This is a genomic window from Nocardia sp. CA-145437, assembly GCF_050956485.1.
Classification (GTDB): Bacteria; Actinomycetota; Actinomycetes; order Mycobacteriales; family Mycobacteriaceae; genus Nocardia.
Window position 1 is genome coordinate 5,625,354 of sequence record NZ_CP191204.1, and the last position, 228,097, is coordinate 5,853,450.

Sequence of the window (228,097 nt, forward strand, 5' to 3'; positions counted from 1 at the left end):
GGAGGCCAAGGGAACCGCCTCCCGCGACGACTTCGACGTGTCCGGGATCGTCAGCGCCACCCACAACATCATGCAGACATGGGATTTCCGCGCGGTCGCCCGAGACCGCTTCTGGGGCATCGCCGCCACCTTCATCCGAGCCTGACGAGCGGGCTCTCTCACAGTTCCGCGAATTCCGGGTTTCCAGCCCGGAATTGCCCTCACCATTGGCACGTGCACACCTCCGACTCCGTGCTGCTGCCCCGCTTCGTGCTGTCCCGCGCCGCCTCGGCGGGCCTGGATCCGGCCCGCCTGGCGCGGGAGGCCGGGATACCGGGCTGGCTGCTGGCCGACGGGGACGCCCGGGTGTCGAGTGACTACTTCCCGCGCCTGTGGGAGCTCTTCGAGCACGAACTCGGCGACCCGGAGGCCACGCTGCGCGCCACGGGCAGCTACCGGCTCGGCGAATTCGGGCTGATCGACTACCTGATCTCGACCGCGGACACCGTCGGCGCGGGGCTGGGGGTGCTGGGACCCTACGTCGGCTCGATCTCCACCAACTTCCGCATCGAGGCCGGCGCGCAGACCGAGACCGAATCCACCTTCGACGTCTACACCGTCAATATGGCGGGCCGTGGACGTGATCTGTCGGTGCAGATGGCGCTGACCTCGCTGGTCTCGCGCATGCGCCAGATCACCGGGCAGCCCATGGATCCGGTGTGCGTCGAACTGCGCGAGCGCGCGCCGCGGCGGCTGGACGCGTTCACCGAGCAATTCGGCACGGCCAGCCTGGAATTCGGCGCCCCGATGGACCGCATCACCTATCGCAACACCGACTTCGAGCGGCCGCAGATCACCGCGGACCCCATGCTGGCGGCGGTGCTGCGCCGCCACGCCGCCACCATGCCGCCGCCGCCCCCGCGCGCCACCGAATGGCCCGACCGGGTGGCCACGGTGCTGGCCGAGGTGCTCGACGGCACCGACGCGCTGCTCGAACAAGTCGCGCGGCGCCTGTACACCAGCCCCCGCACCCTCCAGCGCCGCCTCGCCGAATCCGGCACCACCTGGCGGCTGGAGGTCGATCGGGCCCGCAAGCGGCATTTCGAAGACCCCGAGCCTGGGACGCCGCCCCCGGACGACGCGCTATGACGCCCGGGATCGACCGCGGTACCGGATCTCCAGGCTCGAAGGTGGATGGGTGACCGGATCGGACAGCGTGCTGCTGGCGCGCTTCGTACTCACCCGGGCTCGGGCCGCGGGTGTGGATCCGGTGGCGTTGGCGCGGGCGGCGGGGATCGGGCCGGGCGCGCTGGAAGCCTCGGCGGGAAGTGTTCCGGGGCAGTGTTATCCCCGTTTGTGGGAGTTGTTCGAGCGCAGGGTGGATGTGCCGCACGTGGGACTGCGGGCGGCCGAACGATATGGAATGGGGGAACTGGGGATGATGGATTATCTGCTCGCGACCGCGCCGACGGTCGGCGAAGGCTTCCGGGCCGTCGGGGAATTCGGGTCGCGGCTGTCGGGCAACCGGCGGGTGGCCGTGGTCGCCGAGACCGATCGGCAGGTCACGTTCGCGTCGGAGACGGCGGCGCGGGGCCGGGGCGCGGAGGTCGCCGCGCAGGCGAGTTTCGCCTACCTCACCGGCCGGGCCCGGCTGGCCGCGCGGGCGCGGATCGCGCCGGTGGCGGTCACCCTGCGGGAACGCGCGCCCCGACGACACGGCCCCTACCGGGAGTTCTTCGGCACGGCGGCAGTGGATTTCGGGGCCGAGGTCGACAGCCTGACGTTGCGCCGCGCGGACCTCGACCGGCCGCAGCATTCGGCCGATCCGGGCCTGGCCGCCGTGCTGCGACGCGGCGCGGCCGTCGCCACCCTGTCCACGCCGCCCGCCCGGGCCTGGGTCGATCTACTTGCGGCCGAACTCGATTCACTGAGCGATCCGGCCCCACCCGGACCGGATCGCGACACCGCGGGCTTCCGGGCGACGGTGTCCCTCGACACCGTCTCACTATCCGATATCGCGCGCCGGCTGGGTGCCAGCCCGCGCACCGTGCAGCGGCGGCTGGCCGCGGCCGGAACCAGCTGGAGTCGGGAGCTGGCGAATGCTCGCCGCCGGGCCGCGTGGTGACGGTCGGCCGTGAACACTCGATCCGATTGTCACGACAGCATTCTCATGGCCCGGTTCGCGTTGGAGCGGGCGGTGCGGGCCGGACTCGACGCCGACCGGATCGCCCGGACGGCGGGCGTGCCCGCCTGGCGCGACGGCGGTGAGGGCACCCGGGTGTCGTCCCGGTATTGCCTGCGGGTGTGGGAGCTGATCGAGCGCGAGACCGGGGATCCCGATATCGCGCTGCGCGTGTCCGACGAGAGCACCACCGGTGAGTTCGGGCTGCTCGAATATCTGTTCCTGTCCGCGGCCACGCTCGGCGACGCGCTCGAGGCGTGCGTGCGCCATACCGGCAGTCTCACCACGAGTCACGGCTTCCGCGTCGCGCGCCGCGACGAGCAGGAGGTCTGCTACGAGGTGCGGTCGGCGGTGGACGACTGCCGGGGCCGGGAACTGTTGATACAGGCGGCTTTCGCGCTGCTCGTGGGGCGGGCGCGGGCCGCCACCCGCTGCCCCGTGGTGCCGGCGCGGGTGAGTTTCCGGCAGGCCGCGCCCGCCGATCTCGCCACCGTCACCGAGCTGTTCGGCACCCGCGCAATCGATTTCGACGCCCCGGCGGACGCGCTGACGCTGCGGGCCGCAGATCTGGCGCTGCCGATGAAGTCGGCCGATCCGGAGCTGACGGCGGTGCTGCTGACCTACGCGGCCACCCTGCCCGCCACCCCGGAGGTCGGGGTGACCTGGCTCGAGCAGCTCGGCGACGCCATCGATCTGGCTCTCGCCGATGGCGCGGCGACGCTGGAAGTGGTTGCGCGGCGGCTGCTGACGTCACCGAGATCACTCCAGCGCCGGCTGTCCGAGGCCGGAACCACTTGGCGGCGTGAGGTGGATCACGCACGCCGCCGCAGATTGCAACGCGCCGAACACCTTCCACGCGCCCAGCAGGCGGAATTCCTGGGTTACGCGGATCCGGCGAGCCTGCGCCGGGCGGTGCAGCGGTGGCGGGACCGGGCTGATCCGGAACCCGAAGACCCCCGCTGAGGAGCCGAAATCGCACCTACCGTACGGTATTCCGGCAACCTCACAGCAAGGTTGGCGTGTCCCGGACCGGTTTGGCGCTTTCGGAACTCCCGCGCGGGGCGGACGGAAATCAGACTGGACGGAAACGCCAGGACACTGTCACGCGTTCCCCCGGACCGGTACTCGATTGGAGCTTCCTCGTGCCCCACACCGCAGAAACCGCCACCGCCTACGTCGTCACCGCCGTGGAGGCCAAGGGCACCGCCACCCGGCACGACTTCGATATCAAGTCTATCGTGAGCACCACTCACAACCTCACCGAGAGCTGGGATTTCCACACCGTGGACCCGAACATGTTCTGGAACATCGTCGCCACGTTCCTCGAGCACTGAGATCGGTTCCCGCGCGCGTCAGATGCCGTCGACCGAGAGCGTCGCGTTCATCAGATTCATGGCCGCTGCGCACGGATCGAGCTGCGCGGTGTGATCGCGGTTCCGCACCCACCAGGTGACGGTGCCGGTATCGGCCACCGTCACCGCGCAACCACCCGGATCCGCCGGATCCCGCCAGTACATGCCGCCGAAGTTCCGCACCACGAGCCGCTCCACGCGGTATCCGAAGCGGTCGGCGATCCGCACCTCCCGCGCGAGCGTGTCGTCCCGCAGCCAGGCATAGGTGATGTCGACCACGCCGCCACCGTGATTCGTGGCGGTCCAGTCGCACACCGTGGGCTCGCTCTGCCGCCGCATACCGGTGACGCCGATGGCGGCGGCCAGCTTCTGATCCTCCAGGGGGCCACAGCCCGCCAGCAGGTTCGGATCGGCCGCGGGACGGGAGTCGGCCTGCCGGTCGGCGTGCGAACACCCGGACAGGGCGGCGATCACCAAGGCCGCCACCGTGATTCGCACTCCGCGGCGCGCCATCAACTCTGCCCCGCCTGTGTCAGGGTGGCCGCGGCCAGCTGCTCCACGCCCTGGCAGGCGCGCTCGCTCGACCGTTCGGACCAGTCGATGAAGTCGGTGTCGCCGAATGCCACCGCGACCTCACAGGATTGCGCGCCCCGCCATTCGATGCCCGGCTGTCCGGCGATCCGGACGGTGGCGGGACTGCCGGTGGTGACCTGGTCGCGGCGGTCCTGCAGCGAGCTGCCCCGGAACCAGTGGAAGGTGACGGCGTAGTCGCCGCCCGCGGCGGGCTGCCAGGCGCAGCCGATCGGATTGGCCGAAACCCGTTGCGCACCGGTCGATCCCGTGGCCTCGACCACCTCGGCGTCGGATGCGCCGCCACACAGGCCGATGGTGTCGGGAGACGGCGCGGCCGCCTTCGGCGCGGCGCTCGCGGTCGCCGCGGCCCGCTGATCCGAGGAGTACCTGCACCCCGCGACCGCCAGCCCGATCAAGGCGATCCCCACCGCCACGCGCGTCGCTCTCGTCACGCGGACCAGACTAGGCGAATCGGACCGGTCGTGCGCGTACACACTTTGACAACTCATCGGGGCTTTACTACCGTCGATAACGCACCTCGATAGGCGAGGCTCCTGCACGAACACAGGCCACTGATCTGACGACGTCGAGAGACGCCCAAGGTTAGGACAGATTTCCCCGGATTAAGGGGTAATCCAAAGTGGCTTTCCGATTCGGAACACGTCGTGCAGTGCCGAAGCTCTGACGAGAGGGGTGTGCGTCCTCCCCGGATTCCCCGGGTCGACCTCCCCCGTGTGCGCTGATGAGTCCGCGTATGAGCTGTGTGAGGAGGTGCCGGTCGGATGACAACCGATGACGACCCCGGACCTCCTGTCGCGCACTCGTAATTTCCCGGTATTCGGCGCCGCCCCCATCACCCTTTCGCGTGATTCGGTGTGCGCCTATTTCCGCGCGCCCTTTGTCGATTAGATGCGGATTCATCCAATGACGCTCCAGATCACCATTCCCAACCGTCCCGAAACACGGCAGCCGACGCCGCGTCCGCGAAACCGGCTGCGCGCCGTCGACTTTCTGGTGCTCGGCGCGGCCGTGTTCCTGATCGCCGTGGCGCTGCGGCTGTTCCGCGACATGTCGGTGCCGTGGACGCCGGGCTCCGGACCGGAATCGGTGTCGACCGATCCCCGGGAACTGCCGTACTACGCGGCGCGCACCACGCTGCGGATGTTCCTGGGGCTGGCGGCCTCGATCCTGTTCACGCTGGTCGTCGGCCAGTGGGCGGCGCATTCGCGGCGGGCCGAGAAGGTGCTGGTCCCGATGGTGGACGTGCTGCAATCGGTGCCGGTGCTGGCGCTGGTCTCCATCACGGTGTCCGCATTCGTGGCGCTGTTCCGCGGCTCCTTCCTGGGCGCGGAGGCGGTGTGCGTGTTCGCCATCTTCACCGCGATGGCCTGGAACATGACCTTCGCCTACTACCAGGCGGTGCGCACCCTCCCGCGGGAGCTCGACGACGCCGCCCGCATGCTGCGGCTCACCCGCTGGCAGCGGTTGTGGCAGCTGGAGGTGCCGGCCGCCATGGTGCCGTTGATCTGGAACGGGATGATGAGCTTCGGCGGCGCCTGGTTCATGCTCGCCGCGTCCGAGGTGATCACGGTGTCCGGGCGGGAAGAGGCGCTGCCGGGCATGGGCAGCTTCATCGCGGCGGCGACCTCGCAGGGGCAGGTCTCGCGACTGCTGCTGGGCGCGCTGGTCATGGTGGCCACCATCGTCGTCGTGAACGTGCTGTTCTGGCGGCCGCTCACCGCGTGGTCGGAGCGGTTCCGGGTGGAGCACACCGAAAGCGCCGAAGTCCCACGCAGTCTCGTGCTGGACCTGCTGCGGCGCAGCACGGTGCCGGGGCGGCTGGCGCGGGTGACACGACCGGTCGGTGAGGGGATCGATCGCGTCATGCGAGTGTTCGGGCGCAGCACCCGGTCCGCCTACGACGACCGTCCCGGCGGCCGGGCCGGGGACGTGGTCTTCTTCGGGCTGCTGCTGGCGGCGCTGGCCTGGGGCACCTGGACGCTGGCCGCCTACTTCGAAAGGACCGTCGGGCTGGCCGAATTCGGGCCCGCCACGCTCATGGGCCTGGCGAGTCTGAGCCGGGTGATCGTGCTGCTGGTGATGTCCACCGTGGTGTGGGTGCCGGTCGGGGTGTGGATCGGGTTGAACCCGCGGGTGTGCCGGTTCGCGCAGCCGGTGGTGCAGGTGCTGGCCAGTTTCCCGGCGCAGTTCCTGTTCATCTTCGTGATCGCGGCGCTCACCTGGACCGGCGTCTCGCTGAACATCGGCGGCATCGTGCTGATGGCTCTGGGCGCGCAGTGGTACGTGCTGTTCAACGTGATCGCCGCGGCCGGGCAGATCCCGACCGATCTGCGCGAGGCCATGGACGATCTCGGCGTGCACGGGTGGCTGCGGTGGAAGTCGTTGATCCTGCCCGCGATCGCCCCCGGCTATGTGGTCGGCGCGATCACCGCGTTCGGCGGGGCCTGGAACGCCACGCTGGTCGGCGAGGTGGTCGAGGCGGGCGGCACCCATCTGCAGGCATACGGGCTGGGCGCGTACATCACCAATGCCACCGCGGCGGACATGTTTCCGAAGGTGCTGCTGGGCACCGTGGTGATGAGCGTCGTCACCGTGACCATCAACCGGCTGGTGTGGCGTCGGCTGCAGCGCCGGGCCGAACAGCGTTTCTCGTTGAACTGAAACCGTTTTCGAAAGGAGGACAACCATGTCCACCCCCATCATCACCGTCGACCGCGTCAGCAAGCACTACACCGGGCCCACCGGTGCGCCGCTGCCGGTGCTCTCGGAGGTCTCGCTGGAGCTGCGCGAGAGCGAGATCGTCGCGCTGATCGGGCGGTCCGGGTCCGGCAAGTCCACGCTGCTGCGGATCATGGCCGGACTGGTCGCCCCGACGTCGGGATCCGCACGGCTGCACGGCGAGCGGATCACCGCGCCGCATCCGAGCGCCGCCATGGTGTTCCAGAACTTCGCGCTGCTGCCGTGGCTGACCGTGCGGCAGAACATCGAGCTCGGGCTGCGCGCCCAGGGCATGCCGAGCCGGGAACGCGCCGAACGGGTCACCGACGCCATCGACATGATCGGCCTCGGCGGCTTCGAGAACGCCTGTCCCAAGGAGCTTTCCGGCGGAATGCGCCAGCGCGTCGGCTTCGCGCGGGCCCTGGTGCTGCGACCCGAGGTCCTGCTCATGGACGAGCCGTTCTCCGCGCTGGACGTGCAGACCGCCGAGAACCTGCGGGGCGAGCTCATGCGGCTGTGGACCGAGACCGCCTTCCCCACCCGGACCATGCTGATGATCACCCACAATATCGAGGAGGCCGTCCTGCTCGCGGACCGAATCCTGGTGCTGGACAATGATCCCGGGCGAATCAAGGGCGAGATCCGGGTGCCGCTGGATCCGCCGCGCGACCCGCGCGCCGCCGGGTTCCAGGCGCTGACGGACCGGGCCTACCGGCTGCTGGTCGAGGGCAGCAAACGGAGGCTCGACCGCGACGCGGCCTGAGCAGGAGGAGGTCAGTCCGCGCGGCGGGCTCGGGCACGGCGTTTGCCTTCGTGCATGGCCTGCACCCGCGCCACCGGGATGGTGTGGCCCTCCGCGATGAGATCCGCCGGGAGCGTTTGCGGTTCGGGCATCGCCTCGGCCCACGGATCCCGGTCGCCGAGGATGGCGGCGGCGGTGCGCACGGTGAAATCGCGCGGATCGATCTCCGGCAGGTCGGCCCAGCCGACCGGGAACGACACCGTCGCGCCCGGCCGCACCCGCGGGCTGTACACCGACACCACCGTCGCCCCGCCGGCCCGGGTGGAATCCAGGAAAACCTTGCCGCCCCGGTCTTCTCGAATGAAGGCCGTGGTGGCCAGGTCCGGGTCGAGCCGTTCGGCCCGCGCAGCGATGGCCCGGGTGGCGGCCGCCGCGTCCTCGATATCGACCCCCGCCCGCACGGGCACGAAGATGTGCACCCCCTTGGACCCGCTGGTCTTCACCGCCCCCGCCAGCCCGTCGTCCGTCAGCGCCCGCCGAATCAGCTCGGCCGCGGCCACCGCCCGCGAAAACGGCTGTCCCGGTTCGGGATCGATATCCAGCACCAGATGCGTGGGCCCACCGGAGTAGTCGACCAGATCCTCCGCCAGCAGCAGCGTGACGTGGTACTCCACCGCCCGCTGATTCCCGAACCACAACAGTGTCCGCACCTCATCGCACAAGGCGTACGACACTTCCCGTTTGGAGCTCCCCGCCCACAAGGTCTTCCGCCGCACCCACTCCGGCGTGTACTTCGGCAGATTCTTCTGCATGAACGGCTCCTGTCCCGGCCGCACCCGCACCACCGACAACGGCCGGTCCCGCAGCGCCCCCACCATCCGCTCCCCCACCGCTTCGAGATAGTCGATCAGCTCCCCCTTGGTGGCCCCCGTCCCGTCGAACAGGGGACTGTCCAGACTGGAGAACTTCAGACCGGCCCGCGCGTCTTCGCCCATCGGCCCACCATGCGCCCCCACCGCACCCCCGTCAACCACCCCGGCCGGGTCCGCGATCACCGGTGAGGGGAGACCGAACCTAACATCGTGCGGATTCACCGGCGAGAGCAACAATCTGTCACCCTCGCGGCGGTCCGCGGGAGGAGCCTCGTTCACTAGGGTCGGAAGCATCAGGCAGCGTCGCCGACTGAATCACCGGTCTGGCCGCACGTCGTCCACCCGAGCTCCCGACCCAGGAACGGTGGAGAATGCCCGAAACCCGTCGCAGTCCCGTCCTGGTCGGACGGGCATCGCAGCTGGCCGACCTTCGTGAGCTCGTCCTCGATCAGAACATCCGGTTGCTCACCGTGACCGGGGGCGCCGGTGTCGGCAAGAGCCGGTTGGCCGCCACCGCCGTGCGGAATGCCGAGAGTCGGTTCATATCAGTCGATTTGGCCGAGACCAGCGAGGGCGAGCAAGCCTGGGGGACGATCCTGGACGCACTGGGTCGCCCGGCCGAGCCGCACACCACCCCGCCCGGACCGGATGCCGTGGCGGCGCGAATCGGCGTGGAACCGATGATTCTGCTGGCCGACAATTGCGATCTCGTCGCCCGCGATCTCGCGGCCGGACTGTCCGCGGTACTGGCCCGGTGTCCGGGGCTGACCGTGGTCGCGACCAGCCGCCACGCTCTCGACCTGTATCAGGAGGTGCTCTACCTGGTTCCGCCGCTGTCCATCGCCTCCGACGGGTCCGAGGCCAGTCCCGCCGCTCAGCTCTTGTGGAACTGCGTCGAAACCCGGTTCCGCGACGCGGCCATCGCCGCGGACCGATCGCAGCTCGAGCAGATCGCGGCCGAATTGGACGGCGTACCGGTGGGATTGGAGCTCGCCGCGACCGCGGTTGGGAGACTCGGAGCCGAACGAACGCTGGATCGGATCCGCTCCGGGCAACAGCTGCCGCCCTCGCCGTTCGTCGATGTCCCGTCGCGGCACCGCAGCATTCGCGCATGCGTGGAGTGGGCGCTGAGCGATCTCGACGAGATGGGCCTCTTCGTGCTGCTGCACGTCGCCGCTTCCAGCGTCCTCACCGATCTCGAGGAGGTGCTGCTGCTCAGCGGCGAGCGGGGTGATCCGATCGCCGGCAAGCTCGCCGAGCTCGTGGACCGCAGCCTGCTCGACCACTCGGTCGCCGAGAACGGTCACTACACCTATGCGATCTCGGGCTTCACCCGGTCGTTCTGCCGCCAGTTGCTGTTCGAGGATCGGGTCCTCGCGAAACGAGTGCGCTTCCGGCGCGCCGAGGGACTCCGTCTGCTGGCCCGCGAGATCACTCGGCTGCTCGCCGAGCCGGACGGCCGCGCCGAGGCGCTACGCCTGATCGACCGCTGGCTGCCGGACATCGTCGCCACCGTCCGGTACCTGATCGACCACGACGCGTATAGGGACGCCATCGAGCTGCTGTCCGAGCTGGAGGACGTCTGGATCGAACGGGGACTGCTCGCCGATGCCGAGGCCATCGTGGCCACCCTGCTGGCGGCGGTCGACTCCGGAGCCCACCCGCCCACGCTGATGGCCGCGGGTCGTGAGCTCCTGGGCCGCTGGGCACTGCGATCCGGGCGTTTCGAGGACGCGAAACGACTGCTCGCACCGGTCGTCTCCGCCCGGAATACCGACACCCGCCGTACCGACCCCGGCCTTGTCCATCGGGCGGGCCGCGCTCTGGCCCAGGTCCATCACGAGACCGGAAAGCCCCAGCGGGCCCGCACGCTGCTCGCTCGATTCCCCTCGGCCGCAGCCTCACCCGCGGAGCAGCCGGTCGCCGCACTCATGGAGGCGGTGATCGGACTCGGAGACGTGCCGCTAGAGGACGACGAAACCTGGTCGGCCCTGCGTGATCACGCGGCCGCCCTGCCCCGCCGCCGTGATCGGCTGACAGTCCTGAACACGCTCGGCCGGACCCTGCTGCGCGCCCGGTTGCCGCATCGCGCGCTGGAAGTCTTCCATCTCGTGCTGCGGACACCAGAACCGGTGATGAGCCTGCTGGAAATGGTGACGGCGCTGGAAGGCTGCGCCCGGGCCTACGATGCCGCCGGCGTCGAGTATTCCGAACAGACACACCGGCTTTCGGCGGCGGCCCACTGGATCCGGGCCAGCTGTTCGCTGTCCCGGATCGCGGGGAATTCGGCCGATCCGGCGGTGAGCACCATCGGCGCGGTACTCGACATCGACGAGGCCATCGCCTACGCGCTGTCCATACCGCTGCTGTCGCGCGCCGATCTGGGATCTCCGCTGCTGTCCCGGCTGACCAAGCGGCAGCTCGAGACGGCGCTGCTGGTCGCCGAGGGCATGACCAACCGCATGATCGCCAATCGCCTGGGGATCGCCGAATGGACGGTCGTGAACCACCTGCGGCAGGTCATGACGAGGCTGGACTGCCCCAGCCGATTACACGTCGCGCTGGTCATCGAACGCGAGACCCAGCAGCCCGCGTGACGAGTCCACCGCGTGGCGGCCGGGGCGACGCCGACCCGGCCACCACGGGCGGTATCACCGAACCGTCCCGGCCGGCCGACGCAGGAGGTCGAGTTCCTCCTCGAGATCGACCGGCGCGGTGTTGGTGAAGATCACGTGGTCGATACCCCGGCCCGCGAGCACGGCCGGATCCTCGCCGATCTGCCGGTCGTGGGCGGGGCTACTCCGAGATCCATGGTGTTCTCCTCGATCACCGGAGCGTGCGGAAGGTCGCTCGAATGTCCTCGATGACGGCGTCGGGGTTCTCCCACGGGGTGAAGTGGCCGCCGTGTTCGTGCGCGCCGATATGGACCGGGTTGTACCAACCGCGGTGGCGCGCATCGTCGAGGAAGACCCGGGCACGGTTGGCCGTGGTCACGTCGGGCGGGTTCTCGAAGCCGAGGAAGGTGAAACCCGTTGGCGCCTCGATGATCGGCGTGCGGTCGTGGGCGGGCGTCCACGGGTAGCGGTTGGCATTGATATAGGCGCGGATCGACGTGGTGATGGTGTTGCCGACCCACCACATGGTGGCGTTGGCGAGCAGATGGTCACGGGGGAAGACGCTTTCGACATCCCCGCCCGATTCACTCCATTCGGTCCAGCGCCGCAGAATCCACGACAGCATGCCGACCGGCGAGTCCGCCAAGCCGAACGACAGGTTCTGGGAATCGAGGATGTGGACCGCGCTGTGGGAGGCGTAGCGGTATTGGAACGCGAGGATGCCGTCCCGGATCTCGTCGGGGACCCCCGGCGGGACCATGAACCCGCCGGTGCCGTCCCAGGGCCGTTCACCCTGGAACACGTCCAGGTGTACGGGGTGCCCGAGCCAGATGCCGTGCAGGTCGGCGGCTCGCGCGTGGCCGAGTTGCGCGGTCACCAGCGCCCCGTAGTCGGCGCCGCCGGCCGCGTACTTCCCGAAGCCGAGATGGTCGGTCATCAGGCTGTGCCAGAGTTCGGACATCTTCCAGAAGTTCAGGTCCGTCCGCCCGGTGGGCGCGGAGAACCCGAAGCCGGGCAGCGAGGGCACGATCACCTCGAAGGCGTCGGCCGGATCGCCGCCGTAGCTGCCGGGATCGGCCAGCTGCTTGACGACCCGGGACCATTCCCGGAAGCTCCAGGGCCAGCCGTGGGTCAGGATCAACGGAATCGGCGCGGGGCCCCGGCCCGGTTCCCGGAGATAGTGGATCGGGACGCCGTCGACGATCGCACGGTAGTTGTCGTAGCTGTTGATCTCGGCTTCGGCGGCGCGCCAATCGAATTCGTCGATCCAGTACGCGACGAGCTCCTTCATGTACGCGACGCTGGTGCCGTAATAGGTCTCTTCTTCCCGGATATCGGCGGGCCAGCGGGTCGCGAGCAGGCGCGCCTTCAAGTCGTCGAGCGTCTCCTGCGGAACCGCGACCACGAACTTCTCCGGCGCAGCCGCGGTCACGGAAGCGGCTGTCCTGTCGTCGGTTACGGTCACTTGACTCGCCGCCTGATGGTCATCGGCATGCCGCCCTCCGGCCCGAGCACCCCGCGCATCCGCCATTTCGGGGTGTAGCCGGGGATCCGCTCGGGAGCGAACAGCCGAGCCAGGGTGACCAGCAGGATCTGCGCCTCCAGATAGGCGAAGCTCTTGCCGATGCATACCCTGGGTCCGGCCGAGAAGGGATGGAAGGCGAAGGGGTGCATGCTCTTCTCGGCATTGTCGGCCCATCGGTCCGGATCGAATCGCTCCGGATCGGTCCAGAAATCGGGATGCCGATGGGTGAGGTAGGGTGCGACCACCACGATCGAACCGGGTTGCGCCACATACGATCCTATGCGCACCGGCTCCACGACATCACGCAGGTACAGCGGCGCGGGCGGATGCAGACGCAGCGCCTCCTTGATCACGCACAGTGAGTACGGCGCGTGCTCCAGGTCGTCGACGGTGAAATCGCCGGGCAGGGCATCCACTTCAGCGCGCAGCCGGACCGCGGACTCGGGGTTGTTGGCCAGCAGATACCACACGAATGCCAAAGTGCGAGCGGTGGTTTCGTATCCGGCGATGAACATCGTCACGCACTGATCACGCAGGACCATGTCGGCCCGATCGGCTGGGCCCAACTTCGCCTCATTGGCGATCATCTTGGTGAGCAGGTCGTCGGGACGGTCCTGCGCGGGCATCCGCCGGCGTTCCGCGATCACGCCCAGAATGAACTCGTCGACCCGCTGTCGCGCCTGGTCGTAGCCGCGGCGACCAGATGTCGGAACCCACTCGGGCGCTTTGAACTTGTCGGTATTGCGCCCGGAGGTGTACGTGATCATGGTTTCCACCGCGCCCTTCAACTGGGCGATGACATCCCGGCCCGCCGTGCTGAACAACGTCTTGAGCAGGATGGAGGCGGTGAGCGTCGCCATCTCGGGCACCATGTCCACCGGTTCGCCGCCCGCGGACTCCGGGGTCCAGCGGGTACTGAACCACTGCACGTCCTCGAAGAACAACGGCACGTACTCGCGCACCGACTTCGGGGTGAAGAAGGGCGCCAGCACCTGACGCTGCGACTTCCATTGCGCGCCGACGCTGGTCGCGACGCCCTCGCCCATCCAGTACTTGCGCACCGGGTCGTAGCTCGCACCCTTGGTGTACTTGTCCATCTGCTCGAGCGTCACCATCCGGACGTGGTCGGGATGGGCCAGCACGACCAGCCGGCGCGGACCGACCTGCAGCTCGGAGACATCGCCGTGCTCGCGCCAGAGCTGCTCGACCACCCCCAGCAGGCCGTTCTTCTTGGTGTTCACCGCCGTGGCGAAGCCGTACTTGTCGCGGGTACCCGGCATGGGGAGTGTTTCACCGTCGCCGCCCAGGACATTCGATTGCGAATGGTCCACCGGGCAGCCTTTGACCTCGGTCATGTGTGTTTCACCTCGATACGAATAGAAGATCGAATGATCGCGCACTCAGGCGACTGCCCGAGTTTCCTTCTCCGGCTGGTCCGCCGACAGTTCGCGAATGAATTCCACGGCGATCTCGGCGACCGCCTGTGGCGATTTCAACCAGGACATGTGCCCCAACCCCGAGTCGATGACCTCCCGCCGCAGTGGCGCCCGGCCGAATTTGCCGACGAGCAGATCCGTTTCACGAATCGAGACCCGGCGGTCGGCCGCGAAATTGATCGCGAGTACCGGTGTCTCGCTACGGCCCATCGCCGCTTCGTAATCGAATTCCGCCCCGCGCGGCTCGAACCGCCCGGACAACACCATATTCGCGATGTCCGTGGTCAGACCCCGGGTCGGCCGACCCAGCATCTTGGTGGCGGGCAGCCAGCCGATCCGGGCGATGACGCCGAACAGCGCCCGGGCGCCCAGCCAGCGCCGCGTCGACACCGCCCGCAGCTCCGACACCGGCGCCAACCCCGAGGCCACCAGGATCAGCCCGGCAATGCGCTGATCACGGGCGACATGGCAGACGGCGAGCTGGCCGCCGAAGCTGTGGGCCAAGACGTAGACCGGGCGCCCGGCCGAGAGACCACGCGCGTACTCGGTGGTCAGGTGGTAGTCGTAAATCACCTGGTCGTGCATGCCGTAGCGACTCGAACGCGGCGGCCGGGGAGACGAATTCCCCTGACCGTGCAATTCACCCACCACGACGGTGCAGCCCTGGCGACTCAGTTCGGCCGCCAATCCGGAATACAGCGCGCCGGATGCCGCGATACCCGGCCAGACCACGACAACCGGTGCGTCATCGGTGTTTTCGGCACGGAATGTATTGACCACGGCGACAGTGCCGTCCGGCAACTCTATGGATCGTGTTGATTGCGTTTCGGACATAGTCGGCAACCCTTTCCGTTCTGACATCCACTCGAATCCGAGGCTCGCGGATCGATGGCCAGAGATTAGAGGGATCTGCTTTTCCTGGGCAATGCTGTGTTCAACCGCGTTCAACTGCGATTCGGTCGTCGGTTGAACGGGGGCTCGCCGCCAGTTCATCGGCGAATCTCCGCCAGCCCGCGGCACATTCGAGCGCGACCTGTGCGACCAGATCGGCACAGTGTGGCGGTACGGTCATGACCAGTTGTTCACGGGCGTGGTCGTCGAGCAGCTGCGAGCTGAGCAGCCGCAGCAGGGAGCGACCGGAACCGGACATCCGCAGGGAGGGATCACGATACATCGCACGGAGCAGATCGCCGGCGGTCTGCCCGCGCACCTGGACCGGCTTCGGGGTGCGCCGGGCCCGCGACGGCACCGGGTCCTCACCGCGATCCAGCCTCGCCCGGACGTCCCGGACCGTGGCCGGGGATATTCCGGCGGCACTGGCGATCTCGCGCAGTGAGGCGTCCGGTCGGGCGGCGAGCAATCGACTCGCCCGCGCCCGTCCGGCGGCGCTGTCCACCGGCCTGACCTTGCCGTCCCGCCCGAGCCTGGACTCCACCGCCGGGACCGCGCCCCCGGAATCGGTTCGCATCGCCGCGATCGTCTTCGCGGCCAGGCCGGTGACCGAGGCGAGCACGCGATCCGACCACTGCGGATGAGTCCGCAACAGGCGCAGCGTCGCCGCCGCGCGGTCGGCCGACGACAGTGGCAGACCGTGATGGACGTTCGCCCGCACCGCCAGTACGAAGGCGTCCGCCTCGGTGCCGTCGAAGTACACGATGTCGATCTGCGCGTCGCCGCGCAGCTCGGCCGCCCGCAGCCGATGCACCCCGTCGATCACCCGCATGGTCGGGCGGTGCACCAGGATCGGCGGCAGCCGGGTCTGCGATTCCGCCAGCCGCTCGACATGGTCGACATCGACACCGCCGATGCGCGGGTGATCCCCGATCAGCAGCGACACTGTCGCGGCCCGGACCACCTCGCTCTGCCCGGTCCCCCCGATCGCCTGAACTTCCGTACTCGACATGGAACCGGCCGACAGCCGCACCAGAGGTCGATCGCTCGAGTTCATGGTTCCCCTTGTCTCTTAACGGATTCGATGGATATCGAACGCTGCCATCGAAGCCGAGATTAGAACTCGTTCACCCCAGGCGGCCACCACGCGCGCCCGTCACGACCGAACCCAATCGGGCCCGGAGTCGCTTCATTGATCACGTGTAACACCTTGTGCAACAACATATTTCAGAGTGATGCGACAATTTCATTTCCGTCCTGTTCCCGGGCACACGTAGCAAGACATTGCTGCAATAGAACTCGTTACAGTCCTGTTTCAGGGCCTCCCATCCGCGCCCTCGGGGACGTTGCGCCAGCGGCTCGAAACACCTGTCTCGCCGGGATGGTTACTGCGTGTTTGGTTTTCCTCGAGGACCGCTCGAGCCGGGATTCACATACTCGGGACGCGAACAGCGACGTTCGGGATCTGACCCCGAGTAGCCATCGGCTACCTGCACGATTCGGAAGACATCATGAACGCCAATCTGATCGCGGCGGCCCAGGAGTTGGCCGCGCCGGGGGCACCGGACGGGCAACGGCGGGTGCTGGCCATGTTTCCCGGGCAGGGATCGCAGCGCGAGGGGATGGCCGCGCATTTGATTCGGGAGCACCCGGAGACCGCGGGGGCCGTGTTCGAGCGGGCCGACGAGTGCCTGGGGCTGCCGATGCGGGCGCTGTGCACGGAGGGGGACGCGGAGCAGTTGCGGGCCACCGAGGTGGCGCAGCCGGCGATTCTGGCCACGGCGCTGGCCACCTTCGAGGTCCTGCGGGCCGAGGGGTTCGCGCCCGACCTGGTGGCGGGGCACAGTCTCGGGGAGTTCGCGGCGCTGGCCGCGGCCGGAGTGCTGGATCTCGCCGACGCGTTGACGCTGGTGCGGCTGCGGGGTGAGCTGATGGCCGAGATCGCGGCGGCGGTGCCGGGCGCGATGACGGCCGTGTCCGGGGTGGACGCGGGGCGGATCGAGGAGATCTGCGCGGGCGTGGACGGGGTCGTCGAGCTCGCCAACTACAACGCGCCGGATCAGTCGGTCATCTCGGGGACGGCGGAGGCGGTCGCGGCCGCCACCGAGCTGCTGCGCGCCGCGGGGGCGGGCTCGCTGGTCGCGCTGCGGGTCGGCGCACCGTTCCACTGCTCGCTCATGGCGTCCCTCGAGGAGCGGTTCGCCGCCGGGCTGCACCTGGCCGACTTCCGCGATCCCACCACCACCGTCATCAGTTCCGTGACCGCACAACCGATTTCGAGCGGCAAAGAGGCGCGGGAACTGCTGCACCGCCAGCTCACCGCCCCGGTCCGCTGGATCGAGGTGATCGGCACCGCCGCCGAACTCGGCTGCACCGACTACCTCGAGATCGGCCCCGGACGCGTGCTGTCGGGGCTCGCCAACCGCATGGTCGGCGACGCCACCGTGCGCAGCACCCAGGACGCTCGCCGCATCGCCGCGGCCGTCGCCCAATACGCCTGAACCCGGCCGAATACGCCTGAGCCAGGCCGGATCCCACCGGACTCCCACCGATCACACCCCTGCGGCAGGCGCCGCGGGGGTCCCCACCAACCCCTCACCGAGAAAGAAGGAATCACCATGCCCGAAACCACCACCGACTTCGCGCCCGCCGTCACCGACGCGATCGCCGACGCCCTCGGCATCGACCAGTCCGAGGTGACCCTCGACGCCACCCTGATCGACGAGCTCGGCGCGGAATCCATCGACCTGCTCGACATCCTGTTCCGCATCCACCGCGACACCGGCGTCAAGATCGCCGTCGCCGACGTGCAGGAACTGCTGCAGGGCGGCATCCCCGACGACGAGTTCGGCGACGAGAACGAGATCGTCTCCGAGATCGGCCTCGCCCACCTGGAGAAGGTGCTGCCGCAGTTCGACCGCAGCAAGCTCAACGGCCCGCTGCGCGGCGAGCAGGTGCTCGGCCTGGTCACCGTGCGCAACCTGGTCGACCTGGTCGCCCAGCGCGCCGCCGCACCGGCCGATGCCGAAGAGGTCGCCTGATGCCGGAACAGGATTTCGCCGGCAAGGTCGCGCTGGTCACCGGCGCGTCCCGCGGCATCGGCCGGGCCGTCGCACTGACCCTGGCCCGGCGCGGGGCGGCGGTCGCGGTGAACTACCGCTCCCACAAGGACGAAGCCCTCGAGGTGGTCGCCGAGATCGCGGAGTTCGGCGGCCGCGCGGTCGCCATCGGCGCGGACGTGTCCGAGCTGGCGGCGGCCAAGGATCTGGTGGAGCAGACCCGGGATCAGTTGGGCGGCTTGCACATTCTGGTCAACAACGCGGGCATCACCCGCGACGGCCTGCTGCACGACATGGATCCCGCCGAGTGGTGGAAGGTCATCCAGGTCAACCTGGGCGGCGCCTTCAACTGCACGCACGCCGCGGCCGGGCACCTGATGTCCCAGGGCGAGGGCGCGATCGTGAACGTCTCGTCGATCATGGGCGAGAAGGGCCTCACCGGGCAGTCGAACTACTCCACCTCCAAGGGCGCGATGAACGCGCTCACCCTGGCCTGCGCGGTGGAGATGGCCCGGTTCGGGGTGCGGGTGAACGCCGTACTGGGCGGCGTCATCCCCACCGATCTCATCGGCGACCTGCTGCAACGCGACAACGGCAAGGGCCGCACCCATGTCCCGATGCGCCGCTACGGCGACGTGGGACAGGTCGCGGAGGCGGTGGCCTGGCTCGCCGGTCCCGCCGCCGACTACGTCACCGGAGAGCTGCTGCGCGTCGACGGCGGCCTCGCGGTGCAGCTCAGCAACGGCCGCCTGGTCTCCCGCTGAACACCCCGGCATCCCGCTGAATCGGAAAGGACGTGACTGCCATGCGATTTCATCTCATCGACCGAATCGAGTCCTGGGAACCGTTGCAGCACATCACGGCTCGCAAACTCACCTCGGTCTACGAGAACGTCTGGCAGCCGTCCGCCACCGGCCCCGTGCTGCCCTTCGGCCTGGCCCTGGAGGCGCTGTGCCAGGCCGGGGCCTGGCTCGTGCTGCTCAGCTCGGCGCACACCAAACGCGCCGCGCTGCTCACCGTCGGCGACGTCACCATGCACCGCGACGCGGTACCCGGTGACGTGCTGCGGATGACCGCCCGGGTGGTGCACGCGACGCCGGAGGCGGCGGTGGTGGACGGTTGGATCGAGGTCGACGGCGAGCGAATCATGGACGCCCGCAACATCATGTGCGCCCTCATCGACGCCGACCGGCTCGACGACCCGGCCGACACCGAACGGATGGCGCGCCACCTGCTCGGCGAGGAGCTGGTCGGATGAGCACCCCGGCCGGACGCCGGCGGGTGGTGGTGACCGGCGTCGGCGCGGTCACCCCGCTCGGCGTGGACGCGCCGTCCACCTGGGACGGACTGGTGGCCGGGCGCAATGCCATCGGCCCGCTGACCACCTTCGACTGCACCACCTTCCCGGTCCGGATCGCCGGGCTGGTCCCGGACTCCTTCGATCCGGCCACCGCGATCCCGGCCGCCGCCGACCGGCGCTGGGTATCCCGGCCCGGCCTGTTCGGGCTGGCGGCGGTCGGCGAGGCCCTGCGCTCCGCGGGCCTGGACGCCGAGCAGCCCTATCCGCCCTCGGATCGCGGGGTAGCCATGGGCGCGAGCGTGGGCCGACCCGACCTGGAGATGGTGCTGCGGGTCTCCGAATTGCGTTCCCGCACCGGGAAACCCGACGCGTTCGTGCGGCCCGCACCGTCGGCCACCCTGACCGGCAATCAGAACCTGGCCCTCAATGCCATGGTCCGGCTGATCGGCGCGACCGGTCCGATGGTGGGCATCCACACCGCCTGCGCCGGATCCGGACACGCCCTCGGCGAGGCCTTCCGGCTGATCCAGGAGGGCGACGCCCGCATGATGGTGGCCGGCGGCTACGACTCGCTCACCACCTGGGCCGACATCCTCGGCTTCGGGCTGCTGGGCGCGATGACCGACCGCTACAACGACGATCCCGCCGCCGCCTCGCGCCCCTTCGACGCCGACCGCAGCGGGTTCGTGATCGGCGAGGGCGCGGTGTCCTTCGTCCTCGAGGACCACGACTCCGCGCTCGAGCGCGGGGCGCCGATCCTGGGCGAGCTGCTCGGCTACGGGTCCACCATGAACGCCTGGCGGATCACCGACTCGCCACCGGACGGTGCGGGCGCGATCGAGGCGATGGAATCCGCCCTGACCGAATCCGGTTTGGGCACAGCCGATATCGACTACATCGCGGCGCACGGCACCAGCACGCCCGGCAATGACGTCTCCGAGACCCGGGCGATCAAGAAGGTGTTCGGCGACGACGCCTACCGACTGGTGGTGTCCTCGCCCAAATCCATGGCCGGGCACCTCACCGCCGGGGCCGCGGCCCTGAACCTGCTGGCGGCGCTGGGCGCGATCCGGGACGCGGTGGTGCCGCCCACCCGCAATCTCGACACCCCGGATCGGGCGCTGGATCTCGACTACGTCCCCCATCGCGCGCGCCGAATGCCGGTGCGCGCGGCCATGATCAACGCCCTCGCGTTCGGCGGTTCCAATACCTGCCTCGTGGTGGGCGCACCCCCGAACACCCCCGAACTCAGGGAGCAGCCATGACCGCGTCCCACCCCGCGCCCGCCGACCTCCCGGCGGCGGGCATCGGCACCCCGGGATTCGATCGAATTCTGGTGGTGAGCCCCGGCCTTCGGGCCGAGGCCCTGCTGAACGTCACCGGCACCCTGCCGTTCTTCGACAGCCACTTCCCGCGCCGCCCCATCCTGCCCGGCGTGCTGCTGACCGAAAGCCTGATCGCGCTGGCGGTCATGGCCGCCGGTGATCCCCTGCTGCGGCTGCGCGCCGCCGACGGGCTGCGCTTCCGGCGCTTCATCACGCCGGGCGATCAGGTGCACCTGACCGTCGAGAGCGTCAGCACCGGAACCGATCCGGACGAGTCGGTGTGGCGGGCGACCGCCACGGTGGACGGCCGGACCGCCGCCGCCATCAAGAACCTGCGCCTGGCGCGTAGGCCGATCGCCGCGATGAACGGCGATTCCGCCGCGGCGATCGGTGGCCCCGCCGCATCGATGCCGGTCGCGAACGGCTGTGCCGCCGAGGTGAAGTCGTGACCGCGCGGCGCGTGGTGATCACCGGCGTCGGCCTGGTCACGGCGCTCGGCGAGGGCGCCCGCGAGACCTGGGACGCACTGGTGGCGGGCCATACCGGCATCGCCCCGCTGCGCGCCTACGACCCGTCACCGCTGCGCACCCGGCTCGGCGCGGAGATCCCCGACTTCGATCCGGGCAAGTTCCTGTCGCTGCGGTCCATGCGCACCTCCACCCGCGGCGACCAGTACGGCGTCGCGGCCGCCACCCTGGCGCTGCGCGACGCCGGGCTCGAGCGCAGCGACCTCGGCCACCGCACCGGGCTGTATCTCGGTGGCAACAAGGACATCTGCCAGCGCGACGACTCCATCGCCGACATGGAGGCCATTCGGGGCGTGGACGGCGAGCCGGACATGCGCAAACTGGGTGAACTGGCCCGGTCGATCGTGCCGCCGCTGGCGTATGTGGAGGGTTTGCAGAACGGCGGGACGTACCACATCTCCTCGCTGTTCGGGCTGCGCGGACCCAACGCCTTCTACGCGGGCGCAGCCGATTCCGGCGCGACCGCGATCGGGCGGGCCATGCGCGCCATCCGGCGCGGGGAGGCCGATCTGGCCGTGGCGGGCGGTTACGACGACGCCACCAATTGGTGGGCCATGGCCAAGCTGGACGGACTCGGCGTGCTGTCACCGCGAAACGACCTGGACACCAAGGCGTTCCGGCCGTTCGACCGCGAACACACCGGCTCCGTGATCGGCGACGGTGCGGCGATCCTGGTGCTCGAGGATCGCGATCGGGCCCTGGGGCGCGGCGCGCACATCTACGCCGAGCTCGCGGGCTACGGCATGGGCAACGACTGCGTGCGCCCGCCCGCCTCCGATCCGGACGGGCGCGGCCTGGTCCGCGCGATCACGGCGGCGCTGTCGGATGCCGATGCGGCGGGCCCGGATTGCGTGTTCTCGCACGGCTGCGCCACCGCGCTCGGCGACACCAGCGAAGTGCGGGCGCTGCGCACCGCCCTCGGCGGAGCCGCCGACCGGGCCGCCGTGACCAGCGTCAAACCCCAGACCGGGCATCTGGTCGGCGGCGCGGGCGCACTCAATGCCGCCCTGGCCGCGCTGGCCCTGGACTCCGGCGTGGTGCCCGCCACCGCCAATCACGAGAACCCGGCCCCCGGATGCGATCTCGACATCGTCAGCGGTGCGGCCCGGCACGCCCGGCCGAGGGTCGCGCTGGCCCTGGCCCGCGGCCTGGAGGGCCAGGCCGTGGCGCTCACCCTCACCCAATCGAACTGATCGACAGGACTTTCGGCCATGCACGAAACCCATCGTCCGGCGCCCCGGCGCATCGTGATCACCTCGCTCGGCGCGATCACCGCACACGGCGCCGGCGCGGAGGAACTGTGGCAGCGGGTGCGCGGCGGCGAGGTCGCCATCCGGCCGCTGCGCGAATTCGCCGTCGCCGGACTGCCCGCGGCCATCGGCGGCGAGATCCTCGACCCGCCGCGCCCCAAATACGACTACCTGGCCCCACTCGGCCTCACCGACCCCGAACCGGCCATCGACTACGCACTCATCGCCGCCGAGGAAGCCATGGCGGGCGCGGGATTGGGCGTGCTGGAGGCGGGCGCGGCGCCCCGCCCGGACGCGCTCCCCGCCCACCGCTGGGGTGTGGCCTTCGGCAGCTGCAACAGCGGGATCCGCAGCGCCGAGAAGGCGGTCCGCCGCGCGGTCGACGCCGGGCGCACGGTCGGCGCGGACGAACTGGGACTCGGTGACGACCGGCACCTGCTGCTGGTGTCACCGCAGTTCTGCGCGGAGGCCCTCAGCGCGGCCTTCGGGCTGAAAGGTCCCGTGCTGTCGGTCAATACGGCCTGCGCGTCCAGCGCCCACGCTCTGGCCCACGCCGTCGAACAGATCCGCGCCGGACGCGCGGACGCCATGCTGGTCGGCGGCAGCGACGCGCTCAGCGAGATGGCGTACTACGGCTTCAACAGCGTCGAATCGCTGTCCTCGCGACCGGCGCGCCCGTATTCCCGTGACCGCGACGGTCTCTCGCTCGGCGCGGGCGCGGGCATGATGGTGCTGACCTCCGCCGAGGTGGCCCTCGCGGCCGGCGCCCCGATCGTCGCCGAGGTGCTCGGCTACGGCATGTCCGCCGACGGCTACCACGCCACCGCCCCGCATCCCCAGGGCGCGGGCGCGGCGCGCGCCATCCGCGCCGCCATCGACACCGCCGGGCTCACCCCCGCCGACGTGCCCTACATCAACGGGCACGGCACCGGGACCCCGAAGAACGACTCGGCCGAGAGCAACGCGGTCCGCGCCGCCCTCGGCGACGCCGCGCAGGACGTGGTGCTGAGCAGCACCAAATCCATGATCGGCCACCTGCTCGGCGCGGCGGGAGCCGTCGAAGCCATCGTCACCATCCTCGGCCTGCGCGACGAGATGATCCCGCCGACAGCCGGTTTCGCCGAGACCGACCCGGCGTGCGGGCTGGATCCCGCGCCGAACCAGGCCCGGGCCCTGCCCATGCGGGTCGCCGCCTCGAACAATTTCGCCTTCGCCGGGGCCAACGCCTGTGTCGTGTACGGGCGGCCGACGGGAACCGGCGATGAGCACGTGCCCGGTGCGGCCGACGAGTTCGATGAGGTCGTCGTGACCGGGATCGGCGTGCTCATGGGTGCGGCGGCCGACGCCGAACAGCTCTGGGCCGCATGGCGGGCCGGGGCCGGAATTGCCGAGTCGCACCACGGGTTGCGGGTGGTGCGAGTGGGCACCGACCCGGGAGCGGCCATTCCGGCGAAGGCGCGGCGGCGGATGGATCGCCTCGGCCAGTTGGCCGTGGCGACCAGCGAGCAGGCGCTCACGGCGGCCGGGCTCACCGCCGACGAGAGCGTGGGCGTGGTGCTCGGCACCGGTGTCGGGCCGATGAGCAGCATCTCCCGCTTCTTCGAGCCGACGGTGCTGGGCGGTCCGCTGCAAGGCAATCCGGCGATCTTCCCCAATACCGTCTTCAATGCCGCCGCCGGGCAGGTGGCGATGGCACTGGGCGCGAAGGGGCCGACGTCGACTCTCACCTCGGGTCACGCCGCCGGCGCTGCCGCTCTCGGTACCGCCTTCGACCTGTTGCGGGCCGGACGAGCCGACGCCGTCCTCTGCACCGGCGCGGACGAGCTCTCGCCCTACGCGCTCGACGCCTACCGGGGCGCGGGAGTGTTCACCGGTCGTCACGGCCGCGAATTCCAGCTCGCCGAGGGCAGCGTCACCCTGCTGCTGGAACGGGCCTCGACCGCGCGGGCCCGCGGGGTCACACCGCTGGCCGTGCTCGCGGGCTACGCCACCACCTGCGATGCGCTCGGCATCGCGCGCTGGGATCCGCGCGGGCACGGGGTGGAACGGGCCATGCGCGATGCCCTCGGCGCGTCCGGGGTGAAACCGGAAGACCTGACCGCGGTCTGGACCGCCGCGGCGGGCCTGCCCGCGGTGGACGGTCCCGAGCGCCGGGCCGTCGATCGGCTCGGCCTGAACCCGGCCTGTGCCCGGCAGGAGCCCAAGCGGGTGCTCGGCGATCCCATCGGCGCGGGCGCGCAGCTGGCCGCCGCGCTGGCCATCACCTCGTGGGCGCACGGCGCGGACCACGGCCCGGTGCTGGTCAACGGCTCGTCGCTGGGCGGCACCCACACCAGCTTCGTGCTGACCCACCCCGCGGCCGCACCGCGGTAACCCGACGCACCCACCCCATCGTGAACGCACACATCGAATCGTGAACGGAGACACCATGCCGAACCTCGACACACGCCACGTGTCGATCCTGTCCACCGGCTCCTACCTGCCCGGGGACCCGATCGACAACGCCACCCTCGAGCGCCTGTGCGGGCCCATGCCCGCCGAGGTCCTCGACAACATCCAAGTACGGCAACGGCATTGGATCATCGACCCCGCCACCGGCCGCCACACCACCGGCACCTCCGCCATGGCCACCACGGCGGCGCGGCGGGCGCTGGCCCGCGCCGGCATCGACCCGGCCGAGGTGGATCTGCTGGTCATGTCCTCGGCCAGCCCCGAATACCAGCTGCCCGCCGTGGTCACCTATGTGCAGGAGCGGCTCGGGCTCGCGCACTGCGCGTCCATCGAATTCCGGGCCGCCTGCACCGGTTTCGTGCAGGGCCTCGACTACGCGCGCCGCCTGCTCGCCGACGGCACCTACACGACGGCCGTGGTGATCGGCGCGGAATCCATTTCGCCGCTGCTGGTTCCGATGTACCTCGGCATGGACCCCGAACTGGTGCGCATGCGCGACCGGCTGGTCATCAACTCCTTCGGCGACGGCGCCGGGGCGGTCGTGCTGCGCGCCGGCGAACCCGGCAGCGCCGACCCGAACGGCGAATACCGTTTCGCCACAGCCTGTCTCGGCGGCGACCGCAAGCCGGGCATGCAGATCGTCGGCGGCGGCACCCACGAGCCGGTGTTCGATCAGGCCAAGCGCAAGCGCCTGGTGGAGATGAAGCTCGACGTGAACGGGACCGCCACCTTCGGGCCGCAGGTGTTCGTGGCGGGCATGAAGGACATGCTGGCGCGCACCGGGCTCACCGTCGCCGAGATCGACGCCTGCGTGCTGCCCGAAGGCAATGCCGACTATTTCACCGCCGAATTCGACGCCGCCGGAGTCTCTCCCGAGGACCAGGCGGTGCTGGCCAAGAACATCGTCGAGAACCTGGCCACCGTCGGCGCGACCGGCTCCGCGGCGGTGCCGCTGGCCCTCGACGACGGCTGGGTCCAGGGCCGGGTCCGGCCCGGCGACCAGGTGCTGCTGCTCGCCGTGGAGGCCAGCCGTTACCTCTACGCCGGTCTGTCGCTGCGCTGGGAAGCCCCGTTCGCCGAATCCGCCGAGGTGATCGACCATGTCGCCTGATCACGTGTTCACGGCGGAGGAGAACGCGCGCATCATCCGCCGCGTCTTCGACGAATTCGTCAACCAGGGCGACTTCTCGGTGGTCGACGAGATCTACTCCCCCGACATGGTCGACCACCAGCCGCTGCCCGGCGCGCCCGACGGCACCGCGGGCGTCAAGTACACCATCGCCGGTCTGCGCGAAGGCTTCCCGGACCTGCACGTCACCATCGAGGCGCTCAGCGCGCACGCCGACTACGTGGTCATCCACAACACCTGGCGCGGCACCTTCACCGGCGAATTCCTGGGCATGGACCCCACCGGGGAGGCCATCGAGTTCAAGGGCGTCGTGGTGTGGCGGCTGGCCGACGGCCTGATCTGCGAACGCTGGGGCATCGGCGTCGAATCCGCCATGCTCGAGGCGCTCGGCCTGGGCTGGCTGATGTCGGGCGCGCTGGGCCGCAAGGGCCGGCGCCGCAAGGGCGGCGGCATGGACCTCGCGGAACTGGCGGCCACCGTGTCGTCCCTGACCGAAGCGGTGACCCCGACCGAAGCGGGCCGGCCGTGACGCAGCGGCCACTGACCGTTCTCATCTCCGGCGGCGGCATCGGCGGCCTGGCCGCGGCCCTCGCGCTGCGACAGCGCGGCCTGCGCGTGCGGGTCTTCGAACGCGCCACCGAACTGCGCGACGGCGGTGCGGGACTGCACATCTGGACCAACGGCACCATCGCGCTGCAACGCCTCGGCGTGCTGCGCGAGGTGCTCGAGACCGCCCCCGTGCAGCAGATCACCCATTTCGGGACCTGGCGCGGGGACCTGTTCGGCGCGTGGCCGGTCGGCGGGTTCATCGAGAAGTACGGGTGCCCGACCATCGCGGTCGAGCGGTCGGTGCTGCACCGGATCCTCAGCGCGGCGGTCACCGCCACCGGCGACGACGCCGAGATCCGCACGGGCGCAGCCGTCGTCGGCTTCGAACAGGACGACACCGGCGTCACCGTGGAACTGTCCGACGGCGACCGGGTCCGCGGCGACGTCCTCATCGGCGCGGACGGCATCAACGGCATGGTCCGCAACGGACTGCTCGGCATGGCCCGGCCGCGCTACACCGGCTACATCGCCTGGCGCGGCAAAGCCGAACTGCGGCACGAGAAGATCCCGCCCGGTACCTTCTACGCGCTGTTCGGGCCCGGCACCCGATTCACCTTCTACGACGTCGCCCCCGGCGTCGTGCACTGGATGAGCGTGGCCAACGGCGAACCCGGCGGCCACGACGACGGCGACCCCAGAGAATTACTGGCGCAACGGCATCGGGGCTGGATGGCCCCGGTCGAGGAGATCCTGGCCGCCACCCCGCCCGAGGCCATCATCCGCGGCGACGTGCTGGACCGGGCTCCCGACAAACGCTGGGGCGCCGGCCGGGTCACGCTGCTCGGCGACGCCGCCCACCCCATCACCTTCAATATCGGCCAGGGCGCGTGCCAGGCCCTCGAGGACGCCCTCGTTCTGGCCGAGCAACTCGACACCACCGACCCGGCGACGGCGTTGCGCCGCTACGAGAAACAGCGCCGCGCCCGCACCGCCGGACTCCAGAAGGTGGCGTGGCGGATCGGCCGCCTCGGCGCGGTGGAGAACCCGCTGCTCATCCGGCTGCGCGAACTCGGCATGCGGCTGGTGTGGCCGTGGCTCGTCTTCCGCATCGCCGAACGCGACCAGATCGCCTACGCCACCCGCTGGCGCACCCCCGAACCGACCGCATCACTGCAGAAAGACGGTGTCTGACATGAAGCAATCCCAGACCGAGGCCGACTTCTTCGGCGACTTCGCCGAATCCTGGTGGGACGACGACTCCGCCATGAAGGGGCTCACCTCCTTCCAGCGCCCGCGCTTCGAGTACTTCGACACATTCGTCCAGGACTGGGCGGGCAAGAAGGTGCTCGACGTCGGCTGCGGCGGCGGATTCACCACCGAATACCTGGCCGGGCGCGGCGCCGAGGTGAGCGGGATGGACCCCTCCGCCCGGCTGGTCGCCGCCGCCCGCGCGCACGCCGAATCGACCGGCAAGAACATCGAGTACGCCGTCGGGCGGGCCGAGGCGCTGCCCTACGCGGACCACACCTTCGACGTCGTCACCTGCGTGGACGTGCTCGAGCACGTGGACGACCCGGCCATGGCGGTGCGTGAGATCGCGCGGGTGCTCAAGCCCGGCGGAATCTTCTGCTACGACACCATCAATCGCACCCTGCTGGCCCGCATCGTGATGATCTGGATCCCGGAATACCTCACCGGCATGGTGGCCCGCGGCACCCACCATCACCATCAGTTCATCAAACCCGCCGAGCTGGCCCGCCACCTCGACGCCGCCGGGCTGAAGCCGCTGGCCAAGCAGCGCGGGCTGACCATTCTCGGCAAGAAGCGCGACGGCAACCTGATCATGTTCACCACCGCGGACCTGTCCTCCACCTATATCGGTGCGGCGGTGCGCTCGTGAAGGCGGTCTTCTACCGGCGCTACGGCGACGCGTCGGTCCTCGAATACGGTGAGCTGCCCATCCCGAAGATGGCGCTCGACGGGGTGCTGCTCGACGTGAAGGCCGCCGCGGTCAACCCGATCGACTGGAAGGCCCGCGAGGGCTATCTGGATCCGTTCGCCGACACCGTCTTCCCCATCGTCCCGGGCGCGGACGTGTCGGGCGTGGTGCGCGAGATCGGCATCGGCGTCAACGAGTTCGCGGTCGGCGACGAGGTCGTGGGCTGCGTGCGCGAGGACTACCTGAGCCGCGGCAGCTTCGCCGAGGTGATGCCCGCGCCGGTGCGGGCGCTGGCGATCAAACCGCCGAACATGGGCTGGGCCGAGGCCGCCGCCATGCCGCTGGCCGCGCTCACCTCCTACCAGGCCCTGGTGCGGGTACTCGACGTGCAGCGCGGGGAGACCGTGCTCGTGCACGGCGCGGCCGGTGGCGTCGGCAGCGTGGCGGTGCAGATCGCGGTGCACCTGGGTGCGCGGGTGATCGGCACCGCCAGCGAGCGCAATCACGAATTCCTGCGTGAGCTGGGCGCGGAGCCGGTGAATTACACGGTGGGACTGGCCGATTCGGTCCGCGCCCTCGCCCCCGACGGGATCGACGTGCTGCTCGACGCGGTCGGCAAACGCATCCAGCGCACCGTGCTGCCGCTGCTGGCCCCGCACGGCCGGTTCGCCTCCGTGGTCGACCCGAAGGCCCGCGAACTCGGCGGCTCCTACGTGTTCACCCGGCCCGACACCGGCGACCTGCCCGTGGTCGCCGCGCTCGCCGCCAAGGGCGTGTTCCGGGTGCCGGTCGGCGCGGTCTTCCCGCTGCCCGAGGCCGCCGGGGCGCATCTGCTCAGCCAGGGCGGGCACGCCCGCGGAAAGGTCGTGGTCGCCATCGACGAGGCCGCCTGCCAGGAGGAAAACCCTTACGATGAACGGTAATTCAATGCTAGCCCACCGCCGTGTGCAGGGCATGGTCCGGCAGATGGCATGGTCGCAGGCGCTGGCCCGGATCGCCATCGGCACCGGCATGCTCACCCAGCCCGCCACGGTCTCCAAATCGTGGTCGGGCGAATACGACGACAACGCCTCCTCCCTGCCCACCCGCGCGTTCGGCACCCGGGACATGGTGATCGGGCTCGGCACCGTGTGGTCGCTGCGGCGCGGGCACCCGGTGCGGCACTGGTTCGTGCTCGGCGTCGCACTCGAACTGGTGGATGCCACGGTGACGCTGAACAAGCGCGGGCGCCTCGGCGTGACCGGGCCGCCGGACACCTGGGAGTTGCTCACAGCAGCGGGATTGGCCGGCGGAATTCTGGTAGCCGCGGCGTTGCGGGAGTAACGAACCCCCTACCGCCCCATAACCGATCACAAAGCGCACCGGGCGAGAACTGGCCATCGCCACAATCACATTTCGGTGAAATGTCTTGCACCACACGGTGCAACATAATGTTCACGACAATTTGCGACGATCACCACTACCGACGCCGAGGTGGAGAATCGGCGGTAGCCGTTCTCGCCCTTGGCCATTCGCCGAGGATTTGCTAATGGAAATTCTGTTCCAGTCAGCCATAGGTATTTCAATTCTGACGACCGCGGTCGTCTACGGCACCGATTTTTTCTGCGCCCTGGTGCTGCGGACGGCCTTCGCCCGCATCGACGACCGCGCCCTGGCAGCGGTCACCGGCCGGATCCACGAGGTCGCCGACAAACGCATGCCGATCCCGGGCGCGGTCGGCGTGGTCGCCGCGGTCGTGGCCACCGGCCTGGCGTTTCTCGACGGCAAGACCGCCGCGGGGGGCTTCGCGGCGCTGGCCGTCGCCACCCTGGCCGTCTGGCTGGGCATCTACGCCCGGATCAGCGCGCCGGTCAACAAGCAGCTCACCGCCGCGGTCATCGCCGACCGCGTCCCCGCCGACGTCCGCGAGATGCAGCGCACCTGGGACAGCGTCATCGTCGTCCGCGTCGTCCTGCAGGGAATCGCCCTGGTCGCACTCTTTCTCGCGGCGCTGTCCATGTAATGGGCTGCGCCGCAACCAAACCAGGGGGGAAGTTAGGCGTGACAATGATCCAGTTCAAGCTCCTGGGCCCGGTACAGCTCCACGTCCACGGCAAACCCGTCGACCTCGGGCCGCCCCGGCAGACCAGCCTGCTGGCCGCACTGCTGGTGGATTCGGGCCGGCCGCTCTCCATCGACACGCTCATCGACCGGGTGTGGGGTGATTCCCCGCCGGTCGCCGCCCGCGACGCCGTCTACACCTACGTCGCCCGGCTGCGGGGGGTGCTCACCGAGGCCACCGCCGGGCACGGCGGCCCACCCGTCCAGGTCAACCGCGGCTCCGGCGGCTACACCCTGTCCACCCCACCGGATTCCGTCGACCTGCGGCACTTCATGGACCTGGTGGACCGGGCCCGCGCCACCGACATCGACGACCCCGGCCGCGTCGAACAACTCGCCGCGGGGCTGAACCTGTGGAACGGCAGCGCCATGACCGGACTGGACAGCGAATGGGCCCGGCGACTCAGCGACTCGCTGCACCGGCTCAAGCACGAGGTCACCGCCGACTGGGCCGACGCCGAGATCCGGCGCGGCAACCACTCACTGGTGATCAACCGGCTGCACACCGCCCTGCTCGAGGAACCACTCGCGGAAGGGTTGCAGGAGCGGCTGATCCGCGCCTACTTCCTCAACGGCGAGACCGCCCAGGCGCTGCGGCAGTACGAACTGGCGCGGCGGCTCATCGCCGACGAACTCGGCGCCGACCCCAGCCCCGGCATGCGGGACCTGCACTGCCAGATCCTGCGCGGCGACCCGCCCACCGTCACCCTCGGCATCGCACCCGACATGGTGCCGCTGGCCCCGCTCGGATTCAGCGGGCGCGACGCCGAACTGGCCACCCTCACCGGCATGCTCACCGACGAGCCGTCCCCGCGGCCGGTGCTGGTCACCGGCGGCGCGGGCGTCGGCAAGACCGCGCTCGTGCTGCAGGCCGCCGACTGCCTGCGCGACCGCTTCCCCGACGGGATGCTGTTCGCCGACCTGGCCGAAGGACCGAACGCCACCCCGGAGACGGTGCTCGGCCGATTGCTCACCGCGCTCGGCATCCCCGCCGACGCCATGCCCGCCACCCTCGCCGAACGCGCCAACCTCTACCGGGCGCGGCTGGCGCGGCGACGGGTCCTGGTGATCCTCGACAATGCCGTCACCGAATCGCAGATCATCCCGCTGCTGCCCGCGGGCGGATCCAGCACCGCGCTGATCACCAGCCGATTCGCCCTGGGACTCACCACCGTCCGCACCTACGTCCTGCACGAGCTGTCCCGCACCCAGGGCCTGCAAGTGCTGGTCGCCACCGTCGGCCGGGCGCGGGTGCTGCCCGAATGGGAGGACGCGGGCAGCGTCGCCGACCACTGCTCGGGCATCCCGCTGGCCCTGCGCGCCGTCGCCTGCCGCATGTCGGCGCGACCGCACTGGACCTTCGCCCGCATGCTGGCCCGGATCAGCGACGAACAACGCCGCCTCGAAGTCGTGTCCTACCAATCCCTCGACATCCGCGCCAGCCTCGACCTCACCTTCGACCGGCTCGACAGCACCGCCGCCGGCGTCTTCCGCGACCTCGGCCACCACACCTCCGCCGGAACCGAATTCATCGCCCCCGACCACCCCGAACTCAGCGCCGACGAGGTCGAGGACGCCATGGACCGGCTCGTCGACGCCTACCTGCTCTCCGAGGTCGGCCGCGACGACGCCGACCGCGCCCTCTACCGAATGCTCGACATCCACCGCATCTACGCCAAGCACCTGGGAGACTGACCATGCCGCGTTCCGTGCAGCACACCACCCCGTACCCGTACAGCGACGTCCAGTTCCATCGCGCCCTCGGCTCCCGCGACTACTGGGAACAGCGCATTCGCGAAATCGACGGCGCCGACGCCGAATTGGCCACCTTCGAGATCACCCCGAACCGCACCCTGGTCACCGTCAACACCGTCATCCCGGCCTCGTCCCTGCCCGGCCCGGCCGCCACCTTCCGGCCCAACGGCGTGCGCTACACCTACAGCGAGACCTGGTCCGAACCCGCCGACGGCATCGCCCGCGGGCGGATGGACGGGCAGGTCGAGGGCATGACCATCAAACTCGGCGCCGACCTGGTGCTGCGACGCACCGACAGCGGGTGCGAATTCACCATGTCCGGGCAGATCGAAGCCCGGGTTCCCCTGATCGGCAGGCTGATCGAGGCCGATATGGGCAAGACGTTCACCAGCACCGCGGCCGCCATCGACGAGTTCACGATGAAGTGGCTGGAGAACGCGGCATGAGCCTTCCCGTTCTCATCACCGGCGCGACCTCGGGGCTCGGCCTCGAAACCGCGAAAATTCTGGCCGCCAAGGGTGTTCCACTGATTCTCGGATGCCGTGACACCGAGCGGGCGGAGGCCGCTCGGCAGCGGATCCTGGAACACGCGCCCACGGCCCAGGTGGAACTGCTGGAACTGGAACTGGCGTCACTGGAGTCGGTCGGGGCGGCGGTGGAAGCCCTGCACCGCCGGGAACAGCCGCGGCTCGGCGCGATCGTGTGCAATGCCGGTCTCCAGATCGTGGACCGGGTGCGCAGCTCCGAGGACGGCTACGAATTGACCTTCGCCGTCAATCATCTCGGGCATTTCGCGCTCGTCACCGGGTGCGCGGACCTGCTCGACGTGGGGTCACGGGTCCTCGTGGTGTCCAGCGACGTGCATCAGGGGCCGCGCAAATCGATGGGGTTCCCCGCGCCGCAATGGCGCGCACCCCGCGAACTCGCCACTCCCGGTGAGGGTTCCGGCCGCGACGGACGGGTCGCCTACGCCACCAGCAAGCTCGCCAATGTGTACTTCGCCTACGAGCTGGCCACCCGGTGGGGCGATCGCGGGATCACCGTCAACGCCTTCGACCCGGGCCTGATGCCGGAAACCGCTCTCTCCCGCGGCTACTCGGCGCCCGCCCGCATCGGATTCCGCCTGCTCGCGCCGGTGCTCATCCGGGTCATGCCCATCGCCCGCACCGTCGCCCGCTCGGCCGCCGACCTGGCCTGGCTGATCACCGGACCCGACCTCGCCGGCACCACCGGCAAGTACTTCACCGGCGCGGCCGAAGTGCCCAGCGCACCCGAGTCCTACGACCCCGAGCGGGCCGCGGAACTGTGGCAGGTCTCCGAGGACCTGGTCCGGACCGCGCGGCGGGTGCCGCCCGCCGAACGGCGGTGAGCGCGCGTGCTGCTCGCCATCGCCCACTTCGCCCAGCGTCGCGCGCGTGCCGTCCTGGTGCTCGCGGGGCTCGCCGCCATCCTGTGCTACGCCATCGGGTGGTCGGCGCCGATGCATCTCAAATCCGGCGGCTTCCAGGCGCCGGACTCCGAATCCACCTGGGTCGACCGGTATCTCGAAGACCACTTCCCCGGGGCGGCGCCGAATGTGGTGCTGGTGCTCACCGCGCCCGACGGGATCGACACGCCCGCCGCCACCACGGTGGGACAGCGCATCACCGATGAACTGACAGCGAACTCGGATCTCCAAGGGGTGCAGTCATATTGGAGCGTCCCCACCGAGATGCGCACCGCGCTGCGCAGCACCGACCGCCACAGCGCGGTCCTGGTGGCCTACGTGCGCGGCGACGACACCGCCGCACCGAAACTCGCGGGCACCCTGGCCGACAAGTACAACGGCAGCCAGGACGGAGTCCGGGTCCGGGCCGGAGGTGAAGCCGTCGCACTCGCGCAGATGAGCAAGCAGATCACCCTCGACCTGGTGCTCATCGAATCCATCGCGATCCCGCTGGCCGGCATCGCGCTGGTGCTGGTGTTCGGCAGCCTCGTCGCGTCCATGCTGCCGTTGCTGGTCGGCGTGATCACCATCGGTGCGGCGCTGGCCGTGCTGCGGGTGCTGGCGGCGGTCGGCGACGTCTCCATCTTCGCGCTCAACATGACCACGGCGCTGGGATTCGCGGTCGCGCTGGACTCCAGCCTGTTCATGGTGAGCCGATTCCGGGAGGAGATCGCGGCGGGCTCCGACACCGTCGACGCGGTCGCCCGCACCGTCCGCACCGCCGGGCGCACCGTGCTGTATTCCGGTCTGACCGTGGCGCTTTCACTCGCGGCGCTGCTGGTGTTCCCGCTGTACTTCCTGCGGTCGTTCGCCTACGCGGGACTGGCGGTGCTCGCCGCGGCGGTGTTCACCACACTGCTGGTGCTGCCCGCGGCGCTGGCGCTCATGGGCACCGGGGTCGAGGCGCTCGACGTGCGGCAGTGGCTGCGCCGACGGCTCGGCCGGCCCGATCCCGTCCCCCAGCCGGTGGAGCGGGACCGGTGGTATCGCTTCGCCATGGGCGTCATGCAGCGGCCGGTCCTCGCCATCGCGGCCGTCGTCGCGGCCTTGCTGCTGCTCGGGGCGCCGTTCCTCGGCGTGCGCTTCGGGTGGGCCGACGATCGGGTACTGGCCTCCGGATCCAGCAGGGAGGTCGGCGACGCCTCCCGCACCGGCTTCTCCGAGAACCTCACCGCGGGCATCCTCGCCGTCCTGCCCGACACCCACGGGGACACCGCGCGCGTGGCCGACTACGCGCGCACCCTGTCCCAGGTCCCGGGCGTGAGCTCGGTGCTGTCCAGCGGCGGCGTCTACGCCGGGGGACTCCCGGTCGCCGGGCCGCAACCCGTCATGGCCGGGGACGCCGGAACCTACCTGCGCATCGGAACCCGCCTCGACCCCTACTCGGCCGCCTCGACCGAACAACTTGACCGCCTCCGCGCGGTTCCCGCCCCCGGACCGGTGCGGTTCGGCGGCCCCGCCGCCCGCAACGCCGACTCCGTCCACGCCCTCGGCGCACGAGTCCCGTTGGCACTGGCCCTGATCGCGGTATCGATGTTCGTCGTCCTGCTGATCTTCACCCGCAGCGTCGTGCTCCCGATCAAGGCCCTGGTCCTCACCGTGCTCTCCCTGGCAGCCACCTTCGGAGCCATGGTCTGGATCTTCCAGGACGGCCACCTCTCCGGCGCCCTGGGCTTCATCCCCACCGGATACCTCGTCCCCACCATGCCGATCCTCATGTTCTGCCTGGCCTTCGGCGTATCCATGGACTACGAGGTCTTCCTCCTGTCCCGAATACGAGAGGAATACCTCGAATCCGGCGAGACCGGGCGTTCGGTCGCCGTGGGCATCGCCCGCACCGCACGAATCTTCACCGCGGCGGCGGCGCTGCTGGCCATCGCCTTCGTGGGGATGGTCTTCGCCCACGTCTCCTTCGTCCAGCTCTTCGGCCTCGGCCTCACCCTGGCCGTCCTGGTCGACGCCACCGTCATCCGCACCATCCTGGTCCCGGCCCTGATGCAGACCATGGGCCGCCTCAACTGGTGGGTGCCCGGACGCACGAAAACCGCTGCGCCCGAACCGGTATCCACCGACGCCGGCTGAGCCGGGCTGCCGGTCACGCTCGGCGTGACCGGCAGCCCCACGGGACGCGACCGCGGCCGCCCGGCCGTGAAATAGGGTTGATGGCCGTGGGTAAGCCGAATCGCAAGCACCGGGCCGCCAAGTTGCGTGCGCAACTGGGTGACGTTCGCTTCCTGACCGGCGAGGGAGAGCGGCCGACCGCGCAGGAAGTCGGGAACGCGGTGCTGGCGGCCGCGATGGCCGCGGCGCGGGTGGGAGCGGGGAGCAAGACGGCTCGGGGAGATTCCGGGATCGCGGGGCGGTTCGCCGCGGAGGTCGCGGACAGCGGGCTGTCGGATCACGTGGTGGGATCCGGGGTGCACCTGGCCGGGCGGCACGTCATTCGGCGGGTGTTTCAGCACGGGTGGCTGCCGGGGGATGTGCACGAGGCGGCGGCGCGGCGGGCCGACGAGTTCGCGGTCGGGTTCCTCGTCGACGTGATGGCCGACCATGTGCGGCCCTTCGCGGCCGACACCATGGACGAGACGTGGGTCGAGCAGCTCGAGGCCATCGAGGCCCGGGTCTGGTGGTCGGATTCGGAACCGTTCTTCGGGCAGTGGGCGGCCAAGCACCTGCTGACCTCGCGCGAGGCCATCACGACCGTCGTCGAGGCGCTCGCCTTGCTGCTTCTGCTGCCGGAACTGGAGCTCATCAGGCCATTGCCGGGCAGTGCGCGGCCGCGGGCCGGGGTGCATCATCACGTCGACGAGAAGGTGCTCGGGCGGGTGCGGGGGTTGCTCGCGAAAGCCGAATCGACCTCGTTTCCCGAGGAGGCCGAGACCTTGTCGGCCAAGGCGCAGGAGTTGATGACCAAATACGCGCTCGATCGGGTGCTGGTCGATGCCGACACCTCGGTGCCCGATCTGCCTGGGGCGCGGCGGATCTGGCTCGACACCCCGTACGTCGACGCGAAGGCGCTGCTGGTGGACGTGGTCGCCAAGGCCAATCGCAGTCGCGCCATCGTGGCCTCGGAATGGGGGTTCGTCACCATCGTCGGGGACGACGCGGATCTGGAGGCCATCGAACTGCTCACCACCTCGCTGCTGGTGCAGGCCACCCGGGCGATGATCGCGAGCGGACAGGACACCCCCGACGACGGGGCGCGCAGCCGGACCTTCCGGAAATCGTTCCTGGTCGCCTACGCCACCCGCATCGGGGAACGGCTCGCGGCGGCCACCGCGGCCACCATCGCCGAATCACCCGACCCCGAACGGCTGCTACCGGTGCTGGCCTCGCATCAGCTCGCCGTCGACGCGGCCTTCGACACGCTGTTTCCGCAGGCCCGCAATCGCGGCATCACCATCCGCAGCGCCGAGGGCTGGGACGCGGGCCGGGCCGCCGCGGACCGCGCGCAACTCGACGCCCGGCGGCCGATCGGCCGGTGATCCGCCGCACGATCCTGCCGGTCGGTCTCGAATCCGTGACGGCGCGAGCAAACATCGCAAGAACACGTTACAGTCCGGCCGTGAAATATCTTGTGGGATGCGCAATGGCCCTGTCGTTCGCGGCGACGGGTTCACCGGTCGCGCAGGCGGATTCCGCACCAACCTGTACCGACACCCCGAACTCGTACACCGCCGGCTGGCAGACCGGATGGGCGTCGTACCAGGCCGCGGAGAAGAGCGGATCCTCCGGCTCCGCCTCGCGCACGGTCGACCTGCCGATCACCATCAACGCCCCGATCGACAAGGTGTGGACGGTCTACTCGAACCTGCGCAACGACATCGGCCGCCACCCGTTCCTCAAGGACATCATCACCCACCGCACCTGCAGCGACGGCGTGAGCACGACCATCGATTTCACCGCGCTGGAGAACGTCCCCATGGGCTCGGTGGATTACCCCGCGAAAACCCAGGCCGAGCAGCGCCTCTTCCCGGCCGACCGGTACTACCTCACCGACAGCTACGACACCCCCGGTGTCATCACGCATCAGAAGGTGACCTTCACCGACAACGGCAACGGCACCACCGCGGTGAACGAACACATCACCTTCAGCTGCAACCCCCTGCTGCTCAACTTCACCGTCAGCAACGGCGTCTCCTCCCACCAGGCGTACCAGGCTGCACTGAAGCGGGACATCGAGAACGGCACGCTCTGACCGCCACCAGACGTAGCCACCGAAAAGGCCCGGTCCTGCTGGACCGGGCCTTTCCCATGCGACGCCGCGGGACGCCTTTCTCCGAGCCTCTTCCTCAGAGGCACCACACCAAGTCTGCGGATCCCGGCAACGGGAAGGTGAAACAGATGCCGACAGATCCATCCACGGGCGTAGCCTGCGGTTCGCTGGCCGACGCCGCCGATGCTCCGGCGAGGCCGAGCGACAGCATGATCGCGGTCGCGGCTACGGTCCCGGCGATTCTTGCTTTCATTTGATCAACTCCTTGCACCATTTTCCGAGGAAGGACTTCCTCCTCAACGGTAGCCAGGAGTTTCCTCAGCCGTAACTGGTGACACCGACCCTGAATGGTGGTGGACACTCGTCAGTACCTCCACCGAGGGTCCATGGTCCACCATGACGGTCGCGCACCACGTCCGGCTCACACACCGCGGGCAACGCGAAGGGTTCACCGGTGCGGTAGTCCTGGAGCAGGCTCACATCCGAGCGGCAGGCGCACCGCGCCGCCGTGGCTGCAGCTGGTGCAGCCGATACCAGGCCAGCGCGAGGAAGATCGCGGCGAGACCGGTGAGGACTCCCATATCGAGCAGCCATGTGCCGATGGTGTGTTTCCACAGCGGGTCGGGCCCGCCATCGTGCGGCGAGAGGGTATCGAGGTCGATGCTGGCCGCTGCGGCGCCATAGCCCCACCGGGACGGCGACACCAAGGACAGCTGTTCCAGAACGGGCGTGCCGGGCAGCCGCACCAGCCCGCCGGTGAGCACCAATTGCGCCATCGACAGCACTATCAGCAGGGGCAGTGTCTTTTCCGAGGTGCTCACCGAAGCCGACACCAGCAAGCCCAGCGTCAGTGACGCGATGCCCAGCATCGCCATCGCCAAGACCAACTCCAGCTGGGCCGAAGTGAATAACCCGCTCGGCGGAAAACTCGTGCCGATGGAGCCGATCAAGAACAACACCGCCGCCTGAAGGACGGTGATCACACCCAAGACCAGCACTTTCGACATCAAATAGACCCCGGCCGACAGTCCAGCCGCGCGTTCTCTGCGGTAGATCGTCTGTTCCTTGACGATCTCGCGAATCGCGTTGCCGGTGCCGACGAAGCAGGCGCCGAAAACCAGGATCATCAGCTTGGTGGAGGCATCTGTGTTGGTGCCCGGCGCCCCGGTGAAACCCGCGCCCGCCGGGACCGCGGCGATCAAACCGCCCAGCAGCAGCGGCATCACGCCGAGCAAGGCCAGATAACTGCGGTCCGAGGCGATAACCGCCAGATACCGCCGGCACAGTGTGCTGAGCTGGCTGAGCTTGGACTGCCGCGCGGGCGGCGGCGAAGCCGGTGCGTGTACTTCCGCCGGTCCGATGTCGTCGATCGGCCCGACAGCGACGTAGCTCTCGAAGCGCGGGGAGTTCCGGAACTCACCGGCCCAGTCGCGGTCCTCGTCCCGGTCGAATGCCTGGAACACCTCGGCCCAGGTCCGCTGCCCGAACTCCTGCAACCCCTCCGCGGGCGGTCCGTAGTAGGCCAGCTTGCCGCCGGGCACCAGCACCAGGAGGCGGTCACAGGAATCGAGATTCGCCACGCTGTGGGTGACGACGATGACGGTCCGCCCGTCGTGGGCGAGTTCGGACAGCATTTCCATGACCGTCTTGTCCAGGCCGGGATCCAGGCCGGAGGTCGGTTCGTCGAGGAACAACAGCGACGGTTTGGTCAGCAGTTCCAATGCGACGCTCACCCGTTTGCGCTGCCCGCCGGAGAGCCGATCGATGCGGGTGTCGGCATGCCGCGACAAGCCGAGTTCGTCGAGGACTTCGTCGACTCGCTGCTCGCGCTCCTCCCTGCGTGTGTCACCGGGGAAGCGCAGCTCGGCCGCGTAGAGCAGGGCGCGTCGCGTCGGGAGCTGGTTGTGCAGGATGTCCTCCTGCGGAACCAACCCGATCCGGTGTCTCAGCTCGTCGTAATCGGTGTACAGATCGCGTCCGTCGTAGCGGACCGTCCCCTCGGTCGCGGGCCGCATCCCGGTGACCGCGCCCAACAGCGTCGACTTGCCCGCTCCGCTGGGTCCGATGACCCCGACGAGTGAGCGCTGCGCGATGGGGAAGGTCACGTCGTCGAGCAGCACTTTGCCTTCCGATGTCCGCACGATCAGGTTCTGGACACAGACCGAGATGTCACCCGTATCGACGGACTCGCGCAGTTCGTTGCCGACGAGCCGGTAGGTGGTGTGTCCCATGCCGATCAAGTCGGATTCGGACAGGTCCGCGGTCTCGATCCGGTGGCCGTTGACATAGGTGCCGTTGTGGCTGTCGAGGTCGACGACTCGATATTTGCCTTCGGCGATCACCTGTAGTTCGGCGTGATGGCGAGACACCATGAGGTCGGGCACAACGATGTCGTTGTCGGCGGCGCGTCCGAGCCGGAGTGTGCCCGAGACGATCCGTACCACCGCGGTGGGCTGGGTAGCCGGAGGCGACGACCGCGACACTCGCCGCGGCAGGCCCGGCTCGAACAGGGTGACCGTGGCTTCATCGTCCAAGTCATAGCCAGGATTCGGGACGACCATCGTGTCCCCGCCGAAATCGTCATCGGGTTCGGGCGCGGGGGCGGGTTTGGGTGATTCCAGCGAGCAGGACAGCCGCGCACCATCTTTGGCATGCCCCAGCTTGAAGGTCTCGTCGTGGTCGATCAGCATCCGCTCGACGCGCTGACCGTCGAAAAAGGTGCCGTTCAGACTGTGCGCGTCCTCGATTTCCCAACCGTCCGATCCTCGCTCCAGCACGGCGTGCACGGACGAGACACGCGGATCGGTGACAACAACGTCGGAGGTCGGATCGCGGCCGATGTTGTACACGCCCCCGGCGCGCAGCCGATAAACGTGTTCTCGCGTCTGCACCACGAGAACGGGCGACTCGGGGAATTCTGTGGAGGACCGCTCATCCGCCATAACGGGAGTATACGACCGTGCCTAACTGCCGCGGCGAATGCTGACGGAATTCGAAATACTGAAACGAGAGAATCTGACGCAAGATCGAAGCCGAATATTTCTCGATTTGTTTCACGCACCGAATTCCCACAGCTCCCCTATGCGGGCTCACCGGGGTTTTCGGCGCCCACGTCCAGATTGCCGAAGGCCACTCTTATTACGACCCGGCGTCCGAATGATGAATCGTGTTGCCGTACCCGAATCGGCTCACCGATGTGTGGATGCGGCCTTCAGCGCCCGGCCACCCTGCCCTGATCGGGACCTGGCGGCGGCATCCGAACGTCGCATGGAGATATTCTGGCTGGTGCCCGCTGGTAGATCACGAGTATCCGATGGTCGAGAACGATCCCTACCCAACCCAGCGTGATGTCGGCGTCGATGTCATCACGGAACTGGGTTCTGCCGGTTTCGAGGACGCGGTGGAGATCGGGCGGGGCGGGTTCGGAGCGGTGTACCGGTGTCGCCAGGTCGGTGTGGACCGCACGGTGGCGGTGAAGGTGCTGACCGAGCAATTCGACGAGGATCGGGAACGATTCCTGCGCGAGCAGCGCGCGATGGGACGGCTGACGGGGCACCCGAACATCGTCGACATGCTGGAGGTCGGCGCCACCCGCAGCGGAAACCCCTATCTGGTGATGCCGTATCACTCGGGCGGCTCGCTCCAAGCGCGCATCCAGCGTAACGGTCCGCTGTCGCTGCCGGAGGTGCTGCACCTCGGGGTGAAGATCGCCGGTGCGCTCGAAACCGCGCATCGCACCGGCGTGCTGCACCGCGACATCAAGCCGGGGAACATCCTGCTGACCGACTACGGTGAGCCGGCGTTGACGGATTTCGGGATCGCCCACATCACCGGCGGATTCGAGACCAGGACCGGCACGATCACCGGTTCACCAGCCTTCACCGCGCCCGAGGTGCTCGGTGGGGAGGCCCCGAGCCCGGCCTCGGATGTCTACGGGCTGGCGTCGACGTTGTTCTGCGCACTGACCGGTCACGCGGCCTTCGAACGCCGCAGCGGGGAACAGATGGTCGCCCAGTTCCTGCGGATCACCCGGCAGCCGATTCCGGATCTGCGCGACAACGACATTCCCGAGGACGTGTGCACGGTGATCGAAGGTGCGATGGCGCGGAATCCGCTCGACCGTCCCACGGCGGCGGACTTGGGCGGCCAACTCCGGCAGGTCCAGCAACGGCTTGGTCTGCCCGCCGACCGCGTGCCCCTGCCGGCCGAGCCCGCGACCGGCTCCGCCGACGCGGGATCGGCGGAGCGGGTGGTGCACGGCGCCGGGAATCTGCCGCTCGAATTGACCAGTTTCGTGGGTCGCCGCAATCAGGTGACCGAGGTCGAGAACCTGCTCGCCGGATCCCGTCTGGTGACCTTGACCGGGATCGGCGGGGTCGGAAAGTCGCGGCTCGCACTGCGGGTCGCGCACAAGGTGAAGAAGGGTTTCGCCGACGGCGGGTGGATGGTCGAACTGGGCGAGGTCCGGGATCCGGCACTGTTGGTGGACATCGTCGCCAAGGCTCTCGGTCTGCGCAGCCGAGGAGCCGGGCCGGTGCTCGACATGCTGATCGGGTACGTGTCCACGCGCGAGCTGCTGATCGTGCTGGACAACTGCGAGCAGGTGATCGACGAGGTCACGAAACTGAGTGAATCGCTGCTCCGGGCCAGCCCGCGCCTGCGGATTCTGGCGACCAGCCGCGAGGCCCTCGATGTCAGCGGCGAAACGGTACTCGCAGTGCCCCCGTTGGCGATTCCCGATCCGGCGGTCAGGCCGGCGCCGAGAGCCGCTCGCGACGACGCCGTGGCCTTGTTCGCCGAACGGGCCGCCGCGGTGGTGCCCGGTTTCGAGGTGACCGCCGACAACCGAGCCTGCGTGACCCGGATCTGCGCACGGCTGGACGGGCTGCCGCTGGCGATCGAACTGGCCGCGGCCCGGCTGCGCACGATATCGCTCGAACAGATTCTGACCCGGCTCGACGACCGCTACGGTCTGCTGACGCGGGGGCGGCGTGGCGCCCCACTGCGGCAGCAGACCCTGGCCTGGTGTATCGGCTGGAGCTATGACCTGTGCACGCCGGACGAACAACGGCTGTGGACCCGGTTATCGGTCTTCGCAGGCGGTTTCGAGCTCGACGCCGCCGAGCAGGTGTGCGGCGGCGACCTGCCGGAATCGGACTTGCTCGACACGGTGTCCGCACTGGTCGACAAATCGATTCTGATCCGCGAGGAGGTCGGTCACACGGTTCGCTTCCGGATGTTCGAGACCGTCCAGGAATACGGCCGGCAGCAGGCCGAGGAACGCGGAGAGTACGTGGATTCCGTTCGGCGACACTACGATTGGTGTCTGCAACTGACGCTGCGGGCGGAGGCGGAATGGATCGGACCGCACCAGCTGCACTGGGCTGCCCGACTGGATCGGGAACTGCCGAATCTCCGGAGAGCACTGGAGATCTCGGTGTCCGAGGGGCAGGAATCCGCCGTGCGGATGACCACCGCCCTCTATCCCTTCTGGATCATGCGCGGACAGCTGAGCGAAGGTCGCCGGTGGTCCGCCCGGGCACTCGACCGCACCACCGGGGCACAGATCATCGATCGAGCCAAGTCGCTCCACGTGGCCCAGGCGATGGCCGCGCTGCAGGGCGATTTCGACGACGCCACGGACAAGATGACACAACTCAGGCTGGTGGCCGAACACACCACCGATCCGGTGGTCGCGGCTCTGCTCTCCCACGCCGAGGGCAACACCCTTCTGATGACGGGCGACGCCGACGTGGACCACGCCCACCGCCTCGTGGCCGACGCCGTCGAGATCTACGCGGCATTCGGTGAGCTCGCCTTGCAGTTGGATGCGTTGATCTCGCTCGGATGGTCCTGCGCGATCCTGGGTGACGCGGCGCGGGCGACCGGGTATTTCGAGCAGGTGCTGGCGATCACCGAATCCGCTCACGAAACCATGCTCCGGTCCTGGGCACTGTGGGCGGCGGGGTACACGGTGTGGCGCGGAGGCGAGCCGGACCGCGCTGTGCGGTTGCTCGAGGAGGGCATCCGGTTGGCCCGGCTGGTGGCGGATCCGCTGGTCGCCGCGGCCTGTACCGAGGCGCTGGCCTGGGTCACGGCCGAGCGGCACCCCGATCGACGCGCGGCTGTGCTGATGGGCGCCGCCGATGCCTTGGTCAGCGTGTCCGGCAGTTCGGCGTTCGTGTTTCCGGTTCTGCTCGTACACCGCGAAGACTGCGAGCGCCGCGCTCGGGAGGCGCTCGGCGCGAAAGTGTTCGAGGCGGGTCGCCGGGAAGGCGCCGCGATGACCTTCGACTCCGCGGTGGCGTACGCGCTTCGCGAGCGATCCGGCATACCCACCCCCACTCGGGGTCCCGGCGCGACGCTGACCAAACGTGAGCGCCAGGTCGCCGAGCTCGTCGCCCGAGGCTTGTCCAACCGGGCGATCGCCACTCAACTCGTGATCTCGCAGCGCACCGCGGAAGGGCATGTCGAACATATTCTCACCAAGCTGGATTTCACCTCGCGCCTGCAAATCGCGACCTGGGTGGCCGATCAGACTCGATCCTGAACGGCTCGCGCCGTTATCGTCCGACGGGCCGAACAGGTTCCGGATCGAAGAACAGTCGCTCATTCGGCAGCCGCGTGTCCGGCAGCGACCCCTCGAGCTCGTGCATCTTCAATTCGATTGCGCACCAGCATCTCCGGCGACAATCGTGGATGAAGTTCAGTGCGGCGGCCAGGGTCGCCCGGTAGTCGAAGGCCGTTCCGCCCAACCAGATTCGTACGTGCGCCCGCGCCTACCCGCATCGGCGCGAGGACTCAGAATACGGGGCAAATACAGAAAGACCCGGTCCTGATGGACCGGGTCTTTCGAAGTGGAGCTAAGGGGACTCGAACCCCTGACCCCCACACTGCCAGTGTGGTGCGCTACCAGCTGCGCCATAGCCCCGTATTCACTTCTCTGCCAGCCGGGCGTTGCCCCGCTTGCTTGAACGAAGTTACACGACCGATGCGGAACAAACCAAATCGCCTGCACAGAGGCTGGCGGTGACGATCATCGGGAGGTAGTCTCGAACGCATGTTCGATAGCCGAGAGGTGGAGGCGATGGGCGAGGACGAGCTGGTCGACGCGCTGCGGCGAGCACACGGGGCGGCGGCGTTCGCACAGGCGGCGGAAATCACAGCGGTGCGGGAGGTGTATCGCCGCCATCGGGCCGCGAACGCCGCACCGGGCGCCGGCGGGGTGCGGGCCGGGGAGTTCGCGGCGGCGGAGATCGCGGTAGCGGTGCAGGTGCCGGAGGGGGTGGCGGCGGCGCTCATCGACATCGGGCTCGCGCTGGACTCGCTACCCCAGACCAAACTGGCGTTCGCGGCGGGACGGATCGATCTGTCCCGGGTGCAGGTGATCACGGACTGCCTGCGGGGGATGCCGCGGGAAATACGAGAAGTCCTGGAGCCCAAGCTGATCGACGCGGCGCTACGGTCCGACCCGGTCCGGTTGCGGCAGACCGCGCAGCGCTGGGTGACGCGGCTCGATCCCGACGGCGAGACGCGGCGGCGTGAGGCCCGGGAACAGGATCGCGACGTCCGGATTCGCGCGGTGCAGGACGGGATGGCCGTATTCGACGGGCTGCTGCCCGCCGCGGGAGCGCAGGCGCTCGCCATGCGGCTGCGGGAGATGAGCCTGCAAGTGTGCGAGGACGATCCGCGCACCATGTCCCAGCGCCGGGCCGATGCCCTCATCGCCCTCGCCGACGGCTCGGGCCGCCTGTTCTGCGAATGCGGCAAGGAACTCGACTGCCCCAAGGCCGGCACCCCCACCACGCCTCGCCGTCCACTCATCCAGGTCGGCGTGTCCGCCGAAACCCTCCTCGGCCTGCGCGACGATCCCGCCTTCCTCTCCGGCTACGGACCCATCGACGCCGCCCTGGCCCGCTCGCTCGCCGAACACGCCCGGTTCCAGGTCATCCCCGAGTACTTCCCGGAGGACGCCACTCCGGGCCCGAGCGAGGACGACGCCCCTTCGCACCCTGAGAAGAGCGCTTCGGAGACAAAGGAATCCGTGATCGCCGGCGGCATTCCGAGCCCGCGCCGGACCCGGCGGACGCGAATCGCCGCCGAAGCCCCCTGGGAGCGAGCCGCCGCCGCCCACCTCCGCGAGCGTCGCGTGCAGGACGACACCCCGACCGCACCCCGGGTGGATCGCGGCCGCCTCACCACCGATGGTCCCGCCACCACCGACAGCCCTGCCGCCCAGGAACGGCCCGCCCGGCCCACCGAACCGGCTCCCCCGGCCGCACCACGGCGCACACGCGCCAAAGTCGCCGCGGTGCGCCCCTTCTCGAACGCCCCGGCCCGCGAGGTGCGCGCCCTCGACGGATTCTGCCGTTTCCCCGGCTGCACCATGCCCGCGGCCGAAACCTCACTCATCCAGTTCGGCCCGCTCCCCCACCTCCCCGCGCAACCGAACTCCGGCTACCGCGCCGTGCTCTGCACCCATCACAACCGCCTGAAGTCCCTGGCGGACAAGGGAAAACACCCGTGGCGCGTCTTCCTGGCCGACACCGACCGCATGCGCTGGATCGACCCGAGCGGTGAAACCCACGAAACCATCCGTGAGGGCGCCCGCTACCTCTTCCCCCACACCGACATAGACGCCCCCGCCAGGCCGCCTCATCTCCGCCCGGTCCCCACCGAACCCGCCACGGCCGGAAGTTATTTCACCACCGACCTGGCCTACCCGCTCGAATCCCATGTCCTGATCCACCCCCAGTTGTCCCGCACCACCGCCGACAACGACATCCCCGAATCCCCCTCCCACCCGGTCCCCCACTGACCGTCCACCCCCGAACCAAGGGACCGAGCCCCCGGCTCGGCCCCCTGCCCGGGGTGCGGCTCACAGTCCCCGTTCCCTCGATGGGCCGCACCCCACCCAATCGCAGTGGATGCCACCGCATGAGACAGGCCGGGCAGCCGACTCGCAGGAGTCGCTGCCCGGCCTGAACCGGTTATTCGAAGACCGCTGTTCCGCAGCCTATTTCGTGGCGCTGAGGACCCAGTCCGCGTTGCCGCGGTCGACCTTCTTGCCGTCGAGGAAGACCGACGGGGTGGCCGCCGGGCCGTTCAGAGCGTCACCGAGCGCCTTCAGGGCAGCGGTGGCGTGGGCCCGGGCGGTGTCGGCGCGGTCGCCGGAGGTGATGCACTTGGCGACGGAGTCGCTCGCGCCCGCTTCCTTGGCGATGGCGGCGAGTTCCTTGTTGTCGTGGTCGGAGCCGCCTTCGGAGGGCTGCTTCGTGGTGAAGAGCAGTTCGTGGAACTTGGCGTACACCGGGCCGTTCCCGTCCTGCGCCACGCATTCGTTGGCGGCGACGGCGCGGGTGGAGTAGTCCTTGCTGCCCGAGCGGGAGTCGAGGAAGTTCACCAGCCGGTACCGCACCGCGATCTTGCCCTCGTCGACCTGCTGGGCGATCTCCTGGCCGTTGACCTTCTCCATCTGGCCGCACGCCGGGCACAGCGGATCCTCATAGATGTCAAGGGTTTTCGCCACCTTGGGCTTCCCCAGCACGATGGCCCCGTCGGAGTCCAGCGCCACCTCCACGGCCGGATCGTGCGCCGACCCGTACCCGTCGTTGCGCACCGCGTCCCCGCCACCGCGGTTCCACTGGAACACCGCGAACACGATCAGCACGATCACCACCACCGCCACCCCGGCCAGCGCATAGGTGGTCTTGCTCGACACCGGCCGCGGCGTGTGCTTCGAAGTCGGATTGCTCACCCGCACCACTCTGCCCGACACCCCCACCCCACCGATACCCGCCCCTAACGGTCGACGGCGAGCGCGGCTTCCTTGCGGCGCAGGGTCTCGGGCACGACCAGCCAGACCGCGGAGGCGGAGGCGAGGAGGACGCCGGTGACGCCGAGCGCCACACCGTAGGAGACGCGGTCGGCGAGCAGGCCGATGGCGTACGGGCCGAGGAAGGTGCCGAGGTCGGCGGACATCTGATAGCCGGCGAGGACCGGGCCGCCGCGGCGGCCGGGGCCGATGATGTCGGCGACCGCCGCCTGCAAAGCGGGGGTGAACATGCCCGAGCCGATGCCGGCGAGGGCGGAGGCGGCGAGGAGCCAGGGCAGGGTCGAGGCGAGGCCGATGCCTGCGGTGCCGACGGCGCAGACCAGGGTGCCCGCGGTGAGGAAGGGTTTGCGGCCCAGGGTGTCCGACCAGCGGCCGGAGAGGAACAGGACCGAGGCGTTGCCGAGGGCGAACGCGGTGAGGGCGACGCCTGCCAGGGCGGCATCCTGTTTCAGGACCTCTACGACGATCAGGGGGACCAGGGCCATGCGGACGCCGAATACCGCTGCGCCATTGCCGAAGTTGGCCCAGAGGGCGGCTCGGTAGGCGGGGCGGGCGGCGGCTTCGCGGAAGGACATGGTGGGGGCCCCGTCGGTCTTCTCCGGGAGGGCCAAGGGGGAATCGCGGAGGGCCACATAGACGATGAGGCTGGCGATCAGGAGGGCTACGCAGTAGATCAGGAAGGGGGCGCGCAGGCCCAGGAAGGACAGGGCGCCGCCGACCAGCGGGCCGCTGATGGAGCCGATGAGGAAGCTGGTGGAGTAGACGCCGGAGACGCGGCCGCGTTCGGCGGGCGGGGACATGCGGATGACCAGGCCCAGGGAGGACACCGTGAACATGGTGGATCCGATGCCGCCCAGGGAACGCAGAACCAGGAGCTGCCAATAGCTTTGGGCGAGGGCGCACGCGCCGGTGGAGACCGCGACGATGAGCAGGCCGGTCAGGTAGACCGGGCGCTCGCCCAGTTTCTGCAACAGCCGCCCGGCCATGGGGGCGAAGATCAAGCGCATCAACGCGAACGCGCTCACGATGAACGAGGCCGCCGCCACGCCGACATCGAAGCTCCGCGCGAACTGCGGCAGGGCGGGTGCGACCAAACCGAACCCGATGGCGATGGTGAAGGCCGAGCCCACCAGCACCCAGATCTCCACGGGCAGCCGCCGCCGCGTCTCCAGCACGTCACTCACCGGTCGACACCTCGCGCTGACCTAGTCGCGCTATCGCCCCGGCACACCGCGACAACTCCACCACACACACCGATCCACTCATTCCGAACATCCGGCCGAACGCCGCACTACCCACCGGACAACGCGTGTCCGACGATCTCCTCCGCGGCCGCCTGCACCTGTACGAGGTGCTCGGGGCCCTCGAAGGATTCGGCGTAGATCTTGTACTTGTCCTCGGTCCCGGAGGGCCGGGCCGCGAACCACGCGTTCTCGGTGGTGATCTTGAGCCCGCCCAGGGCCGCGCCATTGCCGCGGGCACGGGTCTGGATACCGGTGATGGGTTCGCCGGCGATTTCGGTCGCGGTGATCATGTCCGGCGTCAACGCCGCGAGGCGGGTCTTCTGTTCCGCGGTGGCGGTGGCGTCGACGCGGGCGTAGGCGGGTGAGCCGTAGCGCTTCTCGAGTTCGGTGTAGCGGGTGGACGGGCTCTGCCCGGTGACGGCGGTGATCTCCGCGGCCAGCAGGGCCAGCAGGATGCCGTCCTTGTCGGTGGTCCAGACGGTGCCGTCCATGCGCAGGAACGAGGCGCCCGCGGACTCCTCGCCGCCGAAAGCGAGGCTGCCGCTGAACAATCCGGGCACGAACCATTTGAACCCGACCGGCACCTCGTACACGTCGCGCCCCAGCACGCCGACCACCCGGTCGATCATGGAGGACGTCACCACGGTCTTGCCGATCTTGGTCAGTGCGTCCCACCCCATCCGGTTGGCGATCATGTATTCGATCGCCACCGCCAGGTAGTGGTTCGGATTCATCAGTCCCGCATCGGGAGTCACGATCCCGTGCCGGTCCGCGTCCGCGTCATTGCCGGTCGAAATGTCGTAATCGTCGCGAATCGCCACGAGTGAGGCCATGGCGTAGCGCGAGGACGGATCCATCCGGATCCGCCCGTCGGCGTCCAGCGTCATGAACCGCCACGTCGGGTCGACGAACGGGTTGACCACCTCGAGCTCGAGGTCGTAGCGCTGCCCGATCTCCTCCCAGTAGTCCACGGAGGCCCCGCCCATGGGATCCGCGCCCAGCCGAATCCCGGCGCCGCGAATGGCGTCCAGGTTCAGCACGTTGGGTAGGTCCGAGATGTAGCGGTCCAGATAGTCGTAGCGCTCCACGTTGGTGGCCAGCGCGTGCGCCAGCGAGGTGCGCCTGACCTCGGAGAGCCCGGTGCGCAGCAGCTCGTTGGCGCGGGCGGCGATGGCGTCGGTGGCGATGGTGTCGGCCGGGCCGCCGTGCGGCGGGTTGTATTTGAAGCCGCCGTCGCGGGGCGGATTGTGCGAGGGCGTCACCACGATGCCGTCGGCCTGATGCCGGGTGCCGCCCCGATTGTGGCGCAGCACGGCGTGGCTCAAAGCCGGTGTGGGCGTGTACCTGTCGCGGGCGTCGATGACCGCGGTGACATCGTTGGCGGCGAGCACCTCCAGGGCGGTGGTCCAGGCGGGCTCGGACAGCGCGTGCGTGTCCCGCGCCAGATACACCGGCCCGGTGATGCCGCGCGAGGCCCGGTATTCCACGATGGCCTGCGTGATGGCCAGGATGTGCGCCTCGTTGAACGCGCAGTCCAGGCTGGATCCGCGATGCCCGGAGGTGCCGAAGGAGACCAGCTGCGCGGGATCGGCCGGATCCGGGATGCGGCTGTAGTAGGCGGTCACCAGGTGCGCGATGTCCTCGAGGTCCGTGGCCCGCGCCGGTCGTCCGGCTCGATCGTGGGCCATGCCCGCACCTCCCTTCCGTATCGCCTGCGCCCGGCTGGTCATCAGGATCACGGCCGTACCCACTGCCCGAGTTGGACACCGAGGTAGGCCGCGGCCAGGCTCGCGCCGACGCCGATCACGACGTTCGCCACCGCATAGCTGTAAGCGCCCTCCTCGGCCAATCGAACCGTTTCGTATCCGAACGTACTGAACGTGGTCAGTGCGCCGCAGAAGCCCGTTCCCGCGGCCGCGAAGAGCCAATGGTTTGCCCCCGCACCGATCAACGCGCCCAGCAAGGCCGAACCGCCCATGTTCACCGTCAGTGTGCCCAGGGGGAGAACACTATCGAATCGAAGGGCCAACGCGCGATCCACCAGATATCGGACGGGCGCACCGAGCAGCGCGCCGAGGATAACCGCCAGCGCGGTCACCGCCGCACCCCGTCGAAGAGGTCGACGGGCGAGAGCGCGACGGTCAGCGAATCCAGCAGGTCCGCATTGGTTTCCACGAAAGAACGCAACCGGTCGGTGTCATCGATGATCATCACCATCACCGGCAGCCGTTCGGCCAGATCGAGCAGCCGGGTGGTGTGGATCTGGGAGGAAACCCCGTACCCCTCGACGCCGCGCCACACGCTCGCCCCGGCCAATCCGGCATCCCGGGCACGCCGCACGATCTCGTGATAGCGGGGGCGATGCCGATAGGTGTCGTCCTCGCCGAGCAGCACCGTCAGCCGCGACGCCGGTATCCACCGCCCGACCGCGTCGGTGTCGGACTCCGTGCTCATCGTCCTGCCCCCAATCGTCGCGCCGTTCCCGATATCCATCGTGTCGCACCCACGCCCAGCACGACCGCGATCAGCCCGGTCACCACCGTCCCCCCGAGGTAGCCGAGCCCGTAGCCGATTCGGCCCGATTCGAGCAGTGTACGAACTTCCCCGGCGTATGTGGACATGGTGGTGAATCCGCCCAGTACACCGACCCCGAGGAACGGCCGCAGCAGCCGGTGCGCCGCCCAGATCTCGGTGATGCAGACCATGAGTACCCCGATGAGCAAGCAACCGATCACGTTGACCGCCAAGGTGTGCCAGGGGATCGCACCGCGCTGCGGCAGCAGCACGCTCACCCCGTAGCGCGCCTCCGCCCCGATCGCGCCTCCCAGGGCGATGACGCCGAGCAGGGCGACGTCGACGCCCGCGGTGTTCGCCGCCATCACCCTCCCTTCGATCTGCCTGGCCCAATCGCCGCTGTCTGGCGTGTTGCTGAGCCTGAACAACAGCCCGGAACTGCGAGGATAGTGCGGCTTGCCCGGTGTTGTCCCATCGGCCTCGAGGAGAGCCAAGTTGGCGGTGCGCCAGCCGATCAGAAATATGCTGGTCCAGAGCTTCGGAATCGCGACGGTCCCGGTGGCCGTCATGGCGGCCGCGCCCGCGGCGCACGCCGGGGCGATCTTCCCCCTCCGCGATCCGGACGGGTTCTACTACGCCGCAGGGAATCTCGACGCCGCTCGGAACGGCCCGTGCTGAACTCCCGCCAGGTGCCCGCTCACCCGTTCCCCGGGGCGTCATCCCGGGCGCGGACCACGGCACCGCCATCTTCCCCGGCACGCTCAACGCCATGAACTATCTGTCCGACCGGTTCGCGGGCCTGGCCCCGCCCTCCAACTGCCGCTGATCGCGGTGAGAAGGAAAACGAAGCGGCCCCGCTCGGATCGGCGAGCGGGGCCGCTTTCATGGTCGGACCACGGTGTCCAGGGGTTCGGATCTCAGTGCGCGAGAACGGGTTCGCCCTCGGCCGGGACCGGTACCTTGTTCGGCATGATCAGCCCGGTGACCACCGCGCCGACCACGAAGATCGCGGCGGCCCACCAGAAGGTGGTGGTGTAGCTCTGCACCGCGGCCTCGGCCAGCACCCGCGGCGACGGCGGAACGTGCCCGGCCACATAGTCGTCGAACGAGGTCGCGGCCAGCGTGCTCAGCAGCGCGGTGCCGATCGAGCCGCCCACCTGCTGGCTGGTGTTCACCATGGCCGAGGCGACGCCGGCGTCGGCGTGCTCCACGCCCGCGGTCGCACCGCTGAACGCGGTGGACATCGCCATACCCAGACCCAGGCCCATCAGCAGCAGGCTCGGCAGGATGTGGCTCGCGTATCCAGTGTCCACGCCGATGCGGGTCAGCAGCGCCATTCCCAGTGTGGCGAGCAGGAATCCGGTCACCACGGTCACCTTCGGACCCACCCGCGGGATGAGCAGTGCGGGCACGGTGGTGGAGGCGGCGACCATGCCGGCGACCATCGGCAGGAACGCGACGCCGGTGCGGATCGGCGAGTACCCCAGCTGCTGCTGCATGTAGTAGGTGAGGAACAGGAACATGGCGAACATGCCGATGCCGATGGTGAACACGGCGACGTAGGACGCGCCGCGGGTGCGGTCCAGCACCACGCGCAGCGGCAGCAGCGGGTGCGCGACGCGCTGTTCCAGCCACACGAACAGGCCCAGCAGCGCGACGCCGCCGATCAGGAAGGCCAGGGTGACGCCGTTGGTCCAGCCGTCGGATTCGGCGTGCGAGAAGCCGTAGACGATGCCGAACAGCGCGGCGGTCACGGTGACGGTGCCGGGCAGGTCCAGCTTGGGGCGGGTGGTGGCGGTGTGCTTGGCCAGCAGCAGGATCGCGCCGACCAGCGCGACGGCCGCGAAGACCAGGTTCACGTACATCACCCAGCGCCACGAGGCCCATTCGGTGAGCGCGCCGCCCAGCAGCAGGCCGAGCGCGCCGCCCGCGCCCGCGATGGCGCCGAAGATGCCGAAGGCCTTCGCTCGCTCGGCGGGTTCGGTGAAGGTGACGGTCAGCAGCGAGAGCGCGGCGGGTGCGAGCAGCGCGGCGAACACGCCCTGCGCGACGCGGGAGCCGACCAGCACCTCGAAGTTGCCGGCCGCGCCGCCGACCGCGGAGGCGACCGCGAAGCCGATCAGGCCGGTGATGAAGGTGGTGCGGCGGCCGAACAGGTCGGAGAGCCGTCCGCCGAGCAGCAGCAGCGAGCCGAAGGCCAGCGCGTAGCCGGTGATGACCCACTGCCGGTCGCCGTTGGAGAAGCCGAGATCGGCCTGCGCGTGCGGGAGCGCGATGTTCACGACGGTCGCGTCGAGCACGACCATCAGCTGGGCGACGCCGAGTACGGCGAGCACCCACCAGCGCAGGGCGTGCGATCCGCGCCGCCCTGCCTTGTCCTCGGTCGCAGCCGGGGCTGTGACGTCTTTCTCGAGCGCTGTAGTCATGGTTGGTGTCCTCGTCCCCTAGACTTAGTGGAGAAACCATCTCCGCTTACCGATCAAGCTATCAGCTAAACGGAGATAACTCCTCCGGATAATCCCGATTGCTGATAGGATTAGCCTGTGAATCACGTCACCACCGCGCCCCCACCTCGGCGTCTGCGCGCGGACGCCGCCCGCAATCAGCAGCGCATCATCGCGGCCGCCCGCGAGCTGTTCGCCGATCGCGGGCTGGACGTCACCCTCGACGATGTGGCCGAGCGGGCGGGCGTCGGCGTCGGCACGGTCTACCGCCGCTTCGCCAACAAGCAGGAGCTCATCTCCGAGGTCTTCGACCAGATGGTCACCGAACTGGCCGAGGCCGTGAACGTGGCGCTGCACCACCCGGATCCCTGGGAGGGCCTGACCGACCTGTTCGAGTACTCCTGCCGCCACGTCGCCGCCAACCGGGGCTTCAGCGAGGTGATCCTGGAATTGCACGACAGCATGGAACGCTTCGTGTGCATGAAGGATCAGATCCGGCCCGGCATGCAGGCGGTCATCGCGCGCGCCAAGGACGCGGGCGTACTGCAGCCCGATATCGAACCGGCCGACTTCTTCGCCATGGTGAACATGGTCGACGGCATCGCGGGCTTCGCGCGGCCGGTCAATCCCGAAGTGTGGGAGCGCTACATGGCGGTGATCCTCAATGGCGTGCGCGGCGACAGCGTGCCTCGCCTGCCGCTCACGCAGCGTCCACTGTCCGAGGACGAGGTCGAGCGCGCGAAGGCCGCCGCCTTCAACCCGCGCAAACGGTAGCGCGCATCACACTCGCGGTTTAAAGTTGGTCGCATGACCAACTCTTGGGTGAACTGGGCCGGGGATCAGAGCTGTACCCCGGCGTCCATCGCCGAACCGAGCTCGCCCGAGGACGTCGCGGCAGTACTCGCTCAGGCCGAAGCGAACGGCCACACCGTCCGGGTCGCCGGATCCGGGCACTCCTTCACCGAGACCGTGCTCACCGACGGCACGCTCATGCGGCTGAACCAGCTCGACAAGATCCTGCACGTGGACCGCGCCACCGGCCTGGTCCGCGCCGAGGCCGGCATCACCCTCAACGCCGCCAGCAACGCGTTGCACCCGCTGGGCCTGGCCTTCCCCAACCTCGGTGACATCGACGTGCAGTCGATCGCCGGCGCCACCGCGACCGGTACCCACGGGACCGGATCCAAGCTGCAGAACCTCTCCGCCGCACTGCATTCGGTGGAGCTCATGCTGGCCGACGGCAGCCGGGTCGAGCTCAACGAGCAGACCGATCCCGACGGCTGGCGCGCCGCACGCGTGAACGTCGGTGCGCTGGGCGTCGTCACGGCCGTGACGCTGCAGATGGTGCCGTCGTTCGTGCTCGAGGGCATCGAGCGGCCGATCCCGGTCGAGGACGTGCTGGCCGATCTGGACAGCTACGTCGAGGACAACGAGCACTTCGAGTTCTACATGTTCGCCCACAGCCCGCTGGCCATGACCAAGCGCAACAACCGGGTCCAGCTCCCGGAGCAACCGCGCGGCAAGGCCATGGACTGGTTCTCCGACATCCTCATGACCAACTACACCTTCGACGCGCTGTGCAAACTCACCCGGTGGCGCCCGAGCCTGATCCCGATGGTCCAGCGCAGCGCGGCCTACGCGGGCAGCTACCGCCGCCAGGTCGAACGCTCCTACCGGGTCTTCGCCAGCCCCCGGCTGTTCCGCTTCACCGAGATGGAATACGCCATCCCGCGCGAGCATTCGGTCGATGCCATCCGCGAGATCAAGGAGGTGGCCAAGCATTTCGACACCCCGATGCCGATCGAGGTGCGCTGGGTCGCCCCCGATGACGCCTTCCTGTCCCCCGCGGGCGGCCGCGAGACCTGCTACATCGCGGTCCACCAGTACGAGGGCATGAACTACGAGCCGTATTTCCGCGCCTGCGAACGCGTTTTCGACCGCTACAACGGCCGCCCGCACTGGGGCAAGCGGCACTTCCAGACCGCCGAGACGCTGCGTGAGCGCTACCCGGAGTGGGACCGCTTCGCCGAGGTGCGCGGCCGCTTCGACCCCAAGGGCCGGTTCACCAACGCCTACATCGAACGCGTCCTGGGCCCCGTGAACTGAGTCCGCGCGAGGGTAGGACAAACCGACTAGTATCGGTTGCTGAAAGATCGCTGCTCTTCCGGGCGTGACCACCCACGTAGGAGGTTCGATGACTTCTTTCAGCGACGGCAACGAGGCGGGCCAGCAGGCCGAGGGCACGGCCCAGAATCTGGGCGGCAAAGCGCAGGAGGCCTTCAAGGGCGGAGCCGAGGACGCCAGGGAATGGGTCGAGAAGGCGGGCTACGAGGTCAAGGAGTGGGCCGAGAAGGCCGGTGACGAAGTCAAGGAATGGGCGGGCGGCCTGACCGACAAGGTCAAGGGGATGTTCGACCGCGGATCGAAGTAGGGGTTCGACCATGCCGACCAATGACGACGATCTCGGCGACGGCGCTTCGAAGTTCGAGGACGCGACCGAACGCCTGGCAGACGACCTGCGCACCACCGCCGACGACCTGACCACCGATCTCGGGGTCACCGCCGCCGACCTGCGCGAGCGGGCCGGGGCGGTGACCGGGCAGCTGGCCGAACGGGCCAGCGGCGCCGCCGCCGAACTGGCCGATCGAGCTCAGACCGCGGCCGCCGACCTCGCCGATATGGCGAAGTCCTTCGCCGACAAGATCACTCCCGAGGACCTCCAGGTCACCCTCGAACAGGTGCGGGCCAACCTCGACCACGCCGCACAGGACGTGCTGGCGGCAGTCAACGAAATCGTCACCGCGCTGAAGAACAGGGCCGGAAAGTAGTTCAGCCAACCCCGGTTCCGGACCACACGGCCCGGAACCGGGGTTGTTCGCATGTGTTCGGCAGGTAGATCGCAGCAGACGACGACCGCAGGGGGCACGCCACGTGAGCACGACCCGCCATACCTCGACCGAGACGGTTCCGGCCCATCATCGAGTGGCGGTGGCTCCCCGGGTGTTCTGGCCCTCCGCCATCGTGGTGACCGCCTTCACCGTGTACGCCATCGTCTTCCGCGACACCGCGGCCCGGCAGGCGAAAGCGCTGCAGGACAATGTGATCGGCGGCTTCGGCTGGTACTACATCCTGATCGTCAGCCTGTTCGTGGTGTTCGCGATCTGGCTGGGACTGGGCCGGTTCGGCGACATCACCCTGGGCGAGGACGGCGAGAAGGCCGAATACTCCATCGGCGCTTGGCTTTCCATGCTGTTCGCGGCGGGCATGGGGATCGGCCTGGTGTTCTGGGGCGTGGCCGAGCCGCTGTTCCACTACGAGGACCCGCGCCCCGGGGTCGGGTCCACCCCGGCGCAGCGCGCGGATTCGGCCATGGTGCAGACGTTCCTGCACTGGGGCATCCACCCGTGGGCCATCTACGTGGTGGTGGGGCTGGCCATCGCGTACTCGATCCACCGCAAGGGCAGGCCGGTGTCGATCCGCTGGTCGCTGGAATCGATCGCGGGCGACAAGGTCCGGGGCTGGCGCGGGGATCTCATCGACGTGGTGGCGGTGATCGGCACCGTGTTCGGCGTCGCGACCTCCCTCGGGCTGGGCGTGCTGCAGATCTCGGCCGGGCTGAATCATCAGGGCTGGCTGCACGAACCGGGCAAGGGCTTGCAGGTGACGCTGGTCGTGGCGGTCACCGCGCTGGCCACGGTGTCGGTGGTGACGGGCGTGGACAAGGGCATCAAGCTGCTGTCCCAGCTCAATATGGGTGTGGCGGGCGCGCTGATGCTGTTCGTGCTGATCGTCGGGCCGACGCTGTTCATCGTCAACGATCTGGTGCAGAACCTGGGCCAGTACCTGCAGTCGCTGCCCCGGATCAGCATGTACACCGGCGCGACCGAAGGCCCCACCGGGACGGCCTGGACCCAGCAGTGGACTGTTTTCTATTGGGGCTGGTGGATCTCCTGGGCCCCGTTCGTGGGCGTGTTCATCGCGCGCATCTCGCGCGGGCGCACGGTGCGGGAGTTCGTGGCCGGGGTGCTGCTGGTGCCGACGCTGCTGACCTTCGTGTGGTTCGCGGTGTTCGGCGGGGCGGGCCTGCACCGCGAGATGTTCGGCGGCGGCGGGCTGGTCGGTCCGGACGGACCCGATCGCGACAGCGCGCTGTTCGAGCTGCTGCAGACGCTGCCGGGCGGATCGATCACGGCGGGGCTGGCGATCCTGGTGATCGTGCTGTTCTTCGTCACCTCCGCGGATTCGGGGGCGCTGGTGGTGAACATGCTGTCCTCGGGCGGCAATCCGGAGCCGCCGACCTGGAGTCGCGCGTTCTGGACCACCGCACAGGGTGCGGTGGCGGCCGCGCTGCTGGTGGCGAGCGGCACCGGCACGGCCGCGCTGACCACCTTGCAGACGGTGGCGATCCTGATCGCGTTGCCGTTCAGCGTGGTGTTGCTGGCCATGTGCGTGGCGTTGGTGAAGACCTTCCGGGCCGATGCCGCGAGCTCGAAGCCGGGTCGCGGGCGCTGATTCGGACCCTCCGGTTTGCCAAATGTGTGCCAGCACCCTTCCGGCGATCGGGGTGACGCGCGTCAAGGGGGTGTGCCGTGTCCACACGAGGCTCCGACCAGCATCTAAACTCCCATCCAGAACATAACGAAAACGTCTCGGATTGGAACTGCGCGCATCATGCTCAAGGGCTTCAAAGACTTCCTGATGAGGGGCAATGTCATCGATCTCGCGGTGGCGGTGGTCATGGGCACCGCCTTCACCGCCATCGTCACCTCGGTGACCAAGGGCGTGATCGAGCCGCTGCTCGCCACCCTCGGCGGCAACAAGGAGTTCGGTCTGGGCTTCCAGCTACTGGCCGACAAGCCGTCGACCTTCGTCGCCCTCGGGCCGATCATCAGCGCGGGCATCAACTTCCTGTGCGTCGCGGCGGTGCTCTACTTCGTGCTCATCCTGCCGATGAACACCATCAAGAGCCGTTTCGCGAAGGCCGAGGAGGAGAAGGTCGCGACCGAGCTGGAACTGCTCACCGAGATCCGCGACCTGCTCGCCAAGCAGAACGCGAGCCGGTAGTTCCCCACCGTCGGGCCACGGTTCCGCCGAGCGCCTCGACTAGGCTTAGCCAGGTTGTTGCCAACAGCCGGACAGAGGTTTAGTCGAGGAGGCGGGAACCGTGGGCCGCATTCCACCCCGGGAACAGGCGAGAGATCTGGCGGACCCGGTGCGGCCCGCACCGGCGAGCCGGTGGGCCATGCTCGCCGTGCTCTGCGCGAGCCTGCTGCTGGTGGCGATGGACGCGACCATCCTCAATGTCGCACTGCCCTCGCTCATCGATCACATGGCGCCCACCCCCATGGAGCAGCTGTGGATCGTCGACCTCTACGGCCTGGTGCTGGGCGGTCTGCTGATCACCTGCGGCGCGATCGGCGACCGGTACGGCCGGAAACTGCTGTTCCTGCTCGGCTTCCTGCTCTTCGGCGTCGCCTCGGTGATCGCGGCGACCGCGCACTCCCCCGCCCAGCTCATCGCGGGCCGGGCGCTGCTCGGCGTCGGCGGAGCCATGGTGATGCCGTCCACGCTCTCGCTGATCCGCAATATCTTCACCGATGACCACGAACGCACCCTCGCCATCGGCATCTGGGCCTCGGTGGCCGGCGGTGGCGCGGCCATCGGCCCGCTGGTCGGCGGTCATCTGGTCGAGGCGTTCGGCTGGTCGGCGGCCTTCTGGCTCAATGTGCCCGTGGTGATCCTCACCGTGGCCGCGGGACTGTGGCTGCTGCCGGAGTACCGGGCCCCGCAGCAGGGCCGCTTGGACTGGGCCGGCGCGGCGCTGTCGGTGCTGGGCATCGTGGCGCTGGCGTGGGGCATCAAGCATGTGGCCAAGGGCAATCCGGCCCCGGTCGATCTGATCATCATGGTGTCGTCGGCGCTCCTGCTGGGGTTGTTCGCCTACCGGCAGTCGAAGTCGCCCGACCCGCTGCTGGATGTGCGGCTGTTCCGCAATCGCGCCTTCACCGCCGCCGCGCTCGCCACCCTGCTCGCCATGCTGGCCATCGGCGCGGCCCTGTTCCTGATCTCCTTGTGGCTGCAATACATTCACGGCTACTCGCCGTCGGAGGCCGGTATGCGCACCCTGCCCGCCGCGCTGGCCACCCTGTTCGGTTCGCTGGCCACCCCCTGGCTCATGCGGCGGGTGGGCGTGCGCGCGCTGATGGGTTTCGGATTGGGCGCGCTGGCAACGGGTTTCGCGGTGCTGGCCGCGATTCCCGACACCACCTACCCGATCGTCGCCCTGGTGCTGCTGTGCCTGGGCATCGGTGACGGCATCGCGATCACCACGGCCGCCGCAGTCCTGGTCGCCTCGGTGCCCGCCGAGCGCGCCGGGCAGGCGGGGGCGGTCGAGGAGACCAACTACGAACTGGGCATCGGTCTGGGTGTGGCGCTGCTGGGCAGCATCCACGGCCGCTTGTTCACCGGCCACATGACCGGATTGCCGCTGCACGGGGACGATCTGGCCGAGGCGCAGGGCTCGGTGGGCGGCGCGGCCCACGTCGCCGAGCGGATCGGCGGACCCGCCGGCGACGAGGTGCTGCGCATCGCCCAGCACGCCTACGACGCGGCGCTCACCACCACCTCCTGGATCTCCACGGGACTGGTGGGCGCGGTCGCGGTGCTCACCGTGATCCTGGTTCCGCGCGGCTTCAAGGCGACCGCCGCGCACTGAGACCCCCTTCCCCGGGGATGTATCCGGTTATGCCAGTGCGACTTTCAGCTGCGCCAGGCCGGAGCGGATGCGAGCCTTCACGGCGGGCAGGCCGATCCCCAGCCGGTCCGCGACCTGCGGGTAGGTGAGCCCACCGTAGAAGGCCAGCACCAGCGACTCGCGCTGATTGGGGGTGAGGGTGGACAGACCGTGGCGGATGGCGCGCTCCTCCTGGCGGCGCAGGATCTCCTCGGCCACCACATCGGTGGCGGGGCGGTAATCGCCGACGCCCCAGCGGTGTTCGTGCCCGGCCGCGCTGCACTCGCGCCGGACCCGGTCCACCGCCTGATGGTGGGCCAGGGTGGTGAGCCAGGTCAGCGCGTTGCCGCGGGCCGGGTCGAACTTCGGGGCGCTGCGCCAGACCTGGAGGTAGACCTCGTGACAGGTTTCCTCGGCATATCCGGTGTCGCACACGATGTTCAGGACGCGGGAGTAGATGAGGCCGCGGGTGCGGCGGTAGAGCTCCTCGTAGGCGGCGCGGTCCCGCTCGGCGATGCGGCGGACGAGGCTGTCGAACTCGCTGCCGCGCCGGGTGCGGCGGGCAGGGACGGTCGAGGGTCGGACGGGGTGGGCCGATTGCGGACGGACTGCCGGGTGGGCAGCGGAACGGTGTGGTGCACGTGAGGAATTCACGATTGCCCCCAGGTCGACGAAGCGAGCGGATCGACGGTGTCCGGATACGGATATGTCGAAACGAGCCGTCGAGGACTGGGACGGCCAATGCGGAAACCGGCCGGGGACAGGGGCTTTCGGTTCCGCCAAGAATCCAGGCTACGCCCCGGTTCCCGATGCCCGCACCGATCCGATTAACCGGACATCATCCCGGCAAACCCGGCCGCACCGGGCGTGGATCAGATCCGCAGCCCCAGTGCGACGATGCCGTGCGCGACCGCGTGCACCGTCACCCGGTTGCGGCGGGCGTGCGCGCGGATCAACTCGAACGCCGCGTCGGGGGTGGTGTGGTGGGCGTGGGCGAGCACGCCCTTGGCCTGTTCCACCACGATGCGGGTGGTGAGCGCGTGCTGGAGCTGTTCGGTCACCCGCTGGTGGCGGTGCACCAGATTGGCGGTGACGATGTGCCCGGCGGCCATGCCCGCCAGCAGCGTCGCCACCGACAGGTCCTGGCCGGTCCAGTGCCGGGCCTCGCGCGAATACAGGCTCAGCACACCGGCTTCGGTGGCGTCCAGGCGCATGGGGACGGCGGCGACCGAGGCGATCCGGTGCTGCCCGGCCAGGGTGGTGTACTCCGGCCACAGGTCGCCGTAGCTGCCGATGTCGGTGACGGTCACCGGCGCTCCGCAGGCGTGCGCGACCACGCCGGGTCCGCGGTCGTGGTCGCGCTGGCAGACCTCGAGATCCAGGAGGTCCTCGGGCCTACCGGTGAAGAGTTCGGACCGGTCGCCTCGTAGTTGGGCGGACAGCGCCACCGTCACCCCGCCCGGTTCCAGCACATCGATGGCGCTGCGCATCAACTCGTCCAGAATCTGGGGCAGTTCGCTCGCCGCCGGTAGCAGCCGCGCGAATCTGGCCAGCACCGTCACCAGCAACTCACTGTCGGACACCGCATTCACCCCGCATCGGCGAACGCCGGGCGCCCGCCACGAAAGTATTCCTGTGCCGCTCTTGCCGTCAGCCCATGGTATTTGCCGGGCGGGGTGTCGCGGAACAGTTGCGCTCATTCGGCCTCGATCCGGATGCTGCGCTCCACCACCCGCCGTGCCACCTCCACCAGCGAAAGTCCATGGGTGAAGGCGTATCCGCGCAGGCGGGCGTAGGCGTCGGGGATCTCGATGCCGAGGTGTGCGCTGGTCATGCCGGCCGCCTGGTGAATCCATCGGCTGGACAACGGCTGTGCCCACTGGCGGGCGTCGTCGCCGGTGGCCAGCACCAGGCTGGCGGTCACCAGATCGGCGATGTGCAGCGACGCCGACAACAGCCGCGGCCCGGGCCGCCCGACGGATTCGCGATACAGGTCCACCGCGCCGAGCCGAATCGCGCCCAGCCGCAAGGGCACCGCGAACAGCGAGCCCCATACCGGGGTACCGGAGAGGGCTTCGGCGAAGCCGGGCCAGTGCTCGCAGTCGGCGCTCAGATCGGTGACCACCACCGGCATCCCGTCGGCCACGGCGGTGACCGCGGGGCCCTCCCCCGCCGTCGCCTGCGCTCGCTCCACCTGTTCGGCGAATTCGTCACTGGCGCACCAGGGTTGCATGCCCGCGTCGCGTTCCTCGAGCACGATGGCGGCGCGGCGCACCGGTAACACCCGTACGCACGCGGTGCACACCGCGTTCAATCCGCCGCCCGCGTCGCGCACGGCGCGCAGGAACTGTCCAGTCAGCTGATCGAACTGCGACGAAGCCATCACCATCGAACCGCCCCACAATCATCGCCCGGCGATGAGTTATTCGGTGCCCGAGGCCAGTATCTCCGTCACAGCTCGACAACGAACAGGGCCGAAAGTCACTGTGGGTCAGCGCTAACGGCGACCGCGACCGGCCGGTGCGGCACGCCGAGCCGGTACAGGCCGCGCAGGTCGTACAGATGCGTGGCGACCGCGCCGAGCACCGCTCCGAAGGCCAGCCCGAACAGCGTCATCCAGATGCCCGTACCGAGTCCGGCCTCGAGGTGGCCGTCGAAGAACAGGATGGCGCGTACCGACAGATAGATCTGGTGCATCGGTTCGAAGCTCGACAGCGAGGCGATCCAGCGCGGAATCGCTTCCACCGGAATCGAGCCCGAGGACGAGGGCAGACCCAGCACCACGAACACGATCATATTGATCAGCAGGCCCGCGGTGCCGAAAGCCGCCAGCACCGACAACCCGGTGACCGACACCGCGATGATGGCCAGCGTGCCGTAGAGGAACAGCGGCAGCGGTTCGTCGATGGGCATACCGAAGATCCGCGCAATGCCCATGAACATGCCGGAGAGGAAAGGCGCGGTGATCGCGGCGATGGCCCACTTCACCAGCAGCGTGCGCCAGCGGCTGATCGACGCGGGCTCGGGGGCCCGGAACCACGGGCCGTATTCGGCCGGGACGTAACCGAGCACGTTGTCGATCATGGAGTGGATGATCATCGCGCCGCTGAAGCCCGCGAACAGCAGGACCAGGGTGTAGAAGAACGCGGACAGGCCCTGCCCGGTGCCCGCCGGGAGCGGACGGTACGGGCTGGTGACCACGTCGATGGGCTGGGCCAGCTGCAGCCGTGCCGCGCCGGACAATTCGGTGGCGGGCGCGCCCGCCTGCGGCGCGAGTTTGGCCTTCACCTGGTCGGTGAGCTGTGCGCCGACCGTCGAATTGACCTGCGCCATGGCCCGATCGGCGATGCGCTGGGTGATCGAGGAGGCGTAGGTGCCGGCGCGCGGATTGGTCTGCACGGTGATGACCGGCCGTTCCACGTCGCCGGGCACCACCGAGGCCGCGGCGAGGATCGAGAGTCGCTTGGTGAAGTCGCCGGGAATGATGATGGCGCCGTAGACCTGGCCGTCGCTCAACTGCCGGCGGGCCTCGCCGATGCCGACCACGCGCAGGTCGATCTTGTCGGCGGGGATGCGCGCGGTGAGCGCGTCGGCGATCTGGTCGCCGATATTGACGGTGCGGCCGTCCATCACGTCGCCCACGTCCTGATTGACCAGGGCGACCGGGAAGTCGTGCAGGTTCTTCTCCGGGTCGGAGGTGTAGCCGAGGTACATGGTGCCGATCAGGGCCGCGAGCAGGCCGAGCACCACCATCGGGCCGATCCAGCCGCGCAGCGGCACGGCGCGCTGGACCGGGTTCTCATTCGCCATGGGCACGAATGTAGGCAGCGACAACAAAGTAGTCAACGCCAACATCCCGGAGTGTGTCCGATATCCTGCTCTCACCATGAGCATCACCAAGCGCAAGGCCCGGGAGGTGGTCGAGCGCGCCCGTTCCTACCACCACGGGGACCTGCGCGCCGAACTCCTCCGCCGCGCCGAGGAGACCCTGCGCGGCGGCGGGATCGAACGCCTCTCGCTGCGGCAGCTGGCCCGCGACACCGGCGTCAGCCACGCCGCGCCCGCCCGGCACTTCCGCGACAAGCAGGCGCTGCTCGACGCGCTGACCGTCGCCGGATTCGACCGGCTCGGCGCGGGATTCGAGAAGGCGGCGGCCGCGGGCACCTTCCTGGAACGGCTGCGCGCCATGGCCCACACCTATCTGCGGTTCGCCATCGACAATCCGGAACTGCTGGCGCTCATGTTCGCCCGCAAGAACAGTCCCACCCCGGCCATCGAGGAGGCGGCCGCCCGCGCGTTCACCGTGCCGATCGAGATGGTCACCGACGCGCAGGCGCGCGGGGAGGTGGTGCCGGGCGAGCCGCGGCGGATCTGCCTGTCCGCGGTGGCGGCGCTGCAGGGGCTGGCCGCGATCCTCGGGTCGGGGCTGGTCGACGCCGCGGAGGCGGACGGACTGTTCGACGAGATGGTCACCCACATGCTGAACGGTTTGCGTCCTCGACGCTGAAACATTTGCGTCCTCGACGCTGACGCGCGGTTCACAAAACGCGGTACCGCGCCGCCGCCCCCGAAATCGGTGGCCTCCGCACCCGTAACCTTTCAGGCGTGACGATCGAGAAACGACAGTGACGATCGAAGGCAGGCAGTACGGCGGACGCGCCGTGACCGAACGAAAAGCCGAGCGCCGGCAGCGTTTCCTCGACGCGGCCATCCGAATCTTCGGCGAGCGCGGCTACGCCAACTGTTCGCTGGCCGATGTGTGCGCCGCGGCCGGACTGTCCAAACGCCAGTTCTACGAGGAGTTCCAGACCCGCGAGGACGTGCTGGTCGCGGCCTACGACCAGATCCAGGACCAGTCGGCCGCCGCCCTCGCCACCGCGTTGAGTTCCATGGGTCCCGACCCGGACCCGACCGAGACCGTGACCCTGGCCCTCTCGGCCTTCCTCGACTCCATCGGCGCCGACCCGTTCCGCGCCAAGGTGGCCTTCGTCGAGGTCGTCGGTGTCAGCGAACGCATGGAACAGCATCGCCGCGCCCGCCGCCACCTGTGGGGCGACACCCTGCGCCTGGCCGTGCAGCCCCTGGCCGGTGACTCCGCGTCCCTCCGTGGCGCCCCCGAACTCGCCACCAGCGCCCTCATCGGCGCGATCAACGGCCTCGCCCACGAGTGGCTGCTGTCGGACCCGCGACCGCCCGTGCGCTCCCTGGTGGAAGTCCTCGTCCCCATGACGGTCGCCCTGATCTCCCGCGACACGGACTAGCCGCCGCGCGACCCCATGGAAGGTCGCCGACGCCCGGTGGCGCGGGATCTTTCGGTGCCGGGCGCCGAGATCTGTCGGTACCGGGCGGCAAGATCGCGGGTATGACCGACGAGCAGCGGTGGGCCGATCCGCAGGCGACCGAGGCTGTGCGCAAGCTGTTGCGGCGGCATCGGGGGGCGGTGGAGACGGTGCTGACGGCCGCGCGGGTGGATGGGCTGGATCAACTCGCCGATGCCGCAGCCGGATACGTGGCGGCGCCGGAGCGGGCGGGGGCAGCGGTGGGGGCGGCGGTGGCGTTCGCCATCGCGCAGTACGCGGCGGTGGCCTATCGCACGGGGGCACGGCGGAGGCGGGAATTCATCGATCGGTTCATCGACAGCTGGATGGTCGAATTCGGGCATGCGTTCGCGAGCGAGGTCGCGGCGGCCCGAGTGGGGGTGCGGGTGGAGGAACCCGATCCGCGGGCGGGGCGAATGACGGCGTGGCTGCGGGTGATCGAGCCCGGGCAGGATGTCGAGCCCGCTGCCGAGGCGCTGCGGGTCCGGGTGCGGGAACGTCTGGGGAACACGCCCGAGGGGGCGGGACGGGTCGCGCCGGAGCCGAAGTCGGTGACGACCGATCAGATTCGGCGGCTCGAGGCGGCCATGGTGGACGGCAGGCGGTGGCGGGCCGCCGCGCATCGGCGATTGGTGCTCGAGGATCCCGCGCTCGGGCCGGCCGCACGGCTGCTGGTGTGGGCGGTCTTCGATGCCCGCGGCGCGGTGACGGGGGCGTTCCGGCTGGACGAGGAACGCGTGCTGCGCAATCTCGAGGGCGCGCCGGTCGAACTGACGGACCAAGCGTTGGTGGGCGTGGCTCACCCGATTCAGCTCGGTGAGACGCTCGCGGCTTGGCGGGACCTGTTCGACGACAATCGGTTACGACAGCCGTTCGAGCAGCTGGAACGACCGATCAACCTGCTCACGAGCGACGATGCGGAGTCGAATCGCCTGTCCCGCTTCAGCGATCAGCAGATTCGCACGGATCGGGTGTTCGGTCTGCAACAGCTGGGCTGGCAGGTGTCGCGGGAGGTCCTCACGCGCCGGTTCGGACCGGTCCGGGAGGTGGTCGTCACGCTGGATCCCGGGCTCGAAGGCGGTTTCCGCGACGAGCCCGAGCTCCAGCGGGTGCTCTCGGTGGAGCTCCGGGGCGGCACGTTCGACTCACTCGACGCCGTGTCCGCCTCGGAGCTGATCCGTCAGCTGGAGCGACTGGCGGCGTGACGTCCGGCGCGGCGGCCGAAGAACGAGCCCGCGCCGAGCTGGGTACCGCTGGAGTAGCCCTTGCCGTCCTGGGCCAGGGTGGAGGCGGTCGCGCCCGCCGCGTACAGGCCGGGGATGGGTGATCCGTTGTCCCGCAGCACCTCCGAGTCGACCGAGGTGCGCAGCCCACCGAGGGTGAAGCCGGCGTACAGCGCCTTGCCGAGGGTCAGGTCGAAGGCCGCCCACGGGCCCTGGTCCTGCGGTTGCAGCCATTCGGCGGCCTTGTGGAAGTCCGGGTCCTCACCGCGGGCCGCGTTCTCGTTGTACCGGTCGAGTGTGGATCGCAGTGTGTCGGCGGGGATTCCGAGCGCCATCGCCATCTCGTCCACGGTCTCCCAGCCGTCGATGAACGGCGCGAGCGGGAACATGGGCCGTTCCATGTGCTCGGAGTCCACGATCAGATAGGCGACCGCACCGGGCTGATCGAGCACGTACGCGGAGGTGCGCGCGTGGTAGGAGTCCTCGGCGACGAACCGTTCGCCCTTGTGGTTCACCACGATTCCGGTCAGCAGCTTCGACGGCGGATACACCGGCGCGGTGACGAACGCCTGATCCATCATGCGGGTCACGCCGCCCGCCGACACTCCGAGCCGGATGCCCAGCCCGTCGTCGAACGGCGTCCCGAGCACGAACGGCTTCTCGGTCAGCCATGGCACGTGCTCGGCCACCATATCGGTGTTCATGACGAAGCCGCCGGCGGCCAGCACCACCGACTTCGCTTTCACCGCACCGGTTTTCCCGAGGTTCTTCCACTCCACTCCGACCACCGCGCCGGCCGCGTCGGTGATCAGGTTGGTCACGCCGGTCTCGTAGCGCACCTCGACGCCGAGCGTGGCGGCCCGCTTCACCAGCAGGTCGATGATCATGGCCGCGCCCTGGGTGTCGCCGGGCACCGGAACCTTGTGCCCGCGGGGCGCGGGCACGGCCTGTTCCCGATAGGGCCACACCTTCTCGTTGCCCGTGTACATCAGCCCCTGTGTACCGGGCTGGATGACCGCCTTCTCCGGGTAGTAGCTGCGCTCGAACTCGAACCCGAGGCTCTCCAGCCAGCCGAAGTGCTCGACACTGCCCTCGCAGTAGGCGCGGATCTTCTCCGGTTCCGGATCCCGCGCCACCGACAGCAGGTACTTGTACATCTCCTCGACCGAGTCGTCGTGCCCGGTCGCCTGTTGCACGGCGGTGCCGCCGCCCAGGTAGAAGTGCCCGCCCGCCAGGGCCGTGGTCCCGCCCGCGACCCCGGCGCGTTCCAGCACCAGCACGCGGGCCCCGCGCGCGGCCGCCTCGACCGCCGCGCACCCACCCGCGATGCCGAATCCGGCGACCACCACGTCGACCTCGTCGGACCATTCGGTAACGGACTCCGCCGCAACGGTTTCCGGAATCTGCGTGCTCACTGCGCACCCTTCTTGATGTGCTCGAAGAACGCCCGCATATTCGGCCCGATCTCCGCGAGTTCGATGAACGGCACGCCCGAGTCCGCGCCGTCGAGGTAGGCGAACCGCATCTGCCCGCTCATATCGCCTTGTTGTACCACCGGGATCCCCCGGGTCTCGGCGTCTTTCAGCGCGGCGTCGAAGTCCTGGGGCTCCAGGCAGATGTGGTGCAGGCCCGATCCTCCGCGTTCGAGGAATTCGGTGTAGATGGAGCGCCCGGTCACCGGCTGGATGAGTTCGAGCTGCATGTCCCCGCTGTACCCCAGCGAGATGTGCGCGGTGAAGTCGGCGGCCTCGCCGCGATATACGCACGTCTCGGGCCCGAAGTGCACGTCGGGCATGCGCATCCAGCCCTTCACGCCCATGGTCGTCGTCAGGAACCGTTCCCCGGCCTCGATGTCCTCGACCACCCACGCGATCTGGGTGACGGGCCCATCGGCCACGCTCGTGCTGTCCATTTCGGCAGTTAATCACAATCGCTTAATTTGGCAAGGGCTACTCGTCGTCCGGATCGGCTTCCGAGGGAGCGGTCCACCCCTTGTTGCTCAGCCCGTAGAAGGTCGCCACCAGCAGATACAGCACCAGCGCCGCGATCGGCGACAGGAATCCGACCCCGATGCACGCCGCGTAGACCAGAATCCCCGGCCAGGCCCGCCAGCTCTCCCGCCGCGCGTAATCCGCCCCCAACCCGGACTTCAGCATCTCCGGCCGCTTCGCCAGCCGCCACCACATGGGAGCCCACGGCACGGTCATCAGCACCCCCACGATCCCGTACAGGGCGACCGCCACCACCGCGTCCCGATGCGTCCCGTGCACGACGTTCTCGGCCACCACCATGGTCGGGAACGGCACCAGCGAAATCCCCAGCAGCAACAGGAGATTCCACCACCGCAACACATGGTCGATCCGCCGCAACCGCCCGAAGAAGGTGTGGTGGTTCATCCACACCACCCCGATCGTCATGAACGACGCCAGATACGCCATATACGACGGCCAGATGTGCCCGAGCGCCTGCAGCAAGCGCCCGGGCTCGTGCTCGGGCACCCGGATCTCCAAAATCAACAGGGTGATGGCAATCGCCATCACCCCGTCGCTGAAAGCTTCCACGCGAGCGGTTCCCGCGAGCGTGCGTTCCGGAACCGATCCCTCACTCATGCATCGCAGCGTAACCCGGTTCGGTGATCGATTCGGATGCCTTGAGCCGCTTGATGGTTCGCACCGTGATCAGCATCAGGATCGCGGTGGTGCCGATCATGAGGGCGCTCGACAGCCAGGCCATGGTGTGGACGGGCAGCCGGTAGGCGAGCACCACGCGCAGGACGGACTCGCCGAGCAGGCCCGCGCCCCACATCACGGCGATCCGGTTGTGCAGCCGCCGCACCACCGGGTTGGTGCGGAACTTGTGCTCCATGTCGGCCAGTTTCGCCGGGGATCCCGCGAACGCCTTGCGCGCCGCGACGTAGGTCAGCGGCTTCCCCACCAAGGCGCTGATGCCGAAGGCCACGCCGATCCCCGCGGTGGTGATCGAGTCCCGCACGATGATCATCCGGGCATCCCCGCTGATCAGCGAGCTCGCGATGCCGAAGACGAACCCCGCCAGGATCAGGGCGGCCAGGGCGTCGACCCGCCGCGCCCGGATCGCCTCCACCAGGACCACCGCCCCCGAGCACAACGCCCCCGCCAGCAGGGCCACGAAATCGGAGTACCCGGCGGCGTGCAGGGCGAAGTAGACGGCCAGCGGCACCAGGATGTCGCGCATGGTCGGTGCGAGCATGCGCAGCGCATTCGGCCGTTCGTGGGCCTGCGACGCGGGCGCGGCGAGCGTGTTGTCAGCCATGATGCGAACTCCTGTAATCGGTTTCTGCGCTACAGGAATGACGCTACGGAGACCGTCGCCGCGCCGAATCTGCCAACCATCACCTCCCGGCCATGACAGTTGTCATGCCGCGACGGTGGCCGTGTCATGCCGCGACCGTGGCCGCCGATTCCAGGTTGCGCCCCTTGGTCTCGGGCGCGCCCCACAGGCAGATGAGGAAACCGATCGCGGTGACCACCGCGGCGAACAGGAACGTCGGCCCCATCCCGAGATGGTCCAGGGACCACGGCAGCAGATAGGTGCCCAGGGCCGCGCCGATCCGGCTGATGGAGGTGGCGAATCCGACGGCGGTGGCGCGAATGTGGGTGGGGAACAACTCGTTCGGATACGTCCAGTCCAGCACGTTGGGCCCGCCGCAGAAGAACGCGTAGAGCAGCAGCATGGTGAAGGCGAGCAGGGTCGGCATGGTCGGCCAGAGGCCGATGAACAGCACCGGCGGGATCATCAGCCCGAAGCACCACACGATGGTGGGCCTTCGCCCGATGGTGTCGATGAGGCGCATGGCGGGCAGGCAGCCGATCAGGAACACCAGGCTGATCAGGGCGGTGCCCAGGGTATCCATCCAGGTGCCGGCCGGTTCGCGCAGCGACCCGTGCCGCGCCGGATGCCCCTCCTCGCCCGCCTCGACCAGGGTGGCCGGATCGACCCGCACGTGCAGGTACTGCTCGATCATGGCGGCGGCCTTGTCCTGTTTGCCGTGCTGGGCCAGCCACCGTGGCGATTCGGGCGCGGTGCTCTGGCGGATGATCAGGAATTACGCGCACAGCACCGCCCCGCTGGCGAGCTGCCAGCGCCAGATGCCGTTGCCGCCGAAGGTCAGCAATGAGATAGGCGAGCACCGAGCCCAGATACCAGGCCACGATCTGGAATCCGAGCAGCGTCCCGCGCTGTTTGAGCGGCAGCCATTCCCCCAGCAACGAGGTGGCGATCGGGTAGCCGGCGGCCTTCTTCCCGGGTCGTCGACCGAAGCAAATGAGCGGCAAACACATCGAACGTACCCGCGCGCCACGACGGCCGTCCCTGCTGACACGCCGGTCCCGCCATCCCGGCCTCGTGCGGGAGCGGCGGCGATGATTTCCGGTGCCGAACGTCGTCTCCATTCGCAGCGGCCGAAATACCGAGCGAACACCGATTCGAGGAGTTGACCATGTCGTACCCCACGCAGCCCGGCGATCCGATCTGGACCGATATCTTCACCACCGACCCCGAGGGCGCGATCGCCTTCTACGGCGAATTGCTCGGCTGGAGCGCCGAGATCGCGCCGGAGCACGGCGACTACATCACCTTCCGCAAGGATGGCAAGGCCGTGGCGGGCGGGATGGGAAGTGATGGCTCGGGCGGCCCCAGCCAGTGGATGGTGTACCTGGCCAGCACCGATGCCGAGGAGACGGCCGAGAAGGTGACCGCGGCGGGCGGCATGACCGTGGTGCCGGTGATGCCGGTGTCCGAGCTCGGCAAGTTCGGGGTGTTCGGCGACAATGGCGGCGTCGGCATCGGCGTGTGGGAGCCGGGCACCATGACCGGTTTCGAGCAGCGCGGCATCGTCGGCGACGGGCACTGGGAGGGGCACGTGGGTGCGCCGTCGTGGTTCGAACTGCACACCCGCAGCTATGACGACGCGCTGAAGTTCTACCGCGAGGCGTTCGGCTGGCAGGACCCGTTCACGATCGCCGACACCCCCGAATTCCGGTACACCACCATCCATTCCGTGAGCCCGATGCTGGGTGGCGTGATGGATTCCTCGGGCTTCCTGCCGCCGAGCATGCCCGGCTATTGGGCGGTCTACTTCGGTGTCGAGGATGTGGACGCGTCGGTGCGGAAGGTGCAGGAGCTGGGCGGCAGCGTGGTGCGCCCGCCGGAGGACACCCCGTACGGCCGGCTGGCGGCGGTGGCCGATCCGGCCGGTGTGCGATTCAGCCTGGGCGGCAACAAGTCCTGACCCGGAAAGGGGACGAACGGCCCGGTCTCCACAGCGACCGGGCCGTTCGAATCATCCCGTGGCGACGTGGTCTGCGCCCCAGCAGCGCGTCCGGCGTCGTCGCGGGAAGTCTGTCACCGCATCGGGTTCAGCCGCGCACCCCGGTGGCGAGGGTCTGCTGCCTGCCCAGTCCGGCCACCTCCACGACGACGACATCGCCGTCGCGCAGATAGGGTTTCGGCTCCGGGCGGCCGACCGCGACGCCCGCGGGCGTGCCGGTGAGCACCAGATCGCCGGGTTCCAGGGTCATCAGCGTGCTCAGGTAGCGCAGCACCTCGCCGACCCCGGCCACCATGTCACCGGTCGAACCCGCCTGCCGCTGTTCCCCGTTCACCCACAGCTGCAGGCTCAGCGCCTGCGGTTCGGCGATCTCGTCGGGCGTGACCAGCCAGGGCCCGATGGGCGTGAAGGTGTCGAAGGACTTGCCCTTCACCCAGGTCGGTTCACCCGCGATGCCGGCGCGTTCGGTGACGTCGTTGGCGGTGACGTAGCCGCCCACCGCCCCCAGCGCGGTGGCGGCGTCGGGGCAGTCGCGCAGGCGGCGGCCGATCACCACGCCCAGCTCCACCTCGTGGTCGGTGGTGGCGCTGTCGCGCGGCAGTTCGATGGCGTCGTAGGGACCGCTCACCGTGGTGCCGGGCTTGAGGAAGACGACGGGCCGTTCCGGGATGGCCGCGCCGATGGCGGCGGCGTGGTCGGTGTAGTTGAGTCCGACGCCGATCACCTTGCCGGGCCGGGCGATCGGCGCCCCGATCCGGGCGGCGGGGTCCACCTCGGGTAGGGCGCCGGAAGCCAGCGCCCCGAGGATCGCGCCGAGCGCGACCGGATCGCCCAGCAGCGCCCCGTCGACGTCGGCGGTCACCGCGGACACGTCGCGCAGCACGCCGTGATCGTCGATGGCCGCGGGCCGTTCGGACCCCTTGGCCCCTACTCGCAAGAGTTTCACGCGTCGCCTCCGGACTGCTCGGATACCGTGGCGGCCACGCGGCGACCGCCCGGCAGGTACTCGTCCGCGATGCGAACGCCCAACTGCTGCAACAACATCAACCCGGCGCTCAGGCAGCGCTGCTCATCGGGCTCGATCTCGAGCAGGGAATACACCGCCGCGAAACCGGCCGCGTGAAAACGCGCCGGCGGCAGGGTGTTCCGGCCGCACACCGCGACCACGGGCACGCCCGCCGCCCGCGCGGCCGCGGCGACACCGGCGGGCGCCTTGCCGTGCAGGGTCTGCTCGTCGAGCTTGCCCTCCCCGGTGACGACCAGGTCCACCCCGGCCAGCCGTTCGTCGAAACCGACCAGTTCCAGCATCAATTCGATGCCGGGCCGCAGGGTCGCGCCGAGCACCGCGAGCGCGGCGAATCCGACGCCCCCCGCGGCGCCGGCCCCCGCCACGTCGCGCCGATCCGACCCGAGTTCGCCGGCCAGCCGCCGCGCCCACTGCCCGAGCGCGGCGTCCAACTCGGCGACCTGGGCCGGATCGGCGCCCTTCTGCGGTCCATAGACCGCGGCGGCCCCGGAGGGCCCGGTGAGCGGATTGTCGACGTCGCAGGCCACGACGACCTCGACGCCGTCCATCCGCTCGCGCAGGGCGGTCAGGTCGATGGAGTGCACCCGGGTGAGCGCCGCCCCGCCGTCGCCGATGGGTCGCCCCTCGTCGTCCAGCAGCAGGGCGCCGAGCGCCTCCAACAGTCCTGCGCCGCCATCGGTTCCGGCGCTGCCGCCGATCCCGAGCACGATGCGGCGGCAGCCGGCCGCCACCGCCGCCGCCATCACCTCGCCGGTGCCCCGGCTGGTGGCGGTCATGGGGTGCGGGCGGCCTTCGGGCAGCCGCACCAGTCCGGACACGTCGGCCATTTCCACGACGGCGAGGTCGCCGCGGCGGGCGTAGGCCGTCAGCACCGGTTCCCCGGTCGGGCCCGACGCGGTCAGCGGGACCGCGTCGAACCCGGCGGCGAGGGCGGCGGCGACGGTGCCGTCACCGCCGTCGGCGACGGGCACCACCGACACCGAGGCGTCGGGTCGCCCGCGCCGGATTCCGGCTCGCACGGCGGCCCCGACCTGCGCCGCGGTCAGCGAGCCCTTGAACTTGTCGGAGGCGATCAGCACACGAGCCATGGGAATCCTCTAGTCCAGCGGAACGGTGGCGGTCGGGGCGTCCGCGAAGGCGGAGGCCAGTTCCTCGAACTCGGTGATCGCGTCGATCCCGGCCGCGCCCATGGACACATTGGTGACCCGCTCGAGAATGCACTCGACCACGACGGGCACCTTGTACTCGGCCATCAGCGATTTGGCCTTCTCGAACGCGGGACCGATGTCCTGCGGCTCGAAGACGCGAATCGCCTTGCAGCCCAGGCCTTCCGCGACCTTGACGTGGTCCACGCCGTAGCCGTTGACCTCGGGTGAGTTGATGTTCTCGAAGTCCAGCTGGACGTAGTAGTCCATGTCGAACGCCCGCTGCGCTTGACGGATCAGGCCCAGGTACGAGTTGTTCACCAGCACATGGATGTACGGGATGTTGAACTGGGCGCCGACGGCCAATTCCTCGATCAGGAACTGGAAGTCGTAGTCACCCGAGAGCGCCACGACCGGCTCGTCCTGCACCGCGGTGGCCACACCCAGCGCGGCGGGCAGGGTCCAGCCCAGCGGCCCGGCCTGCCCGGCGTTGATCCAGTGCCGCGGCTTGTACACGTGCAGCATCTGCGACGCCTGGATCTGCGACAGACCGATCGTGGTCACGTAGCGGGTTTCCCGGCCGAACGCCTTGTTCATCTCTTCGTACACGCGCGCCGGCTTCAGCGGCACGTTCTCGAAGTGCGTCTTGCGCTGACCGGTCGCGCGCTTGGCGCGCACCTGCTCGACCCACGCGCGGTGGTCGGTCAGACCGCCCACCTTGTCGAGGGATTCGGCCACCGCGATGAACTGCTCCAGGGCGGCGCCGGCATCGGAGACGACGCCGTAGTCGGGTGCGAAGACCCGGCCGATCTGGGTCGGCTCGATGTCGACGTGCACGAAGGTGCGGTCCTTGGTGTAGACGTCGAGCGCCCCGGTGTGGCGGTTGGCCCACCGGTTGCCGATGCCCAGCACGAAATCGGCGGCCAGCAGCGACTCGTTGCCGTAGATGTGGGAGGTCTGCAGACCCACCATGCCGGCGTTCAGCTCGTGGTCGTCGGCGATGGCGCCCCAGCCCATCAGGGTCGGGACGACCGGAACACCGGTCAGCTCCGCGAACTTCACCAGCAGCTCGGAGGCGTCGGCGTTGATGATGCCGCCGCCCGCGATGATCAGCGGACGCTGCGCGGCGTTGAGCATCGCCAGCACCTTGGCGGCCTGCGCCGGGGTGGCGGCGGGCCGCACGACCGGCAGCGGCTCGTAGGTCTCGATGTCGAACTCGATCTCGGCCAGCTGCACGTCGATCGGCAGGTCCAGCAGCACCGGGCCCGGACGGCCTTCGCGCATGAGCCAGAACGCCTTCTGGAACGCACCCGGCACCTGCGCGGGCTCGAGCACCGTGTGCGCCCACTTGGCCAGCGGCTTGGCGATGGAGGCGATGTCGACGGCCTGGAAGTCCTCCTTGTGCAGCTTGGCCACGGGCGCCTGGCCCGTGATGCACAGGATCGGAATGGAATCCGCGGAGGCGGCGTACAGGCCGGTCACCATGTCGGTGCCCGCGGGCCCCGACGTGCCGATGCAGACACCGATATTGCCGGGCCGGGCCCGGGTGTAGCCCTCGGCCATGTGCGAGGCGGCCTCGACATGGCGGGCCAGCACGTGCTTGATGCCGCCGTGCGCCTTCATGGCGCTGTAGAAGGGGTTGATCGCGGCGCCGGGCAGGCCGAAAGCCTGTGTGGCCCCTTCCTTCTCCAGGATCAGGACCGCCGCGTCGACGGTGCGCATGCGCGCCATGCTCAGTTCTCCTTGTCCAGCGTGCCGCTCAGGCGCTCGACGCCGCGCAGCAGGGCAGAGTGGTCCAGGTGGCCGTCGCCATTGGCGCGGGCCGAGGCGACCAGCTGCGCGATCAGCGAGCCGGCCGGGGTCACCAGACCGGCCTCGCGGGCCGCGGTGGTGAAGATGCCCATGTCCTTGTGGTGCAGGTCGATGCGGAAGCCGGGCGCGAACTCGCGGTTGATCATCTTGTCGCGCTTCTGGTTCAGCACGGCCGAACCGGCCAGGCCGCCGCCGAGCACGTCGAGCGCCGGGCCCAGCTCGACGCCGTAGGCCTCGAGGAAGACCACGGCCTCGGCCACGGCCTGGATATTGGTGGCCACGATGAGCTGGTTGGCGGCCTTCACGGTCTGGCCCGCGCCATTGGTGCCCACGTGCACGACGGTCTTGCCGACCTTGTCGAACAGCGGCTGGGCGGAAGCGAAGTCCTCGGCCGAACCGCCGACCATGATGGACAGGGTGGCGTTGACCGCGCCCGGCTCACCGCCGGAGACGGGGGCGTCGAGCAGCCGGAAGCCGCGCTCGGCGGCCTGCTTGGCCAGCTCCTGGGTGACGTCCGGGCGGATGGACGAGAAGTCGATGATCAGCGCGCCGGGCTCGGCGGTCTCGAAAACGCCCTTCTCCCCGGCCAGTACCTCCTGCACGTGCGGGGAGTCCGGCACCATCACGGCGATGACGTCCGCGCCGCGCACGGCGTCGGCGATGGAGGTGACGGCCCGGCCGCCCGCGTCGACCAGCGGCTGCGCCTGGGCAGGGTTGCGGTCGAAGCCCTTGACCGAGTGGCCCGCGTTCTGCAGGTGGACGGCCATCGGGCTGCCCATGATGCCGAGGCCGATGAAAGCGATGTTGGTCATGATCTGTTCCCTAAGTCGTTGAATGTCAAAAGTTTTCGGCTACTTGGCGGCGCGGCGCTCGCGCGGCAGCCACTCGAACGCGTCCTCGGAACGGCCGGAAGGCTTGTACTCGAGGCCGACCCAGCCGCGGTAGCCGCGCGACGCGAGGTCGGTGAGCTGGAGCTCGAGCTGGAGTTCGCCGGTGCCCGGCTCGTTGCGGCCGGGGTTGTCGGCGATCTGCACGTGGGCGATGCGGTCGGTGTGCTCGGCGATCACCTTGTCCACGTCGTCACCGTTCACGGCGAGGTGGTAGAGGTCGGCGAGCAGGCCGATGTTCGATACCCCGGAATGCGCCTGCACCTCGTCGATGACGGCCAGGCCGTCGGCGGCGGTCAGCAGCGGGTAACGGGGTGCGCCGGAGGCGGGTTCGACCAGCACGGTGGCCCCGATCCGGGCAGCGGCCAGCGCCGCGGCGGAGAGGTTCTCGACGGCCACCGCGTCCTGCTGCTCGGCGGTGGCGTCGTCGACACGGTTGCCGTAGAGGGCATTGAAGGCCTTGGTGCCCAGGCGTTCTCCGATGCCCACGGTGACATCGATGTTGTCCTCGAACTCGGCGGCGCGAGCCGGCCAGGAGACCAGGCCGCGGTCGCCGCCGGGCATGTCACCGGCGAAGAAGTTCAGGCCGATCAGCCGCACGCCCGCGTTCTGGACAGCGGCCACGAAGGCGTCCACGTCCTTGTCCGACGGGACCGCCTCGGCGAACGGCCACCAGAACTCGATGGCGTCGAATCCGGCCTGGCGCACGGCTTCCGGGCGCTCCAGGATGGGCAGTTCGGTGAACAGCAGCGAGCAGTTCACGGCGTAGTTCAGCGTGTGGGTCATCAGGAATCCCTCCAGTCGTTCCCGCAGGTTCTCCGCTGTTTTCCATAATGCGGAAATGTTTTTTCGGGATATGAAAATGCTAGAGCTCCCGGAACAGGCCCGTCAAGAGAGTTCCGGGAGCTACCGGCCGGTAGAGCGGGAAATATACGAAGTTGCGGAATCCGGTGCGGATCTCGCGCGACTCAGTCGCGGATATCGTCGTCCAGGCGCTCGCCCAGATCGTCCTTCCGATCCTCGACCGCGGCGAATACCGAAGCGCCTGCCTTGTTTCCGCGCGTGATTTCGTTGAACACCAGGTTCAACACGATCGCCACCACGGCGGTGGCACTGATCCCGGAGTGCATGATCACCCCGAGCCAGGTCGGGAACTTGTCCCAGAACGTCGGCGCCGCAATGGGAATCAGGCCGACCCCGAGCGCCACCGCGACGATGACCATGTTCAGGTTGTCGGTGAAATCCACCCGCACCAGCGTGCGGATGCCACTCGCCGCCACCGATCCGAACAGCACGATGCCCGCACCGCCCAGCACCGGATACGGAATCCCGGCCACCACCGCGCCCACCACCGGGAACAGGCCCAGCAGCACCAGCACCAAACCGCCCGCGGCGACCACGAATCGGCTCTTGATGCCGGTCAGCGCCACCAGCCCCACGTTCTGCGCGAAGGCGCTGCACGGGAAGCTGCCGAACACCGGCGCGACCGTGGTGGACAGCATGTCGGCTCGCAGCCCGGCCGCCACCCGCGCCGAATCCACCTCGGTGCCGACGATCTCGCCGATGGCGAGGATGTCGGCGGTGGTCTCGGTCATGATCACCAGCACCACGATGGTCATGGACACGATCGCCCCGACCTCGAAGGTCGGGCCGCCGAAGTGCAGGATCGGCGGCAGCGCAACAATTTTCGCCTTGCTCACCGCACCGAAGTCGGCATGGTGGGTGAGCAGGGCGATGACCGTGCCGACCGCCAGGCCCAGCAGGATCGACAGCCGTGAGATCGCGCCCTGGAACACCCTGCTGATCACCAGGATGATGAGCAGCGTGAGCCCGGCGAAACCGATATTGCCCACCGATCCGTAGTCGGCGGACTTCGGATTGTTGCCCATCGCCCATCGGAACGCGGTGGGCAGCAACGAGAGTCCGATCACCGTGATGATCGTCCCGGTCACCACCGCCGGGAACAGCCGCACCAGCTTGGCGAAGAAGCTGGACAACGCCAGGCCGATCAATCCGGCGACGATGATCGCCCCGAATACCGGCCGGAGTCCGCCGTCGCTCGCGATGGTCACCATCGTCGAGACGCTCGCGAACGAAATACCCTGCACGATGGGCAATCTGGAGCCGATCGGCCCGATGCCCAGGGTCTGGAGCAGAGTCGCCAGGCCGGAGACGAACAGGCCCGCTGTCACCAGCAGCGCCATGTCCGACACCGAGAGCCCGGCCGCACCGCCGACGATCAGCGGCGGCGCGATCACTCCGCCGTACATCGTCAGGATGTGCTGAGTTCCGTAGATCGCCAACTGGCCCACCGAATGTCGCGCATCCTCGGGTCGGGTGACGGTCACTGACACGCGGCTCTGGTCATCACCCATCGCCGCACCTCCTAGATCAGGAAGAGGGGGATCAGGCTTTGCCTGGTCAGCAAAAGCCGGGGGTGGCGAGCCAGGCGTTGCCCGACTCACGAGCATCGTCGCGCTCGACGGTGGCCTCGATGAGGCCGTAGGGGCGATCCGCGGCGATGAAGACCTCGCCCGGGTTCTCGACGTTGAACGGGCTCAGGTCCACCAGGAAGTGGTGCTTGTTCGGTGCGGAGAAACGGATCTCGGCGACCTCGGTGAACTGCTCGAGCACGGCGCGGCCCATGGAGTACAGAGTCTGCTGCAGCGCCAGGGAGTGCACCACGGCGAACTGCCGCAGGATGGTCTTGAGGATGGCGTCGTAGGTCTTGTCCCAGTCGACGTCTGTGTGGTTGTAGCGCCATTTGGCCACCAGCGAGGTCGCCATGATGCGGTCGTTGGTCGGCTGCAGGGTGGTGTACTTGTCCTTGAAGAAGCCGTGGAACTCCGAGCCCGTGGTCTTGAGCAGGGTGAGGTCGCGGACGCCGGATACCACGTGCGCCACCCGATCCGGGCCGACGCCGTCGACGTTCACCACGGTGGTGCGGATGCCCCGGCCGGACTTCACGAAGGAGTGGTCGTGGCCGGAGCCGTCGACCTCGATGCGGTCCCAGGCGTATTCCTCGATCTCGACGCGCGCGCCGGTGGCGGTGGGGGCGCGGGAGATGAAGTGGTCGGCGAGGGTGAGACCGAATTCCTCGATGGAGTGCACGCCCTTCTCCTTGGCGAAGGAGAAGGCGGTGTTCTTCTGGGTGTCGGTCGGCAGCACGTCGCCCTGGTCGCCGGTGATATGGGCGTCGGCGAAGTCGCCGCGCAGCGCCGAGGAGACGTTCAGGTCGCGGATCTGGTGGCGCGGGGTGTCGCGGTAGACCCGCACGACCCGGTTCTCGGCCTTGCCGTACTGGTTCTGTCCCAGCTTGATTGCCATGTGCGTTCAGCTTCCTCGGTAGGTGGAATAGGCGAAGGGGCTCATCAGCAGGGGCACGTGGTAGTGCTCGCCCGGCTCGCCCGCCACGGTGAACGTGATCGACACCGTGGGATAGAAGTAGGTCTGTCGCGTTGCGGCGGAATAGGACTCGATGTCGAAGGTGAGCCGGTAGTGCCCCGCCTCCAGCCCCTCGGGGCCGAGGTCGCGGATGCGGCCGTCGTCATCGGTCTTGCCCTCGGCCAGCACCCGGGTCTCGGGGCCGAGGTGTTCCAGCCGGACCGGGACGCCCGCGGCGGGCTTGCCGAGCGCGGAATCCAGGATGTGCGTCGTAATGGTGCTCATTGTTCGAAGACCTTTCGCAGGCGCAGGACGGCGATCTTGCGCAATTCTCCGGCCACCACGGCCGCCTCGGCGGCATCGTCGTTGGCGAGGCGCTCGTGCAGGTTCGTGAGGATCTGCTCGGCCGACAGGCCGGTGGCGCAGATCAGGAAGACCCGGCCGAATCGCTTCTCGTAGGCGCGGTTTCCGTCCAGCAGCTGGGCGGCGATGGCCACGTCCTGCCCGACCCCGGCCTGTTCCTGGCGCGACCACGCCGATCCGGTGCCGGTGCCGGTGACCCGTTCGCCGATCCGGGGGTGCGCGGCCAGGGCGCGGTCCACGTCGGCGCCGGACAGTCCGGCGGCCAGTTCGTCGGCTCGGGCGAGCACGCCGTCGATATCGGCGTAGGGCCGGTCCGCCAGCACGGCGTCGGCCCATTCGGGCACGTCGCAGCAGGTCAGCAGATCCGGCCGGAGTCGTTCACCGGCTGTCGAATTGAATTCGCTCAACGTCACCATCGGCGCTACCTCTCTCGGATGACGGAAGGGTGATTCCGCCACCCGAGAAGAGTGTCACGGGCCACAACAACTCGTCAACAGTTTGTTGAATATATACACGGGCCGCAGGTCAGAGCGCTGGTTCGGCTCAGACCGAGGGGGCCAGGGCGGGGGTCGTGCGCGAGCGGAACAGTTGGTGCAGAACCAGCGCCGTCAGACAGCCCGCACTGATTCCGGACGCCATGATGATCGACACCGGGCCCGGCAGACCGGCATAGAACGACGGAGCCACCGTTGGAGTCATGCCGACGAACAACGAGACGCCCACGATCAGCGAATTGACCGGGTCGCCGAGATCGGCCTTGGCGAGGGTGCGGATGCCACTGGCGGCGACGGTCCCGAACAACACCAGACCCGTCCCGCCCAGAGCCGGTTTGGGCACCAGCTCGACCACCGCGCTCGCCACCGGGAACAACCCGAGCAGCACCAGCAAGGCACCACCGGCGGCCACCACGAAACGGCTGTACATCCTGGTCAGCGCGACCAGGCCGACGTTCTGCGCGAAGGCGCCACAAGCGAATCCGCCCATGACGGAGGCCAGCATGGTGCCGAGACCAGCGGCTCGCAGACCGCCCGCGATGTGGTGTTCCTCGGCGGGCCGGTCCACGATCTCGCCGAGCGCGAGCATCGTGGCCGTACTTTCCGTCATCACCACCAGCATCACGATGCACAGCGAGATGATCGCGCCGATCTGGAACTGGGGCACACCGAAGTGCAGCGGTGGAATGAAGCCGACCAGTGCGCTGGTGCGCACCGGGCCGGTATCCAGCAGTCCCAGTGGCCATCCCGCCAAGGACCCGGCGACCAGGCCGATCAACAGGGCGAGCTGCCGCCCGAATCCCTTCAGGAAGCGATGACACAGCAGCACGACGACCAGGGCGATCGCGGCGTCGAGGAGGTTCTTCAACGGCACGTGCGCCTCCCCCCTCGCACCCTCCCCCGCGCCGCTGATCCAACCGAGCGCGACCGGCAGTAGCGACAACCCGATCAGCGAGATGACGGTGCCGCCCACGATCGGCGGGAAGAACCGGTGCAGCCGTGAGAAATACGGTGCGGCGAACACCGCCAGCATGCCCGCCACCAGGGTCGCGCCGAAGATCACCGGCAGCGCCTCCCCCGGCGCGGCATCCTTGGCGATGGCCAGGATCGGGCCGACCGCGGCGAAGGAGCCGCCATTGATCAGCGGCAGTCGCGCACCGAACTTCCACCAGCCCAGCGACTGCAGCAGGGTGGCCAGGCCCGCGGTGAACAGGCTCGCGGTGATGAGCAGGACCGTGTCGCTCGTGCCCAGCCCGACGGCCGCGCCGACGATCAGCGGGGGCGCCACGACTCCGGCGACCATGGCGGCGATGTGCTGCAGGCCGCCCGCGACCAGCTGCCAGGGCGGTGGGATGACGTCGACCGGATGTCGTTCCGGCGCTTCTGTTTCCATGGGAACGCAGCCTCTCTCGGATCGCGGAAGGGTCATTCCGCTAGCCGAGAAGAGTGGCATGGGCCACACTGGTCGTCAACAGTTCGTTGAAGATATACAGAGTTCCCCGGTCAGCGCCATGCCCGAGCCGCGGGACCGATCAGGCGCGCTCGCGGTTGAGGTAGTTGTAGACGGTGAAGCGGGTGACGCCCAGCGCCGCCGCCACGGTCTCCGCGGACTTACGGAAGGTGAACGCGCCGCGCTCCTCCAGCAATCGCACGGCACGCTGCTTCTCGGCACGCGGCAGGTCGGCGAGCGGGCCGCCCAATTCGCCGGCCACCTCGTCGAGCAGCCGTTCCAGGCCACCCAGGGTGTCGGCCTCCGGCTGACCGAAACGCACGCAGGCCAGCGTCTCACCCTCCCAGACCAGCGGGACGTCGTCGGCGGCGGCCTCACCGGCGGGCACCAGGCGGCCACCGGTCTTTTCCAGCAGGGGCGCGAGGGTCACCAGGACCGGATGCGACGCGTCCACGGGCGAATGTTCAGTCATCCTGCTCGACCTGCATGGTCACCCGGGTGGCGCCGTGCGCGAAGGCGGTCACCATGATCTCGCCCAGCACCGGCAGCAGCCGCTCGTCCGACCCGGCCACCGAGGTGCCGAGCGGACCGAAATCGCATTCCAGACCGGCCGATTCGGCGAGCTCGAGCGCCGCCAGGGCATGCGGCGGGGCCTCCCCTTCGCCGTGGAACGGTTCGGTCGTGAACTCCGCGCGTAGCCGCATGCGCCCCAGGCTACTATTCCGGCATTCGGAAAAACTAAGGAGGACCGGGGTGCCCGCAGCGAAGGAGCCGAAGGGCAGTTCCGGGGGTGTGCAATCCATCGAGCGCGCGTTCGGGCTGCTGGAACTCATGGCCGACGAGGGCGGCATGATGGGCCTGTCCCAGCTGGCCACCGAGTCCGGGCTACCGTTGCCCACCATCCACCGCCTGGTCCGCACCCTGGTCGACCTGGGCTATCTGCACCAGGAGCCGTCCCGCAAGTACGTGCTCGGCCCCAAGCTGATCAAACTCGGCGAGAGCTCCTCCCAGATGCTGTCCGTCCTCGCACGCCCGCACCTGGCGCGACTGGTCGACGAACTCGGCGAATCCGCGAACATGGCCATGCTCGACGGCGACCAGATCGTCTATGTGGCGCAGGTACAGTCACGCCACTCCATGCGCATGTTCACCGAGGTGGGACGGCGCGTCCTCCCCCACTGCACGGCGGTCGGCAAGGCGATCCTCGCCGGATCCCCGCCGGATCTGACCCGGGAGCTGTTGCGGCGCACCGGAATGCCCCGCTACACCGACACCACCATCACCGACCCGGAGGAGTTCGCCCGCCAGCTCGACCAGGCCGCCCGAACCGGCTACGCCATGGACGAAGGCGAGCAGGAACTGGGAGTGCGGTGCGTGGCGGTCGCCGTCCCGAAAGCCCCCGCCCGACTCGCCATTTCGGTGTCCGGCCCGGTCGGCCGAATGACCGAAGAACTCGTCGAGCGCGCCGCGCCGCTGCTGGCGGAGGTCGCCGCCGCCCTGTCGGACGATCTCCACTAGGCGCGACGCCGCCGGCCAACCACCCCGGACACCTCAACAGATCCTCATTCGCTCGTCACGCAGGTGATTCAGACCAACGAATTCAGGACCGTACTAGCCGGTTCGGTGCGGTCGCGCTATTGCACGGTGAATGTCGCGAATCCGGGGGTGTAGGTGCCGCCGGGCGCGAGCATCAGGGCCACCCGGCCGGGGCCGGTGTCGATCGTTGCGGCCGAGGGGATTCCGTTCAGGCCGTCGGACAGCATCGCCACCCCGGTCGCCCCCGTCGACAGGTTGATCCAGTTGACCGGCGTGGACACGAAGCAGCCCCAGCCACCGGACTTGGCGCCGGTGACCACCACGGCCCCGGGCTGTCCGCCGAGCACCGCCGCGCAGCGGGCGGGGAAGGCGTCGAAACTGCCGTTCGGGTTTCCGTATGGCGCGGCGTCGATCTGGAAGGGAATGGTGACGGTGTCGGCCGCGGCCGTCCCGGTGGCCGCCAGTCCACAGGCGGCGAGCGCCGTTCCGGCAGCGGCCAACCGACGAGCGAATTTCATATCCGAATCTCCTATGCAGTAATCGATGACGTTCTGACCAGGCAAATTCGAATTCGATTCTGCCATGCCCATTCCCGATTTGCCGGGTCCACCCCGAAGCGCACCGGCATATCTCCAGCAAATTGGGACCGAGACATATCCGAACCGGCTCCGGCTTCGAATCCTGATGCGACAGACATCGATGCATCGGAATGAGGTTTCCCATGGGCCTTCATCAGGCCAAAAGTCCGGCTCGTCCGGCATTTCGGCGCGCGGCGGCCTACGCCGTCGCCGGAGCACTTCCCCTGTCCCTGTCCCTGCTGAGTGCCGCACCCGCTCTCGCCGAGGAGCCGGCCCCGGCCGTCCAGCCCGCCACCCCCATCCCGGATTCGTCGATCCGGATCGGCACCATGAAGCTCGACCAGCCCTTCTTCCTCACGCCCGAGCAGACACAGCAGATCAACGACACCTCGGCGAGCGCGGAATCGGTGGTGGCGCAAGCCCTGGAAGCGGCCGGGGTCGACCATGCCCGGGCCACGTACACGGCGAAGACCGTGATCACCGACGCCCTCATCGGCGCGAGCGTCGGCGCCACCGCCGTGAGCCCGATCGCCGCGACCGGCGCGATCATCGGGGTGGTAGCGGGTCTGATCGCCGGCTTGCCGTTCGCACCGATCGGTCTGGTGGTCGTTCCGGTGTTCGGCGCGGCGGTCGGCTACGCCATGGTCGCCGCACCGTTCGCGGCGCTCGGCGCCGGGGTCGGCGCCGCGGTCGGAGCGGCGGAGGGCTTGCTCAGTACACCTCCGGCGGCACCGGCGAGCTGAATGCGGCCGCGGTGCCGTCGATTCCGGCGGCACCGCCCGGCTGACGCTCGGAACAGCCGAATCCTGGTGAGACGCTACAAGTTCCAGAAGCGCGCACAGCTCACGCCGCTGCCGGACGTCCAGCACGGCGAGCGCGGGGACCGAGCCGACGACCTCCTCGTCGAGCTGTGCGCGCCGCGTCTCCCCCGCGGGGGTCGGCGTGTGCTGCCGCCGGTCCGGGTGCCCGCGGCCGACGGACTGGGCGCGCGACCGGGAACACCTCTCGGTTTCCTCGAAACGGTGTGATCAGCGGATAGGCTGGCGGGGATCACCCCGGGGCTCGACGCAGGTCGGCCGAGAGGAGTTCACGATGAGCGCCGAGGAAGCCGCCACCGTACCGGCCTGGGCCGGTGACCTGACGGGCATCGTCGGGCAGCACCTGATCTACACGTACGAGAACGGCTGGAAATACGAGCTGTACGTCCGTAATCCCCAGACCGTCGCGTTCCGCTGCCTGATGGGTCCCATGTTCGGCCGCTGGTCCACCGCGCAACCGGCGAAGATCGTCCAGCTCGGCGACGGCCTGTTCAAACTCGCCTGGGTCGAACCGACCGGCACGGTCACCGTGGTCATCGCCTGGCTCGCCGAACGCCGCGTCCACACCACCATCTGCTATCCGCAGTGGATGCTCGACTACCCCGAATTCACCCTGGGCCGCTACGAGGACAACATCCGGGAGATCACCGCCGCCCGTAATCGCGGCCCCGCCTACCCCCAGACCCTGGTCGCCGCCACCGGCCACATCACCTTCCTGGAAGCCCGCACCCCCGACGACGACACCGTCATCGACCGTCCCCCGGGCAAACTCCCCCGTGATTACGCCGACCGCTCCAACTGACTTCGGCCGCCACCGATGAATTGCGCGCACTGATCCCGTCCTCACTGTCAGCACGCGAACCGTGAGCCGGTCAGGAGGACCTCCGTGAGCACCCAGCCCTTGCCACCGATCGTCGACGCCGCCACCTGGCGCAAAGAACTCGAAGCCCTGCGTATCCGCGAGAAGGCCGCCACCCGTGAGCTGGACGCCATCGCCGCTCAGCGCCGCCACCTCCCCATGGTCGAACTCCCGGCCTACACCCTCGAAGGCGAGAACGGCCCGATCACCCTCGCCGAGATCTTCGACGGCAGGTCCCAGCTGATCGTCTACAACCACATGTGGTTCGAGGGCAAGGAATGGCAGTGCCCCGGCTGCACCGGATTCACCGCCCAATTCACCCGATTCAACTTCCTCGACGCCTACGATGCCCGCTTCGTCATCATCACCCAGGGCCCGATCGACGAGGCACTCGCCTACAAGCGCCGGGTCGGCAACCAAATGCCTTGGTACTCCACGGCGAACAGCGCGTTCGGCACCGACGTCGACGCCCCTCCCGGCGGCGGCTTCGGCGTGAACGTCTTTCTGCGCGACGGCGATACCGTCTACCGGACCTGGCACACCAACGGCCGCGGCGTGGAACAGATCGCCCACACCTTCCCGCTCATCGATCTGCTCCCCTACGGCCGCCAGGAAGAGTGGCAGGACTCCCCGGCCGGTTGGCCCCAGTCCCCGGCCTACTCCCGCTGGGCCACCTCCGAGGACATCGCCGCCGCCTACGGCGACCCGAATCCCTAGGACCCCACCGCGGCCGTGATCGAATGTGGTCATGTTGTTCCGGCAGCTCGAGTACTTCGTCGCCCTCGCCCGGGAGCGTCACTTCGCGCGAGCTGCCGCCGCCTGCTACGTGTCACAACCGGCGTTGTCGGAGGCGATCCGCAAGCTCGAGCACGAGCTGAAGGTGCCGCTGGTCAAGCGGGGCCGCACCTTCGAGGGCCTCACTCCCGAAGGGGAGCGGCTGGTGCTGTGGGCCCGCCGGATCCTGGCCGATCGCGACGCCCTCCAGCAGGAGGTCGTGGCGCTACAGACCGGTCTGACGGGTGAGCTGCGGCTGGGGGTGATTCCCGCGGCCGCGGCCACGGTCGCCCTGCTCACCGATCCGTTCTGCGCGGAGAATCCGCTGGTGAAGGTGCGCGTCGACACCGGGTTGGAGTCGGCCGGCATCATCGACCGGCTGCGCCGGTTCGAACTCGACGCCGGTCTGGTGTATCCGGACGAGCAGGACGCCTCGGATCTCACGGTGACGCCGTTGTACTCCGAGGAACATGTCGTGCTGGCCGCGGAGGGACTGGTGACCGGTGCGGCCGGATCGGTCGACTGGGCCGAGGTGGTGGAAATGCCGCTGTGTCTGCTGCGGCCGGGGATGCGCGGGCGCACACTGATCGACGACGCGCTGGCCGGTCGCGGCCTGACGGCCGGGCCGCAGCTCGAGACCGACTCGGTGGCGACCCTGTTCGGGCAGGTGGCCACGGGCCGCTGGGCGACGATCGTGCCCGCGTCCTGGCTGCGCACCACACGACCGCCCGCCGGTGCGCGGGTCCTGCGCCCCAGCGATCCGGTGACCGCGACGATCGCGCTGGTCACCTTGGCGACCGAGCCGGTGCCGTTGATCGTCCGGGCTTTCACCGAGACCGCGCGGTCGGTCCGCGTCGAGGCCGGCTCCCTCGGCGCGCAGGGGTAGCCCTGGGTCGAGCGCGGCGATAGGCCTGGGCCGAGCACAGTGGTGGACCGGGTCTGATCGGCCGCGCCTATCAGGCGGTAGGAGCCACGTCTTGGACACCGGAGGCCGCTACACCGAACACTTGATCTCACCATCCGTCGGACTCGATCGCCGCGGGTATCGAGGCAGAGGCGGGTGTGAACGTGCGTGCGGTGCAGACGGCTCGCGAGGCGGCCACGGGCCTGTTCACCGTCGGGCCCGCCGCCGGTCACACCCGGCACGCGCTGCGCGTGGCGGCGGGCCTGGCGATCCCCGGGTCGGTGCTGCTGGCGCTGGGCCGGACCGACCTGTTGCTCTTCGCCGTGTTCGGCTCCTTCGTCGGCATGTACGGGCGCGACGGTTCGCGCCGCGAGCGCGGGCGGCATCAGCGGTCGGCGGCGCTGCTCATCGGCGGCGGGGTCGGCGTGGGCGTGTGGCTGGCGGCGACCGGGGTCGCACCCCTCGTGCTGGTCGTGGTCGAGAGCGGATTCGCGGCGGCGGCCTCCTTGCTGGCCGACCACCGCGGGATCCGGCCCGCGGGCCCGTTCTATGCGATCTTCGCGCTCGGGGCGATCGCGTTGACACCGGCCGACGCGGCGAAACCGCTTCCGGCGCTGGCGGTGTTCACAGTGACCGCCGCACTGTGCATGGCGCTCGCGGCCCTTGACCTCGAGAGCACCGACGCGGCTGCCGCACCCGCGCCACCGGGCCTGCACGTCGGCGCACGGCACGCGACGCGCTACGCCGTCGCGGTGGCCGGCGCGGGCCTCGCCGGCGTCGGATTGGGTGTGGGTCACGCGAATTGGGCCATGGTCTCCGCGGCGGTCCCGCTGGCCGCGCTCGATGCCGGAGCGCACTTCTCGCGGGGACTGCACCGGGTGGCGGGGACCTTCCTGGGGCTGGGCCTGACGGCGATCCTGCTGATCCCCGGACCGCGCCCGGTCCTGACCGGCGCCTTGGTGCTGGCACTGCTGTTCCCGACCGAGTGGTACATGGCCCGCAACTACGCGCTGGCGCTCGGATTCTTCACGCCGTTGATCATGCTGATGACCAGCTTGTCTGTTCCGACCAGTCCTGAGCGGCTGTTGTTCGACCGTGGCATCGACACGGTGCTGGGCGTGGCCATCGGTGTGCTGGTGGCGATAGCCCATCAGCATCTACGCTGGCAAACACCGGGCATCGCACCACACCGACCGCAGACACGTTGTCGAAGGGATCCGTGATGGCCATCGATTTCACCAAACGGACCGAGTCCGACGGTGGGCCGAGTTTCCACCCGTACGACCATCCCGCTGCCGGGTGGGGTGCGGCCAAGTCCGTCACCGAGTTCATGATCGCCCAGGAACGCGAGCCGATCATCGGCACGCGCGCGATCCTGAAGATGAATCACGAGAACGGCGGGTTCGACTGTCCCGGTTGCGCCTGGCCCGATTCCCTCAAGGGCATCCACCTCGACATCTGCGAGAACGGGATCAAGCACGTTACCTGGGAGATGACCCACAAGCGGGTCGACAGGGAGTTCTTCGCCGCCCACACGGTGACCGAGTTGTCCGGCTGGAGTGACCACGATCTGGAGAACCAGGGCCGGCTGACCGAGCCCATGAGCTACGACCCGGACACCGACCGCTACGTCCCGATCTCGTGGGACGAGGCGTTCGAGCTGGTCGGCCGGGCCCTACGCGAGCTCGACGACCCCAACCGGGCCGCGTTCTACACCTCCGGCCGCCTCGGCAACGAAGCCACCTTCCTGTACCAGCTGATGGCCCGCGAACTGGGCACCAACAATCTGCCGGACTGCTCGAACATGTGTCACGAGGCCAGCGGCCGCGCCCTTCAGGCTTCCCTCGGCACCGGCAAGGGCACCTGCGATCTGGCGGACTGGGAGACCACCGACGCGCTGTTCATCATGGGTGTCAACGCGGCTTCCAACGCGCCGCGCATGCTCACCGCGCTGGCCGAGGCCGATCGCCGGGGCGCGCAGATCGTGCACATCAACCCGTTGATCGAGGCCGGTTCGCGGCGCACCATCATCCCGCACGAGTTCCTGCAGATGGCGACCTTCCACGCCACCCCGACCGGCACCCTGAACCTGCAGACCCGCATCGGCGGCGACTTCGCGGTGATCCGCGGTATCGCCAAAGCTGTTCTGGAGCAGTCGAAGACCGATCCGAAGGCCCTCGACCACCGGTTCATCGAGCTCCACACCACCGGTTTCGAGGCGTACCGCGCCAAGGTGGAGGCCACCTCGTGGGCCGAGATCGAGGAGCAGTCGGCGCTCACCGAGGCCGAATTGCGCCGCGCCGCAAAGATATACCGGGAGGCGGACCGCTCGATCATCAGCTGGTGTCTGGGCGTGACGCAGCACGAGCACGGCGTCGACACCATCCGCGAGATCGTGAATCTGCTCCTGCTGCGCGGCAATCTGGGCCGTGAGGGCGCGGGCCCGTCGCCGGTCCGCGGGCACAGCAATGTCCAGGGCAACCGCACCTGCGGCATCGACCATCGTCCGCAACCGCAGTTCCTGGATCGGCTGGCGGAGGTCTGCGGCATCGATCCGCCCCGCGCGCACGGCCTCGACACCGTCGCCACCATCGAGGCGATGCACGCGGGCAAGGTCACCGTATTCGTCGGCATGGGAGGCAATTTCGCCCTGGCCGCCCCCGACACCGCCTACACCTCCGAGGCGCTCCGCCGCTGCGCCCTGACCGTCCAGGTCAGCACCAAACTCAACCGCAGCCACCTGGTCCACGGCGCCCGCGCCGTCATCCTTCCTTGCCTGGGCCGCACCGAACGCGACGAACAACGCGCCGGCCTGCAGCAGACCTCCGTCGAGGACGCCATGGCCATGGTCCACCTGTCCAAGGGCATGAAGAAGCCCGCCTCCCCGCATCTGCTCTCCGAGCCGGCCATCATCGCCGGAGTAGCGAAAGCCGCTCTCCCCCGGACGAATACCCCCTGGGACCACTACGTCGACGACTACGACCGCATCCGCGACACCATGGCCGAGGTGATCGACGGCTTCGAGGACTTCAACCGCCGAGTCCGTCTCCCCCTCGGCTTCCGCATCAAACAACCCGCCCGCGAACTGGTCTTCCTCACCCCCTCCGGCCGCGCCGAATTCTCCACCGCCGACCTCCCCGACCTCACCCCCGCCCCCGGCACCCTCACCCTGGCCACCATGCGCTCCCACGACCAGTGGAACACCACCATCTACTCCCACGACGACCGCTACCGAGGCATCAAGAACCTCCGCACCTTGGTCCTCATGAACCCCGACGACATGCGCGACCGCAACCTGAAATTGTTCGACGAAGTCGACATCACCAGCATCGCCCGCAACGGCACCACCCGAACAGTCCACCGCTACAAGGCAATCCCCTACGACATCCCCCAAGGCTGCGCCGCCGGCTACATGCCCGAACTCAACGTCCTCTGCGCCATCGGCGACTACAGCACCCAAAGCGACCAGCCGATCATGAAGAACGTGAACGTCACCATCGAACGCTCGGGCTAACAGCGCGCCGGCGGGTGCGGGAGGTCGTGCGCCAGCAGGAAATTGCCTGACTCAGGCCGTCACTGCCGCTTTCACCCGCCCAGCAAGCTCAGCGAAATCAACTGCGCGCGCGGTATCAACCGCGATGACGGGCGCCAGCCCGAGCGGCACCGCACCTGCCGCCCAAACAGGAAAACGGCCCCCGCCCCGCGTCGGGATGGGGGCCTTTCCACTGGCCGGGCCTGTGCCCAGTTGCTCACGACTATGAGGCCCGTCCCGGAGTTCCCCAGCGTGAGGGGAACCCGATCAGTGCACGACGTCGTAGATCAGTTTGGTGACGCCGTTGGAGTAGGACTCCGATTCGCGTAGGCGCAGGGTTTGCTTGTCGCGGTCGGCGGCGCTGAACGGGGTTTTGCCCGCGCCCAGGAGGACTGGGAAGACGAGCAGGTTGTAGCGGTCGATCAGGTTGGCGTCGGCGAGGTTTCGGGCCAGTTCGGCGCTGCCGTGGATGAAGATGGCGCCGCCGTCGGTTTCCTTCAGCTTGGCGATGTCCTCGATCGACCGGAGGATCATGGTCGGTCCCCACCCGTCGATCAGGTCGGCGTCCGAGAGGGTGGTGGAGAGGACGTACTTGGGGAAGTCCTGGTATGCCGCGTGGTCCTCGGATTCACGCCAGAACGGGCCGAAGGCCTCGTAGCTGCGGCGGCCGAACAGCAGGGCCGTGTGGTCGGCGAGTTCCTCGTCCTTGAGGGAGTAGGCCTCGGGGACGAATTCGGTGTCCATCACCCAGCCGCCGCTGCGGTGCCCCTCGGCCGTGCCGCCGGGCGAGTCGACCACGCCGTCGAGCGACATGAAGCCTGTGTAGACCAATTCGCGTGTCATGGTTCTCCTGATCTTCAACCGTCCCCGGCCCGCATGGCCGGGGAAATCCAATGTCCGAGAGACACTTCCGACCTCACGAGATCGGAAGTGTCTGTCGGTGTCACGAAGCGTCGAGGGCCGCGGTGATCTTGCGGGCCATGGCGGTCACCGCCGGGCTGGGATCGCCCTTGGCCCCGGCGGTGGCGTCGACCGCGACCAGCACGGTGTCGCGGAAGTTGGCGGCCTCGGCCGGATCCTGCTCGCCGAGCAGGGTGATGGCCGCGGTCAGCGCGGGCAGCACCTGATCGGCCAGCTCGGCGACGTTCTTGCCGTCCAGCTGGATGTCCCGGGCGCGGGTGGAGAGCACGTGTCCGACCACGCCGGTCGCCGAGGTGAGGGCGATGGAGCCCTGGCTGCTTCCCTTGTGGGGCGCCCCGGCGGCGGACAGCAGGGCGACCGCGCCGTAGGCGGCGGTGCGGATGGTGCTCTTGTCCTGGTCGGTCAGGGTGATGGACATGTCGTGTCTCCTTCGAATCTCTGGTGATCCCAACCGGTTCGGTCCCGGTCGTTGTGTTCGATGGACACACTTTCGCCGCGCGGACTGACAGCGACCTGACAACAACCTGACACGTCTACTGACATGCGCCCGCCCGCTGCACGCCGTCGTCGTCCCGATGATCAGGACGTAGCCGGGCGGATGTGGTGGGTGGGGCTAGCGTCCGGCGAATGAGTGATGAGACAGAGGTCATCGGACTACTGCACCGGTATGCGGACGCCCTGGACCGGCGCAAGTGGGAAGTGCTGGAAACCGTATTCAGCCATGATGTTTCGGCCGATTACGCGGGCAGCGAGATCGTTTCGGGCCGCGGCAATCTGGTCGGGATGATTCGCGGCTACCTCGACGCGTGCGGGCCGACCCAACACCTCATGGGCAACGAGTCGGCCGCCATCGATGGCGAAACGGGCACGGTGACAGCCAAGATGCGGGTTCACCACATCGGAGAGGGTCGGCCGGATCTGCACTACGAGGTGTTCGGCTAGTATCACGCCACGGTGCGGCGCGGCCCGGAAGGATGGCGCATCGTGTCCTGGCGCCAGGAGGTCACCCACGAGCTGGGCACCTATCAGGTGTTCGGCCGCGGATAGGAATGCATGAAAAAGGCTCCCGACCTGAGATCAGGTCGGGAGCCTCGAGGTGGAGCTGCCGGGAATCGAACCCGGGTCCTCCGCCGCATCTTCAGGGCTTCTCCGTGTGCAGTTCGCTATGCCTCTGCTCGGATCTCCCGGTCACGCGAACAAGCCGAGATGACGATCCCAGTCGCTGTTGGATGTCCCATCCGACGCCGCGACCGCGCCGGATAGTAAAGCCCTCTAGCTGATGCCAGGGACCGGGTCGAGGGCGAACCCGGGCTGACAGACACGCTTCGTTGCTTAGGCAGCGAGAGCGTAGTCGCGCTGATGAGAATCGGCGCTTATAGGGTTACAGCGACGCTTATACGGTGGTCTCCTGCCTGCACCGACACGCTTCCCCTGAATCAACGTACGCAGTCGAAACCGTTCAGCCCCGTCTGTGTTCACCGATTCAGATGAACTTCCCGGCTCTCACCGGGCTACCTATCCTAACACCGCACAAACCTTGGTTCATTCCATTAACGCGCGGGCGGACCGATCAGCCGCGCATGCCCTTGATGCGGCGGCCGAGTTCGCGGGTGACCTCGCGTTCGGCGTCGCGTCGGGCCAGGTCCTGGCGCTTGTCGTAGTCCTGCTTACCCTTGGCGAGAGCCAGTTCGACCTTGACCTTGCCGTCGGAGAAGTACATGGACAGCGGGACCAGGGTGAGGCTGGACTCCTTGGTCTTGCCGAGCAGCTTGTCGATCTCGCGACGGTGCAGCAGCAGCTTGCGGGTGCGACGCGGGGCGTGGTTGGTCCAGGTGCCGTGACCGTACTCGGGCACGTGCAGGCCGCGCAGCCACACCTCGCCGTCGTCGATGGAGGCGTAGGCGTCGACCAGCGAGGCCTTGCCCTCGCGCAGGCTCTTCACCTCGGTGCCGACCAGCGCCACGCCGGCCTCGAACGTCTCGAGGATCGCGTAGTTGTGCCTCGCCTTCTTGTTGCTGGCGATGACCTTGCGCCCCTTTTCCTTCATGTCTCCTCTATCGTCCCGTCGCCGGTCGGAATTCCCAACCAGCTTACGGATGGTCCGGCCGGGTTCCGCTGGCCGGGACGCGCCCAGTCCGGACCGGGCGGCCCGGTGTTAATCATGAAACCGGTGCTGGCGTGAGCCAGTTCACAGCGACTCCCCTCGAAAGGACCTCCGTGCATACGGCTTTCATCCGAATCAAGGTCGATCCCGCCGCCGCCGACCAGGTCGCGAAGGCCATGCTGACGCTCACCGCACCCACCCTGGCCGAGCCCGGCTGCCACACCTACGAGTTCTACCGCGACAACGACGACCCGTCGCTGTTCCTGTGCTTCGAGCACTGGGATTCCCGCCAAGCCCTCGACGATCACGGCTCGACCCCGCACGTGCAGGCCTTCCTCAGCGAGTTCGGGCCGCACATCCAGGTCTGGGAACAGAACCACACCTCCGCGCTGGCCTGAGGCGGATCCCGGACAGAACACACCGTTCCGGCCGGGAACCTCAGACGTTCTCGCGCGAGTCGAGCACGACCTTCGCGCCCGGCGACGCCGCGACCTGCAGGGTGCGCAGGCGCAGCAGCACCGGGTTGTCGGTGAGCAGCTTGGCCGTGTTGGCCAGCGACCGCAGTGCGGCCGCCTCGGCGCGGGCCCGCTCCAACTCGGCGCGACCGCGCTCACGGGCCAGGACCGTCTCGAGGGCGGCCTTGCGGAGCTCACCCGGGAGCATGAGATCCTTGGCGCGTACGGCGTCGACCCGGATGCCGAGCCGCTCGACCGCGGCCGCGACCGTCGCCGTCCCGGAACCGAGCAGCGCGCGCTCGGCGACCAGCTCGTCGAGGGTGTGCGCGGCCACCAGGTCGCGCGCGACCTCCTGGACCGCGCCGTACAGGACCACCTCGGCGTTCTGCGCCGCGACCGTGAACGCCACCGGATCGGTGACCGCCCAGTCCGCGGCGAAGCTGACGCGCAGCGACAGGCCGTCCGAGGTCAGCAGCTCCTGGCCGCCGACCTGGAGTGTCCGCGGGCGCATATCGACGGTGACGAGCTTGCAGCGCTTCTCGTCGTAGCGGTGGCGGCCCGGCTCCAGCGTCCGCTCCAGGACACCGTCGCGGTACAGCAGGGTGCGCTGCCAATCCATGACAGTCGCATACGTCTTCGTGAACATCGTCTTCGTGAACATCCCAATCTCCTTCCCTCGCTTGGCATCGGGCACGACCGGACACGCCCTGACCGATCACGGCACGCGGCGGGAGCCTCCCCCGTCCGGGGACGGAGAGCTCGCAGAGCCGCGATACCGCCCACGACCGGTCAGGGCGCATCACGTCAAGGAGTCGAACCTCGGCAGATGGAATCTGCGTCACCAGGAAATAGCCACCCCGATGCGGAGAACGCGGTCCGGAGATTCCGGTGCGCCCCTTGGTAGCGGCCGAGATCAACGGTAGCCAGCGCATCGCGCTGCGCGCCAACGATTTTCCGGGCGCGAGAACGGCGGCCGTGAAATGCGAAAAGGCCCTTCAGTTTTCACTGAAGGGCCTTTCACAGTAGTCCCGACGGGATTTGAACCCGCGCTACCGCCTTGAGAGGGCGGCGTCCTAGGCCGCTAGACGACGGGACCAGGTCGCTCGCTGCGATCCGTGGACCGCGGCAGCTCCGAAAGCTTATCCTGCCGCCGCCCAGCAACCAAATCGCCTGTTGACGGGCTTGCGGAGGGCCCCAGGACCCGCCTGAGTGGACGCCGCGATCAGCTTTCCGGGACCTCGTCGCGCCAGCCGCGATCGAAGATCACCGCGAGCTTGTCCGTGATCGCGGCGTCAAGATCGATACCCAACTCCGCGGCGGTCAGCCACGCACAGATGACCACGTCCGCGAGCTCGGCCCGCATCTCCTCGAATGTGCCTGTGCGGCGGGCCTGTCCGGACCAGCGGCGGTACGCCCCGACGAACTCGCCCGTCTCCTCGGCCAGGGCGAGCACCTGCCGGTTCCGCGACCCCTCGGCCGGGAACCCGGCATCCCGCAGGCGGGCCAGGATTTCGGCCGCGACCTGCGGCATGTCGGTTGTCATGGCAGCCACCGTTCGATCGATAGTTCGCAGCTCTACTGGTAGTCCGGCGGCAGATCGTCGAATTCCGGTGGAGCCTCGTCGGGCCAGGGAATGTCGTCGGCCGCGGCAAAGCCGCTCGCCTGCGCGGCGAATCCAGGTGCGGGTCTGGCGGAGCGAGCTCCGGGGTCAGCGGAGCGAGACGCCGATGCGGCGGAGCCAGGTGCCGACGCGGCGGAGCTCGACCCGCGGCCCGCAGTGGACGGCGTGGCGGAGCGCGTGACGCGCCGCGCTCCGGGGGCAGCCGCCGAAGGCCCCTCGGTCGCCCCGAACCTGGACCCCGAAGTCGGGGCCGAGACCGCCGAGCCGGCGGACGCGGACCCGGAAGTCGGTGCGGGACTCGCTGATTCGCGCCGTGGGCTCGCGGTGGCCACTGAACCGCCCGCATCCGAGGAGCCGTGGCCGACCGCGGAATCACCGGCGGTCACAGAGCCACCGGCGACCGCCGCACCGCCTGCGATCACGGAGCCACCGACCGCCGGAGAGCCGCCTCCATCGACGGAGCCGCTCGCCGCGGCGATCACCTCGAGCACGCCTTCGCCGTACTTCGCGCGCTTGTTCTCGCCGATGCCGGAGATACCCGCGAGGTCGGACTGCGAGGCGGGCTTGCGGGTGGCGATATCGCGCAGCGTCGCGTCGTGGAAGACGACATAGGCGGGCACGCCCTGTTCCTTGGCGGTGGCGGCACGCCAGGCGCGCAGCTTCTCGAACAGGTCGGTGTCGGACTTGCTGAGGTCGCCCGCGGCGAGGCGGGAACCCTTGGCGGGCTTGGAGGTTCGGGCGGCCTTGCCGCGTTCGGGCTCGCGGCGGAGCATGACCTCGCGCTTCTCGAACAGCACCTGGTTGCTGGATTCGGTGAGCGTCAGGACCCCGTAGTCCCCGTGCACGGCGAGCAGCCCCTGCGCCAGCAGCTGGCGGATCACCCCGCGCCATTCGATATCGCGCAGCTCGGTGCCGATGCCGAAGACCTTCAGCTCGTGATGGGCGTGCTGCTCCACCTTGGGATTGCGCTTGCCGATCAGGATGTCCACGATGTGCCCCGCGCCGAAGCTCTGCCCGCGTTCCCGCTTGAGCCGCAGCACGGTGGAGAGCACCTTCTGCGCGGGCACGGTGCCGTCCCAGGCCTCGGGCGCATTGAGGCAGGTGTCGCAGTTGCCGCAGCGCTCCCCCCGCTGGCCGAAGTAGGCGAGCAGCTGGACCCGGCGGCACTGGACGGTCTCGCACAACGCGAGCATGGCCTCCAGGTGCAGCTGCAGCTGACGGCGGTGCATGGCGTCGCCGTCGGAGGAGTCGATCATCTTGCGTTGCTGCACAACGTCGCTGAGGCCGTACACCATCCACGCGGTGGACGGCTGCCCGTCACGTCCGGCGCGGCCGGTCTCCTGGTAGTAGCCCTCCACCGATTTGGGCAGGTCCAGGTGGGCGACGAACCGCACGTCCGGCTTGTCGATACCCATGCCGAAGGCGATGGTCGCGACCACGACCAGGCCGTCCTCGCGCAGGAACCGCGACTGGTTGGTCGCGCGGGTCCGGTTGTCCAGACCGGCGTGATACGGCACCGCTTCCACGCCGTTGGCGGTCAGGAACGCCGCGGTCTTCTCCACCGAATTGCGGGACAGGCAGTAGACGATGCCCGCGTCGCCGGCGTGCTCGTTCTGGATGAACGACAGCAGCTGATGCTCGGCCCGGTTCTTGCCCTCGATCCGGTACTGGATATTGGGCCGGTCGAAGCTGGCCACGAAGTGCTTGGCCCCGCGCCCCTCGAGCAGGTCCAGCCGTTCGGCGATCTCCTTGCGGGTGGCCTCGGTGGCGGTGGCGGTGAGCGCGATGCGCGGCACGTCCGGCCAGCGCTCGTGCAGCATGGACAGGCCCAGATAGTCGGGGCGGAAGTCGTGGCCCCACTGCGACACACAGTGCGCCTCGTCGATGGCGAAGACCGAGATCTTGCCCCGGTCCAGCAGCTGGGCGGTGGACTCCAGCCGCAGCCGCTCGGGTGCGAGGTAGAGCACGTCCAGCTCCCCCGCCACGAATTGCGCCTCGACCGTGCGCCGTTCGTCGGGGAACTGTGTGGAGTTCAGGAACCCGGCCCGCACGCCGACCGCGGTGAGCGCGTCGACCTGGTCCTGCATGAGGGCGATGAGCGGCGAGATGACCACGCCGACGCCCGGCCGCACCAGCGCCGGGATCTGATAGCACAGCGACTTGCCGCCACCGGTGGGCATGAGCACCAGGGCGTCGCCGCCGGAGATCACCTGTTCGACGATCTCCCGCTGCGGCCCGCGAAAATTGTCGTACCCGAACGTCTTCCGCAAAACCTGGTGTGCCGGATCACTTCCGGCATCACCCAGGTTCCCGTCAATGGTCTCGACCTCCGGCGCACTCACGACGGCAATCCTACGGACACCATCCGACGACCGGTGCCCGCTCGAGAACTTCGCACCCCGTCACTCGCGCACGTAGTACCGCAAGGCGACATACGCGGTGAGAGCGGCGAATCCGATACCGATCGGTGTGACGACCATCGCCACGGCCGCGATGTCGTCGCCGGTGATCCGCGGCAGCACCTGATCGTTGAACAGCGACCCCAGGGCCCGGTTGATCACCAGCGGCTGCGCCACGAACAGACCACCCACGGCCAGCACCGATCCCACCAACGCCGCCAGCACGGCTTCCAGCAGGAACGGCAGCTGCGTGTACCAGCGGGTGGCGCCGACCAGCCGCATGATGCCGACCTCGGTCCGCCGGGCCAGCGCCGCGACCTGCACCATATTGGCGATCAGCATCAAGGCGGCGAGAGCCTGGAGCGCCGCCAATCCGAAGGCGGCATTGCGCAATCCGACGAAGAAGCTGACCAGCCGGTCCACGATGTCCATGTCATTCAGCACGGTCATGACGCCGGGCCGCTTGGAGAAGTCGTCGTAGATGGACCGGTACTTGGTGACGTCGTCGAGCTTCACCCGGAACGAGGCGGGCAGTCCGTCCTTGCTCACCTCGTCGGCGAGTCCCGGCTGATCCTTGAAGGTGGTCTCCTTGACCTCCTTCACCGCGTCCACGCTATTGATGAACTGCACGTTCGCCACATAGTCGTGCTTCTTCAGGTCCGCCATGAGCGAGGCGCACGGCTGTCCGGTGCAGTCCGGGTCCGTCTTCGACACCTGGTCGTCGAGGTACAGCCGGATCTCCACGCGCTGGACGTAGTAGTCCTGGATCTTGTCCGCCATCCGGACCGCGAGCAGACCGCCGCCGAGCATGGTCAGCGACACCGCGGTGGTGAGGATCATGGCGATGGTCATGGTGACGTTGCGGCGCAGGCCGGTGAAGACCTCGCTGAACAGGAATCCCGCGCGCATTATCGGCCCACCCCGTAGACGCCCATCTCGTCGTCGCGCACGATGCGTCCGCGATCGAGTTCGACCACGCGCCGGCGCATGGCGTCGACGATGGTGTTGTCGTGGGTCGCCATGACCACCGTGGTTCCGGTGCGGTTGATGCGTTCGAGCAGCATCATGATGTCCTGACTGGTCTCCGGGTCGAGGTTGCCGGTCGGTTCGTCCGCCAGCAGCACCAGCGGCCGGTTCACGAAGGCGCGGGCGAGCGCGACGCGCTGCTGCTCGCCGCCGGACAGTTCACCGGGCAGCCGGTCGGCCTTGCCCGCGAGTCCCACCATGTCGAGCGCCTCGGGCACCGACCGATTGATGAATGCTCGCGATTTGCCGATCACCTCCAGCGCGAACGCGACATTCTGTTCCACCGTCTTCTGCTGCAGCAGCCGGAAGTCCTGGAAGACGCACCCGATGCGCTGGCGCAGCTTGGGAACCTTGCGCCCCGGCAGCCGGTCGACCCGGAAGTCGGCGACCCACACCTCACCGGTGGTCGGTTTCTCGTCCTTCAACAGCAGCCGCATGAACGTGGACTTTCCGGAGCCCGAGGGCCCGATAACGAAGACGAACTCGCCTTTTCCGATATCGACGGAGACATTGTCCAGCGCCGGCCGCGTCGAGGTCTGATACGACTTGGTGACGTTGCGCAGGGTTATCACGGGGAGCCAGTGTAGCCAGCACGACCGCGCGGCCGACTACACCGCGCGGGTGCGGGGTCAGCGCTGCGTGTGCTCCGATGTGTTTGGCAGATAGTTGCTGAGCACGGTGTTCACGATCGGCGGGGTGCTCTTGGGCTCGTGTCCGGCGGGCTTGACGACCACGTAGAGCGCGAAGGTGGCGACCCACACGGCCATCAGGATCGCGGTGGACTTACGGATTCGCTTGATCGACACCGACACTCATACCCTCCCGGCGCAGCGCCGCGGCCACCCGCACACGGAGCTCGCGCCCGACTTCGAACTGTTTGCCCGGGAGCGTCCGGGCCACCATCTTGATGTTCATCTGATTGACGGTGAGATCTTCGACACCCATCACGCTGGGTTCGTCCAGCAGCAGGGCCTTCAACTTGCGATCGGAGAACGCCCTGGCCCCGACATCGCGCAGGACTTCGTTGACCTTGTTGATGTCGGAGGTGGCGGGCACCGGCACATCGATGGCGGCGCGCGCCCAATCCTTGGACAGGTTGGTCACTTTCACGATCTGACCGTTGGGAACGATGACCACTTCGCCGTCCGCGCTGCGCAAGGTGGTGATGCGCAGCGTGACGTCCTCCACCGTACCCTCGGCCTCCGAGGAGTTCCCGCTGACCGCGATCCGCACGACATCGCCGAAGCCGTACTGCCTTTCGGTGATGAGGAAGAACCCCGCGAGCAGATCCTGCACGATGCGCTGCGCGCCGAAACCCAGTGCCGCGCCCAGCACCGCCGCCGGGGCGACCAGTCCGCCCAGCTCGAAGCCCAAGCGCCGCAGCACTTCCAGCGAGACCAGGAAGTAGACGATGGACAGCACCACCCAGGTGATCACCTGGGCCAGCGCGTGCCGGTGCTTGGACGCCTCCGACCGCACCAGCGAGTCACTGCTGCGGAATCCGGCGTCGATGCGCCGGGTGATCCGGTCCCGCACGTAGTTCGCGGCCCGGCTGAACAGCATGGTGCCCACGATGAGCAGCACGATCTCCAAGCCGCTGGACCGCAGCCAATTTCCGAACTCTGTGTCCAATTTGCCTCCGCTCCGCTCCGGCGGTTCGCGGCCCTCGTAACCCCGGTCTTCCCTCCTCCGCTCCTCCGCTTCGCTCCCCCGCTCCGTCAGTCCAGACCGGGGCGGGCCGCGAACACCCGAGGAAACGGCGGCTCGGCCTAATTCGCCGACTGCTCCCGCATGCGCCAACGAATTCCGGCTTCGATGAAAGCATCGATGTCGCCGTCGAGCACGGCAGAGGGGTTGTTGACCTCGTAGTTGGTGCGCAGATCCTTGACCATCTGGTAGGGGTGCAGCACGTAGGAGCGCATCTGGTTGCCCCAGGACGCGCCCTCGTTGGTCTTGAGCGCGTCCATCTGGGCGCGTTCTTCCTGCCGCTTGCGCTCGAGCAGCTTGGCCTGCAGCACGCGCATGGCCGAGATCTTGTTCTGCAGCTGCGACTTCTCGTTCTGGCAGGTGACCACGATGCCGGTCGGGATGTGGGTCAGGCGGACCGCGGAGTCGGTGGTGTTGACCGACTGGCCGCCCGGGCCCGAGGAGCGGTACACGTCGACGCGGACCTCACCCTCGGGGATCTCGATGTGGTCGGTGGTCTCGACGACGGGCAGCACCTCGACCTCGGCGAAGGAGGTCTGGCGGCGGCCCTGGTTGTCGAACGGGCTGATACGGACCAGTCGGTGCGTACCCATTTCGACCGACAGCGTGCCGTACGCGTAGGGCACCTTCACCGCGAAGGTCGCCGACTTGATGCCCGCCTCTTCCGCGTAGGAGGTGTCGTAGATCTCGACCGGGTACTTGTGTCCCTCGGCCCAGCGCACGTACATCCGCATCAGCATCTGCGCCCAGTCCGCGGCGTCCACGCCACCCGCGCCGGAACGAATGTTGACCAGCGCCTCACGCTTGTCGTATTCGCCCGAGAGCAGCGTCCGGACTTCCATCGCCTCGACGTCGACGTGCAGGCCGGCCCGCTCGGCGTCGGCGTCGGCCAGCGCCGCGACCTGGTCCGCGCCCTCCTCGGCCTCGGCGAGTTCGTAGAGCACCGGCAGGTCCTCGAGCCGTTGCCGCAGGTCGCGCACCCGCCGCAGTTCGGCCTGGGCGTGCGACAACTCACTGGTCACGCTCTGCGCGTGCTCCTGGTTGTTCCACAGCTCCGGATCGGCCGCCTGGTGTTCCAGCTCGTCGATGCGGCGAGCCAGCTCGTCGATATCGAGCACCGACTCGATGGTCTTCAGAGTGGTGTCGAGTTCGGCCAGATCAGCGGAGACGTCAGGATGCACAAGATCCCAAACTACACCGCCTCCCCGCGCCTTCAGCGGACAGCTGAGTGCCGTAGCCACCCGTGCACCCGGGCCGGTGGTCGAGAGCCGACCCGATTCCGGGCATACCCGGTGAGTTACCCCGACCACTACGAAATCAGTTGTCACCTCTCGATCGAGCGGGAACCCGTCATCCCGCGACGGCGCGCAGACCGCCGGGGCGACGGCCGACGAGGCGGTCCACGGCGGTCGCGGTGGCGTCATCGGCGGGGAGATAGACGATGAGGGTCTGGTCGTCGTCCGCGGAGAAGTGCAGGGTCTCGTAGGCCAGGCGCAGCGACCCGGCCTCGGGGTGTTCGAGGCGGCCGACGCCATTGGTGTCGGGCAGGCCGGGGATGGTGTCGAGCCGATCGGTGAATTCGGGGCCGAGCGTTTCGGCGAGCTCCTCGAACAGTGCGTTCACGTGCGGGTCGGCGCGGCCCGGACCCTGTTTGAGGGTGGCGACCACCTTGTCCGCCTTGTGCTCCCAGTCGGGATAGAACTCCCGGGCGCGCGGGTCGGACAGCACATAGCGGGCGTAGTTGCCGGGCAGTCCGTCGTCGAGCATGCCGATCGGTCCGAACAGGGCGCGGTAGCCGTCGGTCACGGCGAGGATCTCGGTGAGGCGGTTCATCACGGCGGCGGGCGCGGGTTCGAGCTGGTCCAGCATGGCCTGCACGGCCGGGCGGATGCGGCGGTTGGGCCCGGAAGCGCCGCGGCAGTTGAAGTTCGGATCCCCCGCCTTCGCGAAACCGAGCAGGTGCACGCGCTGCGCCGGGGTCAGCCGCAGCGCGTCGGCCAGCGCGATCAGCACCGGCGAGCTGGGATGCCGGTCGCGGCCCTGTTCGAGCCGGGTCAGGTACTCCACGGAAACGCCTGCGAGCGTGGCCAATTCGGACCGCCGCAGTCCGGGCGTGCGACGCCGCGGCCCGGTCGGCAGTCCCACCTCGGCGGGCGTGACGGCCTCGCGCCGCAGGCGCAGGAACAGTCCCAGCTCGTTCTCACTCACGATTTCGACGGTAGCAACGGCACCACCGCCGAGGACAGCGAACCGTTGGGTGGTTTGTGTTGTTTCGTATCGTTGCGTGTTGGGTGTTGCGACGGGAGGGTCGGGTATCGGTGCGGAGGCCGCAATTCGATTGGCGTGTCTTCGGTTTCGGTGTTGTCGTGTCCGGTCGGGATTCTCTACTGTCGAACAGATGAGCGAGCCGTCGTTGTCGAACGATCGCCCCGGGGAGGGGGTGAGGCAGATGCAGGCGTACCGGTTCGTGTTGGAGCCGACCCACGACGAGGTGCGAGCGTTGCGTTCGCATTGCGGGGCGACACGGTTCGCATATAACTGGGGTCGTCGTAAGGTCCTCGCCAACTGGGCGCAGCGGCAGGCCGAAGCCACCTACGGCATCCCCGAGGACGAACGCACTCCATGGATCGATCAATCCGCCTACGGTCTCCGCAAAGCCTGGAATGCGGAGAAAGGCATTGTCGCGCCGTGGTGGGCGGAGAACAGCAAAGAGGCGTACTCGTGCGGGCTTGTGCGTGTTGCTGATGCGTTCGCCAACTACTTGAAGTCCAAGCGCGGCACCCGCGCCGGCCCGAGGATGGGCGTCCCGGCGCGGAAGAAGAAGCACTCGCACCAGTCGTTCACCGTCACCACCGGCAGCTACGGTCTCGGCGACGGGTCACGGCAGGTCAAGATTCCCCGTATCGGGATCGTCCGGACCGGGGAGTCGACACGCAAGCTCGCGCGGCGGCTGCGCAACGGAACCGCGAAACTCGGCAGCATGACCCTGTCGCGGCAGGGTGGCCGCTGGTGGGTGTCGTTCACCGTCCAGGTCCAGCGCAACGATCCCAAACCCGCGCGGCCCGACGCCGCGGTCGGGGTAGACGCCGGGGTGAAGGCCCTGGCCGTGCTGTCCACGGGCGAAATTGTTGCCAACCCCAAGCATTACCAGAAGGCCCAGCAGCAGCGTCGCCGCTTGGCGCGGGCGCGGTCCCGCCGCCGAGGCCCCGACCACAAGCACGGCGTGGGGCCGTCGCGGCGGTGGGAGAAGGCCAACGCCAAGGCCAACCGCCTCGAGCATCGGGTGACCGCGATGCGCCGAGATGGACTCCACAAGCTCACCACCCGCCTCACCCGTGAGTACGGGACAATCGTGGTGGAAGACTTGAACGTCGCAGGGATGCTGCGCAATCGGTCCCTGGCCAAGGCGATCTGGTCGGCCGGGTTCTCCACACTGCGCCACCAACTCGAATACAAGACACGCTGGCGCGGCGGGATGCTGATGACCGCCGACCGCTGGTACCCCAGCTCCAAGACGTGCTCGTCCTGCAAGGCAGTGAAAGCCAAGCTGGCTTTGGGGGAGCGCGTATTCCGTTGTGATCATTGTGGTCTCGTGTTGGATCGCGATGTGAACGCCGCCCGCAATTTGGCGGCGTTGGCGTCCTCGGCGAGTTGCGTCGGGACGGTAAACATGCCCGCTGGAAACCGTGTAAGACCAGGCTCGCCTGGCGGTGGTATCGCCACGGGAAGACCCGAAACCACGGTTGCGGGCCAACCCTGCCGGAGCAATCGGGCAGGCCACGGAACAAACAACACACTCCGTGAACGGTGTCCCTGCCACTACCACTCTCAGCGTGGTCTCCCTACCGGTCTCGCCAACTCGCAGAGTTGATCCCGAGCGGCCGAGCGGCCGCACCGGATCCCCGAAGGAGACCATCATGACCAGCACGCCCCTGCGCCTCGCGGTGATCATCGGCAGCGTCCGGGAAGGACGCTTCGGACCGGTGGTGGCCGACTGGTTCGCCGCGCGGGCCCGCGTCCACGCCGCGTTCGAGGTGGACGTCATCGATCTGGCCGACTACAACCTGCCGCACGAACTGCCCGCGGTCCCGCTGGCGATGGAGCCGAATCCGGCGCGGCCCGGCAACGGCGACGAGCTGGCCGAGCGACTGGCGGCCGCGGACGCGTTCGTGGTCGTCACGCCCGACATCAACCGCAGCTTCCCGGCGTCGCTCAAGACGGCTATCGACTGGCACGTGGCCGAATGGGACCGCAAGACGATCGGATTCGTCGGCTACAGCGGCTCCTCGGGCGGGCTGCTGGCGATCGAGGGCCTGCGCGCGGTGTTCAACGAGCTGAACGCCCACACGGTGAAGAACTACCTCTCCTTCTCCCGCTACTACCTGCTGTTCGACCAGTCGGGTGCGCTGATCGAGCCCACCGAGTACGAGGAGGCAGCGGACCGGCTGCTGACCCAGCTGCACTGGTGGGCAACCGCGCTCGCCACCGCGCGCCAGGCCGCCCTCAGCGCCTGACCGACCGCGTGGCGCACCGACCGGGGAATTCGCAGCTACTCCCCGCACCGGTGTGCCATCCGTCGTTCGGGACGCGGGACACCCGGTGTTAACGGGGGAGGACTAACGTGCTCGGGGTGACCGGATACTCCGCTGACCTGGAACTCGCGCTGAGGCTGGCCGACGCGGCCGATGTGATCACCCGTGAGCGGTTCGGGGCGCTCGACTTGAAGATCGATTCGAAACCGGATCTGACGCCGGTGTCGGACGCGGATCTGGCGGTCGAGCGGATGGTGCGGGAGGTGCTCGCGGCCGAGCGGCCCGACGATCTGGTGCTCGGCGAGGAATTCGGCGGGGATGCCGAGTTCACCGGGCGGCAGTGGGTGATCGATCCGATCGACGGGACCAAGAACTTCGTGCGCGGCGTGCCGGTGTGGGCCTCGCTCATCTCGCTGCTCGAGGACGGCGTGCCGGTGGTGGGCGTGGTGAGCGCGCCCGGCCTGTCGCGGCGCTGGTGGGCGGCATCGGGGCACGGCGCGTGGAGCACCTTCGAAAAGGGTGAGCCCAAGGCGCTCTCGGTGTCCGCGGTGGCGGAGCTGGGGGCGTCCAGCCTGGCGATCTCGAGCCTGTCCGGCTGGCGGGCGATCGGCCGCCGCGCCAAGCTCATCGCGCTCACCGACGAGGTGTGGCGGGTGCGCGGATATGGCGACTTCTACGGCTACGCGCTGCTGGCGGAGGGTGCGGTGGACATCGTCACCGAGCCGGAACTGTCGCTGTGGGACATGGCCGCGCTCGACATTCTGATTCGCGAGGCGGGCGGCACCTTCACCTCGCTCGACGGCAATCCGGGGCCGCACGGCGGCAGCGCGGTGGCGACCAATTCGCATCTGCAGGACCAGGTTCTGGCGGCACTGCAGGCCTGATTCGAATTCTCCGGGGGTTGCCCGGCGCGGGCTGCGGTCCCGCCACCGGGCGCGTGGCTGCACCTGAATTTCCGGTGCGGCTACGCCTTATCGTGCTGCGTTGCTACGGGTTTCAGCCCAGCGGGATGCAGACCGAGCCAGCGTCGATGTAGGGGCCGCCGAGGGCGGAGGAGCCCACACCGACCGAGCCCAGGCCGATCTCGGTGTTCAGCACGCCGCTGCCACAGCCGGGGCCGTTGCTCGAGCCGAGGCTGGAGCCGGTGATGCCGATGTCGATGTTCTGCAGCGGCACTTCGGCATTCGCGGCGGGGGCGGTGAGGAAGAGACCGGCGGCGACGAAGCCGACCGTTCCGAGCGCGATCTTCATTATGTACGAGCCTCCATCAGGATCGGGTTATGCGCCGACACCTTAGCCCAGCTCGCCTTCGTTTGAAGTGTGTTTGTTTCACTAGATCCGGGTTATGTCATAGGCACGTTCGAGCCACGGCTCTGACCTCGCGATTCGACAACACTCGACGACAGTTCTTACTCTGAAGTAAGATAGTCTTACTCAGGAGTAAGATTGCTGGGCAGGATGTGCCACCTCCTCGATAGAAACTTGGTGATTATGAGCACTCGAGACACCGCAACGAAGCGGGATACGTCCGCCGTTGGCCTCAACCCGGTCAAACGTGACTGGATGGGCGCGGCGATGCGGGTCATGACGACCATCACGGGGTCCGACCTGGCCGAGAAGTACAACCTGCGCAAGCCGATCGAGCGTCTCACCTACGAGGGCACCAAGACCGGATTCCGCACCCTCGGTGCCGCGACCCGCGCGTTCGAGAAGGTCGCCGGCGGTGGCGCTCCGAAGCGTCTGCCCGCCAACGAGTCTCGCAAGAAGGACTACTTCGACCTCACCCCGACCGACGAGCAGCAGATGATCGTCGAGACGGTGCGCGACTTCGCCGGCGAGATCCTGCGCCCGGCCGCGTACGAGGCCGACAACTCGGCCAAGGCGCCGCGCGACCTGCTGGAGCGGGCCGCCGAACTGGGCGTCACGCTGATCAACGTGCCCGAGGAGCTCGAGGGCGCGGCCTCCGAGCGGGGCGCGGTCACCAACTCGCTGGTCGCCGAGGCGCTGGCGTACGGCGACATGGGCCTGGCGCTGCCGATCCTGGCGCCGAGCGGTGTCGCGGTCGCGCTGTCGCAGTGGGGCACCGACGCGCAGCAGAAGAGCTACCTGGGCGCGTACGCGGGCGAGAACGTGCCGCAGTCCTCGGTGGTCATCGCCGAGCCGCAGGCGCTGTTCGACCCGTTCGCGCTGAAGACCAAGGCCACCCGCTCCCCCAGCGGTTTCCGCCTCAACGGTGTGAAGACCCTGGTCCCGGCCGCCGGGGACGCCGAGCTGTTCATCGTCGCCGCCGAGCTGGACGGCCGTCCGACCTTCTTCATCGTCGAGTCCGACACCGAGGGCCTGGTGATCGAGGCGGACCCGAGCATGGGTATGCGGGCCGCGGGCCTGGGTCGCCTGATCCTGAACAATGTCGCGGTTCCCGCGACCGCCCTGCTGGGTGACTCCGAGGGCGCGGTGCGCGCCGAGGAGTACGCCGACGCGGTGCGGCTGGCTCGCCTGGGCTGGGCCTCGCTGGCCATCGGTACCGGTCAGGCCGTCCTGGACTACGTGATTCCGTACGTGAAGGAGCGGGAGGCGTTCGGTGAGCCGATCGCGCACCGGCAGGCGGTCGCGTTCATGGTCGCGAACATGGCGATCGAGCTGGACGGTCTTCGTCTCGTGACGCTGCGGGGTGCGTCTCGCGCCGAGCAGGGCCTGTCCTTCGCCCGCGAGGCCGCGCTGGCCAAGAAGCTGGCCACCGACAAGGGCATGCAGATCGGCCTCGACGGCGTGCAGCTGCTCGGCGGCCACGGCTTCACCAAGGAACACCCGGTCGAGCGCTGGTACCGCGATCTGCGCGGTGTGGGCGTCGCCGAGGGCGTCGTTCTCCTCTGACCCGACTTCTCAACGGAGAGACCACTCATGATCAATCTCGAACTCCCCAAGAAGCTGCGGGCCAGCGCCAATCAGGCCCACCAGGTCGCGCAGGAGATCTTCCGTCCCGCGTCGCGCAAGTACGACCTGGCCGAGCACGAATACCCGGTCGAGCTGGACACCATGGCCGCCATGGTCGAGGGCCTGTCCGACTCGGGTTCCGCCGACGTCTCCGGCGCGACCGGCGGCCGTAAGGCGGGCGAGTCCACCGAGGGCGCTGGGTCTTCCAAAGACGCGCACGCCACGGAGCTGCTCGGAAACACCAACGGCGGCAATATGTCCGCGCTGATGAACGCCCTCGAGACCTCCTGGGGCGACGTCGGCCTGATGCTGTCGATCCCCTACCAGGGTCTCGGCAACGCCGCCATCGCCGCGGTCGCCACCGACGAGCAGCTGTCGCGTTTCGGCAAGGTGTGGGCCGCCATGGCCATCACCGAGCCGTCCTTCGGCTCCGACTCCGCGGCGGTCACCGCCACCGCCACTCTCGACGGTGACGAGTGGGTCCTCAACGGCACCAAGATCTTCGTGACCGCGGGTTCGCGCGCCACCCACATCGTGGTGTGGGCGTCGGTGGACCGGTCCCTGGGCCGCGCCGCCATCAAGTCCTTCGTGGTTCCCCGCGACGCCAAGGGCCTCACCGTGTCCCGCCTCGAGCACAAGCTCGGCATCAAGGCGTCCGACACCGCCGAGATCCGCTTCGAGGACTGCCGCATCCCGAAGGACAACATCCTCGGTTCCCCGGAAGTCAACGTGGAGAAGGGTTTCGCGGGCGTCATGCAGACGTTCGACAACACCCGCCCCCTCGTTGCCGCCATGGCGGTCGGCGTCGGCCGCGCCGCCCTCGAGGAACTCCGCACGGTGCTGACCGACGCGGGCGTCGAGATCTCCTACGACACCCCCGCCAACAACCAGCACGCCGCCGCCGCGGAATTCCTCCGTCTGGAAGCGGATTGGGAAGCGGCCTACCTCCTCTCCCTCCGCGCCGCGTGGATGGCCGACAACAAGAAGCCCAACTCCCTCGAGGCCTCCATGTCCAAGGCCAAGGCCGGCCGCATGGGCACGGATGTCACCCTGAAGGCCGTCGAGCTGGCCGGCGCCACGGGCTACTCCCAGCGCACCCTCCTGGAGAAGTGGGGCCGCGACTCGAAGATTCTCGACATCTTCGAAGGCACCCAGCAGATCCAGCAGCTCATCGTGGCCCGCCGCGTCCTCGGACTGGGCAGCGACAAGCTGAAGTAAGCTCTGGCACAAAGGAAAACCGGTGCGCGCCACGCAAGTGGCCCGCACCGGTTTTCTCGTTTCAGCGCGAGGCGCTCGCCACGTCTACCCGGTTTGAGTACGAGGGCCTTCGGCAGGGTGCCGACAATCGGGAGGGACAATGGGTCCATGGTTGAACTCGTGCTGGTTCGGGGGGATATCACCGCGCAGGAGGTTGATGCGGTGGTGAATGCGGCGAATTCTTCGCTGCTCGGGGGCGGGGGTGTTGATGGGGCCATTCATCGGAAGGGGGGTCCGGCGATTCTGGCTGCTTGCCGTGAACTGCGGGCGTCGCACTATGGGAAGGGGCTGGCGACCGGGAAGGCTGTTGCTACGACCGGTGGGAATCTGCCCGCGCGGTGGGTGATTCACACGGTCGGGCCGGTGTGGTCGGCGCAGGACGACCGATCGGAGCTGCTGGCGTCCTGTTATCGCGAATCACTGCGGGTGGCGGATGAATTGGGTGCGCGGACGGTCGCGTTTCCGGCCATCTCCACCGGCATCTTCGGGTGGCCGATCGAGGACGGCGCCCGGATCGCGATCGAGACGGTGCGAGCGGCCGACACCGCGGTGCGGGAAGTGCGATTCGTACTGTTCAGCCAGGACGCGCACGACGCCTTCGTGAGCGCACAACAACGATCGGCTGGTTAGCAGTGGCGATCGTCTGACAGGCCCGGCCCGAAAGACCGTGACCTCAGAACCTCGGGCCTTTGGCCCACGCCTGACGCAGCGCTCGCAACCACTCAGTCGAGGCAGAACTCATTGCCTTCGATGTCCTGCATGACCAGGCACGATTCGTTGACATCGTCGGCGAGCAGCAGCCGCTGCCGTACCGCGCCGAGGGCGACCAGTCTTGCGCATTCGGCCTCCAGGGCGGCCACGCGCTCCGCGCCCACGAGACCGGTGCCGACGCGCACGTCCAGATGCAGCCGATTCTTGACGACCTTGTCTTCCGGCACACGTTGGAAGTACAGGCGCGGGCCTACGCCTGCGGGGTCGACGCAGGCTGATCCTTGCTGCTCGTATCCCAGTACCTCGCACCAGAAACTGGCCAGGCGCGCGGGGTCCGCGCAGTCGAAGGTGACTTGGATCGTTCTTACCGACGGCATTGACTCTCCTCATGCGGTACCCGGCGCATGCACCAGGTGCGCAGGCCGTTGTCGGCCAGCGCGATATCGGCGGTGACTTCGAAGCCCAGGTGTTGATAGAAGCGGACGTTGGCCTCGCTCGAGGTTTCCAGGAAGGCCGGATAGCCTGTGCGGGCGGCTTCTTCGATGCCTGGCCGGAGGACGGCATTGCCCAGGCCCCGGCCCTGATGTTCGGGGGCGACGGCGACGGTGTGGAGCATCCATCCCGGCTCCTGGGGCCGGTAGGGCTCGATGGCCGCTTCGGAGGCGGTGGCCGCCTCGGATCGGTCCCCGATGAGTTCGTCCAGTTCGACGGCCGGGGTCGCCACCTACGCGGCTGAGCTCTATCACGCCGGGGTGTTTCCGTTGATCGTGATCAGGTTCCCGAGGCGGTTATCTGGAGCTTGGAGTTGACGTATTCGACTCGGAGCCACCGTTTTTCGGTCTGGGTTTTGCCGGTGGTGTAGGTGTAGGTGAGGGTGGCGGTGCTGGTTCGGTAGTCGGTGTTGGTGATGGAGCCGACCTGGACCGTGGTGACGGTGGACCAGAATTTGGTGTAGCCGGAGTAGCCGCCGCTCTGGGATTGGTACGACGAGGAGAGCTGGGTCCAGGCCGATTCCGTGCCTGACGGGAGTTGGGCGTAGTAGCTGCGGATGAAGGAGGCCATTTGATCGGCGGTTGGACCCTTTGAATCCTGTTTGCCCGAATCGGTTCCGTTGCCGTTGACATTTCCGTTCCCATTGCCATTGGCGGTCACCACGACTGTGGCGGGTTGATCGGAGCTGTCGGAACCGACATGGATGTTGCCGAAGGCGCCGACGGCTATCAAGGCCGCACCGATGGTGGCCGCCGCGCCGATGACGGCTACTGCGATCGCTACGCCTGCCCGGTCGGACATGCGCGCCTCCCCTGGTCGATCACGCACAGTTGCCGCTCGGGCGGAGCGGCAGGATCAGGATACTGCCGGTAATCCGGGAATCACAGGGAATTCTCGAGGTCCGGTAGCGGTCGGGTGACCAGTTGATATGGCGGAAACCGGCGGCGCGGGCGCGGCGCGGCGGTTGCCGAAATGTGATCTGCGCGGATAGGTTTCGGCGGTGCGTGGATTCAGTAGGCGAATGCTATTGGGGGCAGGGGCGCTGACGGCGGGTGCGTTGATACCGGCGGCGGTCGGCCGGGCCGGGGTACCGGTCGCGGGGCCCGCGTTCGACGCGCAATACCGGGCGATCACCAGAGTCGCCGGCGGCCGCTGGCATTGCCTGGTGACCGATCTGGGCTCGGGAACGCCGGTGCCGGTCGTCGAGGAGGACGCCGACTTCGTGATCGAGGGCGCCAGCGTGCAGAAGCTGGCGGTGATGGCGGCGCTCATGACGGAAGTGGACGCGGGGCGGGTGAAGCTGTCGGACACCACGACGCTGGACGCCGATATCATCGCCGAGGGCAGCGGGCTGTATTTGAATCAGGCCGCGTTCGGGGATCAGCTGACCGTCGCAAATCTGCTGACCACCATGCTGCAGGTCTCGGACAACACCGCGGTGCGACTGCTGTCGCGGTTCGTGTCGGGGGATCAGGTCAACGAGACCCTGGATCGACTGGGGTTCAAGCAGACTCGCGTGGAGCCACTGCCCGGGGAGAGCCGGTTCTATCTGGGCGTCACCACGGCGCGCGAGAACAATGACCTGTTGTATCGGCTGGCTTCGGGGACATTGCTGTCGCCGGAGTCGACGCAGGCGGTGCTGCGGATCATGACGTGGACGTCGGTCGGCTACACCGACGGCGTCCGGCGCAACATGTCGTCGGAGGAGCGGGCCCGTTTCGCCACCAAACACGGTGCGTCCGAGGACAAACGGCACGACACGGGCGTGATGTTCGACGCGGCCGGAGCCCCGTCGGTGGTGTTCTCGTTCTTCGCCGATCAGGCTCCCGACGCCGACAATTACGGGGCGACGAATCCGGTGGTGGAAGCGCACGCCGCGCTGGGACGGTCGTTGCTCGACACGTACACGCATCTGTCGCCGTTGCAGTCGTTCATCGATCCGAAGAAGATCGCGGCGGGCGGGCACTGAGCGGGAAGTTCAGCCCGCCAACATGTTTCGCATGGCGGTGAACACCTCGGACGCGCCGCCCAGGGACCAGCCGCCGTCGACGGGGATGATCGCGCCGTTGACGTAGGCGGCGTAGGGCGAGGCCAACCACAGGCAGCAGTCGGCGATCTCCTGGGCGGTGCCGTACCGGCCCATGGGCACCGATCCGGTCACCAGATCGGCCATCGCGGGCGTGGGCGCCAGCCGCGCCATGCCCTCGGTGTCCTCGATCGGCCCCGGCACCACCGCGTTGACCCGGATGCCGTGATGCCCCCATTCGAGCGCCGCGCATCGGGTGAGCATGTCCACGCCCGCCTTGGCCGCGCACGCGTGCGCCTGCATCGCCATCGGAATACTCGACTGCGGCGCGGAGATGGTGATGACCGACGCCCCGGGCGCGCGCAGATGTTCGCGGCCGGCGCGCAGCACATTGAAGGTGCCTTTCAGATCGATGTCCACGACCGCCGCGAACGCGCCCGCCGACATGGTGTCCGCCGCGGCGGGGAAGTTCCCGGCCGCCCCGGACACCAGCACGTCCAGCTCCCCCAGTTCCCCGCAGATGGCGGCGATCCCCTGCGCCACCCCCTCGTAGTCGCGGACGTCCGCGGCGAAGCCGAGCACGGTGCCGCCGCTCTCCCCGATCGAGTCGACGGCGGCGCGCACCTTGTCCGGTGAGCGTGACAGCACCCCCACCGAGGCCCCCGCCCGCGCGAACGCCTGGGCCACACCGAGATTGATACCGCTGGTGCCACCGGCCACGAATACCGTCCGGCCGGAGTAGTCGAAGAGGTCGCTCATCTCCTGATTCTGCGGCGATTCCCCCGCCCCGGGGTCGGGTTCACGCGGTTCGATGCAGGCTCGCGACCGGTTCGGGCCGAGACGCCGAGACGCCGGGCGCCGACACCCGGGCGCTGGGCACCGACCGCAGCGCCGGAGAACCGGTCGAACCGCGCGGTCTGGTCAAGCGGCGGCGAAGCGGACCGCCAGTTGGGTGCGGCTGGTGCAGGCGGTCTCGGCCAGTACCCGGCTGAGGTGCTTCTTCACGGTATCCACACCGATGAACAGCCGTTCGGCGATCTGCCGGTTGGTCAGCCCGCGCGCGGCCAGATCGGCGACCTCCCATTCGCGCGGGGTGAGCTGCCAGGTCGCGGTGGCGGCCCGCCGTTCGCGGTCGCGGGCGAGTTGTTCGCCGGCCAGCGGCGCGAGGTGGCGGCGCAGCGCGTGCAGCAGCGCCACATCGCGTTCGGGGACGCTCGGCGACTCCGCGACCGCCATGCCCACGCACAGCACCCCGGCGGTTCCGCCGTCGACCAGCATGGCCGCCTTGTCGGTGATTCCGTTGGGGCGCAGGAACTCCGCGCGGAACGCGTCGGACCCGGGCACCTCGCTGAGCCGGATGACGCCGCGGGCACGCAGCAGGTCGGGAACCAGCGCGTTGCGCAGCGGGTCGACCTCCGCCCAGCGTTCGGTGTAGTCGGCCATGAATTCCGGGGTGTATCCGCCCTGGACGCCGCATCCCTCGCGGATCGCCTCGGCGAGCGTATCCCCGTGCAGCACAGCGACTCCGACGAAACCGAACCAGCTCTGCAGGGCCAGCACCAGCCGCTCGCGGAACTCGCTCAGGTCCACGGCCCGATCGACGGCCTCCAGCACGCCGATCAGCCGCCGGTGGTCCTCGGCGGTCAGCGGTTCGCCGTCGGGCAGCGGCCGGGGGCGGCGGTGCGGATCGAGCAGGGCTCCAGTCACTCCAGCCATTTTCCACCTTTGGGCCATACCGGGCGATGCCGCGCGCCACGAGACTGGACGCGACCGCCCCGGGTGAATTCGCCGGGGGCACAGCGACGAAGGAATGGAATGAGTGCACAGAACCCCCGCCGCTGGCTGATCACCGGCGCGAACAGTGGTTTCGGCGCGGCCATCACCGCGGCCGTGCTGGCCGCCGGGGACGAGGTGGTGGCCGCGGTGCGCCGCCCCGAGACGATGGCGGAAGTCATTGCGGCACACCCGGATCAGGTGCAGGTGGTGACTTTGGATGTGCGCGACGGCGAGGCCGCCGAGCGCGCGATCAAGGAGGCCGGCCGAATCGACGTGCTGGTCAACAATGCCGGGTACGGCATCGTCGGCGCGATCGAGGAGACCAGCGAGGCCGATCTGCGCGATGCCATGGAGGTCATGTTCTTCGGCCCGCTGCGCCTGACCCAGCTGGTGCTGCCGCAGTTGCGGGAGCGTCGCTCCGGCGCGATCGTGCAGCTGACCAGCATGGGCGGGTTCATGTCCTTCGCGGGCGTCGGCGCGTACAGCGCCGCGAAGGGCGCGCTGGAGCTGGCCAGCGAAGCCCTGGCCGCCGAGGTGAATCCGCTCGGCATCCAGGTCCTGATCGTCGAACCGGGTGAGTTCCGTACCGGGTTCGCCCGGCCCGCCGCCCTCACTTTCGGTTCGTCCATTCCCGACTACGCCGGGACCGTCGGCGCGATCCGCGATGGCCTGCCCGCCTCCGATCAGCAGCAGACCGGCGATCCGGCCAAGGCCGCGGCCGCCGTGCTGGCCTCGGTCGGTCAGCCGGACGCCCCGCTGCGCCTGGCCCTGGGCCCGGACGCCGTGGGCGCGATCCGCGCCAAGCTGGCCACCGTCGCCGCTGAGCTCGACGCCACCGCGGCGCTCGGTCTGAACACCGCCTTCGACGAGGCCTGAGCACCCCGGAAACGCGAACAGCCCGCCGGTCCCCTCGGCGGGCTGTTTCATGCGTTCTGCCTACAGCGCCGTCAGCGCGGCACTTCCGGTGCCCATGGCGGTGACGATGTTGGCAAGCACGGCGAGAAGTTCCATGTGAGTTCCTCATCAGTTCGAGAGCGGGAAACACGCAGCCTGGGCGATGAGAGTGACCTCCGCGCGACGGCAGGGTTAACAATTCGGAGAATTTCGCGAATCATACCGATGCCCGATATGACCGAAAATGTGTAACCGGCGTCACATACCCCTGTTACGGTGGCGCTACCGTCGTCGGGTGGGCGGCGGGCGTCTCGTCAACGGAGGTGGTCCGCATGGCCTCGGTTCTGCATTCGACTCGGCAACGCATGGCGCACACCGGCGAGGCGCTCAAGGGACTGCGGCGGTTGCGAGAATTGGGGTTGAGCGACCCGTCCGATCCGGTGGAGACGGTGCGATTACTCAGGGACGCACGGGTTTTCGGACCGCCCGCGACGGCGGTGCGCCGGGCGGCCCGCATGTTCCCGGATCTGCCCGCCCTGGCCGACGAGCGGGGTGAGCTCACCTACCGCGAGCTGGATCAGCAGTCCAACGCGCTGGCCCGCGGCCTGCAGCGCAACGGCGTCCGCCCCGGCACCGTGGTGGGCGTGCTGGCCCGCGACCACCGGGGACTGATCCTCACCATGGCCGCCCTGGGCAAACTCGGGGCACGGCTGGCACTGATGAACACCGGTTTCGCCAAACCCCAGTTCGCGCAGGTGTGTGAGCGCGAGAACGTGCGAGTCGTCTTGCACGACAGCGAATTCCTCGGCCTGCTCGACGCCCTGCCCGAGGAGCTGCCCCGCGTCCTGACCTGGATCGACGAGGGCACCGAAATACCGTCCGGCGCGAAGACTCTGGACGAGCTGATCGAATCCAACGCGAAGACGCCGCTGCCCGCGCCGAAGAAGCCGGGCGGCTTCATCATCCTCACCTCCGGCACTACCGGCCTGCCCAAGGGCGCGCCGCGCGACCGCACCGGGCCGCTGTCGACCGTGCAGATGGTGGACCGCATCGACTTCCCGCATCGGGGCACGATGGTGATCGTCTCCCCCATCTTCCATTCCACCGGCTTCGCGACCTGGCTGACCGGGTGCGCGTTCGGCAACAAGGTGGTGACCGCCCGCCGCTTCGACGCCGAGCGCACACTGCGCCTGATCGCCGAGCACAAGGCGGACATGCTGGTGGCGGTGCCGACCATGCTGCATCGAATGGTGGAGCTGGACAAGGAGATTCGCCAGAAGTACGACACATCCTCACTGAAGGGGATCGTGCTGGCCGGGTCCGCGTTGTCGCCGGAGCTGTCGACGCGCACGGCCGAGGTGTTCGGCCCGGTGCTCTACAACCTCTACGGCTCCACCGAGTGCGCGATCGCGTCGGTGGCGCGGCCGGAGGATCTGACCGTGGCCCCGGGCACCGCGGGGAAGGCCCCGCTCACCTGCGAGGTGGCGCTGTTCGACGACGACGGCCGCCGCGTGCTGGCCAAGAACGTCACCGGCCGCGTCTTCATCCGCTCCGGTTCGCCGTTCAAGGGCTACACCGACGGCCGCAAGAAGGAGGTCATCGACGGCTACATGTCCAGCGGCGACGTCGGGCATTTCGACGACCGCGGACTGCTGTTCATCGACGGCCGCGACGACGACATGATCGTCTCCGGCGGGGAGAACGTCTTCCCGCAGGAGGTCGAGAACCTGCTGCTGGAGCGGGCCGACATCTTCGACGCCGCCGTGGTCGGCGTGGACGATGTCGAGTTCGGCAAGCGGCTGCGGGCGTTCGTGGTTGCCGAGCCGGGCGCGCAGCTCGACGCCGAGGAGATCAAGGCGCATGTGAAGGCGAACCTGGCCCGCTACAAGGTGCCGCGCGAGGTCTTCTTCCTCGACGATCTCCCCCGCAACGCGACCGGCAAGCTGCTGCGCCGCGTCCTGGTCGAATACGAGCCGCCCGCGGCCTGAATCACGGGCGGCGCTTACCCGCACCTTCCCGGTCCCGATCACCGCGACACGGTGGCAATCCTGGGATTCACACCACGAGCTGCGAGGTTTATTCGTAACCGCGAGTAACGGAGACCTCGGCCACATCCTCGCTGCCTGCGCTTGCTAGGGTTAGCACCGCACTGGATCTCGATGTTGTGGTCCGTCGGCGGACTCGTCCGGCAGGGGGACCGCGGAAGGTTGTACCCATGTCACTTCCATCGGCGGGCACGGTTCTACGCAAGGCCGGCGATACCGCACTGAGCGTCAACGCGATGGTCCGAGGGGGACTGTTCAATCCGCTGCGCCCCGATCACGCGGTGCGCTCGGCGATCAACGTGTTGAAGTTCGGCCCCTTCGCGGGCGCGGTGGTGCACGCCGCCAACACCAATCCGAAGTCCGCGGCCATCGTCGACGAGCGCGGCGAGCTCACCTTCGAGCAACTCGACAAGCAGTCGACCGCGCTGGCCCGCGGCCTCGTCGCGCAGGGCCTGGGCCCCGGCGACGTGATCGGCGTGCTGGCCCGCGACCACCGCGGCATGGTGCTGAGCCTGGTCGCCGCCGGCAAGCTCGGCGTGCGCGCGGTGCTGATGAACACCGGCTTCGCCAAGCCGCAGTTCACCGATGTGGCCGTCCGCGAGAAGGTCAAGGCGGTGCTGCACGACAGCGAGTTCTTCGACCTCATGTCGGCCATCCCGGCCGAGATTCCGCGTATCCTGACCTGGGTCGACGAGAAGGACAATGCCGACCCGTCGATCCCGACCATCGAGTCGGTCGCGGCCGGTCAGTCCACCGCGCCGCTGGCGCCGCCGGAGAAGCCGGGCGGCATGGTCATCCTGACCTCGGGCACCACCGGCACCCCCAAGGGCGCGCCGCGCGACAAGGTGTCGCCGTTCATCACGGCCCAGTTCCTGGATCGAATCCCGTTGCCGCGCAACAGCACCGTGGTGATGGCCGCCCCGATCTTCCACGCCACCGGCCTGTCGCAGTTCACGCTGTCGATCGCGCTGGGCAACCGGGTGGTGTTCCAGCAGCGCCGCTTCGACCCCGAGACCACCCTCGCCAACCTGGTGAAGTACCGGGCGCAGGGCCTGACCGTGGTGCCGACCATGCTGCAGCGCATCCTCGACCTGCCGGAGGAGACCCTCGCCAAGTACGACCCGAAGGCGACCCTGCGCGTCATCTTCGCGGCCGGCTCGGCGATCCCGCCGGACGTCGTCACCCGCACCCTCGACTACTTCGGCGAGACCCTCTACAACGTGTACGGCTCCACCGAGTGCGCGGTCATGACCGTGGCCACCCCGAGCGAGCTGCGCAAGGCCCCGACCACCGCGGGCAAGGCCCCGGTCGGTATTCGCGTCGCGCTGTACGACGAGAACCGCAAGCGCGTCACCGCCCCGAACGTGACCGGCACGATCTTCATCGAGAACGGGCACTCGTTCAAGCAGTACACCGACGGCCGCACCAAGGAGTACGTGGACGGGCTGATGTCCTCCGGCGACGTCGGCCACTTCGACACCGACGGGCTGCTGTTCATCGACGGCCGCGACGACGACATGATCGTCTCCGGCGGCGAGAACGTCTTCCCGCAGGAGGTCGAGAACCTGCTGTCGAACCGGCACGACATCCTCGAGGCCGCCGTGGTCGGCGTCGACGACCGCGACTTCGGCAAGCGGCTGCGCGCCATCGTGGTCCCCGGCCCCGACTCCAAGCGCGACGTGCAGGAGATCAAGGACTACGTGAAGGAGAACCTGGCCCGGTACAAGGTGCCGCGCGAGGTCATCTTCCTCGACGAGCTGCCGCGCAACGCCACCGGCAAACTGCTGCGCAAGCCGCTCATCGAGATGGAGATCACCGAGAACTAGGATCTTCGCCGCAGGTTCGCGACCAGCGGTTTCCGCGCCCCGACCGGGTGCGGAAGACTCTCATAGCCAGTTCTTTTCGTGCCCCGCTGCCCGGCAGCGGGGCACGAGCGTCTGAGCAAAACCGCGATCGCTATTATCAGCGCGTGAGTTTCGAATCCGGCCGCAGTACGGCGCAATTCCGCAGTGATGCTGCGGTGTTGCGCGGTGGGGCGGCCGGTTCGGTGTCCGGGGCGCTCGCGATGGCCGCGCACGGCTGGATCTCGGGGGCCGCGCCCCTGGAATCGGGGCCGTTGACGCTGCTGGTCGCCGCCTCGGCCGCGGTCGGCGCGGCGGTGGCGAGCGTGCACGCGCTGCGCTCCACCGTTCCGGGTCTGGTGCTCGCACTGATCGGCGGGCAGCTGCTCGGGCACTTCGCCATGATGTGGGGTTCGCCGGGGAGCATGCACCACATGCATCACACCGCCTCGATGTGGAGTCCGGCCATGCTGGCCGCGCACATCACGGCCGCGTGTGTCGCGGCGGTGGTCATTCTGGGCGCGGAGGCGGCCTATCGGATCGGCACCACGGTGCTGGCCCGGGTGCTGCCGCTGCCCATTGCACTGCCGGTGCTGTCGGGGCCGCCGCGGCTGCCCATCGCGCACCGGGATCTGGTCGTACTGCGCATCTTCGCGGCCGACGTCTTCCGTACCCGCGGGCCGCCCGCGCTCGTTCGAGGCTGATTCCTTACTTTCACCCGGGCACACGGACTTTCGCGTTCGTGTGACTTCGTTGTACGCCCGCGACCGGTCGCGGTGGTGTCTGCGTGTCCCGGCACTCCCATGACCGCTGTGCGCCGCGTGCGCGCCGTGAGGGGGTCATGGGTGCCGGCCCAGCGCCGCATCGACGTGTCCCCGTACGTCGCGTTCCGGGTGTTCCCTCGAACCTGAAAGACCACTGGTGACAATCACTGAGAGCGGTGTCGAGACGACACCGCCGCCCTCCCCTGCCCCGACGCCGGAACCGGCGTCCGGGAAGTCCCCGAAGCGCGGTGCGGGCAATGCCTTCCAGGCGCTCATGCTGCGCCTGCACTTCTACGCCGGCGTCTTCGTGGCGCCGTTCATCCTGATCGCGGCCGTGACCGGCGCGCTGTACGCGATCTCGCCGACGCTGGAGAACATCACCTCCAGCGGTCTGCTGCACACCGATTCGACGGGCCCGGCCAAGCCGTTGAAGGAGCAGATCGCGGCCGCGCAGGCGGTCGAGCCTGCGCTGGCGCTGGTGGCCGTTGCTCCCGGCCAGAACGCCGGTGACACCACGCGGGTCATCTTCAGCGATCCGTCGCTGGGTGAGTCCGAGCGCCGGGCCGTGTTCGTCGATCCGGTCACCGCGCAGACGGTGGGCGATGACGTCGTCTACGGCAGCTCGGGCGCGCTGCCCCTGCGCACCTGGATCGACAAGCTGCACAAGGATCTGGACCTGGGCAAGGTCGGGCGCTTCTACAGCGAGATCGCGGCGTCCTGGATGTGGCTGGTCGCACTGGCCGGGCTGGTGCTCTGGTACCGGCGGGTGCGGGCGCGGCGCGAGAAGCGCTCGGCCGGTTGGCTGCTGCGTCCGGATCGGTCGCGGCCCCGCGCGCGCACGCTGAATTGGCATGCGGTGGTGGGCGTCTGGATCCTGCCGTTGATCCTGCTGCTGTCGGCCACCGGTATGACCTGGTCGAAGTACGCGGGTGAGAACGTGACCGAGCTGCGCAAGGCCATGAGCTGGCAGACCCCCGCGGTGAACGCCAAGCTGCCGGGATCGAGCGGTCCGGCCAAGCCCGCGGGCGGCGAGCACGACGGGCACGGCAACGCACCCGCGGCGACGCCCCCGGCGGGCAAGGCGGCACTGGCCGACACCGTCTATGGCGTCGCCCGCGCCAACGGCCTGGAGGGGCCGCTGGAGATCAGCATTCCGGCGAAGGACAGCATGGCTTTCGTCGCGCAGGAATTGCGGCGTCCGGGGCAGTACACCCGCGATGCCATCGCGGTGGACGGCGCGACCGGCAATGTCACCGCCAAGCTGCCCTACGCCGACTGGCCGCTGATGGCCAAGCTCACCAACTGGGGCATCCAGTTCCATATGGGCCTGCTGTTCGGCCTGGTCAATCAGCTGTTGCTGCTGGCGGCGATGATCGGGCTGGGCACGGTGATCGTGCGCGGCTACCTCATGTGGTGGCGTCGTCGCCCGACCAAGGAGTCGAAGCTGGCCGTGGGTAAGGCTCCGCGGCGCGCGATCGCGCAGACTCCGTTGATCGTGCTGCTGCCGCTGGCGGCCGGCGCCGCCGTGGTCGGCTGGTTCGTGCCGATGATCGGCCTCCCGCTGCTGGCCTTCCTGGTGATCGACGTGCTCGTGGGAGTGGGAGCCCGCGTGCGCGCCAAGACGGCCTAGGCACCGAAATCCACTGAGCGACACGGCCTCCGGGCCGTGCCGCCGACCCCCTGCACCCTTTCGCAGCTCGCGCGACCGCGACCTGCGCCTCTCGTGCGGCCTCTGACCCGCACCGACGAAAGATCGAAAACTGATGAAGCTCAACAAGTTCGCCGTGTCCGCCGCCCTCGTGACCACCGCCCTGGGCGTCACCGCCGGAACCGTGAACGCCGCCCCCGCCCCCGCGGACGCCGGTGCCATCAACTACACGGCCACCAGCAGCGACAAGGACCTGGTCATCCGCACCGACGCCGGTTCCATGGGCGTCGAGAACGGCGTGTTCACCATCAAGGCCGCGGACGGCACCACGGTCGCCGGAACCGAGCTGTCCCTCCGCGTGGACGATTTCGTCTTCCCCATCGCCACCGAGATCCACGACCGCGTCGCCACCCTGACGCCGCAGATCGACCTCGCGCACGCCACCTACAAGCCGGTCGCCCTCCCCTTCGAGAACAGCGCCCCGTGGAAGACCGACTACGAGCGTGAGCAGGCCGCCTGGAGCCGCATGACCAGCACCCTGTCCATGGGCGCCACCATCGGCACCCTGACCGGCGGTCTCGGCGGCGCGGCCCTGGGCTGCCTGATCGGCGGCATCGCCGGCACCGCCCTCACCGGCGCCCTGCTGACCATGTTCGGCGCGGGCCCCCTCGCCGGCTGCATCGCAGGCGCCGCCGCGGTCGGCTTCCTCGGCACCATTGCCGGCCAGGTCTTCGTCACCGCCCCGTTCGCCATCGCCGCCGCCGTCCAGTACTTCACGACGATCAACCAGCCGTCGATCAAGCCCGCCAAGTAGCCCGAAAACCGCTGCCCGCCATCCGATCACCGCATCCGCGATCGGTTGGCGGGCACACCGACTCCGGCTCTATACCGCAGGAATCCGGGATGCCTCGACGGCCGTCTTGATCTTCGCCGGCGTCCCGTTCACGCCGTCGACCATCTCGTCGTCGAAGTCGTCCACGCCGCCGAGCAGGTGCTCGCACGCCCGACGGGCGAAGGAGTCACGACCTCGGGGACAGGAGACAGTTGTGGGCCCACCGATATCGGCGACTGCGGCCCTGGTCAGCCAAGACGATGGGCACCGGCGGAGGGGGTGGCGGTGAAGATGTGGGGGGCGGTGAATCCCTTGGCGGTCAAGGCTTCTCGAATTCTTCGGGAGGCCGCGGTGGCGCGGCTCTGATCGATGAGGGCGAGGATGCTGCCACCGAAGCCGGCGCCGGTGAGACGGGCGCCGTGGGCGCCGGCGGTGAGGGCTGCGGCAACGGCCGTTTCGAGGGGTGGGGCGGAGACTTCGAAGTCGTCTCGGAGGGAGGTGTGGCCGGCGGTGAGGAAAGGGGCGATGGTGCGGGGGTCCGCACCGGAGCGCAATTGTTCGGCTATTCGCAGGACACGGGCGTTCTCGGTGATCACGTGGCGGGCGCGTCGGCGGAGGACGGGGTCGGGGAGGCGGTCGATCTCGGCGGCGGTGGGGAGGTCGCGGAGGGTGGGGACGTCCAGTTGGGCCGCGGCGGTGGCGCATTCGGCGCGGCGGGTGGCGTAGGCGCTGTCCATGAGGCGATGCTGGGCGCCGGTGTCGACGATGAGCAGGGTGAGGCCGTGGCGGGCGAGGTCGAAGGGGATGTGTTCGGTCTTGCCGGTGCGGGTGTCGAGGAAGAGGAGGTGGCCGGGGGTGCAGAGCAGGGCGGCGGATTGGTCGAGGACGCCGGTGGGGACGCCCGCGTAGACGTTCTCGGCGGTGCGGGTGATGTCGATGAGGTCGGCGGTGGAGACGCTCGGGGCGAACAGGTCCCGCACGGCGATGGCGACCGAACAGGTCAGGGCGGCCGAGGAGGACAGGCCCGCACCGATCGGGACGGTGCTGTCGAGGTCGATGTCCAGGCCGCGGATCTCGTGGCCGCGACGCTCGAATTCCCGGATCACGCCCAAGGGGTAGCGGGACCACGCGGGGAAGTCGGACCAGCCCGCGGTGGACAGATCCGCGGTTGTCGTGTCGACCGTGTCGCCGGGCGCCTGCTCAGATCTCAGGCGCAGCACACCATCCGGTCTGGCGCGGGCGGTGCAGGTCGTGCCCAGCGGCAGCGCGAGGGGCAGGACATACCCGTCGTTGTAGTCGGTGTGCTCGCCGATCAGGTTGACCCGTCCGGGAGCCCACCAGCGTCCCGCCGTCGATTCCACGTGTCGGGCTCCTCTTCACCGGGGTGTGCGGGGCGTACGGTTCGATCTGCGGGGAGCATAGCGAGTCTCCCGAAAGCGGCCCTGCGGGTTCGCCGAACTCCCATCCGGACCGCCCGCTTTCATGTCATGATCGGTTCGGTTGCCCAATAAGTGGCAGCGCCTTTCTCGACCGGGCACTCTGCCACCGCAGCGCGGGGACCTATGCTCGTACCGCAACACACACGGTTGATGATCGGCGGTGTCTTTTCGAGTACTGCTCGGACAGGGGGGCTGGTGGGAACAGAAGTACAACCGGCCGGACGGCCGAGGCGTTTCAACATCTGCTGGCGCACGGTCCTGTTCATCTGCGGCGTACTGATTCTCGGCCTACCCCTGGTGATCAACTCCAAGGCGGTGGCGCTGGGCACGCTGTTCGTGTCGGTGGCCATCAGTCTCACCATGATCGGCATGGGGGTGCGCAAGTTCCGCCCCCGCCATCCGCTGCCGTGGTACCTGCTCTCCGCGGCCGCCGTGCAATTCGCCATCGGCACCGCGCTGCGCCACATCTCCGATTCCCAGCGGCACCCCTTCGACGACCTGTTCACCCTCAGCGGCTACTGCTGTGTCGGGGTGGCCGCGGTGCTGTGGTTGCGCCCGCGCCAGAACAGCACCGACCACGATCTGCTGCTCGATTCCGGGCTGATCGGGCTGGGCGCGCTGCTGCTGTCGTGGACCTTCCTCATCTCGCCGGTGCTGCACATGTCCCGGGACCTGGACTTCACCACCGTCACCTGCGTCGCGGACCCGATCGTGGACGCGCTGCTGCTCACGGTGATCGTGCATTCGGTGATCACCTCGGAGCGCTCGGAAACCTCACTGCGCCTGGTGCATCTGGCCATGCTGGTGATCCTCGCCGGTGACCTGGCCTACAACCTGGAGACCGCGGGCTCGGCGGTGATCGGCCGCCAGATCCAATTGCTGCCGCTGCAGCTGGGATTCACCCTGATCGGCGCGGCCGCGCTGCACCCCAGCATGGTGGTGCTCGGCGGGCCGCGCGATATCCACCCGCACCGGTCCCGGCAGCGGGCCAGCATCATCGCCATCGTCATGATCGTGGCCTCGCTGGTGCCGGTGGTCGGCTCCAGCCTGGACACCCTGGACCGCACCGTGGTCTCGTCGCTGTTCGCGCTACTACTAGCCGGAGTGCTGCTACGCAGCGAGCGCGCCATCGAACGCAGCGCCCGCAGCGAGCGGCGCGCGCAGTATCAGGCAGACCACGACATGCTCACCGGACTCCTGAACCGCGCCGCCCTGCTGCGGGCGCTGCACCGTAATCGGGACCGGTGGGCCGGACAGCCCCTGGCGCTGCTGTTCATCGACCTGGACGGATTCAAGCGGGTCAACGACAACTACGGGCACGCGGTGGGTGATGAGCTCATCGCCAATGCGGCGGCCCGCATCCGCCGGGTGATCCGCCGCGACGACGCGGCCGCCCGCTACGGCGGAGACGAATTCGTGGTGCTGGCCCCGCTGGCCCGGCCGCACGCCCTGCAACTGGCCGAACGCCTGCTGGCCACGCTGGGCGAACCGTTCGAGTTGAGCGCGGCCGAGGTGCGCATCGCGGCCAGCATCGGCATCGCGTGCTCCAAACCGCGCGAGACCGAGACCACCGTCTACGAGTTACTGCGCGAGGCGGATTCGGCCATGTACCACGCCAAGGAATACTCCCTCGGCTACATCTTCCACGACGACTTGCGTCGCAACCGCCCCGAGGCGGGCACCCGCACCTGGCAGCGCGAATCCGCGGTGTGAGCGCGCGGTAGCCGCCGCGTACACGGCGATGACTCGCGCTACGGGGTGGTTCACTCGACCCACGCTCGGCGGTCATGCCCCACCGACATGGGGAGTTGTGGCCCAACCCACACGAAAAGGGTTGGGCCGTCAGCCCTCAGGCTGGAACGCCCCGCTCTCAGGCCAGGTCTTCCAATAACCGACGCGCCGACTCGAGCTCGGCCTGCAGCTGCTCGACCTTGGCGCGCTGGGAGGCGCGCACCGACTCCAGGATCGAATCCACGACCTCCGACACCTCGGGGTGCAGGATCTTGGCGGCCTGGGAGACAGCCGAACTGGGCACGGCCAGGCCGCGGATGGTGCGCTTCTTGCCGTTGACGACATCGAGGGTCCACTCGCCCTCGCCGGTGCCGCTGAGGGTGACCGTCACCTCGGGAGCCTTGGGCTTGCGGGCGGCCGACGCGGTGGCGGCGGCGTTGCGGGCCGGGCGCGAGGCCTTCTTGGCCTCGGCGGCGGGCTCGCCCGCCGGCTGCGGGGTGGCTTCCGGAGCGGGCGGGGTGCTCGGCGCGGCGGCCGGCATCGTCGCGGGGGACGACATCGTCACGGTCGGTTCCTTCCTGGTTGCCGTTCTGGGGGTTGCACCGGCCGGTTTGGCGCCGGAGGCCGGCGCGGTGGCCGGTTTGGCCGGGTTCTGCCGGGCCGGCTTGGTCAGGGTCACCTCGGTGGGACCGAAGGACAGCACGTCCTTCGAGCCCGTCGGCTTCACCTGGAGGAAATCGCCCTCGGACGGATCGCCGAGGGACATCACCTTGCCGGAACGACCTTCCGGAACACCGACCGCCGACGCGGTGAACCACACCATAGGCGGTCTGCCAGCGTCGATTTCCGCGGCGATCTCCCGAATCTCGGTATCCGACAAGGGCTGTGGCTTGGTACGGGTCGACATGGGCACTCCGGGGCGGACGGGGCGGACAGCTGCGTGCCAAGAGCATGCACCATGGCACCGACAAATCCACATCCGGAGAACGCGCCTGGTCACCCACGCACGGTCAGTGATCCTTCAGCTATTCCTACTGGTGCGGCCCACGGAGCATGGCCGGCGCTGGTGATCCTAGGCGTCCGCCCCTGTCCCCGCGCAACTTTCGTGACGGACCCGTCCGACTCGCGCCCGAATAGCGAGTATCGATCAGAGCTGCTCGACACCGCGCAGCACACACCGCACGGTCTGTGGCCGGGCCACCGGATCCAGCAGCGTCTCGGTGGTGAAGTCCTGCGTCGCGCCGGGCGCCACCAAGACCTCGGTGCGCGTGCGTTCCAGATCCGCGGACTCGGGCGTCTGGAAACTGATCACCACCAGATACCGGTGCTCCACCACATCCCGGTTGCTGACCACGGCGGTCGCCTGCCAGCCCGCGGAGGTGCCCGCGCAGGCGGTGACGAAGGCGCTGCGCTGCATCTCGGCGGTGTCGCCGACGGAGTGCTCGGCATTGGACTGGTGCGCGTGCGCGGGTTCGCCGTGTCCGCCGTGCGCGCAGCCGGTCAGCAGCGCCGCGCATCCTGACACGACACCGACTAGACCTCGGCCGGGGGTGATCATGAATCTCCCATTCCACCGCGCACTTCCGCCCCCGCACTCCTGTTGCGGCTGATTAGCCGCGGGCCGAGACTACCCCAGCTCGACCGCGTGTCGTCACATGACGGCATAGGCGTGTCGCACTGGAAAACCGGCCGTATCCTCGTCTTTCGCGGGTGTCGGAGCCCCTGCATACGATCTAGTACGTGAAGGTACTGGGAGCATGCCCCCTCGACTGCCCCGACGCCTGCTCCTGGGTGGTGGACGTCCAGGACGGCCGGGCCGCCGGCCTGCGCGGCAACAAGGAACATCCGGTCACCCGGGGCGCGCTGTGCGTCAAGGTGAACCGCTACCTCGAGCAGGTCCACTCCCCCGAACGCCTCACCCGCCCGCTGCGCCGCGTCGGCCGCAAGGGTGAGGGCCGGTTCGAGCCGATCAGCTGGGACGAGGCGCTCGACGAGATCGCCACCCGCCTCACCGCGATCATCGCCGAGCACGGCGGGGAAGCGGTGTGGCCGTTCCACGGCACCGGCAGCCTCGGCTTCATCCAAGGGCTGGAGGGTCTTTCCGGGCGGCGTTTCTTCAACGCGCTGGGCGCGTCCGGGCACGACCCGACCATCTGCTCGGTCGCGGGCACGGTCGGGTTGCGGTACACGCTGGGCACGTCGGGCGGCATGGATCCCGAGGACCTGGCGAAATCGAAGCTGATCCTGTTGTGGGGCACCAATCCGCTCACCTCCGGCCATCACGTCTGGAAGTTCATCCAGGACAGTGGCGCGTACACCGTCGCGATCGACCCGGTGCGCACCAAGACCGCCGAACGCTGTGACGAACATCTGGCCCCGCTGCCGGGCACCGATGCCGCGCTCGCGCTGGGTCTCATGCACGTGATCGTCGGGCTGGGCGCGCAGGACGAGGAGTTCCTGGCCGCCCACACCGAGGGCTGGCCCGAATTCCGGGCCCGCATCGCCGAGTACCCGCCCGAACGGGCCGCCGCCATCACCGGGGTGCCGGTCGAGCGCATCGTGGCGCTCGGCGAACGGATCGCCGCCACCCGCCCCACCGCCATCCGCGCCTCGCAGGGCATGCAGCGGCACGCGGGCGGCGGCATGGCGCTGCGCACCCTGGCCTGTCTGCCCGGCGTCACCGGCGACTGGGCGATTCCCGGTGGCGGGCTGCACTATTCGACCAGCGGTCACTTCCGTCTGGACATCGACGCCCTGACCCGTTTCGATCTGCTGCCGCATCCGGTGCGGACGCTGTCGATGACCCGGATGGGCGAGGCCCTGTTGGATCCGGACGGTCCGCCGGTGCACTCGTTGTTCGTGATCGGCGCGAATCCGGTGGGCTCCAACCCCGATCAGCGCCGGGTGATCGAGGGCCTGTCCCGTGCGGATCTGTTCACCGTGGTGCTGGAACACTTCCCGACCGATACGGTCGACTACGCCGATATCGTCCTCCCGGCCACCATGCAGCCCGAGCACCTCGATGTGCTGGCCGCCTACGGCAATCTGTATCTGGTCTGGAACGAGCCCGCCGTGGCTCCGCCCGGCGAATGCCTGCCCACCACCGAGACCTTCCGGCGGCTGGCCCGGCGCATGGGGCTGACCGAGCCGGCGCTCTACGAGTCCGATGAGGAGCTGGCGAACCAGCTGCTGAAACAGTACGACGTGGACCGGCTGCGCGCGGACGGGTTCCTGAAGATCGAGCCGGGTCCGGTGCCCGACGGGAAGCTCCGGTTCGTCTCGGACCAGGTGGCGGCGGCCGGGCACGATCCGGTGGCCGGATACACCCCGCCCGCGGATCCCGGTGACGGCCTGGTGCTCATCTCGGCGGCGTCACACTACTTCCTCAATACCGGGTTCGGTTCGAATCCCGAATTGCGCCGCCGCGCAGGCGAACTCCGCGTCACCATCCATCCGAACGACGCGGCCGCGCGCGGTATCGCCGACGGCGACCCGGTGACGGTCGGCAATGATCGCGGCAGTTTCGAGGCCGTCGCCGAGGTCTCCGACATGGTCCGCCCGGGTGTGGCCGCGACCCCGAAGGGCCGCTGGGCCAAGCATTCCGGCGGCGCGACCGTCAACGCCACCGTCGCCGAGCGGGATTCGGATTTCGGCGGCGGCGCGGTGTTCCACGACAACCGGGTGTGGATCCGCCCCCGGAACTGAGCGGTCAGGACGCGGCGAGTCGCTCCAGCACGCGCCTGGCCTGATAGTCCGCGCCCAGCTGGTTGGGGTGGAAGGGGACGGCGAGGCCGACCGGGTTGCCGGAGAACGGCAGCAGCCCCTCCACCCAGCGGGTGCCGACGGGCCGGCAGGCGTCGTGGCCCGCGCTGCCCGCGTAGGTGTCGACGAAATCGACTCCCGTGCTCGCCGCCACCCGTTCGAGCATGGTGTGCAGTTCGATCAGCTTCTGCCCCAGCCAGACCGCGTCGCCGTCGGAGATCGGGATGACCGGCCAGCAGCCGCCGTCGAGGCCGATGCCTTCGAAGTAGTCGAGCAGCAGGATGCGGGCGTGCGGCGCGCGTTCGCGAATGCCCGCGATGGTGGCGGCCACGCGTGGCTCGGTCCGGGCGATGTTCTGCGACATCCGGTCGACCCCGTCGGCGACCATCGAGTTCAGGCAGGGGCTGATGGCGGGGTCGAGGGTGATGCAGTCGGTGACGATGGCCGCCAGATTCGCGTCGTTGCCGCCGATTTCGAGGGTGACCAGATCGGTGGATTCGGTCAGCGAGTCGAACTGCGGCGCGTTGGAGCCGAGCACGGTGTGCTGCGGCTGGGTCATATTGGCGGTGACCGCGCCGCCGCAGGTGGCGTCGCGGAAGACCGGCACCGCCAGCGCCGCGGCCACCTGTTTGGCGTAGTTGTGGGCGCTCTGCGCGCAGGGCGCGGGGGTGAACGCGGTGCTGAGCTGGCTGAGGGTGGCGTCGGCCGCCCAGGAGTCGCCCAGGGCCACATACTCGTTGACCGTGGTGGCTGGTGGTTCGGCGGACACGGCCCCCGCGGGCAGGACGGCGGCGAGGGCGGCGGCGGTGAGCAGTGCGCGCGAGGTCTTCATGTCTGGTCTCCCCTGGATCAGTCCCCAATACCGAAGAAGGGACTGTTTTCAGTGCGGAACCTAGCAGTTGGACCGTCGTCCTGCTCGCCGAAATCTCAAACCCGGTCCGCCACCTCCCGCAGGTCCGCGCCCACCATCTCCCTGCGGTCGACGCTCGCCGCCTCCATCCGCTCGTACCCGAGCAGGACATCGTGCGCCACTTCGCCGTCGGCCACGGTGACCCGGCTGAAGGCGGCCGGATAGCCGCGGGCCATCACGGTGTAGCGGCCCTCCGCGAGATCCGGCACCACATAGCGGCCGGTGTCGTCGGTGCGAGTGACCGCGATCAGGTCCCCGGCCTCGTCGAGCACGGTGATCTGGGCGTCGGGGATGCCGGCGCCGCGGTCGTTGCACGCCGATCCGGCCAGGACCGCGCGCGGCGCGAGTTCGATGTCGTGGCGCAGCATTCCGCTGTCGGGCACGGTGAGGGTGACCGCGGACGGCCGCATGTGCTCGGCCACCGCGACCAGCGTGTAGGTCCCGGCCAGCACGCCGCGGCAGGTGAAGTCGCCCTCGGCGGTGGTGACGGCCGAGCCGACCACGTCACCGAAGTGGTCGGTCAGGGTGATGGTCGCGTCGCCGAGCGGCGCGCCCCGGCCCGCCGACCGCACCACGCCCGACACCTCACCGGAGCCGAGCAGGGCGACATCGAGCCGAAGCGGGCGGCTACCGACCGAAATGCTCACCGCGGCGGGCTGATAGCCGTAGGCGGACACGATCAGCACGTACCCACCCGTGCGCGGCGCACCGATCAGGTACTCCCCCTCCGCGTCGCCGACGGCTCGCGATACCTGGCGTCCGCGCTGATCGATCAGGGTGAGCACGGTGTCGGGCACCGACTGCCCGTCCTCCCGGCGCACCCGGCCCGACACCGACAGCCCCGGAGCCTCCTCCAACACGAACTCCGGCTCCGGTTCGAGCTCGGGCTCGGGCTCGAGGATCTCCTCCTCGACGACCACCACCGGTTCCGGAGTGTCCTGCAGCGGAATCTCTTTCATGAACAGCAGCACGACCGCCGCCACCACCGCGACCGCGGCGGCCACCGCGAACACCCCGCCCATGGCATGGGTGAAGCCGGTCAGGATGGGCGTGCGCACCTGTTCCGGCAGGTCCGCGATGCCGCTGGTATTGGCCTCGATCCGCCCGAGCTGCGCGGCATCGAAACCCGGCGGCAGTTGACCGCCGAAGGCCGCCAGGATCTTTCGCGGCAGCAGGTTGAACAGGATGGTGAGGAACACCGCGACCCCGAGGGTGCCGCCCATCTGCCGGAAGAAGGTGGCCGATGCCGTGGACACGCCCATGTCGGCGCGCGGTCCCGCGTTCTGGGCGGCGATGATCAGCGTCTGCATGCAGCCGCCCAGACCGAAACCGATGACGCCGCAGTACAGCAGCGGCTGCCACAGCGGGCTGTCGAAGCGGACCAGCGCGAACAGCACCGATCCGGCGGCGATGATCAGCGAGCCCAGGACGGGCAGCGCCTTGTAGCGTCCGGTGAACTTCGTGACCAGCCCGGACAGCTGCGCGCCCAGCATGATGCCCAGCACCAGTGGCAGCATGAAAAGCCCGGAGCGCGTGGGCGAATACCCGCGCACCACCTGGAAGTACAACGGCACCAGCACGATCGCGCCGAACATGGCGACGCCGACGATGAATCCGCCCAGGATGGCGATGCTGAAGGTGCGACTGCGGAACAGCCGCAGGGGAATCAGCGCGGAGTCCTTCATGAGCAGTTCGACGATGAGGAACGCGGTCAGCCCGGCGGCCGCGATGCCGTAGCAGAGCAGCGCGTGCTGCGACTTCCATCCCCATTCGCGTCCCTGCTGGGCGACGATGAGCAGCGGAACCGTGCCCGCCGCAAGGGTTATGGCCCCGAGCCAGTCGGTGCGGTGGCGGTGCCGTTCGAAGGGCACGTCGAGCACCTTGCCGACCACCACCAGCGCGAGTGCGCCGATCGGGACGTTCACCAGGAACACCCAGCGCCAGCCGGACAGTCCGAGGATGTGGTCGGCGTTGGAGAAGAAGCCGCCCAGGACGGGGCCCAGCACCGTGGCGATGCCGAAGACCATCATGAAATAGCCCTGGTACCTGACCCTTTCGCGGGGTGGCACGATATCGCCGATGATGGTGAAGGCCAGCGACATGAGCCCGCCCGCGCCGACGCCCTGCAGCGCGCGGAATCCCGCGAGCTGGTACATGGAGGTGGCGAAGGTGCAGGCCACCGAGCCGAGCACGAAGACGCCGATGGCGATGAGGTAGCAGGGTTTCCGGCCGTAGATGTCGGCCAGCTTGCCGTAGAGCGGCGTCGAGATGGTGGCGGTGATCAGGTAGGCGGTGGTGGCCCAGGCCTGTTTGTCGAAGCCGTGCAGGCTGTTGGCAATGCGGACGATCGCCACGCTGACGATGTTCTGGTCCAGCGCCGCGAGGAACACCCCGAGCAGCAAGCCGGACAGGATGGTCATGATCTGGCGGTGCGAGAGCGTTCTGTCGGCGGGCGCCGAGGGTTCGCTCGGCGCTGATTTCTCGGTGGACGGTGCGACCCGGACCGGCGCTGCCACCCGCGACGGGGTGGATACCGATGCCTGGGTAGAGCTGTTTGGCATGTTTGGGGCCCTTGTCGGATTTCGGCTTGCCGTGCGTGCGGTGCTACTCGAAAAGACCTCGCCATGAAGCAATTCGGGCAGCTTACTCCCGCCGATCGGGGCCCCTCACAGGAGGTGGCGGTTACGCCTCCGTTTGCGCGTAGAGCGGAATGCCGGTGTGGAAGAAGCGAATGAGGCGGCCGATGCGCACGCAGTGGTCGGCCGCGCGCTCGAAGTGGTGGGCCAGTAGGGCGATGTCGATGGCCATGGCCGACCCGTGCGCCCAGCCGTCGTCGGCCGCGAGCTCAACCAGACGGCCGCGCAGGCGCTCCAGGTTCTCGTCGCGCGGGACCAGCACGCGGTCGCGCGGCGGGTTCTGCGCCGCAATGACTCTCACCGCGCTGGCGGCGAGATGCGTGACCGCGCCGGACATTTCCACCAGCAGGTCCAGGACATGCTCGGGGGCCACCGGGTTCGGGTAGCGGCGCACCACCACGTCGGCGACGCGGCTCAGCGATCGGCTCACGGCCAGGAGGTCGTCGGCGATCTGCATGGCGGTGATGACCTGGCGCAGGTCACGGGCCACCGGGGCTTCCAGGGCCAGCAGGATGACCGACCGGTCCTCACATTTGGCGTGCTCGATCTCTACCTGCTCTTCGAGCGCGAACACCTCGTACGCGGCCGTCAGGTCGGCGGCGAGGAGCGCTGTCGTGGCCCGCTCGGAGGCCTCCTGTGTCAGCTGCGCCATATGCGCGAGCTCCTCGGTCAGCGCCATCAGTTCGCTGGAGAATTTCGTGCGCACTCGCATATCTTGGCCGCCCTCCCGCATGCCTGCACACTATCGCGGGAAAACCTTTCTCTCCGAATGGGTCTCGATTCCGTTCACCAGAAGTAAACAGACCGTCCAGATTTGTCTGATTTGTCCACCGGTTGTTCGATTCGACCTGCTTCGGTGGGTCGTAACCGGAAACACCCGTCGGTAACCGAGACTGGCCCCGTGGCCGCCGACAACCCAGACCCGCCGCAGCGGACCGCCATGCCCGCGTGGCTCCCCCGCGCCATGGTGCTCGCGCTGGCCCTGCTCGGGCTGTTCGAACTCGCCAATTGGGCGGCGCACCAGCTCATCGGGATCGCGATCATGATGACGGTGGCGTTCTTCGTGTCGCTCGCCATGGAGCCGGCGGTGGACGGGCTCGCCGGGCACGGCGTGAATCGGGGGCTGGCCACCGGGGTGGTGTTCATCATCGTGTTCGCCTGCGCCGCGGGGTTCGTCGCGACGCTGGGCGTGCTCCTGGTCGAGACCGTCTCCCACGTGGTGAGCGAACTGCCGCGACTGGTCGACGAATTGGTGAATTGGGTCAATCGCGTATTCCACCAGAATTTCACCTTGGATCAGTTGCGCGATCGACTCTTCAAGGATTCGGACATCATCAGTTCCTATGCCGAGCGGGCGGCGAACAATGTGTGGGGGCTGTCGAGCACGGTGCTGGGCGGGCTGGCGCAGTTCATCACCATCGCGTTGTTCAGCGTGTACATGACCGCCGACGGACCCAAGCTGCGGCGCTCGGTGTGCTCGTTGCTGCCGCCCGCGAAACAGGGTGCGGTGCTGCATGCCTGGGACCTGGCCATCGACAAGACCGGTGGGTACCTGTATTCGCGGGCCCTGCTGGCGGTCATCTCGGCCATCGCGCACGGGGCGTTCCTGGCGCTGCTCGGCCTGCCGAACGCGCTGGCGCTGGGCATCTGGTTCGGTGTGGTGGCCTCGTTCGTGCCCACCATCGGAACCTATATCGCGGGCGTGCTGCCGATCCTGGTGGCGCTCACCATCAGACCGCTCGACGCGGTGTGGATTCTGCTGTTCGTGGTGGTCTACCAGTGGGTTCAGGACTATGTGCTGCAGCCGCGCATCACCGCGCGGACGGTGGACGTGAATCCGGCGGTGGCGCTGCTGTCGGTGATCATGGGCGGGGCGCTGCTGGGGGCGGTGGGGGCGCTGCTCGCCATTCCGGCGACCGCCACCTTGCAGGCGTTCCTCGGGGAGTACGTGAAGCGGTACGAGGTCAGCGAGGATCCGCGGATCGAGCGGAAGGGCGGGGCACGCAAGCAGCGCAAGCTGGATGAGGCCGCGGCGAAGGACGCCGAGGAGTCCGAGGACTAAGCGCGGACCGGGACGGCGTCCTCGGGCCGCTTGGCCCGCGCGGTACCCAGGATCGAGCCCAGGATCACCAGCGGGAAGCCGATCGCCATGCCGGCGGTCAGCGGCTCGTTCAGCAGCGAGACGCCGATCAGCAGGGCCACGGCCGGATTGATGTAGGTGATGACCGTCGCGCGGGACGGGCCGACCTCGCCGATGAGGGCGAAGAAGACGACGAACGCGAGCGCCGTGCACAGCAGGCCCAGCCCGACCACCGACCAGGTCGCGCCCGCCGGGAAATGGGACGGCATGCGCCACAGCGTGAACGGCAGGTAGAGGGTGGCCGCGAAGACCAGCGACGCGGTGACCACGCCGATCGGCGGCAGCTCCTTCAGCTTGCGGTCGATGATGATCGGGCCCAGGGCGTAGCCGACCACGCTCACCCCGATGGCTGCCGGCGCGCCCAGGTTCGACATGTCGATGTCCAAGCCCACCAGTGCGGTCACGCCCGCGAAGCCGATCACCAGGCCGAGGATCCGGCGCGGATCGAGACCCTCGTGTCCGAGGCGGGTGGTGATCACGATCGCGATCAGCGGGACCGCCGCGATGAGCAGCCCCACCGTCGAACTGGTCAGTCGAGTCTCCGCGTGCCCGATGAGCAGCCACGGCCCGGTGATCTCGACGAGCGTGTACACCAGCACCCACCGCCACTCCCGCAATACGGGCCACAGGACCTTGGTGAACAGCGCGACCGGGAGCAGCACCACCGCACCCAGCAGTGTCCGCCCGAATGCCACGAACACCGGATCGAACTCCCCCACCGCCACCCGGATCATCGCGTACGGCACGCCCCAGATAACGCCCATACCCAGGAACAACAGCCACCGCGCTTACTCACCGCACACTCCTTCCGATCCCCGGGAGCGTAGGGCACGCCGCCGACACGCTGAACCAGTCGTCCGAACGTGGCCGCCCGCCGAAGTATTTCGGTGAGGAACGCGACACCGGCGGCTTCGGAGACAAACGGGGCTCCGCCAGGTAGACAGATGTGGATGCGAGTCGGCACTGTCGTCGCGGTCACGGCGGCCGCGATCGGACTGAGCGTCACCCCCGCCGCCGCGGCCCCTCGTCCCGGCCCGATCGGCGAACCGCCGCCGAGCATCGCCGGGCCGCTCCGGAACAACGGAACGGGCCAGCCCGCCGAACACACGCAGCGCGGGCAAGCAGGACAGACCTCGACGACACTCGAACCGGCGATCGACTGCGTGTCATCACCGGAGCAACCGAATCCGGTTGTGGTGCTGGGCGGTTTCGGGGCGGTCGGCGACATCCGCGGGACGCTGGAACGACAGATGGCCGGAATCACCAGCGGCATCAGAGATCTCGGTGGCTGCGCCTTCATCTTCGGTTACGGAATCATCGGCCCGATGCAAGCGGCCGCGCCGGTCGCTGAATCAGCGGGCCAGTTGCGAGCATTCATCACGAAGCTGCTCGCGACGACCGGAGCCACCCACGTCGACATCGTCGCCCATTCGTCGGGCGCGCTGGTCGCGAACTACTACCTGAAATTCCTCCACGGCGGCCCGCACGTCGACCGCGCGACATACCTCGCGCCGGTCACCAGAGGAACAACCGCCGCCACCCTGATAGGCGGCCTCGACCTCCCCGGCTCCCCCGAGGGCCTGGCCGAAATCCTGAACGACGCGACAGATCCGCTGCGCGCCAATGTATTAGCCGGAGTAGCAGGCGCTCTGGACTGCCTGGCCGGATCCCAAGTGAACCGAGCCCTCCTCGACGGCGGAATAACCGTCCCCGGAGTCATCTACTCGGTCCTCGCCACCCACGGCGACCAAGTCCTCACCCCACCCGGCCCAGCCTCCTTCATCAACGACCCCCGCGTAGAGAACGACTACTTCGAAGACCTGTACCCGCAAGCCGGCATGTCCAGCCACGCCACACTCCCCATGACACCGGAAGCAGCGCAGTGGGTGACCAAACAGCTCCTCTCCGAATAGCCGAACCCCGTCCCCCCACCCAGCATTCATCCGAACCTCCTGCTCTTCGCAGCCACCGCCAGCCGCCCACGGTCACTGATCCGCCAACGACCGCGGTCGCTCTCGCGCACGACAAGCCCGCGAGCCATCAACTGCACCAGCGCATTCCGCGTACTCCACCCGGTGAGCGATGCCGCCCGCTGAATCTGCACAGCCGACAACCGCCCATCAGCGACGCTCAACACGCTCAACACGGCGAACTCCGCAGTAGTCATGCCGCTCGATGCCTGCCCTGATGCCACCACCCCGCTTGCCCTCGGGCGGGGAGCTCGAGGTGTCCTCCGCCGCCGAGCAGCGCGAGCCGAAGAAACCGGGCACCACCGCCCGGATGACTATCGCGATAGAAGCCCCAAATCGACCACACGATGACGCCGAGACAGAGACCGAGAATCGACAACAACGCCCATGTGTCCCAATGCATTACGACACCTCCCAAGGTTGAAACGGTCGATGTCACAAGCACACCGCTACCACCGGAAGTTGGCATTGCCATTGCGGCAGAACTTCGAAAACCCTCCAAAAGCCCAGGATCATTGCCAAAATGGCCTGACATCGTTGCCAATGCTCGTGAGCATGGGGGTGGACGTCGTGGCAGATACCAGCCAACAACCAACATCTGTGGCGCGTAAGCAGATCGGCATACGGCTACGCGAAGCGCGGCAGCAGGCGAACCTGGATCTGGCGGACATCGCGAACGCAATGGGGCCCGGCTGGAGCACCAGCAAGGTCGGTCGTATCGAGCGCGGCGAGTCAGGCCGGATCAGCCTTCCGGAAGCCGACGCGCTCGCCGAGATCCTCGAGATGGATGCGGACACCCACGCGAACGTGGTCGCCTTGATCAAGCAAGCCGCGTCGAAGTCCTGGTGGTACGAGTACCGCGACGTGATCCAGGGCGGATTCCGCATCTACGCCGACATGGAAGCGTGCGCCCTCCGATTGACCATGTACCACAACAACATCGTGCCCGGACTCCTCCAAACCGCGGACTACGCACGCGCACTGGACCGCGTTTACTTCGCCAGCGAACCCGACGTCACCCTCGATCTCCGCCTCCAGCTCAAATTGGAGCGCCAGACGTTCATCACCCGGAAGACCAAGCCGATCATGGTCGATGCGGTCCTGCACGAATCGGCAATCCACACCCAGGTGGGCAGCCACGCGGTGATGGAAGGCCAGCTCGAGCACCTCGTGGAGATGAGCAAACGCGCCAACATCACACTCCGAGTACTCCCCTTCACCGCAGGACATCCGCTGGGAACGGCGACGGGTTCGTTCACGATCATCGACATGAAACCCATCGCCGGAACAGAAACCCATCCCGTCGTCTACTTCGACTCCCTGGTCGGCGCAGCCTGCCTCGAGAATCCCGACGAAGTCGAAACTTACCGATCCGCACTAGTTTCCATCCGTCACGCCGCCCTGGACGAAGTCAGCACCCGCACCCGACTTCGCCAGATAGCCAAGAGCACCAGCAGAAGGGCCTAGCCACCCATGCACAACCTATCCGGCACGAACCCACGCCTCCGCGACGCCGACTTCCGCAAGAGCACCCGCAGCGGCAACGGACCCGACTGTGTGGAAGTCGCCTTCCTCGCGGACGGGGACATCGCGGTACGCCACTCACAGGCCCCCAACGGGCATGTCCTCGTCTACACGCCCGGTGAGTGGGACGCGTTCACCCTGGGCGTCAAATCCGGCGAGTTCGACCTCACGACGGGTGATTGACAACAAAAGCTGATCAAACACTGAAGATTAGCTGTTTCTGAAATCCGACTCCTGACCCTACTGTTGCTCCTCGACCGGCCCGCCGGAGTGGCCCGGGTCACCATTCGTCAGTGGCGCCGATCAATCGGATTGGTCTCGCGACGATGAGGATTCGGAATGAGGAAGCTAGCCACGGTGCTGCTCTTGCTCGGAACACTGGTGGTTCCGTTCATGCACGGCACCGCTCCCGCACACGCTGATCCCGGCGGTATGAAGGGTCCGTTGAGTACGAGCGGGCGGTACATCGTCGACGCCAACGGCAATCGGGTGAAGTTGAAGTCCGGCAACTGGCACGGCTCGAGCGGCACCTGGACCGGCAGTGGCGACGACGAGGTCACCGCCAACAATTTCTCCGAGGAGAACGGGCACCGCGCCCCGCTGGGCCTCGACCGGGTGCCGATGGCCAAGCTGATCGGCGACTTCAAGGCGCTGGGGCTCAACAGCATTCGCCTGCCGTTCTCGAACGAGATGATTACCGACAGCCGGGCAGTGCAGGGCCTGACCGCGAATCCGGAACTCAACGGCCTACGGCCGATCGAGGTGTACGACCGGGCCGTCGCCGCGCTCACTTCGGCCGGACTCGGCGTCATCCTCAACAACCACACGACCACCACTCGCTGGTGCTGCGCCGTGGACGGCAACGAGCGCTGGAACTCGGGCCAGTCCTGGGAAAAGTGGATCGACGACTGGGTGTTCATGACCGCCCGGTACCGCAACGATCCCGGCGTCATCGGCGCGGACCTGCGCAACGAGGTGCGCCGTGACACCTGGGACAACCCCAACTGGGGCCAGGGCGACAGCCACGACTGGGCCGACGCGGCGCAGGAGGCGGGCGACGCCATCCTGACCAAGGGCAATCCGGATCTGCTCATCATGGTCGAGGGCGTCAACTGGATGGGCATCCCCACCGACCTGACCTGGCATGAACGACCGATGCTGGAGCCGATGAAGCGGCTGTCCACCACCTTGGTGAAGTCCCACAAGGTTGTCTACGCGGTCCACTTCTACGGCTACATCGGCCCCAAGCACACCGGCGGCACCGGCATCAGCGGCGGTGAAACCCACGACCCGCGCTTCCGCGACATGTCTCGCACCGACCTGTTCAAGTCGATGGATGAACGCGCCGGATACGTCGCCACCACCGCCGACACGCATTTCACCGCCCCGGTCTGGGTCAGCGAATTCGGTATCGGCAAAAGCGATGCCAACGACCTGGACAAGGCGTGGTTCAAGAACATGGTCGACTACCTGATCGAGCGCGACCTCGACTTCGCCTACTGGCCGATCATCGGCTACCAGCAGAACGACAAGGGCAACTCCTGGGGTCTGCTGCGCTATGACACCACGGGCGGGCTGCGCAAGATCACCGACGCCGACGACTGGCGCGGTGCGCATTTCAGTCGCCTGATCGAGGCGAACGGATTCACCGGCAAGGTCAACCCGAGCCGCACCTGGTCCATGCTCCAGGGCATCCACGAGGACGACAACCGCTCGATCCGCGCCGCCGCCGACTGGGACAGCGGCGCCCACAAGATGGTGTGCCCCGACGGCCAGCGGCTGTTCGGTGTCACCGACCGTGGTCAAGGCGGCCTCTGCGGTGACGCCACCCTGGGCGATCTGTGGCAGTCGGGCACCAATGCGGTCAAGGTCAGCACCGAGAAGGTCAGCACCGACTGGGCGAGCGGTTTCACCAAATACCAGTGCACCGAAGGCCAGTTCATGATCGGCTACAGCCTCCGCGGCGACTCCATGTCCGGAATCCTGTGCGCCCCCGGCCGAGTCCCGCTGGCAGGTTCGGGCCGCACCCTGTGGTTCGACCGCGGCGACAACCGCCCCTCCTCCGGCGAGGGCGGCGACTGGGCCAACAGTTACTACAAGGGCCAGTGCAACGCCAACGAGTACGTCGCCGGAATCGCCTTCTCCGGCAACAACAATCGCGGTAACCGCCCCCAGGCCCTGTACTGCCGCACCCTCCCCTGAGCCCAGCTGACCAGCAGCCGAAGCTCATTGACCCGGGCCTGACCCCGCCCCGGGAACCCCGGCCCACCGGTGCCCGGCCGTCTCAACCGGAGACGGCCGGGCACCGTCCTCGCATTCCGGCCTGGGACTCGCAGCGGCTCGCCCGGACAACCGTGATCTAGACTGCGCGCCATGACCGGTGGTCTCGGATTCGTCTGCTCATGCTGTGGAGTGCGCCATTCCGAGGTCCCGATGAATTACACAACCGCGGCCCCGGTCGTGTGGGAGCCGGACTTCGCCGATGCCGAGGACTGCCTGCTCTCCTCGGACCAGTGCGTGATTCGGGCGCAGCAGTTCTTCATCAAGGGCTTGGTGGAAATACCGGTCATCGGTAGCGAAGAAGTGTTGTCCTGGGCTACGTGGGTTTCCCTGAGCCGAGCGGACTTCTCGCGCATGGCCGACCTGTGGGACACCGTCGGCCGAGAAGCCGAGGAACCCTATGTCGGGTGGCTCGCCACTGACCTTTGGACCTACTCTCCCATGACAGTCAACCTGAAAGCCCGAGTCCACACCCGCCCGGTGGGCGAGCGTCCCTTCGTGGAGCTCGAACCCACCGACCATCCCCTGGCCGTGGAACAGCGCACCGGAATCACCTGGGACCGAGTACGCGAGATCGCCGAAACGGCACAAATCCACTAGCCGCATCCATCCCGACTGATACTCGCGCCGCGCCGCCGATGTCGAAATCGGTTCAGTGCATCGGCACGTTGAATTTACTGCAATAGTCGGCCGGCGGCGTGGCCTCGTTCAGCAAACGCACACAGATAACAGCGATCAGAACGATACCCACACAGGTGATCAGCGTCGGAACGATTCCACTGATGTGGCGGCGAGTCGCCGAGGTGCGCAGCAGGCTGTTGGCGACGACCGCGAGCAGTCCTGTCACCAGACCCACGAACGACATGCTCAGCAGCCCAGCGACACCGAGAAACATGAGTGCGAAACCGGCTCCACCATCGATGATATGGACGCAGTCGAGGGTTATGCCCACCATCCGGTGGTAAGTCCCCGCCGCCACCATCGCGCCGATGACCGGATAGAGCAGAATCAGCCAGGGCGACCACCGACGCGGCAGCGCATAAACCCGACCATCGGGGATATTCGTCGCAAGCATGCGATCATGCTGGCACGCAACGACGAAACCCCTCGACGGTCGCGCCGGATCCACGCGAAATCTCCACGGGCTCTCCACAACTGCCTATAAAAGTCCCACGGCTGCCTTGCTAAAGGCCATCCACATCGCATAGGACCACGAACTCCGTGCGGCCCAGAATGAGAAGGCTCAGCGTAATGCCGCATTCCGCGCTGACCGCAACGGCCAGCGCGGAATCTGCTGCCATCACCTTCGATCAGTGGCCTTCCACGCTTCGGTGACACACCCTTGCTCCCAGTGCCACCAGCCCTGCTCCGCACCGTGTTCCAACAGCTTGCGGATCTGCGGCAGGTTCGCCTCCGGCGGTACATCCAAGGCCACCATCCGGTAGTGCTCAATGCCTTCGCCGGTCGTGCCGAGGCGGTGGAAGGCCTTCAATACGCTCTCCCGGGCGGCAGCCGAACCGTCGTCTTTCAGCACGATCAAGCGGATGGTGCAGTTCCGCGAGTGCTGGACCGTCTCGCCGGCCCAGAGAACACCCTCGTCATCCGGCTGCACCGTGATGATGTCCCCGCTGGCGACTCCGCGGACGAACCAGGGTGTGTTGTCCAACCGCGCGGTACCGTCACCGAGGTCTATCGCCCACAGGCTTTCGACGCTTGCCGGCGGCCAGCCCCGCTCATCGATGTCCATGCGGAAGTGGACTTTCACGTGGTCGTCACGGATCTCGGTCACCGGCCCATCCTCCAACATCCACACCGCGCGGCGCGCTGACCGAACCGGCTTGCGCGGCGCGCGTCCAGTTCGGATGGCTCGCGCTGTCGCGACGCTCACTCTTGAACACGTTCAAAAGATGGCCTAGCCTCATAGTTGAACACGTTCAAATCAGCGAGGAGCTGGGGAAATGAGTCTTGTCGTCATCACATACGCGACCTACACGATCGTCAGTTTGGCGGTTACGTTCTGGGTGGCGCGGGTCCTGCATCGCACTGGTGCGCGGTTTCTGGTGGATGTCATGAAGGGGGACAGCGACCTCGCCGAGGCCGTGAATCATCTGCTGGTCATCGGGTTCTGGCTCGTCAACGCAGGCTTCGTGGCACTGGCCTTGCGCATCAGCGTTCCGGTCGATGATGCGCGTGTCGCGATCGAGGAACTCGCCATGAAGCTTGGCCGGGTCCTGCTCGTACTCGGCGGCATGCACTTCGCGAACCTGATCGCCCTGAACAAAATTCGGCGCAGCAGGCACACGGAGCAGCAGGCCGGTGTCCCGCCGGTTGCGTTCGACGCCGCCCAACTAGCCTGAGCCCATGCCCCGCCCCGAGCCCGCGACCGCGCGCGGCGAGGAAACTCGCCAGCAGATCATCGACGCCGCCCTGCGCCTGTTCGAGCAGAACGGCTATACGAAGACCACCATGCGCGCGATCGCGGGCGAAGCCGGAGTCAGCGTCGGCAACGCCTACTACTACTTCGCATCCAAGGAACACCTGGTCCAGGGGTTCTACCAGCACATCCAGGCCCTGCACCAACAGCAGGTCGAGCAGGCCCCCCGCAGCGACTCCCTCGCCGACCGATGGCAGACGATGGAAATGGCCTTCGTCGATGTAGCCGCGCCCTACCACGAGTTCGGCGGCAAGTTCTTCGCCATCGCCGCCGAACCCACCAGCCCGCTCAGCCCGTTCAGCGACGAAAGCCGACCCGCCCGACAGACATCCACCGCCATCATGGGCGACCTGGTCATCGGCGCGGACGTCAAGGGTGACAAGCGGCTGCTGGCCGAGCTACCGAATCTGCTGTGGCTGGCCCACATGGGCATCGTCTTGTTCTGGGTCCACGACCGCAGCCCCGGCCAGCAACGCACCCGACTGCTGATCCGCCGAACCGCCCCGCTCGTCGAACGCATCGTGGCACTGTCGAGGCTCCGTCCACTGCGCCCCGTCCTCTACCCGGCCCTGGATCTCATCCAGGACCTCAGCAACTGATCAGTCGCAATGCACGCCTCAGCCGCATACCGCGCGGACCGAGCCGGCCGGGATGCGGGGTGCGCCTGAGTACTTGGGTCAGATAGTCCAGGTGATGGGGTAATTGGCGTATGTCGCGGTCTCTGCCGTGAACGTCACGCCCACTGCCCTGAGGTCGTCGCGGGCCCTGACCCCCACCTCCTTCAACTCGTCCATCTGTGCCAACCCTGGGCGCGCCGCCGTGCCGGACCCGGTGTCAATCTCCGGCGGCGAGGTTGTCGAGCAGGATTCCGCCGTTCCCGGGATGTGTCCGGCCCTACGACAAAAAAGTCAGTCAGCTGTATGACTGTACGGTAGGTCGCGGTGCTGCCGATATGCAAGAGTTGTGACGAGGTTCGTCGGCTGGTTCAACGAGGAGAGTCCGTGGTGTACGTCAAGGCGTCCGAGCGCGAGGAGCAGATCATCGCGGCCGCCATCAGGGTGCTCAGCGACGTGGGCGTGCCGGCCACCACCCTGCGCGGCGTGGCCGCCGAAGCCGATGTTCCGCTCGGGACCTTGCAATACGTGTTCTCCAGCAAGGACCAGCTGCTGCGCCGGGTCATCACCAAGGTGATCCACGACATTTCCGAAGCGCTGCGGCCGCACCTCGACCTCGACAAGGGCGTCGAGCACGCCCTGCGCCAAGGGGTGACCAGCTTCTGGGAGAAGCTGGTGGACAACCGGATCGGACTGCAGATCATGCAGTACGAGCTGATGAGCTACTCCCTGCGCAACGAGTCCGGCGAGCTGGCCCGATTGCAGTACGAGAGCTACAGCTCGGTCGTCACCGACTTCTGCGAGCAGGCCGCGCGGGTCACCGGGGAGCGCTGCGCCGTCGGCTTCGAGACGCTCGGACGCCTCGCGCTGGCCCAGGTCGACGGACTGATACTGCAGTACATCGCCAAGCCCGACCCCGAGCGCGCCCGGCGTGACCTGCAGCAGGCCCTGGACATGCTGGTCCTCTTCGCCGACCCCCAGCCGGTTGCCCGCAGGGCCCGGGCGCGGGCTGCCGCGGCGCCCGACGACAAGTAACCGCTCCGATCTCACCGCCTATTGCGTCCTGGGCCACAGGCTATCTATCGTGAGTCATACGGCTGACCGACTTTTGTAGCCTTTTGGAGCGTGGCGAGATGACCCAGCACTCACCGATCGATCAACCCGGCGATCGAGGATCCCGACCAGTCGGAGTCGCCGTGATCGGCGCCGGCATGGCCGGACTCGTCGCCGCCCGCGAACTGCACCGGCAGGGAATCGATGTCCTCGTGCTCGAATCCGCCGACCGGCCCGGCGGGCGGGTGCTGGCCGAAACCACGGTGTTCGGCTCGAGAGTCGACCTGGGCGGCCAATGGATCGGCCACGGCCATCACCGTTTCGAGAAGCTGGCCGCCGAACTGGGCGCCGATGTCTTCGCCATGCACACCCCCGCGCGGCCCGTCATCGTCGAAGGCGGCGCCACCGTCGGGTATGGGAGTCGAGATGCCTTGGCCGCCATCGCGACTCTGCTGACCTGGGAGATCGTCTCCCGGCTCCGGACACCCCGGTCATGGCAGCGACAGAGCGTCCGGTCGTGGCTGCGGCGGATACCCGGTCGTCGTGCGCGACGCCTGATGGAAGTCCTCGTCTCGATATCGACCACCGCCGACCTCGACCGGTACTCGATGCATGCCCTCCTCGACATGGCCCGCTACCAAGGTGGATTCACGGCCATGCTGTCCACCGCGGGCGGCGCGCAGGAAAGCCTGGTCACCCAGGCGGCGGGCACGCTGGCCGAACGGCTGGCCGGCGAACTCGACGGGAGGATCGTGTTCGACAGTGCGGTCACCGCCTTGCACCGCGACGCGACCGGAGTCACGATCCACTCGGCCTCGGGCGCCTACCGCGCCGAGAAGGTGATCGTGACCGTCCCGCCCCCGATGGCCGCCCGGATCGCACACCAGCCCCCGCTGCCCGCCCACCGGATCCGGTTGCAGGACAACACCTATATGGGATCCGTGTACAAGGCGATCGCCGTCTTCGAGCGACCGTTCTGGCGCGAACGCGTGGACGCCGAGATGATCGTGCTCACCGAGCCCGGGATGGCGGTGTTCGACACCTCGCCGCCGGATGGGCCGGGGCACCTGTGCGTACTCATCGCCGGACCCGAAGCACGCGATCTCGAGGAGCTCGGTCCCGACGCCCGCCGCTCGACCATCCTCGGCCCTATCGCCGACCGTCTGGGCTCCGAGGTCCTCGCGCCGCGGGGTTGGCATGAGAAGGCGTGGCGTCAGGACGTTCACGCCGGAGGGGGCTATTCGGCACTGCCGAGCATCGGTCACGACGATGGCTACTTCCCGCACGCCGCCGAACCGACCGGGCCTATCCACTGGTCGGGAACCGAAACCGCCCGCGAGCACGCCGGATACATCGAGGGCGCCATCGAGTCGGGTGAGCGCGCGGCTCACGAGGTCATCGCAGCGCTGTCCGCCGCCGCACCCGAGCGCAGCCTCGGCACCGACTCACCGAAGCACCCGTGAAGCCTATGCGGGGATTGGGACCAGGCTGAGCTGGTGCCGTCCACCGACCGCGAAAGCCCCTGCCACCGATCGTCGTATCGGTCCCGGTCGGATTGGACAGCCGCATCCGGAAATGTTCCTGGTCCCGTAGGCGATCCTGCGGTCATGGCTCGCGGTCAGTGCCCGGCGTGGTGAGGTGTTCCGGCCTGTTGTCCCGGATCCACGACCACGAACTGGCCCATCATGCCCAGGTCCTCGTGCCAGAGGAGGTGGCAGTGGAACATGTACGGGGCGTGGGGATCTGCGGGGCCGTCGAAGCGGACCAGCAGTTTCACGGTGGAGCCCGGAGCGACGAAGACGGTGTCCTTGGCGCCGCGCAGGGACTCGGGCGGTTGGCCGCCGTTGACCTCGGCGACCGCGAATTGGGTGTCGTGGATGTGGAAGTTGTGTGGGGTGCCGTCGCCGTTGTGGACGACCCAGGTCTCGGTGGCGCCGCGGGTCACGGTGGCGTCGATGCGGCTCATCTCCATTGCCTTGCCGTTGATCTTGCCGAACTCCAGCTCGAAGGACCGCTCCCCCACCGAGTCCGCGGCCTTCGGCGTCTGCGGGGTGACGAGGTGGTCGGGCAGGGGCGGCGCCGGTCGGAGGGTGGCGGCGGCTCGTAGTTCGAGGATGTCGAATCGGTCGTCTCCGCCGCTGAATCGGTTGGTGAACATGTCGAGTCCGGCGTCGAGGCGGTCGCTGCGCAGGGTCACGCGCTCGCCCGGCTGCATGCGGACCACGATTTCGGCGCGCTCGCCCGGGGACAGTTGCACGTGCTTCAGCCGGGCGGGGCGCTCCAGCAGGCCGCCGTCGGTGCCGATGAGCGCGAAGTCGCGGCCGTCGGAGAGGCCGAAGTTGTAGATGCGCGCGGGGGATGCGTTGACCAGGCGCAGTCGCACCAGTTCGTCGCTCACCTCGCGGTAGGGCGCGAGCGTGCCGTTGACCAGGACCTCGTCGCCGAGGAATCCGGCGTCGCGGAACGCGCCGTGCCCGAAGTCGAACCGCCCGTTGCGGAATCGGACGTCCTGCACGAGCAGCGGGAAATCGTCGACACCGTAGCTGTGGGGCAGCGCGAGCGCGTCCGACACGTCGTCGTCGAGCAGGAACATCCCGGCCAGCCCTCGGCTGACGTGGGTCTCGGTGGCCCCGTGCGGGTGCGGGTGATACCAGAGGGTGGCCGCGGGCTGTTCGACCGTCCACTCCGGCTTCCACTCCGCACCCGGTTCGACCATCTGATGCGGCCCTCCATCCATCGCGGCGGGCACATGCATACCGTGCCAGTGGACGGTCGACGCTTCCGGCAGTTCGTTGCGGACCCGCACTCGAACCTGCTCCCCGCGGCGCGCACGCAGGGTCGGTCCGAGATGCTCGCCATTGAATCCCCAGGTATCGGTGACCTGTCCGGGGCGGAATTCCTTACTGCCGGAACGCATGTCGAGTTCGAATTCCCGCACCCCGTCGGCCGCCACGGTCGACCGGGCCAGCGGCGGGATGGCCAGCGGGCGCACGAAATCCACCTTCCCCACGGTGGATACTTCAGCCGAGGTGTACACCCAGGCCGTCGCAGCGCTAAGCCCGACAACCACAACCAGCACCGCCACGCCCAGCCGGACCAACACCCGCCGTATCCGAGACCCGTCTCTCATGCCTCGAACGCTAGGGAAAACCCGCAGTTCCGCGGATCCGGCGGATCCCCCAAATCCCTCCCTGATTCACCCGAGAGAATCCCCGGTGGATCCCCTAGGCCGGGTGGGTGCGCAGGGCCGCGGCGAACCAGGTGAACACCGGCCCCATGTCGGGCATCTCCGGCCCGCCGTTGATGGCGGACACCAGTCGCCAATAGCGCTCCACGCGTGGATCATTGGCCACCTCGAGCCGTTCCAGGATCCAGCGGCGCAGACGCGCGTCGTCGGGCTTGCCGAAGGTGTCGGCGTAGCGCGCGGTCAGCCCGTCGACGACCGGGGCGGCGGCCTCGGAGTCGGCGCTCAGTCCGTCGGCGAGGGCCTTGCCGATATCGGTGCGGACGGCTTCGGTCAGGTCGTGGTGCAGCCCGGTGGTGTCGCCCTCGGCGCGTTCGCGGGCCTGGTACTCGGCCATGGCCCGGACCGATTCACGGAAGTCGTTGTCCTGCACCAGTTTCACGAGTTCCATCCACGCCGTGATCTGCGCGACGGTCGGGTCGTCCGGCAATTCGGGCATGCTGGTGCGGACCAGCTCCACCATGGCAGGATTGGCGTCCACACCGCCGTACGCGGCGTCGACGAAGTCGTCGATCAGCCGGCGGCGTTCGGCCTCGGACAGGCGCATCAGGTTGTGCATGAGTTCCATTTCCTCTCGATGGGAGCCCCGCTCGGCCACCGCGCGCAGGACCGCGCGTCGCATCCGGAGGATCCGGATCTGCACGTCGAGCGCATCGGCGTGGGCCGCGGCCACCGCGGTCAGCGAGGTCTCGCGCGCCAGCACCCGCGCCACGGTGGGCAGGTCGATGCCCAACTCACGCAGAGTGCGGACCAGTTCCAGGCGGGTGGCGGCCGCGGCGTCGTAGAGCCGGTAGCCGGTCGGGGTGTGATCGGTCGGCGGCACGATCCCCTTGTCGGAGTAGAACCGGATCGTCTTGACCGTCAAGCCGGTCCGTTCGGCCAGAGCCCCGATCGTGAAGAGCGTGTCGTCGTCCATGCCCCAACCTTCCTGTCTCCCCCGGATGGAGACTCAAGTCCTCCGGCTATCGTCGGACCGATAATCGGAGATTCCGAGATTTCGGGACATGCGAAACGGAAGCGGCGATGACCGAGACGAGTTCGACAATGCAATCCGCGGCCGGAACTCGCCTCAACCGGAAGGGGCGGGAGACCAGGCAGCGGCTACTCGATGTGGCCATCGGCTGTCTCGCGACGGGGTCCGGGGAACCGCTGTCGGCGAATCGGGTCGCCCGGGAGGCCGGGGTCAGCTGGGGGACGTTGAAGCATCAGTTCGGCGATATCGACGGACTGTGGGCGGCCGTGCTCGTCGAATTGACCGATCGCACCGGGGCGAACAGCCCCGAGAGCTGGCCGCAGGTGACCGGGACGATCCGGGAGCGGGTGTGGGAGATGGTCGATGCCGTGTGGACCATCCTCGGCACTCCGGAGGGGCGGGCGGTCGAAACGCTGCGGGCCGGACTGCCCCTCGGCCGGCAGGAACGGCTCGAGGATTTCCCGCTGACCACGGCGGCGATGGCCGGGTACGAGGACGCCTGGCTCAGGGCCTTCGAGTACTTCCTCGCGGACCTGCCTCTCGACGCGGGCAAGGTGCATCGCGTCCAGGCGCTGATCCCGATGGCCATGCGCGGCATCAATAACGAGCGCCGGCTGTCCACACCCGCCGAACTGACCGAAGCGCGTCACTGCCTGGTCGACTCCATAGCGTTTTACCTGCTATAACTCACATTCTTTGAGAACCCTCGTTGACAATTGCGATGGGGAGGTCCACTGTTACCTCCAGCTTTCGCAATCCAGTCAGGAGTGACTCATGTCTCCGTCTCCCGATGATCAGGGCATGCGCTTGCAGCGCAGTAGCCGTGACACCGCCGCCCTGATCCCCCGCCTCACCGCATGGCTGGCCACGCAACTGCCCGACGACGCGAATCCGGAGCTCACGTTGGGGTCCGGCATCGACAGCAATGGCATGTCCGCGGAGACGCTCACTCTCACCCTGCGCTGGCAGGACGCCGGAGCAGAGCAGGTCAATGACCTGATCGCCCGGGTCGTGCCCGCCCCCGGCGACTTCCCGGTCTACGAGCACTACAACCTGCGCGAGCAGTTCGACGTGATGCGCATCGTGGCCCAGGCGAGCGACGTGCGCGTCCCCCTGGTGCGGTTCCTCGAACCGACCGGCGAGGTGCTGGGCACACCGTTTCTCCTGATGGATCGGGTCGACGGCCTGGTGCCGCCCGATGTCATGCCCTACACCTTCGGCGACAACTGGCTCTTCGACGCAGACCCGGAGCAGCAGCGCAGCGTGCAGGAGAGCACCGTCGAAGCGCTCGCGAAGATCCACGCGATCCCGGACGCGGCAACCGCGTTCGCGTTCCTCGACCCCGCGCACCCCGGTGACAGTCTGCTCGAGCGGAACCTGAACCGCGCCCGGGCCTGGTACGAGTTCGCGGCACGCGACATCGGGCCGTCACCGTTGGTGGAGCGAATCCTGAAGTGGCTCAGCGACAATCTCCCGGAACCGTCGACGTACGAGACCGTGCTGTCCTGGGGTGACGCGCGACTCGGCAACCTCATGTACCGGGACTTCGCTCCCGTCGCGGTGCTCGACTGGGAAATGGCGACGATCGGCCCCCGCGAACTCGACGTCGCCTGGATCACGTTCGGGCACCGCGTCTTTCACGCCATCGCCGAGAACTTCGGTTTCCCCGGCATGCCGGACTTCATGCGCGTGGAAGACGTCCGGGCGAGCTACGCCCGGCACTCGGGCGTCGAACTCGCCGACCTCACCTGGTACACGATGTTCGCCGCCCTCAACTACGCCGTCGTCTTCCTGCGCGCCGGCGGCCGTCAGATCCATTTCGGCGAGATGGAGCGCCCCGAGGACATCGAGGTGCTGCTCCACCACCGAGCGATTGTCGAAGAACTGCTCACCGAACTCGGCGCCTGAACCCCGGCGTCCGCCTGTTTCGAAACCTATTAGGGAAGTACAACTCTCGTGACCGATCAACTGAACGAACTGTCCTACTACTGCATCACCCGGCATCCCGCCGACGCCCGCGTCCTGCTGCCCGAGGCCCGCGACGCCGAGCGCATCGGCCTCGGCTCGTGCATGATCGGCGAGCGCATGACGGTGAAGGACTCCGCCGTCCTGTCCGGCGGTCTCGCCGGATGCACCACCGACCTCGGAATCGCCGCCGCGGCAACCAATCACCACACCCGCCATCCCATGGTGACCGCGACCATCGGCTCGACCATGCAGGCGATGACCGAGGGCCGGTTCGCCATGGCCTTCGGGCGCGGGATGGCGGCGAACTGGAAGGCGATCGGGCTGCCCGCCGTCACCGAGGCACAGCTGCGGGATTTCGTCGGCATTCTGCGCCGCCTGTGGGACGGCGAGACGATCGTGAATCACGATGGGCCCGCGGGCAAATGGCCCGTGCTGTACCACCAGAACGGCCTCGACGAAGCGCCGCCGATCGGCTTCGTCGCGGTGGGCCCGAAGACCATGGAACTCGCCGGTGAGATCGGTGATTTCGTCGTCCTGCACACCTTCTTCTCCGACGAGGCCACCGCGAACTCGGTCGCTGCTGTGCGGCGTGGCGCGGAACGGGCGGGCAAGGACCCCGACAGCGTCCGCATCTGGTCCTGCCTGGCGACCGCGAGCGACGCGCTCACTCCCGAAGACCAGTTGCGGCGTCGGACCGGTCGCCTGGTGACCTACTTGCAGGCGTACGCCGACATCCTGATCAGCGCCAATGGCTGGGATCCGCAGGTGTGGGAGCGTATTCGCGGCACGCAGCTGTACCAGGACGCCGCGGCGGCGGGCCCCATCGACGCGTCCGCCTCGGTCGAGGTGCTGGAGCAGCTGGACGCGCTCGTTCCGGACGAATGGCTCGCCTCCGCCGCCTACGGCACGCCCGAGCAGTGCGTGCGGAAGATCTCCCGCGAATACGACCTCGGCTGCCACTCGGTGATCATGCACGGGGCCAGCCCGCACGAGCTGGAATCGGTGGTGGACGCCTACCGGGCCAACCGGCCCACCCTGCGCCGGGCCGTGGCCGCCAACCCGGGAAAGTTCGCCTGAGACAGGGTTTCTCGTAGTGCGTCGAGCCGATGGTCAGCCATCGGCTCGAGGTGCGGCGACCGGGCCGGCACAGCTGGCGGGTGGATCGATCAGGCGGCAGTCGGCGACTGGACGCCGGGGCAGGTAGTCGGCGGGGACTCCGTCGTGCGCGATGATGGCGCGGTAGGTGACGACGGCGTCCGTGGGGATTCGGGTCAGGGTCGGATCAGTACGCACGTTCACCGTGTAGAGACCGAATCTCGGTGTGTAGGAACTCCATTCGTAATTGTCGGTCAGGCTCCAGTAGTTGTAGCCGATGAGGTTCATGCCATCGGATCTCGCACGCTGGAGCCAGTAGACGGTGTCGCGCAGGTGATCCGAGCGGGTGTAGCCGTCCGCGCGGGGTCGTGCGTTCTCGGTGGGCATGCCGTTCTCCACGATCCACAGCGGCTTACCGGGGAAGCGCTGTGAATAGTGCCGCAGCGCAAAGTAGATGCCCTCGGGACGGACGGGGAGATCCCACATGCCCGAGGGCGCGTTCGCGGCGGCGGGATCCGGCGGTTCGTAGCCGAAGTAGTAGTCGATGCCGACGAAGTCGAGCCGGTCGCCGATCCGGTCCATCAAGGGGCCGTTGACCTGCGACTCCGCCCCGGCGACATAGCCGACATTGCTGGTCACGAGCGCATTCGGCTGGATCTGGTGGATGTAGTCGTAGATGGCGTTGTGCGCCTGCGCCACACTGTCGAGCATCTGATCGGCGTCGGTTCCGTTCTGGCGGACCTCGTGCATGATGTACGCGACCGGCTCGTTGATGGTCACCCAGACCGGATTGCGGGCGGCGTAACGGTCGACCACCTTGCGCATGTTGGTGAGCCAGTCCGAGACCATGCCGGGATCGCGCCAGCCGCCGCGGTCGGCCGCCCAGCCGGGATACACCCAATGGTCCAGCGTCAGCATCGGCCGCATACCGGCGGCGACGATGGCGCCGATCACATCGTCGTAGTAGGCGAATGCCGACGAATCCCACACTCCCGGTTGGGGTTCCAGCCGAGCCCATTCGATCCCGATACGGAAGACCTTGACGCCGAGGCTCTTGGCCAGGGCGATATCGGACCGGTAGCGGGTGCGGAAATCGACGGAACCGCCGAGGCGATCCCAGCCCGGATCGGCGTCGATATAGCGCGTCCAATTGCTGTCGGGTGACTGACCCTCGGATTGGAACCCGGACGCCGCCACTCCCCAGAGGAAATCGTCCCCCAGCACCCCGGCGCGTTCCTCCGACGCGGTACCGGACACGCCGGGGACCAGGAGTAGTGCGGCGGCCGTGACGAGAGCGGACGCGACGAGACAACGAAAACGAGTGCGCATGAGCACTTCCCCGGGACCAGTACTCGAAACGAGTGAATGCGGCTACTTACTCCTGGATAGCTGCGAATTGTTTCGAGCGAGCAGCGGGTCGATAGTGGTTTGGCACAATCCATTAGAGTCAGCGCATGTCGAGATCGAAGGCGGGGCGGGCGGTGCGCAAGCGGGTGCCGCGGCGGTCGCTGGGTGAGTGGAAAGCCGCGGTGGATCGGCCGGATCCGGTGGCGGTGCTGGAGCGGCAGGCCGCCACCCGGCTGCCCGAACTGATGGGGATCCGGTACGAGCGGATGGCGGCCGGACGGCTCCCGTTCTTCCGGGGCGCGCCCGCCATCATGGCCGGGGATCTGGCGAGCGGCGCGAACACCGGCCTGCATGTGCAGTTGTGCGGTGACGCGCACCTGTCCAACTTCGGGCTGTTCGCCTCGCCGGAACGGTCACTCGTATTCGACGTCAACGACTTCGACGAGACGCTGCCCGGCCCCTTCGAATGGGATGTGAAGCGGCTCGCGGCCAGCGTGGCGGTGGCGGCACGGGCCAATGGCAGCGACGACGAAGAGGCCGGCGAGGCGGCGGTCTCGGCGGCGCGGGCCTATCGCGAGGCGATGAATCGGCTGGCCGAGCTCGGCGAGACCGACGTCTGGTACGAGATGGTCGACGCCGACAAGGTCGCCGCCCTGATGCGGCCGAAACATCGCAAGCTGACCGCCAAGGTGATCAGCCGGGCGCGGACGCGCACCAGCCTGCACGCGCTGGACAAGCTCACCGAACTCGGCCCCGACGGCGCACCGCGCATCAAGGCCGACCCGCCGCTGCTGCTGCCGGTGCCGAAAAAAGCACAGAAGCAACTGCTTTCGGTGCTGACGGACTACCGGGACACACTGCCCGAGGAGCGCCGCATCCTGCTGGACCGCTACGAGCTTCGCGACATCGCCATGAAGGTCGTAGGCGTCGGCAGCGTCGGCACCCGCTGCTACATCGCGCTGTTGACCGGCCGCAACACCGGCGACCCGCTGTTCCTCCAGGTGAAGCAGGCCGAGCCCTCGGTGCTGTCAGCACACCTGAGCCACAGCCAGTTCCTCCATCAGGGCCACCGCGTCGTGCACGGACAGCGGCTCTCCCAATCGGCCGGCGACATCTTCCTCGGCTGGGCCACCGGCCCCGACGGACGCTTCTACTACTGGCGGCAGTTGCGAGACATGAAGGGCTCCTTGAGCATCGACGACATGTCCCCGGCTCAGTTGCGCGAGTACGCCGCCCTGTGCGGCCACACCCTGGCCCGCGGGCACGCCCGGTCCGGCGACCGGACGGCCATCGCGGCCTACCTGGGCGGCAAGGACACCTTCGATCGGGCCATGGGCGCGTTCGCGCTGGCCTATGCCGACCAGACCGACACCGACCACGAATCACTGCTCGCGGCAATTGAATCCGGCCGGATCACAGCTGGGAATTGACCGCCAGCACCAGCTTGCCCGTCGAGGAGCGGCCCGCCATCAGACGGTGCGCGTCGGCTGCCTCGGCGAGCGGGAATTCCGCGGTGATCGGCAATCGCACCTTGCCGGAGGTGGCCAGGTCGAAGGCGTGAGAGGAGATCTCGCGCAACACGTCCGGGGCGGAGGCGCTCAGGCCGAGGATGGAGAATCCGGCAACCGAACGGCCCTGGGGGAACAATTCGGGCGCACCGACCTGCCACGGGGCCTCGCCACCGGCATTGCCGAAGGAAACCAGGCGACCGAACCGGTCCAGAGACTCCAAGGTGCGGCGGAAGGTGTCACCGCCGATGGACTCCAACGCCAGGTCCACCCCACGGCCACCGGTGACGGCACGGACGTCAGCATCGAACGATTCAGCCAAAAAGGCGTCGTCATAGCCATATTCGCGTGCGTAATCGGCTTTGGCCGGACTGGAGACCACGCCGTACACCCCACCCGCGCCGGCGAGTTTGGCGATCTGGGCGGCCACGGTGCCGACGCCGCCGGCGGCGGCCTGCACCAGGACCGTCTCCCCCGGTTGCAGGCGGCCTACCGTATGCAGCAGGGCGTAGGCGGTCGGCAACACCGTGGGAAGCGTTGCGGCGGTGCGCAGATCCACGCCATCGGGCACGGGGAAGACCGTCGCCGCCGAGACGACTACGACCTCGGCATACGCGCCACCGTCCGAGATCGCGGCCACCGCCTGCCCCACACTGAGCCCCTCGACGCCCGCACCGACCGCCCGGACCCGACCGGACAGCTCCAACCCCGGCACATAGGGCAACGCCGGAACCCGGTATCCGACCGAACGAGCTTGCAGATCAGCGAAATTCACACCGACATAGGCGACCTCGATGGACACCTCCCCCGCACCGGGCTCCGGCACACCGAGCTCCACCGACCGCAACACCTCGGGCCCGCCGTACTCGTCGAATCGAATCGCGCGCATACCGCCACACTCCCTCTCCGCCTGTTCCCAGACGGATAGCCACATCGTCCGAACCCGGACGCACGAATGCAGCATCCACGACGAGCCGGCTATTCCGCCGGCACCGTTGGTGTCCCACCTCGGCCACCCGGTCGGCATCGGCGCCGGCGATCCGCAGCTGCCGCCTGCCACGGCCTTCCGCGGTGCCGGTCGAGACCGGGCTCAGCTCGGACGGTTGGCGTTGCGGGCGGTGCCGCGGTGGGCGACGACGGTGGTGGGGTCCTCGGGCCAGGCGTGCTTCGGGTAGCGGCCGCGCAGGTCGGCGCGGACCTGGAGCCAGCCGGCGCGCCAGAAGGACGGCAGGTCGGCGGTGACCGCCACCGGGCGTCGGGCCGGGGAGAGTAGGTGCAGGACAGGCGATACGCGGCCGTCTGCCAGGCGCGGCGTCTCCGTCCAGCCGAAGATCTCCTGGACCTTGACGGCGAGGACCGGTGGGTCGGTGGAGTAGTCGAGGCGGACGTTACTGCCGGAGGGGACCTCCAGGCGCTCGGGGGCGAGTTCGTCGAGCCGGGCGGCCTCGGGCCAGGGCAGCAGGCGGCGCAGGGCTTGACCGGCATCCACGCGCTCCAGGTCGGCGCGGCGGCGGGCCGTGGAAAATTCAGGGGCGAGCCAGATTTCGGAGTCGGCGAGCAACGTGTCATCGTCGACGGCGGGCCACGGCGCGCCCAGCGTGCGATGCAGGAAGTCCAGGCGCTGCCGCAGGGTCCGGGCATCCTCGGTCCAGCGCAACAGGCCGAGGCCGGTGGCGCGCAACCCCCGCAGCAGCGCCGCCGAGACCAATTCCGGATTCGGATCGCGCAGGGGCTGCTCCGACAACACGATCGCGCCCAACCAGCGCACCCGGCGAGCCACCAGATCACCATCGACCCAGTCGACTTCGTCCACGGTGGTGACCAGATTGGCGGCTGCTTGGCGGGCCAGTTGCTCATCCGCCTTGGCCGCCAACCGGATTCGCCCCTCGGATTGCCCGGGATCTCGCCCCGCCACCGCGATCGCCAGCCATTCGGCATCGCCCAGTCCGCTCCCGGGCGGCAGGGTCACCGCGGTCCCGCCCGCCATCAGATAACTGGCCGAGCCGGAAGCGCGACGACGAGCGAGCCGCTCCGGATAAGCCAGTGCCGCAACAAGAGCCGGATCATCGCCCCCTGAACGGGGTGTGGATCCCCGACCACTGTCGATGTCGTCGCCGACGAGGCGCGCCAGACGTTGCGCCTCCTTCTGCCAGCGGGCCGGGCGATCGCCGCGCAGGGTGCGCAGGGCGGCGACCAGATCCACGCCGGGGGCCAGTGAGTCGTCGTCGAGGAGGGCCACCACCTCGGCGGCCGCGCGGGCTCCGACCTCGGTCGCGCCGTCGAGCAGGGCTCTGGCCAATCGGGGGTGGAGGCCGACCGCTGCCATGCGGCGGCCTCGATCCGTCACCACGCCATGGTCGTCCACAGCGTCGAGGGCGCGCAGGACCGCGCGACCCGCTGCTAGGCCGCCTGTCGGGGGTGCGTCCCACCAGGCCAGGCCCTGGCCGTCGACGGTGCCCCAGCAGGCCAGTTCCAGCGCCAGTCGGGTCAGGTCGGCGGTGCGGATCTCCGGCTCGGGGTAGGCGGGGAGCGTGGCGTGCTCGTATTCGGGCCAGCAGCGCCAGGCGTGGCCGGGGCCTTCTCGGCCCGCGCGGCCCGCGCGTTGTTCGGCGACGGCGGCCGAGACACGGACGGTGGCAAGGCCCGACAGGCCGCGGCGGTGGTCGATCCGGGGGACGCGGGCCAGTCCGGAGTCGACCACGGTGCGGACGCCGGGGACGGTGAGGCTGGACTCGGCCACGGCGGTGGAGAGGACGACTCGACGGCGGGCGCCCGGGCGCAAGGCGGAATCCTGTGCGGCGGCGGGCAGTCTGCCGTGCAGCGGGACGACGTCGACGTCGGGCAGGTCGGAGAGCAGGGCGGCGGTGCGGCGGATCTCGCCCGCGCCGGGGAGGAAGACCAGGACGTCGCCGGGGCTGTCGGTGAGGGCCCGGCGGGTCGTGCGGGCCACCTGCTGCTCGATGCGTTCGCGGGGCAGCGGTGGCACGTAATCGAATTCGACCGGGTAGGTGCGACCGTGCACCTTCAGCACGGGAGCCGACGGTTCCGACTCGCCGCCCAGCAGGGTCGAAAGGCGATCCGCCGCAACGGTCGCGGAGGTGGCCAGCACCCGCAGGTCGGGGCGGAGTCCGGCGCGGGCGTCGAGGAGCAGGGCCAGCAGCAGGTCCGCGTCCAGGTGTCGCTCGTGGCATTCGTCGAGAACGACCACGTCGACTCCATCGAGTTCGGGGTCGTTCTGCAAGCGCCGCACCAGCAGTCCCGAGGTCACCACCTCGATGCGGGTGCGGGATCCGACCTTGCGATCACCACGCACCGAGTATCCGGCGGTCTCCCCGACCCGCTCCCCCAGCAACGCGGCCATGCGCGCGGCGGCGGCGCGCGCGGCCAGTCGCCGCGGCTCCGCCACCACCACGCGGCCGGCGGTGGCGGCGGCCAGGGCCAGCGGGACCAGCGTCGTCTTACCGGTGCCCGGCGGGGCGACCAGGACGGCGGTGCCGTGCTCGGCCAGCGTGTCGGTGATCTCGCCGAGCGCGGCGCGCACGGGGAGGTCGGGGAGATCGGGCAGTTTCATTACCGTTCAGTCTGCCGCGTGCGCCGGATCGCGCCGCGACCACCTCACACGCGACGGATCTCGCGACCGGTTCACGGTGGTACACCCTGCGACAGGATCGGTCTAAGGTGGTCGGGTCGATCGCGAACGAGGAGCCGCCTACCCCATGGGAATTCGATCCCGCCGTCGCTCGAGCCATGCCGAAATCCCTGCGGCGCTGTCGCTGTCGGCCGTGGTCACGCTGGGTGCGATGCTGCTGCCCGCGACCCCCGCCGCCGCCGCGCCGCACCCGTGGGCGCCCGCGCCCGTGAACAGCTGTGGAGAAACGGGATTCGACCCGGTCAACCGGCAGGCCGACCCGAGCGGATCGACCTCGCAGCCGCCGCTGACCATCAAGGTGCCCATCCCGGTGCCGCAGATCGTGACGGTCAGCCAGTACGCGCCGAAGCCGGACGCCAACCGGGTGGATGTCGCGCTGCCCGCGGACCCGTGCGCCAGCCCGTGCCCGGACGTCCGCGACACCGTGGCCCCGACCCCGGCCCCGCCGGGCGGCGGCAGCGCGTCGCTGCCGCAGATCGAGGTCGCCCCCGATCCCGAACCCATCCCGATCGTGGTGCCGGGCGGTGAACCGCCCGAGCCGCAGCCCGCGCCCACCCCGGCCGTCCAGCCGTCGGTGCCCGCGCCCGCGGCCGCCGCGGTGGCCGCGCCGCAGGTGGATTCGGTGCAGCTGGTCAATCAGGTGACCGGGCGCGGGTCGGTCAACCGCACCGACACCCGCTGGTCGGTCGACGGCACCGACCTCGGGCTGATGTGGGAGACCAAGCCCGGCCAGGTCGCGGTCGTGTTCGGTGACACCTTCGGCAAGGGCTGGAAGCCGGGCGGCGCGGGCACCGACACGCAGGACTGGCGCAGCAATGTGATCGCCTACAGCAGCACCCGTGATCTGTCGCAGGGCCTGGTCCTCGACGACTTCGTGCAGAACACCCGCTGCCACGCCACCGAGATCCTGGACAGCCGCAAGGTCAAGAACTACGAGACCACCACCATCCCGACCTCCGGCTTCGCCGTCGGCGATCGCCAGTACCTGACCTACATGTCGGTCAATCGCTGGTCCAAGATCCCCGGCATGTGGTGGACCAACCTCGGCGGCATCGCCTGGTCCGACGACCACGGCCGCACCTGGACCAAATCCCAATGGGCACGCTGGGACAACCTGTTCGGCGTCGGGCGCTTCCAGGTCGCGACGATGGTGCCGCACGACGACTTCGTCTACATGTTCGGCACGCCCAATGGCCGGCTGGGCACCATCGGGCTCGCCCGGGTGCCCGCGGATCAGGTGCTCAACAAGTCCGCGTACCAGTACTGGGTCAAGGACGCCTGGATTCCCGCCGACGGCGCCAACGAAATGCTCGCCACGCCCCTGATCACCGGCACGGCCAGTGAGCTGTCGGTCCACTTCGACGCCGAGTCGAACCGCTGGCGGATGGTGTACCTGGACACCGTGCGCGGGCAGATCGTGCTGCGCACCGCCGCCGACCCCCAGGGCACGTGGACCGAACCGGTCGCGCTGATCAATACCGAGGACTACCCGACCGCCTACGGCGGGTTCATCCACCCCTGGTCCACTGCCCAGGACCTGTATTTCACGATCTCCGCGTGGAACAGCTACAACGTCTACCTCATGCACGCGAAACTGAAGTAGCGCAGCTGTTTTGTGTCCGGCCAATCCCGTGCGGGCCCGGACCGATCGAATCCATGCGCGATCACGCCGTGGTGCGGACGGTCGATCACGCCGGTCGGGGAACTTCGACGCCGTCGGGCACCATGGGTGGTCGTGGAGAGGTGTGTGACGTGAGATCCATGCGGGTGACTCGGCAGGAGTGGGTGCGGCTCGGAGCGATGGCCGGTGTCATCGTGGCGCTGCACATCGTGGGGTGGGTGACGCTGGTGGCGTTCGTCGCGCCGCAGCAGCTGAGTGTCGGAGACCGGACGCTCGGGATCGGGGTCGGGCTGACCGCGTACACGCTGGGGTTGCGGCACGCGTTCGACGCCGACCACATCGCGGCCATCGACAACACCACGCGCAAGCTCATGGGCGAGGGGAAGCGGCCGCTGTCGGTGGGATTCTTCTTCTCGCTGGGGCATTCGTCGGTGGTGTTCGGGCTGGCGCTGCTGCTGTCGCTCGGGGTCAAGGCGATCGCGGGGCCGGTGGAGGACGACTCCTCGGCGCTGCACCGCTACACCGGGCTGATCGGCACCACGGTGTCGGGGACCTTCCTCTACATCATCGCGCTGCTGAATATCGTTGTGCTGGTCGGCATTCTGCGGGTGTTCCGGCGGATGCGGAGCGGGGACTTCGACGAGGCCGAGCTGGAAGCCCAGCTGGCGCAACGTGGTCTGGTGAATCGGCTGCTCGGGCCGATCATGAGATCGGTGACCAAGCCGTGGCAGATGTACCCGATCGGGCTGCTGTTCGGCCTCGGATTCGACACCGCCACCGAGGTCGCGCTGCTGGTGCTGGCCGGGACCAGCGCGGCGGCGGGACTGCCCTGGTACGCCATTCTGTGCCTGCCGGTGCTGTTCGCGGCCGGCATGAGCCTGCTCGACACCATCGACGGGACGTTCATGAACTTCGCCTACGGGTGGGCGTTCGCGAATCCGGTGCGCAAGATCTACTACAACCTGACCATCACGTCGCTGTCGATCGCGGTCGCGCTCATCATCGGCACGATCGAACTGCTCGGTCTGCTGGCCGAGGAGTTCGGCTGGACCGGCGGACCGTGGGACACGATCAGCGGGCTCGACCTGAACCTCATCGGATTCCTGATCGTCGGACTGTTCGTCGTCACCTGGGCCGCTGCCCTGCTCACCTGGCGGTACGGCCGGATCGAGGAGAAGTGGGCGGCCGGATTGCCGCCTCGGACAGACACTCTCGACTGATCCTCGGCCGGAATCCGACGGCGCCTACGAAACCGCCTGGGATCCCAGGAAATCCAGCAGCAGTTCGGTGTCGTCGCCGTAGTCGACGTGGGCCTTGGAGGCGTAGAAGTTGGCCAGGTCGACGCCCTGACGCGTCATTTCCATCAGGTTGTTGACGCTGTCCGGATCGCCGAGGCTGATCAAGGTGCGCGCGGCGGCGCGGAGGTCGCTGCGGATGGCGGAGGTGAACGGGCCGAGCACCGAGCCCGCCAGATCGAGGCCGGCGGGGGTGAGGGTCACCAGTTCGGCCGCGGCGGCCAGCGCGTTGTCGTGGGCGAGGGCATCGGCCGCGCGCCACAGGCTGTCCTCGACGCGGCCCAGATTCGTGGCGATGCCCACGATGTCGATCTGGGTCAGCGCGTCGGCCAGAACACTGGTCGCGGCGGTCCAACCGGTCGGGTCGACACCACCGGCCGCCCGGATCACCGAGGCGACCAGCGGCAGGTCCACCCCGGCCGCGGCCTGGACGAGTGGGCCCAGGGCGGTATTGAGGTCCTTCGCGATCTGATGGGCGGCCGGGATGTTGCCCGCCTCGATCAGATCCTGCAGCCCGGTGAGTTTGGCGAGGATGGCGGGGATGTTCGCCGCGGTCGCCGACCAGCCCGCGCCCACCTTGATCGCCTGCGCGAAGACCGGGCCCGGATCGATGCCGGGCGGGATCACGGCCGCGATGGCGTCGGGGTTACCGGACACCACCTGGCCGAGCGCCGAAAGGAACGGGGACCCCGCGGCATTGAGCGAGCAGTACAGGTCGCCGTCGGCGCACATGGTGCGCACGCGATCGGTCAGCGCCCCGAAATCCTGGGTCCGGATGCCGGCGATGCCATGGCCCGGCTGCGGAGTCCCCAGCGGGAGAGCGGTTCTCGGGTCGCGGTGCGGATCCGCCACCAGGCCGACACCCACCACCCGGTCGGCGGCGATCGGGCCCTCGCCATTGCCGATCTCGGTCGCGAAATCGCCGACGCCGTCCGCGCCCTGGCTGTACCCGGCGAGCATGACGCGAGTCTTCGCGCACAGGCCGCTCACCATCTCGCGCAATCTCGCTTCGAGGGTGCCCAGCGACTGCGCGTAGGTCAGGCCCTGGTCGAAAGCGCTTGCGGCATACGGGGCGTAGAGGACGGTGATGTCGGATCCGAACTGCCGTTGCAGGCCGTCGCCGATCGGCCGGAGCAGGCCGACGGGAACGGTCGGATCGGCATCGGGATGGGTCTCCCAGGTGCCCGGTGCGAGAATCGCGGTGTAGCGGGTGCACGGCTCCGCGGCAGGCGTTTCCGCCCGCGCCATGCCGATACCCGGGGTCCCGACCGTGACGGCCGCGGTAACCAAGATCACCGCGCACGAGGTCGCCAGCCTGCTCATCGTTCCGATTCCTCTGCCGCCGAAGGGGTCCCGTTCCCGAGCCGCGAAGGACAGATCCGCAGCACAGTCATAGCTAATTCTCGCCGCTCGGCGGCGATTTCGCAGGGTTTTCAGACACATCGGCGTTTCAGTTGGTTGGCAATTTCCGCCATGCCCAATAGCTATCAATCACGCGGGCTGATCCGGCCATGCGCGAATCGCCGTTGATCGAATCACCGGATCACCCGAAACTGAGTCGAACCCGAATCTCGCAGGAAGTGAAACGACATGCAGCACAGCACATTACTGGCCGACGAAGTCCTCGATCCGCCGCACGCGCCCCCGACCTTCGGGGTCATCTCCCTGATCGCCGCCACGGTGACGACCGGGCTCCTGGCGGGCGTGTTCTACGCCTACGCCTGCTCGGTCATGATCGGGCTGGGCAAGTTCGACGACAAGACGTACGTCGAGGTGATGAACAAGATCAACGTGGTGATCGTGAACCCGGTGTTCATGCTCAGCTTCCTCGGCTCGCTGGGCTTCTCGGTGCTGGCCGGGGTGTTCTACCTGCGTTCGGACCTGCGCCCGGTACTGATCTGGATCGCCGTCGCCGCCGCGCTCAACCTGCTGAGCCTCATCATTACCTCGGGCTTCAACGTGCCCTTGAACAACAACCTGGCCACGGCCACCGACGCCGCCCCCGGCCTCGCCGATTTCGCCGCCCTGCGCAAGGACTTCGAAACCCCGTGGCTGACATGGAACATCGTCCGCGCCCTGGCCAATACCGGCGCCCTCGCCACCCTCGCCTGGGCACTGGTCCAGCACGGTCGCCTGACCAGGTGATCTCGCTCCCACCAGGCGATTAGCACCATTATTGGGATCTCATCGGTGAGCGGCGCGACCGTTGGGTCACTCCGCTCACACCCGAGGAATCCCATGAACCTCCGCTCCGCAGCCGCCGCCCTGGCCATCCCCGCCGGCGCCACCGCCCTCGCCCTGCCCGCCACCACCCAGGCCGCCCCTCCGAATGGGCCAGCAACGACAGCTGAGCAGCTGCCCCACGCCGCCCGAGCAGTTGTACGAGGTCATCGACTTCGCATTGCAAGAAGCCAGTGAGGGAAAGCGCTGACCGCGCGACAAGCGTGCGGTAGTTCGGCATCGGGGAGGCAAGTATGAAAATCGTTGTGGCAGGAGCCGGGTACGCGGGAACGATCGCGGCGAATCGGCTGGCGAAAAGGGTGCGCGATGCGCAGATCACCGTGGTCAATCCTCGCGCGGAGTTCGTCGAACGGGTGCGGCTGCACGAGCAGATCTCAGGAACCGGCTCGGCCGCAACGCCATTGAGGGCAATGCTCCGAGACGGGATCGGGATCCGCGTCGATTCGGTGGAGAAGATCGGCGGGCCCTGCCGGAGCGCGAGCTCACGCGGATCGCTCCACAGGTGAAATCCGTACCCGTTGGTCACACCTCGGCTACTCCAGCCGCAGGTAGGGGCCGTAAGGGACCAGTGCCATCGACTTGGTCGTCACGGCCTTCTGCAACTTGATCGGATGCTCGGAAGGGCGGTACTGAACGAACTGCACGGACCGGTGGTCGCGGACGAACACATAGAAGCCATCGGAGGCCCGATCGGACATCGGCGAGCTCGGTGGCGGATCAATGTCTTCATCGCAGTCCCCCAGTGAAGATGATGGTCCTCGACAATACGAAAGCGGCCCGGAACCAATGGTTCCGGGCCGCTTCGTTAGTAGCGGGGACAGGATTTGAACCTGCGACCTCTGGGTTATGAGCCCAGCGAGCTACCGAGCTGCTCCACCCCGCGTCGGGTAGTGATAACCGTACACAGGGGACCTTCGATTACCCTAATCCGCTGATCAGGGGGTGTTTTCAGGAATCACCGGGGCCGCAGGCCGTGCCGTCTTTGTTGCGGTCGAGGTTGTGGCGGTCGCGTTTGCCGACCAAGGGGAGGGAGGTGAGGCCGTGGTCGCGAAGCCAGGCGCAGCGGTCGTGGGTTCGGGGTGGAAAGTTCCAGGGGACGCATTGGCCGGGCGTGCCGTAGGCGTGGTCGCAGCCGTCGACGGACTCGGCCACGGGGGCCTTGTCGGTGGGCGGGGCCGGGCGCTGGGCGGGGGCGGCTGGATGCTGGGCGAATTCGTTCACGTGAGGGGCGGGGACCTGGGGTTGGGCGGGGGCGGGTTCGGCTACCGACGTGGGCAGGGCGGCGTCGCCGCCGACGCACACGAGAGCGGCGAAGAGAACGGCGGCAAGGGTTTTGGCGTACTTCACGGAAGTCCTCTCATCCCACGTGCACCCATTGGGCCACCGACGGCACGCCGGCGGCGTTCGCGACGAAGAGCATGTACCAGCCGGGCGGGGCCAGATTCGGGTTGGTGGTGAGGTTGACCTTGGTGCCGGTGGCGTCGACGGTCAGCGGCAGGTCGAGGTAGCGCTGGTTGGGGTCGGAGGAGTGGGTGACCGCGGCGGGGCGGATCAGGGACGCCTTGGCGATCTGGCCGTTGACGGTGATCTGCTGGGAGCTGCCGTAGGCCCAGTTCGTGTTGGCCACCGCCGTGATCTCCGGCCGCGCGCCCTGGAACAGATACGGGGGCGAGTAGATCGAGATGCGTTTGTCGAAGGTGCCGTTTCCGGGATTGTCGCCTACCGCCATCACGCGGCCGTCGGGGAGCAGGAACGCCGACGAGTGGTAGGTGCGCGGCACCGGGTCGGTGGCCATGCCCGAGGTGAAGGAGTTGGCGGCCGGGTCGAACATGGACGCCTCGTAGACCGGGTCGGCCCGATTGTGCAGTCCGCCACCGGTTTCGAACACCTTGCCGTCGGGCAGGAGCACCGCGGAGACGTACATCTTCGGGGTCGGAAGGCCCGGGCCCGCTTGGTAGCTCGGGGTGGCGGCCTTGAGATCGACGATGTCGGTGAGCGCATTGGCGTCGACATTGGTGACGATATTGCCGCCGCCGAAGGTGGCCACCCGCTGGTCCTGCGCGGGCGGGAGCAGCACGCTCATGGACTGATCACGCTCGTCCTTGTCGCGCAGTCCGGGGATATCGGTGACGGTGCCGGCCGCGTAGTCGTAGATCGATGCGCCAGTGCCGGACAGCCCGTTTCCGAAGACATGACTGCCGGTGTAGAACAGGCGACCGTCCTGCAACAACACCATCGACGGGTACAGGCCCCAGAACCGCCAGGTCTGCGGGATCTCCCCCATGCCCAGCCAGCGCTGTTGCGCGTAGGAGAAGTACTCGGTCGAGACGGTCCCGCTGGAGTCCTCGCCGAGCCCGCCCAGCGAGAGCACATCGCCATTGCCCATCACCGTGGCCGACGGGTACCAGTGCCCGGCGTTCATGTCGTTGAGCCGGTGGTAACTGTTGTCGGCGGGATCGAACACGTAGGCGTCCTTCAACCCCTCGTAGCCGTGACTGCCGTCCGCGGCCGGGTAGTCCTTGTTGCCCCCCATGACCAGCAGCCGCCCGTCGGGCAGCATCACGTGCCCGGCACAGAACGCGTCGAACGGTGTTGTCACGTCGGCGAATTGGCCGGTGGCGGGGTCGTAGACGGCGGTCTTGAAGGTGCCCGCGGCGAATGCGGTGGGGTCGTTGCCCGATCCGGCGATGAGCAGCACCTTGCCGCCGGGCAGGACGGCCGCGTGTATGCCGCGCACGGTCGCCTCGAACGCGAGCACCTCCCACGATCCCTTGGTGCAGGCCGCGCCCGCGGTACAGGCCGGCGGCGGTGTCGCGGGCGTGGCATCGGACATACCGTAGTCATCGGTGACCAGCGTCCCGACACCGTAAATCGTGACACCCCAGGTGATTCGGTCGGTATTGGCGGGCACGGCCGGAGTGCGGACGCCGGCATTGGCGTACGCGGCGGTCACCGGCAGGGCGGACAGGTCGGTCCAGTACTGCCATCCGGCCGTCATGTCGTGCCGGAACATCGTGACGACCGTATTGGGCGTAGTCGTCTTGTACCAGACCGACAGGTCGTACTGATGGCCCACGGTGACCTGCGGCGCGCACTGCGCGTTCTCCAACACCAGCGTCTTGCGATCGCCGCTCGCGATGCGAGTGATGGTGATGGACACCGCTTTCGAGCCACTGTGCGCCTGATCGGTGACGGCGAAGGTGGAATCGTTGTCACCCCAGCCGGATTTCTCCCAGCAGTCCGGAAACCCGTCCGCCCCGAGGGTTTCCATTCCGGCGTTGAGCATGAGGTTCTCGGCCTGCGCCGACGGCGCGGAGGCGACGACGGTCACCAGCAGCGCCACCGCCAGCACCCAGCGCACGACACTGCCCCGGTGGATCGGTCTCATCGGCGGTCCTTGTCTACCTGGCGAATCTCGATACGGCCGGCGTCACGGCCGAACGTCGCGGCGATATGGGAATGGTCGAGCACGTCGGCCGTATTCGGCAGGGTGGTGAGATTGCCGCGCAGGGTGGGCGTGGACACGATCCAATCCACGTCCCGCCAGCCGTTCGGCAGCCGCACCCCGGGGTCGAGGTCGAGTTTGTAGAACCAGATCGCGCCCAGACCGGGGGTGAACCCGAGGCGCACCATGTCCAGCCACAGCACGTCGTCGACGACGATCACCTGACTGCCCGGATTCGGGACGTGCTCGCGCACCCAGACCAGGGAGGCGGCGTACTCGTCGTTGACATGCGAGGTGGTGGCCCGGTGCAGGCCGTCCTGCCAGCGCGGCAGCACCACCGACAGACCCACCGCGACGCACACCGCCGCGACAGCCCACCGCAGCCACCAGGTCGGCGACGGCACCGCCGCCACGCGCAACAGGTCACGCGGGCCGCGTCCGCCCCGTGTCGCCCACCGCCGGGTGAAGTCGGATACGGCCCCGGCCAGCAGTACGCGCGCTCCGGCGTCGACCAGTCCGGCCAGCGCGAGCGCGAAGAACGGCAGCGCCTGGATCACATACATCGCGGGCAGATACCCGCCGGGCCGCAGGGCCATGGCCACCAGCAGCACGCCCGCCAGCGCCGGAGCCCGCAGGCGCCGCACCGCCAGCGCGGCCACCGCCGCGAGCACCCCGGCCACCGGCAGCACCCGGTCGTAGAACAACCAGGAGCGCACCACTTCCCCGGAGGCGCTGCCCGCCTGCCACATCGCGCCCGAGCCGGTCCGCTGATGCAGCTGGAACAGCACGCCGTCGACCAGCGACACGTGCCCGGCGCCGGGCAACAGTTCCACCTTGAGCAAGGCGTACAGCGGATACAGGCAACCGGTCAGCACGATTCCGGTCAGCAACCCGGCCGCCGAGAACTTGCGGGTGGTCGGATGCGCGGCCTGCCACAACGCGAAACCCAACGCCGGCAACACCACCAGCATCGTCTCCTTGGACAGGATCGCCACGGCCGCGCAGATCCCGGCCCCGACGTGATGCCACAGGTGCCGGCGCGGCGACAACACCAGCGCGAACGCCGCCAGCATCCACGCGACCGCGACATTGTCCAGGTAGATCTGACGATGCAGCGTCACCGACAGCGGCGACAGGGCGAACAGCAGCACTGCCAGCGCCGCGGTCCAGGTGGCGAACTTCATCCGCCGGGCGACCACGAACAGCAGTGCCGCGTTGACCAGCGCGACGATGACCATCACCACCCGGCCGGTCGCGACCGCGAGCTGATCGGGCGCGGCCATTTCCGGCAGCCAGGACAACAGCGCGACCTGGATCCAGCCGCCCGGCGGATGGTCATACCAGTAGGTGTAGTGCGTCAGACCCACCCCGGAGCGCACCGCCCAGGCTTGCGCGAGATAGGTGCCTTCGTCATCGCTGAGGCTCGGATAGTTGGTGAGGTTCCAGCCGTCCACCGTGCCGACGACCAGCAGCAGGCCCGCGAGCACCCAGTTGTCGAACGGAATCCGCTGGTGCGCACGATGTTTCGGAACCTCCGCCGCGGCGGGCGCGGGCTCGGGAACCAGGGTGAGAGTCATGCCGTGGCCCGCACTTTCGACGACGCCGGCTCGAGATGCGCGCCGACGTGCTGGGTCAGTTCCCAATCATTGCGGCCGGTGTACTCCCGCCAGACCGCCCGGGTCGCGGCCGCGGTCAGCATCGCCATGTAGAACGGCGTCCCGGCCACCAGTTTCGCGTAGTGCGACCACTTGATGCCGAGCCCGTACTGTTTGCCGAAGTCCTGGAGTCCCACGACCTCGAACGCCACGGTCGCCAGGGCCGGGACGATCGGCAGGAAGGTCAGCAACGCGACCCCGACCGGCGCGCGCACCGACAGCGCGATCACCAGCCCGATCACGGTGGCCACGCCCGAGAACGCTTGCAGGAACGGGCTTGCCAGGGTGTAGCGGGCCAGTGCGCGCTGGCTCGCGGTGGGCAGTCGCCGCCAGTCACGCTTGCGGTAGACCTGCATGAAGCCCTGATTCCAGCGGGTGCGCTGCTTGAACAGCGCGTACAGCGAGCCGGGTGTCTCCTCCCGGGTCACCAGCGTCGAGTCGTAGGCGACGACGACCTTCGCGCCGCGCGTCGACAGCCGGGCCCCCAGGTCGCAATCCTCGGCCAGGCAGTTCTCATCCCACCCGCCGACTTCCCGCAACCGGTCGGTACGGACGAAAACGGTATTGCCGCCCAAGGGAATGAAGCCGTGCCGCGCCTGCAGGTGCAAGCGACTGCGGAACCAGAAGAAGTACTCCAGGCAGTTGCGCAGCGCGTACCAGTTGGAATGGAAGTTGATCAGTTGCACGCCGCCCTGCACCACGTCGGCCGCGGTGGAGCGGAAGGCGTGGTCGACGTGGGCGAGCAGGGCGGGATGCACCTGGTCCTCGGCGTCGAAGACCCCGACGACGTCACCCCGGCAGTACGCCAGGCCGGTGTTGAGAGCCTTCGGTTTGTTCTTCACGTCGTGGCTGTCCACGACCACGGTGACCCGGTTGCTCGCGGCTTCGACCTGCCGCGCCACCGCTGCGGTCGCGGGATCGTCGTGGCCGACGACGACGACGATTTCGTAGGCGTCATAGGAGGATTCGAGTAGGCGCTCGAGGGTGAAGGCCAGCACCGCGTCTTCGTGCCGGGCGGGCACCAAGAGCGAAAAGGACAGACCGGTTTCACCGTCAGGAGCGCGAAATCTGGTGGCCGCCAACGTCTCCGGTGTACGCCACGCATGTAGCATCCACCAGAGCGTTGCGGTCGCGTTGGCGAACAGAGCGAATGAGAGCAGCGCGAGCGCTGAATCGAGCAGCACTAGATTCTCCCCAGAAGAAATGCCGACCAGTTGGGGCCTCGATGCCGCCCTGATGACCCCGACTGTGTAGCGGAGCGCCACCGCGCGTCGTTACACCCCGATCGACGACACTCCGAAAAGAGTGTATTGCTCGAAAACGTTTGTCGCAGCACATGTTCCAGCGAATAGAACTGGGCCGTCGGTATATGAATGCAGCGGCCTCGCGAGCCTGTCGCGGACCGCGAATTTCATGATCGGTCGAATCACGGCGCGCCGGGCCGATGACCGGAGGGCCCGCGCCAGATGCGAGAACGGCCCGGAACCAGAAGGTTCCGGGCCGTTCTCGTAGTAGCGGGGACAGGATTTGAACCTGCGACCTCTGGGTTATGAGCCCACGGGACGCCGTCCCACACTTGGGATCACATGCCGCAGCATCCCGTTACCGCAGGTAAACGCAATTTCTATCGTCCCAGATGTCCACCTGGTCCCGCCACGACTGATGGTTCACACGCTGTCGTGATGCCAAATTTGATGCCAAATCCCAGGCGCTGACCAGCGATTTCATCGCCGATCAGCGACCGTGGACGGCAACGACAGCGTGTCCGACATCGCCAATCCGTGCCGGACATTCACAACGACAACGGGCAGCTACCGCCATCGTTCGTAGCTGTGCAGCCCGGCTCCACCACAGGAAACGGACCACCGCCTCTGCTGCGCCGCGCCCTACCCGGCAAGCGTGTCACCGACAGCTCACAGCGCAACCTCAGCAGAAAGCTGCGACACCCGCCGTTCCGTGCCTGTGTCGGTTCGAGCCGCCCCGGGGCACCTTCCCTAGAGCTCTTTCCTGCTAGTTGCCCTGCTGTGGGTTGTTTCGACTCGCTGTGTTCGAACAGTGATGACGCTGCGGCCTGACTGGGTTGCAGATGCGTACGGCGCGTTGGCCTTCGGACTCGGCCGTGCCCATCGGCTCGGGGGAGTCGTGGCTTTTCCCGGGCCGGTTCGGGGTTCGCCGAAAGTTGACACGAGGGCGGCGGCCCAGGCTGGGACGGAGTCTGCGGTTCCTACTGCTGGGACATCAGCAGCAGCCCGACGCCTTCAAACAACTCTCGAGCAGTCTCGGCCGCACGACCTGCGCTGAAATCGAACGCACCCCGGGCTACAAATCGATTCGGATCGCCTTCGATCGCCGCCACCCCCACACGAATGTCGGTTTGAATGGCATGACCGTCACCGAAATCGACATCATGGCCTACTGTCCGCAGCACCTGCTCAAACCTTGAGTCGGACTAGCTTGGGCTGGTCGAAGCGGTCAACAGGCGCCGTTCCCACTCCGCGCTAAACCGGGGCCGGATCAGGACAACCCCTTGCTGGGTCGCGACCGCCAAATCCAGATGCGGGCTGCCCGGGCACAGATCCAGTGAGGTGATGAGCGCGGGAAGCGGGCACCGCCACACCCTCTCGAAGTCCGGGAGGTGAAACAGGCTTATTCCGTGCTCATCGCTGCATGCGAGTAACGCCGCGCCGCTGGGTGCGAGCCCGCTCCACAACAGCCTCCGTGCGAGTATCGGGAGTCGCCGTCCCAGGGCCTCTGGATGAGCCGAATCCCATATGACCAGCGGGTTGAGCTCGGTGTCTTCGTTTTCCTTCGCTCGCTCCATGTACACGAGAATCGGTTCGCCGCTGAGGAACTCGGCCCATCGAATGAAGTAACTATGGTCGGTGGCCAGCTGACGATGAAACCAGGTACGCGCACTCTGCGATCCGTGGTGGACCAGGTAGTTACAGTTCTTGTCCAAGTCGAGTACGGTTGCGCCTCCGTCAGCACATACAAGTGCGATAAAGCGGGTACCAGCTCGATCGTGATGCGGCACGACATCTGTGACGCGGGGAGGCAACTCGATCGGGGCATCGGACAACAGAAGTCCTGTGGTTGAGTTCCAGAAATATCCGCGGGTGGTGTTATTGGCGTCCGCAGTATCCTCTGCTACGAAATTGGTGGGCGTGTGATCGCCGCGGACTGCCGCTTGTCGGATTGCGATCAATAGGACCGCATGTCCTAGTCGGTCGGTGAAGCTTGCGGTTTGCACAATTTCTGATTCTATATCGATATGCCACGGGCTTTCGGTGCGGATAACATTCGTCGGGGTGGAGGCAGCTAATAGGTAGCCTGCGTCAGGGTCGAAACCTATCAGCCGAACACCCGTGTAATGCAACGATGGCGGTATGAGGTGAAACGTTGTTTTCCACTGTGTGGTGGCTACAATTTCTTCTCCGCCGCCCGTTATATCTCCATTGCGGGAGATGCGCTGCCAATGCCAGTTAGCTAGATAGGATGATCGATCCTGGTCGTAGCGAGACGACTCTTCTTTTGCCAAGACGTGCAGGGTACCGTCTGTGTCACCTGGCCATATTGCACTGTCAGACCGGTGAGTGGTTTGGAGGTATCTCGCGGTCAGCAGAGAGTTTTCGTTATCGATTTTGTCCAGCGTGCGACTGTCCAGAAGTCGAAGTCCGTGCCACGAACTGGCAACCAGATCCAACTCTACTCCCGCTCGTCCCCGGATCAGTTCGGTCGTTCCCTTACTGAAATCACCCGCGTAGGAGAATAGCTTCGATTCAGGAGTTGCGGTTGCAAGTGACCACGGCCATAGCCGTGCTGTCCCGTCATTTCCGACGGAAATAACGTCATGCGAGCCGTCTCTTGTCGAGGAAATTACATGCAAACTCTGAACGGCGCTTTCGTGCCCAATCAATTGGTTCCCGACGATCTGTCCGGTTGTGCAGTTCAGTAGGTACACTCCATTGCTGAGAATTTCGGTGGTGAAAGCAAATGCAGCACCTGCGATAGTCTTGTCGACTAGAGTGAAGACTGATCCGGATCGACGGCCCACGAACTGACGCGATATTCTCCCGTTCGTGACAGAATATGCGTGAATTCTTTGTAGGCTGTGAGCCACAAACAGGAAATCATAGTTCGGGTCGTGTATGAAACCGCCACCTCTTGGATACCCATCCATGTCGTACTCATCGGTTGTAAATACCTGGCGTGAGATGCAGTTCACAAATATCAACTGCATGTTTCCACTTTCGGTGTCCTCGGACTGAGAGACTGCAATAAATGTAGCACCGAAAGCCGTTGTGACACTGTCAAAAAGTCTCGGAAGGTTCAAATTATCAAGCAGGATAGTCTGTTTTGGTTCTGCTTCGATCGTGTACTCGACAACGGTCCCGGATTGCTGATCGCACAGCACGAGGTGAATATCTGTTCCACCGTGTTCGATCAGTCGAGCGGTGACTCCCTTCAGTAAGTCGGAATCGCGTTCCACCACCAGAATCGGCTTATCAGCAGCGGTGGGATCGACAACGGCAAGATGCTGAGGGCCTCGGCAGAGCGCGAACGAGGTGCCGTCTTCAAGTCGAGCGATGTCGAGGATCTGGGTGTAGCCCGTCGCTGGAAAATGGTGCACAACTGTCTGATTCACTACATCCCACACGCGGAGATCTCCGGCGATGTCCAAGGTCATCGCCAATGGTTGGTTCGCTGTGGTCGGCAATACCCGAACACCTGCGATTTCTCGTGCATGCGGCAGTGTCGACGACCGGGCTGGATCGTCCACCATCCAAACGTGGACGCCCACGAAACGCCTAGATCCAGCGAGCACCGCCCGGGTTCCATCGGTCAGGACAAGATCGTCCAGCATCCAGCTGTTTGAAACCGATGTAGTGGAATAGTTTCCATCGGGGTGTCGCCCCACAATTCGGTGTGGCGTGACCGTGCGGGCTTCTATTCGCACCCGCCGCATGGAGGTGGACAGTGTTTCCGTGCGCCGGGCCAGTGCGCTCGCGCCGTGTGACTCGGCCGCGAACATTAGTTGCGCCGCGCGGTCAACGCCCGGGGGCGCCAACGGGCCGATGCTGTCCGCGCACCGTTCCACCACCATTGCGATTCGAGGATCGCAGGAGCCGTGCCGTACTGCGGTCAGCAGCCCTGCAGTATCGGCTGCCAACAGGAATGCCGGATCTTCGACAAGACGCCGAATGGTCCCGGCGGCGGCGGCGTGCGTAGCTAAATGGCCACGCACATAGGGCAATCCGCGCTCCCAGTCTTCCTCGGGTGTGAGCTCGAGCAGCACCTCTACGAAGCACTCGGCGATGTCTCGCAGGTCCCGATGTCGCAGTGTGCGTTGCCGTAGATGGTCGGTGAGCACTTGGTGATAGAGGCGGAAGTGCTTGGCTCCGGCCACTTCCACATTGGTCAGGTATGAGCCGTCTTCTTCGACCAGCAGGTCGATATCGGATTCTCGCAATGCGATGCCAGAAATTCGGTCGGCGACCTTGATCCAGATCTTGCGCGGCAGTCCGTGTCCTTCGCCGAACGCGAGCGCGGTGAGCAGAGCCATCGTTATTGGCTGCCGAGCTTGCGGAAGACGTTGCAAATAAGCTTCGAAAGCGCCGCCCACGTCGGACGGTAGTCCTTCACCCCACCCGGGGATCTCGGTGTCAATGGGCGCACCGCGCAGCAACGCGCTCGCCGTCATTCTGGCCACCAGGAAGCATGACCCTGCGCGCCGTGCGACTTCACCGGCGATGGCGGCAGCTGTCTCCGGGCGGTCTGCATAGGGCGAACCCATGTCGGAGAGAACCAGGCGGACGTATTCGGCGGTGCTCGTATCGTCCGCGTATTCGGGCTCATCCAGGTCGATACAGCGCAGCTTCTCGCCGATGTGCGGAAGCAATTCACTACGTGATCCGACTACCAGTCGAACGCAAGGCACCGCGCCGAGCGGTCGCAGCAGCTCCCAGGCGATCCGTCGTGACTCGGCCTTGTCGCCTGCCGGGCCCGCCTCATCGAGCGAGTCGATCAAAATGCGGAATGGGGCACTGCGCGACGCCAGTTCGCTGAGCAGTGCCGACTGGCTGGTTGCCGGAACATCGGCTCCTGCCGCGATTCGTGCCAGCAAGGCTTCGAGGGTTTGATGGCGTGCGTTGACCGAAACTTCCGAAAGACCCTTTAGCACAATTCTGCCGAGCACTGCCGACTTGCCCGATCCGGGTGCCCCGGTGACAACGACGGCACCGCCACCGCCCGGACCCTCCAACTGGCTTCGCAGCATCGTCATCGCATTACCGCGTCCGGTGAAGTAGGAACCCGGATCATGGATATGTTCCACGCCGCGGCCACGAGGTTCGAAGTGCGACAGAAGATCTCCGCAGTCGCCCTCAAGTCGGCCACTCGGGTCGACCTCGGCGCTGGGGTCGTAGCCGGGGTTGGGGAAGAACGGTGGTTGCTCGGTTTGCTGGGTGGCCGAGCAGGCGGTGCGCTGCCTGCGCCCACTGATCGCGAAGACCTGGCTGATTTTCGCGGCGACCGCCGAGGGCGCTAGAAAGCGTTGCGAGGGACCATCTCCCCGGCCACACACCTCCACCAGGTGCGCCGCGAAGCCACCGTCGTCGGCGAGGTCGCGATGGCGGGCGGACGCGAGTACCCAGGTACCGGAACCGTAGCCGTCGCCGCGTGGCCGGGCCGCGACGATCCCGTCGGTGACCCGTTGGACTTCGATACTCCCCGAGGCCGCATGACATGCGTCGATAATGAAGAGCACATTGCGTATGGGGGAGGTGGCGAGAACCTCGGCCACGTTCTGTAGCGACAGCCATGAGCGTGGCCTGCTGTCGAGGCTGTCCGCGCAGCTCAGACGATACGGTCCGCCTTGAGTCGGGCGATCTCCGTGGCCTGCGTAATACACCACGATCACGTCATCGGCGTCGAGGTCACCGCCGGTGCACCAGTCCGAGAGGGCGTCCTCGAAGGCGGCGGCCGATGGATCGGTGGAGGCTTCGGCCAGCACCCGGGTGTATCCCATTGTGGCGGAAGTGAAGAACTCCGCGATCAGCTCGACATCCGCGGCGACGAGCGGGAGGTCGGGGAGTCCGGAATCCGGCCGATACGAGGAAGTGCCAGCGGCAATCAGGTATCGCATCGAGTCGGTTCGTCCCCTTTTCGCAGCCCGGCCGTGATCGCGGAGCCCGTCTCGGTGGCCGTTAGATACCTTATGGCCCCGTGCATTTTGGTTCCGTTGTTAACACGAAGATCGTTCACCCGACTACCGAATGCGGGGCGTAGTTCGCGCACCATCGCGACAATGTCGGTGTCGTCGGCGATATTGGTCCACCGCCGTAATGGTTTCGGCCATACAGCTGTTCGGTTCCGAGCAGCGGGGCGCAGCCGATCCAGAACAAGGGAACCCATGCCGAGCGGGGAGCCGAGGGTTACCAGCATTGGTATGTCCCGGTCGGCCTGTGCTGCCGTGCACAGTGTTTCGTAGGCTACGACCGAACCCAACGAGTGCGCGACGATCACCTGGGTTTCGGGTCCGATGTGTGTCGCTAGCCGGCGTTGAGCCTCGCCGCGCACGGTCTCATCGGCGAAATAGGTCGTCATCTGCTTGAGATCGCCGATGAGCATTCGGTCCGTGACGCCTTGCAAGAAGCTCGCGCCGGTCAAGGCATCCAGCGCGGCCCGAACCAGTTTGATCCGCATCGATTGGGAAAGCGCCCATCCGGCTGGCCCGCGAGTGCCGGTCTCATTGGGCCCCGGCACATTTGGATCCAGCTCGGCGGCCGCCGTCCACCACAGCATGAGCAGTTCGAATTCATCATCGGTCTCGACATCGGTGGCGTCGTAGTCCGATACGTCGCGAGCGCGGGTTCCGCTGGGGCGGAACAGGTCACCGTAGAACGCGACGCCGACCTCGGTGGGATCGGGGACCGGTCCGCCCGCCAGCCGGATGCCACCGAGTAGTTCCGGGACGATGTCCCTGGCGAGCGAGTCCTCGCTCAGGTACTGCTTACCGACACCATGTACGAAAACGACCCTCGCCACGTATCCCTCCTCAGCGGTCCCGACCATGCTACGCGGCCGCACCGACGGCAAACCAGGTTTGCGCCGCTGACAGCGGGGTTGGTGAACGAGGCAATCTTCCGTTTAGCGGGCGAGCAGCCCTTGGCGATGTGGGTGACCTGAATTTCATTGCTGCCGGCGTAGATCATGAGGGACTTGGCGTCGCGGGCGAGTTGTTCGACCTTGTATTCGGCCATGTAGCCGTTGCCGCCGAAGAGCTGGACCGCCTCCATGGCCACGGTCCTGAACACACTCACCGTCTCGACGGTGGCGGTCGGTGCGTTCGCCGCAACAACGACCACCGCCTTCGCCCAACCGATCTTCACCCCTGAGCCCGGCGGAATCATCAAAATCGAGTCGGCCCCCGGTGAATGGTGGAAATGCGGCCTCTACAGCGCCGACCCGCCAACGGTCGTCGGACCGCCTCCGGTCGTCAACTACGCACCCGGCTCCTGGCCCTCACCCAGCGGGCAACTCCCTACCGGTGATCCGGCCGCGCCACCCCTGCCCGACTTCGCGACACCGCCCGCCTACGCGAAGTTCGCTCCCGGCACGACCGTTGTCGCCGACTGCATGAGCCAATACCTTCCCGTCTTCTGGCTCGAAACGATCCACACCCAGGAGTGAATCCCACACCACGACAACACAACCGGAGGAATCATGCTCATCCTGCTGGGCGTACTCCCGATCCTCGCCGTCACCGCACCCATCTGGGTCCCGATCTGGTTGGGCACCCAAATCAGCGGAGCGGGCGACATCACCCCGTGACGTAATCCGCAACCAGGGCAAGGGTTTCCTACCGAGTCCCTTCCGAACAGCAGACACGCCCATCGGCAGTTGCGGACGTTCAGCCGCTGCGGATCGCCACAGCCGGTCGATCTTCCGCAGTGCCGCACTGGCCAGGTTCAGTCAGCGCGCCACGCGTCCCACCGCGCACTTCAATTGACTGACTCTAGCCCATAGCCAGCTCCCGAGCGGCGAGCCAGCAGCTCCCCGCCACTTCAATGGGACCTACAACGCCGACCGCCGATAGATGCGCCGCGCTACCGACATATCGACGGAAATCCGCAGTTCACGACGGGTCCGGGTTGTTGTGGATGCTGTACGTGCCACCCCGCAGATTCGAACCGACACAACAGCTTTGCACGGCGCGCTGCCCCCCACCGACCGGGACCCAGGCAACGTCGAGGCGGTCGTGCGATCGCCGGGTCGGCCACCCAACGATCACAGGCCCATTCGTCCCACAACGTCCATAGGAAAGCGCCTGGTAGCCATATGGTTCACTTAACATCCACAACTGACCGAGATGCCCGTTTCGGCGTGATGCCAACGGCGATGCCAAGAACCTCGATAAATGTTGAAAGGCGTTCCTGGAAACTATTGGCCAGGAACGCCTTTCGTAGTAGCGGGGACAGGATTTGAACCTGCGACCTCTGGGTTATGAGCCCAGCGAGCTACCGAGCTGCTCCACCCCGCGTCGGGTAATGACAACCGTACACAGGGGGCGGAGGATGCGCCTAATCGGCTCGTCAGGGGCTGTTTTCAGGCAGGCGTCGGGGTGGGGTGCAGGGGTTCGGGGGTGGAGTGGTCGGTGGTGGTGAAGTGGCGGGCGACGAGCATGAGGGCGAAGGCCGTGAGGAGCATGGCCACCAGGACCGCGATCGAGGTCCAGAACATGGTGTCGTACAGGGCGATGTCGGCGCGGATGACGGCACGGCGGGCGAAGGTCATCGGGGCGATGTCCTCGAAGGGACGGAACGCGGGAGGGGTTGTGCCCGCGGGGAATACACCGCCGAAGGTGAAGATCTGGAACATATAGAAGGCGAAAGCGGCGATCGAGCCGGTGACGCGGCCGAACACCACGATGAACAACTGCGTGGTGACCGCGGCCACCGCGCCGACCAAGACGATCACGGCCGCCATGACCGGCCACTGCTCGGGCGACCAGCCCGCCGAACTGCCGTAGCCGGCGGCCAGCGCGGTCAGGACGATGACACCGGCCGCGCCGACCGCGGAGCCCCGCAGCAGAGGTACGGCGGTGCGTCGCCAGGGGGTGCGGCCGGTCGCGGCTCCACGCCACGGGCGCACCAACATCCAGAGCACGATGGCGGCCAGGAACGCGCCCATGACCACCAGGACCGGGCCCGCGCCACGAGCGATCTCCTTGTGGCTGCGGTCGCCGCCGCGGACCAACTGGCTCGGCTCCTGGTTGCGGACGTCCATGGTGACGGGCTGGGCGATCACGTCGGCGGAGGCCGTGGTGTCGGTGATGTGGGGGGCGGCGGAGGCGCCGTCGCGGAGGCCGGAGTCGAGTTGGGTGGCGCCGTCGTCCAATTGGGTGACGCCGGAGCGGAGTTCGTGGCCGCCGTCGGCGAGTTGGCGGAGGCCGGTGGAGAGTTCGGTGGCGCCCGCGCCGAGTTGGATCGCGCCGTCTCGGAGCTGGGTGGAGCCGTCGGCCAGGGCCAGCACGCCGGCGCGGTATTCGGCCTTGGGGTCGGTGAGCTGGCGGGCCAGTTCCTTGGTGCCGTCACGCAATTGGGTGAGCTGGCCGACCAGGGAATCGGGGTCGCCGGGGCGCTGGCCGATCAAGCCCTTCAGCTGGGTGGCGGCGTCGGCCACGGACGGGTCGGGGTTCTTGCTCAGCTCGTCGAGCAGCGGGTTCAGTTGGGTCGCGAGCTTTCCGGCGGGTTCGACCACGTCGAGCAGGGGCGTGATGATCTGGTCGACGCCGTCGCGGATCTGGGTCGCGCCGGTGCCGAGCTGGTCGGTGCCGGTGATCAGCTCGTGGGCGCCGTCGGCGAGTTGCACGGTGCCGGTGTGGAGTTCGCGGGTGCCCGCGACCAGTTGGGAAGCGCCGGTGGCGGCCTCGTCGAGACCGCTCGAGAGTTGTCCGGAGCCGTCGGCCAGCTGAGCGGTGCCCTGCGCCAACTGGGTCGCACCCTTCGACGCGTCGCCGATGCCCGCGCCGAGACTGTTGACGCCGACCAGGATCTGCGAGGCGTAGCTGCGGCCGATGGTGGCGGCGATCTGATTCTGGGCGTCGGCGATCACGCTATTGGCGACGGCGGGGCCGAGGGTGCCGTTGAAGTCGTTGTACCAGACCGCGATTCGGGCGCGCTGCGGCACGGGATCGGTCACGCTCAGCACACTGCGAGTGAAATCCGCGGGGATGACGACGGAGAACGCGTAGCGGCTCTCGCGCAGGCCCTGCACGGCTTCAGCGCTGCTGACCCGATGGAACTGCAGCTCGCCGCCGGACACCAGGGTGTCGAGAATCTCGGTCCCCATGTTCTGGGCCTTGCCGTCGGAGACGCCGCCCACATCGTCGCTGGCGACCGCCACCGGAATCCGCTTCAGATACAGTTCCGGGTCCCACATGATCCACATGTAGACCGCCGAGATGAGCGTCGGCACCACCAGGAACAGCACCACCAGGACCCGGAGCGGACCCGAGGCCCGGCGCGTCCGGAGCAGCTCGCCGATGCGTGCGCGAATGGATGTCGATCTGTCTGCCACGGCGAAACCCCGATACTGCCCAGTGAAACGGTCGAGCCCAAGCTAGTTGGTCGCTCGTCCAGTATGTGGGGATTCGGGGAAATTGTCCTGCCGAGTCAGCGAATCGCGTCCACCACCAACGCGGTCGTGTTATCGGTGCCGCCACGCGCGAGCGCCGCACCGACCAACCCCTCCGCGACCTGACCCACCGAGGAACCCTGCGCCAGGATCGATTTGATGAGCGGCATGCCCAGCTGCTTGCCCACCCCGTCACTGCACAGCAGCAGCCGCCCCGCGCTCGACCCGGTGGAGGCCCGGCCGATGTCGCCGGGGCGCACCGTGCGCACCGACGTGGTCACCAGATGCCGCATGCCGGGCAGCGGATCGTGCCCGCGCGCCCGGAAGTACTCGGCCACCGTGTGATCGGTGGTCATGCGGTGCAGGACACGGCCGTTCCAGCGGTAGGCCCGGCAGTCTCCGACCCACGCGACATCGCACGGACCGTCCGGCTGCCCCTGGCTCGGCAGCACCGCGACCACCAGCACACAGTCGGCGGCCGACTCGGGTAGCTCGTCCACCAATCCCTTTTGCGCCGCCAGGATTGCGGCCTGCGCGCCCTCCGTAACCGCCACCTTCGCCGCGATCGAGGCCGCCAGCCGCGCCGCCCGGGCCGCCGCCAGATGATCACCAACCCCGTCGGCCACCACGAAAGCGCTGCGCCCACTTCGCGTATCCGTGAAAGTGGCGAAGGCGTCCGCGTTGACGGTCCGCCGCCCCAGCCGGGTCACCCCCGACCCCGCAACCCGGACGAGCAGCGCGCCGGCATCGGCTTCTTCCACCTCGATGGCTTCGGTGTGCACGACCCGACCTCCTGGGACTCGGTCTCACGGGGTGCTGACGACCAGCACTACCCATTCAACGGGCGAAACCCCTGCTCCGCTCCCGAATTGCCTGTGGGCTTGCTGAGGAACCGCCGAACCGACCCCGCGTATTCAGTGCTACGCCATGTAACGGATACCATCGCATTCGTGGCCAAGCTGAAGGTTTCCGTAGACGTCCCGATCCCGCCCGACCAGGCCTGGTCGCACGCCTCCGACCTGCCCGAACTGGACAAGTGGCTGACCCTGCACGAAGGCTGGCGCGGACCGATCCCCGACGACCTCACGCCCGGCACCCGGCTCATCGGCGTCGCTACCGTCAAGGGCTTCCGCAACCGGGTCACCTGGACGGTCAAGACCGCCGAACCCCCGAACCGCCTGATCCTCAACGGTTCCGGAATCGGCGGCACCAAGTTCGGCATCGAACTGCGCGTCGCACCCAGTTCGAACGGCTCGCAGGTCACCGCGAACTTCGAACTGGGCGGCGCACCCCTGTTCGGGCCCATCGGCTCGGCGGTCGCGCGTGCCCTGCGCGGTGACGTCGAGCGATCCCTGGAACGCTTCGTTCAGCTCTACGGCTGAATTTCTCGCAGTGCCAGGCGAATTCGAGACCCGAAGAGTCGGCACTCCATAACTTCCGATCAGAAATCACGAATTCCCTTCCACTGACAAGTACAAATTGTAAATACGAAGACAGCGATCCCGTGTCTAGAATTCAGATCATGCAGGTGCATACCCAACAATTGCGCTGCCTCATGACGGTCGCCGAAGAGAAGAGTTTCGCCAGCGCCGCGCAGCAGCTGTGCATTTCCCAGCAGAGCGTGAACGCGCAAATGAGGCAGCTGGAGCGGGCGCTGGACATCGTCCTGTTCGCCCGCACCACACCCGCCATCGAGCTGACCGCGGCCGGTTCGGCGTTTCTGCGGGACATCAGCCGAATCGACAACCTGGACACGGCGATCGAACGCGCCCTCGATATCCAGCACGCGGAGCAGGATCGCCTCGTCCTGGGGACGCTCGAAGGCGCGGCTCTTACCCTCACCGAACCGATCCTCGACGCGTTCCAGCAGCGCCATCCCGGGGTCACCGTGCAGCAGCGGCAGTCCAGCTACGACGACCCGAGCGCGGGGCTTCGAGATGGCGCGGTGGACGTCGCACTCGTCCGGCGGCCCTTCGCCGACAAGGGAATTCACTGCGAAACCCTGTTCGCCGAACCCCTGATGGTCATGCTCCCCACCGACCACAGGCTCGCCGACCACACCCGGGTCCACGTCGGAGACCTGGTGGACGAGACCATGATCGGCGCGTCCTCCAAGGACCCCGAATGGAACGCCTTCTGGGAACTGGACGCCTACCGCGACGGCCGCCCGGCACCGATCACCCACCGCACCGCGTCGGCGCTGGAATCCCAGTACAAGGTGCCACTGGGCCTCGGCATCGTGGTCACGGTGGCCGCCGCACGCTGGCTGCCGTTCCCGGGGATCCGGCTGGTGCCGATCACCGGCGCCGCCCCGAGCGAGGTCGCCGTCGGCTGGCGCGCGGCGGGCGAGAGCGCCCTGGTGCGCTCATTCGTCGACGTGGCCACGAAGATCCGGGACACCCGCCACGACCTGGTCGACCCGCTGCAGCGCCCCGACTTCACCGACCGGACGATGCCGTTCCAACCGTAATCGTCGATCACAAAGCAACCGCGGGACAATTCGACTCCCCCGCCGACATTCTTCCGGTGTTCCGGGAGACCGAATTGTCTTTGGCACGTCAACCGATGTCCCGCTGGACACATGCGGCCGAGAGAGACGTCGCCTATTACCGTCGCGGCCAATAGATTTCACTGAACACAGTTGACGGGGGCACCGCTGTGCGGTGCCACCCCATCGGCTCACGTCGAGACGTCCTATTTGGTGGTGATCTTCAGGCCGGGGTTGGCATCGAGGATCGACTTGATCGGCTGCCCGTACGACTGCTTGGGGCCGTCGCACTCCCAGCGATCGGTGCCGACCGCGATACCCAGTGCCTTGGTGCCAGTCACCATGGCTCCACCGCTGTCTCCCGGAATCACGCACAGCGTCGCGGAGAAGGTGTTGGGCACCTTGGCGCCGTGAGGACCGGTGTTGATGGGCACGTTGACGGCGGTGATGACGCCGCAGGTGTATTGGGTGGTGTCGCCGGACTTGCACACCGGTGCCCCGACCACGGGATCGGCGGTGCCGGTGATCCGCACCGGGTCCCCGCCGTAGGTATCGACGAAGTTGTTCTTGAAACGGGGAGCGGCACTGTCGTCGATCTTGATCAGCGCGTAGTCGCCGCCATTGACGACGACCTTGTCGAATTCGCCGACTTTCTCGTGCTCGAGGCTTGCCCTCTTCCTCACCCACGTGGCGTAGGCGCCGCCCGCGTCCTCGCGGTGTGTGTCGCAGTGTCCGGCGGAGATGTTCACGACGTTGCCGTCACCGTCGACGGCATTGAAACCGAACGAGCAAGGAGGCTGGGGGTCCGTGTCGTGCTCGGTGTCGTAGCCCTGGCCACCCATGATGGCGTTGGCGGCCGGCGGCTTAGGCGTAGTGGTGGTCGGCTTGGGTGTGGTGGTGGTGCCGCCAGCTTTGGCGACGGTGACTTGCTGGGTGGTGGTCGATCCGGCGACACCGTCGCGGCCGGAGAAGATCGCCTTGACGGTTATCTTGCCGGCGGTCTCGGGGGACCACTCCATGGTGGCGGTGCCGTCAGCTCCGACGGGCTGTTCTTCGTAGCTGTTCTTGTCGTCCTCGAAGGTGACCGTGCCGCCCGCCCCCGCGGGGCTGACCTTCGCGGTGAGGGTCATGACCTTGTCGACGGTTGCCCCGGTGATCGGGTTGAGGGTGATGGTGCTCTGCCCGGCCGGCGGCTTGGGCGTGGTGGTGGTCGGCGGTGTCGTGGTCGGCGGTTCCGCCGAACCGAGAGCCGGCCCCAGCACCGTGCGCACGAACCCCAGGAAGTCGGGCAACTGCAGACTCGACCCGTCGGCGACCTCGCGCACATTCAACGCGACGTCGTTGCGGACCGGATCGATCGTGGCACCACCGACGCGGCCCGACAGCGCCGCGGGCAGATTCTGAATCCACCCGGTCAACTGACCGAGCTGGTCGAGCAGGGTGCGCTCGCTGCGCGGCTGATCCTGCACCCGGTACCCGGCGACCTCGACCGCGGTACGCGCGGCAGCCCGATCCGGTCCCGCAGCCACACCGATCATCGGCGCACCTGCCTGATCGAGCCAGGCACCGGCGAAGGACTCGGGGAACTTCGCGCGCATCGAATCGGCGAACGCCGCCAACTGCTGCCCGGCGTCCGCACGCTCGAGGTACTGGGCCGGCGTGAGCCCCAGATCGCGCTGGATCGCGGCCACCAAGGCGGCGGGCAGCGCGGGCGACGCCGGTGCGTCGGGCTCGGCGTGTACAAGGGACACTGCGGGCGCGGCAACGAGCAGCGCTGTGGCGCCGATCATCGCGGCGCGGCGGGTGTGAATTCTGCGCATGAGGGGTCTTTCGGATTGCGGGTATCCGGGCCCGACCGGAAGGTCGGACCCGGACCGGTGCGGAATGAATGTGAGCCCTTCAACTCACACCGAATAAGCTATCCAGGACCGGATTCGAAGAGAAATCACTCTTTCCGATCCACCCACAACCGCGAATTGTTGTTCATTACAGGCGCATTCGGTCGCCGATCGGAGCGACCGGCACCCTGGTTGCGCGCATGATAGCGATCAGCCGTTCCAGGTCCGCTATGCGCTTACGGAGTCGCCTGTTCTCTTCGGAAATTCGCACGTAGCGGCTCGATTCGCCGACTCCCGCTTCACTTTCCGCCTGCCTGATCCACAGGCGCAGTGCTTCGTGATGCACCCCGAGTTCGGCTGCCATTCCGCGGAAGGTCGGCTTGGGATCGGATTCCCGGTACAGCCGGACGGCGTGCGCCCGCAGCGTATCCGGGTACTTCTTGGGCGGCGCCACGGCGACCCCCTTTCTGGTCGACGCCGAAAGACGTTAGCCCACAAGCAAACCCAAGTGAAATCAGAATTTTGTGGCCATTGACAACCACTGGCTGTCAATCGCGCCGGATGCGCTCCCTCGGCCGATCCAGACCCTACCCGACCTGAAATCTCTCGATAAATCATTCTTTGTTGCCGATTGCCACGTTCGACTTGTCAATCGTGGCCGCAATTGACAGATCCACCTTGTGAATGAACCCGAGATTCTGATTTTTCTTGCCCCCCTTGGTGTTCTAGCGTAATCACGACATTCGGGCGCGAATTGCGAAGCCCCGAACCCTCCCATTCCACGCCCTATTGCCGGAGGAGTACATCCATGAAGCCCAGCCTCGTGCGAGCGTCCGTCGTCACGTCCCTCGCGCTGCTGCCGCTCGGCCTCGCCGCGAGTCCCGCCCAGGCGGATCCGCAGGCTCCGTCGACCGTCGATTTCCAGTGCCAGGCCAAGCCCCCGATCGGAGAGGCGCAGACCTTCACGATGGCGCTGGGGGTGTCGGGCGCCGCACCGAGCGTCGCGAGCGTCGGTGAGGCGGTGGCGATTACGCTCACGCCGGCTGCCCAGCAGGTCACCGACTCCGTCTCCGGCCATGCCCTCCGTAGTCTGCGCGGATTCAAGCTGTCCATGCCGGTTCCGACGAATTCGACGTATGTGTCGAGCACGGTTTCCGGCGGCACGGTCGCCGCGACGGTCGGGCAGTCGGGTGGCCGGATCACCCTCGACGCGCCCGGAACCGCTGCGGCCGGAGCCAGTTTCACCCTGCCCGCGGTGACCGTGAACGTCACCGCGTCCGCGGCCGGGACCATCACCAGCACTCTGGCGGGCACCAGCTTCGACGATCCGGGTCTCACCTTCACCGCATCGGTGGATTCGGGCACGATCCTCGGCGCGATCGACGTGCCCGTGAAGTGCTATCCCGGTTCCGCGCCGACCCTGACCAGGACCACGGTGACGGCCGGGAACCCGGGCGGCAACCCCGGTGGTACTCCGGGCGGCAACTCCGGATCCGGAAACAGCAACTCGGGGTCGTCGCGTCTGCCGGGCCTGGCGGCCCTCACCGGTTCCGCCGGCTCCTAGGCGAGACCCGACACCGCGAAAGAACGTGCGAGCCGATAGATCCCGGCTCGCATACGGCCCCTCCGCAGCGGGGGCCTGTCGGGCACTGCCGGCCGCCGGTTCTTCTCCCACAGCCGGATCGGCCGGCGGTGCTCGACGCATCGGACGGAGTTCCGAAATCCCGTCAATGACAAAGGACATCCCCATGACACACGTAACCGCCCGCGCCGCCGTCGGCGCGGCCGCCACCGTCGCCCTCGGCGCGGTGACGCTGCTCGGTTCCGCCGCCGCCGGCGCGGCCCCGACGACGATCAACTGGGACAACGGCTCGAGCCACTACACCCGGACGGTGAGCAATACGACTCCGCGGGTGGGTGAGAAGATCACCGTCAGCACCAAGATCGAGCGGACCGGCTCGGAGGAGAAGATCAACTGGTTCAAGGACTTCCACGACGCCTGCCTGACCTATGTCACGAATTCGGCGAAGCTGACCGACACCAGCGGCGAGCACCCGGTCGAGCCCTACCTGGAGATCAGGGACGACTTCATCGCGGGTGATTTCACCGCCACCAGCTACAAGGTGGTCGCGAAGGCGGGCTCACCGGCCCTATTCAGCGCCCAGTACACGGTCGGCACCGACTGCGAGGAGGGCTCGCAGCTCGACAGCGGTATCGAATACCTGTCGAGCGCCGGGAAAGCCAGCTTCACCAACCAGGGGCCCGCGATCACGGTCTCCAAGGCCTCGACCGCCACTTCCACCACCACGCTCGCGCCCGTGACCGGCGCGGTGGCCGGCAAGGCCGTCGCCCTGACCGCGACCATCGCGCCGGCCCAGGCCGGAGGCTCGGTCACCTTCAAGGACGGCAGCACCGTCATCGGCACCGCCCAGGTCGGCAGCAACGGCAAGGCGACCGTCCAGTGGACGCCCGCCGCCGCCGGACAGCACACCATCACCGCCGAATACTCCGGCTCCAACGCCGCTTCCGGCTCCCAGGCGACCGCGAGCGTCACCGTCACGTCCTCGGGCGGAACGGGCGGCACCGGCGGCACCGGCGGCACGGGTAGCGCCGACGGCATCCTCAGCAGCCTCGGCTCCCTGCTCGGCGGCACCGGCGGCACCGGTAGCGCGGACGGCATTCTCAGCAGCCTCGGCTCCCTGCTCGGCGGCACCGGGTCCAGCAAATAGCCACGACCCCGCCGGCTGAACACAGAGCGGCCCGGAACCACAAGGTTCCGGGCCGCTTTCCTGTCTGGTTCCCAGCTACGAGAACATCGGCGATGAGATGCATCCGGGCGTCGCGAGGTGACCGCTCACGTAGGCGGAATTGCCCCAGCCGGTGGCGTGGTCCGCGGACCACGCCGCCCCGCGACAGCGGCTCCGGCGCCGACCTGGTCGCCCGCGGCGAACGCGCCGCGATAGCGGCTCAATTCGCCAGCAGGCGTTCCAGATCCGGTCGACGGCGACTGGCTCGGCCCATCCGGCAACGATCCAGGCGTGCCCGGAGAGACCTGAACCCATTGGGATCCAACAAGTCCCGGCAGAGGACACTGCGTCCTCGCCCGGACACAGATCGAGCCGCACCCGGTTGGCCGGGTGCGGCTCGAGTTACTCAGCGAGCGTGCCTACTTGAGTTTGCGGCAGTACAGGGCGTCCGGGTGACCGCCTCGGGAGTTCCAGGAGAAGCCGATGCCCGCGGCGTACTCGTCGGAGTTGCACTGGCCCTTGTAGTGGTTGGCAGCGTAGTCTCCGCCTTCGCCGGAGGCTGGGCGGTTGTCACCCTTGTCGTCCCACACGGTGCGACCCGCGCCGGCGAGGGGGATGCGGCCGGGGGCGCACAGGATGGCGGACATGCCGCCACCGTTCAGGCTGTAGCCGATCATGAACTGCCCGTTCTGGCACTGGTATTTGGTGAAGCCGTTGGCCCAGTCGGTGTCCACCTTCTCCTCGTTCACCTTGTTCGCGAGCGTGCCAGGCCTCCACAGGTCGCCCTCGTTGGAGTCAGTGCACAGACCTCGCCTGCCTGTCGCGCTGATCCCGATCAGACGCTGGTCATCGGGGCACACCATTTTCGTTGCGCCCGAATCCCAATCGTTGCCCGCCCGCAGCGACGCATTGTGGTCGGAGTTGGTGCCGTAGAGCATCGACCAGGCGCGCACGGGCGAGACCTGCCCGGACTTGCCCTTCTCGCCCACCAGTCGACGGAAGTACCCACCGCGCCAGTCACCACCGTTCGAGGTGACACTGCTCAGGTTGCCGTCGGCGGCGTAACGCAGCAATCCCCAGTTATCGCCTTGATCCGGGGTCTGGTAACCGACGATCGGCCAGTAGGCCCAGTCCAGGTCGCGGCTGATCAGGTAATCGACCATGTTCGCGAACCACGCTTTGTCCTGCTCACTGCCCTGGGTTCCGACGCCGAATTCACTGATCCACACCGGTGCGGTGAAGTGCTTGTCGGGCGTCGTCGCCACATACCCGGCAAGCTCGTCCATCGAGCGGAACAGGTCATCGCGCGACATCTCGCGGAAGCGAGTGTCGTGGGTTTCACCCAGGCCGGTCGCGCCGGTGTGGTTCGGGCCGATGTAGCCGTAGAAATGCGCGCTGTACACGACCTTGTGTGAGCGGGTGAGCGTCGAGCTCAGCCAGCTCTGCGGCTTCAGCATGGGGCGTTCGTGCGGGAACAGGTCGGAGGGGATGCCGGTCCAGTTCAGGCCCTCGATCATGATGAGCAGATTCGGGTTGGCGGTGGTCAGGATTCGATCACCGGCCTGGCGGGAGGCCGCCTCCCAGTCCTGGTTGTCGCCCCAGCCCACATTGGGGTCGTTCCAGGTGGTCCGCCGGATCTCGTTGCGCAGGTCCGCGCCGATGACCCCCGGGTTGCTCTTGTACCGGGCGGCCATGAACGCCCAGTCGTCCACCCATTTTCCGGTGTCCTGGCCCGAATTCCAGAATTCGTTGCCGTCGTTCGAGCAGCACCATTTCGTCGTGGTGGTGTGGTTGTTGAGGATGACGCCGAGCCCGGCATCGGTCAACGCCCGCACCGCCCGGTCGTACACCTCGAGCGGCTTGAGGCCATTGAGCGAGGGATTGGCGGTCAGGCCCCGCACCGGCCGGTCGTCGGTGATCATCTCGTTCGAGAACGGCAGCCGAATGCTGTTCAGCCCCAGCGCCTTGAAGTCCTTGACCAGCTTGTCCATCGAGACGCGCTCCAGGCCGAGCGGTGCTCGATGACCGACTTCGCCGCCCTGATTGTTGGCCGGATCCTCGTCGTCGCCATTGCCGTTCCAGGTACCGCTGGAGCCGTGCCAGTTACCGGATTGCAGTTTGACCCGGTTCCCGTTCGCGTCGACGATATAGCGCCCACGGGTACTGAGCGGGCCTTTCAGATCCGATCCCCCCGGGCCCGAGCCCCCGCAACCGGCAGATCCGGTGAAAAGGCACGGCCAAGCTTCGCTGGTAGGCGCGAAATACATCCCCAGGGCAAGCAGCATCGCGGAGACCAGGGTGAACGCCGACAGCGCCTCCCACCCCGGCCGCCGTCGAAAACGGTATTCAGTCAACGTCATTCGAGTTCCTCATCCGAAGGTCGATCACCGGTGCTACTTACTGGAACCGGTCCCGAGCAGCGAACCGAGGCTGCCGGTGGAGACGCCGCCGCCCCCGTCGCCGTCCTTGGCGACGGTGATGAACGGTCCGTAGCTGTTGTAATCGCCCTTTCCGAGCGAACCCATGTAGGACGCGCCGCTCGAGAGGGGGACGCCGCGGGCGCAGCTCGCGCCGACGGTGTACTTCACGGTGAAGGTGGCCGGGCTGGCGGCCTTGACGAATACGCGGTAGCTGGTGGCCATGAAATCGCCCGCGGTGAAGCCGGGCTTGACCTCGAGATAGGGCTCGACAGCCTTGTCGCCGGTGCCGTCGTTCATCGTGGCCGAGCCGGTGACGTAGGTCAGGCAGGCGTCGTGAAAGTCCTTGACCCAGTTGAGCTGCAGGTCGGGACCGGTGCTGCGCTCGAACTTGGTGGTGACCGTGATGGTGTCGCCGGCCTTCGGATTGGCGTCACTGACGGTGCGGGTGACGCTCGCGACGCGGTCGGTCCACGTGACGGAGTCGGGGGCGGCGTGCGCCACGCCGGTGCTCAGCAGGGTCAAGGCCGCCGCGGCGGTCACGGTGCCGGCGGCGATACCGTGCCGAGTTGCTCGGTGTGTCATTGAATTCCTTCGGACGCAATACGGTTGATTGGAACGTCGAACCGGGCGCGGCCGACTCATCGGCAGAACTGTAGGGCGATGTCTTTTCCCTGTGAAACGCTGATTTCGGATGGATCCACAGGTTTTGATTGTGAAAGCATTTCGCCGGGTCAGCGCCCTGATTCAGGGCGGCACGGCCACTGCCGGTCCCCCATTCACGGCCGATGAATTCGCCTGCCGCGGCTCGGCCACTAGAATCTGGGCATTCGCACAGGATGCCGGATGCCTGTGCGCCGAACAGGGTTTGGGAGGCATGGGCGGTCCCGCGCGCGAGCAACCCCGACAGGAACGCAGCCGGCTGCGGCGCGAGGCGCTGGTCCGCGCGGCGCTGGAGTTGATCGCCGAGCAGGGACCCGCGGCGGTGACCCATCGCAAGGTGGCGGCCCGCGCCGAACTGCCGGGCGCGACGACCGGATACTTCTTCGCCTCCGTCCAGGATCTGATCGACGAGGCGCTGGCGCTGCAGGTCCGCGACCGCATCGCCGAATTCGGGCCGATGTTCGAGAACGCCCTCGCCGAACGCCCCACCCTCGACGAACTGCTGCGGCTCATCGCGGTCACCGCCGCCCGCTCCCGTACCGCGGTGATCGCCCAGTTCCAGCTGTACCTGGACGCGGGGCGGCGACCCGAACTGGAAGGTCCCGTCACCGAGGCGCTCGAACAGTTCGAAGCGCTCGCCTCCCGGGTGCTGCGCGCCTGCGGGGCCGTCGATCCCGAGGAGGCGGCGGGACAGATCGTGGCCATGATCGATGGTTTCCTGCTGCATCGCCTCGGCCGACCGCGCACCCGCGCGGTGGAAGCCGATTCCCTGCATCAGGCGTTGCGCGCGCTGACGCTGTCGCATCTCGCCGGGCCCGAACGCGACGCGGCCGACCGGCTGCTGCGGCGACGCGTCGGGCCGGAACCCGAGTAGCTCTCCGAAACCCCCAGCGGCACAGCGAATCACCAATAAATCCTGTACAAACGCACAGATTCGAATAATCTGTACACTCGCACAGATTTCAGCCTCGATCGAGATGAGGACATATGCGTTCCGCACTGACCGGCCTCGCCGCCGCGGCGGCTGTCGCGACAATGCTCACGACGCCCGCGGCGGCCGACGCGGGCCCGCACGGTTATGAGGAGTACGTCGCCCTGGGCGACTCGTTCGCGGCCGGACCCCTGGTACCGGCCCAGAGCGGCGACTCGGCGAGCTGCCTGCGGTCGGTCGACAACGGGTATCCGGCACGACTGGCCGCCACCCTGGGCATCCGGAACTTCCGTAACGTGACCTGCTCCGGAGCCAAAGCCCAGGACTTCGACAAAGCCGGTCCCGGATGGGGACGCGGCGCGACACCGCAGTACGACGCCCTCAGCGCGAGCACCGACCTGGTCACCCTCACCATCGGAGCGAACGACGCCGGACTGTTCCAGGACCTGCTCGGCTGCTTGAGCCCGGCGCCGGACAACACCGCCCGCGCCTGCGTGGACCGCTTCACCGGCGGCGGCGTCGATCAACTCGCGGACAAGGTGGACGCCGCCGCCTCGACCATCGGCGCCACCCTCGACGAGATCGCGCGCCGCGCACCCCGCGCGCGCGTCATGATCACCAGCTACGGCCAATACCTGCGCCCCGGCGGATGCCCGGACCTCGCGGCCCCGATCACGGCCCGCGACGCCGACTACCTGCAGACCACCATCGACCGTCTCGGCGACCGCATCACCGACCAGGCCGCCATGCACAGCGCGACCTTCGTCGATCTGCGTCGAGCGAGCCTCGGACACGACTCGTGCGCCGCCCCGCGGGACCGCTGGATCGAGCCACTGCTGCCCGCCTCCCCGGCCGCGCCGTTCCATCCCAATGCCCAAGGCGGACAAGCCTTCGCGAATCTGATCGCAGAGGCGCTGTGAGGAAGTAGCGGGAGAGGATCGAACACCTGCGGACGATCAGTCCGCGACCAGGTTCATGCGGAGGAACTCGGTGATGCGGAGTAATTTCGGTGGACGCACCGCCCCGTTGAGGAAGGCCTGGATGGCCTCGTCCGCTCCGACCAGGCGCGGTGCGGTGAGTTCCACGTCGGCCCCGTCGATCCGGAGGACGGCTCCGCCGGCCGCCAGGACATTGCGCACCCAATCCGAGCGCGATCCGTACACGGGGACGAACAGGTAGCCGCCGTCGACCGGGTAGGCGTCCATCGGGGTGCGATACGTCGCGCCGGAGACCCGGCCGACGTGTGTCAGCACTGGCCACTTCCCGCTCGCGATCGCGCGCGGGTTGAACACCCGCTTGTTCACGTGCCCCCACCATCTCGGCATCGGCATGGTGCATCTCCTTCTGACGGTAGTGCGCATGACTTCGCGGCCTTACGCGCGTAAGTCACCCTTACGTGTGTAAGGTTGGCTTACGATCGTAAGCCTGTCAACACCTCGTCCAGGGAGCCGCCGTGTCGCGACCATCGCAACCACTGAGCAGGGAACGCGTGCTGGAGGCCGCCATCCGAGTCGCGGATCGCGGTGGCGTGGAAGCGATCACGATGCGGCGGGTAGCTCAGGAGCTGGGCGTGGAGGCGATGTCGCTGTACCACCATGTGCCCAACAAGGACGGCCTCCTCGACGGCGTCGTCGACACGGTGTTCGCGGCGATCGAACTCCCCGCACCCGGAGGCGGCGACTGGCGTGACGCGATTCGCGTGCGCGCCCGGTCAGCCCGAGAGGTTTTCTCTCGGCACAGCTGGGCGCTCGGACTCATGGACTCCCGGCGCCACCCGGGACCGGCCACGCTCCGCAGCCACGACGCGGTGCTCGGCGTACTCCGCGCAGCGGGCTTCCCGCTTCCGCTCGCCGCGCACGCGGTGTCGCTCATCGACAGCTACACCAGCGGATACGTTCTCCAGGAAGCGAACCTGCCGGCGACGACGCCCGCCGACGTCGGCGACGTGGCGGGCGCGATCCTCGAACGCGTGCCGCCCGACCAATTGCCGTACCTGCGGGAAATGATCGTCGACCACGCCCTCGGGACGGACTACGACCACACCGGCGAATTCGCCTACGGCCTGGACCTGATCCTCGATGCGCTCGAGGATCGCCGGAAGCTCGGCTAGTCCCAATCGAACCAATCGAAGAACTCGAACGGCAGTAGATGCTTGTACCAGCCCGGAGGGATTCCCCAGCCCGGAGGGAACAAGAAGTGCTTGCTATCCCTGACCTGGTCCGAGTGCTGATCGACAGGGGTGGGGGCGTAGTTGGTGACCACATCGGCCTGGGTCGGTACGGTCACGGCGGTGACCGGAGCCACCGCAATAGCACCGGCAAGGACGGCCCGAGCCACCGTTTGCCTGGTCATTGCGAACATTGCTGAACCTTTCTGATGATCGAACGGTCGCATCATCGCGATGCTCCCGAATCCCGCACTGTCGGCGGTGTACGACGAGGTCGACCGCGCGCGGGGAATGCCACGAAGGCCCAGGGGCAATGCCGGGGGTCTGCGCCCCCGCAGAGGGGGCCGACGTGCGCCACGGTAGGCAGTCAAGGTCAACGGCGGGCTACGTTCGCGCCGATTCTCGGAGTAGATCAAGCGCGACATCGACCCCCCGCCGAGCTGGGCGCGGCGCGCTGCTTCGAGACCGAGGACACGATCTGGGCCGGCGACGCCAACCTCCGGTTCCTGGCGAACAGTTGGCGCGTACTCGTCCGTAGACGCGAGAAAGGCCCGGAACCTGATGGTTCCGGGCCTTTTCGTAGTAGCGGGGACAGGATTTGAACCTGCGACCTCTGGGTTATGAGCCCAGCGAGCTACCGAGCTGCTCCACCCCGCGTCGGTGAACACAACATTACACACGGCCGAGCAGATGCACCAAATCGACTGGTCAGGCGGGATTTCACGGGGATGTGAGCACGCTGGGCGAAGGTCGCGGAGCGAATCGGACCGGACGGTTGCCCGTAAGCGGAGTAATCGAAGTGAAAATCTCCCATTTGAGAGCCTCGCGTACGCGTATGGCCGTTGACATACGCCAGAAACGTGACCGGTGTCACAAATTCCCGGTGATTCGGGTCACATCACGGTGAGATAACAGACCGTTCCGGATCAGCATTTACAGCATAGCCAACCTGCATCAATGCCGATTCTCCAGTCATTCGCTTCATGCAATTCTGACGTTATCAAGACGTGATCTACCGAGATTTCCTCGTTATCGTCAGTCGCGGCCCGGACCAAACCTGCGATGGGCTCCGACTCGAACCGCTGCACTCCGGAAACCCTGTCCCGCGGTCGAGCACCCCGACTCCTGGGGACAGGGACACGGCGGAGCATCCGCGCCGGGCCGGTCGGCACAGGGAGGGAAAAACACATGAAACAGAACCGGAAGATCAACACCCGCGCCCTCGGCCTCGCCGCCGTCACCGGCGCACTTGTTGCCGTCCCGTTCGGCTTCACCGCGACCGCCTCCGCCGCTCCGGCCCACGACTGGGACGGCGTCGCCCAGTGCGAGAGCGGCGGCAACTGGGGCATCAACACCGGCAACGGCTACTACGGCGGCCTGCAGTTCTCGCAGAGCACCTGGGCCGCCAACGGTGGTTCCGGCAACGCCGCCAACGCCAGCAAGGCCGAGCAGATCCGCGTGGCCGAGAACGTGCTCGCCTCCCAGGGCGTCGGCGCCTGGCCGGTCTGCGGCCAGTACCTGCGCACGGGCATCTCCGAGCCCGAGCCCGCCCCGGAGCCCGCCGCCCCCGCGCCCGTCGCCCCCGCGGCCCCCACCGACCGCCAGGCCCTGATCGACCAGGCCAAGGGCGTCGCCAACACCGTCGCCGGGCAGCTGGGCATGCAGGATCAGTACAACCAGATCCTCGCCTCGAACGCCGGCCTCATCGAGACCTGGGGCAAGTAGCCCGAATCTCCTTCCTTTTCCGGAAGATACGGAAAGGTGCTGCGTCAATGGCGACGCGGCACCTTTCGCTATTTCGAGGCAATAATTCTTATTGTGCGACAGTAATTTCCGTGTCGCGCAAAGCGAAAGGCGCTGCCATCCAACGGATGACAGCGCCTTTCACGTCAACGGATCAGCTACCGGCCTTCTGGTAGTTGTTCACCGCGGTCTGCAACTGCTCGAGCGCCCTGCCCAGCGCGCCCAGATCGCCCGACTTCTGCGCGTCCTGCACCTGCCGCAACGCGTCGTCGAGCTGCTTCACCGCCGCGTCCTTACCGGTGGATCCGGTCGGCGGAGGCGGATTGGCCGGCGTCGCGCCCTGGGTGGGCGGCGTGGCCGCTTGTCCCGGTTGGTCGGTCGCGGCATTGCCGGCGGCCGGCAGGACCTGGTCGAGGGCTTCCTTGACCGTCGCACCGTAGCCGACCTTGTCGCGGTAGCTGGCCAGGACCTTCACCAGCTGCGGGAAGGACGGTGCGTTCGGACCGCCGGTATTGCGTTCCAGATACCAGGGTTCGACATAGAGGATGCCGCCATCACCGACCGGCAGGGTCAGCAGGTTGCCGTACTTGATCTTGTTGACATTGCCGCCCGTCAACAGGTTCCGGTCCCGCGACACTTGATCGGCCGTCGTCATGGACGTCTGCGTCTGACCCGGGCCCGCGGTCTGTGAATCCGCGGGCAACCGGAGCACCGTCAGCTTGCCGTAGTTCGCCGGATCCGAATTCGCCTGCAGGTAGGCGGACATGTAGTTCCGCTTGTAGCCCACGATGGCGCTGGTCAGATTGAACTGCGGCTTACCGGTTTTCGGATCGCCGAGCAGCACGTAGTACGGCGGCTGGTGGGCGCTGCTGGCCGCACCCTCCTGGGTCGGATCATTGGGCACCGACCAGAAGGCGTTGCCATTGAAGAACTCCACCGGATCGTCGACGTGGTACTTGGCCAGCATCTCGCGCTGCACCTTGAACAGGTCCTCGGGATACCGGAAGTGCGAACGCAGCTCGTCGGAGATCTCGCTCTCCGGCTTCACCGAGTTCGGGAACACGCCCATCCAGGCCTTGAGCACCGGATCGGTCTTGTCCACCTCGTACAGGCTGACGGTCCCGTCGTAGGCGTCCACCGTCGCCTTCACCGAGTTGCGGATGTAGGAGACTTCCTTGCGCGGTAGTAGACGCCCCGTGGCCTGGTCGATGCTGTCCTCGACCGCGCCGTCGAGCGGAGTCTTCTGCGCGTACGGGTAGTTGTCGAGGCTGGTGTAGGCGTCCACGATCCAGACGATGCGGCCCTTCACCACGGCCGGGTACGCATCGCCGTCGGCGGTCAGCCACGGCGCCACCTTGGTGACGCGCTCGCGCGGACTGCGGTTGAAGATGATCTTCGAGTCCGACCCGATGGCGCCCGAGAACAGGATGTTGCGCTCGGCGTACTTGGCCGCGAAGGCCAGCCGGTTGAACCAGTTGCCGATCTTCACGCCACCGGCGCCGTCGTAGGTGAACTGGTCGGTGGGGGTGTCGTATTCACGCGCGGTCTGGCCGTTCGCGCCGACGATGGCGTAGTCGGCGTCGGTCTTGGAGATCAGCTCGCCGTAGTAGATGCGCGGCTGATCGACCGGAATGGCCTCCTTGAGCCCGGCCTTCTTGGTGATCAGGTCGCTGACCGTGGACAGGTCGCCCACGGTGAACACGGGATAGCCGTAGCCGCCGTTGGAGTCATTGCCCGCGCTCTGCCCGGCCTGCTGGGATTCCTTGGGCGGGGCCGCGTTCACCTTGTTGGCGGGCGAGGCCACGAAGCCGTTGCCGTGCGTGTACACGGTGTGCTTGTTGAGCCAGTTGGTCTGGTTCTCCGACAGGTTCTGCGGCTGGAGTTCGCGCGCCGCCACCACATAGTCGCCCAGTTCACCGTTGACGGTGTAGCGGTCGATGTCGAGCGGGTCCGGGAAGCCGTAGAAGTTCTGCAGCTGCTGGTTGCGCTGAATGAACGTCTGGGTCAGCAGGTTCGGGTCCAGCAGGCGGATGTTCTTGATGGTCTGCTGGTCCGCGGGCGAGGAGACCTGCTCATTGGTCGCCACGCCCTTGTAGTTGACGTATTCGACCTTGTCCGGGGTGAGCCCGTACGCGGCGCGGGTGGCCGCGATATTGCGCTCGATATAGGTGCGCTCCTTGGTGGCCGCGTTCGGGCGCACCGAGAACTGCTCCACCAGCAGCGGCCACACCGCGCCCACCAGCACCGAGGACAGCACCAGCAGCGCCGCCGCCATGGCCGGAATACGCAAGTCGCGCAGCACGACCCCGGCGAAGAAGGCGATGGCGCAGATCACCGCGATGGACAGCAGGATCAGCTTGGCGGGCAGCACCGCGTTGATGTCGGTGTAGGAACCGCCGGTGAAGGTCGGCTCCTTGCGGGTGCTCGACAGCAGCGCGTACCGGTCGAACCAGTAGGCGACCGCCTTGAGCGCCACGAAGATTCCGGCCAGGATCGCCAGCTGCACCCGCGCGGAATTGCTCAGCGTGCCCTCCCGCCCCGACAGCCGCAGCCCGCCGAAGACGTAGTGCGCCACCAGGTTCGCGAAGAACGCGATCACCACCGCCACGAACAGCCAGTTCAGCACCATCCGGTAGAACGGCAAGTCGAAGGCGTAGAAGCCGACGTCGAGATGGAACTGCGGGTCCTGCACCCCGAACGAGCCGCCGTGCAGGAACAGCTGCACCGTCACCCAGTTCGACTGCGCCACCAGACCCGACAGCACGCCGATGAGCAGCGGGATGCCCAGGCCGAACAGACGCAGCCGGCTCATCACCGTGGTTCGGTAGCGGGCGATCGGATCGCCGGGACCGCTCACCGGCACGAATACCGGCCGGGTGCGGTAGGCCAGCAGCAGCGCCAGCCAGATGATCGCCGCCACGACCACCGCGACCACCAGGAACAGCAGCGCCCGGGTGAGAAGCACGGTGTGGTAGACGTTGCGGAACCCCACCTCCCCGAACCACAACCAGTTGGTATAGGCGTCGGTCAGCCGGGGCCCGACCAGTAACAGCGCGGCCAGCACCAGGGCCGTGACGAGCAGAATGCGGCTGCGTCGCGACAGCGAAGGTAAGCCGGTCGGGGGGCGCATGCCCACGATGCCACTCTCCCAGGGTCCGGCGACGTCCGAGCCGGGAAACCGGCGCCGAACGTCGCAGTCCGATGATGCGAGCTGGTCCCAGGGGACCGTTCGCGCCCCACTCTACGTAAAACGCCCGCCGCGCGGCCCAACACCTGCCGCGTCGGACAGGGATTCACGAGATGCGAGGATGACCGGGTGAATCCAGAGCAGTGGGCGGCGTCGGCCCTGTACCGGTGCATTCGGGAAGTCGCGGAGTATGCCGACGGTGAAGGCTGGGATCGGCCGCCGCAGATGTTCGCGCTGGTCCCGACCGCGGACCTGGTCGCCGCCGAGCCCGCGCTGCTCGATCAGCTCGACGAGAAGGACGCGCTGACTCCCATTGCGCAGGAGCCGTTCCCGGAGGACATCGCCGGGGAGGCCGACGCCATGGCGCTCGACGAATTCCTGGGCACCACCAGCTGGCCGGCCTCGGTCGAGGGCTGTGTGCTGGTACAGCAGATCGTGGTGCTGCCGCCGACCGCCGAACAGTCGCTCGACGACGCCATCGCGCCGCTGCTCGCCGACCGCGACGCCGCCGACCAGGCCGGTCGACAGGCGGCGCTCACCCACGCCGAACGCCGCGACGCCCGGCTGTACGTCGGCGTGCTGCGTGACGGCACCTCGCTGTCGCTGCTGCAGGTGCGGCCCAGCGAGGAGGAAGAGGACCCGTTCGGCGACCTCGACCTGCGCACCGCGCCGAACCTCGCCCCGAACCTGGTCGAGGCGCTGCGACACACCCTCGAGAACGACCCCGACGAGTTCTGACTCCGCGCCGGGCGAGGATCAGCCGCAGGTCGGCGCGTCCTTGCCCGCATTGATGTCGTCGAGAGCCTGGACCGCGCCGGACAGGTTCTCGACCTTCACCAGACGCAGGCCCGCGGGCGTGCGCTGCGCGGCCTCGTTGCAGTTGGCGGCCGGGACCAGGAAGGTCTCGGCGCCCTTCTCACGCGCGGCGATCATCTTGTACTGGATGCCGCCGATCGGGCCGACCTTGCCGTCCGGATCGATGGTTCCGGTGCCGGCCACGAACTTGCCGCCGGACAGGTCGCCGGGGGTGAGCTTGTCGATCAGGGCGAGGGTGAACATGAGTCCGGCCGAGGGGCCGCCGATCTCGCCGAGATTGAACGCCACCTTGATCGGGCCCTTGGAGATCTCGTCCGGGGTGATGCCCAAGTAGCCCTTGCCGGAGTCGTCGGGGCGCGGGGCCAGGGTGATCTCGGCGGTCTGCTCGACGCCGTCACGACGGAAGACCACGCCGATGGCGGTCCCGGGCTTGACCGAGGAGACCGCGGCGACAACGTCTTTCGCGGTGACGATGTGCTTGCCGTCCACCGACACCAGTTCGTCGCCCTTGCGCAGCACATCCTTGGCGGGGCCGTCGTCGGAGACATTCGCGAGCTGGACCGCGGTCGGCAGCTTCAGATAGTTCAGCGCCGCCAATTCGGCGGAGTCCTCGGAATCCTTGAACTGCTGCTGATTGGATTTGTCTACATCGTCACGTGTCTGCCCCGGGGGATACACCTCGGCGCGCGGCACCAATCCGTGTTCGCCGCCGATCCACAGCCGGAACGCGTCGAAGATATTCAGCTGATCGCGAACGGAGACGGTCGTCATATTGAGATTGCCGGAAGCGGATTTCAGCTCCGCGCCCTGCACGTCGACCACCTGTTTGCCGTCGAATTCGCCCAGCGTATTGAAGGTCGGACCTGGTCCGAGCGCCACGAACGGCACCGTGACGACACTGCCAACGATACCCAGCGCCAGAATCGGGATCAGAGCGGCGAGCAGGGTGAATATCCGACGGTTCACGCGGCCAAGGGTACTGGTCATCGAGGCCATTGCCGCGCTCCGCTCGGCGGTTCGTGTGATCCGCGGCTCCAGTACCGTAGTGGGTATGAGTGATTTCCCGTTCGGATTCTCGAATCGCGACGACGACCCGGAGCGCAAGCCCGGCGACGAGTCCAGCGGTTCTGATGCGAACAACCCGTTCGGATTCGCCATGGGCGGCCCGGGCGGTGGCGGATTCGATCCCTCGCAACTCGGCCAGATGCTCTCGCAGCTGGGCGCCATGTTCTCGAGCATGGGTCAGCCGGGCGCATCCCAGGCCGGACCGGTCAATTACGACATCGCCAAGCGGCTGGCCCGCCAGCAGCTGGGCGCGAGCGTCACGCCGGTCTCCGCAGGGGCGCAGAAGGCCGTGACCGACGCCTCGCACCTGGCGGAACTGTGGCTCGACGCGGCCACCACCTTCCCGGCCGGCGCGAACAAGACCGTCGCCTGGACCGCCAACGACTGGATCGAGGAGACGCTGCCCACCTGGAAGCGGCTCTGCGACCCGGTGGCCGAACAGGTTTCGGGCATGTGGACCGCGACGCTGCCGGCCGAGGCCCGCGAATTCGCCGGGCCGATGATGGGCATGCTCGGCCAGATGGGCGGGCTCGCCTTCGGTTCGCAGCTGGGCCAGGCCCTGGGCCAGCTCGCCAAGGAGGTGCTGACCTCCACCGACATCGGGCTGCCGCTGGGTCCCGCCGGCACCGCCGCGCTGCTGCCCACCGCCATCTCCGAATTCAGCGCCGGGCTCGAGCAGCCCGAAAGCGAGATCCTGGTCTACCTGTCCGCCCGCGAGGCCGCCCACCAGCGGCTGTTCGCGCACGTGCCGTGGCTGCGCCAGCAGGTGCTGGGCGCGGTCGAGGACTACGCGCGCGGCATCAAGATGGACTTCTCGGCCATCGAGCAGGCCGCGGCGGGCCTGGACCCGATGACCCTGGCGCAGGATCCGTCCAAGCTGGAAGAGCTGCTGTCCCAAGGGACTTTCGAACCGCAGACCACGCCCGAGCAGAAGGCCGCGCTGGAACGGCTGGAAACCCTGCTCGCCCTGATCGAGGGCTGGGTGGAGACCGTGGTGAGCGACGCCGTCGGCGACCGGCTGCCCGGCGCGGGCGCGCTGGCCGAGACGCTGCGCCGCCGCCGCGCCACCGGCGGCCCCGCCGAGCAGACCTTCGCGACCCTGGTCGGCCTGGAACTGCGACCGCGCAAGGTGCGCGAGGCCGCCGCGCTGTGGCGGCGACTGACCGACGACACCGGCCTGGAGAAGCGCGACGGCGTCTGGGCGCACCCGGACCTGCTGCCCGACTCCTCGGATCTGGACTCCCCGGCGGGCTTCATCGACTCGGTGCTGGGCGGCGGGTCGACGGTGTTCGACGATCCGCTGGCGCAGCTGGCCGAGACCGAGGCGCGCGAACGGGCCGAGAAGGAGGCCCGGGGCGGCGACGCCGAGGCCGGAACCTCGGACGGGGAAGACACCAAATAAGAGTTGTGGATAACCCGCGAAACCGCTGATGAACAAGCGTTTTCGCGGGTTTCCGCATTTCCGGGAGCCCGCAGACTGACGCTATGACGGCAATAAGCCCCACACCGACAACAGCGGCCCCCGCTCGAACCGCCACGTCCCCCGTGCGAACGGCATCAGTCACTCCCCCGTGCACGGCAGTGGCGACCTCGCCGCGACCTGCGACGACGCCTTCGCGTGGGGCGATCACCTTCAGTCGCGGACCGATGTTGCATCCGCGGATCACGGTGTTGGTGCGACCGAATGGCGCGGTGCAGCTGGGGTGGAGTCCGGAGCGCGCGGTCATTCTGCGACCGCGCGGTCCCGTGGAGTCGGGGCCTGCGTTGGTGCGGCTGCTCGACGGGTCGCGGACCGAGTCGGAGATCCTCTGGCAGGCGCGGGAATTGGGGTTCGCGGTCGAGGACACGCGGACGCTGCTGGGGGAGCTGGCGGATGCCGGTCTGTTGGCGGCGGCGGAGCCGCGGAGCCGGCTGCGGACGGTGCGGGTGCATGGGCGTGGGCCCTTGGCGGACGCCCTGCTCGACGGGCTGCACGGGATCGGGCTGCGGACCAAGCACTCTCATGGGCGTCCGGGCGCGCCGGATAGCGGCGGGCCGTGGCCGGAGCGGCCGGATCTGCTGGTGCTGTCCGACACGCTGGTGCCCGATCCGGCGCTGGTCGCCGACCTCATGCGGGCGCGCGTCCCGCACCTGCAGGTGCGGATCCGCGACGGGGCCGGGATCGTCGGCCCGCTGGTGCTGCCGGGCGAAACCGCCTGCCTGCGTTGCGCGGACCTGTACCGCACGGCGGCCGAACCGGCCTGGCCGCAACTGTCCGCGCAGCTGCTGGGCCGGGTCGGGTGCGCCTCCCCGGCGGTGGCCGCGCTCACCGCGGCGCTGGCGCTGCGCGAGATCGAGACCGTCGCCCGCGGCCGCGCGGAGCGGCCACCCGCGAGTTTGAACGCCACCCTGGAATGGGACCCGGACCTCCCGCGGCTGGATCGGCGGACCTGGACGCCGCATCCCGACTGCGGTTGCGGCGCGGACGCGGCGGTGTGATGGAAACCACTCCCCCTCGTCACCCGGCAGAACACCCGAATCCCATGGCGAACCGTCTGGGACATCGGCATGATGGGAACGTGTCAGAGATTGTGAGCAAGCGCTCTTCCCGCAATGCCAAGCTGGCCAAGATTCCGCTCGGCATCGCAGGGCGGGCGGCCGTCGGGTTCGGCCGCAAACTTGCCGGGGGAGACAAGCAGGAGATCAACGCCGAGCTCAATCAGAAGGCCGCCGAACAGCTGTTCGCCGTGCTCGGGGAGCTCAAGGGCGGGGCCATGAAGTTCGGACAGGCGCTGTCGGTGATGGAGGCCGCCGTCCCCGAGGAGTTCGGCGAGCACTACCGCGAGGCGCTCACCAAGCTGCAGGCCGCCGCGCCGCCCATGCCGGTCGCGGCCGTGCACCGGCAGCTCGACCAGCAGCTGGGAACCGGTTGGCGGCAACGGTTCCGGGAATTCGACGACCAGCCCACCGCCTCGGCCAGCATCGGCCAGGTGCACAAGGCGATCTGGTCCGACGGCCGAACCGTCGCGGTGAAGGTGCAGTACCCGGGCGCCGACGAAGCGCTGCGCGCCGATCTCAAGACACTCAATCGGATGGCGGGCATGATGGGCGCGCTGATCCCCGGCGCGGAGATCAAGCCGATCCTCGCCGAGATCAGCGAACGCACCGAGGAGGAGCTGGACTACCGGATCGAGGGCGGGCACCAGCGCCAGTTCGCCAAGGCGTTCCACGGGCACCCCCGCTTCCTGGTGCCGAAGGTGGTAGCCAGCGCGCCGAAGGTGATCGTCACCGAATGGCTCGACAACGCCACCCCGGTCTCGCGAATCATCCAGCAGGGCATGGCCGATCCGGAGGGGACGGTCGAGCTGCGCAATCGGGTGGCGGCGCTGATGGGCGAATTCCATTTCAGCTCACCGGCCATCGCGGGACTGCTGCACGCCGATCCGCATCCGGGCAACTTCATGGTGCTCGAGGACGGGCGGCTCGCGGTCATCGACTACGGCGCCTGCGCCCCGCTGCCCAGCGGCTTCCCCAAGGTCCTGGGTGAACTGGTGGCGCTGGAGGTCGAGGACCGCTTCGACGAGCTGGTGGCGCTGCTGCACGACAATGGCTGGGTGATTCCCGGAAAGACGGTGAGCATCCAGGAGATTCAGGACTATCTCCGCCCCTTCACCGACCCGATCAAGACCGAAACCTTCCACTTCACCCGCCGCTGGATGCAGCGCGTCGCGGGCAAGGCCACCGACATCTCCAATGCCGAGATGATGAAAACGGCCCGCTCCCTGCAACTTCCGGCCGAACACGTGATGATCTTCCGGGTCCTGGGCGGCTCGGTCGGCATCTGCGCCCAGCTCGACGCCGAAGTCCCCTTCATGAAACTGATGAACGACTGGGTCCCCGGCTACGCCGAAACCCGCCGAGCGGCTTCGTAGGCAGAGGGTTTCGAAGAAGCCTCGCCCCGGTGCTCTGGCGACAGGGGTTTCAGGGTAAGCCCCTGAGAGCTACGAGAGTTGTTGTCAGGAGACGCAAAACGACCCGCCTACCTCCAGGTAAGCGGGTCGTATGCGTTCAATTCCCCCGGAAGCCGGGGCGGTCATGCCACCGTGACCTTGCGCGGGCGGCCACGCGGGCGCTTGCGGGCGATCACGACACCCTGGTCGAAGATCTCACCGCCCCAGACACCCCACGGCTCGGCACGATCCAGGGCGGCCGACAGGCAGCCCTGACGGATCGGGCAGCTGGCGCACAGCGCCTTGGCCTCTTCCAGCTGGGCCGGAGCCTCGGCGAACCACAGGTCGGGGTTGCCGGCGCGGCAGGGGACATTGATGGTGACGGCCCGGCGGGTGCGGGCGGTCGTGTTGGCCACGGTGTTGCGGCATGTCACTCGTTCACGGATGACCGTGGTGGACACGTCGTTCTCCTTCAGCTCGTGCATCGGTCGTTCGTAGGTTTCGCGAAACCGGTGCCGGTGGCTGGAGGCCGATAAAACTATGGCCACGGTTTCGCGTCTGTCGCGATCCGTGGCCAGGAGGTCTGGGAGGTGAATCCCTACCTGAGTCGACTTCGGTGTCGACTCCTGTTCACGGACGCTGGGTCGGTGGTGTTGGGGCGGGCTGCCAGCAGATGCACCGGTCGCTCGGATCCGGCTGCGCCTGTGACGGTTTCGACGGCCGAGCCGGTGACGGTGTCAGCGACTGCGGTTGCCGGGTACCAATTGCCCTCGGGCTCGTCCTGCTTGATCACGATCTGCTGATCCGCTTGGGCTTTGCTTGCAAAGACCTGAAGACCAAGATCGCCACTGAGGCCGGACACACGAATCCCCTGCGAAGCGAGGATCCCCAGGGAGACGGGCGCAACGGACATGACTGACGCCATGCTGACGCGGCCGGCGGTGATGCCGGTCGTCGCGATGCCTGCGTTGCTGTTCATTGGTCTGCCTCCCTCCTTCACTCGTTTGCGATCAGTGCTTGTCGCGCACGGGGTCTTCCCCTGTGCACCTGAACCACATTAGGTATCCATACAGATACGCACAACCTATTTTTGACCTGCGGTTTTCGACCTCACAACGGCGAGCACCTCCGCGCCGTAGGTCTGGAGCTTCTTCGCGCCGATCCCGGGTATCGCGACCAGGGCACGATCATCGGCCGGGCGTTGTTCGGCGATCGCTGTCAAGGTCGTATCGCTGAATACCACGAAATGGGGCAGTTTGAGCTCGTCGGCCTTCTCGCGGCGCCACTCCTTCAGCGCCTCGAGCAGTCCGGTGTCGATGTCGGCGGGACATCGCGAGCAGCGGCCCAGCATGGTGGCCTGGGTATTGAGCAACGGGCGGCCGCAGATCCGGCAGGTCGGGTGGACCCGCTTGGGACCGCTGGGCCGCTCGGTGGTGTGGGTGGCGATGCGCGAGGCCGGGGAATCGTCGGGGACCAGGCCGATGAGGAACCGGGAGCGGCGGCGCACCTTGCGCCCGCCCGCGGAACGGGCCAGCGCCCAGGACAATTGGAGGTGCTCGCGCGCCCGGGTGACGCCGACGTAGAGCAGGCGGCGTTCCTCCTCCAGCGCGGCCTCGTCGGACACGGTCGCGTCGGGGCCGAGCACGTGCTGGATGGGCAGGGTGCCGTCGGCCAGGCCGACCAGGAAGACGGCGTCCCACTCCAGGCCCTTGGCCGCGTGCAGCGAGGCCAGCGTGACGCCCTGCACGGTCGGTGGGTGCCGGGCCTCGGCGCGGGCGGCCAGCTCGCGCAGCAGGCCGGACAGATCGAGTTCGGGTTCGGCCTCGGCCAATTCCTCGGTGAGGGCGACCAGCGCCACCAGCGAGGCCCAACGCTCCCGGGCCTGGACGCCGACCGGCTCCTCCTTGGTGAGCCCGACTCCGGCCAGCGCCGCGCGCACCAGGGTCACCAGTTTCGGGCCGCGGGCATCGGGCAGGTCGTCGCGATTGGCGGCGGTGCGCAGCGCGGACACCGCCTGCCGCACCTCCGGCCGCTGGAAGAAGCCCTCGCCGCCGCGCACCTGATACGGGATGCCCGCCTCGGTGAGCGCCTGTTCGTAGACCTCCGACTGCGCGTTGATGCGGTAGAGGATGGCGATCTCCGCCGCGGGCACGCCCTTGCTCAGCAGTTTGGCGACCGCCTTGGCCACGGCGGCGGCCTCGGCGGGCTCGTCGTCGTATTCGGCGAAGGCCGGTTCCGGACCGTCGGGACGCTGCCCGATGAGCTGCAACCGGGTGCCCGCGATGCGGCCGCGGGCCGCGCCGATCACCCGGTTGGCCAGCGACACCACCTGCGGGGTGGACCGGTAGTCGCGTTCCAGGCGGACCACGGTGGCCTCGGGGAAGCGGCGCGAGAAGTCCAGCAGGAAGGTGGGACTCGCGCCGGTGAACGAGTAGATGGTCTGGTTGGCGTCGCCGACCACGGTCAGGTCGTCGCGATCGCCGAGCCAGGCGTCGAGCACCCGCTGCTGCAGCGGGGTGACGTCCTGGTACTCGTCCACCACGAAACACCGGTAGCGACCGCGGAACTCCTCGGCCACCGAGGAGTAGTCCTCGAGCGCGGCGGCGGTGTGCAGCAGCAGATCGTCGAAGTCGAGCAGCAGGCCGTCGGGGGTGTTCTTCAGCGCCTCGTAATAGGTGTAGACCGCCGAGACCTTCTTGGCCTCGTAGGGCACGTCGCGGTGGCGGCGGGCCGCCTCGCCCGCGTAGTCCTCGGGCGCGATGAGCGAGCCCTTGGCCCATTCGATCTCGCTGATCAGATCGCGCAGGCTGTCGGTGTCGGTGGGCAGGCCCGCGCGGCCAGCGGCCTGGGCCACGATGGGGAACTTGCCGTCGATCAGCCGCCACGGCACGTCGCCGACCACCTGCGGCCAGAAGTACTTGAGCTGCCGCAGCGCCGCGGCGTGGAAGGTGCGTGCCTGCACCTGCCCGGCCTCGCCGCTCAGACCCAGCGCCCGCAACCGGTTCCGCAGCTCCCCCGCCGCGCGGGCGGTGAAGGTCACCGACAGCACCTGATCGGCCCGGACGTGCCCGGCCGACACCAGGTGCGCGATGCGATGGGTGATGGTGCGCGTCTTGCCGGTGCCCGCGCCCGCCAGCACGCAGACCGGTCCCCGGGGCGCGCGCACGGCCGCCGCCTGCTCGGCATCGAGGTCGTCGAGCCGGAGCTGGGCCTGGGTGGTAGCGGCAGTCACGCGCTCCATCATGACAGCGCCCTCCGACATAGCCGGCGGCCATCGGCGTGGCGGCTCCGAATCGGCCGCCCCGGTGCGCGGATGCTCGATCAGACTGCGCGGCCGCTGGGTCGGCCCGAGTTCGGCGGAGCCGGGGGTCGCCGTCGCGCAGGCGGTTCAGTCGCGGTCGCGGAGGCGGCGCAGGGCGGCGGTGAAGCGGGGGGTCTGTTCGCCGAGGGTTTCGAAGAAGTCGTGGTCGCAGGCTTCGACCGCGCCGATGGCCCGATTGACCAGGGCGGCACCGGATTCGGTGGGGCGCAGGGAGCGGGCGCGTTTGTCGGTGGGGTGCTCGTGGCGTTCGAGCAGGCCCTTCTGTTCCAGGGTGCGCAGAACCTGGGAGGTCATCATGGGGTCGGTGGCGGCCTGGTCGGCGACGTCGCGCTGGGTGACGGGGTCGCCGCCCGACCGGCCGGTGAGCCAGGTCAGGGAGGCGAGCAGGACGAACTGGACGTGGGTGAGGTCGAAGGGGGCCAGGGCGGCGCGCTGGGCGGCCTGCCAGCGGTTGGTCACCTGCCAGAGCAAGAGACCGGGGCTTTCGTCGGCATGCTCGAATTCGGTGTGCAGTCCGTCATTCGCCATCACCGGCCGACCATAGCGCGGGAGATGACGGCGAAATCGTGGGCGGTGAGTTCGATCAGGCCGCGTCGCAGCACGATGCCCCAGTTGGGGACGCTGGTCAGGTCCAGTTCGCCGCGCAGCGTGTCGATGGAGGTCTGGCGGGCGGTGCGGTCGTAGTCGACCGCGCGCCGCCACGGGCGGAAGCAGCCGCCCCCGGCTGCTGAATCGGGCCCAGCCTCGACCTGCCAGGCCGGGCCCTCGGCGATGGTGCCGAGGGCGGTGAAGGCCTTGATCGGTTCGCCCTCGCGCATGCCGGTGCGAGGCGAGTAGTAGACGAGTCCGTCTCCGGCGTGCATGCGTTCCACGGCGGCGCGTTTGCCGTGATTGGCTTGTGCGAAGCCGAGTTCGACGCCGCGGCGGACGTGGTCGCGGGAGACGACGCCGAGCCAGTACCGGGTGCTCATACCAGCACCGCCTCGGCGGCCGCGACCAGCGCGTCGACATCACGCTGCAGGGATTCGCGCAGGCCGCTGCCCATGATCTTGATCCACAGAGCGCGCAGCGGGCCCTCCATGGTGACGCGGACGGTGACGGTGGTGGCGCCGGCGACGGTCGCGACCTCGTGGGCGAAGATCAGCCGCGCGCCGAGCAGCTTGGACGTGTCGATGAACTCGGAGTCGGTGAGCTTGGTGATCACGAACGTGGTCTTGGGGCCGCCCTTGGGCTTGAGGACGCCGGTCGCGCCCTGGACGAACGGGCCGTCGAGGGTGACCCATTCGGTGTCCTGGTTCCACTCCGGCCAGGTGGCCATGTCGGCCCACTTGGTGAAGAAGGCGGCGGGAGCGGCGGTCGAGGTGGCGGAGGCTTCGGCGATGAACGTCATGAAATTAGTATGCGCGCTTACTATTCACCCGTCAACCCCCGGTCCGCGCTCGGTTCCGAGCCACGGTCGATCCGCTCACAATGACCCCGCGGCAGGAACACGATCGGCGGTGAGTATGTTGCATCGACCGTGACTGCTACCGATCTGACCATGTACTCGACGACCTGGTGCGGCTACTGCCGCCGCCTCAAGACCCAGCTCGACGAGGCCGGGATCACCTACGAGGTGATCGACATCGAAGACCACCCCGAGGCCGCCGAGTTCGTCGGCAGCGTCAACAACGGCAATCACGTTGTGCCGACGATCAAGTACCGCGACGGCTCGACCGCCACCAACCCGAGCCTGCATCAGGTCAAGGAAGCCCTCGCCGCCATCGGCTGAGCCCCGTGGATACCGAAGAAGCCGCACACCCGTAGGTGTGCGGCTTCCTGTTGCACCGCCTCAGTTCTCGGCGGCCCAGGATTCGACGATGGTCCGGGCGATCGAGATCGAGCCCGGCAGTAGCAGTTTCGCCTCGCCGCCGGTGGCTCCGGTGGGCGATCCCCATGCGCCCGCGGCGAGCGCTTCGCGCACCTCGGCCCGGGTGAACCAGTACGCCTCGGCGATCTCGCCGTCGCTGAAGGCCAGGGGCTGGTCCGGGTCTCCGACCGCGGCGAACCCGAGCATGAGCGAGCGCGGGAACGGCCAGGGCTGGCTGCCCAGGTAGCGGATCTCGCGGACGTCGACGCCGACCTCCTCCTTGATCTCGCGTTCGACGCAGCGTTCCAGGGACTCCCCCGCCTCCACGAATCCGGCGAGCAGTGAGAACAGACCCTGCGGCCAGGTGTGCTGACGCGCCAGCAGGACGCGGTCGCCGCCGTCGTGGATGAGGCAGATGACGGCCGGGTCGGTGCGCGGGAAATCCTCGTGCCCGGCTTCGCTGATCCGGGACCAGCCGCCGTTGGCGGAGGTGGTGGGGCTGCCGTCGACCGCGCTGAAGGCGGCCTTGTCGTGCCAGTTCAGGACCGCGATGGCGGTGGCCAGCAGGCCGGTGCCGAAGTCGTCGAGGTCGAGGGTGGCGCCGAAGGCGCGCAGATCGGCCAGTTCGCCCTCGATGGTGTTGTCGCGCACCGCCCACAGGTGGATGTCGCCGTCGACGCCGAGGAAGACGGCCTCGGGGGCCCGTTCGGGGGCGAGGGTGAGCGCGGCCTCGAGCACCACGCCGCCCTGATCGACGCGGACCTGGCCGCGCTTGTTCATCCGGAGGAGTTTGGCCTGGGGCCAGCCCTCTTTCAGCGCCTGTTCGTCGGAGCGGAGGTGTTCGGCGCGGTCGAGCGAGGTCCGCGACAGCACCGGAACGGCATTGAGCTCAAAAGCTGACACACCCCGAGACTAGACGGGCGCTCCGCTCAGGCGTGGACGCGCCGCAGATACAGCAGCTTGTCGTGTGCCTCGAGGGCGTCGGTCTCGGGATCGCCGACCCGGATGAGGTTGCCGTCGCGGACCACGCCGAGCACGATGTCGCGCAGGTGGCGCGGGGAGCCGCCGATCTCCTCGGTCTCCACGTCGCGTTCGGCGATGGCGAAACCGGCGTCGGGGGTGAGCAGGTCCTCGATCATGTCGACCACGGTGGGCTTGGTGGTGGCGATGCCGAGCAGCCGGCCCGCGGTCTCCGAGGACACCACCACCGAGTCGGCGCCGGACTGACGCAGCACGTGCGTGTTCTCGGCCTCGCGGACGGCGGCGGAAATCCTTGCCTTGGGGTTGATCTCGCGGGCGGAGAGGGTGACCAGCACCGCGGTGTCGTCGCGGTTGGCCGCGACCACGACGGCCGACGCGTGCTGAACCCCGGCCAGCCGCAACACATCCGACTTGGTGGCCGAGCCCTGCACGGTCACCAGTCCGGCGTTGGCGGCGAATTCGAGCACCTGCGGGTCGGTGTCGACGACGACGATATTGCTGGGCTGTTCGCCGTCGGCGAGCATGGCGTCCACGGCCGTGCGGCCCTTGGTGCCGTAGCCGACTACCACGGTGTGATTACGCACGGTGCGCCTCCATCGCTGAATCTTGAACGCCTGCCGGGATCGTTCGGTGAGCACGGACAGGGTGGTGCCGACCAATACGATGAGGAACAGGATCCGCAGTGGCGTGACCACGAGAATATTGATCAGCCGCGCGGTGGGGGTGACAGGGGTGATGTCGCCGTAGCCGGTGGTCGACAGGGAGACCGTCGCGTAGTACGCGCAATCCAGCAGACCCATGTGCTCGCGGGCGTTGTCGTGGTATCCGTCGCGGCCGACGTACACGACCAGGGTGGCCCCGACCAGCAGCAGCACCGCCAGGCCGAGCCGCCGCAGCAGCGAATACCAGGGGCTGGACTGGGCGGACGGGATCCGCAGCACACCGACGAGCGCGAAGTCGGGCCGATCGGTGAGCCCGGCCAGTCCGCGCGAGGAATCACCCAACACGCGAATCACCGTTCATTTCTGGCACTTCTGGCAGCGACACAGGTCCGGAGCGTACCGGCCGAAACTGGGCGCGGCGGTTCCCAGCGGGGCGCGTCGCGAACTCGGACCGCGACCAGACTCATCCCTGGAGGTCCGGCGGCAGGTACTCCGGGTCCGGTGGCGGCTCGAAATCCGGTGGGAAATCGATGTCGGACAGCGGGAAGTCGAAGTCGGGCAGGGGATCCCGGAGGGTGCCGGACCGGGAACCCGTGTCCGCGTCCGCGGGCGGCTCGAGGTCCGGCGGCGCATCCGGGCCGGGTGGCGCTTCTGAGCCCGGGCGCGCCGAGGGCGCGGCGCCTTCCGGCGTTCCGGGACGCGCCGAAGCGGGCCGGGGGCGCAGCAATTCGACCTCGACCGGTTCGGTGGGCCCGGGATCGTCGTAGTCCGGTTCGTCCGGCGACGGGGGTTCGTCCGGCGGCGGCGCTTGCGGTGCGCGACGAGGAGCCGCGCTGGTGATGATGGCGGCGAGTTCGGCCGGGCCGGGCAGGTGCGCGGGCGCGATGGTGCGGCCGGAGCGGACGTAGTGGAAGGCCGCGAAGGTCTCGGCCAGCACGTCGGCTTCGGGGCGGCCGCTGCGCGCGGCTTCCAGCCGGGCCCAGGCCAGCCGGTAGACGGCCAGCTGCACGGCGACCGAATCCTCTTCGCCGCGCCGGGGTTCCGCGCCGGTCTTCCAGTCCACGATCACCCAGGCCCCGTCGGGGCGGCGGAAGACGGCGTCCATGCGGCCGCGGATCACGGTGCCGGCGATGGTGGTCTCGAAGGAGATCTCCACTTCCACGGCATTGCGGTCGGCCCACGGGGAGGCGAGGAAGGCTTCCTGGAGGCGCATCAGGTCGGCGTCGGTGTCGGCGGTGTCGGCCGCGCCGGGCAGGGTTTCGAAGCCGAGCAGGCGGGCGCCCGCGAACCAGCGCTGCAGCCAGGCGTGGAAGGCGGTGCCGCGGCGGGTGTAGGGGCTGGGCGGATAGGGCAGCGGACGGCGCAGGCGCGCAGCGAGTTTCGCGGGATCGGCGCGCAGGTCGACCAGGGCGGTGGCGGCGAGCTGGCCGGGGAGTTCGACCTCGCGGATGGATTGTTCGGCGGCGCGGTGCTCGGCGATGAGGGCGTCGACGTCCTCGGCCCAGCCCTCAGGGTCCTCGTCGTCGGGGTCGTCCGACGCGCCGTCGGTGGTCTCGGGATCGGTTGCTGTGTCGCCGAATCCGGGGCCGAAGTCGAGTTCGATCTGTTCGGGCCGGGATTCGTCGCGCAGCACGTCGAGGGCGGCCTTGACCAGGGCCGCGCCCTCTTCCACGAATTCGCGGCGGGCGCCGAGCGGGTCGCGGGGCCAGGTGGCGGTCTGCGGGTTGTCGGTGAAGGGGTTGAGGGTGCCGGGCAGCGGCGCGTCGTCCCAGCGGTCGATCCGCACGCCGCCGGACAGCGAGGAGCCCGGCGTCTCGGTCTCGTTCTTCAGTTCGAGCAGGAACCCGGAGGCGCCCTTGGGTTTCGAGCCGGTCTCGGCCCAGTGGTGGGCGGAGACGAACAGGGCGCGTTCGGTGCGGGTGAGGGCCACGTAGAACAGGCGGCGTTCCTCGTCGAGGCGGCGCGCGGCGAGGGCCTTCTTGTGTTCGTCGAGGGCGCGTTCGAGGTCGGCGCGGTCGTAGAGGTCGGCCAGGTCCAGGACGGGCACGCCGTCGGTGGCGTCCTCCTGGGCGCGGTCGCCGCGCAGCGAGGTGGGGAGTTCGGCGAGCGCGCCCATCCAGGTGGCGGTGCCGGTGCCGGACGGGAAGGTGCCGTCCACGACGTGCGGGACCGCGACCACCTCCCATTCCAGGCCCTTGGCGGCGTGCACGGTGAGGACCTGGACCCGGTCGTGGGCGACCTCGACTTCGCCCGGCTCCAAACCGTTCTCGACCTCCTCGGCGGCGGCGAGGAAGTCGAGCAGCCCGGTCAGGGAGGAGCGGTGGTCGGCGGTGTAGCCGGCCACCACCTCCGCGAAGGCGTCGAGGTGTTCGCGCCCGGCGGCGGCGTGGGTGCGGCGGGCCTGGGTCTCCACGCCGACGCCGATGGTGCGCTCGACATCGGCGACCAGTTCGGCCAGCGGCTGTCCGGAGCGTTCGCGCAGCGCGCCCAGTTCCCGGCCCAGCGCCACGATGCGGCCGAAGCCCTGCGGCGAATACTGTTCCGCCTCACCGGGATCGGCGATGGCGTCGCCGAGGCCCGCCTTCTCGGCGGGTTCGGGGGCGACCTCACGCAGCGCCTCGTCCAGGGTGGCGGTGTCGGTGATGGCGTCGGCCTGCCCGGCCGGGCGGCGAATGGACAGCTCGCGGGCGCGGCGGGACAGGGCCGCGATATCGGAGACGCCGATGCGCCAGCGCGCGCCGGTGAGGATGCGCACCGCGGCGCTGCCCGCGGCCGGATCGGCGATCAGGCGCAGGGTGGCGACGATATCGGCGACCTCCGGCGTGTGCAGCAGCCCGCCCAGGCCCACGATCTCCACCGGCAGCCCGCGCTCCCGCAGCGCCTCGGCGAGCGGCGCGGCATCGGCATTGCGCCGCACCAGGACCGCGGAGGTCGGCGGCGGGTTCTCGGCCTCGGCCGCCTCGGCCCATTCGGCGGCGATCCGTTCGGCCACCCATTCCCGTTCCATCGCAACGGTTTCCGCCAGAGCCAGCGCTACCAGACCGTCGGTGGCGTCGGGCCGGGGCCGCAGCGCGTCCACCGTCACTCCCCCGCCCCGCGCCGCCCGCTCACGCAGCGGATCCGACACCAGGTTGGCCAGATCCAGCGCTTCGGGCGGATTGCGCCAGCTGGTGAGCAGCGGCAGCACCGGCGCGGGAACCCCTGGCGCACTGGGGAAGTCGGTGGTGAAGCGCGGCAGATTGGCCGCCGAGGCGCCACGCCAGCCGTAGATCGACTGCATGGGGTCGCCGACGGCGGTCACCGCCAGCCGCTGCCGCCGTGCCCGTGCGGCGGTCGAGTCGGCCGGTTCGCCGGGGCTGGTGGCGTCATCGGCGCGGGTGGGCCGCCGTGCCGGGTCTCGACCGTTCTCCCGAACCCGCTCCGGGCGCACCGCGCCGCCGCCCGGCGCCGCGGCACGGGAGTTCGACAGCGCCGCCGCATCGCCTGACAGCGGGGCCGCATCGCCTGACTGCGGGGCCGCGGCCGTATCACCGGACGGCGCGGTGGATTCCGGGACCATGGCTGCCGCGCCGAACAGGGAGGAGAGCAGGATGCGCTGGGAGTGGCCGGTGTCCTGGTACTCGTCGAGGAGGACCAGGCGGAAGCGGTCTCTTTCCGCCGCACCGACTTCCGGATGGGTGGCGGCGAGACGGGCGGACAGCGACATCTGGGCGCCGAAGTCGAGGGCGCCGCGGCGGCGGAGTTCCTCGGCGAGGCGGTCCACCAGTGGGAGCAGGGCCACCCGCTCCTGCTGGGCTTCGACGATGTCGGTGAGGGCGCGTTTGGGGCCGCCTTTCTGGCGGGGCCCGGCGGGGAGCGTGTGGACCAGGCGCTCCAATTCCAGGTGGGCCGTGGCCAATTCGCGGGGATGGACCAGGTGTTCGGCGAGCTGGCCGGTCAGGGCGAGGACGGCTTCGGTGACGCCGACGGGGCTGCGGTCGGTGTCCAGGTCGCCGTCCCAGGTGGAGACGACGCGGTAGGCGAGCTGCCACAGCTGGGTCTGGGTGAGCAGGGTGGCGGTGGGCTCGACCGGCAGCAGCAGGCCGTATTCGGTGAGCAGGCGGCCCGCGTAGGAGTGGTAGGTGCTGATCTCGGGTTCGGCGGCGGCGAGCTGGGCGCGCAGATGCCCGGTGGGGTCGAGGTCGCGGACGACGGGTGCGCCCGCGAGCCGGGCGAGACGGGTGCGGATGCGGGTGGTGAGCTGCTGCGCGGCCTTGCGGGTGAAGGTCAGGCCCAGCACCTGATCGGGTTCGACCAGGCCGTTGGCCACCATCCACACCACGCGGGCGGCCATGGTCTCGGTCTTGCCGGCGCCCGCTCCCGCCACCACCAGGGTGGGGCCGGGTGGGGCGGCGATGACGGCGGCCTGTTCGTCGGTGGGCGGCGGCAGGCCCAGCGCGTCGGCCAGTTGTTGCGGGGTGACGCGGCCTCCGGCGGCCCGGTCGTCACCCGCCACGGGTTCGCCGTCGGATGCGGTGGTCACTCGTCGGTCACCTGGCGGCCGCGGTCCTGCACGGGGCAGCTGCCCGCCACCTTGCAGTGGCGGCAGCCGTCATTGCGCATGGCGAGGTAGCTGGGGCCTTTCGAGGCGTCGGCGGCGTGGTGCACGATGTCGCGCCAGCTGTCGACGCCCGCGGCGTCCAGCGCCGGCTGGGTGCGCTGGGTGGCGCCTTCCTTGGCGTTGGGTTTGGCGACGTAGACCAGGCGCGCGCCGCCGGGTTCGCCCTCGCCGAGCGCGCCTTCGGCGGCGGCGACCTGGTAGGTGGCCAGCTGCGCGTGCTCCTCGGCGGCCTGTTTGGAGATGGGGGTCTTGCCGGTCTTGACGTCCACGATGACGAAGCGGCCCAAGCCATCTCGCTCCACCCGGTCCACGCGGCCGGTGATCCGCACCGGCACCTCGCCGGGGCCGCGGGCGGGCAGCACGCAGTCCACCGGGACCTCGACGCCGATGGCGGTGAGCTCGTCGCGGGTATTGCGCAGCCAGGCCAGGAAGGTGTCGACCATGGTCTCGGTGCGGCGCAATTCCGCCCGGGAATGCCAGTTCTCGCCGTCGCGGGCGGTCGGGTCGACCTTCTTCCACGCCTTCACCAGGGCCTGCTTCACCTGGACTTCGCTGACCTGCCCGGCCAGCGCCTGCACCAGGGTGTGCACCAGATTGCCCTTGAGGGCGTGCGGGTTCTCCGCGTCGCTGCCGCCGTGGCGTTCCAGCGCCCAGCGCAGCGGGCAGGTCTCGAGCTGGTCGACGGTGGACGGGGACAGGGAAATGACCCCGGATTCGCTGTCCCACAACGGATTCACCGAGGAGAGTTCGGCGGTGCCGTACCAGTCGTCGGGGTGCGCGCCCCGCACGCCCGCCTGGGCCAGCCGCGCCAACTGCCGGGCCGCACGGGCGCGACGTTCCGGCGCCGACTCGGGATCACAAGCGGCGGTGCGCAATTCGGCGATCAGGGCGTGCATGGCCAGGGCGCGGCCCGGGTCCACGGCCGGTGGAATCTTGCCCGGGCGTCCGTCGGCGGCGTCGGCGTCCAGCTCGCCGAGGAAGCGCGACGGCACCAGATCCTGGTCCCCCGTGACCGATTCGACCGCCGTGACCAGCAGCGACCGGCGGGCCCGGCTGCACGCGACCAGCAGCAGTCGCCGCTCCTCGGCCAGCAGCGGCGCGGACCGGCTCACCTTCTCCCCCGAGCCGCCCACGCCCGCGAGCAGGTCCACCAGTTCCTCGACGCCCAGCAGGGTGCCGCGCAGCCGCAGGTCGGGCCAGATCCCTTCCTGGACTGCGGCCACCGCCACGGTGTCCCATTCCTGGCCCGCGGCCGCGTGCGCGCTGCAGATGGTCACCGCCTCGCCCGGGTCGGTGATCGGCGCGTTGTCCTGCGGAATCACCTGCTGCTCGAGGTATTCCACGAAGCCCTCGACGGTGGCGCGCGGCAGCCGGTCGACGTACGCCGCAGCGGCCTCGAACAGCCCGACCACCGCGTCGAGGTCCCGATCGGCCTGCATGCCGCCCGCGCCGCCGCGCTCGGACTGGCCCACCCAGCGCCGTTCCAGGGCGGAGGCAGTCCACACGCCCCACATCACGTCCTCGAGACCGGCTCCTTCGCGCCGCAGCTTGCGCGCCCGGCCCAGCGCCTTCAGCACGCGCCGCAGGGGCGCGGCCTCCACGGTGGTGAGCTTCTCGAGCAGGACCCGATTCCCGGTTCCCACCAGCAGATCCCGGAGGATCTCGGCTGACGAACGGTCCAGATCGGCGAAACGACTCGAATCGGACTCCACCACAACAGGTTCGGCCGCGTCGGCGGGCGCCGGGGCTGCGGCGTCCGCGTCGTCACGCTGTGGATAGCCGAGTTCCATCACCGTGCGCCGGATGCCGCGGCGCAGCCGGCGCAGACTGATCTGGTCGGCGCCGCCCAGGGGGCCCGCGAGCAGGTCGAGCGCGTCGTCGGCGGTGAAGGCGATGGGTCGCGGGTGCCGGACGGCGGTCGGGTCACCGGCGGTGATCGCGCGCAGCGCCAACAATATCCAGGCCGCGCCCCGTCGCCGGGCGAGCGGGACATCGGCGGGCGGCTGCCGGACCGGCACTCCGGCGGCGAGCAGGGCCCGGCGCAGCGGGGCCAGGGACAGGGGGACCGACCGCACGATCACGGCCATCCGCGACCAGGGCACGCCGTGCGTGAGGTGGGCACGGCGCAGGTGGTCGGCGATCAGCGCCGCCTCCTTGGCGGGTGTGGTGAGGACCTGCACCCGTACCTCACCCTCGAGGTGCGCGGCACCCCAGTACATTTCGGGCATTTCGGGCGCGGTGATGGTCCGGGCGCCGTGCGAACGCCCCGCCCTGTCGCGAGTGGGTTCGGCGGGCGCGCCGGGTGCAGTGCGATGGGTCGCGGAGCCTGGGAGGCGGGACGCGATACGGTTGGCTACTTCTTGGACAGCGGTGGCCGAGCGGTGGTTTCGGCGGAGGATGAGGCGGCGGTCGGCTGGGGCTCCTGGGTCGGCGGCGAAGCGGGGGTCGGCGCCGCGGAAGGTGTAGACGGCCTGGTCCGGATCGGCGGCGATGATGGTGGCGGCATTGCCGGAGCCGAGCAGACGGATCAGCTGGGCGGCATGGGGATCGAGGTGCTGGGCATCGTCGGCGAGCACGCAGTGCAGCTGATCACGTTCGGCGGCAAGGAGTTCCGGGTCGGCGTGGAAGGCGTCGAGAGCGGCGGTGACGAGTTCGGCCGCATCGAGGGCGGGCGCGCTGGCCTCGGGCACGTCCATGCCGACCGACCAGCGCAGCATCATGATCTGCTCGTAGCGTTCGGCGAAATAGCCGGCGGCGACCCATTCGGGGTGACGATGTTCGCGGCCGAGTTCGATCAGATCCTCGGGTCCCAGACCGCGTTCTGTGGCCCGCAACATGAGGTCCCGCAATTGTTCAGCGAACCCCGCCGCGGTAAGGGCCGGATGCAGGCGTTCGGGCCATCCGGCGGCGCCGTCGGCGAGGTCGCCGCGCAGCAGTTCGCGGATCACGATGTCCTGTTCGGATCCGGTGAGCAGGCGCGGCGGCGGATTGCCGTGGGCGGCCGCGAAGGAGCGCAGCAGGCCGAAGGCGTAGGAGTGGACGGTCCGCACCAGCGGCCCCCGGGTCGCTCCGGGCACGCCGGCCACGTCCGGATCGAACGCGGTGGAATCGAACCCAGCCGGATCGCGGGCGGCCGCGGCGACGCGGGCGGTGATGGCCGCGCGCACGGCGGTGGCGGCACGCTTGGTGTAGGTGAGGACCAGCACCGATTCCGGGGCGGCCCCGGCCAGGATGCGGGCGGCGGCCACCTCGGCCAGCAACGTGGTCTTTCCCGTGCCGGGCCCGCCGAGCACGTGCCACGGTCGCCAGCCGGGGTCGGCGCCGAGCTCGTGGAAGAGCGGCCGGAGGGCGGGGTCCCACTCCCGGGGGAGTGTCTCCGACTCGGCTCGGCGCACCAATTGCACCGAGCTATCCGATCGCATCACGTCGGCTATTTCAACAGACCGGCCCGACAGTTTTCGTTTGCCATGAGTTGTCCGTGCCGCCGGTCACATTCCACGAGGCGTTCATGATCGACCAGGGCGGGCGCGGTCCCCGATGTCCCGCGGCGCGGGCAGGCAGCAGAATGGGCGTGTGGTGGAGCTTCATACTCATCGTTTCGGTCCCCCGACCGGTCCGGTCGTGCTGGCATTGCACGGGTTGACGGGCCACGGCAAGCGCTGGCAAGCCCTGGCCGACGAACATCTCCCCGACGTCCGGATCATCGCACCGGATCTGCGCGGGCACGGGAGGTCGCCCGGCGTGCCGCCGTGGGATTTCGAGGCGATCGTGGATGATCTCGCCGCATTGCCGGAACTCGGGACCGGCGAACCGGTGGTGGCGCTCGGGCATTCGTTCGGCGCGGCCGTCGCGGTGCATCTGGCGCATCGGCGACCGGAGCTGGTGCGCGGCCTGGTGCTGCTGGATCCGGCCATCGGCCTGGACGCCGAGCGCATGCTGGGCATCGCGACCTCCATGCTGGCGTCGCCGGATTACGAGAGTGTCGAGCAGGCCCGTTTCGACAAGCTGGAGACCGCGTGGGGCGAGGTCGATCCCGCGGTGCTGGACGCCGAGCTGGCCGAGCATCTGGTGCCGACCGCGCACGGCCGGGTCGGCTGGCGGATGACGCTGCCCGCGATCATCGCCTATTGGGGTGAGATCGCGCGTGACTTCGTGCTGCCGCCGCGTGATCTGCCGACGGTCATGGTGCAGGCGATGAAGGTGGATCCGCCGCTGGTGTCCCCGGACTTCCGGGCGGCGCTGACCGCGCATCTGGGCGACCGGCTCACCGTCCACGACTTCGACTGCGACCACATGGTGTCGCAGGCGCGCCCCGCGCGGACCGCGGAACTGGTCCGCACTCTGCTCTGATCTCACGGAAGGCGTGAAATGCCCACCAGCGAAGCCGAAATCGAGCGGGTGCGGGAATTGGTGGCGGCGATTCCACCCGGCCGGGTCGCCACCTACGGCGATATCGCGGCCGCGGCGGGCTTGTCCACACCGCGCACGGTGGGCTGGATCATGCGCACCGACGCCGCCGATCTGCCGTGGCATCGGGTGCTGCGCGCAAACGGCACGCCCGCACCACATTTGGCGCACCGGCAGTTGGCTCAGCTGGCCGCCGAGGGCTGCCCGCTGGCCGGGGATCGCGTGGACTTGCGGCGGGCCCGGTTCCGGTTCGAGGACTGAACCGGCTACCGGCCCCGGGCCACGGAGGAATTCTGTTCCTTACAAACGAAAATCATGGAAAAACTCCGGCCGGATCGACGAAATTGCCGGGCCGGAACGGCCATCAGGCCGCGCCGCGCTCGAACCGGCGGCGTTCGCGCGGCGAGAGTCCGCCCCAGATGCCGAAACGCTGATCGTGGGCGAGCGCGTAGTCGAGGCATTCCTTGCGCACGTCGCACGAGGAGCAAATGCGCTTGGCCTCACGAGTGGAGCCGCCCTTGTCGGGAAAGAACGCCTCGGGGTCGGTCTGGGTGCACAGGGCCTGCTGGTGCCAGGATTCGGAGTCGGCTCCGTCCCGGCGGGCGAGAGATTCGAACATGGCATCGAAATTGGTGAAAAGCAGCTTCACAATCCTCATCCCTTCAATACAAGTATCAGAAAGAAAGACGCGCGGTATGGTTTTTATCGGCCCATGCCGCAGTCACCACTGACCGCAGCCAACCGCGCCTGCTCACCATTGACGAAGATGCGACGGGCGTGCACAGCCGCCGGAGCCGCCGACCACGGCGCGAGCGCGGTGGTGAACATGAGTTCGCACCAGCTCAATGCCGGAACCTCGCCGCCCGCGAGGGTATTCAGAAGAGAAAGTTCCTGATCACTGTCATTCCACGCGGCGAACAACCACGAGGCGTCCAGCCGGCCCAGGAATTCCTCGGCGTCCTCCGGAATGCCCAGCGGCGCGTCGACCGCGAGGTGAACGACTGCGGCGATCGCGTGGCGCATACGGGCATCGAGACCGACACCGTCATGGAGCAACAGGCCTTCGAGCGACTCCCGCAATCCCGCGCCGCGGTCGATCCGGAAGTCGTTCCGCCGGGCCGTGGTGACGTCGAACATTTGTTTCCTCCCTTGAAAATGCGCTTGTCCCAAAAGCGCCATGCGCTGATTTAAATGGCCCCGTGATCTTGTTGTCCAGTTTTGGGGCAATCTGGGGCAAACCCCTAGCAGTACTGACACTGGCCAGTGTGGGTACCCGCCGGGAACCGCACCGCAGGGTGCCTGGCACCACGCGGGCAAACATATAGGGAGTGGCGCGTTCCGCCGTTTATCGTCTGACCATGCCTTATGTGCGATCAGGTTCAGCAACAGTGCATTACACCACCAGCCAGGTCAGCGGCCCCACGCTACTGCTCGCCCACGGTTTCTTCATGGACGAGTCGATGTTCGATCCGATGCGCGAATCCCTGGCAGCCGCCGGTATCAATCTCGTAACGGTCGACGCGCGTTGCCACGGACGGACACAGACACCCGATGGCGAACCGTTCAGCTATTGGGATCTCGCGGCCGACGGATTGGCCGTGCTCGATGAACTCGGAATCGAGCGCGCGATCATCGGCGGAATGAGCCAGGGCGGCTACTCCGCATTGCGCATGGCATTGCTGGCGCCCGAACGCGTCCAGGGGCTCGCCCTGATCGATACCGAGGCCACCGCGTGCACGCCCGCCGAATTGGCCTACTACCGCGAATTCTTCGAACGCTGGACCGGAGAGGAACCACTGGCGCCGCTGGTGGCCGAATTGGCCCCGCAGCTCATCGGCGGCACCGATCCGCGGCAGTGGCGGGCCTGGACCAGCCGCTGGTACAGCTCCGACCGCACGGCCATCATGCCCGCGGCCCGCTGCCTGATGGACCGGCGCTCGGTACTGCACCGACTATCGGAGATCACCGCCCCGGCGCTGGTGGTGCGCGGTAGCCACGACGGCAACAGCACATCCCAGAAGTCCGAGGCGCTCACCGCCGGACTGTCCGGGGCCGACGGCGTGGTGACCATTCCCGGCGCGGGGCACGGTGCGGCCTGGACCCATCCGGAAGTCGTTGCGCCCCTGCTGATCCGGCTGGTCGAGCAGTGCACTGCGCGGCGTGAGGGCAAGCTGGCGCGGGCGCTGTCGGCGCCGTGGCCGGCCATGCGCGGGAATCGGGCCGCGCGCGAGATTCAGGCCGCGCAGTAGCCGGTCGAGCGCGCGGCAACCCTGCGGGCCGTGCCCATGGCGGTCACGGCCGGCCGGCGCCCTCGCCGAACGCGGTCTCATCGGGAGCGGTCTCATCGGGAGCGGTCCCGGGCTCGTGCCAGCTCGGAATCCCGAGGAAGATCTGGATCTGGCTGGGGTAGGCGGCGTTGAAGACACTGAACAGCTGGACCGCGATATCGAAGCGCCGGGCGGTCTCCCGCTCGCGCAGGCGCATGGTGGCGCGGGGCCGTCCGTAGGCGGCGATGCCCTCGTCCCACATTTCCCGGAAAAGTCCGAAACGTCCGAGTTCTGCAAGGAATTCAACCGACCAGGCGGTATCCCCGGAGCTCGCGATCAGCCCGCGCAACCAGTGCACGGTGAGCCGGACCTCTTCCTCCCACTCGACCATCACCTCGCGCGCCGCGTCGTTGCCCAGGAACCACCGCAGGATATTGGTGTCGCGCTCCAACCCCGGGAATGCGCGCGCATAGCTTTCGTTGCACGCCAGCACATTCCAGCGCGTATCGACGTAGGCGGCCAGATTCGGCTCGTGCAGCTCGAGGGCCCGGCGCATGTCGTCGGTGATTTCGGCGCGCAGCTGCTCCACGGTGGGGAATTCACTCACGCCGAGTCCGGCCAGATCGAGCAGATGGCGGCGCTCGACGGCGGACAGCGGGGTTATTCGGTCCAGATATCGCAGCAGCGCGTCCACCACTTCGCGGGTGGGGTGGCCACGGTCGCCCTTCTCCAAATGGCTGATGTAGCTGGCGCTCACCCCGGCGTTGAACGCGAGTCTTTCGCGCGATACGCCTCGCGCATCACGCAACCGGCGCAGCAGCAATCCGAAGGTCGGCGGCTTCAGATCGTCCGAGTCCCTATCCGGTTTCACGCCCAGCACCACGCCGTTCCCTCTCCACAAACACTCAGCAAACCAACCTTCATCGCTCTGAGTCCTCCTGGTTCCGGACAGTGGGACCCGGTGTGACGCCTGGTGCGAACTGTGACGAACGCCGCATACTCCGCCAGTTCTCGACTCGGATACTGCCATATGCGATTGTTCCGAAGGTTAAAACAAGACCATTTCTACTATGTGTCGTGCCACATCTCATAACGTAACGACTATCGGCAATTGCTTAGCAAGCGCAGGTTTCCGGCGTGCCCGGCGACCCTTGAACAGCGTGCCACTACGATCTTCAACCATGCGCAGTGAGGCCCTGACACTCCCCCACCCTGGAACGGGATCGTGACACCCGTCGACGCCATCGTGCTGGCCGGAGGAAAGGCCAGCCGGATGGGCGGAGTGGACAAACCCGCGCTGGTCGTCGGCGGGCAATCCATGCTCGACGCGGCGCTCACCGCGGTGGCCGGCTGCGCGCGCACGGTCGTGGTCGGGCCGCACCGGCCCGAACTGCCGCCGGAAGTCCTTCAGGCACAGGAGATACCGGCCGGGGCGGGCCCCGTCGCCGCCATCGCCGCGGGCTTGGGCGCCCTGGCCGGGTGTGAGTTCCCGGCCGGGCTGATCGTGGTGCTGGCCGCCGACATGCCGTTCCTCACCGCGGCCGCGGTGAGCGAACTGCTGTCCCACGCAAGGGAATCCGGGAGCGACGCGGTGTTCGCCGCCGACGCCTCGGGCCGCCCGCAGTACCTGGTCGGGGTGTGGCGCCGCGCCGCCCTGGACGCCGCGCTGAAATCCCTGGACTCCCTGGTGAATCGTCCGATGAAGGCGCTGGTGCCGGTCGACACCGCCATGGTCGCGCTGCCCGGCGTCGAGGACTGCGACACTCCCGAGGATGTGCGCCGGGCGCGCACCGGCGCGGTCCGTTCGGCCGAACCGCTGTGGCTCGACGAGGCGCGGGATGTGCTGCGCGGGAGCATCTCCCCGCTGCCGGCGCGCCGTGCCACCCTGCGCGCCGCGCGCGGGGCGACCCTGGCCGCCCCGCTGCTGGCCGCGGACGCGCTGCCGCGTTTCGACGTGTCGGCCATGGACGGGTACGCCGTCAGCGGCGACGGGCCCTGGCAGCTGCGCCGCGATATCGGTTTCGCCGGCGGAGAGCGGCCGGTGGGCCTGCTGGACGGCGAAGCGGTCCGCATCGCGACGGGCGCGCATGTGCCCGACGGAACCAGTTCGGTGGTGCGCGACGAGTTCGTGCACATCGATGACGACGGCACCCTGTACCGGCTGCCGGACACGCCGATCCGCGAGGATGTGCGCCGCCGCGGCGAATACTGGCTGCCCGGTGCGGAAGTCGCGCCCGCGGGCACCCCGGTCACTGCCGCGCTCATCTCGGTGGCCGCCAGCGCGGAGGTCGCCGCCGCGTCGGTCCGCGGCCCGGTGCGGGCGCGAATCGTGATGACCGGTGACGAGATTCGCCGGGACGGGCCGCTGCACACCGGCCAGACCCGCGATGCCATCGGCCCGGTGCTGCCCGACATCCTGGCCTGGTACGGCGTCACCACGATCGACCGGGTTCACCTGCGCGACACCGAGAATGCCTTCGACGAGGTGCTGGCGGCCGCGGCCGACTGCGATCTGCTCGTCATCGTCGGCGCGACCGGCGGCGGCGCGGCCGACCAGCTGCGCTCCGCGCTGGACCGCACCGAGTCCACCGTGCTGCTGCGCCGGCTGCGGCTGCGGCCGGGCGGTTCCACGGTGGCTGCCCAACTCGCCGCCGGCACAGTCGTTCTGGGACTGCCCGGCAACCCGTTCGCGGCCATCTCCACGCTGCTGGCGCTGATCGGCGCCACCGTGGAGGGCATGACCGGCGCGAAACCGGCGCGCCGGGTGCTGGGCCCGCTGGCCAACGCGGCCGAGCTGACCGCTCCGGTGGCCCGCATCGTCCCGGCGCGGGCGCTGCCCGGTGGCGGCTTCCAGGGCGATCTGCGGCTGCACACGGCCCATCTGGCCGATCTGCTGGACCGTGACGGCCTGGTGATCGTTCCCGCCGAGGCCGAGGACGGCGTCCTGGCCGAGTTCATTCCGCTGCGAGGCTGAGCGCGGCGTCCCCCATTCCACCGGGCTCAGCCGGGCAGACCGAGAACGGTCAACAGCTGGCCCGGGTAGGCCGCGCCGTCGATGCGACCGGTCTGGGCGAAAACCCGGCGGCGCACGCCGGTGACCGGGTTGCGCATGTGCAGGGTGAAGACGTGGGGCGCGAACTCGACGCCGCCGTCGGACCACGCCTGCCGGAATTTCGGGAATTCCCCGAGGTCCCGGATCAGATCGGCGAATCCTTCGGCATTTCCGGAGCGGCCGATCAATGCGCGCATCCAGCCCGCGATCAGCCGGGCGTCCGACTCCCAGTTGACCATTACTTTCGCGGCCAGCTCGTGACCGAAGAACCAGCGCAACATATTGCCGTGCCGGGGCAGCCCCGGGAACGCGTCGTGCCAGGAGGCATTGCACGCCAGCAGATTGGACCGGATGTCCAGGAGGGCGGCCATATTCGGGCTGTGCAGATCGAGTGTGCGGACCATCTCCGGGGTGATGACCGCGCGCAGTTCCGCCGGGGACGGAACCTGGTCCGATCCCAGGCCGGCGAGGTCGTCGAGCTGACGGCGGTCTGCGCTGGACAGCGGGTCCAGCCGGTCCAGATAGCGGGTGAGCGCGGTCACCACTTCGCGAGTCGGGTTTCCGCGGTCGCCCTTCTCCAGATGCGTTATGTAGCTGGCGCTTACGCCCGCATTGAATGCCAGCCGTTCGCGGGAT

The 228,097-nt window shown here is 68.3% G+C and carries 207 protein-coding genes, 5 tRNA genes, 1 other RNA gene, 2 pseudogenes and 1 riboswitch (2 of these 216 only partly in view); of the genes and pseudogenes, 105 read left to right on the plus strand and 110 right to left on the minus strand.

The window, feature by feature from the left end:
* The 5 genes from ACQPYY_RS26175 to ACQPYY_RS26195 all read left to right on the plus strand — a co-directional run.
* Positions 1 to 145, plus strand: the 3' portion of a protein-coding gene (locus ACQPYY_RS26175; RefSeq protein WP_379094651.1) for a hypothetical protein. The gene continues 47 nt to the left of window position 1, outside the view; 145 of the gene's 192 nt are visible here — the last part of the coding sequence; the start codon falls outside the window, past its left edge; the stop codon is at positions 143 to 145.
* A gap of 68 nt (positions 146 to 213) precedes the next feature.
* Complete coding sequence (locus ACQPYY_RS26180) at positions 214 to 1,128, plus strand: AraC family transcriptional regulator ligand-binding domain-containing protein (RefSeq protein WP_379094649.1); 915 nt, start codon at positions 214 to 216, stop codon at positions 1,126 to 1,128.
* A 49-nt stretch (positions 1,129 to 1,177) separates the two neighbouring features.
* Positions 1,178 to 2,104, plus strand: coding sequence for an AraC family transcriptional regulator ligand-binding domain-containing protein (locus ACQPYY_RS26185; protein ID WP_433591367.1), 927 nt, complete (start codon positions 1,178 to 1,180; stop codon positions 2,102 to 2,104).
* A 45-nt stretch (positions 2,105 to 2,149) separates the two neighbouring features.
* Positions 2,150 to 3,124: an AraC family transcriptional regulator ligand-binding domain-containing protein gene (locus tag ACQPYY_RS26190; RefSeq protein WP_433591368.1), complete on the plus strand. Its 975-nt coding sequence runs from the start codon at positions 2,150 to 2,152 to the stop codon at positions 3,122 to 3,124.
* A gap of 179 nt (positions 3,125 to 3,303) precedes the next feature.
* Entirely contained in the window at positions 3,304 to 3,495 is a 192-nt protein-coding gene (locus tag ACQPYY_RS26195) for a hypothetical protein (protein ID WP_357086464.1), read from the plus strand.
* An 18-nt stretch (positions 3,496 to 3,513) separates the two neighbouring features.
* Here the strand turns inward: ACQPYY_RS26195 and ACQPYY_RS26200 are convergent, their stop codons facing one another.
* Both ACQPYY_RS26200 and ACQPYY_RS26205 read right to left on the minus strand, forming a co-directional pair.
* Positions 3,514 to 4,011: a DUF3558 family protein gene (locus ACQPYY_RS26200; protein ID WP_433591369.1), complete on the minus strand. Its 498-nt coding sequence runs from the start codon at positions 4,009 to 4,011 to the stop codon at positions 3,514 to 3,516.
* Between the two features lie 14 nt (positions 4,012 to 4,025).
* Positions 4,026 to 4,538, minus strand: a complete 513-nt coding sequence (locus ACQPYY_RS26205; RefSeq protein WP_433591370.1) for a DUF3558 family protein — start codon at positions 4,536 to 4,538, stop codon at positions 4,026 to 4,028.
* A gap of 78 nt (positions 4,539 to 4,616) precedes the next feature.
* Positions 4,617 to 4,786, plus strand: a riboswitch (M-box (ykoK) riboswitch).
* A 224-nt stretch (positions 4,787 to 5,010) separates the two neighbouring features.
* Here ACQPYY_RS26205 and ACQPYY_RS26210 point away from each other — a divergent pair.
* A complete protein-coding gene (locus ACQPYY_RS26210) occupies positions 5,011 to 6,768 on the plus strand; it encodes an ABC transporter permease (RefSeq protein ID WP_433591371.1) in 1,758 nt (585 codons plus the stop codon).
* A gap of 25 nt (positions 6,769 to 6,793) precedes the next feature.
* On the plus strand, positions 6,794 to 7,588 hold the full coding sequence (locus ACQPYY_RS26215; RefSeq protein WP_433591372.1) for an ABC transporter ATP-binding protein: 795 nt from the start codon (positions 6,794 to 6,796) through the stop codon (positions 7,586 to 7,588).
* Between the two features lie 11 nt (positions 7,589 to 7,599).
* Here ACQPYY_RS26215 and ACQPYY_RS26220 read toward each other — a convergent pair whose 3' ends face one another.
* Positions 7,600 to 8,562, minus strand: a complete 963-nt coding sequence (locus ACQPYY_RS26220; RefSeq protein ID WP_433591373.1) for a DNA polymerase domain-containing protein — start codon at positions 8,560 to 8,562, stop codon at positions 7,600 to 7,602.
* A 248-nt stretch (positions 8,563 to 8,810) separates the two neighbouring features.
* On the opposite strand from ACQPYY_RS26220, the gene ACQPYY_RS26225 reads away from it, so the two are divergent.
* On the plus strand, positions 8,811 to 11,036 hold the full coding sequence (locus ACQPYY_RS26225) for an ATP-binding protein (RefSeq protein ID WP_433591374.1): 2,226 nt from the start codon (positions 8,811 to 8,813) through the stop codon (positions 11,034 to 11,036).
* Between the two features lie 229 nt (positions 11,037 to 11,265).
* Here the strand turns inward: ACQPYY_RS26225 and ACQPYY_RS26230 are convergent, their stop codons facing one another.
* From ACQPYY_RS26230 to ACQPYY_RS26245, 4 genes are read right to left on the minus strand one after another with little or no spacing between them, the layout of a single operon-like run.
* On the minus strand, positions 11,266 to 12,486 hold the full coding sequence (locus ACQPYY_RS26230; protein WP_433591375.1) for an epoxide hydrolase family protein: 1,221 nt from the start codon (positions 12,484 to 12,486) through the stop codon (positions 11,266 to 11,268).
* Positions 12,487 to 12,515: 29 nt separating this feature from the next.
* On the minus strand, positions 12,516 to 13,934 hold the full coding sequence (locus ACQPYY_RS26235; RefSeq protein ID WP_433591376.1) for a cytochrome P450: 1,419 nt from the start codon (positions 13,932 to 13,934) through the stop codon (positions 12,516 to 12,518).
* 45 nt (positions 13,935 to 13,979) lie between these two features.
* Positions 13,980 to 15,008: an alpha/beta fold hydrolase gene (locus tag ACQPYY_RS26240; protein WP_433591377.1), complete on the minus strand. Its 1,029-nt coding sequence runs from the start codon at positions 15,006 to 15,008 to the stop codon at positions 13,980 to 13,982.
* Complete coding sequence (locus tag ACQPYY_RS26245; protein WP_433591378.1) at positions 14,950 to 15,963, minus strand: ParB N-terminal domain-containing protein; 1,014 nt, start codon at positions 15,961 to 15,963, stop codon at positions 14,950 to 14,952. The genes ACQPYY_RS26240 and ACQPYY_RS26245 overlap by 59 nt, the downstream gene beginning before the upstream one ends.
* Before the next feature lie 454 nt (positions 15,964 to 16,417).
* Between ACQPYY_RS26245 and fabD the strand changes: the two genes are divergently transcribed.
* From fabD to ACQPYY_RS26350, 21 genes are all read left to right on the plus strand, one after another.
* Positions 16,418 to 17,407, plus strand: a complete 990-nt coding sequence (fabD, locus tag ACQPYY_RS26250) for an ACP S-malonyltransferase (RefSeq protein ID WP_433591379.1) — start codon at positions 16,418 to 16,420, stop codon at positions 17,405 to 17,407.
* 117 nt (positions 17,408 to 17,524) lie between these two features.
* Positions 17,525 to 17,947 carry an acyl carrier protein gene (locus ACQPYY_RS26255; protein ID WP_433591380.1) on the plus strand — a complete coding sequence of 141 codons (423 nt, stop codon included), beginning with the start codon at positions 17,525 to 17,527 and terminating at the stop codon, positions 17,945 to 17,947.
* Complete coding sequence (locus tag ACQPYY_RS26260) at positions 17,947 to 18,729, plus strand: 3-oxoacyl-ACP reductase family protein (protein WP_433591381.1); 783 nt, start codon at positions 17,947 to 17,949, stop codon at positions 18,727 to 18,729. Before ACQPYY_RS26255 ends, ACQPYY_RS26260 begins: the two co-directional genes overlap by 1 nt.
* A 41-nt stretch (positions 18,730 to 18,770) precedes the next feature.
* Positions 18,771 to 19,223, plus strand: a complete 453-nt coding sequence (locus tag ACQPYY_RS26265; RefSeq protein ID WP_379094617.1) for a hypothetical protein — start codon at positions 18,771 to 18,773, stop codon at positions 19,221 to 19,223.
* Entirely contained in the window at positions 19,220 to 20,530 is a 1,311-nt protein-coding gene (locus ACQPYY_RS26270; RefSeq protein WP_433591382.1) for a beta-ketoacyl-[acyl-carrier-protein] synthase family protein, read from the plus strand. Before ACQPYY_RS26265 ends, ACQPYY_RS26270 begins: the two co-directional genes overlap by 4 nt.
* Entirely contained in the window at positions 20,527 to 21,039 is a 513-nt protein-coding gene (locus tag ACQPYY_RS26275; RefSeq protein WP_433591383.1) for a 3-hydroxyacyl-ACP dehydratase FabZ family protein, read from the plus strand. The genes ACQPYY_RS26270 and ACQPYY_RS26275 overlap by 4 nt, the downstream gene beginning before the upstream one ends.
* Positions 21,036 to 22,310: a beta-ketoacyl-[acyl-carrier-protein] synthase family protein gene (locus ACQPYY_RS26280; protein WP_433591384.1), complete on the plus strand. Its 1,275-nt coding sequence runs from the start codon at positions 21,036 to 21,038 to the stop codon at positions 22,308 to 22,310. The genes ACQPYY_RS26275 and ACQPYY_RS26280 overlap by 4 nt, the downstream gene beginning before the upstream one ends.
* Positions 22,311 to 22,328: 18 nt before the next feature.
* Complete coding sequence (locus tag ACQPYY_RS26285) at positions 22,329 to 24,740, plus strand: beta-ketoacyl synthase N-terminal-like domain-containing protein (protein ID WP_433591385.1); 2,412 nt, start codon at positions 22,329 to 22,331, stop codon at positions 24,738 to 24,740.
* 55 nt (positions 24,741 to 24,795) lie between these two features.
* Positions 24,796 to 25,929 (plus strand): 3-oxoacyl-ACP synthase III family protein, encoded by a 1,134-nt coding sequence (locus ACQPYY_RS26290; protein ID WP_433591386.1) that lies wholly within the window; start codon positions 24,796 to 24,798, stop codon positions 25,927 to 25,929.
* Positions 25,919 to 26,476 carry an ester cyclase gene (locus ACQPYY_RS26295; RefSeq protein ID WP_433591387.1) on the plus strand — a complete coding sequence of 186 codons (558 nt, stop codon included), beginning with the start codon at positions 25,919 to 25,921 and terminating at the stop codon, positions 26,474 to 26,476. Before ACQPYY_RS26290 ends, ACQPYY_RS26295 begins: the two co-directional genes overlap by 11 nt.
* Positions 26,473 to 27,687, plus strand: coding sequence for an FAD-dependent monooxygenase (locus tag ACQPYY_RS26300; RefSeq protein WP_433591388.1), 1,215 nt, complete (start codon positions 26,473 to 26,475; stop codon positions 27,685 to 27,687). The genes ACQPYY_RS26295 and ACQPYY_RS26300 overlap by 4 nt, the downstream gene beginning before the upstream one ends.
* A gap of 1 nt (position 27,688) precedes the next feature.
* Positions 27,689 to 28,396 (plus strand): bifunctional 2-polyprenyl-6-hydroxyphenol methylase/3-demethylubiquinol 3-O-methyltransferase UbiG, encoded by a 708-nt coding sequence (gene ubiG / locus ACQPYY_RS26305; RefSeq protein ID WP_433591389.1) that lies wholly within the window; start codon positions 27,689 to 27,691, stop codon positions 28,394 to 28,396.
* Complete coding sequence (locus ACQPYY_RS26310) at positions 28,393 to 29,358, plus strand: NADP-dependent oxidoreductase (protein WP_433591390.1); 966 nt, start codon at positions 28,393 to 28,395, stop codon at positions 29,356 to 29,358. The genes ubiG and ACQPYY_RS26310 overlap by 4 nt, the downstream gene beginning before the upstream one ends.
* Before the next feature lie 43 nt (positions 29,359 to 29,401).
* Positions 29,402 to 29,758, plus strand: a complete 357-nt coding sequence (locus ACQPYY_RS26315; RefSeq protein WP_433591391.1) for a hypothetical protein — start codon at positions 29,402 to 29,404, stop codon at positions 29,756 to 29,758.
* 205 nt (positions 29,759 to 29,963) lie between these two features.
* Positions 29,964 to 30,437: a DUF1772 domain-containing protein gene (locus tag ACQPYY_RS26320; protein WP_357278848.1), complete on the plus strand. Its 474-nt coding sequence runs from the start codon at positions 29,964 to 29,966 to the stop codon at positions 30,435 to 30,437.
* Positions 30,438 to 30,481: 44 nt separating this feature from the next.
* On the plus strand, positions 30,482 to 32,230 hold the full coding sequence (locus tag ACQPYY_RS26325) for an AfsR/SARP family transcriptional regulator (RefSeq protein ID WP_379095852.1): 1,749 nt from the start codon (positions 30,482 to 30,484) through the stop codon (positions 32,228 to 32,230).
* A 2-nt stretch (positions 32,231 to 32,232) separates the two neighbouring features.
* Positions 32,233 to 32,736, plus strand: a complete 504-nt coding sequence (locus tag ACQPYY_RS26330) for a DUF2505 domain-containing protein (RefSeq protein ID WP_433591392.1) — start codon at positions 32,233 to 32,235, stop codon at positions 32,734 to 32,736.
* Entirely contained in the window at positions 32,733 to 33,659 is a 927-nt protein-coding gene (locus ACQPYY_RS26335; RefSeq protein ID WP_433591393.1) for an SDR family NAD(P)-dependent oxidoreductase, read from the plus strand. The genes ACQPYY_RS26330 and ACQPYY_RS26335 overlap by 4 nt, the downstream gene beginning before the upstream one ends.
* A 6-nt stretch (positions 33,660 to 33,665) precedes the next feature.
* Positions 33,666 to 35,858 (plus strand): MMPL family transporter, encoded by a 2,193-nt coding sequence (locus ACQPYY_RS26340; RefSeq protein WP_433591394.1) that lies wholly within the window; start codon positions 33,666 to 33,668, stop codon positions 35,856 to 35,858.
* A gap of 86 nt (positions 35,859 to 35,944) precedes the next feature.
* Positions 35,945 to 37,261 carry a DUF2786 domain-containing protein gene (locus ACQPYY_RS26345; protein ID WP_433591395.1) on the plus strand — a complete coding sequence of 439 codons (1,317 nt, stop codon included), beginning with the start codon at positions 35,945 to 35,947 and terminating at the stop codon, positions 37,259 to 37,261.
* Positions 37,262 to 37,341: 80 nt separating this feature from the next.
* Entirely contained in the window at positions 37,342 to 37,974 is a 633-nt protein-coding gene (locus ACQPYY_RS26350; protein WP_433591396.1) for a hypothetical protein, read from the plus strand.
* A 494-nt stretch (positions 37,975 to 38,468) separates the two neighbouring features.
* Here the strand turns inward: ACQPYY_RS26350 and ACQPYY_RS26355 are convergent, their stop codons facing one another.
* The gene (locus ACQPYY_RS26355) at positions 38,469 to 40,934 is read right to left on the minus strand and encodes an FHA domain-containing protein (RefSeq protein WP_433591397.1); all 2,466 of its coding nucleotides are present in this window, start codon (positions 40,932 to 40,934) and stop codon (positions 38,469 to 38,471) included.
* Positions 40,935 to 41,305: 371 nt separating this feature from the next.
* Here ACQPYY_RS26355 and ACQPYY_RS26360 point away from each other — a divergent pair, with 371 nt between their 5' ends.
* Positions 41,306 to 44,542 (plus strand): protein kinase domain-containing protein, encoded by a 3,237-nt coding sequence (locus ACQPYY_RS26360; RefSeq protein WP_433591398.1) that lies wholly within the window; start codon positions 41,306 to 41,308, stop codon positions 44,540 to 44,542.
* A gap of 308 nt (positions 44,543 to 44,850) precedes the next feature.
* Here the strand turns inward: ACQPYY_RS26360 and ACQPYY_RS26365 are convergent.
* Positions 44,851 to 44,923: transfer RNA gene (locus ACQPYY_RS26365), tRNA-Ala, on the minus strand.
* 129 nt (positions 44,924 to 45,052) lie between these two features.
* Here ACQPYY_RS26365 and ACQPYY_RS26370 point away from each other — a divergent pair.
* Positions 45,053 to 46,810, plus strand: a complete 1,758-nt coding sequence (locus tag ACQPYY_RS26370; protein ID WP_433591399.1) for a DUF222 domain-containing protein — start codon at positions 45,053 to 45,055, stop codon at positions 46,808 to 46,810.
* Positions 46,811 to 47,008: 198 nt separating this feature from the next.
* On the opposite strand, the gene ACQPYY_RS26375 is transcribed toward ACQPYY_RS26370, so the two are convergent.
* The 6 genes from ACQPYY_RS26375 to crcB (ACQPYY_RS26400) form a co-directional block, all read right to left on the minus strand.
* Positions 47,009 to 47,749 carry a DsbA family protein gene (locus ACQPYY_RS26375; protein ID WP_379094578.1) on the minus strand — a complete coding sequence of 247 codons (741 nt, stop codon included), beginning with the start codon at positions 47,747 to 47,749 and terminating at the stop codon, positions 47,009 to 47,011.
* 44 nt (positions 47,750 to 47,793) lie between these two features.
* Positions 47,794 to 49,011, minus strand: a complete 1,218-nt coding sequence (locus tag ACQPYY_RS26380; RefSeq protein ID WP_433591400.1) for an MFS transporter — start codon at positions 49,009 to 49,011, stop codon at positions 47,794 to 47,796.
* A gap of 107 nt (positions 49,012 to 49,118) precedes the next feature.
* Positions 49,119 to 50,759: a phosphoglucomutase (alpha-D-glucose-1,6-bisphosphate-dependent) gene (gene pgm, locus ACQPYY_RS26385; RefSeq protein WP_379094574.1), complete on the minus strand. Its 1,641-nt coding sequence runs from the start codon at positions 50,757 to 50,759 to the stop codon at positions 49,119 to 49,121.
* A gap of 47 nt (positions 50,760 to 50,806) precedes the next feature.
* A complete protein-coding gene (crcB, locus tag ACQPYY_RS26390; protein ID WP_433591401.1) occupies positions 50,807 to 51,169 on the minus strand; it encodes a fluoride efflux transporter CrcB in 363 nt (120 codons plus the stop codon).
* Positions 51,166 to 51,525: a DUF190 domain-containing protein gene (locus ACQPYY_RS26395; protein ID WP_379094571.1), complete on the minus strand. Its 360-nt coding sequence runs from the start codon at positions 51,523 to 51,525 to the stop codon at positions 51,166 to 51,168. Before ACQPYY_RS26395 ends, crcB (ACQPYY_RS26390) begins: the two co-directional genes overlap by 4 nt.
* Positions 51,522 to 51,950, minus strand: a complete 429-nt coding sequence (gene crcB / locus ACQPYY_RS26400) for a fluoride efflux transporter CrcB (protein ID WP_379094569.1) — start codon at positions 51,948 to 51,950, stop codon at positions 51,522 to 51,524. The genes ACQPYY_RS26395 and crcB (ACQPYY_RS26400) overlap by 4 nt, the downstream gene beginning before the upstream one ends.
* Before the next feature lie 130 nt (positions 51,951 to 52,080).
* Here crcB (ACQPYY_RS26400) and ACQPYY_RS26405 point away from each other — a divergent pair, with 130 nt between their 5' ends.
* Entirely contained in the window at positions 52,081 to 52,263 is a 183-nt protein-coding gene (locus ACQPYY_RS26405; RefSeq protein WP_433591402.1) for a hypothetical protein, read from the plus strand.
* Positions 52,264 to 52,502: 239 nt separating this feature from the next.
* Here ACQPYY_RS26405 and ACQPYY_RS26410 read toward each other — a convergent pair whose 3' ends face one another.
* A complete protein-coding gene (locus ACQPYY_RS26410) occupies positions 52,503 to 54,011 on the minus strand; it encodes an MFS transporter (protein WP_433591403.1) in 1,509 nt (502 codons plus the stop codon).
* Between the two features lie 117 nt (positions 54,012 to 54,128).
* Between ACQPYY_RS26410 and ACQPYY_RS26415 the strand changes: the two genes are divergently transcribed.
* From ACQPYY_RS26415 to ACQPYY_RS26445, 7 genes are all read left to right on the plus strand, one after another.
* Positions 54,129 to 54,803, plus strand: coding sequence for a TetR/AcrR family transcriptional regulator (locus tag ACQPYY_RS26415; RefSeq protein ID WP_357278890.1), 675 nt, complete (start codon positions 54,129 to 54,131; stop codon positions 54,801 to 54,803).
* Positions 54,804 to 54,836: 33 nt separating this feature from the next.
* Positions 54,837 to 56,135, plus strand: coding sequence for a D-arabinono-1,4-lactone oxidase (locus tag ACQPYY_RS26420; protein ID WP_433591404.1), 1,299 nt, complete (start codon positions 54,837 to 54,839; stop codon positions 56,133 to 56,135).
* Between the two features lie 88 nt (positions 56,136 to 56,223).
* Positions 56,224 to 56,460, plus strand: coding sequence for a hypothetical protein (locus ACQPYY_RS26425; protein WP_379094560.1), 237 nt, complete (start codon positions 56,224 to 56,226; stop codon positions 56,458 to 56,460).
* A 10-nt stretch (positions 56,461 to 56,470) separates the two neighbouring features.
* Positions 56,471 to 56,857, plus strand: coding sequence for a hypothetical protein (locus ACQPYY_RS26430; RefSeq protein ID WP_379094558.1), 387 nt, complete (start codon positions 56,471 to 56,473; stop codon positions 56,855 to 56,857).
* A gap of 103 nt (positions 56,858 to 56,960) precedes the next feature.
* Positions 56,961 to 58,541 carry a BCCT family transporter gene (locus tag ACQPYY_RS26435; protein ID WP_433591405.1) on the plus strand — a complete coding sequence of 527 codons (1,581 nt, stop codon included), beginning with the start codon at positions 56,961 to 56,963 and terminating at the stop codon, positions 58,539 to 58,541.
* A gap of 159 nt (positions 58,542 to 58,700) precedes the next feature.
* Positions 58,701 to 59,093 (plus strand): large conductance mechanosensitive channel protein MscL, encoded by a 393-nt coding sequence (mscL, locus tag ACQPYY_RS26440; RefSeq protein ID WP_379094554.1) that lies wholly within the window; start codon positions 58,701 to 58,703, stop codon positions 59,091 to 59,093.
* 100 nt (positions 59,094 to 59,193) lie between these two features.
* Positions 59,194 to 60,744 carry an MFS transporter gene (locus ACQPYY_RS26445; protein ID WP_433591406.1) on the plus strand — a complete coding sequence of 517 codons (1,551 nt, stop codon included), beginning with the start codon at positions 59,194 to 59,196 and terminating at the stop codon, positions 60,742 to 60,744.
* A gap of 27 nt (positions 60,745 to 60,771) precedes the next feature.
* On the opposite strand, the gene ACQPYY_RS26450 is transcribed toward ACQPYY_RS26445, so the two are convergent.
* The 4 genes from ACQPYY_RS26450 to ACQPYY_RS26465 all read right to left on the minus strand — a co-directional run bounded on the left by ACQPYY_RS26450 (position 60,772) and on the right by ACQPYY_RS26465 (position 64,572).
* Entirely contained in the window at positions 60,772 to 61,416 is a 645-nt protein-coding gene (locus tag ACQPYY_RS26450) for a sigma-70 family RNA polymerase sigma factor (protein ID WP_433591407.1), read from the minus strand.
* A 218-nt stretch (positions 61,417 to 61,634) separates the two neighbouring features.
* Positions 61,635 to 62,345: a GAF and ANTAR domain-containing protein gene (locus ACQPYY_RS26455; RefSeq protein WP_379094548.1), complete on the minus strand. Its 711-nt coding sequence runs from the start codon at positions 62,343 to 62,345 to the stop codon at positions 61,635 to 61,637.
* 113 nt (positions 62,346 to 62,458) lie between these two features.
* Positions 62,459 to 63,145 carry a GAF and ANTAR domain-containing protein gene (locus ACQPYY_RS26460; RefSeq protein ID WP_379094546.1) on the minus strand — a complete coding sequence of 229 codons (687 nt, stop codon included), beginning with the start codon at positions 63,143 to 63,145 and terminating at the stop codon, positions 62,459 to 62,461.
* Positions 63,146 to 63,243: 98 nt separating this feature from the next.
* Positions 63,244 to 64,572 (minus strand): DUF3533 domain-containing protein, encoded by a 1,329-nt coding sequence (locus tag ACQPYY_RS26465; protein WP_433591408.1) that lies wholly within the window; start codon positions 64,570 to 64,572, stop codon positions 63,244 to 63,246.
* Between the two features lie 76 nt (positions 64,573 to 64,648).
* On the opposite strand from ACQPYY_RS26465, the gene ACQPYY_RS26470 reads away from it, so the two are divergent.
* The 3 genes from ACQPYY_RS26470 (at position 64,649) to ACQPYY_RS26480 (ending at position 67,285) form a co-directional block, all read left to right on the plus strand.
* On the plus strand, positions 64,649 to 65,269 hold the full coding sequence (locus tag ACQPYY_RS26470; protein WP_379094543.1) for a TetR/AcrR family transcriptional regulator: 621 nt from the start codon (positions 64,649 to 64,651) through the stop codon (positions 65,267 to 65,269).
* A gap of 118 nt (positions 65,270 to 65,387) precedes the next feature.
* Entirely contained in the window at positions 65,388 to 66,023 is a 636-nt protein-coding gene (locus tag ACQPYY_RS26475) for a TetR/AcrR family transcriptional regulator (protein WP_379094542.1), read from the plus strand.
* 101 nt (positions 66,024 to 66,124) lie between these two features.
* On the plus strand, positions 66,125 to 67,285 hold the full coding sequence (locus ACQPYY_RS26480) for a DUF4132 domain-containing protein (RefSeq protein WP_433591409.1): 1,161 nt from the start codon (positions 66,125 to 66,127) through the stop codon (positions 67,283 to 67,285).
* Here the strand turns inward: ACQPYY_RS26480 and ACQPYY_RS26485 are convergent.
* The 5 genes from ACQPYY_RS26485 to ACQPYY_RS26505 form a co-directional block, all read right to left on the minus strand.
* Complete coding sequence (locus ACQPYY_RS26485; RefSeq protein ID WP_433591410.1) at positions 67,261 to 68,718, minus strand: FAD-binding protein; 1,458 nt, start codon at positions 68,716 to 68,718, stop codon at positions 67,261 to 67,263. The two genes, ACQPYY_RS26480 and ACQPYY_RS26485, sit on opposite strands and share 25 nt — an antisense overlap.
* Positions 68,715 to 69,215, minus strand: coding sequence for a VOC family protein (locus tag ACQPYY_RS26490; protein WP_433591411.1), 501 nt, complete (start codon positions 69,213 to 69,215; stop codon positions 68,715 to 68,717). The genes ACQPYY_RS26485 and ACQPYY_RS26490 overlap by 4 nt, the downstream gene beginning before the upstream one ends.
* A gap of 37 nt (positions 69,216 to 69,252) precedes the next feature.
* The gene (locus tag ACQPYY_RS26495) at positions 69,253 to 69,912 is read right to left on the minus strand and encodes a TMEM175 family protein (RefSeq protein ID WP_433591412.1); all 660 of its coding nucleotides are present in this window, start codon (positions 69,910 to 69,912) and stop codon (positions 69,253 to 69,255) included.
* A complete protein-coding gene (locus tag ACQPYY_RS26500) occupies positions 69,905 to 70,594 on the minus strand; it encodes a VC0807 family protein (protein WP_433591413.1) in 690 nt (229 codons plus the stop codon). The genes ACQPYY_RS26495 and ACQPYY_RS26500 overlap by 8 nt, the downstream gene beginning before the upstream one ends.
* Positions 70,595 to 70,718: 124 nt before the next feature.
* A complete protein-coding gene (locus ACQPYY_RS26505) occupies positions 70,719 to 71,306 on the minus strand; it encodes an MFS transporter (protein ID WP_433591414.1) in 588 nt (195 codons plus the stop codon).
* Positions 71,307 to 71,780: 474 nt separating this feature from the next.
* Between ACQPYY_RS26505 and ACQPYY_RS26510 the strand changes: the two genes are divergently transcribed.
* Entirely contained in the window at positions 71,781 to 72,572 is a 792-nt protein-coding gene (locus ACQPYY_RS26510) for a VOC family protein (protein ID WP_433591415.1), read from the plus strand.
* A 127-nt stretch (positions 72,573 to 72,699) separates the two neighbouring features.
* On the opposite strand, the gene ACQPYY_RS26515 is transcribed toward ACQPYY_RS26510, so the two are convergent.
* The 12 genes from ACQPYY_RS26515 to ACQPYY_RS26570 form a co-directional block, all read right to left on the minus strand.
* Positions 72,700 to 73,557, minus strand: a complete 858-nt coding sequence (locus ACQPYY_RS26515; RefSeq protein WP_357278937.1) for a fumarylacetoacetate hydrolase family protein — start codon at positions 73,555 to 73,557, stop codon at positions 72,700 to 72,702.
* Complete coding sequence (locus ACQPYY_RS26520; RefSeq protein WP_433591416.1) at positions 73,554 to 74,726, minus strand: glycerate kinase; 1,173 nt, start codon at positions 74,724 to 74,726, stop codon at positions 73,554 to 73,556. Before ACQPYY_RS26520 ends, ACQPYY_RS26515 begins: the two co-directional genes overlap by 4 nt.
* 9 nt (positions 74,727 to 74,735) lie before the next feature.
* On the minus strand, positions 74,736 to 76,514 hold the full coding sequence (gene gcl, locus ACQPYY_RS26525; protein WP_433591417.1) for a glyoxylate carboligase: 1,779 nt from the start codon (positions 76,512 to 76,514) through the stop codon (positions 74,736 to 74,738).
* 2 nt (positions 76,515 to 76,516) lie between these two features.
* Positions 76,517 to 77,407 carry a 2-hydroxy-3-oxopropionate reductase gene (locus tag ACQPYY_RS26530; protein ID WP_433591418.1) on the minus strand — a complete coding sequence of 297 codons (891 nt, stop codon included), beginning with the start codon at positions 77,405 to 77,407 and terminating at the stop codon, positions 76,517 to 76,519.
* Between the two features lie 39 nt (positions 77,408 to 77,446).
* Complete coding sequence (locus ACQPYY_RS26535; RefSeq protein WP_433591419.1) at positions 77,447 to 78,268, minus strand: hydroxypyruvate isomerase family protein; 822 nt, start codon at positions 78,266 to 78,268, stop codon at positions 77,447 to 77,449.
* 182 nt (positions 78,269 to 78,450) lie between these two features.
* Complete coding sequence (locus tag ACQPYY_RS26540) at positions 78,451 to 79,857, minus strand: nucleobase:cation symporter-2 family protein (RefSeq protein WP_433591420.1); 1,407 nt, start codon at positions 79,855 to 79,857, stop codon at positions 78,451 to 78,453.
* Between the two features lie 46 nt (positions 79,858 to 79,903).
* The gene (gene pucL, locus ACQPYY_RS26545; RefSeq protein ID WP_379094518.1) at positions 79,904 to 80,809 is read right to left on the minus strand and encodes a factor-independent urate hydroxylase; all 906 of its coding nucleotides are present in this window, start codon (positions 80,807 to 80,809) and stop codon (positions 79,904 to 79,906) included.
* 6 nt (positions 80,810 to 80,815) lie between these two features.
* Positions 80,816 to 81,151 carry a hydroxyisourate hydrolase gene (gene uraH, locus ACQPYY_RS26550; RefSeq protein ID WP_357278953.1) on the minus strand — a complete coding sequence of 112 codons (336 nt, stop codon included), beginning with the start codon at positions 81,149 to 81,151 and terminating at the stop codon, positions 80,816 to 80,818.
* The gene (gene uraD / locus ACQPYY_RS26555) at positions 81,148 to 81,645 is read right to left on the minus strand and encodes a 2-oxo-4-hydroxy-4-carboxy-5-ureidoimidazoline decarboxylase (protein ID WP_379094515.1); all 498 of its coding nucleotides are present in this window, start codon (positions 81,643 to 81,645) and stop codon (positions 81,148 to 81,150) included. The genes uraH and uraD overlap by 4 nt, the downstream gene beginning before the upstream one ends.
* Positions 81,646 to 81,772: 127 nt before the next feature.
* Positions 81,773 to 83,116, minus strand: coding sequence for a nucleobase:cation symporter-2 family protein (locus ACQPYY_RS26560; RefSeq protein WP_433591421.1), 1,344 nt, complete (start codon positions 83,114 to 83,116; stop codon positions 81,773 to 81,775).
* A 139-nt stretch (positions 83,117 to 83,255) separates the two neighbouring features.
* Positions 83,256 to 83,645 carry a helix-turn-helix domain-containing protein gene (locus ACQPYY_RS26565; RefSeq protein WP_433591422.1) on the minus strand — a complete coding sequence of 130 codons (390 nt, stop codon included), beginning with the start codon at positions 83,643 to 83,645 and terminating at the stop codon, positions 83,256 to 83,258.
* Positions 83,638 to 83,877, minus strand: a complete 240-nt coding sequence (locus tag ACQPYY_RS26570; RefSeq protein ID WP_213559929.1) for a thiamine-binding protein — start codon at positions 83,875 to 83,877, stop codon at positions 83,638 to 83,640. The genes ACQPYY_RS26565 and ACQPYY_RS26570 overlap by 8 nt, the downstream gene beginning before the upstream one ends.
* A 49-nt stretch (positions 83,878 to 83,926) precedes the next feature.
* Here ACQPYY_RS26570 and ACQPYY_RS26575 point away from each other — a divergent pair, with 49 nt between their 5' ends.
* Positions 83,927 to 84,691: an IclR family transcriptional regulator gene (locus tag ACQPYY_RS26575; RefSeq protein ID WP_379094509.1), complete on the plus strand. Its 765-nt coding sequence runs from the start codon at positions 83,927 to 83,929 to the stop codon at positions 84,689 to 84,691.
* Positions 84,692 to 84,807: 116 nt separating this feature from the next.
* On the opposite strand, the gene ACQPYY_RS26580 is transcribed toward ACQPYY_RS26575, so the two are convergent.
* Positions 84,808 to 85,227: a hypothetical protein gene (locus tag ACQPYY_RS26580; RefSeq protein WP_379094507.1), complete on the minus strand. Its 420-nt coding sequence runs from the start codon at positions 85,225 to 85,227 to the stop codon at positions 84,808 to 84,810.
* Positions 85,228 to 85,430: 203 nt separating this feature from the next.
* Between ACQPYY_RS26580 and ACQPYY_RS26585 the strand changes: the two genes are divergently transcribed.
* From ACQPYY_RS26585 to ACQPYY_RS26615, 7 genes are all read left to right on the plus strand, one after another.
* Positions 85,431 to 86,030, plus strand: a complete 600-nt coding sequence (locus ACQPYY_RS26585; RefSeq protein WP_433591423.1) for a hypothetical protein — start codon at positions 85,431 to 85,433, stop codon at positions 86,028 to 86,030.
* A gap of 66 nt (positions 86,031 to 86,096) precedes the next feature.
* Entirely contained in the window at positions 86,097 to 86,315 is a 219-nt protein-coding gene (locus ACQPYY_RS26590; protein WP_433591424.1) for a hypothetical protein, read from the plus strand.
* A 64-nt stretch (positions 86,316 to 86,379) separates the two neighbouring features.
* A complete protein-coding gene (locus ACQPYY_RS26595; protein ID WP_433591425.1) occupies positions 86,380 to 86,907 on the plus strand; it encodes a phenolic acid decarboxylase in 528 nt (175 codons plus the stop codon).
* Positions 86,908 to 86,991: 84 nt separating this feature from the next.
* Entirely contained in the window at positions 86,992 to 87,681 is a 690-nt protein-coding gene (locus ACQPYY_RS26600) for a DUF899 domain-containing protein (RefSeq protein ID WP_379094499.1), read from the plus strand.
* 31 nt (positions 87,682 to 87,712) lie between these two features.
* Entirely contained in the window at positions 87,713 to 88,624 is a 912-nt protein-coding gene (locus tag ACQPYY_RS26605; RefSeq protein WP_433591426.1) for a LysR family transcriptional regulator, read from the plus strand.
* A 182-nt stretch (positions 88,625 to 88,806) separates the two neighbouring features.
* Positions 88,807 to 89,865 carry an FUSC family protein gene (locus tag ACQPYY_RS26610; protein ID WP_433591427.1) on the plus strand — a complete coding sequence of 353 codons (1,059 nt, stop codon included), beginning with the start codon at positions 88,807 to 88,809 and terminating at the stop codon, positions 89,863 to 89,865.
* Entirely contained in the window at positions 89,865 to 92,156 is a 2,292-nt protein-coding gene (locus tag ACQPYY_RS26615; RefSeq protein ID WP_433591428.1) for an FdhF/YdeP family oxidoreductase, read from the plus strand. The genes ACQPYY_RS26610 and ACQPYY_RS26615 overlap by 1 nt, the downstream gene beginning before the upstream one ends.
* 285 nt (positions 92,157 to 92,441) lie before the next feature.
* On the opposite strand, the gene ACQPYY_RS26620 is transcribed toward ACQPYY_RS26615, so the two are convergent.
* Positions 92,442 to 93,017: a dihydrofolate reductase family protein gene (locus tag ACQPYY_RS26620; RefSeq protein WP_433591429.1), complete on the minus strand. Its 576-nt coding sequence runs from the start codon at positions 93,015 to 93,017 to the stop codon at positions 92,442 to 92,444.
* Positions 93,018 to 93,117: 100 nt separating this feature from the next.
* On the minus strand, positions 93,118 to 93,513 hold the full coding sequence (locus ACQPYY_RS26625) for a hypothetical protein (protein WP_433591430.1): 396 nt from the start codon (positions 93,511 to 93,513) through the stop codon (positions 93,118 to 93,120).
* Positions 93,514 to 93,722: 209 nt separating this feature from the next.
* Here ACQPYY_RS26625 and ACQPYY_RS26630 point away from each other — a divergent pair, with 209 nt between their 5' ends.
* Positions 93,723 to 94,037 (plus strand): nuclear transport factor 2 family protein, encoded by a 315-nt coding sequence (locus ACQPYY_RS26630; RefSeq protein WP_433591431.1) that lies wholly within the window; start codon positions 93,723 to 93,725, stop codon positions 94,035 to 94,037.
* A 152-nt stretch (positions 94,038 to 94,189) separates the two neighbouring features.
* Here the strand turns inward: ACQPYY_RS26630 and ssrA are convergent.
* Positions 94,190 to 94,562, minus strand: a transfer-messenger RNA (tmRNA) gene (gene ssrA, locus ACQPYY_RS26635).
* Between the two features lie 103 nt (positions 94,563 to 94,665).
* Positions 94,666 to 95,142 (minus strand): SsrA-binding protein SmpB, encoded by a 477-nt coding sequence (smpB, locus tag ACQPYY_RS26640; protein ID WP_040860814.1) that lies wholly within the window; start codon positions 95,140 to 95,142, stop codon positions 94,666 to 94,668.
* Positions 95,143 to 95,312: 170 nt separating this feature from the next.
* On the opposite strand from smpB, the gene ACQPYY_RS26645 reads away from it, so the two are divergent.
* A complete protein-coding gene (locus ACQPYY_RS26645) occupies positions 95,313 to 95,597 on the plus strand; it encodes a putative quinol monooxygenase (RefSeq protein WP_433591432.1) in 285 nt (94 codons plus the stop codon).
* Between the two features lie 40 nt (positions 95,598 to 95,637).
* Here ACQPYY_RS26645 and ACQPYY_RS26650 read toward each other — a convergent pair whose 3' ends face one another.
* The 10 genes and pseudogenes from ACQPYY_RS26650 to ACQPYY_RS26695 all read right to left on the minus strand — a co-directional run bounded on the left by ACQPYY_RS26650 (position 95,638) and on the right by ACQPYY_RS26695 (position 104,615).
* A complete protein-coding gene (locus ACQPYY_RS26650) occupies positions 95,638 to 96,315 on the minus strand; it encodes a slipin family protein (protein ID WP_433591433.1) in 678 nt (225 codons plus the stop codon).
* Between the two features lie 362 nt (positions 96,316 to 96,677).
* A tRNA-Glu gene (locus tag ACQPYY_RS26655) sits at positions 96,678 to 96,750 on the minus strand.
* 126 nt (positions 96,751 to 96,876) lie between these two features.
* Positions 96,877 to 97,197 carry a hypothetical protein gene (locus ACQPYY_RS26660; RefSeq protein ID WP_433591434.1) on the minus strand — a complete coding sequence of 107 codons (321 nt, stop codon included), beginning with the start codon at positions 97,195 to 97,197 and terminating at the stop codon, positions 96,877 to 96,879.
* A gap of 551 nt (positions 97,198 to 97,748) precedes the next feature.
* Positions 97,749 to 99,593 (minus strand): annotated as a pseudogene (recQ, locus tag ACQPYY_RS26665) (DNA helicase RecQ); the annotation flags it as partial.
* A gap of 84 nt (positions 99,594 to 99,677) precedes the next feature.
* The gene (gene ftsX / locus ACQPYY_RS26670) at positions 99,678 to 100,583 is read right to left on the minus strand and encodes a permease-like cell division protein FtsX (RefSeq protein ID WP_379094464.1); all 906 of its coding nucleotides are present in this window, start codon (positions 100,581 to 100,583) and stop codon (positions 99,678 to 99,680) included.
* Complete coding sequence (gene ftsE / locus ACQPYY_RS26675) at positions 100,583 to 101,272, minus strand: cell division ATP-binding protein FtsE (RefSeq protein WP_379094462.1); 690 nt, start codon at positions 101,270 to 101,272, stop codon at positions 100,583 to 100,585. The genes ftsX and ftsE overlap by 1 nt, the downstream gene beginning before the upstream one ends.
* A gap of 57 nt (positions 101,273 to 101,329) precedes the next feature.
* Complete coding sequence (locus ACQPYY_RS26680; RefSeq protein WP_379094460.1) at positions 101,330 to 101,506, minus strand: hypothetical protein; 177 nt, start codon at positions 101,504 to 101,506, stop codon at positions 101,330 to 101,332.
* Positions 101,484 to 102,332, minus strand: a complete 849-nt coding sequence (locus ACQPYY_RS26685) for a mechanosensitive ion channel family protein (RefSeq protein ID WP_433591435.1) — start codon at positions 102,330 to 102,332, stop codon at positions 101,484 to 101,486. The genes ACQPYY_RS26680 and ACQPYY_RS26685 overlap by 23 nt, the downstream gene beginning before the upstream one ends.
* Before the next feature lie 137 nt (positions 102,333 to 102,469).
* Entirely contained in the window at positions 102,470 to 103,588 is a 1,119-nt protein-coding gene (gene prfB, locus ACQPYY_RS26690) for a peptide chain release factor 2 (protein ID WP_379094456.1), read from the minus strand.
* Positions 103,589 to 103,757: 169 nt separating this feature from the next.
* Entirely contained in the window at positions 103,758 to 104,615 is an 858-nt protein-coding gene (locus ACQPYY_RS26695) for a helix-turn-helix transcriptional regulator (protein WP_433591436.1), read from the minus strand.
* Between the two features lie 190 nt (positions 104,616 to 104,805).
* Between ACQPYY_RS26695 and tnpB the strand changes: the two genes are divergently transcribed.
* The 3 genes from tnpB (at position 104,806) to hisN (ending at position 107,823) form a co-directional block, all read left to right on the plus strand.
* Complete coding sequence (tnpB, locus tag ACQPYY_RS26700) at positions 104,806 to 106,278, plus strand: IS607 family element RNA-guided endonuclease TnpB (protein WP_433591437.1); 1,473 nt, start codon at positions 104,806 to 104,808, stop codon at positions 106,276 to 106,278.
* 46 nt (positions 106,279 to 106,324) lie between these two features.
* Positions 106,325 to 106,921 carry an NADPH-dependent FMN reductase gene (locus ACQPYY_RS26705; RefSeq protein WP_433591438.1) on the plus strand — a complete coding sequence of 199 codons (597 nt, stop codon included), beginning with the start codon at positions 106,325 to 106,327 and terminating at the stop codon, positions 106,919 to 106,921.
* A 116-nt stretch (positions 106,922 to 107,037) separates the two neighbouring features.
* On the plus strand, positions 107,038 to 107,823 hold the full coding sequence (gene hisN, locus ACQPYY_RS26710) for a histidinol-phosphatase (protein WP_433591439.1): 786 nt from the start codon (positions 107,038 to 107,040) through the stop codon (positions 107,821 to 107,823).
* Between the two features lie 112 nt (positions 107,824 to 107,935).
* Here hisN and ACQPYY_RS26715 read toward each other — a convergent pair whose 3' ends face one another.
* Positions 107,936 to 108,190, minus strand: coding sequence for a hypothetical protein (locus ACQPYY_RS26715; protein WP_379094448.1), 255 nt, complete (start codon positions 108,188 to 108,190; stop codon positions 107,936 to 107,938).
* A 234-nt stretch (positions 108,191 to 108,424) separates the two neighbouring features.
* On the opposite strand from ACQPYY_RS26715, the gene ACQPYY_RS26720 reads away from it, so the two are divergent.
* The 3 genes from ACQPYY_RS26720 to ACQPYY_RS26730 all read left to right on the plus strand — a co-directional run bounded on the left by ACQPYY_RS26720 (position 108,425) and on the right by ACQPYY_RS26730 (position 111,760).
* Positions 108,425 to 109,813, plus strand: coding sequence for an acyl-CoA dehydrogenase family protein (locus ACQPYY_RS26720; RefSeq protein ID WP_379094446.1), 1,389 nt, complete (start codon positions 108,425 to 108,427; stop codon positions 109,811 to 109,813).
* Positions 109,814 to 109,840: 27 nt separating this feature from the next.
* Positions 109,841 to 111,091, plus strand: a complete 1,251-nt coding sequence (locus ACQPYY_RS26725) for an acyl-CoA dehydrogenase family protein (RefSeq protein ID WP_379094444.1) — start codon at positions 109,841 to 109,843, stop codon at positions 111,089 to 111,091.
* Positions 111,092 to 111,238: 147 nt separating this feature from the next.
* On the plus strand, positions 111,239 to 111,760 hold the full coding sequence (locus ACQPYY_RS26730) for an O-acetyl-ADP-ribose deacetylase (protein ID WP_433591440.1): 522 nt from the start codon (positions 111,239 to 111,241) through the stop codon (positions 111,758 to 111,760).
* Between the two features lie 92 nt (positions 111,761 to 111,852).
* Here the strand turns inward: ACQPYY_RS26730 and ACQPYY_RS26735 are convergent, their stop codons facing one another.
* The 3 genes from ACQPYY_RS26735 to ACQPYY_RS26745 are packed head-to-tail and all read right to left on the minus strand — an operon-like array spanning position 111,853 to position 113,134.
* Entirely contained in the window at positions 111,853 to 112,218 is a 366-nt protein-coding gene (locus ACQPYY_RS26735) for a VOC family protein (RefSeq protein WP_433591441.1), read from the minus strand.
* Positions 112,206 to 112,565, minus strand: a complete 360-nt coding sequence (locus ACQPYY_RS26740) for a GNAT family N-acetyltransferase (RefSeq protein WP_433591442.1) — start codon at positions 112,563 to 112,565, stop codon at positions 112,206 to 112,208. The genes ACQPYY_RS26735 and ACQPYY_RS26740 overlap by 13 nt, the downstream gene beginning before the upstream one ends.
* 47 nt (positions 112,566 to 112,612) lie before the next feature.
* Positions 112,613 to 113,134 carry a hypothetical protein gene (locus ACQPYY_RS26745; RefSeq protein ID WP_433591443.1) on the minus strand — a complete coding sequence of 174 codons (522 nt, stop codon included), beginning with the start codon at positions 113,132 to 113,134 and terminating at the stop codon, positions 112,613 to 112,615.
* A 220-nt stretch (positions 113,135 to 113,354) separates the two neighbouring features.
* Between ACQPYY_RS26745 and ACQPYY_RS26750 the strand changes: the two genes are divergently transcribed.
* The gene (locus ACQPYY_RS26750; protein ID WP_433591444.1) at positions 113,355 to 114,302 is read left to right on the plus strand and encodes a serine hydrolase; all 948 of its coding nucleotides are present in this window, start codon (positions 113,355 to 113,357) and stop codon (positions 114,300 to 114,302) included.
* Positions 114,303 to 114,311: 9 nt separating this feature from the next.
* Here ACQPYY_RS26750 and ACQPYY_RS26755 read toward each other — a convergent pair whose 3' ends face one another.
* Complete coding sequence (locus ACQPYY_RS26755) at positions 114,312 to 115,118, minus strand: SDR family oxidoreductase (RefSeq protein ID WP_433591445.1); 807 nt, start codon at positions 115,116 to 115,118, stop codon at positions 114,312 to 114,314.
* A gap of 162 nt (positions 115,119 to 115,280) precedes the next feature.
* On the minus strand, positions 115,281 to 116,075 hold the full coding sequence (locus ACQPYY_RS26760; RefSeq protein WP_433591446.1) for a helix-turn-helix transcriptional regulator: 795 nt from the start codon (positions 116,073 to 116,075) through the stop codon (positions 115,281 to 115,283).
* 99 nt (positions 116,076 to 116,174) lie between these two features.
* On the opposite strand from ACQPYY_RS26760, the gene ACQPYY_RS26765 reads away from it, so the two are divergent.
* The 6 genes from ACQPYY_RS26765 to ACQPYY_RS26790 all read left to right on the plus strand — a co-directional run bounded on the left by ACQPYY_RS26765 (position 116,175) and on the right by ACQPYY_RS26790 (position 124,141).
* Positions 116,175 to 117,011 carry an SDR family NAD(P)-dependent oxidoreductase gene (locus ACQPYY_RS26765; protein WP_433591447.1) on the plus strand — a complete coding sequence of 279 codons (837 nt, stop codon included), beginning with the start codon at positions 116,175 to 116,177 and terminating at the stop codon, positions 117,009 to 117,011.
* A gap of 350 nt (positions 117,012 to 117,361) precedes the next feature.
* A complete protein-coding gene (locus tag ACQPYY_RS26770; protein WP_433591448.1) occupies positions 117,362 to 119,017 on the plus strand; it encodes an acyl-CoA synthetase in 1,656 nt (551 codons plus the stop codon).
* 227 nt (positions 119,018 to 119,244) lie between these two features.
* Entirely contained in the window at positions 119,245 to 120,900 is a 1,656-nt protein-coding gene (locus tag ACQPYY_RS26775) for an acyl-CoA synthetase (RefSeq protein ID WP_379094425.1), read from the plus strand.
* Between the two features lie 143 nt (positions 120,901 to 121,043).
* Positions 121,044 to 121,619, plus strand: a complete 576-nt coding sequence (locus tag ACQPYY_RS26780; RefSeq protein ID WP_433591449.1) for a hypothetical protein — start codon at positions 121,044 to 121,046, stop codon at positions 121,617 to 121,619.
* A 334-nt stretch (positions 121,620 to 121,953) separates the two neighbouring features.
* Complete coding sequence (locus ACQPYY_RS26785) at positions 121,954 to 123,309, plus strand: PepSY-associated TM helix domain-containing protein (protein WP_433594734.1); 1,356 nt, start codon at positions 121,954 to 121,956, stop codon at positions 123,307 to 123,309.
* Positions 123,310 to 123,442: 133 nt separating this feature from the next.
* Positions 123,443 to 124,141, plus strand: coding sequence for a hypothetical protein (locus ACQPYY_RS26790; RefSeq protein ID WP_433591450.1), 699 nt, complete (start codon positions 123,443 to 123,445; stop codon positions 124,139 to 124,141).
* Between the two features lie 266 nt (positions 124,142 to 124,407).
* On the opposite strand, the gene galK is transcribed toward ACQPYY_RS26790, so the two are convergent.
* Positions 124,408 to 125,520, minus strand: coding sequence for a galactokinase (gene galK, locus ACQPYY_RS26795; protein WP_433591451.1), 1,113 nt, complete (start codon positions 125,518 to 125,520; stop codon positions 124,408 to 124,410).
* A gap of 273 nt (positions 125,521 to 125,793) precedes the next feature.
* On the opposite strand from galK, the gene ACQPYY_RS26800 reads away from it, so the two are divergent.
* Positions 125,794 to 127,311: a diguanylate cyclase domain-containing protein gene (locus tag ACQPYY_RS26800; protein ID WP_433591452.1), complete on the plus strand. Its 1,518-nt coding sequence runs from the start codon at positions 125,794 to 125,796 to the stop codon at positions 127,309 to 127,311.
* A 157-nt stretch (positions 127,312 to 127,468) separates the two neighbouring features.
* Here ACQPYY_RS26800 and ACQPYY_RS26805 read toward each other — a convergent pair whose 3' ends face one another.
* Both ACQPYY_RS26805 and ACQPYY_RS26810 read right to left on the minus strand, forming a co-directional pair.
* Complete coding sequence (locus ACQPYY_RS26805) at positions 127,469 to 128,152, minus strand: DUF6319 family protein (protein ID WP_379094415.1); 684 nt, start codon at positions 128,150 to 128,152, stop codon at positions 127,469 to 127,471.
* A gap of 324 nt (positions 128,153 to 128,476) precedes the next feature.
* The gene (locus ACQPYY_RS26810) at positions 128,477 to 128,854 is read right to left on the minus strand and encodes a hypothetical protein (protein WP_379094413.1); all 378 of its coding nucleotides are present in this window, start codon (positions 128,852 to 128,854) and stop codon (positions 128,477 to 128,479) included.
* Positions 128,855 to 129,069: 215 nt separating this feature from the next.
* On the opposite strand from ACQPYY_RS26810, the gene ACQPYY_RS26815 reads away from it, so the two are divergent.
* Positions 129,070 to 131,034, plus strand: a complete 1,965-nt coding sequence (locus ACQPYY_RS26815; protein ID WP_433591453.1) for a molybdopterin-containing oxidoreductase family protein — start codon at positions 129,070 to 129,072, stop codon at positions 131,032 to 131,034.
* 4 nt (positions 131,035 to 131,038) lie between these two features.
* Here ACQPYY_RS26815 and ACQPYY_RS26820 read toward each other — a convergent pair whose 3' ends face one another.
* Together ACQPYY_RS26820 and ACQPYY_RS26825 are read right to left on the minus strand one after the other, a co-directional pair.
* Positions 131,039 to 131,923 carry an SGNH/GDSL hydrolase family protein gene (locus ACQPYY_RS26820; protein WP_379094409.1) on the minus strand — a complete coding sequence of 295 codons (885 nt, stop codon included), beginning with the start codon at positions 131,921 to 131,923 and terminating at the stop codon, positions 131,039 to 131,041.
* A gap of 95 nt (positions 131,924 to 132,018) precedes the next feature.
* Positions 132,019 to 134,421, minus strand: a complete 2,403-nt coding sequence (locus ACQPYY_RS26825; protein ID WP_433591454.1) for an MFS transporter — start codon at positions 134,419 to 134,421, stop codon at positions 132,019 to 132,021.
* Here ACQPYY_RS26825 and ACQPYY_RS26830 point away from each other — a divergent pair.
* A complete protein-coding gene (locus ACQPYY_RS26830; RefSeq protein WP_379094406.1) occupies positions 134,414 to 134,629 on the plus strand; it encodes a hypothetical protein in 216 nt (71 codons plus the stop codon). The two genes, ACQPYY_RS26825 and ACQPYY_RS26830, sit on opposite strands and share 8 nt — an antisense overlap.
* Positions 134,630 to 134,683: 54 nt before the next feature.
* On the opposite strand, the gene ACQPYY_RS26835 is transcribed toward ACQPYY_RS26830, so the two are convergent.
* On the minus strand, positions 134,684 to 135,343 hold the full coding sequence (locus ACQPYY_RS26835; RefSeq protein WP_433591455.1) for a phosphate signaling complex PhoU family protein: 660 nt from the start codon (positions 135,341 to 135,343) through the stop codon (positions 134,684 to 134,686).
* A gap of 195 nt (positions 135,344 to 135,538) precedes the next feature.
* Between ACQPYY_RS26835 and ACQPYY_RS26840 the strand changes: the two genes are divergently transcribed.
* Positions 135,539 to 136,699 (plus strand): AI-2E family transporter, encoded by a 1,161-nt coding sequence (locus ACQPYY_RS26840; protein WP_379094402.1) that lies wholly within the window; start codon positions 135,539 to 135,541, stop codon positions 136,697 to 136,699.
* Here the strand turns inward: ACQPYY_RS26840 and ACQPYY_RS26845 are convergent.
* Positions 136,696 to 137,553, minus strand: coding sequence for a DMT family transporter (locus ACQPYY_RS26845; RefSeq protein WP_433591456.1), 858 nt, complete (start codon positions 137,551 to 137,553; stop codon positions 136,696 to 136,698). The two genes, ACQPYY_RS26840 and ACQPYY_RS26845, sit on opposite strands and share 4 nt — an antisense overlap.
* Before the next feature lie 174 nt (positions 137,554 to 137,727).
* Between ACQPYY_RS26845 and ACQPYY_RS26850 the strand changes: the two genes are divergently transcribed.
* Positions 137,728 to 138,690, plus strand: coding sequence for an esterase/lipase family protein (locus tag ACQPYY_RS26850; RefSeq protein WP_433591457.1), 963 nt, complete (start codon positions 137,728 to 137,730; stop codon positions 138,688 to 138,690).
* A gap of 26 nt (positions 138,691 to 138,716) precedes the next feature.
* Here ACQPYY_RS26850 and ACQPYY_RS26855 read toward each other — a convergent pair whose 3' ends face one another.
* Entirely contained in the window at positions 138,717 to 138,944 is a 228-nt protein-coding gene (locus ACQPYY_RS26855) for a MarR family transcriptional regulator (protein ID WP_433591458.1), read from the minus strand.
* 235 nt (positions 138,945 to 139,179) lie between these two features.
* On the opposite strand from ACQPYY_RS26855, the gene ACQPYY_RS26860 reads away from it, so the two are divergent.
* The 4 genes from ACQPYY_RS26860 to ACQPYY_RS26875 all read left to right on the plus strand — a co-directional run bounded on the left by ACQPYY_RS26860 (position 139,180) and on the right by ACQPYY_RS26875 (position 143,151).
* A complete protein-coding gene (locus tag ACQPYY_RS26860) occupies positions 139,180 to 140,214 on the plus strand; it encodes a helix-turn-helix domain-containing protein (RefSeq protein WP_433591459.1) in 1,035 nt (344 codons plus the stop codon).
* A 6-nt stretch (positions 140,215 to 140,220) separates the two neighbouring features.
* The gene (locus tag ACQPYY_RS26865; protein WP_433591460.1) at positions 140,221 to 140,454 is read left to right on the plus strand and encodes a DUF397 domain-containing protein; all 234 of its coding nucleotides are present in this window, start codon (positions 140,221 to 140,223) and stop codon (positions 140,452 to 140,454) included.
* Positions 140,455 to 140,610: 156 nt separating this feature from the next.
* A complete protein-coding gene (locus ACQPYY_RS26870; protein ID WP_433591461.1) occupies positions 140,611 to 142,473 on the plus strand; it encodes a glycoside hydrolase family 5 protein in 1,863 nt (620 codons plus the stop codon).
* Between the two features lie 171 nt (positions 142,474 to 142,644).
* On the plus strand, positions 142,645 to 143,151 hold the full coding sequence (locus ACQPYY_RS26875; RefSeq protein WP_433591462.1) for a DUF2199 domain-containing protein: 507 nt from the start codon (positions 142,645 to 142,647) through the stop codon (positions 143,149 to 143,151).
* A gap of 52 nt (positions 143,152 to 143,203) precedes the next feature.
* Here ACQPYY_RS26875 and ACQPYY_RS26880 read toward each other — a convergent pair whose 3' ends face one another.
* The gene (locus tag ACQPYY_RS26880) at positions 143,204 to 143,626 is read right to left on the minus strand and encodes a hypothetical protein (protein WP_433591463.1); all 423 of its coding nucleotides are present in this window, start codon (positions 143,624 to 143,626) and stop codon (positions 143,204 to 143,206) included.
* A gap of 225 nt (positions 143,627 to 143,851) precedes the next feature.
* Positions 143,852 to 144,340, minus strand: coding sequence for a DUF4265 domain-containing protein (locus tag ACQPYY_RS26885; protein ID WP_433591464.1), 489 nt, complete (start codon positions 144,338 to 144,340; stop codon positions 143,852 to 143,854).
* A 169-nt stretch (positions 144,341 to 144,509) separates the two neighbouring features.
* Here ACQPYY_RS26885 and ACQPYY_RS26890 point away from each other — a divergent pair, with 169 nt between their 5' ends.
* The 4 genes from ACQPYY_RS26890 (at position 144,510) to ACQPYY_RS26905 (ending at position 148,115) form a co-directional block, all read left to right on the plus strand.
* Positions 144,510 to 144,908 carry a hypothetical protein gene (locus tag ACQPYY_RS26890; protein WP_379094384.1) on the plus strand — a complete coding sequence of 133 codons (399 nt, stop codon included), beginning with the start codon at positions 144,510 to 144,512 and terminating at the stop codon, positions 144,906 to 144,908.
* Positions 144,909 to 144,912: 4 nt separating this feature from the next.
* The gene (locus ACQPYY_RS26895; protein WP_433591465.1) at positions 144,913 to 145,584 is read left to right on the plus strand and encodes a TetR family transcriptional regulator; all 672 of its coding nucleotides are present in this window, start codon (positions 144,913 to 144,915) and stop codon (positions 145,582 to 145,584) included.
* 402 nt (positions 145,585 to 145,986) lie between these two features.
* A complete protein-coding gene (locus tag ACQPYY_RS26900; protein ID WP_433591466.1) occupies positions 145,987 to 146,634 on the plus strand; it encodes a TetR/AcrR family transcriptional regulator in 648 nt (215 codons plus the stop codon).
* A 161-nt stretch (positions 146,635 to 146,795) separates the two neighbouring features.
* The gene (locus ACQPYY_RS26905) at positions 146,796 to 148,115 is read left to right on the plus strand and encodes a flavin monoamine oxidase family protein (RefSeq protein ID WP_433591467.1); all 1,320 of its coding nucleotides are present in this window, start codon (positions 146,796 to 146,798) and stop codon (positions 148,113 to 148,115) included.
* A gap of 155 nt (positions 148,116 to 148,270) precedes the next feature.
* Here ACQPYY_RS26905 and ACQPYY_RS26910 read toward each other — a convergent pair whose 3' ends face one another.
* Positions 148,271 to 149,653: a multicopper oxidase family protein gene (locus ACQPYY_RS26910; protein WP_433591468.1), complete on the minus strand. Its 1,383-nt coding sequence runs from the start codon at positions 149,651 to 149,653 to the stop codon at positions 148,271 to 148,273.
* A 223-nt stretch (positions 149,654 to 149,876) separates the two neighbouring features.
* Positions 149,877 to 150,812, minus strand: a complete 936-nt coding sequence (locus ACQPYY_RS26915) for a MerR family transcriptional regulator (RefSeq protein ID WP_433591469.1) — start codon at positions 150,810 to 150,812, stop codon at positions 149,877 to 149,879.
* A 107-nt stretch (positions 150,813 to 150,919) separates the two neighbouring features.
* On the opposite strand from ACQPYY_RS26915, the gene ACQPYY_RS26920 reads away from it, so the two are divergent.
* From ACQPYY_RS26920 to ACQPYY_RS26930, 3 genes are all read left to right on the plus strand, one after another.
* Complete coding sequence (locus ACQPYY_RS26920) at positions 150,920 to 151,555, plus strand: TetR/AcrR family transcriptional regulator (protein ID WP_433591470.1); 636 nt, start codon at positions 150,920 to 150,922, stop codon at positions 151,553 to 151,555.
* Between the two features lie 88 nt (positions 151,556 to 151,643).
* The gene (locus tag ACQPYY_RS26925) at positions 151,644 to 152,777 is read left to right on the plus strand and encodes a phosphotransferase family protein (protein WP_433591471.1); all 1,134 of its coding nucleotides are present in this window, start codon (positions 151,644 to 151,646) and stop codon (positions 152,775 to 152,777) included.
* Between the two features lie 48 nt (positions 152,778 to 152,825).
* Positions 152,826 to 153,914: a TIGR03857 family LLM class F420-dependent oxidoreductase gene (locus ACQPYY_RS26930; protein WP_379094366.1), complete on the plus strand. Its 1,089-nt coding sequence runs from the start codon at positions 152,826 to 152,828 to the stop codon at positions 153,912 to 153,914.
* Between the two features lie 33 nt (positions 153,915 to 153,947).
* On the opposite strand, the gene ACQPYY_RS26935 is transcribed toward ACQPYY_RS26930, so the two are convergent.
* Positions 153,948 to 155,261, minus strand: coding sequence for a family 1 glycosylhydrolase (locus ACQPYY_RS26935; protein ID WP_433591472.1), 1,314 nt, complete (start codon positions 155,259 to 155,261; stop codon positions 153,948 to 153,950).
* Between the two features lie 125 nt (positions 155,262 to 155,386).
* On the opposite strand from ACQPYY_RS26935, the gene ACQPYY_RS26940 reads away from it, so the two are divergent.
* A complete protein-coding gene (locus ACQPYY_RS26940; protein WP_433591473.1) occupies positions 155,387 to 156,709 on the plus strand; it encodes a DUF2252 domain-containing protein in 1,323 nt (440 codons plus the stop codon).
* Here the strand turns inward: ACQPYY_RS26940 and ACQPYY_RS26945 are convergent.
* Positions 156,693 to 157,676, minus strand: coding sequence for a quinone oxidoreductase family protein (locus ACQPYY_RS26945; RefSeq protein WP_433591474.1), 984 nt, complete (start codon positions 157,674 to 157,676; stop codon positions 156,693 to 156,695). The genes ACQPYY_RS26940 and ACQPYY_RS26945 overlap by 17 nt on opposite strands.
* Before the next feature lie 201 nt (positions 157,677 to 157,877).
* Complete coding sequence (hrpB, locus tag ACQPYY_RS26950) at positions 157,878 to 160,358, minus strand: ATP-dependent helicase HrpB (protein ID WP_433591475.1); 2,481 nt, start codon at positions 160,356 to 160,358, stop codon at positions 157,878 to 157,880.
* Between the two features lie 145 nt (positions 160,359 to 160,503).
* Between hrpB and ACQPYY_RS26955 the strand changes: the two genes are divergently transcribed.
* The gene (locus ACQPYY_RS26955) at positions 160,504 to 162,039 is read left to right on the plus strand and encodes a DUF4185 domain-containing protein (RefSeq protein ID WP_433591476.1); all 1,536 of its coding nucleotides are present in this window, start codon (positions 160,504 to 160,506) and stop codon (positions 162,037 to 162,039) included.
* 158 nt (positions 162,040 to 162,197) lie between these two features.
* Positions 162,198 to 163,277 (plus strand): HoxN/HupN/NixA family nickel/cobalt transporter, encoded by a 1,080-nt coding sequence (locus ACQPYY_RS26960; RefSeq protein WP_433594735.1) that lies wholly within the window; start codon positions 162,198 to 162,200, stop codon positions 163,275 to 163,277.
* 24 nt (positions 163,278 to 163,301) lie between these two features.
* Here ACQPYY_RS26960 and ACQPYY_RS26965 read toward each other — a convergent pair whose 3' ends face one another.
* Positions 163,302 to 164,675 carry a cutinase family protein gene (locus ACQPYY_RS26965; protein ID WP_433591477.1) on the minus strand — a complete coding sequence of 458 codons (1,374 nt, stop codon included), beginning with the start codon at positions 164,673 to 164,675 and terminating at the stop codon, positions 163,302 to 163,304.
* A gap of 267 nt (positions 164,676 to 164,942) precedes the next feature.
* On the opposite strand from ACQPYY_RS26965, the gene ACQPYY_RS26970 reads away from it, so the two are divergent.
* Entirely contained in the window at positions 164,943 to 165,497 is a 555-nt protein-coding gene (locus tag ACQPYY_RS26970) for a DUF1772 domain-containing protein (RefSeq protein ID WP_433591478.1), read from the plus strand.
* Between the two features lie 329 nt (positions 165,498 to 165,826).
* Positions 165,827 to 166,099, plus strand: coding sequence for a hypothetical protein (locus ACQPYY_RS26975; RefSeq protein WP_433591479.1), 273 nt, complete (start codon positions 165,827 to 165,829; stop codon positions 166,097 to 166,099).
* A gap of 27 nt (positions 166,100 to 166,126) precedes the next feature.
* Here the strand turns inward: ACQPYY_RS26975 and ACQPYY_RS26980 are convergent, their stop codons facing one another.
* The 10 genes and pseudogenes from ACQPYY_RS26980 to ACQPYY_RS27025 form a co-directional block, all read right to left on the minus strand.
* A complete protein-coding gene (locus ACQPYY_RS26980; protein ID WP_433591480.1) occupies positions 166,127 to 166,291 on the minus strand; it encodes a hypothetical protein in 165 nt (54 codons plus the stop codon).
* 111 nt (positions 166,292 to 166,402) lie between these two features.
* Positions 166,403 to 166,476 (minus strand) — tRNA-Met (locus ACQPYY_RS26985).
* A gap of 65 nt (positions 166,477 to 166,541) precedes the next feature.
* Entirely contained in the window at positions 166,542 to 166,940 is a 399-nt protein-coding gene (locus ACQPYY_RS26990; protein ID WP_379094346.1) for a hypothetical protein, read from the minus strand.
* A 10-nt stretch (positions 166,941 to 166,950) separates the two neighbouring features.
* The gene (locus ACQPYY_RS26995) at positions 166,951 to 168,981 is read right to left on the minus strand and encodes a galactose oxidase-like domain-containing protein (protein WP_433591481.1); all 2,031 of its coding nucleotides are present in this window, start codon (positions 168,979 to 168,981) and stop codon (positions 166,951 to 166,953) included.
* On the minus strand, positions 168,978 to 170,615 hold the full coding sequence (locus ACQPYY_RS27000) for an ArnT family glycosyltransferase (RefSeq protein ID WP_433591482.1): 1,638 nt from the start codon (positions 170,613 to 170,615) through the stop codon (positions 168,978 to 168,980). The genes ACQPYY_RS26995 and ACQPYY_RS27000 overlap by 4 nt, the downstream gene beginning before the upstream one ends.
* Positions 170,612 to 171,715, minus strand: coding sequence for a glycosyltransferase (locus ACQPYY_RS27005; RefSeq protein ID WP_433594736.1), 1,104 nt, complete (start codon positions 171,713 to 171,715; stop codon positions 170,612 to 170,614). The genes ACQPYY_RS27000 and ACQPYY_RS27005 overlap by 4 nt, the downstream gene beginning before the upstream one ends.
* Before the next feature lie 1,202 nt (positions 171,716 to 172,917).
* Positions 172,918 to 173,121, minus strand: a complete 204-nt coding sequence (locus tag ACQPYY_RS27010) for a hypothetical protein (RefSeq protein WP_433591483.1) — start codon at positions 173,119 to 173,121, stop codon at positions 172,918 to 172,920.
* 21 nt (positions 173,122 to 173,142) lie between these two features.
* The gene (locus ACQPYY_RS27015; protein WP_433591484.1) at positions 173,143 to 177,837 is read right to left on the minus strand and encodes a caspase family protein; all 4,695 of its coding nucleotides are present in this window, start codon (positions 177,835 to 177,837) and stop codon (positions 173,143 to 173,145) included.
* Complete coding sequence (locus tag ACQPYY_RS27020) at positions 177,825 to 178,739, minus strand: hypothetical protein (RefSeq protein WP_433591485.1); 915 nt, start codon at positions 178,737 to 178,739, stop codon at positions 177,825 to 177,827. The genes ACQPYY_RS27015 and ACQPYY_RS27020 overlap by 13 nt, the downstream gene beginning before the upstream one ends.
* Before the next feature lie 98 nt (positions 178,740 to 178,837).
* Positions 178,838 to 178,999: pseudogene (locus ACQPYY_RS27025) on the minus strand (acyl-CoA dehydrogenase family protein); the annotation flags it as partial.
* On the opposite strand from ACQPYY_RS27025, the gene ACQPYY_RS27030 reads away from it, so the two are divergent.
* Entirely contained in the window at positions 178,989 to 179,384 is a 396-nt protein-coding gene (locus tag ACQPYY_RS27030) for a hypothetical protein (RefSeq protein WP_433591486.1), read from the plus strand. The pseudogene ACQPYY_RS27025 and the gene ACQPYY_RS27030 overlap by 11 nt on opposite strands.
* Before the next feature lie 776 nt (positions 179,385 to 180,160).
* Here ACQPYY_RS27030 and ACQPYY_RS27035 read toward each other — a convergent pair.
* From ACQPYY_RS27035 to ACQPYY_RS27045, 3 genes are all read right to left on the minus strand, one after another.
* Positions 180,161 to 180,234, minus strand: a tRNA-Met gene (locus ACQPYY_RS27035).
* A gap of 65 nt (positions 180,235 to 180,299) precedes the next feature.
* Positions 180,300 to 182,273 carry a YhgE/Pip family protein gene (locus ACQPYY_RS27040; RefSeq protein WP_433591487.1) on the minus strand — a complete coding sequence of 658 codons (1,974 nt, stop codon included), beginning with the start codon at positions 182,271 to 182,273 and terminating at the stop codon, positions 180,300 to 180,302.
* 95 nt (positions 182,274 to 182,368) lie between these two features.
* The gene (locus tag ACQPYY_RS27045; RefSeq protein ID WP_379094305.1) at positions 182,369 to 183,112 is read right to left on the minus strand and encodes a PP2C family protein-serine/threonine phosphatase; all 744 of its coding nucleotides are present in this window, start codon (positions 183,110 to 183,112) and stop codon (positions 182,369 to 182,371) included.
* Positions 183,113 to 183,280: 168 nt separating this feature from the next.
* On the opposite strand from ACQPYY_RS27045, the gene ACQPYY_RS27050 reads away from it, so the two are divergent.
* Both ACQPYY_RS27050 and ACQPYY_RS27055 read left to right on the plus strand, forming a co-directional pair.
* Positions 183,281 to 183,712: a type II toxin-antitoxin system Rv0910 family toxin gene (locus ACQPYY_RS27050; protein ID WP_433591488.1), complete on the plus strand. Its 432-nt coding sequence runs from the start codon at positions 183,281 to 183,283 to the stop codon at positions 183,710 to 183,712.
* A gap of 140 nt (positions 183,713 to 183,852) precedes the next feature.
* Entirely contained in the window at positions 183,853 to 184,800 is a 948-nt protein-coding gene (locus ACQPYY_RS27055) for a LysR substrate-binding domain-containing protein (protein ID WP_433591489.1), read from the plus strand.
* A gap of 224 nt (positions 184,801 to 185,024) precedes the next feature.
* Here ACQPYY_RS27055 and ACQPYY_RS27060 read toward each other — a convergent pair whose 3' ends face one another.
* Both ACQPYY_RS27060 and ACQPYY_RS27065 read right to left on the minus strand, forming a co-directional pair.
* Positions 185,025 to 186,638, minus strand: coding sequence for an Ig-like domain repeat protein (locus tag ACQPYY_RS27060; RefSeq protein ID WP_433591490.1), 1,614 nt, complete (start codon positions 186,636 to 186,638; stop codon positions 185,025 to 185,027).
* Between the two features lie 166 nt (positions 186,639 to 186,804).
* The gene (locus ACQPYY_RS27065) at positions 186,805 to 187,110 is read right to left on the minus strand and encodes a transposase (RefSeq protein WP_433591491.1); all 306 of its coding nucleotides are present in this window, start codon (positions 187,108 to 187,110) and stop codon (positions 186,805 to 186,807) included.
* Between the two features lie 354 nt (positions 187,111 to 187,464).
* Between ACQPYY_RS27065 and ACQPYY_RS27070 the strand changes: the two genes are divergently transcribed.
* A complete protein-coding gene (locus ACQPYY_RS27070; RefSeq protein ID WP_433591492.1) occupies positions 187,465 to 188,220 on the plus strand; it encodes a hypothetical protein in 756 nt (251 codons plus the stop codon).
* Positions 188,221 to 188,404: 184 nt separating this feature from the next.
* Positions 188,405 to 189,385 carry an Ig-like domain-containing protein gene (locus ACQPYY_RS27075; RefSeq protein WP_433591493.1) on the plus strand — a complete coding sequence of 327 codons (981 nt, stop codon included), beginning with the start codon at positions 188,405 to 188,407 and terminating at the stop codon, positions 189,383 to 189,385.
* A 437-nt stretch (positions 189,386 to 189,822) separates the two neighbouring features.
* Here the strand turns inward: ACQPYY_RS27075 and ACQPYY_RS27080 are convergent, their stop codons facing one another.
* Positions 189,823 to 191,763, minus strand: a complete 1,941-nt coding sequence (locus ACQPYY_RS27080) for a glycoside hydrolase family 5 protein (protein WP_433591494.1) — start codon at positions 191,761 to 191,763, stop codon at positions 189,823 to 189,825.
* Positions 191,764 to 191,796: 33 nt separating this feature from the next.
* The gene (locus tag ACQPYY_RS27085; protein WP_433591495.1) at positions 191,797 to 192,405 is read right to left on the minus strand and encodes a hypothetical protein; all 609 of its coding nucleotides are present in this window, start codon (positions 192,403 to 192,405) and stop codon (positions 191,797 to 191,799) included.
* 292 nt (positions 192,406 to 192,697) lie between these two features.
* Between ACQPYY_RS27085 and ACQPYY_RS27090 the strand changes: the two genes are divergently transcribed.
* Both ACQPYY_RS27090 and ACQPYY_RS27095 read left to right on the plus strand, forming a co-directional pair.
* Positions 192,698 to 193,357 (plus strand): TetR/AcrR family transcriptional regulator, encoded by a 660-nt coding sequence (locus tag ACQPYY_RS27090; RefSeq protein WP_433591496.1) that lies wholly within the window; start codon positions 192,698 to 192,700, stop codon positions 193,355 to 193,357.
* Positions 193,358 to 193,470: 113 nt separating this feature from the next.
* Positions 193,471 to 194,334 carry an SGNH/GDSL hydrolase family protein gene (locus tag ACQPYY_RS27095; RefSeq protein WP_433591497.1) on the plus strand — a complete coding sequence of 288 codons (864 nt, stop codon included), beginning with the start codon at positions 193,471 to 193,473 and terminating at the stop codon, positions 194,332 to 194,334.
* Between the two features lie 36 nt (positions 194,335 to 194,370).
* On the opposite strand, the gene ACQPYY_RS27100 is transcribed toward ACQPYY_RS27095, so the two are convergent.
* Positions 194,371 to 194,745, minus strand: a complete 375-nt coding sequence (locus tag ACQPYY_RS27100) for a nitroreductase family deazaflavin-dependent oxidoreductase (protein ID WP_433591498.1) — start codon at positions 194,743 to 194,745, stop codon at positions 194,371 to 194,373.
* Between the two features lie 122 nt (positions 194,746 to 194,867).
* Between ACQPYY_RS27100 and ACQPYY_RS27105 the strand changes: the two genes are divergently transcribed.
* A complete protein-coding gene (locus ACQPYY_RS27105) occupies positions 194,868 to 195,524 on the plus strand; it encodes a TetR/AcrR family transcriptional regulator (RefSeq protein ID WP_433591499.1) in 657 nt (218 codons plus the stop codon).
* Here the strand turns inward: ACQPYY_RS27105 and ACQPYY_RS27110 are convergent.
* Together ACQPYY_RS27110 and ACQPYY_RS27115 are read right to left on the minus strand one after the other, a co-directional pair.
* Complete coding sequence (locus ACQPYY_RS27110; protein ID WP_433591500.1) at positions 195,521 to 195,811, minus strand: hypothetical protein; 291 nt, start codon at positions 195,809 to 195,811, stop codon at positions 195,521 to 195,523. The genes ACQPYY_RS27105 and ACQPYY_RS27110 overlap by 4 nt on opposite strands.
* A 353-nt stretch (positions 195,812 to 196,164) precedes the next feature.
* Positions 196,165 to 196,238: transfer RNA gene (locus ACQPYY_RS27115), tRNA-Met, on the minus strand.
* Between the two features lie 531 nt (positions 196,239 to 196,769).
* Between ACQPYY_RS27115 and ACQPYY_RS27120 the strand changes: the two genes are divergently transcribed.
* On the plus strand, positions 196,770 to 197,306 hold the full coding sequence (locus ACQPYY_RS27120; protein WP_433591501.1) for a transglycosylase family protein: 537 nt from the start codon (positions 196,770 to 196,772) through the stop codon (positions 197,304 to 197,306).
* A 172-nt stretch (positions 197,307 to 197,478) separates the two neighbouring features.
* On the opposite strand, the gene ACQPYY_RS27125 is transcribed toward ACQPYY_RS27120, so the two are convergent.
* Positions 197,479 to 200,460, minus strand: a complete 2,982-nt coding sequence (locus ACQPYY_RS27125; RefSeq protein ID WP_433591502.1) for a UPF0182 family protein — start codon at positions 200,458 to 200,460, stop codon at positions 197,479 to 197,481.
* Positions 200,461 to 200,640: 180 nt separating this feature from the next.
* Here ACQPYY_RS27125 and ACQPYY_RS27130 point away from each other — a divergent pair, with 180 nt between their 5' ends.
* Positions 200,641 to 201,249, plus strand: coding sequence for a PPA1309 family protein (locus ACQPYY_RS27130; RefSeq protein ID WP_379094274.1), 609 nt, complete (start codon positions 200,641 to 200,643; stop codon positions 201,247 to 201,249).
* An 18-nt stretch (positions 201,250 to 201,267) separates the two neighbouring features.
* On the opposite strand, the gene ACQPYY_RS27135 is transcribed toward ACQPYY_RS27130, so the two are convergent.
* Positions 201,268 to 202,293 carry a YlbL family protein gene (locus tag ACQPYY_RS27135; protein WP_433591503.1) on the minus strand — a complete coding sequence of 342 codons (1,026 nt, stop codon included), beginning with the start codon at positions 202,291 to 202,293 and terminating at the stop codon, positions 201,268 to 201,270.
* An 85-nt stretch (positions 202,294 to 202,378) separates the two neighbouring features.
* Between ACQPYY_RS27135 and ACQPYY_RS27140 the strand changes: the two genes are divergently transcribed.
* The 3 genes from ACQPYY_RS27140 to ACQPYY_RS27150 all read left to right on the plus strand — a co-directional run bounded on the left by ACQPYY_RS27140 (position 202,379) and on the right by ACQPYY_RS27150 (position 206,303).
* Positions 202,379 to 203,794 (plus strand): zinc-dependent metalloprotease, encoded by a 1,416-nt coding sequence (locus ACQPYY_RS27140; protein WP_433591504.1) that lies wholly within the window; start codon positions 202,379 to 202,381, stop codon positions 203,792 to 203,794.
* Positions 203,795 to 204,066: 272 nt separating this feature from the next.
* Positions 204,067 to 204,870, plus strand: coding sequence for a hypothetical protein (locus tag ACQPYY_RS27145; protein WP_433594737.1), 804 nt, complete (start codon positions 204,067 to 204,069; stop codon positions 204,868 to 204,870).
* 44 nt (positions 204,871 to 204,914) lie between these two features.
* Positions 204,915 to 206,303: an ABC1 kinase family protein gene (locus tag ACQPYY_RS27150; RefSeq protein ID WP_379094266.1), complete on the plus strand. Its 1,389-nt coding sequence runs from the start codon at positions 204,915 to 204,917 to the stop codon at positions 206,301 to 206,303.
* Positions 206,304 to 206,464: 161 nt separating this feature from the next.
* Here the strand turns inward: ACQPYY_RS27150 and ACQPYY_RS27155 are convergent, their stop codons facing one another.
* From ACQPYY_RS27155 to ACQPYY_RS27180, 6 genes are all read right to left on the minus strand, one after another.
* On the minus strand, positions 206,465 to 206,806 hold the full coding sequence (locus tag ACQPYY_RS27155; protein WP_357086867.1) for a WhiB family transcriptional regulator: 342 nt from the start codon (positions 206,804 to 206,806) through the stop codon (positions 206,465 to 206,467).
* Between the two features lie 113 nt (positions 206,807 to 206,919).
* Entirely contained in the window at positions 206,920 to 207,300 is a 381-nt protein-coding gene (locus ACQPYY_RS27160) for a hypothetical protein (RefSeq protein WP_433591505.1), read from the minus strand.
* Positions 207,301 to 207,405: 105 nt separating this feature from the next.
* Positions 207,406 to 209,562, minus strand: a complete 2,157-nt coding sequence (locus tag ACQPYY_RS27165) for an ATP-dependent DNA helicase UvrD2 (RefSeq protein ID WP_433594738.1) — start codon at positions 209,560 to 209,562, stop codon at positions 207,406 to 207,408.
* Positions 209,563 to 209,709: 147 nt separating this feature from the next.
* Entirely contained in the window at positions 209,710 to 210,171 is a 462-nt protein-coding gene (locus tag ACQPYY_RS27170; RefSeq protein ID WP_433594739.1) for a MarR family winged helix-turn-helix transcriptional regulator, read from the minus strand.
* The gene (locus tag ACQPYY_RS27175; RefSeq protein WP_433591506.1) at positions 210,171 to 210,614 is read right to left on the minus strand and encodes an EVE domain-containing protein; all 444 of its coding nucleotides are present in this window, start codon (positions 210,612 to 210,614) and stop codon (positions 210,171 to 210,173) included. Before ACQPYY_RS27175 ends, ACQPYY_RS27170 begins: the two co-directional genes overlap by 1 nt.
* The gene (locus tag ACQPYY_RS27180) at positions 210,611 to 211,033 is read right to left on the minus strand and encodes an SRPBCC family protein (protein WP_433591507.1); all 423 of its coding nucleotides are present in this window, start codon (positions 211,031 to 211,033) and stop codon (positions 210,611 to 210,613) included. Before ACQPYY_RS27180 ends, ACQPYY_RS27175 begins: the two co-directional genes overlap by 4 nt.
* Positions 211,034 to 211,162: 129 nt before the next feature.
* Here ACQPYY_RS27180 and ACQPYY_RS27185 point away from each other — a divergent pair, with 129 nt between their 5' ends.
* On the plus strand, positions 211,163 to 211,414 hold the full coding sequence (locus ACQPYY_RS27185) for a mycoredoxin (RefSeq protein WP_357286972.1): 252 nt from the start codon (positions 211,163 to 211,165) through the stop codon (positions 211,412 to 211,414).
* Positions 211,415 to 211,474: 60 nt separating this feature from the next.
* On the opposite strand, the gene nudC is transcribed toward ACQPYY_RS27185, so the two are convergent.
* From nudC to ACQPYY_RS27205, 4 genes are all read right to left on the minus strand, one after another.
* Complete coding sequence (gene nudC, locus ACQPYY_RS27190; protein ID WP_433591508.1) at positions 211,475 to 212,395, minus strand: NAD(+) diphosphatase; 921 nt, start codon at positions 212,393 to 212,395, stop codon at positions 211,475 to 211,477.
* A 26-nt stretch (positions 212,396 to 212,421) separates the two neighbouring features.
* Positions 212,422 to 213,480 (minus strand): potassium channel family protein, encoded by a 1,059-nt coding sequence (locus tag ACQPYY_RS27195; protein WP_433591509.1) that lies wholly within the window; start codon positions 213,478 to 213,480, stop codon positions 212,422 to 212,424.
* A gap of 118 nt (positions 213,481 to 213,598) precedes the next feature.
* On the minus strand, positions 213,599 to 217,657 hold the full coding sequence (locus tag ACQPYY_RS27200; protein ID WP_433591510.1) for an ATP-dependent helicase: 4,059 nt from the start codon (positions 217,655 to 217,657) through the stop codon (positions 213,599 to 213,601).
* The gene (locus ACQPYY_RS27205; protein ID WP_433594740.1) at positions 217,654 to 221,157 is read right to left on the minus strand and encodes an ATP-dependent helicase; all 3,504 of its coding nucleotides are present in this window, start codon (positions 221,155 to 221,157) and stop codon (positions 217,654 to 217,656) included. Before ACQPYY_RS27205 ends, ACQPYY_RS27200 begins: the two co-directional genes overlap by 4 nt.
* A 151-nt stretch (positions 221,158 to 221,308) precedes the next feature.
* Between ACQPYY_RS27205 and ACQPYY_RS27210 the strand changes: the two genes are divergently transcribed.
* Positions 221,309 to 222,085 (plus strand): alpha/beta fold hydrolase, encoded by a 777-nt coding sequence (locus ACQPYY_RS27210; protein WP_433591511.1) that lies wholly within the window; start codon positions 221,309 to 221,311, stop codon positions 222,083 to 222,085.
* Between the two features lie 18 nt (positions 222,086 to 222,103).
* The gene (locus ACQPYY_RS27215) at positions 222,104 to 222,403 is read left to right on the plus strand and encodes an MGMT family protein (protein WP_379094245.1); all 300 of its coding nucleotides are present in this window, start codon (positions 222,104 to 222,106) and stop codon (positions 222,401 to 222,403) included.
* 103 nt (positions 222,404 to 222,506) lie between these two features.
* Here the strand turns inward: ACQPYY_RS27215 and ACQPYY_RS27220 are convergent, their stop codons facing one another.
* Complete coding sequence (locus ACQPYY_RS27220; RefSeq protein ID WP_357286987.1) at positions 222,507 to 222,800, minus strand: WhiB family transcriptional regulator; 294 nt, start codon at positions 222,798 to 222,800, stop codon at positions 222,507 to 222,509.
* A 44-nt stretch (positions 222,801 to 222,844) separates the two neighbouring features.
* Positions 222,845 to 223,279: a hypothetical protein gene (locus ACQPYY_RS27225; protein ID WP_379094243.1), complete on the minus strand. Its 435-nt coding sequence runs from the start codon at positions 223,277 to 223,279 to the stop codon at positions 222,845 to 222,847.
* Positions 223,280 to 223,530: 251 nt separating this feature from the next.
* On the opposite strand from ACQPYY_RS27225, the gene ACQPYY_RS27230 reads away from it, so the two are divergent.
* Positions 223,531 to 224,391 carry an alpha/beta fold hydrolase gene (locus ACQPYY_RS27230; protein ID WP_433591512.1) on the plus strand — a complete coding sequence of 287 codons (861 nt, stop codon included), beginning with the start codon at positions 223,531 to 223,533 and terminating at the stop codon, positions 224,389 to 224,391.
* A gap of 43 nt (positions 224,392 to 224,434) precedes the next feature.
* On the opposite strand, the gene ACQPYY_RS27235 is transcribed toward ACQPYY_RS27230, so the two are convergent.
* Positions 224,435 to 225,280 (minus strand): helix-turn-helix domain-containing protein, encoded by an 846-nt coding sequence (locus tag ACQPYY_RS27235; protein ID WP_433591513.1) that lies wholly within the window; start codon positions 225,278 to 225,280, stop codon positions 224,435 to 224,437.
* Positions 225,281 to 225,634: 354 nt separating this feature from the next.
* Here ACQPYY_RS27235 and ACQPYY_RS27240 point away from each other — a divergent pair, with 354 nt between their 5' ends.
* Complete coding sequence (locus ACQPYY_RS27240; protein WP_433591514.1) at positions 225,635 to 227,383, plus strand: NTP transferase domain-containing protein; 1,749 nt, start codon at positions 225,635 to 225,637, stop codon at positions 227,381 to 227,383.
* Between the two features lie 26 nt (positions 227,384 to 227,409).
* On the opposite strand, the gene ACQPYY_RS27245 is transcribed toward ACQPYY_RS27240, so the two are convergent.
* Positions 227,410 to 228,097, minus strand: partial view of a helix-turn-helix domain-containing protein gene (locus ACQPYY_RS27245; protein ID WP_379094235.1) — the 3' portion only. The gene runs 95 nt beyond the window's last position; the window shows 688 of its 783 coding nt (coding positions 96–783); its start codon lies off the right edge, out of view; its stop codon occupies positions 227,410 to 227,412.

Bases quoted from the DNA above. Each gene is read 5' to 3' on its own strand.
- ACQPYY_RS26190 (WP_433591368.1), top strand. From the start codon at position 2,150: ATGGCCCGGTTCGCGTTGGAGCGGGCGGTGCGGGCCGGACTCGACGCC.
- ACQPYY_RS26210 (WP_433591371.1), top strand. From the start codon at position 5,011: ATGACGCTCCAGATCACCATTCCCAACCGTCCCGAAACACGGCAGCCG.
- ACQPYY_RS26215 (WP_433591372.1), top strand. From the start codon at position 6,794: ATGTCCACCCCCATCATCACCGTCGACCGCGTCAGCAAGCACTACACC.
- ACQPYY_RS26220 (WP_433591373.1), bottom strand. From the start codon at position 8,562: ATGGGCGAAGACGCGCGGGCCGGTCTGAAGTTCTCCAGTCTGGACAGT.
- ACQPYY_RS26225 (WP_433591374.1), top strand. From the start codon at position 8,811: ATGCCCGAAACCCGTCGCAGTCCCGTCCTGGTCGGACGGGCATCGCAG.
- ACQPYY_RS26235 (WP_433591376.1), bottom strand. From the start codon at position 13,934: ATGACCGAGGTCAAAGGCTGCCCGGTGGACCATTCGCAATCGAATGTC.
- ACQPYY_RS26240 (WP_433591377.1), bottom strand. From the start codon at position 15,008: ATGAACTGGCGGCGAGCCCCCGTTCAACCGACGACCGAATCGCAGTTG.
- ACQPYY_RS26245 (WP_433591378.1), bottom strand. From the start codon at position 15,963: ATGAACTCGAGCGATCGACCTCTGGTGCGGCTGTCGGCCGGTTCCATG.
- fabD (WP_433591379.1), top strand. From the start codon at position 16,418: ATGAACGCCAATCTGATCGCGGCGGCCCAGGAGTTGGCCGCGCCGGGG.
- ACQPYY_RS26255 (WP_433591380.1), top strand. From the start codon at position 17,525: ATGCCCGAAACCACCACCGACTTCGCGCCCGCCGTCACCGACGCGATC.
- ACQPYY_RS26260 (WP_433591381.1), top strand. From the start codon at position 17,947: ATGCCGGAACAGGATTTCGCCGGCAAGGTCGCGCTGGTCACCGGCGCG.
- ACQPYY_RS26265 (WP_379094617.1), top strand. From the start codon at position 18,771: ATGCGATTTCATCTCATCGACCGAATCGAGTCCTGGGAACCGTTGCAG.
- ACQPYY_RS26270 (WP_433591382.1), top strand. From the start codon at position 19,220: ATGAGCACCCCGGCCGGACGCCGGCGGGTGGTGGTGACCGGCGTCGGC.
- ACQPYY_RS26275 (WP_433591383.1), top strand. From the start codon at position 20,527: ATGACCGCGTCCCACCCCGCGCCCGCCGACCTCCCGGCGGCGGGCATC.
- ACQPYY_RS26285 (WP_433591385.1), top strand. From the start codon at position 22,329: ATGCACGAAACCCATCGTCCGGCGCCCCGGCGCATCGTGATCACCTCG.
- ACQPYY_RS26290 (WP_433591386.1), top strand. From the start codon at position 24,796: ATGCCGAACCTCGACACACGCCACGTGTCGATCCTGTCCACCGGCTCC.
- ACQPYY_RS26295 (WP_433591387.1), top strand. From the start codon at position 25,919: ATGTCGCCTGATCACGTGTTCACGGCGGAGGAGAACGCGCGCATCATC.
- ubiG (WP_433591389.1), top strand. From the start codon at position 27,689: ATGAAGCAATCCCAGACCGAGGCCGACTTCTTCGGCGACTTCGCCGAA.
- ACQPYY_RS26315 (WP_433591391.1), top strand. From the start codon at position 29,402: ATGGCATGGTCGCAGGCGCTGGCCCGGATCGCCATCGGCACCGGCATG.
- ACQPYY_RS26320 (WP_357278848.1), top strand. From the start codon at position 29,964: ATGGAAATTCTGTTCCAGTCAGCCATAGGTATTTCAATTCTGACGACC.
- ACQPYY_RS26325 (WP_379095852.1), top strand. From the start codon at position 30,482: ATGATCCAGTTCAAGCTCCTGGGCCCGGTACAGCTCCACGTCCACGGC.
- ACQPYY_RS26330 (WP_433591392.1), top strand. From the start codon at position 32,233: ATGCCGCGTTCCGTGCAGCACACCACCCCGTACCCGTACAGCGACGTC.
- ACQPYY_RS26335 (WP_433591393.1), top strand. From the start codon at position 32,733: ATGAGCCTTCCCGTTCTCATCACCGGCGCGACCTCGGGGCTCGGCCTC.
- ACQPYY_RS26355 (WP_433591397.1), bottom strand. From the start codon at position 40,934: ATGGCGGATGAGCGGTCCTCCACAGAATTCCCCGAGTCGCCCGTTCTC.
- ACQPYY_RS26360 (WP_433591398.1), top strand. From the start codon at position 41,306: ATGGTCGAGAACGATCCCTACCCAACCCAGCGTGATGTCGGCGTCGAT.
- ACQPYY_RS26370 (WP_433591399.1), top strand. From the start codon at position 45,053: ATGTTCGATAGCCGAGAGGTGGAGGCGATGGGCGAGGACGAGCTGGTC.
- pgm (WP_379094574.1), bottom strand. From the start codon at position 50,759: ATGGCCCACGATCGAGCCGGACGACCGGCGCGGGCCACGGACCTCGAG.
- ACQPYY_RS26395 (WP_379094571.1), bottom strand. From the start codon at position 51,525: ATGAGCACGGAGTCCGACACCGACGCGGTCGGGCGGTGGATACCGGCG.
- crcB (WP_379094569.1), bottom strand. From the start codon at position 51,950: ATGGCGGCGAACACCGCGGGCGTCGACGTCGCCCTGCTCGGCGTCATC.
- ACQPYY_RS26410 (WP_433591403.1), bottom strand. From the start codon at position 54,011: ATGACTACAGCGCTCGAGAAAGACGTCACAGCCCCGGCTGCGACCGAG.
- ACQPYY_RS26420 (WP_433591404.1), top strand. From the start codon at position 54,837: ATGACCAACTCTTGGGTGAACTGGGCCGGGGATCAGAGCTGTACCCCG.
- ACQPYY_RS26425 (WP_379094560.1), top strand. From the start codon at position 56,224: ATGACTTCTTTCAGCGACGGCAACGAGGCGGGCCAGCAGGCCGAGGGC.
- ACQPYY_RS26430 (WP_379094558.1), top strand. From the start codon at position 56,471: ATGCCGACCAATGACGACGATCTCGGCGACGGCGCTTCGAAGTTCGAG.
- mscL (WP_379094554.1), top strand. From the start codon at position 58,701: ATGCTCAAGGGCTTCAAAGACTTCCTGATGAGGGGCAATGTCATCGAT.
- ACQPYY_RS26460 (WP_379094546.1), bottom strand. From the start codon at position 63,145: ATGGCTTCGTCGCAGTTCGATCAGCTGACTGGACAGTTCCTGCGCGCC.
- ACQPYY_RS26465 (WP_433591408.1), bottom strand. From the start codon at position 64,572: ATGGCGAATGAGAACCCGGTCCAGCGCGCCGTGCCGCTGCGCGGCTGG.
- ACQPYY_RS26470 (WP_379094543.1), top strand. From the start codon at position 64,649: ATGAGCATCACCAAGCGCAAGGCCCGGGAGGTGGTCGAGCGCGCCCGT.
- ACQPYY_RS26480 (WP_433591409.1), top strand. From the start codon at position 66,125: ATGACCGACGAGCAGCGGTGGGCCGATCCGCAGGCGACCGAGGCTGTG.
- ACQPYY_RS26490 (WP_433591411.1), bottom strand. From the start codon at position 69,215: ATGGACAGCACGAGCGTGGCCGATGGGCCCGTCACCCAGATCGCGTGG.
- ACQPYY_RS26495 (WP_433591412.1), bottom strand. From the start codon at position 69,912: ATGAGTGAGGGATCGGTTCCGGAACGCACGCTCGCGGGAACCGCTCGC.
- ACQPYY_RS26500 (WP_433591413.1), bottom strand. From the start codon at position 70,594: ATGGCTGACAACACGCTCGCCGCGCCCGCGTCGCAGGCCCACGAACGG.
- ACQPYY_RS26505 (WP_433591414.1), bottom strand. From the start codon at position 71,306: ATGATCGAGCAGTACCTGCACGTGCGGGTCGATCCGGCCACCCTGGTC.
- ACQPYY_RS26510 (WP_433591415.1), top strand. From the start codon at position 71,781: ATGTCGTACCCCACGCAGCCCGGCGATCCGATCTGGACCGATATCTTC.
- ACQPYY_RS26520 (WP_433591416.1), bottom strand. From the start codon at position 74,726: ATGGCTCGTGTGCTGATCGCCTCCGACAAGTTCAAGGGCTCGCTGACC.
- gcl (WP_433591417.1), bottom strand. From the start codon at position 76,514: ATGGCGCGCATGCGCACCGTCGACGCGGCGGTCCTGATCCTGGAGAAG.
- ACQPYY_RS26530 (WP_433591418.1), bottom strand. From the start codon at position 77,407: ATGACCAACATCGCTTTCATCGGCCTCGGCATCATGGGCAGCCCGATG.
- ACQPYY_RS26535 (WP_433591419.1), bottom strand. From the start codon at position 78,268: ATGACCCACACGCTGAACTACGCCGTGAACTGCTCGCTGCTGTTCACC.
- ACQPYY_RS26540 (WP_433591420.1), bottom strand. From the start codon at position 79,857: ATGGGTGATGACCAGAGCCGCGTGTCAGTGACCGTCACCCGACCCGAG.
- pucL (WP_379094518.1), bottom strand. From the start codon at position 80,809: ATGGCAATCAAGCTGGGACAGAACCAGTACGGCAAGGCCGAGAACCGG.
- uraH (WP_357278953.1), bottom strand. From the start codon at position 81,151: ATGAGCACCATTACGACGCACATCCTGGATTCCGCGCTCGGCAAGCCC.
- uraD (WP_379094515.1), bottom strand. From the start codon at position 81,645: ATGGTGACGTTGAGCGAATTCAATTCGACAGCCGGTGAACGACTCCGG.
- ACQPYY_RS26560 (WP_433591421.1), bottom strand. From the start codon at position 83,116: ATGGAAACAGAAGCGCCGGAACGACATCCGGTCGACGTCATCCCACCG.
- ACQPYY_RS26565 (WP_433591422.1), bottom strand. From the start codon at position 83,645: ATGACTGAACATTCGCCCGTGGACGCGTCGCATCCGGTCCTGGTGACC.
- ACQPYY_RS26570 (WP_213559929.1), bottom strand. From the start codon at position 83,877: ATGCGGCTACGCGCGGAGTTCACGACCGAACCGTTCCACGGCGAAGGG.
- ACQPYY_RS26580 (WP_379094507.1), bottom strand. From the start codon at position 85,227: ATGAAATTCGCTCGTCGGTTGGCCGCTGCCGGAACGGCGCTCGCCGCC.
- ACQPYY_RS26585 (WP_433591423.1), top strand. From the start codon at position 85,431: ATGGGCCTTCATCAGGCCAAAAGTCCGGCTCGTCCGGCATTTCGGCGC.
- ACQPYY_RS26595 (WP_433591425.1), top strand. From the start codon at position 86,380: ATGAGCGCCGAGGAAGCCGCCACCGTACCGGCCTGGGCCGGTGACCTG.
- ACQPYY_RS26605 (WP_433591426.1), top strand. From the start codon at position 87,713: ATGTTGTTCCGGCAGCTCGAGTACTTCGTCGCCCTCGCCCGGGAGCGT.
- ACQPYY_RS26615 (WP_433591428.1), top strand. From the start codon at position 89,865: ATGGCCATCGATTTCACCAAACGGACCGAGTCCGACGGTGGGCCGAGT.
- ACQPYY_RS26620 (WP_433591429.1), bottom strand. From the start codon at position 93,017: ATGACACGCGAATTGGTCTACACAGGCTTCATGTCGCTCGACGGCGTG.
- ACQPYY_RS26625 (WP_433591430.1), bottom strand. From the start codon at position 93,513: ATGTCCATCACCCTGACCGACCAGGACAAGAGCACCATCCGCACCGCC.
- ACQPYY_RS26630 (WP_433591431.1), top strand. From the start codon at position 93,723: ATGAGTGATGAGACAGAGGTCATCGGACTACTGCACCGGTATGCGGAC.
- smpB (WP_040860814.1), bottom strand. From the start codon at position 95,142: ATGAAGGAAAAGGGGCGCAAGGTCATCGCCAGCAACAAGAAGGCGAGG.
- ACQPYY_RS26650 (WP_433591433.1), bottom strand. From the start codon at position 96,315: ATGTTCACGAAGACGATGTTCACGAAGACGTATGCGACTGTCATGGAT.
- ACQPYY_RS26660 (WP_433591434.1), bottom strand. From the start codon at position 97,197: ATGACAACCGACATGCCGCAGGTCGCGGCCGAAATCCTGGCCCGCCTG.
- ftsX (WP_379094464.1), bottom strand. From the start codon at position 100,583: ATGCGCGCGGGATTCCTGTTCAGCGAGGTCTTCACCGGCCTGCGCCGC.
- tnpB (WP_433591437.1), top strand. From the start codon at position 104,806: ATGAGCGAGCCGTCGTTGTCGAACGATCGCCCCGGGGAGGGGGTGAGG.
- ACQPYY_RS26705 (WP_433591438.1), top strand. From the start codon at position 106,325: ATGACCAGCACGCCCCTGCGCCTCGCGGTGATCATCGGCAGCGTCCGG.
- ACQPYY_RS26715 (WP_379094448.1), bottom strand. From the start codon at position 108,190: ATGAAGATCGCGCTCGGAACGGTCGGCTTCGTCGCCGCCGGTCTCTTC.
- ACQPYY_RS26725 (WP_379094444.1), top strand. From the start codon at position 109,841: ATGATCAATCTCGAACTCCCCAAGAAGCTGCGGGCCAGCGCCAATCAG.
- ACQPYY_RS26730 (WP_433591440.1), top strand. From the start codon at position 111,239: ATGGTTGAACTCGTGCTGGTTCGGGGGGATATCACCGCGCAGGAGGTT.
- ACQPYY_RS26735 (WP_433591441.1), bottom strand. From the start codon at position 112,218: ATGCCGTCGGTAAGAACGATCCAAGTCACCTTCGACTGCGCGGACCCC.
- ACQPYY_RS26745 (WP_433591443.1), bottom strand. From the start codon at position 113,134: ATGTCCGACCGGGCAGGCGTAGCGATCGCAGTAGCCGTCATCGGCGCG.
- ACQPYY_RS26750 (WP_433591444.1), top strand. From the start codon at position 113,355: ATGCTATTGGGGGCAGGGGCGCTGACGGCGGGTGCGTTGATACCGGCG.
- ACQPYY_RS26755 (WP_433591445.1), bottom strand. From the start codon at position 115,118: ATGAGCGACCTCTTCGACTACTCCGGCCGGACGGTATTCGTGGCCGGT.
- ACQPYY_RS26760 (WP_433591446.1), bottom strand. From the start codon at position 116,075: ATGGCTGGAGTGACTGGAGCCCTGCTCGATCCGCACCGCCGCCCCCGG.
- ACQPYY_RS26765 (WP_433591447.1), top strand. From the start codon at position 116,175: ATGAGTGCACAGAACCCCCGCCGCTGGCTGATCACCGGCGCGAACAGT.
- ACQPYY_RS26770 (WP_433591448.1), top strand. From the start codon at position 117,362: ATGGCCTCGGTTCTGCATTCGACTCGGCAACGCATGGCGCACACCGGC.
- ACQPYY_RS26775 (WP_379094425.1), top strand. From the start codon at position 119,245: ATGTCACTTCCATCGGCGGGCACGGTTCTACGCAAGGCCGGCGATACC.
- ACQPYY_RS26785 (WP_433594734.1), top strand. From the start codon at position 121,954: ATGCTGCGCCTGCACTTCTACGCCGGCGTCTTCGTGGCGCCGTTCATC.
- ACQPYY_RS26790 (WP_433591450.1), top strand. From the start codon at position 123,443: ATGAAGCTCAACAAGTTCGCCGTGTCCGCCGCCCTCGTGACCACCGCC.
- ACQPYY_RS26805 (WP_379094415.1), bottom strand. From the start codon at position 128,152: ATGGTGTGGTTCACCGCGTCGGCGGTCGGTGTTCCGGAAGGTCGTTCC.
- ACQPYY_RS26820 (WP_379094409.1), bottom strand. From the start codon at position 131,923: ATGAAGACCTCGCGCGCACTGCTCACCGCCGCCGCCCTCGCCGCCGTC.
- ACQPYY_RS26830 (WP_379094406.1), top strand. From the start codon at position 134,414: ATGGTCATGATCTGGCGGTGCGAGAGCGTTCTGTCGGCGGGCGCCGAG.
- ACQPYY_RS26825 (WP_433591454.1), bottom strand. From the start codon at position 134,421: ATGACCATCCTGTCCGGCTTGCTGCTCGGGGTGTTCCTCGCGGCGCTG.
- ACQPYY_RS26850 (WP_433591457.1), top strand. From the start codon at position 137,728: ATGCGAGTCGGCACTGTCGTCGCGGTCACGGCGGCCGCGATCGGACTG.
- ACQPYY_RS26855 (WP_433591458.1), bottom strand. From the start codon at position 138,944: ATGACTACTGCGGAGTTCGCCGTGTTGAGCGTGTTGAGCGTCGCTGAT.
- ACQPYY_RS26860 (WP_433591459.1), top strand. From the start codon at position 139,180: ATGTCACAAGCACACCGCTACCACCGGAAGTTGGCATTGCCATTGCGG.
- ACQPYY_RS26865 (WP_433591460.1), top strand. From the start codon at position 140,221: ATGCACAACCTATCCGGCACGAACCCACGCCTCCGCGACGCCGACTTC.
- ACQPYY_RS26870 (WP_433591461.1), top strand. From the start codon at position 140,611: ATGAGGAAGCTAGCCACGGTGCTGCTCTTGCTCGGAACACTGGTGGTT.
- ACQPYY_RS26875 (WP_433591462.1), top strand. From the start codon at position 142,645: ATGACCGGTGGTCTCGGATTCGTCTGCTCATGCTGTGGAGTGCGCCAT.
- ACQPYY_RS26880 (WP_433591463.1), bottom strand. From the start codon at position 143,626: ATGCTTGCGACGAATATCCCCGATGGTCGGGTTTATGCGCTGCCGCGT.
- ACQPYY_RS26890 (WP_379094384.1), top strand. From the start codon at position 144,510: ATGAGTCTTGTCGTCATCACATACGCGACCTACACGATCGTCAGTTTG.
- ACQPYY_RS26895 (WP_433591465.1), top strand. From the start codon at position 144,913: ATGCCCCGCCCCGAGCCCGCGACCGCGCGCGGCGAGGAAACTCGCCAG.
- ACQPYY_RS26915 (WP_433591469.1), bottom strand. From the start codon at position 150,812: ATGGACGACGACACGCTCTTCACGATCGGGGCTCTGGCCGAACGGACC.
- ACQPYY_RS26920 (WP_433591470.1), top strand. From the start codon at position 150,920: ATGACCGAGACGAGTTCGACAATGCAATCCGCGGCCGGAACTCGCCTC.
- ACQPYY_RS26925 (WP_433591471.1), top strand. From the start codon at position 151,644: ATGTCTCCGTCTCCCGATGATCAGGGCATGCGCTTGCAGCGCAGTAGC.
- ACQPYY_RS26935 (WP_433591472.1), bottom strand. From the start codon at position 155,261: ATGCGCACTCGTTTTCGTTGTCTCGTCGCGTCCGCTCTCGTCACGGCC.
- ACQPYY_RS26940 (WP_433591473.1), top strand. From the start codon at position 155,387: ATGTCGAGATCGAAGGCGGGGCGGGCGGTGCGCAAGCGGGTGCCGCGG.
- ACQPYY_RS26945 (WP_433591474.1), bottom strand. From the start codon at position 157,676: ATGCGCGCGATTCGATTCGACGAGTACGGCGGGCCCGAGGTGTTGCGG.
- hrpB (WP_433591475.1), bottom strand. From the start codon at position 160,358: ATGAAACTGCCCGATCTCCCCGACCTCCCCGTGCGCGCCGCGCTCGGC.
- ACQPYY_RS26955 (WP_433591476.1), top strand. From the start codon at position 160,504: ATGGGAATTCGATCCCGCCGTCGCTCGAGCCATGCCGAAATCCCTGCG.
- ACQPYY_RS26960 (WP_433594735.1), top strand. From the start codon at position 162,198: ATGCGGGTGACTCGGCAGGAGTGGGTGCGGCTCGGAGCGATGGCCGGT.
- ACQPYY_RS26965 (WP_433591477.1), bottom strand. From the start codon at position 164,675: ATGAGCAGGCTGGCGACCTCGTGCGCGGTGATCTTGGTTACCGCGGCC.
- ACQPYY_RS26970 (WP_433591478.1), top strand. From the start codon at position 164,943: ATGCAGCACAGCACATTACTGGCCGACGAAGTCCTCGATCCGCCGCAC.
- ACQPYY_RS26975 (WP_433591479.1), top strand. From the start codon at position 165,827: ATGAAAATCGTTGTGGCAGGAGCCGGGTACGCGGGAACGATCGCGGCG.
- ACQPYY_RS26980 (WP_433591480.1), bottom strand. From the start codon at position 166,291: ATGTCCGATCGGGCCTCCGATGGCTTCTATGTGTTCGTCCGCGACCAC.
- ACQPYY_RS26995 (WP_433591481.1), bottom strand. From the start codon at position 168,981: ATGAGACCGATCCACCGGGGCAGTGTCGTGCGCTGGGTGCTGGCGGTG.
- ACQPYY_RS27000 (WP_433591482.1), bottom strand. From the start codon at position 170,615: ATGACTCTCACCCTGGTTCCCGAGCCCGCGCCCGCCGCGGCGGAGGTT.
- ACQPYY_RS27015 (WP_433591484.1), bottom strand. From the start codon at position 177,837: ATGCGATACCTGATTGCCGCTGGCACTTCCTCGTATCGGCCGGATTCC.
- ACQPYY_RS27030 (WP_433591486.1), top strand. From the start codon at position 178,989: ATGGCCACGGTCCTGAACACACTCACCGTCTCGACGGTGGCGGTCGGT.
- ACQPYY_RS27055 (WP_433591489.1), top strand. From the start codon at position 183,853: ATGCAGGTGCATACCCAACAATTGCGCTGCCTCATGACGGTCGCCGAA.
- ACQPYY_RS27060 (WP_433591490.1), bottom strand. From the start codon at position 186,638: ATGCGCAGAATTCACACCCGCCGCGCCGCGATGATCGGCGCCACAGCG.
- ACQPYY_RS27070 (WP_433591492.1), top strand. From the start codon at position 187,465: ATGAAGCCCAGCCTCGTGCGAGCGTCCGTCGTCACGTCCCTCGCGCTG.
- ACQPYY_RS27075 (WP_433591493.1), top strand. From the start codon at position 188,405: ATGACACACGTAACCGCCCGCGCCGCCGTCGGCGCGGCCGCCACCGTC.
- ACQPYY_RS27080 (WP_433591494.1), bottom strand. From the start codon at position 191,763: ATGACGTTGACTGAATACCGTTTTCGACGGCGGCCGGGGTGGGAGGCG.
- ACQPYY_RS27085 (WP_433591495.1), bottom strand. From the start codon at position 192,405: ATGACACACCGAGCAACTCGGCACGGTATCGCCGCCGGCACCGTGACC.
- ACQPYY_RS27090 (WP_433591496.1), top strand. From the start codon at position 192,698: ATGGGCGGTCCCGCGCGCGAGCAACCCCGACAGGAACGCAGCCGGCTG.
- ACQPYY_RS27095 (WP_433591497.1), top strand. From the start codon at position 193,471: ATGCGTTCCGCACTGACCGGCCTCGCCGCCGCGGCGGCTGTCGCGACA.
- ACQPYY_RS27100 (WP_433591498.1), bottom strand. From the start codon at position 194,745: ATGCCGATGCCGAGATGGTGGGGGCACGTGAACAAGCGGGTGTTCAAC.
- ACQPYY_RS27110 (WP_433591500.1), bottom strand. From the start codon at position 195,811: ATGATGCGACCGTTCGATCATCAGAAAGGTTCAGCAATGTTCGCAATG.
- ACQPYY_RS27120 (WP_433591501.1), top strand. From the start codon at position 196,770: ATGAAACAGAACCGGAAGATCAACACCCGCGCCCTCGGCCTCGCCGCC.
- ACQPYY_RS27140 (WP_433591504.1), top strand. From the start codon at position 202,379: ATGAGTGATTTCCCGTTCGGATTCTCGAATCGCGACGACGACCCGGAG.
- ACQPYY_RS27150 (WP_379094266.1), top strand. From the start codon at position 204,915: ATGGCGAACCGTCTGGGACATCGGCATGATGGGAACGTGTCAGAGATT.
- ACQPYY_RS27155 (WP_357086867.1), bottom strand. From the start codon at position 206,806: ATGCACGAGCTGAAGGAGAACGACGTGTCCACCACGGTCATCCGTGAA.
- ACQPYY_RS27160 (WP_433591505.1), bottom strand. From the start codon at position 207,300: ATGAACAGCAACGCAGGCATCGCGACGACCGGCATCACCGCCGGCCGC.
- ACQPYY_RS27165 (WP_433594738.1), bottom strand. From the start codon at position 209,562: ATGGAGCGCGTGACTGCCGCTACCACCCAGGCCCAGCTCCGGCTCGAC.
- ACQPYY_RS27170 (WP_433594739.1), bottom strand. From the start codon at position 210,171: ATGGCGAATGACGGACTGCACACCGAATTCGAGCATGCCGACGAAAGC.
- ACQPYY_RS27175 (WP_433591506.1), bottom strand. From the start codon at position 210,614: ATGAGCACCCGGTACTGGCTCGGCGTCGTCTCCCGCGACCACGTCCGC.
- ACQPYY_RS27180 (WP_433591507.1), bottom strand. From the start codon at position 211,033: ATGACGTTCATCGCCGAAGCCTCCGCCACCTCGACCGCCGCTCCCGCC.
- ACQPYY_RS27205 (WP_433594740.1), bottom strand. From the start codon at position 221,157: ATGCGATCGGATAGCTCGGTGCAATTGGTGCGCCGAGCCGAGTCGGAG.
- ACQPYY_RS27215 (WP_379094245.1), top strand. From the start codon at position 222,104: ATGCCCACCAGCGAAGCCGAAATCGAGCGGGTGCGGGAATTGGTGGCG.
- ACQPYY_RS27220 (WP_357286987.1), bottom strand. From the start codon at position 222,800: ATGAGGATTGTGAAGCTGCTTTTCACCAATTTCGATGCCATGTTCGAA.
- ACQPYY_RS27225 (WP_379094243.1), bottom strand. From the start codon at position 223,279: ATGTTCGACGTCACCACGGCCCGGCGGAACGACTTCCGGATCGACCGC.